A 179,597-nucleotide genomic window follows, 5' to 3' on the forward strand; every position below is an offset into this window, starting at 1 on the left:
AATCTTGTTATGGAAAAATCTATGTTTATATCGATGTCTGTATCTTTAAAACCATCCTTTTTCCATGACGAAGCCATTCCCCTCCAATCTTCAGGATATTTCCGTTTAAATTGGTCACCAAAGCCAATGATATCTGTATTCCAGTCATATTTAATCTTTCTAAACAAATCATCTATTTCTTTTCTTACTATTCCTTCAACCTGGCGATTTAGGTTAGCTAAATAATTACTTGAAATAGAAGGGGTTGAACAGGTTATCTCACTGATTTCACCGTCGGCATGAATATCAACATGAAAAACAATCTTCGAATCATTCTTTTCGGGTGAAATTGAGGTGTTTACCTTTCTTATGGTGAGACTAGTGTTCCCTTCACTTGGCCCATCTCCACAAGGAGCAACGATCACATCTTTAACTAAGTCTCCTTTCAGCCACAATAAGCCATTCGTCTCCTCTTTATTCAAGTATCCAACTAATTTCCCTTTTTTAAACACAGCTGTTTCGTTTAAACTTAGTGAAGCCTCTCTACTTTCTTGAGGAATCAGACTTTTACTACTTTCTTTTGCAATGGGTTCCACTTTTCCTGTTTTAGCTAATTCATCATTCTTAATTGAGGTAGATAGTACCCCTGTATAAGGTTCCGTTGAAACACTGCTTAATGCCTCTGAAAATTTACTAAGGTCTTTGACCATGGAAGATGTGGCATACCGATTCGTCGCAAACATGCCTCTTATTTCCAAACCAAGTGTTGGCTTTAACTCTGGTTTTGTGGTAATAATATCCTTTGCCTTCCCTTTTGTTACATAAAGTTGCAAATTCGGACGAAAATCATTTTCTCTTTTAAAATAATCTAAACTTTGCTCCAAGTTTTCCTTAGAAGCAAAAGTGTTTCCCAAAACAAGTACATTCATGTGTCCAAAATAAAGTCTTTTCGGGATTGAACTAGATAATCTGGAAATAGCTTGGACTATGCTTTTACCGGTTGTAGAAATAATTAAAGAATTCTCACCTTTTCCATCCGAATTATTTTTTGATGTTAACGAAAATATTTGGTAAGTCTTTACAATGGATGCTGTGATTTCATATTCTCCTTTTTCATTGATATCAATTCCCATGATATCAGTGACTGCAATTTCCTCTGCCTCATGTGAGCTCCAGCAGCCTGTTAAAGAAATAAGCAAAAAAGAATTAATAACAATGATTATTAAACATCTAAACTTACTGATATTACTCATCCTTTTTCTCCTTACTGCCTACTGATGATGAAGAAGCCTCTCCACTTCGGTGGAAATTGTTGATATGCATACCTGGAATACGCGACTTCATTCCCCACCAAGGAGCCCGAATAAAGACATCCTTCCAGCCCTGATAGAATGCAGGTGATACTGGCGAAAAATAGGGAACACCGAAAGAACGCAGACTAATAACATGGGTTAAGCCGAACATCAGACCAATAAGGATACCCATGAATCCAAAAAAACCAGCCAAAATAAGCAAGGGAATGCCTAACATTCTAATTATTTGGTGAAACGCATAGTTTGGCATAATAAATGATGTTAACGCTGTGATCGAAACAACAATGCTTAAAACTGGCCCAATAATTCCAGCCTGCACCGCCGCTTGGCCAATGATAACTAAAGCAAGAGTGATTATTATTGGACTCCCAAACGTTTTAGGCATTCGCAAGCCAGCTTCCCGAATCAGTTCGTAAGTCATGACCATAAAGATCGCTTCAATTAAAACGGGATATGGAAGACCTTCACGGCTCCCGGCAATTCTCAATAGAAGTGTTGTTTGTAATAAATCGGGATGAAAGGTGGTCAATGCTACATAAAAAGCAGGAAGGATTAAGGTTACAAAAAGCCCCAAAAATCGGACCCAACGAACCATTGTTGCAGCTAGCGAACTATCGTAATAATCCTGACTGGTGTGGAGGAATTCCACAAAAAGGGCAGGTGCTGTCAATACAAAGGGAGACCCATCAATGATAATGGCGACCTTTCCATCAAGTAAGCTCCCACATACTTTATCTGGACGATCAGTATTGTAAATGGTTGGGAACGGAGACCGTTTTGAATCTTGGATTAGAGACTCAATATATTGACTATCTAATATTCCATCAATGTCTATTTTGGAAAGCCGGTCTTTTATTTCTTGGACAATTTCCTCACTAGCAATTCCGGCCATATATAAAATGCCTATTTTTGTATTGGTTTGTCGACCCAGGGTTAGAAATTTTACTTTTAATTGTGGAGTTCGTATCCGTTTACGTACAAGCGCTAGGTTTGTGTCTAAATCCTCGATAAAACCCTCACGCGGCCCGCGAACAGTTCGTTCAGTAACAGCCTCCATTATGGCTCTGCCCGTATATTTAGCCGTTTGCAGCATATATGCCTGGTCTTCATTATCAATCAATAAAATAGTATTCCCTAATAACAACTGTTCAACGATTGTACTTAAACTATTTGAATGTTTAACATTATTAGATAAAAAATTCTTTTTTATGAAATTTTGATTGGTTTGTTTTGTACTGACGGTGTGATGTTCATTGATGGTTACGACATGACTTTCGATTTCGGTTAACAATTGAAGGTCGACCATTCCTGGATGGTAGATTAAACATCCTTCAACATTTGAAATGTCCATGTGTTTATATTCCAGATCTTCACAGGATTCGAACACGCACTTAATAGAAGCAATGTTTTCAATTAGCGAGGAAGATAGAAAACTATACACACTCAAATTTTGCTGGCCACTTACCACAATCTCCACCTCCATAACTAATAGTGTTTTACTTAGTTTTAAAAATATACAACCTACACAGTAATTAATTGAACTAAGGAATAATCTTTGATGTCCTTGCTTTTTCTGCTGTTTGTTGAATCCGTTTGCTTAATGGTTTTTTTAATATCAGTGCTACAAGAAAACTAATGAATACAAAGACAATTAATGAAAGGATATCTTTAAAAACCACCTCTTTGATCATTCCACCGACCGTTTCACGGAGCATGCTTACCGCATAAGTAAACGGCATAAAGGGGTTTAATTTTTGAAAAAAGGAAGAGGTCAAACTAACTGGAAACGTAGCTCCCGAACTAGATATTTGCAGGACTAAGAAAAGGATTGCTAAACCTTTTCCAATATTTCCGAAAACCGAACATAAGGAATACGTAATCGTAACAAACACGATACTGATAAAAATGCTTAAAAGTACAAACCAAAGTTTGTCCACAGCATACGTGTGAATTAAAAACAAATCACCCAGAGCTACAATGGCTGCTTGGAAGATGCCGATCGTCACAAATGTTAGCAGCCTCCCTAAATAGATTTGGTAGCTTTTGTATCTATTCTCAGGGTCATCGACATCTACTTTTAAGGAAGCAATCAGGAGAGTGGCTCCGACCCATAGAGCCAGCATCGTATAAAAGGGGGTCATCGCCGATCCATAATTCGGGATAGGAAATAACCTTTTCGTTTTCAATAGGATTGGGCTCGATAAAAAGTTACTTTCTTTTTGAGGATCATGTTTAAGAAATTGGATTAAATCATTTATATTCACACTGCCTTCAAACTTACGGATTTTATCGGCCGCACTTCTAATTTTAGTTTCAAATCCTGGTAAGTCATTTCGAGCTAAGTCCGCTGCTTTATGAACAACTTTTACAAGTTCGGGAAGCCTCGTTTGAACAAGGTTCCTTGCTCTTCGAATATCTTCCTCCACTTTTGGCAAATCATTCCGCACAAAATCAGCCGCCTTATGTAGTTTCTGTTCAACCCTGGGCAAATCATTTTTAAAAAATAAGGCTGCTGAATTTATAACCCGGGTTGCTTCGTCCACTTTCTGTTGAATGCCAGTCCGAGTTTCATAGATGCTACTATGGATTTTTACTAACTCCTCGTACAATTGGTCTAATTGCTCTTGATTTGCTGTAGTATCTACCTGTTTTGTATCTTTAACGCTTTGGATTGCTTGTTTAAGTTTCGTTTCTATCTCGTTTAAATTCGAGACTACTTCTGAAATAATATCGGTGGTACGCTGAATATCAGTAAGTTTCCCTTGTAGTACAATCACTTTGTCCCCGGCGTCCTTTATAATTGGCAAACTAGCTTCAGCCTTCAAGATACTGGTGCCGGCCTGCTGGATTTCGGGTATTCTTTGTTCAAGCTCAATAATTTTCTGTCCCTTTGCTTGTATTTCGGGCAGCCTCTCCTCCAGTTCTATCGCCTTTTTTCCCATTTCCTCAATCTGCGGTAATGCTTTTTCCAATTCAAAGATTTGTTTCTCAACATTATGAATGGATGGCAATGCTTGCTCAAGCTCAATACCTGCTCTATAAAATACAGAGAATAATTCATTCCCCACCGTTTTAATAAACGCCTGACTAATTTGCGCCGTAACACTCGATGCCCCTGAGTTTGCAATTTTCGGCGCCACGGCATTGATTTTTTCGTTAACAGCGAACTCTATGTTTGGTTTTTGGGGGTTCACTTCTAAAATACTCGTAAGTTTCTTTGAAAAATCCTTTGGGATAATGAGATATGCATAGTAATGCCCTTTCTCTACGCCACTCTGTGCATCGCCCCGATTCACAAAAACCCAACCAAGCTGGTGATTCTTTTTTAGACTTTTTACAGTATCATTTCCAACATTAAATTTCTTCCCACGAATTTCCGCTCCTTCATCCTCGTTGCTAACAGCTACCCGAATCCCCGATGTATTGCCGTAAGGGTCCCACATCGATTTGATATTAACCCATGCATAGGCAGAAGGCAGGATCATTAGTGCCCCAATTAACAAAACTACAGTTGGAACTCTAAATATATTTCTCCAATCTGTTTGGTAAATATGAAAAATCTTTCCCACTATTTCCCCCACCTTTCACTAGTAGTCCATGATCTTATCTTCCTACTATGTACAGGAAAAGATTCAGGAAATAGAAACAAAATACACAAAGAGGGCTGCCTAAGAAAATTTACTTAGGCAGCCCTCTTTGTTTTATTTACTTATTGGGTTCCACATCAGTCGTGGGATTATAGTTATATTTTGAACGGTCGACAGGAATAAACGTTTCAGGTTTGTAGAAACGTAATAAATCTCCATTTACAACTTTATCTGATAGCTTTAATTTATATTCGACGATTTTCTGATCTTTCTTAGCTTCTTCGGTTTTAGATTTTTCTAATTTCATTCCCGTTTTGGAATCATAGAATTTACCATCAATAGAGGTGATAGTTGAACTTACAAAGCCTCCATCTCTGAAAGGAACTACATCATCATGCTGTTTAGATAATAGGTCGGTTCCAAATTGAACATACTCTTTTGTGTCCGTGCCAAGCAAATGAAGAAGTGTTGGAAGAAGATCGATTTGACCACCGTACTCGTGGTTTACTCCACCTTCCATTCCTGGTACACGAATAAATAATGGCACTCGTTGTAAGCCAGCATTTTCGAAAGGAGTAATTTCTTTTCCCATCACCTGTTCCATTGCTTTATTATGATTTTCTGAAATTCCATAATGATCACCGTACATGACAATAATCGAATGATCATATAATCCTGATTTTTTCAGGTAGTCAAAGAATTGCTTCAATGCTTCGTCCGCATATCGTGCAGTTTGAAAATACCCATCAACCGATTTATCACCCGTTGTACCTGGTGCAATCGTTGCGTCTTCTTCATTAATCGGGTACGGATAATGATTCGATACGGTAATAAATTTTGTATAGAATGGCTCTGGTAAAGATTCCAAAAGTGGAATCGATTGTTCATAAAATGGCTTATCCATCAGTCCATACTCTGCTAGATCTTTAGAATCTATTTGATAGTAGTTTGAATCAAAGAACTTGTTAAAACCAAATGATTTATAAATTTCATTACGATTCCAGAAGCTTCCTGAATTCCCGTGAAATACAGCAGACGTATAGCCTTGCTGACCTAGTATTGCGGGAGCAGCTTCATATGTGTTTAAACCTTTTGTCGTATATGCTGACCCTTGTGGTAATCCATATAATGAATTTTCTAACATGAATTCAGCATCAGATGTTTTACCTTGACCTGTTTGATGGAAGAAATTATCAAAGTAAAGCGTATTTTGATCTTTCGTTAATGAATTTAAAAATGGTGTTACTTCTTCCCCATTCAACTTGTAATTAATAAGGAAGTTTTGCATTGATTCAAGATGAAGATAGATTACATTCATTCCTTTTCCAGCACCAAAGTAAGCTGGATTTGGCTTTGCATAATTCGATTTTGTATAGTTAACGACTTCAGTAATATCATCACTGCTCGCCATAACCCTTTGAGCGGATGCTTTCGTACTTTGAACTGCATCATAAATGGTGTAATTGTACATACCTAAATACTTCACAATATAATTACGGTCAAATCCTCTGGTTAATAATTGAGGGCGGTCTGTTTCAGCTAGGGCTAGATTCGCACTAGAAATCGCAAGAGCCATTGAGAATAATGCTGCGACTTTTCCGCGATTCATGTCATTAGCATCAATTTTCACAAAACGTAAAACAAGTAAGGCAGCCAAAATAATGATATCAATGAAGAATAAGAAATCATACGGTTTTAATAGGGATGTCACACTTCCGCTTACATCGCCAAAATTTTGTGTCTGCGTTAATGTTGGTAGAGTAATAAAATCATTAAAGAAACGGTAAAATATGATATTCGCATATAATAAAATCGATAAAAGAAAATCGATGACAATCAGCCCAATATACTTTTTTCTACCTTTTAAAAAGAAAGAAAGTCCTAAGAAAAGTAAAGCAGAACCGAGCGGATTTATAAATAATAGAAACTTCTGAAGTGAATTTTCTATTCCTAAGTCAAATTGTGTTAATTGAACGATATATGTCTTTATCCATAGGAAAAATACAGTCAAAAAGAAAAAGCCAACATATTTATTAAAAATACTTTGACCTTTTTGAAATACGTTATTCATATAGCACCTGCCTTGTAGTCTATTATTATATAATTTTAGTCATTATTTTAAATTTAATGGGTAGATACTGTTCCCAATAGTCTATCATCTATATTAGCATTTAAATATGAACAATCCATGAATATTTCAAAAAATGGTTAAATCACCAACACAAGAACATTACTATACTCCTTTTTTTTTTAATGTCAAGGACTCGGTAAAAAAATAAGAAACTGACCCTACCGTTAATGATGCGTTAACGGAGAATCAGTTTCTATTCATTTTATTTTACTTTTGCTTCTTTTCTTTTCGCTTCATTTTCATTAGTGTTTCATACACAATCGGTACAATTACTAAGGTAAGCAGTGTCGAACTTGTCAGTCCCCCGATGACTGTGACACCTAATCCCTTTGAAATAAGTCCACTTCCCTCCATACCGATTGCTAGTGGTATAAGTGCACCTATTGTCGCAATTGCTGTCATAAGAATTGGGCGAACACGTGTCCCGGCTGCCTCAAGAAGGGCTTCTCGTGTCGATAATCCATCATTTTCTTTATGAATGACACGATCAATTAATACGATTGCATTCGTTACAACAATCCCAATTAACATCAAGGCGCCAATCATTGCTGAAACACTTAATGTTTCGCCAGCGATCAATAATCCTAATAACCCACCGATAATTGTAAATGGCAACGAGAATAGAATCGCTAGTGGTGCTAAACCTCCACCAAATGTAATAACGAGAACTAGATAAACAATTGCAATGGCTGCAAGCATTGCTAAGCCTAACTGTGTAAAGGATTCAGCAATATCTTCTGATACACCGCCGACAGATATATCCACGCTCGATGGCATTTTTAACGTATCTACTTTCTTTTGAACTGCCTTCGAAACTTTTGATACATCTTTAGTGGTAATTTCTGCACTTACACTTGCATAAATACGACCATCACGCCTTGTAATCGTGTCAGAAGTGTTTCCCACTTTAACGTCGACGACATCCTTAATCGGAACTGTCGTACCCATAGGGGATTGAAGCGTTTTATCTGTCAATTCATTAATATCTTCATATTCATCTTTCTCAACCTCTAGATAAACATTCATTTCTTTGCCGTTATTTTCAATCGTTGTCAATACTTGACGCTGGCCATTTCCAGCTAGACCCATTCCAACCTGTGCTGCAGTAAGTCCTAATTGACTTAACTTTTCCTGATTAGGAACTAATGTGTATTCTTCATACGTATCCGAGATACTCGTTTTCACATTCCTAAGGGATTCGTTTTTCTTAAAAATCTTCGATATATTGTTCACGACTGGTTCAATTTCATCCATATTGTCACCATAGACGTTAAACGTTAGAGCATTCGATGATCCCATGCCAGAAAAATCTTGGCTTGCCCATTCACCTTTATCTTTTCGTTTCTTTAGGTCATTGATAACCTTTTCGGTTTCATGTGAAAAGTTTTTAGTATCTTTGTCATATTCAACAAAAAACATGGCAGAATTACTTTGCCCTGGATTCATTGGATTTTCTCCGCCAACAGAAAACTGAATGGTTTTTACTCCTGCTCTCTGCTCAAAAAATCCCTCTGCTTCGGTTGCTATCCTTTCAACTTCATCCAAAGTTTGACCTGGTGCTGGTTTATAAGTGGCAACAACCATTTTTTGTTCATCAGAAGGAAGGAAGCTTACCCCAATGATCGGTACAAGGAACAAGCTGCCAACTAAAAGTAAGATAGCTAACCCAAAGGTAATAATTTTATGGTTTAACGACCAATTAAGAACCTTTTTATAATTAGTAGCTAATTTACCAGGTTTATTTTCAACATGCTCTTGTTTTAATGATATCCCTTTTTTAAATAAAGAATGAGCCATCATTGGTACAATTGTAATGGCTACTAAAAGAGAAGCCATTAATGCGAAGACGATTGTTAATGCAAATGGTAAGAACATCTCCCCTACTGGTCCTTTTACTAATCCTAATGGCAGGAATACAGCAATTGTTACCATCGTTGAAGAAAAGATCGGCATAAACATTTCTCTAGTGGCCGCCACAATTAATTCCTTACCACTAAGTGATTCATTTTTAAGAGACATTCGTCTAAATATATTTTCGATGACAACAATTGAATCATCAATAACTCGACCGATCGCAACTGTCATTGCCCCGAGTGTCATCATATTTAGCGTAATATCCATTTGTTTAAGAAGTAAAATAGCTATTAATATCGATAAAGGAATCGAAATGACTGAAATAATTGTTGTCCGAAAATTTCTTAAGAAAAGCAATATGATAATCATGGCAAAGATTGCACCAAATATTGCTTTATTTAGCATTGTTGCAACCGATTCTTCGATTGGTTTCCCTTGATCAAAAATCGTTGTTACTTTTAACCCATCAATCTTAGCTTCAAAACCACTTAGTTTTTCTTTTACTGCGTTAACAACATCTACAGTATTTGCATCTTGTGCACTTGTAATTTGCACACCGATTGATTCCTCACCATTTGTCCTGGAAATAGATTCGGCTTTCCCTACTACTTCAATTGTTGCTATATCTTTAAGGTCTACAGTAGGAATCGAAGGTGGAACCTGTGCTATTTGATTGCCTTGGCTAACTTGGCCGCTTGTCATACCTTGTTGTACCTGACTTTGTTGACCACCCGTCATTCCTTGCTGTGGTGCACCTGTAGATGGGACTACGGGAATTTTTATTGCTTTTAGGTCATCGATCGATGTCACATTACCATCGACGACAACTGACTTTTGCGTATCTCTAAATGTGTATAAACCTAATGGAAATTTAACGTCTGTGGCTTTAATTAAATTCTTGATTGTTTCTTCGGTTAATCCATATTTCTTTAATTTAGTTTCATCAAATTTCAATTGAACTTCGTCAACTTGCTGCCCTGATATTTGAACGGTTGATACTCCTTCAACACCCTCAAGTTCTGGAATGATCTCCTCTTCAGCTGTTTTTGTTAATCCTGCCAAAGATTGTTCTGAATTTGTAATACTTAAGGACATGACTGGAAAGCTTGAGAAACTCATCCGGGAAACTTTTGGTGCCTTCACTCCATCAGGAAGTTCTAAATTGCTTAATGCTTCTTTTACTTCATTTTGAGCTTTTTCCATATCTTTATCAAAATTGTATTCTATTTGTATAGATGAAGCATTTTGAAACGAAGAGGAACTAACAACAGAAACCCCGTCTAAATTCTCCACTCGTTTTTCAATTGGTTCTGTAACTTTTTCAGCTACTTGTTCTGGCGTCGCACCAGGATATACCGCCAAAACTGAAACAAGTGGTGTGTTGATATTTGGAATAGTTTCGAGTTTCATGTTCATCCCTGAATACAATCCAGCAATTGTAATAATAATGGTTAACAGCCATACGGCAAATTTGTTTTTCAATGAAAACTGAATGATTTTTTTCATACTTCTCTCCTTATTATGCCTTGTTGACATTTTGGTTTGATTGGAATAGGATTGACTATACGGTCACAATAGATTTAATCATACTGACCAACCGGTCATAAGTCAAGAAATATTCATTATGGCATAGGAACATCAATTAATGGAGGGTTTATTTTGACAGAAAAGGAGAAAGTTATTATAAAATCAGGGATGAAGCTTTTTGCTCAAAAAGGTTTTTCCTCGACGTCTATACAAGAAATTGCTACTGAAAGTAATATTTCTAAAGGAGCTTTCTATTTACATTTTAAGTCCAAAGATGATTTATTACTCGCAATTCTGGAATATATATTTGAAACAATTGAATCAAGTAGATTAGTTTTTGAAAACCAAGAATTGTCCCCCCGAGAAAAATTCATTAAGCAAACCTCTGCTTTTTTTGGAACCTTTATCGGACATAAAGAGTTTTTAACAATGCTCTCCAAAGAGCAAGCGATCCCAAGGAATGAAGAAATTAAAAAGCTATTTTATAAAAAGCGCTTTGAATTCCATTCATTATATCGCAAAGGATTAGTTTCTATTTATGGATCAAACACAGAGCCTTTCTCAATTGATCTGGCATTTATTCTTGAAGGGTTGTTTCAATCGTATGTAGGGTTATTGATAATGGAACCAGCGGAGTTTGAGATTGAAGAGTTATCCCACTTTTTGATGCGAAGAATGGATAGTATCGTAAAAGATATTTCAAACGAAGAACCCTTCTTAACTGAGAAAAAGCTGGGAAACATTATCAAAAACTCTAAGCAATTTTTTGAACCTGTAAATCTAAATAATATTGTTGAAAAGATGAGAAATGAAATCGATCAAATGGAAAATAGAGAAGCGTTGGAAATTTCACTGGATGTCCTTGAAGAGGAAATGAGTAAACAGAGCCCTCGTCTTCCTGTCATTAAAGGGATGCTTTCTAACTTTAAAGGAATTCCAACACTTGAAAAATACACCAAGGAAATTGCTGATTTTTATGACTTTGACATATAAAGGATATATTTCAACTATCCTTTACTATAAAAATTATTGACTGACCAGCCAGTTTTATTGTATATTTTATGACGTTACTTAATTAATAACATCCAGATAGGAGAAAACGATATGGAGATAGAAGAAAAACAGATAAACACAAAATTAATCATTACCGGCTTAATTATTGGTATGTTTTTCAGTGCTTTAGAACAAACCATCGTAGGAACAGCCATGCCTACGATTATTTCAGAATTAAATGGCTTCACCATTTTTGCATGGGTTACTACCGCCTATATGATCACATCGACAACGGTTGTACCAATCGTTGGGAAACTATCTGACTTGTACGGTAGAAGGTTCCTCTATTTAATCGGAACGATTATCTTTATTATTGGTTCAGGTCTGTGTGCAACTGCAACATCAATGGAACAGTTAGTTATCTATAGAGGTCTTCAAGGGATCGGCGGCGGGATGATCATGCCCCTGTCTCAGACTATCATTGGGGACATCTTTACTGCTGAACAACGGGCCAAGTGGCAAGGAATTTTTGGTGGACTCTTTGGTTTAAGTTCAGTTATCGGTCCTTTCTTGGGTGGATTAATTGTCGATAGCATTAGCTGGCACTGGATATTCCTGATTAACGTTCCCTTTGGACTACTTTCCGCTATTTTAATCTTTATAGGATTCAAACACGAAACAGTTGCAAGTAAAGGCAAAGTTAATATTGATTATTTAGGGATTATCACATTAATTCCTGCCATTGTCCTATTATTGCTAGGTTTGACATTCGGCGGGGATAAATTTGAATGGGCCTCAACCACATCCTTCCTTATTTTCGGTGGTTCCATTATGCTGCTTATCATTTTCGGTATCATTGAACGAAAAGCAATTGAACCAATCTTGGATCTTTCATTTTTTAAAAACCGAACATTTGCAACGATGAATGCTTTAGGATTTTTACTTGGGCTTGGTATGTTTGGGGCCATTATGTTCGTACCTATGTACATGCAAGGTATTCTTGGTGTTTCACCAACCCAGGCTGGTTCTACTATGACTCCAATGATGATTGCTATGATTGCTGCAAGTATAATTGGCGGGCAACTATTACTAAGATTTAGCTTTCGCTCTGTACTAACAGCAGGTATGCTGCTTGGTGCTTTGGGATTCTTTTTAATGAGTACAATGGGCATTGATTCCAACGAATACACTGCTTATGCATATATGGTTGTTCTTGGTTTAGGGATGGGCTTAGTGATGCCCACATTAATGATTGCGATTCAAAATGAATTTCCAAAATCCCAACTGGGAACTGTTACATCAGCTTCCACCTTCTTTCGCTCCATAGGTGGAACAATTGGGATTACCGTTTTAAATTCTATCATGAATCACACACTTAAAGGTGAAATGGTTACTGCAGCTAATGATGCTGAAAATCCAATAGCACACCAAGCATTAACAGCTCTTTCAGAAAAAACCGATTCATTATTTAGTTTACTGCTCAATCCGAGTCTTTTAAAAATGCCTGAAGATATCCAAAATAGCGTGATTCATGCTATTCAAATTGCCTGGTCCGATTCTTTTTCTACGGTTTTCTTGACAGGGCTCATCTTTATCGCAGTCGGGGTTTTTGTGGCTCTTGCTGTTGGCAAAGGTCGTATAAAAAGAGATAGCGAACTTAATGAAAGCGGCGAAAAACAAGTGACATCGTTTAATCGAGATGCAACTGAATCATAAGATGAAGAGGGATTCAAATTGAATCCCTCTTTTTCTATGTAAAATATTCTATTTTTGCTTGCGGAAAATAGGTGTTAATATATCTGCCAAGAGTATCTTTTATATCTTCTTGCTCTTCATTCGTATAGACGAATTTACCAATCCCGTAACGTCCCCATTTCCATTTCCTTTTTGACTCATCGAGTTCAAGTTTTGTCATCGGGTAATTTTTTTGAATCACACGCTTAGCTGGTTTTGTAAAACGATGCTGAATCATTTCAAAGGTTAAATCCTGTTTAGCCGACTCCGGAAGTTCCGCCTCCAGCTTTTCTAACATTTCTTTATATCCTTCCTTCCATCCTTCATGCAAATAAATAGGAGCAATAATAAATCCTAATGGAAACCCTGCTCCAGCCACCTTTGTAGCTGCTTCTATTCTTTCGGGCAACCTTGAAGTACCTGGTTCAAAATTCTTGATTATATAATCATCATTTATACTAAAACGAAAGCGGGTTCTTCCATTATGTTTAGCATCAAGTAAATGGTCCACATGAGCAAATTTAGTTACAAAGCGGAGCTTGCCATATTCAGATTGTCCGAAAAACTCTATCGCCTTTTTTAATGTATGGGTCAAATGGTCAACGCCTACGATATCGGATGTACAGGAGGCTTCAAACCTGGTTGGATTAGGTGCACGTTCTTTCATGTAATTCTCTGCAGCCTCAAAAATATCTTCAAGATTGACATAGGTACGAATATAAGGTTTACTGCCCATAGTTGTCTGTAAATAGCAATAATGGCAATGGCCCATACATCCTGTCACAAACGGGATGGCATATTCTGCAGATGGTTTGGAGGTATCGAACTTTAATGTTTTCCTTACCCCAATGACTAACGTGGATTTGGCGGTGCGGTATTTTTGAAAATCATTATCGCCAGGTAAATTTCTTATTTGATTGTGTGAAGTTGTTTCCCTTATTTCAATGCCCATATGTTCAAATTTGGCAATTAACTCTTTCCCAAGTGGATATTCCAGTGCACTTGGTTCAACGTAAACGAGTTGAGGAACAAAAGGCTTAACCATAATAATCACCCATCTCTGCCATTCCAAACGCCTCCTGATAAGCAGATTCCGCCTCATTTGCCGACAAATAGACCGCAATTTCATCTGTTAAGGGATAATAGGTTTCGTAGACAAAAAGTGCTAGTTGATCAGGGTTCTCAGGATTCTGCACAACTGCGGCTTCTTGGATATTGGCTACATCCTGTGCATGCGGGTTCCGAATAATTATATGTACGATTTATCCTGGTTGGTATAATTCCATTTTTCCACCTAATCCTTTCATATCTAGGTTTTCTATTGATATTATTCACCAGTGTAGATTTTTAAGTGGAACGAAATATTTCCATTTCCAACGTAGAACCTACAGCTTTAATGAAAGAGCATTGATTGAAGAATAAATTTTGAATCTAAGGGAAAGGTAATGATAAGTTTGTAAAATTAAAACTAGGGGATGCTGCCAGTGGCAATTTTTGTGTATCAGACATTTGAGATCAAACAGGATAAATTCCAAGAAGGTATTGAAAATTTAAAGGAACTAAAAACATTCAGAAATGAGAATTATGATCAAAATGTGGAGATTTTAACACCCGTTTCAGGTGAGGATCATACATACGCACTACTTACCAAATATGAAGGCTTAGCTGAAATGGAATTACAAAACAAAAAAATGTTTGAGGATGAGGAATACTTAAAGCTTATTGGAGACTTTTTCCTACAAAATATTGTTCAAGGCAGTATGTATACGCAAATTTATCGTGCTCTTAGTGAGAAGAAAACTGATAAAAAACAATCGTAGATTTTTGTAAAAGAGTGCCGGTTAACTTTCGGTAGTCAATAACCCCTATTGACTATAGTAACCTTCCTTTTTCCTCATTATCAGTCGTCAATAACCTCAATCGGCTCTTTTCAGATTTTTAATATAAGAAAAACACGGCTGTTCACTGCCGTGTTTTTTCTTGTTCATCCTATGAAGAAGACTTAACCGTTATTGTTTTATTCTATCTTCCGAAGAGGTTCCCCTAAACATTCCAAAAAGAAAGCCTACAACTAAACCGATAAGGGCAGGAATAATCCACCCAAGTCCTTCCATGTAAAAAGGAAGAATATCAAGTACCCCACTCCATTTATTTGCAAGGAAAGTTTTATTAATCGTATCTATGATACTAAAAAGGGCAACAAAACTTACAACAAAGATATAAATCTGCGGATATCTTTTGATAAAATCATCGATGAGGCCTAAAAAGATAATTACGATCGCCAACGGGTAGATCATCCCAAGTATCGGAACAGAAATCTGTAATATTTGCGTTAATCCTAAATTTGCAATGGCGGTACTCAGAACAGATAAGATAATAACCCACTTCTTATAATCTATTTTTGGTATGGCATTTGCGAAAAATTGACTGCAGGAAGTAACTAAACCAATGGACACGCAGAAACATGCAATTGTAAAGACTAAGCCTAAAATAAAGGAGCCGCTTTGACCAAATAAGTAAGTCATTACATTAGATAATATTTGTGCTCCATTTTCCGTTTGTCCCAAAGACGAACTTGCCGCCCCTAAATACCCTAATATCAGATAAATCACGGTTAGCAGTAATCCAGCCCCTAATCCTGCGTACATCATGTATAAAGATCTTTTTTTGTTGTCGTGGACACCTTGTGCTTTTAATGTGTTTGATATCACGATACCAAAAGCTAAAGCAGCCAGTGCATCCATAGTTAAATAACCATCTAACACCCCTTGAAATACAGGGTTTGTCTCATAATTTCCCTTCGGTACCGCAAATGAACCTATTGGGTCAATTAAGCTCTTTATAAAAATAATCGTAATTAAAGCCAAAAGAATAGGAGTCAATAATTTCCCGAAAAGGTCAATAAGTTTCGACGGAAACATACACAACCATGCCACTAATCCAAAAAAGATGATGCTATACACTAACAAAGAAACAGGGTTGCCTACTAAATGTTCTGGCAAAAAAGGAGCTAACCCCATTTCAAACGCAAGACTCCCTGCACGAGGAATAGCTAGTCCAGGTCCGATAGCGATATAAATCAAAAATGGGAAAATGAAAGCAAAAAAAGGATGAACCCTTTGGTTTAGCTCGTTAAAGCTTCCTGCCTTTGCAACCGCTATAACGCCTAAAATAGGTAGTCCAACAGCTGAAACTATAAAACCAGCAAGAGCTGTCCAAAGATGAGTACCCGCTGATTGCCCCAGAAAAGGTGGAAATATAAGGTTACCTGCACCGAAAAACATTGAAAAAAGCATAAAACTAATAAAGACAATTTGTTTGGCAGAAAAATTCATTAAAAATCTCCTTTAGGATAAAAATATTATTCCATAATAATAAACTATATTTGCCCTTTGTTGGTATATTTATTTTTAACAATTAATAAATAAAAATCCTCTTTCATATTTTTTCGAAAGAGGAAATTAACTGTTTCTTTATCTAATTCAAAAATAATCTGAGAAATATGGAGTCTGTCGTTCAATTAAATTTTCCAATATCTCCACGGTTTGGTCATTGCTGGTTAATCGGCCGATAGCTGCCAAATAGGATGGTCGTTTGTACCCGAGTAACATTGTCGTCAGTGTCTGGATATCAACAGCCACTAGAGGCTGATCCTCACTTTGAGTTAGTTCTCCCTGACCTGTGGCGGAAACATGGAGTGTGAATAACCCCTGGTTCCACTCAAGTAGTGGATCATTAAGCAAAATCGTCAGGTTTATATCTATGCCTGGTTCTCTAAACGGGTATTGATTTATAAACTGTTTAACATCCACAATTCTTGCCATAAAATAGGGTGCGATTGTTTCTTTAATATCCCCGTCTTCCAGCCAAAATGCCAATGGTTCATCCGTATAGATGGCCCCTAAAACTTTTGAAACCATAGAAAAATGGGCACTGATGAAATTCCAGAGTCCAATCCGTGCCTCTTCATTCATATAGACCATTTCTTTTATATGAAGCACATCATGTGAAATCCAGTACAACAAATACCCTTGGGGCTGGTGGGAACTATCATAATAAACAGCTGCTGTTAAATCCTCCAAATCCCATCTCCAATACTCCTCCCAGGCCAAATTATTTCGAATCATAGCGGCATGTCGTTTACTAGAAAAGAGTTTGTAAACCGTTTTAATATCAGGATGATCGGTAGTTAGCCGATCAACATAGCCTGACACTTTTTTTACCTTAGGCAATTGATAGTCTTTGACTTCGAAGGTCATCTTATCGGAAATGATCTCCCAACCCCTTTTTCGATAAAAAGGTAATGAATATGGATATAAATAGGAAATCGATTGTTTTCTTTCTTTCATATCTGCAAGCGCTTGCCAAATCAACTTATTCATTAATCCCAAATTTGCGTATTCCGGATAGGTGCCTACACCTGTCAAGCCTCCCATCTCAAATGTTCGTCCAAAAATATTTATTTGAAAGGGATAGACAGCTACTTGGGAGATTAATTTTTCACCATCAAACCAACCCAACACATCTGCCTGTTCCAAAACAGGCAGTTTTGCTAATGCTATTTCACGTTCCTCCCAACCCACTGTTTGTAAGTCTTTTTTGGTCACTTGGAACACATAACGCAATAACTCGTTGAACTGCCTCCAATGTTTCGGTTCCACTTTCTCCATCTTGAGCCTGTCCAATCGACTCATACCATTACCTCCAAAAATTTAAAATCTTACTCTATGTAAAGGTTTTTATATTAAATTTGTGTAATTTTCTTCTTTTTCATCCGTTTTATTTTTGGTATTAATAAAGTGTTTTTGTTTTTATTGTTATACAAAAAAAGTTGCTCATCAATTGGAGCAACTAGTTTATATTTATTATTTAATTCCAAGCGCTTTTTTCGTGGCTGGCCCCACAACCCCATCCACTGTTAATTTACGGGCCTGTTGAAATTTGCGGACGGCACTATCTGTGTTTGCTCCAAAGACACCATCTACACCTTTCGTACTGTATCCAAGTGAGGTCAGCTTGCGCTGAAGCTCTTGGACGGCAGGACCCCGACTGCCTTTTTTAAGGATTTCTCCACTAGAACTAACAGGAACAGATGGTGCACTAGACCCGCCATTAACTTTATACCCATTGGCTGCCGCAATTGCATTGAAAGATTTCCCTGACGATGTGATGATGACTGTGGTACCATTTGGAACTTGATTAAATAGCCATTCTACCTCATTATCATACATCCGAATACAGCCGCTGCTTACGTACCCTCCAATGGAGGCTGGATTGTTGTTACCATGAATCGCATATGTTGTCCCCCAAGTTCCACGAGCATTTAAACCGAGCCAGCGGTTACCGAGTGGATTTCGAGGGTCTCCACCTGGTATATGCCCCTTATAGTATGGCCTGTTCTTAATCTTAACTACAATTTTGAACCTGCCTTCTGGTGTATACGATTTTTTTCTCCCTGTTCCTACTTTGAACTGTTTTATAAACTTACCATTTTCAAAGTATGCGAGCCGATTGATAGTCTTGTTAATGATAATAAATTTTCCACTGGAAGCTGCAGAACCTGTCGGGACACCAACAAAAAAACTAGACAACATAAAAAAAGCAAATACAAAAAGAATTAACCACTTTTTTTGCAATCTAACCCCTCCAATACGACATAAATACTCATCCGTGTATCTTATGTCGGAAGGGCTTGTACAAATTACAATTTTGTTAAAGATATTACAATTTGGGCTAAAAGTAGTTTAGTGCAATTTTTCCCACTTTACGGGAATCAGAAACACCTATTAATCTTATAAGAAAACCGCAAAACAAGGTTTTGCGGCCTATTGTACTCCATCCTTTTCAATCTAAAGCTTTGTTCTTAAACTCCACAGCTCTGGGAAAAATTGCTGATCAAGGACTCTTTTTAAATAGGTCACACCAGACGACCCACCGGTCCCCTGCTTATGACCAATGATTCTTTCCACCGTACTCATATGATTAAAGCGCCATAATTGCTGTTGATTGCCAATATCTACTAACTTCTCTGCCAACTCGTATAAATCCCAGTATTGATCGACATTTCGATAGACTGTTAGCCATGCTTCTTCGACACTAGCATTCGGCTCATAGTTTTTGGACAAATCCCGATGGCGAACCTCATGATCAATAGGTAAACCACGTGCAACAAGAGCATTTATTGCAGCATCATAAATACTAGGTTGATGAAGAGCGTCCTGCATTTTTTCGTATAACTCTGTTTGGTGCTGATAGACTGCTAGTGTATGAACATTTTTATTACCTAATGCAAATTCAATCAAACGGTTCTGATAAGACTGGAATCCTGACGATTGACCCAATTTATCCCTAAACTCCAAATACTCAGAAGGCGTCAGCGTCGATAGAACACTCCATGACTGAATTAATTGCTGCTGAATTCTTGAAACACGCGACAGGATTTTGAATGATGGCTCCAAATCGTTGTTTTGAATATACTCAATCGCCGAAGACAATTCATGAATAATCAACTTCATCCATAATTCACTAGCTTGATGGATAACGATAAATAACATTTCATCATGGTGATCTGACTGCCGATGCTGACTGGATAAGATTTTATCAAGATGGAGATAATCCCCGTATGACATCGCTTTTTGAAAATCTGTTTGAATCGTTTTCTCTAGTCCATTATTTGTGTTTTTTTCTTGTGAATTCATTGTATTAGACCTCCATCATTCTATTGTAGTTAAGTTATTTATGAGAATTTACCTCGTTAATTTACCTTTTTGTTAAGAATAGCATCTGACTCGTTCTTTTCAGGATTGTTTCTTCTTTTATTAAAAATAAAATAGGCTGCAGATAAAAACAGTAACCAAGGAACACCGAATTGTAGCATGATTTTAAAACCTGTAAACCAAGTGGTGATCATTAAACTCAGTAGAAGTACCGCTCCTAATATCGTCAAATATGGAAAACCAACCATTTTAACTGGCAATTTCCGGCCGCCTGCCTTCTCCCACTTTATTCGGAAAAACAAATGAGAAACAAACACCATAAACCACGTGAATATCGCACCAAACATGGAAATCCCCATCATAAATGCGTAAGACGAGTCTGGTAATAATGCATTTACGGCTGCCGCAAGAAAAATACCTAGTGTAGATATAGCAAGAGCACTTAATGGTACACCTTGTTTGCTTAATTTACCTAAAAAAGCTGGTGCATAATTTCCCCGTGAAAGTGAAAACATCATCCGAGTTGAAGCATATAACTGACTGTTCATCGCAGACAGTGCAGCTGTCAAAATAATAAAATTCATAATTCCACTTGCACCTGGGATATTTAAGAGTTCCATAACCTTTACGAAAGGACTTTCCTCCACTCCTGCGGATTTCCATGGAACAATCATTAACATGATGCCGATAGTAATAATATAAAATGTCGATAATCGGAACACCGTTGCTTTCAGAGCTTTTGGTACCGCAATATCCGGTTCCTTCGCTTCTCCTGCTGTTACCGCAATCATTTCTGTTCCTAAAAAGCTAAATAAAGATATAAAGATAGCCACCCACATTCCCCACCAGCCGAACGGTAAGAAACCACCAGCATTGACAAGGTTTTCAGGTCCCATTTCTGGTTTTGCAGAGCCTCCAAAGAAAACGTAGGATCCTAGTAAAATAAATCCAACAATTGCACTGATCTTAATCATCGAGAACCAATACTCAAAAGTTGCAAATGTATTTACACTTGTTGCATTTACATAAATCAAAACAGCTGCGAACAATAATATCCAGACAAACCCAGGCACATCTGGAAACCAGAACTTCATATATACCGCGATTGCACTTACCTCTACCCCAACCGCAAGTACGTTTGCAATCCAATAGCAATAGCGGACAAGATAACCAGCGAACGGGCTAATATACTTCTCAGAAATAGTACCAAACGACCCTGATGTTGGATGGGCAACAGTCATTTCTGATAAACATCCCATTAAAAGTAATACAATGAAAGCACCAATGGCATAACTGATTAATACACTAGGACCAGCTGTACTAATGGCAAGTCCACTTCCTAGGAAAAGGCCCGTTCCAATCGCACATCCCATAGCTATCATTGTAAGTTGATTTGTTTTTAATTCACGCTTCAACCCATTTTCTGAACCATTTCCATTTTTCAAATGAGTTTTATTGTTCGCCATATAATTCCTCCTCGTTCCATTAGGTTAAGCAACAACTTCTCGTTCATTCTTAAACTTTTCATATTGCTTATCAGTCATAATTTTCTTAAGAATTTGGACCACTTCCCAAACCTCTTTATACGAGGTATAAAGGGCAACTGGCGCAAGACGAATGATGTTTGGAGCACGGAAATCAGGTATGACACCATTTTCTTTCAACGCTTTACAAATACGTGCGGCTTCTTTATGCTCTAAACTTACATGACCACCCCGACGGACATCTTCGACAGGGTTTCCTATTTTTAATCCCAAATCAGATAACTCTTGTTCAAGTAGGTCCATTAGAAATTGATTAATTTTAAGTGACTTAGCGCGGATTTTTTCAATCCCTGCTTCTGCAAAAATCTCCAACGCGCCAAGTAAAGGGGCAAGACTCAACACATGTGGTGTCCCGATTTGATAGGCTCCTGCAGAATCAGCCGGTGATAAAGAATGCTCCATGTCAAATTGTTTCTCTTTTTTGGAACCAAACCAGCCGGCAAGACCAGGGGCTGTGCCAAAGTGTTTAGAATTCACATATAAACCTCCAACACTACCCGGACCACCATTTAAATGTTTATAATTGCACCAATACGCAAAATCTACACCCCATTCACTAAACGAATGCGGAATTGCTCCGATCGAATGACATCCATCAAAACCGATTAATATCCCTCTTCTGTTCGCTTCAGCTGTCAGACGCTTCATATCCAAGATTTGGCCGCTTCGATAGAGTACTGTCGGCAAAATGATAAGCGCAATTTCATCAGTCATCGCTTCGATAATATCTTCTTCCTCTAAAAAGCGACCATCCCGACTTTTTACACGAATAAGATGTGTATCGGGATCAAATCCATGAATACGCAGCTGACTTTGAAGTGCATAAATATCTGATGGAAAGGTTAATTCGTCAGCCAAAATTTTAGTCCTTGTTCCTTCTGGCTTATAAAAAGTAGCAACTAACTGATGCAAATTGACGGTTGTGGACCCGGTTACAATCACTTCATTTGCTGAACCACCTACTAAAGGAGCCATCATCTCTCCTAATTTTTCCGATAAAAAAAACCAAGGGTGGTTCCCACTCATCCAACCATCAATTCCATGCTCTTTCCAATCATTTAAGGACTCCAACAGCGTCCGTTCTGCTCTTTTCGAAAGCAACCCCAATGAATTCCCATCCATATAAATGGAATTCGGCTTTATGTAAAATTCTTCTCGAAATCTGTTAAGTATATCTTCTTGATCCAATTGTTTTGCGTACTCTAAAGTGAAAAGCATATTATTCCTCCTCGAATCTTGTGTCATTTTAATTAGGGCATGAAGGGAACTATGATTTGCAAGAGAATGAGACACTGCCTAGATCTGCAAATTGTGCCAAAATCGTATCACCGGGTTGAAAGCTAATCGCTTCCGTTATCGCACCGCTAAGAACGATATCACCTTTCTTCAATCCCCGCCCAGTTTCTCCGAGCTTGTTTACAGCCCAAGCAACCGCAGCAGCTGGATCTCCTAATACGGCAGCACTGGTCCCAGTTGTTGCAACCTCTGAATTTTTAGACATGTATACGCCAATTTCTTTCAGGTTTAGAGCATCCGGCGATACCCATTTGTTCCCTACTATAAATTTGGAGGAAGAACAGTTATCCGCAACGACGTCTACGAGAGTAAACCTGAAATCTAAATAACGGCTATCAATAATTTCGATCGCTGGTGCCACATATTTCGTCACCTTTAAAATATCTTCGGCTGTAACGCTTGTCCCTTGGATGTCTTCATTAATCAAGAAAGCAATTTCCGGTTCTGCTTTGGGATGAATAAAACTGCTAAATTGGACTGGTTCCCATTCAGGTGCAAGCATATCATCCATTAAATACCCGTAGATGGCTTCATGGACACCCATCATCTCTTGCTTTGCCTTACTTGTTAAACCGAGTTTCACTCCAATTCGGCGAAGTCCCTCCTGTTCTTTTTGCTCGATTAATTTTTGTTGTATTTCATAAGCATGCTCAAATGTTAAATCAGGGTAACTAGTGGTGATTTTTTCGACTTCCCGCTTTTCCTTTTCTGCAGCTAATAGGTAGCCTACGATTTCTTGTTCTGTTCCCTGCAATATTGTCATAACGGAACCTCCACTTTTAATAATTTTAATTCGAGAAAAAACTTACTTACTTAAATGTTACAGATACATTACCTAATGGGCCAAAATCTGCTAGTATCGTGTCACCTTCTTTTACTGCAATCGCACCAGAAAGTGCTCCGGGAAGAATTAACTCACCTGCTTTAAGAGTAATCCCAAATTCATGCAATTTATTGGCTAACCATGCGACGGCTTGGGCGGGGTGTCCTAGAGCAGCAGTTCCAGTTCCCGAAGTCATCAGCTCAGCATTTTTATAAAGGACCATTCCTTGGGCTCGCAAATCCAAGCCTGCAATCTTGCTCAGCTTTTTCCCAACGACTACTCTTGCTGACGAGCCATTATCTGCCACCGTATCAACCAACTTGATTTTCCAATCTGAAATACGGCTGTCAATAATCTCAATGGTTGGAACTACATATTTTGTTGCCATTAACACATCTAGATAATTCACATTTGGACCAACCAAGTCTTCTTCCAAAATAAAACCAATTTCCGCCTCAACCTTCGGACTGATAAAATCAGCAATTTTTATCGTTGCTTCATCGGCTATTTTCATAGTATCTAAAAGGTGGCCGTAATCAGGTTCATCGACGCCAAGCATTTGCTGCATTGCTTTACTTGTTAGCCCAACCTTTTTCCCAATCACTTTATGTCCTTCTTTTAACTTTTTACCGATGACTTCGAGTTGGATTTGATAGGCATCGCTTACATCCAACTCGGAAAAACGCTCCGTTAGTGGTGCGACAGAATATTGAAGATTTTCTGCGTCGATTAATTCTTTTGCAATCTTTTCTACTAATAATCCCATTTCTTCCTACACCTTCCTTTTCTATATTAATAGATAAAAAGTGGCCATTCAGCCACCCTTTACTTTTATTCTTATAATTTCATTGTAATCGTCTTGGCCTCCGTGTAAAATTTAAAACTATGACGTCCGCCTTCCCGACCAATACCACTCGCCTTTGAACCACCAAATGGCGTTCTTAAATCACGATAGTACCAGCAATTGATCCAGAATAAGCCTGAATCGATTTGAGAAGCGACACGATGTGCACGCCTTAAATCATTTGACCAAACGACTCCTGCCAAACCATAAATCGAATCGTTGGCAATTTGAATCGCTTCCTCTTCCGTTTTAAATGGAATGACGACTAATACCGGGCCAAAGATTTCTTCCTGTGCAACTCTCATTTTGTTATTTACATCATAGAGCACGGTTGGCTCGTAAAAGTTTCCTTGTGACAATCCTGCCACACGCTTACCGCCTGCAGCAAGTTTCGCACCTTCAGAAATTCCAATTTGCACATAGTTGTCAACCGTTTCTAAGTGACCTTTTGATATAAGTGCACCCATATCCGTAGTTTCATCCAATGGATCGCCCACTTTGATGTTCTTAGCAGCAGTAACAAATTTTTCCAGGAGTTTATCATAAACCGATTCTTGCACCAATAGTCGAGAACCGGCTAAGCAGATTTCCCCTTGATTTCTAAAAATTGCTTCGATTGAGCCTGCGACTGCTTCATCTAAGTCGGCATCCTCAAATACGATATTGGCGGATTTACCACCTAATTCTAATGATACCGGAATTAACTGGGATGCTGCATTTCTCATAACTGTTTTACCAGTGGTACTCTCCCCTACAAAAGAAATCCTGCGAACGTATGGATGAGTGGTCATTGCCGTTCCTACTGTTCCACCTGGACCTGTTAGTATATTCAACACGCCTGGCGGTAATCCTGCTTCGTTGGCAATTTCACCTAACATGACCGCACTGAGTGGTGTATAGGAAGCAGGCTTAACGATCACCGTATTACCAGCAGCTAACGAAGCTGAGACCTTCCAAGTCATTTGCATGAATGGTAAATTCCAAGGAATGATCAAGCTTGTGACACCTGCTGGTGAATATTTGGTATAGCTCATATGCTTGGATTGTTCGTAATGCTCGTGATTAATGTATTTTGCCATTTCAGCAAAGAATCTTAAGTTTGATGCGGCACGCGGGATATCAAAATCTCTGCTTTCTCTAATGGGCTTACCCACATCTAATGTTTCAATTAGCGCTAACTCTTCGACACGTTCCATGACAAGATCTGCCATTCTGCACAAGATCTTTGCTCTTTCTTCGACTGGCATTTTACTCCAAATACCACTATCATAGGTACGCTTTGCGACCTGAATCGCTCTTTCTACATCTTGCTCACTTGCACTAGCGACAGCAGCTAATTTTTGATTTGTGGCTGGATTAGTCGTGTCAAAGGTTTCTCCTAAAATAGCGCTTACATATTCTCCATTAATAAAAAGCTTGGCATCGTTAATTTGAAGTTGTTTTTCTAGGACTTTACTCACCGAGATCACCATCCTCAACCTCTACAATCATCTCAACTTCAACAGCGTTATTGTGTGGCAGCTGGGACATCCCTACTGCTGATCTTGCATGCCTTCCCTTTTCACCAAACACTTCTACCAACAAATCGGAGGATCCATTCATTACTTTAGGATGGTCTTTAAAATCGTGCGTGCTGTTGACCATACCAAGGATTTTAACAATCCTTTTCACTTTGCTAAGGTCACCCAGTTCATTTTTGACTACTGCTAATAGATTAAGCATACATTGTCTTGCTGCTTGATAGCCTACTTCTATCGATACATCTTCACCAAGTTTTCCACGGTATTCATCTGTGCCTTGTCCTGATGTGAAAATAAGATTCCCTGTCCGAACACAACTTACATAATTACCAGATGCGGGCCGGAGTGCTGGAAGCTTTAATCCAAGTTCCTCTAATCTCTCCTCTGGGGTGATCACCTTGTCTATCATCTTCTCATCTCATTTCCTATTAAATTAATAAATTAACCGGTATATTTAAAAATCTTAGTGCATTTTCACCTAACATCGCTCTTTTCTGTACTTCGCTTAGTGTTAAGGTGTCATCAATAATCTTCCCTGGTGGGGTTTCCCGTAGTAAGAATGGGTAATCCGATCCCATGATGACTTGTTCAGCACCAAATTTTTCGACTAAGAATTTAATATTTACAGGGTTATTTACGATTGAATCATAGAAAAATTTCTTGGCATAAAAACTTGGAGGATGCGCCGTGAGCTGCAAATGCGGCCAAACATTCCAACCATGATCAAGTCTAGGGAGAATGTAAGGAAGTGACCCGCCTCCATGAGAAAAACAAATTTTAAGTTTTGGAAATTTCTCAATGACACCTCCTAGGATCAGACTTGCTGCAGCCAATGCTGTTTCACTTGGCATTCCAACCGTATACATTAAGTTATGGGAGGAAAAACGATCTCCACCCAGTGTTTCCCATGGATGAACAAATATTGGAACATTCCATTTCTCACACATCGCAAAGAAATCAATTAATGATTCATCGTCTAAATTTTTGCCATTAATGTTTGTGCCAATCTCAATCCCTTTTAAGCCAAGTTGATGTATACAGCGGTCTAGTTCACGAATCGCTTCTTCGACATTTTGCAGCGGAACCGTCCCTAAACCAATAAACTTGGTGGGATGCTGGGCTACTGTTTCAGCGATGAAATCATTTTGAAATCTAGCCATAACTACCGCTTCTTCTGTAGGCGCCCAATAGGAAAACGTTACAGGAATTGGCGATAAAACTTGTATATCTACATTTTCTACATCCATATCGTGAATCCTTTTTTCTGGACTCCAAACTTGGTCGGTCACTTCTCGAAAAACCTTCCCAGCCACCATTATATTAGCACCGCAAGAGCAAGTAGGCTGGAGTAATGGCCACTTATCGTTTTGGTACTTTTTCGTAAAGTCTGGAAAATTTTCAGGAATGATATGTGTATGAAAATCTACTCGCATTTCCATTCACTCGCTTCTTCGGCCATGATGTGTCCACAGTTCTTACAAGTTCGCAATTCTAAATTACTGTTAAATCCATGAATTGCTTCTTTTACCTGCACTTCGATATTCGTTAATTGGACGGAAACTCGGTGCATTTCATGATCACATTCATCACAGAACCAAACAAAATCCTCTAATTCCCCTTCAGCTCTGTCACGTTCAATAACGATTCCAATTGTATCAGCGACCCGATGTGGGGAGTGGGGAACATTTGGAGGGAGATGAAATACTTCTCCTTCTCTCACCGTAATTACTTCTCTTTTACCTTCCCCATTAATAATTTCAACGTAGCAATCACCTTTCAATTGATAAAATATCTCTTCAGATGGGTCCACATGAAAATCACGTCGTTTGTTTGGACCTCCGAGGACCATGAACATTAGTTCAGAATTCTTCCAAACTACTTTATTATTTACTGGCGGCTTAAGTAAATCCTTATTTTCTTCAATAAATCCCCAAAGGTTAATTGGTTTTAATGGGTTTGTCATAAAATCTTCTCCTCTCAACTTTAAATACAAAAGCTTATCCATTTATTGTTGCAAATTTTTCCTCTGTTGATTTTAATGCCTCCTGCATGAAGACGACTTCTTTGGCTAACGCAGTAATTCTAGTAAGAACCTCAGAATCAATAATTTCATTATCTTTATTAAAATGATCATTATTGACATAGACATAACCTGGTGCCACAAAAGCCCGGAAAAATCCTGCGATTGGCTTCAATTGATTTTCAATCACAAGGAAATGCTGGTACGTTCCACCTGTTGCAACAAAACCAATTACTTTGTTGCGAATATCCTGTGGATTAATTAAATCAAATAAATTTTTGAGTGGACCTGCTAATGATCCCTGGAAAATCGGAGTTCCGATAATATAGAAGTCAGCAGAATTAACAATTTCGAGAACTTTTTTCGTGTCACCTGTATAGGCTGAAGGATTTCGTCCATCACAGAACTGCACATCATAATCTCTTAAATCCAACAATTCTACTTCAACGTTTTGATTATGTTTCTTGACTTCCTCTAATACCTTTTGAACAACAATACTTGTCTTTGCTCCAATAATTGTGCCTGAAATTCCTAATAACTTCATAGAGTGAACCCCCTTCTAATGCTGAGTAGTTATCACATAAACTCATTTACTTTATTCCAGTTTACATTCCAAGTAATGAATAGGACTGCTGGAAATCTCCCTCTGCAATTAACTGACGGATTCTTGTCGATGAAATAAGTTTTCCGCCCTTACAATAAACTGGAGAAGTGATATTAATATGAAAATACTTTTCTAAAAGATTTACATCCCCAGCTCTGTTTTTTCCAAAATGAAAATCAGAACCAACTGAAATCTCTACCGGGTTAAGCTTAGATAATTCACAAATAAAATCTTCAGGGGGACGGGTGGCATACCATTCATCAAAGCTGGCAACGATGATATAATCCACACCTAACTTCGCTATCCTGCTGACCTTTTCCTGAATTGGTGACAAAATTTGAACTCCCTTAAAAAAATTTCGAGGAGGCGGGTCGAAAGTATATACAACGCTAGGAACCTGATAAACTCGACTCTTTTCCACAGCTTGCTTAATCACGGCTTGATGTCCTTTATGGACTCCATCAAAAGCACCAATGGCAATCACCGAACCAGATAATGTCAAAACTCCATCTTTTAGCGTTTGCATCGTTCACACCTCCTCTTACTTTTGATTTACTTTTATAAGCTTGTAACCTCATTTTTTCGATTAAATATTTTCATTGCTTCATCAGCCAGCTCAAAGGAATTCTGCTTTTTGTGGTTGTTATAGAAAATCGCTCTTTTACGAATTGGATCGCCAGTATAATAGCGTTCGTATTGAAGAACTCTTTGTCCAAATGCCTCGCCACATAAATCCCATGCTAGCTTAAAGAGATGAACGCGTTCTTCTGCTGAAACTCCCTCTCTTCCAAGATAATACTTCTCTAGATCCTCTCTTAATTCCGGATTCTCGAAATCGGCATCTGTTGGAGACATTAGTAGGCCACCTGCACCAATGATTTGGATCACTTCAATCGCACGTGGGTACATTTTTGGAAGCAATCCTCGAATTGTTTCTAATGGTGCATAGGCTGGCATCGCTTCCCCAGTAGCAGTTACTTCATGTTCATACTCTGAAATTCTTAGTAATGCCCTAATAGATTCAACCGATTGGACTAATTCTCCTAAATCATTTTGTACATTTAGGTAGGTATCAACACCGATGGAGTCGGCGATTTTACAAGCCACTTCGGTTGCAAATTGTAGTTTGATTAACCCTCTTACACCAGACTGATGGGCTGGCTGCTGAGCGATTCCTGTTTTCGGATAAAGTAAATTTGCTGCTTCAACATTGTTATACAGGAATACACGATCCCAAGGTACTAAAACATCATTAAAGACTAAGACCGCATCCATTTCTTCGAATCTTGATGCTAATGGGTGGTCATAAACAGAACGCGTCCCATCCTGCATTGCTTCACGGCAGATAATGCGAAGACCTGGAGTATCAAGTGGTAGTGCGAACGCAAGTGCATAGCGCTCATCACCAGGCTTAAATCCAGGAAAAGAATAAACAATTACTTCGTCAGTAATCGGTGCAAGGGTAGCTAACATTTTCGCTCCTCTTACAATTAAGCCATCAGGTGTTTCTTTAACAGCACCTAAATGGGTGAACATATCCTGTTGTTCGTGTGACGATTTACTGCGGTCATTTTGCGGATTAATAATTGCATGAGTTAAAAATAAATCATTATCGCGGATATGCTTATAATACGATCGAATGTTTTTTCCCCATTCTGGATTGTATTTGTCCAAGAACTCTGAATTACTCGCCATGGATGTAACGACCACATTTAAGAAATCAGGAGTCCTTCCCATTAAACCAAACGTCGCTTTGGAAAACTCTTCAAACGTTCTTCTCCGTGCTTCTAAATCTTGATAGCTTTTTGGGACCAAGAATGCATTCGAGATTCTTTCTCCCGTTTCTTCACAAAAATGAGTTATGTCCTCTTGATACTTGGAGTCATGCTGCATATCATATAGTTTTGCAATTTGAAGAATTGGCTGATGAAAAACAGGCTCTTCAAAGATATTTTTCACTTTTTTTCCTGATAACCAAACTTCTGGATTTCGGGATTTTAACGCCTCGATATACTGTGCTCCTGTACGAATTCCCATAAAACATCCTCCTTTTATTTCATATTTTCATTATAAAATTGATTTTGTTGAGTCATTGTAGTCTGATTAACATTTTTTCTAAAAAAATAAAATTTTCATTTTATTGAAACAAATAAAGCAACACACATCATTCTAAATACAAATGATATGAGCTGCTTCTTTTTATATATGCTAGACTTCATCCACCCAATATTGATTTTCTATCTTTAATCTTTTACACTGTTGTTAAGTGGTTAACGCATATAAACTTTTTCCTTGCATCTAGATGTAAGCGTTAACAATTTAGTGTCACTATTTTATAGCATTTGATTAATTACATATTTCCTAGATTTACAGTTTTATTGTCTTTTTACATACATTTCACTTAGGAGTTGATTAGTTGGCAATCTTGTTTGACAGTGATATTAATTGGGAATCATGCTTGCAGTTTGGTACTAGACAATTCTTCAAAGAGAAATCAGCTATTTACCAGCAAGGGACGCTCGGGGATGGATTTTATTATATCCAAAAGGGATTAATTAAAGTAACGACTACCACTTCGATTGGAAAAGAGCGTTTGTTAAACATCACTATTCCAGGGCAGCTATTAGGAGTTCAAGCGATGGACCGACAGCCACATTTTACTACCGCAACGGCAGTAAATGACTCTATTCTCTATTTTTTCTCATGTGAACATTTTCAAAAATTAATTAAAGCTCAACCTTCTATCCTTAACATTTTTATCAAAACCGTTATTCATAAAATGCACATATTAGCTGATAAAATTTATTTGGACTCTCTCACACCAGAACAGCAACTGTCGGTGATACTACTAAATATTTGTTACGAATTTAAGAATTACGAAGTTCCTCTCACACAACAAGACCTTACAAAATGCACAGGCTTAACGAGAATCACCTTATATAAGATTATAAAACAATGGAAAGCTAAAGAAATTATTGAGAGTCGTGGTAAGAAGTTTTTAATAAAGAAACCTGATGAATTAAAAAAGCTTCTTGGTAAGGTGATAATATGAAAAATCTTCGATATTCGTGGAGCCCATTTTTAAAATATGGAAAAAAACTAGAGATTGAGGAAAATTCAGTTGTTTACCATCAGGGAAGTGAAGGCAAGGGTTTTTTCTACTTATCTAAGGGTGGGATAAAGATAACCCTTCTCTCACAAGAAGGTGTGGAACGGACGGTGAATTATGTACCAGAAGGAATGCTATTTGGGGAGCACGGTGTGAAAAATGAACCCTATTTAACCTCAGCCACCTCGAGTAGTTCATCTGAGATCTATTTTTTTTCTGATGAGACTTTATTCATGATTTGCGAGGAACATCCTGAGGCAGCGTGTATTTTCACCAACTCACTAATCTATAAATTTAGGATTCTTGCAGAAATTATTTCCTTTCTTAATTCGCCTGTTGAGCAGCAAATGGCCCACTTCCTATTAAAGTTAGTAAGCGAAAATGGTAATTTTTCAATCGACCAAACATCATTTGCCCGTTACATAGGTACCTCTAGAATAACGGTTAATAAAATACTGAATAAATGGAAAAGCCAACAATGGATCCAAATATCAACCCGTACAATTGACATCCTAGATATTAATCAATTAAAAGCTATCCGAGACTCTGGTGCAATCCACATTTCGAACTTGGATGTATTAATGTTATCTCTATAGATAAAAGAAGCAGGCACCATAAAGGTTTCCTGCTTCTGTTCCACTAGTCTTCGAACGATTAAAATAATATTGTCGACAAATATACAACCGTAGTCACAGTAATCATGCTTAGTAATGTAGACAATAAGACCACTTGTGCTGCATATTCTGGGTGATTTCCGTATTCTAAAGCGAAAAGAGCACTGTTTCTTGAAGTTGGGAACGAGCTTGCAATAAATAAAGCCTGTGCCGTCGTTCCATCCAATTTTAAAAGTAATATAATGATCATCGCGATGGAGGGAGAAAGTATTAAACGGCCAAAGAGACTTAGAATAAGTGAGATGGAGAATCGATTTATTTTTAAAAAAGCACTTTGTGCACCGAGCGTAACCAGTGCCACAGCCACAAAGGCATTTGAAATATTTTCAATCGGAGTCCACAAGTATTTTGGGATTTTGATAGAAAGTGAATTAAAAACCAAACCTAACAAAAAGGCATAAACAACTGGATTTTTCATAAATACTTTCATTGCTTGTAAACCTTTGTAATTTACTCTTATTGAATTAAACAACCCATATGTATTGGTAAGAAGATTTTGATAAATCATTACCACCACTTGGATGGATAAACCAAGTGGATTATGCTGAAATACAAGTTGACTTACAGGTAACCCAAAATTTCCAGAATTGTTTAGTATCACACTGTTTTTGAAGGTCGAAGATAGTCTATTATCAAATTTGGCTAATCGAGATATGATGGTACTGAAGAAAATAAGACAAAGACTTTGGATTACTAAGAAAGTAAGAATATTTAAGACTGTTTCTCCCTCCATTTTAGTCTGATAAATGTTGACAAAACTTACAGCAGGCATGAGCAAATAGTTATTTAATTTTGATAATGTATTCATATCAAATGTAATTTTTCTATGTAAAAACGCACCAATTCCAATAAGACAAAAAACAGGTAAAATGACATTTAATATGATAAGAAGTAAAACACTCAAAAATTTCCCTCCAATTAAAACCTAATGCAGCGGGACTGCTAGACTGCAGCATATTGATACATAAGAAACCTCCTTGCTTAGTTGGAGTTTCCAACAAAGCAAAGAGGTTACACAGTCTGTTTAATAGTACCTATATACTTGAAAGTTTAAGATATTTTAGTATCGTTATAGTAAATAACCTCTGAGAGAATCTTACAACCTTTTACTTTATTAAAAGCTTCTAAAGCTTCTTTTTCTGTATTATATTCAAACAACGCAGGGATTTTTCCTTCTGAATAGACAGTGAGTATCCACATAATCATTCATCTCCAGTCAAATTATTAAATGATTTTCATGAGAATTCAGCAAATTTTAATTAAAAGGGAAAAATGGACAAAATTATAGCAACAAAAATCATAGCCGCTGTGGATCCACATGCCCATTTAAAGAATGCTCTCTGCAAGTCTCCGAATTCTTCTCCAACCATACCGACTAATAAGTAAGTCGAAGGTACGAGAGGACTTAATAAATGTACTGGCATCCCCATGAGTGACGCTCGTCCAATTGCAGCCGGATCAATTCCATATACACTTCCTGCTTTGGCAAGTAATGGCAAAACACCGTAATAAAATGCATCGTTGGACATAAAAAATGTTAATGGTGCACTAATAATCGCAGTAATCATAGCAAAATGGGAGCCCAAGGCATCTGGAATATGAGAGATCATCGTAGTTGCCATGGCATCAACCATTTTTGTCCCAGAAAGAATACCTGTAAAAATACCTGCAGCAAAAACCATTGACACAACTGATAGTGCATTATCAGCGTAGTGCATAATCCGTTCTTTTTGTTCATTTAGATTTGGATAATTGATGGTGATCGCAATTGCAAATCCAATCATAAATAATACCGTTGTAGGCAGCATTTCTTGGATAAGTGCAACTAAAAGCAGAATAGTTAGCAGATAGTTTACAAGAATTAATTTGGGACGTTTAAGGAAAGCGGCCTCAGATGTAGCTGCCATCAAAGACAATGTGCTATAATCAATTTCCATAACACCTATCCGTTTACGCTCTTTTCTACCAAGACAGTAGGCCATAAATAATACAAACAACACTCCCCCCACCATACTAGGAATTACGGGAGTAAAAATATCTCCCATCTCTAGATGCAATGCTGTCATTGCTCTAGCTGTTGGTCCTCCCCAAGGAAGAAGGTTCATAACACCTGAAGATGATACAGCGATCCCTGCAAGTACCAATGGTTTCATGCCAATACGTTTATACAAAGGAAGCATGGCAGAAATGGTGATCATATATGTAGTTGTTCCGTCACCATCAAGAGAGATTATTAACGCAAGAACTGCTGTTCCAATCGCTATTTTTACGGGATCCCCTTTTACGAATTTCAAGATTGTCGAAATGATAGGATCAAAAACCCCTGCATCTATCATGATTCCAAAGAAGAGAATCGCAAATAGAATCATGATTCCTGTTGGTGCCACGCTTTTTATACCTTCAAGCGCCATTGGTCCCATTTCTTTTCCGAATCCGCCTATCAATGCAAATACAGCAGGTATCACCATTAGAGCAATCATTGCGGATAAGCGTTTTGTCATAATTAATACCATAAAAATAATAATCATTAAAAATCCTAAAGTTGCCAGCATCTATTCCACCCCTTTTGTTAGTAAATTAATAATAATCTAAATATTCTAAGGTGAAAACGTTTCCAAAATAAAGTTATTATCGTACATTAATCTATATTTTGTTCATATTGTTCACGGTAGAATCCTATCTGACAACTGGAGTTTCCTTAAATGGTTTACACATTAAAAAGGATGCCTTTAGGCACCCTTACTAAACAGGATAATATTTTCTTTCCGGCCTCCCGACAATACCATAAACCACCTCCGCTTTTGCTTCCTTAATGGAGGATAGATATTCTAAATATCGGCGTGCAGTAATTCGGGATGCCCCAATTTCCTTTCCCACTTCTTCAGCGGAAAGGCCTTGGTTATTAATCTGAAGTGCGTTTTTCACCTTTCCAAGTGTGATTTCATCAATTCCTTTAGGTAATCCTGTGCCCCTTCCCACCTTTTCAATCTTTTTATTACCAAACAGGAGGTCAACATAATTCTGGTCTACATCTTGTCTGGAAGTTAGGAGCGAGTGTTTTTTTATATATTCTAAAATGACTTCGTCAAATCTTTCCTTATTTACAGGTTTAATCAAATAATTTTCTACTCCGTAGCTTAATGCTTTTTCTAGGAAAACTTTATCGGTCGCTGCTGTGATCATAATTATACTAACCCTTGGAAAACGCTCTCGGATAATTGGGAGTAGATCGGATCCGAGCATATCAGGCATATACACATCGAGAATCAATAAATCAGGGGTTTTCTCCATCAGAATTTGAAGGGTCTGATCACCATTCAATGATTTACCAACAACATCAATTTCATTAAACTTTGTTAAAAATTTCTCATGGATATCGGCAACTCGAAAATCATCTTCAGCTATGGCTACTTTTATCCTAATCAAGTATTTGTCTCCTCTCGTATTCCTTTGGAAGGTAAACTGTAAAGACAGTCCCACTTTCCGGGGTACTTTGCACCTCAATCATCCCATTCATATCTAACACTGCCTCCTCAGCATTCGATAGGCCAAATCCCCTAGGCTCAGCTCCTTTTTTAGAAGTATAGCCCCTGTCAAATAGAAGCGGAATTTCTTTTTCAGTAAGTCCCTTCCCATTATCAGCAATCTCAAAAATGATATCGCTACCTATATCAGTAACGAAAAATTTCACTGTCGGAGAATCGAAACCAAAGACAGCTTCGAAGGCATTGTCTATTAAGTTTCCAAGAATGACTATTAGATTGGATAGCTTAAAATGGGATGGCAATGCCTCTAAATAGCTGTCCGATACAACCTCAAACTTTACTTTCTTTTCTGAGGCTTTTCCAAGTTTCCCTAAAAGGATGGCCTGTACTTTCGTATCTTTAATATGGTTAAAAACAATAGAATTCTGAAATTGCAATACCTGTGTTTCCGTTTGAATCATATCGATTGCCTGTTCATATTCTCCTAGCTGAAGAAGACCTAATAACACATATAATTTATTGGAATATTCATGTGTTTGCGCACGCAGATCTTCCGAATATCTATTTACTTCTGATAGGGTGTTTACCATTTGCTCAATTTCTGTTTTATCACGAAACGAAGCAACCACTCCACTTATCCCAGACGCTTCAAAGAGTGGCGTACAGTTGACGATCACTGTTTTATCTTTCCAGACCATTTCTTTATCAACTTGTGGATTTCCCGATTTTAATACCTCATATAAATAGTCAGAAGGAAACAACCCATCTACTTTTAGATGGCGGACAGATCCCTTAATATGTAAAAGTCTTTTGGCGGGTTGATTCATCATCGTTATGTAGCCCTCATTATCTATGGCTAAAATCCCCTCTTTTACTCCATGAAGTACTGCGTTCTTTTCTTTATAAAGTGCGGCAATCTCATAAGGTTCAAGCCCCATTGTATCTTTACGGATATTCCGTCCTAGCAAAATACTACCAATCAGTGAAATCAAAACAGCAAAGAGTGAAACAAGAAGTACCTTGGTGACAGTTTTCAAGATTTGCTGATGGATATCTTCAAGCAAAAATCCAACAGAAACGATTCCAATTACCTCCCCCTTTTTGTTGAAAATAGGAGATTTACCTCTAATTGAAGGTCCAAGTGACCCCTTTGCCTTAGATACATAATATTCCTGATTTTTAATGGCCCTTTCGTTATCTCCACCTGTCATTTTCTTCCCGATCAAAGATTTTAAAGGGTGCGAATATCTTATTCCATTTTTGTTTCCTATAACAACGAATTCAGCACCAGTTTCAGTGCGAATCTTTTCGGCGATGGGCTGAATTGTTTTCGATGGGTCACTTGTTTGAAAGGCGGTGATAATGGGCGGTATGAATGAAACCGTTCGAGAGATTTCCAGTGCCAGCCTTCCCTTATTTTCCTCTATTTGTTTACTTTCCATATAGCTGAAAAATGTGGTCAGCAGCAGGATCAACAATAATCCCAGTAATAGGACCAGCCCAAATATTTTGGTCTGGAGTGATATTTTTCTTGTTTTCAGGCTGTTTTCCCCCTCCTTGTTAAACTGTATGGATAACTACAATGTACATTATATCTTATATTAGAAGATTTCTTTGTGGAAGGTCTCCCATTTGAGAAAAAAAGAAACTATCACATGATAGTTCCTCACTTAATTTTTTCTTCCTTATTTCAAAATGTGATTACAAAGCGGTACTAGCTTTGATTCCTCGATGCCTTCAAGCACAAGACGGGCAGTCTTCTCAGCACCAGCCTTCTGGAAATGAGTGTTATCCTGAACTCCATCTGGATAGTTAACATTCTCTCCGGCATCAAGCCAAAGGAAAATATTCTTCGTTTCTTCTGGTCCAACCTTCTCGAACAATGCCTTGCTTTTGGCAGTAAGGTCAATGACAGGTACATTTTCTTCCATTCCAAGTTCCTTCATGGCAGCAGGATACTCCCCGTGAGTATCACGTGCACTTCCATCTTCAGAAAAATGCCGGCGTTCCACAGGTGACACTAGAACAGGAATGGCTTGTTTAGCGCGGGCACCGTCAATATATTGTTTTAAATAGCTTTTATAGGTTGAATAGGGCTCCGTATATCGAGTCGGATCCTCTTTTTTTTCATCATTATGACCAAATTGAATAAACAGATAATCCCCCTTCTCCATCTGATCTAAGATTGATTTGAGTCTCCCTTCATCAATAAAACTTTTTGTACTCCTGCCAGATGAGGCCTCATTTTTTACGACAATCTTATCATCGAAAAACCGATTTAAAACCTGTCCCCAGCCTGCCCTGGGTGCTAACGAGATGGAATAATCAGAAACAGTTGAATCTCCGGCCAGATAAACGGTAATTATGTGTTTGTGTGTGTTTTCGTTATTTGTAGCTGTAGCAAAGAAATTTCCAAAAATTAAGACGGGAACTATTAGAAACAAGGATACCCATAGCATTTTTTCCTTAAGCTTTTGCCTCATGATGTTCCTCCCAAATGCTAATTACTTTAATATTAATAATATTAGTTAGATCATACTTAATGAGCGAAAAGACCTCTTATCATTCTTCCTTCTTAATAAATTTTTTATTTAATTTTTCTTGTTTCTAAAACTTATAGCAAGGACAAAAAGGTCGTCAAAAGGGGTATTGGGGTCAAAAGATATGAAAAAAGATTGGGTTCGGTCGTCAATAGAAGTTATTGACAATCGAACCCAATCTATTTCAATTTGATACTATTTCTAAAATAATCATAATCGGTTTTAATGAAATGAAAGGCTGTTGCATTACCGCCGTGATCTGGGTGAGTTATTTTTAATAATTTTTTATATCTGGTTAAAACTTCTTTATCGCTCGCCATTTTTGAAAGACCTAATTTTTGACGATAATCATTCGTGTTAGGTGAAGAAGGGGGAACGTCATTTGTCTTATCAGTTCCTCTTTTGTTTCCTTTAAAAAGTTCTTCTTTTAATTTTAACAATTCATTAGTTAAATCAATATTTTCTTTAAGTAATTTCTTGGTTTCCTTTTGTAATTCACTTTTCTCATTCTTTAGGTTGGCAATTTCTTTATTTAAAATATCTCTTTGCTTAATTAAATTGGTTACAGACGTCTTATGTAGATGTTCAATCCCTTTTATATGTTCATCCTGTGCTTTTATTCTTATTTTCAATTGGTGGACGACCTTTTCTTGATCTGACGGACTAATGATAAATTGCTTTGAATCAATTTCATTTTGCTGGTTATTTGTTTTCCGATTTCCAGTCCCCACGGTTTGAATCTTACCTTCACGCAGCAAGCGACGAACAATTTGAAATGCGATGCTATCAGTTACACCTGCATCCTTTAACATGTTAAAAACTTGATCTGAATTCTCAATTATGTATCCTGAATCCCGTTGTCCTGTTCCCTCGTAGTTAATCTTTCTTTCACGGAGCCACCGTCTAACCGTTTGAATACTAGTATCTTCTGTGACTCCTGCTTCCATTAACAAATCAAAAGCTTGATCCGTGTTCACGATCTTCCTTCTTTCCTTGCATTTATTATTTATACTATAGGAGTAAATATATAAAGTGAATGGATAAAAAAGACTATAATAGAAGTCCACTAGAGAATAGAATTTGAGTGAGCAAGGACGCTTTCAGTACCAATTTCCTAGTTGTTTTTTGGAGATGTTTATTCTAATAAAAGGACGTAATTGATTCATGCAAACAGCCATTCGTAGCAATGAGACCGTTCAAATAATTAAACGGTCTTCATTCTACTTTTTCGTTATCAGTTGTTAAATCCCAGGAAATAGGAGTTTCCATAATCCTCTTTACTTCTTTACAATCATTTGTTTTTCCAAGCGCCCACATAAGCTTAGAAACAATAGCTTCGGTGTTCATATCACCTGATAGTGTGACATTATATTGTGCTGCCTTCCTTCCAACCTCATAGAGATAAAGGTCTTCCCCTTCCTCTAAGCATTGAGTAGTAATGATAACGGTTATACCAGCCTCAGTTAATTCTTTAATCTTAGGTAATAAGTTACGGTCCTCAAATGGAAGTCCTCCATTACCAAAACTTTCAATAATGACGCCTCGATAGCAAGTTTTCACAAAGTCAAATACTTCAGGCTTCGTTCCTGGAAACAATTTTAAAACAAATACATCAGGAGAAATACATGTATCTACACTTAATTCTTGATGCATCTTCTCCGGTTTGAAATAGTAATTAACATTGTCCCCAGTTATATATGCAACATAAGGATGGTTAATACTTTCAAAAGCGTCATAACTTTTCGTTCTAATTTTGACTGCACGGGTTCCAATTATAACTCGTCCATCAAAGACAACAAAAACCCCACCAATATCTTCACAAGCAAATCGAATCGAATCAGCAACATTTTTTACGGCATCGGTTCGACTAAAGCTAATTGGAACTTGGGATCCAGTTACCACAACTGGTTTTTGTAACCCCTGCAGCATATAGGATAACGCAGAGGAAGTATAAGCTAGTGTATCAGTACCATGAGTAATGACAAATCCATCATACATAGTGTAATTATCGGCTATTGCATTTGCCATCATAACCCAATGTTCTGGTTGCATATTTGTACTATCTCTATTCATAAGAATTTTGCACGTTACCTCTATTGATTCAGATACATTCAGGCAATATCGGAGTAATTCATCAGGAGACATTCCAGGAACTAGACCTTCATTGCCCTCCACCGATGCGATGGTTCCCCCTGTTGCAAGTAATAATATTTTTTTCATCCTTATCCCCCGCTTTTCTTTTATTTCCGCCCGTACGCGTTTTGCGAATGAATATAACTGATTATAAAGCTATTATGATAATAAAATCAATCATTGTTTTCATATCGCGTATATATTTCTTTTTAATCGATTTTTTCTATGATATAATCAAGCAAACAAACATGGGGGAAGGGAACGAGAGTGTTAAAACGATTAGTAAACCTTAGAAAACTTAAAAAGTGGTCAATGCAAGAAACAGCCGATCAGCTGGGCATTGCCAAAAGTACCTATGCAGGCTATGAATCAGGGTATAGAGAGCCTTCTTTGCATGCTTTATCTCAAATAGCCGAACTATTTGATACATCAGTTGATTTTCTCTTAAATCGGGTCGACGAAGAAAAAATAAAGGTTGAATTAAACAGCATTTTACAGTCGGGTAACAGTTTAATTTATCTCGATGATATACCATTAACTGATGAGGAACTTTGTGATTTTATTGCATTTGCCAGGACAAAACGTCAAGTCAAACAAACAATGGTTTAAACATCTTCTAAATATAACAATATGACAAACTATTAATGGTCGCGGTTAACAATATAATTTAATAAATGCTTCAGAAAAGTGATATTGCGTGGCATCTCTTGCAACGCTTCCATTGCTAGACAGTACTGGTCCCACATCTCTTTTCTAGCACCATCCTGACCTAGGATTGACACAAAAGTAGAGCTGTTGTTTTCAGCATCTTTGCCAATCGGTTTTCCGAGTAAGATCTGATCTCCTTCCACATCAAGCAAGTCATCTTTTATCTGAAACGCAATACCAGCATGTTGGGCGAATTTTTTCAAAGCATCCATTTCGTACTCCTTTGCATGTGCAAGGATTGCAGGCATGATCAGGGAAGCTTCAAATGCTATTCCGGTTTTATAAAAACACATCAAATTCAATTGTTCCAGTGTCAATTGTTTCCCTTTAGAATCCAAATCCATCGCCTGTCCCTTACACATAACCGCTGTCATTTGAGCTGAGTATTGGATCAAGTTAAGCACCGCTTTCGAATCGAATTGGTCAAGAGAGGCTTGTTCCTCAATGGCCTTTTGGGTAAGAAACAGTCCAGTTAATTCTGCGATGGCAATGTTATAAACCGAGTGTAGCGCTGGCCGGCCCCGACGGGTTAAAGAATTATCCTGTGATGGCAAATCATCGAAGATTAAGGATGCTGTATGCATATATTCCAATGATTTCAGTAGTGGCACGATTGCAGATTGATTAAGTCCAAATTCGTTAACGCCCATGACCCAGGTCATTATTGGTCTCAATCGCTTCCCGTCACCTTCCAGACTGTAATTGGCAGCATCAATTATTTGCTCAACTTCTTCGATTTTAGGGATTTTTAAGATGTGGTTGATTTCCTTACGAACAGTTTCAACAATGTCTAAAAACCCTTCCCGCTCTTTCCGTTCATTTTTCAGAGTGGTAATCATATGGTCACGAAGTAGTTTATCAAAGAAATCGACATCATCAGCTTTCCGAACCATATTTTGAATCACACGATTAAATTTTGGATTTCCTGAAAAAAATAGTTTCATAACTTCGTTGTATTTTTCAGTTCCCATTCGTTCTTTAAATCGCTTCAGGCCGTTTATTGCACGATCGAGAATCACCTCACAGGCCTTGCTATCCGAGTGATACACCTTATGGATCAAATTGGAGATGACCGTCCAGTATAATTCAAAGGGATTGATAAGATCGATTCGCTTATCATGATATTTCAGATAATAGGTATAGGGGGTTACCCTGCCCTCCTTCAAGTCTTCATACATATCTGCAAAATCATCCGCAAGCTGGTTGTATATGCCATAAAAGAATGTTCGGGTGTCAAAGCCTTCATCCTCCGGAGCACTTATAACTGAGCGGACAATCAATCGGGAAGAAGAGGATTTTAAAATGACCGGAATGTATAACTCTTCATTCGTGTAATTTGCGTTGGATAGATCCTTTACACGGTCCACTTCCTGTGAATTGAAAAACACATAGGCCTGCTCGAAAAATTTTTTGCTGGTCTCTGGACGCAAATGAGATTTAATATACTCAAAGGCATCGCGGAGTTCTAAATGAATAAATCGGATCAGGTTTCCGTTATTCCCCGTCCACTCACCCAATTCCGGCACAGTTCCTGTGATAAGGGTGGTACGAATTAAATCGGAATATTGTTTTTCCTCTTTGGCAGATAAGACTTTGGCATCGAGAAGATCGTCAATAAATGGATAGGTCAAACCATAGCAATAGCCTAACCTAATAGCATCATCAAGTTTCTGCCTTTTTTCTTCAGGCGATACCTCATCGCCCATCTCTTCCACCTCATGCATAATTACACCAGCAATAATTTTAATGAGCTTTCGCTGAGCATTCTCAGCATCCATTCCCATTGGAATATTGGATGATACAGTCTTTAATTTGTTTAGTAACCAGATCATCGTGGACTCGATGCCTTCCTTCTGGGCGATTCGATACAACCCGGCCATGCTAAACGTCTCAGTTTTGACTCCGCTGTTTGTAGCAAAAGACTGTGTCAGGTTATTTTTCAAACTGTTAACTACACGCCGTATCCTGGTCTGTGTCTCAGCTGAGTCCAAGGCTTTGCCTAGGTCCCGCATGAAAATATAGGAAATACTACGATCCAAGTAATTATCAAGTTTGCCGGTGTAATCGAGCCATTGGATATACTTGTGATACCCTTGAGTATTAGGTTTTCCTTTTCCACGCGAAAAAAAGGATAGGATTGAATGATGATGAATATGGTTGTGTTTCCAAGATTGAATATCTTTTGTTAGGACAGGAACAAAGGTCTTTTGCATGACCTGTTTATTAAGTGATTTAAAATAATGAGCAGCCTTCTGCTCAGCTAGCTGATAACATGCATCGGCATTTTTTATTAACTCCTCATCCATACTGTACATTACCTCTTCTTAAGGTTGTCTTATACATGTTTTGCAATATAATTCAAACCGAGATGATAAATCCAAGCGTTTTTCTTTAAAAACTATCAAAATATATTTATTTATAATCATAAAATAACATCTTTAGACTCAAAAAGTATAATATTTCCTTTCATATTATAATTCCGCGCATAGTAAATAATACCTTCATTAATCTATTCTTTTTTAACTTGGCTGTTGATGTCCGCTCCAGGCGCTTCGCTTTCCGCTCCAATACTTGGCTATAAAAATCAACAATGACCTTTAACACAGCCATTTTAATTAATAAAAAAACACCTCAAATATAGAGGTGCTTTAAGCAATTTAACCTATTTTAAAGTTGTAGCCACTGTACTTTCAGGTGATGTTACCTTGTCATAAAAATCCACGAATTGATCGCGGTCAGCGCTATCACGGTAAGCCATGGCAACACGTGGATGTTCATTAAGAACACCTGAAATCATATAAGGAATGATATAGCCCCACTCCCACTTTTCACGCATTTCGAGCATGTGCTTCTCAATGACTCCAAGAACCGGCTTAATCTCATAGCTTGATTTTTGGATGTAGCTAACAAGAAGCTCTGTGTTACAGTTACCTGCTGCCCGACCCATGCCATATACAGACGAATCGAGATATGTAACCCCATTTCGCATCGCAGTTAATGTATTGGCAAAAGCTAACTGCATATTGTTATGTGTGTGAATTCCAAGCTGTTTGTTAGGGATCAACGCTTTGAACTTTTTCACTTGGTGCTCGATATCTACAGGGTCTAAACTACCAAAGGAATCAACGATATAGACCACATCTACAGGGCTTTCCTTCACCAATTCAAAAGCTTTAATCAGCTGTTGTTCAGGAACACTTGATAATGCCATAATGTTCAGTGACGTCTCATATCCCAAATCATGGAACATTTGGACAAGTTCTAAGCCTTTATCTACTTCACGGATATAGCACGCTACTCGAATCATATCTAAAACACTTTGTTCACGAGGTAGAATATCATTGGGATCTACACGGCCAATATCAACTAAAGCCGATAGCTTCGTGAACTTTTTGACAGGGATAATTTCTTTCAGGAAGTTATCGTCAAGAAATCGCCATGGATTGGGCTCAGTCGCTTTAAGAAGCTTTGGAGAATTTTTGTAGCCAATCTCCATGTATTCAACTCCAGCTTCACTTAGGCCGTTATACAAGTCTTGAACAAATTCGACACTGAAATCCCAATTGTTAACTAATCCTCCATCACGAATGGTACAGTCTAAAATTTTACTACGAGTTTCCATGATCGTCATTTCCCCCTGTTTATTCTGCTTTTCTCATTATTATTTCATACTTTTATGCATTTAAGTACTAAAATTTTCTTATTGTGTTTATATCATGGTTTGTCAGAGGGTGTCAACCTATTTCCTGAAAATTCTTATAATCAAATAATAATAGTATATACAATATACCCTTCACTTTTGTTCCTGTATTTTGTGCAGGTATGGTTACTTTGTAGGTTCCGTATTTAATTCCTATTTGACGAAATGAAAAGGCATTGGCTTTATTAATACCAATGCCTTAGTTAAAAAAGGAGGTCTTAGGACCAATGATACAGTTTTCCCTGCCTGCTAAATGATTGACTGAGATCCTTTAATGTGTAAACTCTAGCCGTTAAGAGAAATAAATCATTGTAGTTATTATGGATGTATTCATCAATAATCTCGATTCCTTCTATAAATTGATCAACTAAATAATACGTGTACTTTTCATCCCAAGAAAACTTATTGATTCTTAAAAGTTCATCTGCTATTATTTGAAACTTAAACTCCTCAATTAGGAGTTTTATTTGAAACAATTTATCCGGATTATACCTAAAGCTGTTTTTATTTTCATGGCTTTTCTGAACATATTTTATAAAACCCTTGATATTTTCAGCCAACATATTCGCTTTTTGCATCTCGAATTTCAATTTGTCCTCTCCTCAACGTCTAATTTCCAACCCATCTTTAAGAAGAGTGTATGTTTGGGGACGTTATAATGACACCAACAATACTATTTATCACGAAAAAGAGACCTTAGAATTAAAGAATCAGGAAAAAGTAGCGAACAATCTCCATAAAAAGAAGGCACAAATCCAATTTGGTTTGCAGCCTCAATTTAGAGTAGATTTTATTATTTAATGAAGAAGCTATAAGAGTCAATTCACACTGCTTTAGATAAAGTAATGTTTTGATCTTGATTATCTTTTCTTTTTTTCAAACTAACCATTGCTATAAAGGAGATACAGTAGAGTACAGCAAGATATCCCATTGCGATCGTCACATTAGCATGCTGCAGGATATATCCTACTAAAATAGGAGATAATCCCCCTAATGCTCTACCGAAGTTAAAGATAGTATTGGTTGCTGTGCTACGAATTTCTACTGGATAGTAATTGCTTATTAATGCACCGTAACCAGCAAACATTCCATTCGAGAAGAATCCTACAATCGCACCGCCGATTAAAAGACCCGCACTTCCTGACGCAAAGGAGTATAAAAAGACTGCGATTGCGGAAGCGAATAAGAAGATTCCGAATGACCGCTTCATTCCAAGTCGATCCATAAACTGTCCAAAAGTTAACATACCTGCAATCATTCCCGCAGCTGTACTAATCGTCCAAAGAGCCGAGTTTGAAACTGATAATCCCTGGGATTGTTGAAGCATGGATGGCAGCCAAATCATCAAGCCATTATAACCTGCAATTTGGACCGTTGCCATAATAGCTAAAGCAATAGTCGTAACAGAAGTTCTTGGAGTAGCAAACAATTGCTTTAAATTCCCTTGCTTTGGCACAAGTTGTTTTTTCTTTTGTGATGCCAGCCACACGGGTGATTCGTCTAATTTTTTTCGGACGATAAAGGCGAATATAACCGGAACCAATCCGATGAAAAACAATCCTCTCCATCCCCAAGCAGGCAGGATCATGGCACTAAGAAGAGCAGCCAGAATCACACCGTATTGTGCACCGATACTAACATAAGAAGAAGCGCGTCCTTGTTTATTCTTTGGCCATGCTTCAGCCACAAGCGCCATACCAATACCGTATTCCCCACCTGCGCCTAAGCCAGCAATAAACCTAAAGATGTATACTTGTTCAATATTTACGGCTAAACCAGTTAACGCCGTCCCGATAGCAAATAGTAGAATCGTATAGGTAAATATTTTAACTCTCCCAAATTTATCTGCTAAGATACCGAAAATGATTCCTCCAGCGAGCATTCCTAAATTGGTAATCGAAGAAATAAGACCGCCAGCAACCATGTCAATATGAAACTCAGCAATAATCATCGACATCGCAAAGGAGATAAACATGATATCCATGCCCTCTAATGTTAAACCTGCTACTGATGCAACTACTGTTTTTTTACGATAATCCATTTTTGTCGTTCTCCTTTCAAGCCTCACAGGACTTTGATTAAAAGATAGTGGGCAAAAATAAAATGCCCTTTCATCCAAAGGACAAAAGGGCATTCATATACTTAATTAGTATATATGAAGTTTATTTTTGCCTTTTTAGCCTCTCTGGACCAAATTAAAGGAATTTAATTTCATCTAATAGTATCATGATACCAATCAAGTGACAATATTTTTAATATATTGCAAGAATTTTACTTTACGCAGATATTTTAATATTTTTTCCCTTTGTCCTTTTAAATGAATACACTATGAATAAAAGAATGAACCATAATGGTGTCATTAATAAAGCGACACGAGTTGATTCTGCAAATAGCATAATAATGAGAATAAATGCAAATAACGTGAGAACAAGATAATTAATAAATGGTGTAAACGGTGCTTTAAAAATCGACTTTTCATGTAAATCTGGGCGTGATTTCTTATATCGCAGATGACAAATTAAGATAATGCTCCAAACCCAAATAAAACAAATCGCACTGATCGTTGTCACGATCCCAAAGGCTTGTTCTGGAATCAGCTTACTTAAAAGAGCTCCGACAGATAGAACAAGTGCAGATATAAATAATGCGTTACTCGGTACATGATTTTTATTTAATTTAGCAAAATTCGCTGGTCCCTGTTGATGATTACTTAAATTAAATAATATGCGGCTCGTTGAAAACAATCCACTGTTACAGGCAGACGCAGCTGATGTTAAGACGACAAAATTAATAATTCCTGCAGCTATCGGAATACCAACTAAACTAAACGTTTTTACAAAAGGACTGTTTGCTGCATTCAGTTGCGTCCATGGATTGATGCATAAAAGGATAATAAGTGCTCCCACATAGAAAAACAGTATTCTTAAAGGTATTTTATTTATTGCAGATGGGATATTTTTTTGTGGATTGGATGTTTCGGCTGCTGATACACCTACTAATTCAACACCTACAAATGCAAATACAACCATTTGAAAAGAAAGTAAGAAACCTGATATTCCATTCGGGAAAAGACCACCATGGCTCCATAGATTTTTTACTGTAACCGTTCCTGAATCTGTTTGAAATCCAATAATTAACAAAATGACTCCTATGATGATTAAAGCAAGAATGGTGATCACTTTGATTAAAGCAAATCAAAACTCTAATTCTCCAAATAGCTTTACTGTTAATAAATTTAGTCCCAATAATAGAATTAAACAGACTATTGCAGGTACCCATTGTGGGATATCGAACCAATATTGCACATATACACCAACAGCAATAATATCAGCCATTGCTGTCATAATCCAACAAAACCAATACGTCCATCCAGTTACATAACCAGCCCAAGGTCCAATATAATCCTCGGCGAAGTCCGTAAATGATTGATAGCCCTTATTTGATAAAAGAAGCTCTCCTAATGCCCTCATTACAAAAAAACATGCGATTCCCACGATTAAGTAGGCAAAAATGATAGATGGACCTGCTAACTGAATAGCTTTTCCTGAACCTAGGAATAAACCTGTACCAATCGTACCTCCAATCGCAATCAGTTGTACGTGCCGATTTTTTAAATCTCGTTTTAATTCTTGTTGTGCCACTTCATTTGCCCCCTCATTAGTAATAATTTCCTTTGTTCACTTTGTGAAGATATTAACAAAGTGTTAAACTCCATGAAAAAAGAGATTGGAATTTCTCCAATCTCATCGGTCATAAGAATAACAAATAAAACTCGTACTCTTCTGTCCTTTTGCCTGAGATTGTGAACCCTTCGGCGCCGCAGATTTCCTGCGGTCTCTCCAGAAGCTGCTCCTGCTATAGTTTGATCCATAGCAATCATAGCTTGCTTAGTATGTAATTTATGTTGAAGAACAAATGGTTCAAAATCCCCAGCTAAAAAAAGTTATGCATTTTTACATCTTATCTCACAAACTAAATTATTGTTAAATAATTTCTAATTTTAGTAGTATTCAATCACCTTGTCAATAAATAATTTCAGAGAATCTAGATTAATGGAGAAACAAAAAATGAACCCACTGCAAAAGATTGGGTTCATTTTTATCGCAATCGTTGGTTCTGCATCTTTAATCTCCTAGTACCAAAAAATATTGAATATGATTTGCTGAGATGGGCGTAATCGCCATAACACGATATCCGATACTCAGTAATTGCGACAAAGTTTCTGCGCAATTTTGACGTGGAGGCTCAAACGGAGCATGGAAACTTTTATAAAGATTTATTAATTGATTATTGTTTGTACAATGAAGCAAGATCACATGTCTACCAGTCCATGCTTGACCGATCATTGGTTGTGGTTGTGTTTCCCTTTTATTTCTCATCGAATTATTCCTTAAGTCGAGGTTTAGCAGGATCACAATTGGGTGAGTCAAGATTTGCCGATTCTGCTAATTTCATAAGATAATAACATTCTTCACGATACATATGATCCGCCATTAGGGGGGCGAATGTTCCTAATGCTTGCTTACTTAGTCTGAGTTCTTCTATTTCATGTAGAAAATTTTGAAATAATTTTATTTCTAACTGGCTGTCTGAATTCATTTTTGATAAAGCAGGGAACGAAGTCAGATTAGTTCTTAAATATCCTGCTAGTTCAACTGATTTCAAGTAAAAATCTTCAAAACTCTTCCTAAATGTATTACTTTTCTCAATGAGTTTCTTTTCAACACTATCTAAATTAGAGGAAATTGCCTCTGAATGACCTGCAGCATCTAATAACCATAAAAGATGATGATGTAGTTCATGGTAAACAGGAGGAGCTTCCCCTGCTTTTAGGTGTATTAAAATTCTTAAGTATTCCTCTAATTCATTGACCATATGATTAATAAAGGTTGGCGAAAGGTGAATTTTAATTTTCCCTATCAGATGTTTACTTAATAAGTCCAATTTAAATTTACGTAATCTTATAACCTCTGTTTCAGCTTCAATTGTTAATGGCACTAAATCTGAGGAATTTGCACGCTCAAGAAGTTTGTCAAAAACTCGAATAAAAGATGATGCCTTCTCAATTTCCTCTTTTTGAACAGGTGCAAGAGCTTCGAAAATAAACCTCGAATGATCACCTAATATTTGGAGCCAAAAACGGTGTTCAAATTTTGCTGTTCTTTCAAGGACATCATTCATGCTTATTCCTCCTAGAAAAAAAATACCCACACTATTTTGATGTTTATTCTTTTCAATTGGTTCTTATGAACAAAGAAGGAAAATTCACTAAAAAATAAGTCTTGCTGCCATTTTTGTGAAGATGTTTCGTAATTCTCTTCTTTCGTCGATTCATTTTCCCTTCGCCTCCGATGGCTTTATTGAATTATTTACAATTACGCACATTCATAGGTGGACTCCACAAATAACACTCCACCAACATTTACTTTAGTATATGTTGTGAACGGTAGAAACCTGGGGTTGTTCCAATATTTTTCTTGAATACTTGATTAAAGTATTTTTGATTTTCGTAGCCTACTTGTTTACAAATTTCTGATACTTTTAAATTTGAGCTTCTTAGTAATTTCTTGGCATTATTCAATCTAACATTTGTAATATATTCAAAGATGGTGTTACCAACTGACTTAGAAAACAAACTGCACAGGTACGCAGGGTTCTTATGGAACAACTTACCTAAGTCATCTAAAACGATGGGTTCCTTATAATTAGTATTTATGAAACTTTTTAAGTCGATGATTAGTTTTTCATTATAGGACACGTGGTTCTCCTTTAAAAATTCAGTTGATTGATCAATAAATTGTTCAAGCCAATCTCTGATTTCTTCCAAAGACAGTAATAGATTTAACTCTTCGTATAATAAATATCTTTCGCCACCACTTTTATTTACTTCATATTCACTTTCGATATATTCCAAAAAATGATTAACTATTTTAAAACATACATATTTTGATTTTTCCGGGGACAGGTTACTCTTTTTACAATCGAGAAAAACTTTGGCCATGAAAAGATTCATTCTGCTTAGAAGATTTGGGTTTTTTTCATTAAAAAATTGATTAATTTCTTCGATAATACTGTTTCCAACTGAATGATTAAAAGTTTCTAATTCTTTATAATATGTTACTAACTGGTTTGAAAAAATCCCATTTTTCAATGCTTCTGTTGCCTCACTGTATGCTTTCTTTATTTCCGAAATATTTTCATATACATTGCTGATTCCAACAAACGGTTTTAATTTGATATCATGAAAAATCAATGACACAAGATCATGAACCAAGTCATTCCTAATCTCTAAACTGGAATTGGAAAACATGATTACAATTTGACTATCAATCGTATAAATGAAACTCTCAATTCCCCTGTTTTCCAATAGATTTTTCATACAACCTAATGGGACCTGAAGTTTTTCAGTCTCTTTTGAATCATCCCATGTAAACCCTTTCAAACCGATGTTTAAAAAAGAAAAACGATTTAATTTTTGGTCTATTTCAGGGTCAACAAATCTATGTCCTAAGATGTAATCAAGAACGCGCTTTTCTTCTAATGCAATTTGATATTCATTAAACCGTTCAGTTGTTTGTTTTTCATTTTTTATTTTTTCAAGTTTTAAAATGGCTTTTTTAATAGAACAAACAATTTCATCCACCTCAATTGGTTTGACCAGATAGTCAATTGCCTCGAGTTGAATGGCCCTTTTGGCGTAATCAAATTTTGAAAACCCACTAATAATGATAAAAACAGTTTCTAGATTAAGATTCTTTGTTTCTTTTATTAAATCCAATCCATTCATTTTTGGAATTCTTATATCGGCTAAAACAATGTCAGGCTTTTTGTTAATAATTTCTTTAAAGGCTTCTTCTCCATCAGAGGCCGATCCTACAATTTCAATATGATGTTCCTTCCAGTTAGTTGCAGATTTCAAGCCTTCAATTACAATTTTTTCATCATCAACAATTAAAAGTTTATACATATAGAAAACCCCTTAAAAATTGTCATGGATGATTCCGTCATTATTCAGGCCAATCTTAAGAAAAACGGTCGTTCCCTTTCCTATTTCACTCTCGATCTTTAATCCATATTCTTTTCCATAAAAAAGTTTCAATCGTTCATTTATATTTTTCAAAGCATAACCCTTTGTGTTAATATCCACCTCGTTCATGTCAAAACCTTCTCCAGTATCACTAATCTTAAAAACTAAACCGTCATGCTGTTTATAGCCTTCAATCATGATGGTTCCTCTTTCCTGTTGTTCTAAACCATGGTAGACAGAGTTTTCAACAATGGGCTGTAACAGCAATTTAATGATTTTTTCTTCCATGATTTCAGGTTCGATATTAAATGTATAGATGATTTTATGGTCGAAACGAATATTTTGGATATCCAGATAACTTTTAACTTGTTCCATTTCATTTTTAACTAAGGTAATATGATTTCCATCATTTAATGTAAGTTTAAAGATTTTTGACAAATTAATTGCAATTTTTGCAATCTGCTTCGCTTTTAACTTCTCCGCCATCCAAAAAATAGTGTTCAAAGTATTATATAAAAAATGCGGATTAATGTGGCTTTGCAAGGCTAATAGCTCTGCTTCTTTTTCCTTAATTTGTGATTTATATAACCTTTTGGTTAAATCATTATTCCAGTTATAAAGGTGAACAATTCGGTTCCCAATTTGTCCAATTTCATCCTCATTATTAAAATGAATACCTACTACAGTCTCTCTCTTTTCCATTTTTTCAGTAACCATTCGCAGCAAACTTAAATGTTTTGTAATTCTCCTAGTTATAAATAAGGCTATGATCAAGGACAATATGAGCGCTAGCACTAATAATGAGATCGTTATTAATCGAAGTTGATTTACCTCACGAACAATATTTTTATATGGGATAATACTTACCACATCCCAATTGGTTTTCTTGTTTGTATGATAATTAAAGAAATATTGCGTTCCATTCATCACTTTTTTAATTGTCCCGCTTTTACCACGCCCTTGAATTATTTTAGCTACCTGAGAGGGAGAGAAACTATGATCACTACTCGAGAACAAAATTTTATCCCCATCTAACACCAAAATATCTCCAGGAGGATTACTATTTTTAAACATATTCTCGAAATAAGATTGATCAAGATCTATAAGTACTAACCCCATTTGTTCCTTCGTTCCAAGGTCTCTAATATTTCTACCATAAAGTAAAGAATGATTACTATCTTTAACAAGTTTTAAATCACTACCATTTAACCATTCACCTTGCCATTGGCCATTAATCAAATGCGGATAGATAGTGGACTTTTTTATTGTTTGATAGATTGTATTTTTAATATTCCGTTCCCCACGGTTTATTTTCAAAAAGCCGTGATTTTCATTACCAACATAAATGGCATTAATAAAAGGATTGTTTACTACCGTTATATTATTTAGGTTTTCTAGGGATGAAGTCTCTAATCTGTATAACTTTGGATCTGTTTTTTTATAAGTTAAATATGCATGAATTTCATTTGAGAGAAAGATGCCATTAGATACATTTTCTACATTGCTTACAAATGCATTTATATTCCAATCGACAATATTTAAAAAGTTATTAATGGTTGTAGATACTTTATTTTCTATTACTTTATTAAAATAAATGAACGTAAAAGGACCAATAACAAGTAAAGGTATTAGAGCTGAAAACAAAGCTAATAAGATAATTTTACGCTTGATTGGAGAGTCGATAAGTCTCATTAGTTTAGGCATGCTAGGAATACCTCCTTTTCTTGTGACAGATATGGAAGCAACAGCATTAGCAAACTTTTCCATTTCAACCACCTCAATAAACTTCAAATAGGAAGGATATACATTATATTCTATTAATTTATGAATAATCCCTCCTAAGAAAGTGTCACCCGCTCCAGTCTAAAAAATTTTAAGCTTTGAATATGAATTCCACTATCGATTATAAAAAAAGTTATTCTTTAACAGCTCCTAATGTCATACCGCTTACAATGTAACGTTGAACGAAAAAGGAAAATATCATTACAGGTAGACTAAATGAGATGGCAGCAGCTGTCATTGGCCCTAGATCAAGATTATAAGCTGTTAAAAATTCTGAAATTCCTACTGTAGCCGTTTTTGCTTTCGTACTGGTCATAAGTAACGAGAACAAGAAATCATTCCATGCCAACATAAAGGTAAAGATAGCTGTTGTGGCCAGTCCAGGGAGTGAAACAGGAAGAATAATGCGTATAAAGGAACCGATCCAACTGCATCCATCCACCCTAGCCGCTTCATCAAATTCTTTAGGAACCGAGTCAAAAAAACCAATTAATAACCAAATGGCAAACGGTACATTCAAGCTGGTATACACCAATATTAAGGCCAAATGGGTATCAATTAAGCCCATACTTTTTATAATCATATACATCGGTATAGCAATACTAATCATTGGTACCATTCTTATCACTAAGGTAAATAACAAAAAGTAATTTCCAGTAATGGAAGAGAACCTGGAGATTCCATATGCAGCCATTGCACCAAAAAATACACTTAAAATGGTACTAGCACCTGCAGTAATTAAGCTATTCAAAAAATATTTTCCTATCGGTAAGGTATTTAGCATGTTTTTATAATTTTCTAGCGAAAATTTCGAAGGCCATAACCTCGGTGGTGCAGTAACTGCCTCGGCGGATGGTTTTAAGGACGTTAACAATAGATAGATATACGGACCTAAGAATAATAAAGCCAGCAAACATGTGACCAAAAATATAATCATCGTCCATATTTTATGTTTATAATAAAAATTAGTGATCCAAACCGGTTTTCCTACCATTGTTTCTTTTATTGGCATATGGGCCATTCTATCTTTCACCTCTCTTATCTTTATCCATGTCTTTTCCTAGGAGACCACATTTTTGTAATGAAGAAAGAACTTAGGATTAATAAAATGATTATAAAGATTACCGCCATTGCACTAGACTGCCCGACTTCTCCATAACGAGTTAATGTCTTATACATATATGTACTTAGCACTTCAGAAGAAAAACCTGGTCCCCCTTGTGTAAGCACCCAAACAATATCAAAGGTTCTTGCAGCATCAATAATACGAATTAGTAATGCTACTGTTGCTACCGGAATAAGCGAAGGAAACGTAATGTAACGAAACTTATGCCATTTATTAGCCCCATCTATTTCAGCAGATTCATATAAACTAATGGGGATTCCTTTAATACCTGCTAATAATACGAGCATTATGAAAGGTGTTGTTAACCAAATATCTGCAATAATCGTAGAATAAAGTGCAAAACGGGAGTCGGATAACCAGAGTATTTGATGTGGGTCAGAGAGGAGTCCTAGTTTATAAAGCCCCCAGTTGATGATGCCGAATTGATCATTAAGCATGAATTTCCAAATTAATCCTGTTACTAAAGGTGCTAACATTAGCGGGCTTAACAATAGTGTCCGAATAAATTGGCTTCCTTTGAAAGCATTACTTAGGAGCAATGCAAGGATCAGACCTAAGATAAACTCGATACACACCGCTACTCCTATATAAACCACTGTGTTCCAAAGTGCTTTTAAAAATCGTGAGGAAGTCAACGAGCTTGTATAGTTAGCAAAGCCGACAAATTCTCTTAATGAAGGATTTATTAAATCTATCTTATAAAAACTATCTCTGATTAAAAGTAATATTGGATAGACCAGAAACACCAACATAAAGATACCTGCAGGAAAGAAAAACATGGTCGATAATGCCCCATTTTTCATTCTCATGAAATCCACTCCTTTCTATTAATCTGTTAAAACTGTATTTTTTGGATAAGAACCTCTTCATGGAATAAAGGGCCCACGAAAAGGTTCTATCAAAACAAATTCATTTTATTGTGGCGGCAATAGATCTTTTATTACTCCCGCTGCCCAATCAAGTGCCTCCTGTGGTGTCTTTTCTCCTGAAAGTGCATATTGCACGGCTGGGATGAGTGCTTCACTTTCGATTTGCTGCCATTCCTTAATAGCAGGTCGATTTTGAGTTTGTGGTCCGCTTAATGTTGTCATAAGCGGTTGCAAATGCTCATAACCATTTTTCGTGCTATAATTTTCAAAAACAGATTTTCTGGCTGCTACTCCCAATGATTTCATAAATAGTTCATTCTTATCATAAATGAAGTTCAGGTACTTTTTGGCGATCTCCTGTTTTTTTGAAGAACTTGGGATAACCTGATACCATGGACCTGGTACTGCACCTATTCCTGCTCCTCCACCGATCATTGGGGCACTTCCTACTTTTCCTGCCACCTTTGATTGTTTTGGGTCATTTGAAGGGACATAAAAGTGACCCCATGCTAGCATCATTGCAGATTTTCCATTCCAAAATAGCTCAGAAGTTTCAGCAGATGCCATTTCAAGTGCTCCTGCTGGAACCGATTGATCCTTCTTTAAAAGGTCAACTAAAAATTGTAATGAATCAACATACGGTTTTGTGTTTACAAGAACTTTGCCATTATCACCAACTACCAAGGGTTTCGCACCTGCTTGAGCAGCATGATCAAGCCAGCTAGCTACTGCATCCCCATTGTTCGCACCAAATACCGTTGTTCCGTACATATCAACTTTTTTATCATTATCGGTATCTCTAGTAAAAAACTTTGCTGTATCTCTATATTCATCCCATGTTGTTGGCGGATGTAAATCATAGCCATATTTTGCTTTGAAATCAGCTTTATTCTTTGGATCTTCGAATAGATCTTTCCGATAGATTAAATTTTTTGCATTCGTCCATACAGGCATTCCATAAACTTCATTATTATAGCTTCCGCCTTCTACTAGACCTGGAAATAAATCATTTTTAACGTCATCTACGATTAGATCATCTAAGGGTAAAAGTCCACCAGCAAGAGCAGGAAACCAAAGAATATCAATGGTTGCAACGTCGAAAGCTCCTGCCTGTGAAGCTACCTCAGCTTTTAATTTGTCATAAACTCCGGTATAGGGAACCGATTCAATTTTCACTTCATAGCCTGTTTTCTGTTTAAATTCCGCTGCTGTTTCTTTTGCTACCTTAAATGCCGGGCTTCCCCCTTCAACAAGAACAGTAATGGATTTATTGTCACCTTTTGTTTCTGAACTTCCTGTTTTTTCTTCCGAACATCCCGATAAAAAGACAGATAATACTAAAAGTAGAGAAATAATCGTTAGAATTCCTTTTTTCTTCACCCTTTACAGCCCCCTTAATTTTTGATTTAAGTTATCGATCCCACACCCATGTTCTGGCCATCTTCTAGGAAGGCGTTCTTTTACTGGAGGAAGCTCCGGAAGTGGTTTATGAGGCTCCAGTTGATACCAATAAGCAACACTAGAATAATCATTTCCTTGATCATTTGCGTGGCCATGCTCTATCGTTGCCCGAATCGATTTGTTAAAACGGATTGGATCTTCGATATGGAAACGGTATAGGCTCCATTTTCCAAAGTGCTCTTGTACATCGCTTCCTAAAGATACGCCATGATAAGGACCCGCATATTCTCCACTAGGGAAACCCCATGCTCACAAGGGTTTTCACGGTTCCAGGTGGCATGAAATCTTCCAAGATCATCCGGAATTTGTTCCTTGCTGTCATATGATTCATAATCTACATAATAAAACAAATTCTCTATTTTTTCTTCACTTTCATTGATTAATTGAATTTTAGCACCATCAGCAAATGGCATTGGAAAATAACAGTTCATTGATGCAGCAAATGGTCCTTTAGGCCCTCTTTTCTCACCCATGATCATACTCAAAGGAAGGGAAACATAGTGCTTACAGTGTGCATGCCCTATTCCAAAAAAGTCACCAAAAGGAACTCTTACACTTGGATTTTCCTCCCCATCCTAATACATTTCTAGGACAAGTTTCCGTAAATATTGTGGAGCATAGCATCTTGTTGTCATCCAAATATGTTTTATACACCCAGCTCCTTTGATATCAGCCATAACTGCAGTTGTAACAGGTTCAACTACAACAAAATCTCTATTTCCCCCTGTTCGGTCATAGCTTGATTCACGTTTTGAACTTGCATTCTTAATAAATGGTAATCCCCCTAATGGGCTATTTGGTTGCGAAACCTTCATTGATCATGTCCCCCTATTTTTTAATCATTAAAAAAATTGATACCGGTTACATTTTTGAAGTAAACTTTCTTAAATTTATATTTCCTTTTGCCCCCTATAAGATTTTTTAAATCATCTTTACACTTTTTATTGTATTTTTTATTCCGTCTTTTTTAAATTCTAACTTTTTTAGAAAAGGTTATATATATTTAGAACTTTTATCATAATCATCCAAATTAAAAGATCCACAATCAATTCGGTATGGAATATCTAGAGATTCTTCCAGCTGTTCTGAGTATCGGTCATAATCTTGAACCGATTCACCATGGTTTATTGGTTCACGTTGTAAACGTTGTTCCCGTTGATATGGTTTAGACATTCCTTCCATATTGTGCATGACCTATACTTCATTCAGAAAAAAATTCTAATAAAAAAAGGAATTCACAGCGTTTTATAGAAGTGTTAAATTGGAGGTGTAGTGTTATGACGATAATATATTCACCTAGTGACGTACAGGAATTGCTTGGAATTGATGGAAGTACATTACGGAAGTATGCCATTCTCTTAGAAGGACATGGGTATCAAGTTCAGCGTAATAATAGAGGACATCGAACCTATATAGATAAAGATGTTATCACTCTCCGTAAATTAATCGAATTCAGTAAGCAAGAGGGTATGACGATGGAACGTTCAGCCGAGGCAGTGATGACATGGACCTCTGAAGAATATAAAACGGTAACCTTTACGGAAGTGGTGCAGTCACAGACAACTAATGACGGGGATATTGAGCAAAATACTAACACTAAAGAGCTATTGGATCGTATAGAACATTTGGATCAAGTAAACTTAGAATTAATCAAACATTTGAAGGAGAAGGCAGTACGGGAAGCTAGGCAAGAAGAGAAGATTAATCTAATTTTGAAGTATGTAGAACGTATGGAGCAACTGGAGAAGGAACGAAGTAAAATGATTGAGGAAGAAACCAGAAAGCAAATCGCAGTCGCCGAGCAAAGGAAATGGTGGAAATGGTGGAAATGAGAAAAGCCGTGCTTAGAATAGCATGGCTTTTTTTACAAACATAAGTCAAACAATGAAAACCTTTTTCTTTTATTAAAAGAAGTTAACAGTTCATTTAAAATGAGGAATATCGACAACTTTTTCAATATACCTTGTTTATAATGACTTAAGTATGGAAGTGTAAAAAATCGAGGAGGAAACTAATGGAAGTTCTACTCTATATCGGTACGTATCTATTAGGTGCTCTTGCTATTGTGCACCTGATTACATTCACTTTTAATCTATTTTCTAAATAAAGTTTGAGTAAGGGCCTTTTCAGCTACTTATTCATTAATCTTTGCATTCTTTTAACCTTATATTGTTCAAAATCCCACTTCGATAAAAATTCTTTTGTAGAAGAATAGCCTGACATATAGAGAAAATCGATTTCAGCCGGATCCAATTCAAAATCAGTAGCGTTTATGTCACCAGTTGGAATTTGAATGGTACGTTCAATCGTCTCTTTGTTCAAATATCGTAGATCATGGGCTTGAATCATCGTTTTAAATATATTTTTAAAAAGGTGGAGGGGCGTTGGTATTACCGGATCTATGTTAACTTTATCTTTCACAAAACGGAAGCCGAACGTTGGAAACCGAGGCTTTTCCGTATCAAATATCCATATTGGAAAGTTACTTAGTAAACCACCATCTAAAATGTAGGACTTTTTACGGTCTTTTGATTTCCAAATAACCGGACGGAAGAAAAATGGGAGAGAGGCACTCATCATAACTGCGGTTGAAACCTTAAAATCAGCAGGAGTCATCCCATACCGATCCAAATCATCTGGCAAAACAAGCATTTGGCCATTCGTAACATCAGAAGCGATTATCTTCAATTTTTCCTCTGGTAAATCCGCAAATGTCTTAATTCCTTTTTCTATAAGAAGTGAATCCATCCAGATTTCCAAGTAATCGTTTTTATAAATTCCAAGATGAATCATTAGTTCTAATAAGCTACCAAAAATCGGAATTCGATTCAAGTACGTTCTACCTCGTAGCTTTGAAAAATCTAGTTTGCTCAAATGATCTCTAATTTCATAGCTTTTGTAGCCGCTTGCCAAAAGAGCAGCGATTACAGCTCCTGCTGATGTTCCTGCTAATCTTTGCCATTCTACTTTTTCCTCTTCCATTGCTTGAATCGCTCCAATAAAAGCAATTCCCCTAGCCCCACCACCTTCAAAAACAGCATCCGCCTTCAATTTTTTCCACCTCACGAGTAATATATTTTAAAAAGCTAAGATAGTTGATTAACGACGAATAAGAAGTTTTCCTTACAAAACCCCATAAGTAAAAATGATGATTACATATTGGTTAATTGGCCCTTTATTAAAGTTTTATCTAATTCACGTACTTTATCATATGACAGTAACAGTTGTTCCGGTACCAATGTTCTCCCGTATTCCCAAGCATTCGTTTCAATTTCAGATTTAAGCTTCTCTATTTCTTCATCTTCACCATACATTAGAATCCTAAGATCATGTTTGTTTTTTTTAAAATCCAAGTAATACCCAATCACATGATAAAGAATAATTCTAACAAAGTTTTCATCTATCTCTTTAATTCTAATTTTGTTGATATAACCGTTAACTTGTAGATAATTAAATTTTATAGTATTTGTCGATACGTTATAACTCATAGGTACAGTGAGATTATTGTTAATTTCATAGTCAATATTTAAATGATGCAAATCTAATGTATCTTTTATGATCTTTTCAATGTTCCTTATATAAAGCATTTTACTATAACTCCCTTTTAATAACTTACTTCATCCAGTGGTATCATTATTTCCTTTTACATCCTACTTTTATATGGTTAAATAGTATTCATAAGTACATTAATATGCTGTAATTATATCTTTATAGTATCCCGATTACGAAAAAACTTCTAAAGCCATATTTACCATTTCTTTCTACCTCAGCTACTATTCTAATAGTAATATAGGACCTTAGTTAAAATAATTTTAATATCTAGGATTTTCAACTTGTCTGTTGATTTGCGCTCCAGGCGCGTGCAGTTCGCGAGCGTGCAGGGGAGCCTCCTGGTCGCTTCGCTTCTGCGGGGTCTCCCCTGCCCCGTTTGGTATTCGTTCAGAAAGACAATTAGAAAGAGAAATTAAAATGAACATTGCCGAGAAAATGAACTTTTCTCGACAATCTGAGCAGATTCATTGGATCTGCTTTTTTATATGTCTTACTTTCTGTAGGGAAAATTCATTCATAGATCATCATTTTTTAACTTTTATTGTCTCGGGTATGGCCTTCCAGTACATAGGGTCTTCTAAGCCGAGTCGCCAAATCCCGATTCCTTGTAAGTTATATTTTTCCACAAGGTTTAGTTTAGACCGCAGACTGTCACTATTCTCAAACCAAGCCTCGTGGATATGGTTTTTTTCATCTACATAATTGTAATGAGGTGTTTGCGTACGAGGGTCCCATAAAATTTCAGCTTTATATTTTGTTTTATGCTCCATTAACACTGCATAGGAGCTATATAAAGCTTTATTTGCTGTTTTGTCCCAGTCCCATCCATAACCAGCGATACCGAGTAAAATTTTTGATTTTGGGACTCCTTTATTCAAAGCATAACGAATCGTTGCTTCTGTCCAATCAGCCGACGCCGTTGACCCGGGTGTTGTGTTTGCGTTGTGTTCATCGTAGGTCATAATCATTAACCGATCTGCAAATAGACCAAGTTTTGCGTAATCAAACCACGGTGACCAGGGATTAGCACGCGAATCACCTGTGTTTGCCGGGACGGAAACCGTCACTACTTTTCCATCACGATGCAGTGTATCAGACAATTTTTTAATCATTAGGCTAAAAGAATCTCGGTCTGTCAAATACAAATTTTCCATGTCTATATTAATACCGTCATAACTGAACTGATTTATTTCATTTCGTAAATTTTGTATGAAAACACTCCGGCTTTTATCGTTATCGAGTACATTACTCGCTACTTGCTTACCCTTCTCCGTGGTTTCATAAAAGAGGTTGTGAACAACTAGATATACCTTCACCTGTTTTTCATGAGCGCTTAGAATAACCTTTTTCTTATGAGCAGCTGTAACGGAGTCTATCAGACTGCCTGGACGTTTGTCATCAAGCTTGTACCAAAAGGGTGCAATGATGCTTATATGGTTGAATTGCGAGTTAAATGTAGGTTGAGAACCTGGAAATCTGCCTTCCTGTTCTGTGTAAAAGCCTAAAACTTCACGAGGAATTTTATTAATATTATGTACCGGAATTCTCTGGTCGTCCGTTTCTGAATAACCTGGATGAAAATCCTGCATTTTCTCTGGCGATGGCTTTTCGATACTGTAAGTATTTTCTCGAACACTATTTAGACTACCATTTTTTCTTTGTGAATAACTGCAGGATGACATCATTAGTAAAAAGACCATGCCTAAAGAAATTATGGTGAAGTACTGATAAAAGTTCCGCGACACTTATTACACCTCCTCCTCTAATGTGTTTATTTCTTAAGTTGATGAGAAAAGTTATAATTTATTCACGACAAATTTTTGGATTTATAACTAAACCGCTAACGGTAACTTAATCTCAATCAACGTACCTTCATTCACTTTACTTTGATAGCTAATTCTGCCATGATGCTGCTTAATAATTTTATGACAGATCATTAGTCCAAGACCGGTTTCCTTTTCATTTAGGGTGGACTACGGAAACCGAAATCCTAGATAACGAAAAATACCCATCCAAGTTTAAATGGATAGGGCTGTTATAACCTAAAATTGCTTCATTTCAATTGTAAGTTTAATTGTCTCGCTTGCTCAATTTCTATTCTTGATTTGGCCATCTGTCATCATTTTTTGATTCTATAACATGAACAAGTTCTTCTATAATATCGTTTAAACTCATCTTGCTTGTATCTTTTCTTAAAATGATAGAAGTTTTGTATAGTAAAGTTTTTTCTTGTTCACTCATAAATATAGTTTTTTCTTGTTCATTCATATAAATTCCTCCATTTAATAGAATGCTGAATTTTAATTCTAAACGGCAAAACCCAACTTATTCTTGGAAGATCCTTAATAAAGAATAAATAAATTTATCTGAAAGTCTAAAGATTCTTCTTAGGGTGCAAGTAATCTATGATTAATAAACATTACTCATATCTACGAAAAAAAATATTTTACTATATTCAAATTCTAATCTGATTTAATATACTGATTTAAAATTTTTCTATAATCATTTATATCTGATTCATTAATAAATCGTGTGTTTAACTCATTAGCCAATAGCAGAATAAAGTCTTTACAAAGATTTAACTTACAAGCAGAATTAAATGCTTCTAGCAATTGTTCAGTGCTAAGGTTATGCATACTTGTCTCACTCCACTTTACTCAAATACCTTCTTTCAAGTAAGATTATGAAGAGGGAATACTCCGTTATAAAATGTCATCAGCAATCAAGAAATAAAAAAAGCAGCGTGCCGTGAAGGTAAAGCTGCTTTTTTTTTGCAATATGGGATATTTATTAACAAAGAAGGGCTCATCCGATTAAGGATGTGTTTTCCTTTAGATATGTACATTATTTACTTGGAGCAACAAGTACACGCACGCTATCTTCTAATTGATGGGCAATATTTTGATGAGTTTTTCTAGCTTGTTTTAAATAATTGTCTGTGACAGCTTCCCAAGCATTCAGTGCTTCATTTGTATATTCAATGAATGCCTCGCTATTTTGTTCAAAAAGCTTCTCAGTTCTTTCAAATAAATCAAAGGCTGAGTTAATTGGAGTTAAATAAAGCTCCTCTAATTTACTAGCTGCTTCACTTACATGACTTGTTAAAGATTCAGTCACTTCATGAGTAGATTCATTTGTTTTAAAAATGTTGTTTTGGAATAACCCTTTACGCAAATCGCCATTAAATTTTGTTGCTTGCTCAAAAAGACCCTTTAATGTTTTGAGGTATACTCCATTGAACTTTGTTGTTTCTTTTATAGCCTCTAAATAAAGGTCTTGGCGTTGTTCTCTATAATCTCTTGTACGAGATACGGCACCTTCAAATTGATCCCAAAATGTTTCAATAAATGAATCCGTAACATAGCTTGGTTCATTTTGCCCCTCTACTTTTGGAATCTCAACTTTCGGAACCTCCACTTTTTTAACTTCCTTTTTTAGGACTTCTTCTTTTTGATGAATCATCTTTTGGACCATCTTCGTTCCTCCTCATTTACTTTGTAAATTTCTCTATTTTATCCTCCATATGAAACGGAGGTATGTAGAGCTCAAGAAAACTAGAATACATTTTAAAAAATTGATCGAGCATAGATTGGTATATCTCAAGTTGTCTAGCATTACTCTTTAAGTACGCTTTACCAACATCAGTTATTGAATAACATCTTTTGGCAGGACCGCTTCCATTTGTATGCCACTCAGATTGCACAAGATTGTCATTCTCTAGTTGTCTCAATAAACGATACAAATTTCCTTGGTCAAGCGTGTGAAAACCGAAAGCTTGAAGCTTTTGATTTAGTTCATAGCCATGATGTGACATCCTACTAAGAAGCAATAATATAAATGGAAGGATAAAATTCTTAGATGGAGTAACATTATTTTTATTTTTAGAGTTTGTCATGACTACACCTCAACAAAATTACTATATATGTATTTTACACATATAGATCACATTTCGTCAATTGCATATAAACAATAAAATGAATAAAATTTAATTATGGATCTATTTTTTGACTATTAGGGGTGTTAAAGGTACTTTTCTACAGTAAAATCAATATCGCGATTAGCTCTTTTTTAATGAATGCTAACGCCCGTCATATAAAAATGGTGGCCTGGAATTATTTCCAACGCCACCATTCTCTTATTGACAATATTTTTACTTAAAGACACGTCAAATAACTTAATTAGTTTGCTTATGAGTCACCCTTAAGGCATATTACTACCAGCTTTTAAAGCTCGTATAACCATCATCCACATTGATGATTTGACCTGGCGGGACTTAGTGGGAATTGAACCCACCAGACCTGGCACGCAGGTCTCAGGCAGTTTTGAAGACTGTGGAGGACACCAGTACCCCTTCAGCCGATTAAAAATCCCTTTTCATTATCATTCTTCATCTTTGTGGACTATTAAGGTAAACTATAGTTCTTGAATCTATACCATGAACCTAATTTTAATATTTACTTAGCAGAAAAACTAAAAAGCTTTTCTAATTTACGTACAATTTCATCTTTATCCGCGTCAACAACTTCTAGATGCTGTGGTTTATTAAACAATTGACTTATTTGTTCAGGGAATGTCTGCTTAATATCACAACGTTCGATGGATTCATTAAATTTTGCTGGGTGAGCAGTTGCAAGTGTGACACAAACCTCACTAGGTTTATTACAACTTTCGTATGCAGCGACCCCACAAGCGGTGTGTGGATCTAATAAATAACTAGTTTCAGCATGGTACTTCGTAATTGTTTGTAAGCATTCTTCCCCTTCAACTCCATGTGCTGCAAAATCCTCTTTTACCTGGCGGAGCTGCTCCTCGTTCACGACAATTTTTCCTTCTGACTTGAATTTCTCCATTAAGGCAGACACTTCGTCTGGATTTTCTCCAAGCAGGTAGTACAAATAACGCTCAAAATTGCTTGCTACCTGGATATCCATAGAAGGGCTATAGGTGCTCCTGAATTCACCAGGCTTGTACACTCCATCAGAGATAAAATCCTCTAAAATATTATTCTCGTTGGTCGCAACGATTAGTTTACCAATCGGTAGACCCATTTTCTTTGCAAGATAACCAGCAAAAATATCTCCAAAATTTCCAGTCGGCACACTGAAGTTAACACTCTCTGAACCTGTCTCTTTTGTTACTTGGAAATACGCATAGAAATAATAAACTGTTTGCGCCATTATACGAACAAAGTTAATGGAATTGATCGCACGCATATGGTATTTGTTTTTAAAATCCACATCTGCAAACAATTCCTTGATGATTCTTTGACCATCATCAAACGTCCCTTTGATGGCTAAATTCAAAACACTTTTGTCATCAACAGTTGTCATTTGTAATTCTTGTACCTTACTTACTTTGCCATGTGGGTGCAAAATGCAAATGCGAATGCCTTCTTTTCCTCTGACACCCTCAATTGCTGATGCACCCGTATCCCCAGAAGTAGCACCGAGAATATGAATTGATTCACCTGTTTTCTTTGATACATAGGAATATAAATTCCCTAAGAATTGCAGAGCAATATCTTTAAAAGCAAAGGTCGGACCATGGAACAGTTCTAGCACATACATGTTTTCTTTCAGCTTTTGAACAGGTGTTACTTCTGGGTGGCGAAAGGTTGCATAGCTTTTCTCGATTAAAGCCTTTAGCTCATTGTCTGGAATTTCACCATCAACATAATAGGAAAAGATTTCGTATGCTAGTTCCTGATAAGTTAACTGGGACATTGCTTCTAACTTATCTGCAGGAATTTGTGGGATTTTCTCAGGGACTAATAGTCCCCCATCATTTGCTAATCCCATTAAGACTGTATCAATAAAACCGATTTTATTTACATTTCCGCGTGTACTAACAAAGTTCATAGCATCCTCCAAGGTTATATTAAAAGTTTTTACTATCCGATAAAATTTGCTAACTAGGGTTTCCTATATTATTTTCGTGAAGCTATAATATATAAAATTCATTTTAATACATAATTTAGCGAATAGTCTATAAATTGTCGTTATAGAAAGCATATTTTTTCACATTTATTCTAAATCAGGCACCATCCTCATGGGAGGAAGGTGCCTGGGACAAGAAGAATATGTAAGTACTTTCCTTTCCATCGGGGGTTATTTTACTTCTCTATAAAGGTTGATTTCTGTACTTTCTCGAAGTTTTCTAAGCTCTGGAACAATTTTCATAACATGTTCACTTTTATTATGTTGATTTAAAGCCTCTTCATCCATCCATTCTTCGAGCATAGTAAGGATGGTCGGATCATTGATATCTTGATGAAGTGTGTAAGTTATACAGCCTTTTTCTTTTCTGGTTTCTGACACAACTTCCCTTGCCAATAGAAAATATTCTTCGACCTTTACACCTGGTTTTAGTTTTGCTTTACATACAACTTTAATCATTCTATTAACTCCTTTTCTTTTTTATTATTGCCTTATTACGGAACATAGCTCGACTTTATTATAACATGATTTTCGATATAGCTTTACACTGTGCAATCTGAGGATACCTATTCAAAAGCTTGATATATACAAATTCCAAAAGCATCACAAATAATAGATCAGTCGCGACTTGTACGTATAATGCTAGTAAATTATCTCATGGTCAATCTCTTGTTTTTTTGTTAATATTATTTTATTAAACATGTTGTACGCATAAGTAAATAAACTTGCTTCCAAGTTGAAAGTGGTGTAATCCAATTGGCTCAACAAACTAAATATAATATGGTTAAGGAAAAGATAACAGAATGGATAACTAGCGGTCAGGTAAAACCTGGGGATAAGATTTATTCTGAAAATGAACTTGTCAAAATGTTTGGTGTAAGCAGACATACGATTCGTCAAGCTATCGGGGATTTGGTTCATGAGGGATGGCTATACAGAGAACAAGGTGCTGGAACCTTTTGTTCCAATAAGTTTGGGAATGAAAAGCCTCAAATCCAGCATCAATCGAGTTATGGAAAAAATATCGGAGTTATAACCACCTACATTTCTGACTATATTTTCCCTTCCATTATCAAAGGAATTGAATCATATTTAACAGCTGAGGGATATTCTTTAACCTTTGCATGTACGGATAATGATGTTGAAAAAGAAAAACAATGTTTACAAACGATGTTAAGCAGGAACATTGACGGTCTTATTGTTGAGCCTACTAAAAGCAGCAATTACAATCCTAACATTCATTACTATCTGGAATTAGAACAGAACCATATCCCATACTTAATGATTAACCAATTCTATCCCCAGCTTATGCCTCCTCATATCATTGTGAATGATGAACACGGCGGTTTTGCGGCTACTGAACATTTAATTAAATTAGGACATGAAAAGATAGTTGGACTTTTTAAAACGGATGACCTCCAAGGGGTAAATCGTATGCAGGGCTTTATCCGCGCTTTCAGAGAGCATGGCATTACATTTTTCCCGGAGATGGTGATTACCTTTACCACCGAAGAAAAAGATAGCAGATTATTAGAACGATTAGAAAAATTTTTCAATGCAGATTCAATCCCTTCAGCAATTGTTTGTTACAATGACCAACTGGCCTTACAAATATTAAATATGTTAAGAGAACGTGGATTAAGTATTCCTGAGGATGTTTCGATTGTTGGCTACGATGACTCCTTTTTAGCAGAGGCATCAGATGTAAAACTAACATCAGTAACCCATCCAAAAATGCAAATGGGGATTGATGCTGCAAAATGGATTGTTGCTGCTGTCGAAAAGAAGGATAACATTCCTCCATCCATCGTATACGAGCCTGAACTTGTGATTAGAAGTTCAACCACTACATTTAAAAATTAACAAGTGTAGAAATTATTTTAAAGTTAACACGAAGACGCTTTCGTAATGTATTTTCCAACACATTATGAAAGCGTCCTTTTATTTATTTAGTAGGACTATCTAATAGGCGCAAAGCCTTTTATTTCTTCAAGAATTTGGGTCTTAGTACTATGTATTTCTCTACCTACATTTGAAAATGCAGATGTAAAATTTATAAAAATCGTTTTTTTCGATTGCGCAAGAACGCTGGAATATTCAGAGATTCTTCTGACTGTTCTGAGTGTCTTTCATAATCTTGAACTGGTTCGCCTCGGTTTATAGGTTCACGCTGTGTACGTTTTTCCCTTTGATATGGATTAGACATTTCTTCCATTGATGGTTGGGAAAGCGGTTGTGCTAATATCTCCTCTTGCTCAGTGAATCCAGTGGCAATAACAGTTACGATAATTTCTTCATCTAAGTTTTCGTTAATGACCGAACCAAAAATCATATTTAATTCCTCATGAGAAGCAGAAGCAACTATATCGGCTGCCTCCTGTACTTCAAAAAGACTTAAATTATTTCCACCAGTTATGTTCATTATCACACCATGAGCTCCATTGATAGAAGTTTCAAGTAAGGGACTATTTAAGGCTTTCTGCGCAGCCTCAACTGCACGATCTTTACCTTTAGCAATACCAATTCCCATTAAGGCAGTTCCCTTATGGGACATGACCGTTTTCACGTCAGCAAAATCAAGGTTGATTAACCCTGGCACAGCAATTAAATCGGAAATCCCTTGCACACCCTGGCGTAGTACATTATCGGCTTCACGAAAAGCTTCAATCATGGGTGTTTTTTTATCTACAATCTCTAATAAGCGATCGTTGGGAATAATAATTAAAGTGTCTACTGCTTCCCTCATTTCGTTAATTCCAGTTTCTGCGTTAGATGCACGCTTGCGGCCTTCAAATTTAAACGGACGTGTGACAACTCCAATTGTCAGGGCACCAAGATTGCGGGCAATTTCAGCAATGGCAGGCGCTGCACCTGTGCCGGTACCACCGCCCATACCGGCTGTAACGAAAACCATGTCTGCACCTGCTAACACTTCTTTAATTTGCTGTTTACTCTCTTCCACAGCTCTTTTACCTACTTCTGGATTAGCCCCTGCTCCCAAACCTCTTGTCAATGCTGTACCAATTTGCATCGTGACTGCTGCTTTTGATTGATTAAGAGCTTGTGCATCTGTATTAACGGCAATAAATTCTACACCTTCAACGCCTTCGTCAATCATACGATTCACGGCGTTATTTCCCCCGCCGCCAACACCAATGACTTTAATCTTAGCCAGTTGGTCCATATTTGTATCAAATTCTAACATGTTCATTCCTCCGCTATAGTAGATTAGGTGACAGGAAATTTTACTATTGCTTTCTAATTATTTCAGAGCAAACTTACCCCTCTAATTAAAGTTGCTTGTATGACCTCTTATGATAATAAAGGTATTTATTATGAATTAGTTTTTAGTCTACTGGACCTAAATTTTCTTGTCCAGTTAAGATTAACCTATTTATAAGTTTAATAAATGGGAAAAAAACCACCCTTAAATAAGACAAGGATGAGGAATTTTTCTTATTTATTTTTGCTTTTAATCAAAAAAAGGAAACCAGTGTGCATTCACATTGGTTTCCACTTTGATTCATGCCTTTAATCGATTATTAAAATGAACAAGCCGGTCTAAATCTGCAACCATTCTACGACATTTAATATAATCCTTTTTACGGCGTTTTTCGACTCTCATTCTCACTGTATGATGTCTTCTGTAATCTTCATAACCTACACCATGAGCACTATGCATCGCTTTTTCCATTTCGCTCGTATAACTTAATTGTAAATGATTGATAACAAATCATTCCTTTCAGTTTTTTTCCCCTGGGCGAATTGTTCTTTTACGTAGGTTTCATCTTATCATTGAATACAAGGTCACACAAAGTCAAAAAAACAGTGTATTTTGCTGTATACAGGAATGTCATTCAAACTCGAGAAAATAGCACTGACATCCTTACTTTTTTAGCCATATCCTTCCATATAGTGCACAACCTAAAAAAAATCCAAAAAAAGGATGAAACAGGATTTATAAAATATACTCAATAATAGGCTGTAAATTGTCGTTTTAGAAAGCAGAATTATATCATTTACATGTTTCGATAGGAGATTTACTCATAATTTAGGAGGATCCATCGCATTTCATAAGAAAGTGACGATGAAAACTCTTTCTAATCAAACAGGAATGTGAAGAACGATATTGAATTATACACCTACAAGGAAAATAATCTTGTAACAAATCGGAAAGGTTGTGAGTTTATGAGACTTTCGAATGTGCAGCCTAAGAAAAACTTCAGTTACATCTTCGTTCAATTTCCGGGGATGAAAATGAATGTACCTATGCTTTCTGACGAAGAAGGAACGGTGATGAAAGAAGATGTTGCTTTATGTGTCCAATTAAACGGTAAAGAGAAGGTAAATCACTTATTCTTTGTACGCACCCAGAGTATAAAACCTTTTGATTTTACAGATGAAGGAATTGGAGCAAAAGCATATTATCGAGTCATTAAGCAAAAAGAAAACTCTCAAGACTCACACACGAAAGAACCCGAGGAATTCGTCACGTTTATCACAGATGAAGTTAACATTTTACAAAAGAAAACTGAAACCGGATATAACTTCATCTTGGTCGTAAACAAACGTGAAATCGGAATAGTCGCTTCGATTGAAGAAGAAGTTTTCCAAACCGAGAAAGGACTATTAGTACTTAATGAGAAAGTGAAAGAGCGTGTCACTGTTAACAAAGATAGCAAGAAAAATAGGAATGCCTTCGTAAGGAGGAAGAAAAAGAGAATAATCACGGGAGGTAATGTCTTTCAGGATCATGAAGTTCTTGAGCCGATCCGAATTCCTTTGGAGGACGTTAAAAGAAAAGTTAAAGTATTTTCTCCTGCCGAATTAGATTTCATCGGTCCAGGTGATCAGAACCCATCCAATTTAATGTTGAGGAGGTGTTGATTAGGATTGTCCTTTCGGAAAAAACTTCATACTAGTAAACTCGAAACAAAAGGATTAAATGGATAATCCTTTTCGATAAATAAACTTTAGGAAAGGAATGAATTATTGGCTGTAAGCCTAATAATTACTAAGGAAAACTAACGAATCCATTTATTATAGGGACTTAACCAACGAGTTAAGTCCTTTTTACTGTTCAGACAATTACATACTCAGACTTTTGATGCCGTGAAACATATTGATTATTAGTAACCCAAAATCGCCATGGATAATCACGGGCTTCACCAGATTTATCAATTCCTATCCTTTTTCCGACTGATATGCTTTCTGGACAAAAGCCTTTGGCAATAAATAATCGTGGAGGACTGAGGGGACGTCCATAGTCCTCCATGGTAATGCCCAATGATTTTGTTAGTTTGCCAGGGCCATTTGTCAATTTTGAAAGTTCTTCAATGCCCCTCCTTATTTTCATAAGCTCGAGACCATCTCGCGGTTCAAGGGCACGAATCAAAACGGCTTCAGGATTTTCTTCACCGCCGCTAACCACATTGAAGAGGCAGTGCCTATGCATAACATAGGTATAGGCCAGGCCGGACCGTTGGAACATGACCTCGGTTCTTGCAGTCCTTCTATTATTGTAGCTATGTGCAGCCCGGTCACCAGGACCTATGTAAGCCTCTGTTTCTACAATATATCCTGCTGTCATTCCTTCATTCGTTTCTTTTACAAGGAGGCATCCGAGCAATGCCTTTGCCAGGTCAAGCGTGGGCTGAACATAAAATTCCTCGGGTAATGGTACTATTTCTTTTGTAAATTCTCCCACGTTTATTGCCCTCCATAAAAATGATTTACTTAAAAACTATAGACAAAAAAACCAATGATTAAACATTTGTATAAATTTTTAATCTATAACCTAATCCTTTCATCAAAAAAAAGCTGCCTTAAGGACAGCTCTAAAAAATATCTCTTCAACAACTTAATCTTGGTCATCAAGTTCAATAAAATAATAATCCTAACGGTAGGAAACTGCCTCAATTGTTTCTATAAAATTTTGCTCAACCCCTTTTACTTAACTAGTAATTCGACACCAATTTTAAATGAGGCCTCTGTTTTTTCAATAACTTCCTCAACCGATACTCCGTCTTGGGTTTCCACGAGAACCATTCCTTCAGGAGTGAAATCAAATACAGCCAAATCTGTTATTAAACGGTGGACCACTTCTTTTCCAGTAAGAGGAAGTGTACACTCTTTTTTGACCTTTGATTCTCCGTGCTTATTAACATGTTCCATAATAACCACAACACGTTTTGCGCCGTTTACTAAGTCCATGGCTCCGCCCATTCCTTTGACCATCTTCCCTGGAATCATCCAATTAGCCAAATCTCCTGTTTGAGAAACTTCCATTCCCCCTAAGATAGCAAGGTCGATGTGACCACCGCGAATCATTGCAAATGATTCTGCACTGTCGAAATAAGAAGCACCAGGCACAGCAGTTACCGTTTCTTTTCCCGCATTTATTAAATCGGGGTCTTCTGTCCCTTTAACCGGATAAGGTCCAATGCCCAATAAGCCATTTTCTGATTGAAGCAAGACGTTGTATTCGCTTGGAATTTCATTGGCAATAAGGGTAGGGATCCCAATCCCTAAATTTACGTTCATTCCATCCTGAATTTCTTGAACCGCACGTTTTACAATGGTTAATCGCGCATCCTTCAATCCACTCACTCCTTGTCTCTTTTAAACTATTAGGCTTGTACTACTGTACGTCTTTCTATCCGTTTTTCATAGTTAGTTCCGAGCAGCACACGTTGAACGTAGATTCCTGGCGTATGGATTTCTTCTGGATTTAAATCTCCTACCTCAACGATTTCCTCGACTTCTGCAATTGTAATTTTCCCGGCCATTGCAGCCAATGGATTAAAGTTGCGTGATGTTTTTCGGAAAACAAGGTTTCCAAGCGGGTCGGCCTTCCAGGCTTTCACCAGGGCAAAATCACCGACAATTCCCTCTTCTAATAAATAGGTTCTTCCATTAAACTCCTTGTGCTCTTTTCCTTTTGCAATTGGAGTTCCCACCCCAGTAGCCGTATAAAAACCAGGTATTCCGGCGCCGCCGGCACGAATTCGTTCAGCAAGCGTTCCTTGAGGGACTAGTTCGACCTCAAGCTCACCGCTTAAAAACTGCTTTTCAAAAATTTTATTTTCACCGACATACGATGAAACCATTTTCTTAATTTGCTTATTTGCAAGTAGCAGACCAAGCCCCCAATCATCAACGCCACAGTTATTACTAACGATTGTTAAATCCTTCGTTCCTTGATCTCTTAGGGCAAGAATTGCTTTTTCCGGGATTCCGCACAGTCCGAAACCACCAACAATGATGGTATCTCCATCTGAAATATCTTGTATTGCTTCCACAAATGAGTTTACAATTTTTCCATTCTTCACAGGTCAGCCTCCTTATTAAAATATAGTCTCTTACATTTGAAATTAACTGTTATAAATTAGACCGGATATACAGAGTGTTTTCGTTCTGAAAAAATGAGATATTTTGAAGTGTATGCGTCAAAACGATTAACAAGCTCATTACGCAATGAGTTTGCTGGAATAATACCGTCAATCACCATTTCGGAAGCTAAATGGTAAATATCAATGTCCTCTTTATATTCCTCACGTTTTTGTTCTATGAATGCGGTTCGCTCCTCTTCAGGAAGCTCTGCAATTTTATTAGCATAAACGGCATTAACTGCTGCTTCTGGCCCCATAACCGCAATTTGAGCAGAAGGCAATGCAAGACAAGCATCCGGTTCAAATGCAGGGCCAGCCATTGCATAAAGACCAGCTCCATATGCTTTACGTACAATAACAGAAATTTTTGGAACACTTGCTTCAGCCATTGCTGAAATCATTTTCGCACCATGACGAATGATTCCAGCCCGTTCTACCTTTGTACCTATCATAAAACCAGGTACATCAACTAAAAACAAAAGGGGAATATGGTAGGCATCACAAAGATTAATAAATTTTGCGGCCTTATCTGCTGAATCGTGGAATAATACCCCGCCTTTAACACGCGGCTGATTGGCAATGATTCCGACAGGTTTTCCATCCATGCGGGCAAGTCCGGTAATAAGTTCGCCAGCAAAAAGTTTTTTGATCTCAAAGAAGGAGTCTTCATCAATAATCCCGTTTATTAGATCATGCATATTAAATGGTGCATTCTGATTAGCCGGAATCAGCTCTTCTAATGGTTTTTTCAATGGTTTAGGAGCCACAGACTCACGAACTGGCGGTTTCTCTGAAAAATTAGCAGGGAAATAAGAAAGATAGTTTCTTGACATTGAAATGGCTTCTTCTTCATTTTTTGCAAGAACATCACCACAGCCTGAAACAGAACAGTGCATGCGAGCGCCGCCCATTTCCTCCAAGGTTACTTTTTCACCAATAACCATTTCGGCCATTCTCGGTGATCCCAGGTACATCGATGCATTTTTATCAACCATAATAACAATGTCACAAAAAGCTGGAATATAGGCTCCACCAGCAGCAGATGGTCCAAACAGAATACAAATCTGAGGAATTTTACCTGAAAGTTTTACTTGATTGTAAAAGATTCTTCCTGCCCCACGACGCCCAGGGAACATTTCCACCTGATCCGTTATCCGCGCTCCAGCAGAATCTACCAGGTATAATAATGGTACCCGAAGTTTTTCAGCTGTTTCTTGGATTCGAATGATTTTCTCAACCGTCCGAGCTCCCCAAGAACCGGCTTTTATCGTTGAATCGTTAGCCATCACACAGACAAGCTGGCCATTAATCTTGCCCATCCCTGTCACAACACCATCTGCAGGAAGATCCCCCGCCATGCAGTTTGCAAATAGCGCATCTTCCAGTTCAAAGCCAGGATCGAATAATAATGATAAACGCTCGCGGACGAACAGTTTTCCCTGCTCTTCGTTTTTTTCGTGATATTTGGGAGCTCCGCCCTTTTTGATTTGTTCGACTCGATCATTCAGTGTTTGTTGTAGAGGTTTCATATCCACTGTCATTATTTTTCCTCCTATTAATCTAGTTTTCTTATTCACCATTGTAGATTGGGGCGCGTTTCTCCTTAAAAGCCTGTAATCCTTCTAAACGATCTTTTGTTGGCATCGTCACTTCGTAGGCATTTTGCTCAATGGCCAGACCGGTGTTTATTTCTACATCATAGCCTTTATCGATTGCAAACTTTGCTTGTGCAACGGCAATCGGGCCATTCCGAACAATTTGTCCTGCAATTTCTAATGCTTTATCAATTAAGCTTTCAACAGGGACCGTATACTCTACTAATCCAATCTCAAGGGCTTCTTTTGCATCAATTCGTCTTGCGGTGAAAATCAGCTCTTTTGCACGTCCCTTTCCTACTAATCTTGGTAAACGCTGTGTTCCTCCTGCACCAGGAATAATTCCCAATGATGTTTCCGTCAGTCCAAGTTTCGCAGTTTCAGAGGCAATACGGATATCACAAGCGAGCGCTAGTTCAGTTCCTCCGCCAAAAGCAACGCCGTTCACTGCCGCTATGACCGGTTGGGGTAATGATTCTAGAGAGTTGATAGTTTCACGGATCAAAGAAACCGTCTTCCTCACCTGAACCGGATCCATTCCAGCTCGTTCCTTTAAATCAGCTCCCGCACAAAAAGCTTTCTCCCCAGCCCCTGTAATGATGATACAGCGGACTAATCGATCATATTTACTGGTAAGAATGGCGTCCTTGAGCCCCTCTAACATCTGTAAGGATAAAGCATTAGCAGCTTCCGGCCTATTTAAAGTAATCATCACGATTCCGTTTTCCATCTTGTTAACTAATATGGTTTTACTCATGATCTCACCTTTCTTACAAAGCATTTTTAAGCTTTCCACTCAGCATGGAACTCGCGGCTTGAAAACTTTTACTTGGTAAAGGTCTGCCAAGTTTCTCCTGAATGAATTGGGATGCAGAAGTGAGCTTTTGTTGATCAGCACCAGTGTGAATTCCCATCCCGTGAAGCATATAGAGTAAATCGTCTGTTGCCACGTTTCCGGATGCTCCAGGCGCATAAGGACAACCACCTAGGCCGCCAAGCGAAGAATCAAAAATGGTAATTCCCATTTCTAACGATACTAAGATGTTGGCCAAAGCCGTTCCACGTGTATCATGAAAATGCATCGCTAATTTATCTGCTGGAAATCTTTTCAATAAAACTTCCAACACATTTTGAACTTGCTTTGGATTTGCCACACCGTTTGTGTCCCCGAGAGACAACTCTGCAATACCCATTTCAAATAATGTTTCGGACACTCTTATGACCGCATCGATATCAACATCCCCTTCATAGGGACAGCCAAAAACGGTCGAAACATAACCTCTGCTTAATTTTCCTGCTGAAATGGTTTCTCTGACCAAATCCCGTAACACAGGGAAAGTCTCTCCAATCTTTTTATTGATATTTTTTAGGTTATGTGTTTCGCTTGCTGACATAAACACTGCTACTTCATCAATGTTCGCTTTAAATGCCCGTTCCAAACCTTGAAGGTTAGGAACGAGCGCTGTATAGGTGACACCAGGCACTTTGGTAATGCCAGTAGCAACAGCAACTGCATCTGAAAGTGCAGGAATCCATTTGGGATTAACAAAAGAGGTAATCTCAAGATGTTTTAGTCCACTATCTGACAATTGATTAATCCAAGCAATTTTATCTTCTGTTGATATAAATGCCTTTTCGTTTTGCAATCCATCACGAGGACCAACCTCTTTAATCGTTACACCTTCCGGCCACTTCATTGTTTCATCTCCTTTCCACCTTTATCCAGGCTTTATTCAACTACTACAATGACGTCGCCTTCATTAACAAAGTCGCCTTCGTTCACTTTTACTTCTTTCACCGTTCCATCGAATTCAGCTGCAATTGGAATTTCCATTTTCATCGATTCTAAAATCACTACATCTTGGCCCTCTTCTACCTGGTCTCCAGCTTTAACTAATACCTTCCATACATTTCCTGCCATGACTGCAATTACTTCACTCATGATAATTCCTCCTATTTTACGTTATTTTCTTTTTTAGTTTTTAAATACTTGTTAACAAAGTCTGTTGTCGTATCACCTGAATGAAATGCTGAGTGGGCAATAACCTCTTGCAGCATTGGGATATTTGTTTTAATACCTTCAATATGATAATCAGCTAATGCAGCTTGCAGACGATTTATTGCCTCTTCACGATTGCTGCCTTTGACGATAAGCTTAGCAATCATTGGATCATAAAAAGGGGTGACTGCGGATTGACCGTGAATGGCTAATTCATGTCGAACTCCAGGACCGTTCGGCAACTCTAATTTTGTTATTTTTCCAGGTGAAGGGAAAAATGTTTTGGGATCTTCCGCATAGATTCTAACCTCAATGGCATGACCCTCACGTTTTACGTCTTCTTGAGAAAATTTCAGAGCTTCACCTGCAGCAATTTGTAATTGTTTTTCAACTAAATCCAAACCTGTAATTTCTTCCGTAACCGGATGCTCTACTTGTAAGCGAGTATTCATTTCAAGAAAGTAGAAGTTTTGCTCTTCATCAACTAAGAACTCGATTGTTCCTGCATTTTTATACCCAATTGATTGGGCCGCTTTTACTGCAGCCTCCCCCATCTTGGTACGAGTTTTTTCAGTAATAAACGATGATGGGGCTTCCTCTACGACTTTTTGATGACGGCGTTGGATCGAACATTCACGTTCCCAAAGGTAAACGGTATTTCCAAAACTGTCTGCCAAGATTTGAATCTCAATATGTCTTGGATTTTCAACAAATTTTTCAATATACATTGCTCCATCGCCAAAGAAATCAGTAGCCCGCTTTTGGTTCCCCGCAAATGCTTTTCGGATTTCATCCCCGTTATGGACCACCTGCATTCCAATTCCGCCACCCCCTGCGGAGGCTTTTAGCATAACGGGATAACCGATGCGGTCCGCCGCTTCTACCGCTTCCTCTTCATCTGCCAGTGGGTAGGTAATCCCTGGAACGACAGGAACACCTGCTCCCTCCATTGCTTTGCGTGATTCAATCTTACTTCCCATTTTAGAAATAACCTCTGGAGAAGGCCCGATAAATACAAGTCCTGCTTCCTCACAGCGGCGGGCAAAGTCCGTATTTTCAGACAGCAAGCCATATCCCGGGTGAATAGCCTCCGCTCCTGAAACCTGAGCGACCTCTAGAATTTTATTGATATTTAAATAGCTTTCTGCTACACGGGAACCTCCGATTAAATAGGCCTCATCTGCCATTTTTACATGGGGAGCATCCGTATCAGCCTCTGAGTAAACTCCAATTGTCGTAATCCCTAAGGCTTTGCAAGTACGGATTACACGGACAGCAATTTCGCCACGATTAGCAATTAAAACTTTTTTGAACATGCCTTTCCACCCTTTCTATCTTCTATTTAAGAAGGTTCAAAACTCGTCAGCATTACAAATGCCTAAACTTTGATGATTAAGGAGATATGTAAAAATCTAATTATCATTTTGCAACATTCTTTACGTTTATCTTTAACTCTTAATCTAGTAATATGGAACCAGTCATTTGCCGGTGATTTTCCTGACAAATGACTGTCTCTAATTAATAACTATTTAACTGATGACTTTTCAGCAACTATTTTTTGGATTTGTGCAACCGTCGTCGGGTCTTCTAGTCCTGTAATGTCGCCGGAAACCTTTCCTGATACAACAATTTCCTTTAATAAGCGGCGCATGATTTTTCCGCTGACTGTTTTCGGCAACATATCTGTAAAAATAATTGATTTTGGGGTTGCAATCTTACCAATTTGTTGAATGATGTGATTATTTATTTGTTGTTTTAATTCCTCTGTTCCTTCATAGCCATCGGCCAAACGGACAAATGCGAGCGGAACTTCTCCTTTAATTTCATCTGGGATCCCAATGATGGCGCTTTCAGAAACACCCTCACATTCAAGTACAGCACTCTCCATCTCCATTGTACTTAAGCGGTGTCCTGCTACATTAAATGCGTCATCTGAACGGCCAACTACCCATAAATATCCATCATCATCTAATAATGCTAGATCGCTGGCATAATAGCAGCCATCCACTTGGCTATAATAGGATGCGTAATATCGTTCTGGTTCTTTCCAAAGTGTCCGGCATAGCATAGGAAATGGTTTTCTAATAACCAGATTTCCTAAGACACCAGGTTTAACTGGGTTGCCTTCTACATCAACGATATCCATAACCGCACCTAAAAAGGCAGTACCTGAGGAACCTGGTTTCATCGGCGTCAGCCAAGCTGCTCCAGCTATAGGCGATCCTGCAGTTTCGGTTTGGCCCCAAGTATTATTGATATATACCTTCTTCTTTCCTAAAACTTCATATGTCCAATGCCAGGTTTCCGGATCGAAAGGTTCTCCAACAAGGGAAATGACATCGAGGCACGATAAATCAAATTTCTCTAATGCCTTTTCACCCATACTTTTTAACATTCTTAATGCTGTTGGGGCAGTAAACAGTTTATTCACCCTGTATTTTTCAATGATTTGATAAAAACGATCTTTTGCTGGATAATCAACAGCCCCTTCAAAGACAACGGTTGTTACACCATTCGCTAAGGCACCTGTAATTCCCCAAATATGCATGGTTAACCAGCCGATATCCGCGGTACACCAGAAAACATCGTCTTGATGGTGATCCATATGATACTTGGCATATGTGTAATTCTGTGTGACAAAAGCCATGCCGGAATGCACGACGCCTTTTGGTTTACCTGTCGTACCACTTGTATAAAACACAATACCGCTCTCATTAGCTTCAATTCTCTCTGGTTCACAAACGATACTTGCCGCTTTTGTCTGCTCATGCCACCAGTAATCCCGGCCATCTTTCATTTGAACCTCTGAACCTAATCGGTCAACAACAATGACTGCTTCGATCGATGGAATAAATGGTACAACATGATCAACTTTTTCTTTTAAAGGAATGAATTTACCCCGACGTTCAGTTGCATCCGCAGTGATTAATACTTTTGGCTCAAAATTGATGAGACGGTCTGTCAATGATTTTTCCGAATATCCTGAGAAAATTGTATTGTAAATAGCACCAATTCGAAAACAAGCTAAAACGGAAATAAAGGCTTCTGCCAGATTGGGAAGAAAAATAGCAACACAATCACCTTTTTTTACACCAAATGATTTAAGAACATTCGCAAAACGATTTACTTCAGCAAGAAGCATATTATACGTGTAAAATTTGGTGTCCCCGTTTTCACCCTCCCAAATGAGAGCGGTCCGGTTTCCTGCCCCATTTTCGATATGCCGATCAAGTAAATTTACACTTGGGTTACTAATGCCGCCGGCAAAAAAGCGAAAATCGGGGAGCTGTCCACTAATGGTTTCATCCCATGGTTCATACCAAACAAGTTCACGGGCTGCACGATCCCAAAATTTAGCAGGATCTTCTTGTGATTGTTTAAGCAGTTCATGATATGCTTCACTGCTCCCAATGGAGGTTGAACGAACTTTTTCTTCTTCTGGATAGATGAGTTTGCTATTTGAAACTACTTGTAAAATTCCACTGATATCCATGTAATGGCTCCTTTAACAATTTTTATTTCATCACTATGTCTCTACTAGGCTGTTGATTTCCGCTCCAATCAACGTAGTCTTTAAGATCAACCATCACCTTTAACACAGCCAATCCTATAAAAAATTTATTAACATCCAATTTGTTTGGCAATAACCATTCGTTGAACTTCAGATGTTCCTTCACCAATTTCTAAGAGTTTCGCATCACGGAAGAATCGCTCCACTTGATATTCCTTCATATATCCATATCCGCCATGAATTTGAACAGCTTGATCACATGCTCTCATGCATATTTCCGAAGCAAATAATTTCGCAAATGCCGCTTCCTTTTTAAAGGCTCTTCCTTGATCCTTTAACCAAGCTGCTTTAAAAACCATATTCCGGGCTAATTCAATATTCATTGCCATGTCAGCTAATTTAAATTGGATTGCCTGGAAGTTGGCTAAACTCTTTCCAAACTGTTTTCTTTCTTTTGCATATTGAAGAGCTTTTTCATAGGCCCCTTGAGCAATACCTACAGCCATAGCACCGATTCCAATTCTTCCGCCATCAAGCGTAGCTAAAAACTGTTTGTAACCGTTTCCATCTGATCCCAGCAGATTTTCTTTAGGAACCCTTACATTCTCTAAGATAAGTTCTGTAGTATTTGAAGCATGCAGACCCATTTTTTCGTAGTTGTCGATTACAGTGAATCCTGGAGCTTTGGTAGGAACAATAAATGCGCTGATTCCGTTGATTCCTTTTGAGCGGTCTGTTACCGCTGTCACTGCAAGGTGATTAGCATAGCTTGCATTTGTAATAAAACATTTTGAGCCGTTAATGACCCACTCATCTCCATCAAGAACTGCTGTTGTTTGGGTTCCCCCTGCATCGGAGCCTGCATTCGGCTCAGTCAATCCAAATGCTCCAAAAGACTCTCCCGTACAAATTGGTGTTAAGTATTTCTCTTTTTGCTCATTTGTACCAAATAAATTAAGTGGAGCTCCTCCCAATGAAATATGTGCTGAATATGTAATTCCTGTTGATGCACAAACACGACTAAGTTCTTCAACGACAATTGCAAAGCTGATCGTGTCAGCCTCACCACCACCGTATTGTTCAGGAAAAGGCAGACCCATGATCCCTAACTCTGCTAATTTTGCAAAAATTTCCTTAGGGAATTCCCCCGTTCGATCACGTTCATCTGCACCAGGTGCAACTTCTGCATCAGCAAAATCTCGAATTAACTTGCGTATCATCTCTTGTTCTTTCGTTAAATCAAAATTCATTTATCTACAACCCCTTTCTAAATATTCTGATTGTTTTAAGCGAAAAAAATTAAGCCACCACTACCTATCTTTACGCTGAACTCCTTTCATTATTTTCAAAACTTTCTTATAATAAGAATATAATCATTATGAATATTATGCTATGTACATTTTCATGAATATTATTATGAAAAATTTGTGTCTTTTACACAAAAACAGGAAAATGGATGAAATGTAAAAAATCGTAGAGAAAGGATGATGACAGATGCAAGATACCTTAACTCATCGGCAACTAAAGTCCTTAATCCATGTGTCAAACGTTATCAATTCCAAATTAGATATTGATACGATCTTTGATTCAATCATGAATGAAACGATATCTGTCGTTGAAGCGGCAGGAGGAGGCTCTATATGGATTTTTGACAAAAGCCAGAATCGACTCATCGCAAAATCAGCTCAAGGATTATTTTATCCACATATATTTAGGCAAATTAAACTAGTTAGCGGTGAATCTATGACTGGGATGTCTTTTGCTGCAAAAAAATGTCTCATTTTTTGGGATGAGGTAGAAATTAAACAGGCGCTGTCAACATTAACGCCATATAACAGAGATTTATTGGATCAGTCTATTCCGAGTAATTTTCATTTTACATCTGTCATTTCTTCCCCTATTTTACAAAACGGAAAATGTATTGGCGTGATTACATTGGACTCTTTTGAACAATCTTTGCAGTTTAAGCAAGAGGATATTAATCTATTAGAAGCGATTGGCCACCAAGCAGCAGTTGCCTTGGAAAAATCCAGTCTTTATTATGAGAAGGAAAAAATGGTTCAGAAGCTTTCCCATTCAATCGAAATACACAGGAACCTGGCCAATCTCGTTGTAAATGGAGAAGGAATTCAGTCGATAATGAATTTTATACATAAAACAATAGGACAACATATGTTTCTCTTTGATGAAATAGGTGAACTTAGGGCTTCTGCCTGCTATTCTTCCTTTTCAATTGAAATGACCGAGTATATGAAAGCGTATGCAAAACAAATTATCCTAACACTTGAAAACTCACATACCGTTTCCGAAATAACATTAAATGATGAAATGTATCAATTAGTTGTATTGCCACTTGGGTCCAAATTAAAGTCTCTAGGCGGGCTAATCATCCTTTCAAAACAAAAAATGAATGAGGTGGATATCGCTGCTCTTGAACATGCTTGTACAGTCATTTCACTTGAACTGGGAAAAGAGCAAGCAGTTTTTGAAACACAGCAGCGTTTAAGAGGAGAATTCGTGACCAAGCTTTTTTCAGGACAGATCGATGAAGCACTTATTCAGAAAGCAAAAAATTTAAATTTTGACCCTAACCGAAACTATGTTGCCATACTTATTAATTTTGAGGATAAGTTAAACGAGCAAAAGGTAATCGGCGACCACTTTATAAGGAATTTACTCCATATGGCCAATACATTACTTGGGAGGAACTCGCAAGTAATGGCAGTAAGGGATGAAAATCAAATCGTTGCCCTTCTATCCTTGCATTCAAGAGTTTCTTCGTCCAATATTATTGCTGAATTAAAAGAACTTGCAAAAATTTTACAGCATGAGATTAAAAATAAATATAGAGAGATAGACGTATCAATTGGGATTGGAAGAATTAAGCAAGGGCTTATTTTTGTCCACGAGTCATTTGTAGAAGCGACAAAGTGCATAAAGTTTCTCAAAAACTATCGTTTTGATCATAGAGTTCTTAGTTATACAGACCTTGGCGTTCAGAGGTTTATTTTACAAAATTCAAAGGAAGAATTGATTGATTTTATCCATGAAGTATTAGGTCCCCTCATTGAATATGAACAATCTAGAAAGGGCGAACTGTTAAGCACTCTGATTGTTTATTTAGACCAAAATCAAAACATAAAGAAAACGGCTGATACTTTACATATTCACACAAATACCTTAAGCTATCGTTTAAAACGAATTGAGGAAATTCTATTAACGGACTTGAATGAAAGTCAACCATTATTTAATATTCATTTAGCCATCAATATATATCAATATATAAAAGATAAAACTAGTGTAGCCTTAATTTAATTTCAAACTAAAGGTTACTTACTGATTACGTAAAAAACCGATTTCCTAATGGAAATCGGTTTTTTGTACTCTAATTATCTTTCTTATTTTCGAATACAAGCCATTTCCCTTCCCCCAGGAACCGCTTTCAGAATAGTATTAAATTTAAGCATGACGGTTTTACCACCATGCTCAGTCATTTTCTATTTTTCAACCGGCTCCCCAGCTTTTCCCCAATGCGTTTTAGGAATCTCGGTTACGAGAACTCTTATATTCTCCTTCGGTGAATCCAATGTTTCGGATACGGTGGCCGTGACATTGCGAATTAATTCAGCTACTTTTTCTTTCGGTCTACCTTCCATCATTTGCACATGAATAATAGGCATGAAAATCCCTGCTCTCTACAATTATTAATCTGTCACGGTAAAAGACACTTCGCCAAAACCATCAAATTTCCCGCTGACAACATCGCCAAAGTTCAACTTAACGGCAGCAGTAATGCCGCCAGTAATAATCACGTCACCCTTACAAACCTTTTCACCCTTTCTTGCCAGCATATTGGCAAGCATCGCCACAGAGTGGGCTGGGTGGCCAAGGACAGCAGCCCCTGCACCCAATTCCTTGATTTCACCATTAATAGTAAGCGTAGCTCCGACAAGGTCCAGTTCAAATTGTTCCGGTTTTTTTAAGGTGGTGCCCAACACAACTCGTGACGTTGAGGCATTATCAGCAATCACATCCGGTAAAGTAAACTGGAAGTTTTCATAACGGCTGTCGATAATTTCCAACGCTGGAAGTACGTATTCCGTTTTTGAGAGAACCTGGGCGCCTGTCATGCCTGGGCCTTCAATATCTTCTCCTATCACAAATGCAATCTCTGCTTCTACTTTCGGATGGATCAAATCACTTAAACGGACTTTACCGCCATTTTCTATCAACATATAATCAAACACATATCCATAAATAGGCTCTTCAATGCCCATTTGCTTCATTTTGGCAAAGCTTGTTAAGCCCATCTTAGGACCAACTATTCTTCTTCCTTCATTTAATTTGCGGTTTACGATTTCTTGTTGAACAAGATACGCTTCCTCTACCGATAAATCTGGATTCATGTTCACTGTTACCTTTGGAACTTCACGCCGATCTTCCTCCGCTGAAACAAGGTAATTAGCAATATCCTGGTATTGACTCATTTTGGTATCTCCTTTTCTCCGTTTTAAAAATGGACGCTTACCTGCCCAATGTGTGCGAATCTTGCCGTAAATGACTCCCCTGCACCTTGGTTAATGAAACTTGATTTAATCGTCGTTTCAACTCCTTCATCAAGATCTGAGTCTGCAAAAATAATATTTGGATTTTTACCGCATTGTTCAAACGATAGTTTTTTCAAGGAACTAGATGCTGCTTTCATAATAGCAGAACCTCTTCCTAGTTCACTAATTTTTCATCCCTTTTTTTAAGAAGCAAATCGGCAAAAAGCAATCTTCTTTATTCATCCATTATTGTGTGTAGAGCCTCGATTAAATAGAAGAATGATGCCAAATTTGATAGGAGTTCCTTGGGAAACAACATAGGTAATAAACGTATTTCACAGAAAAAAAGAGTTCGGAAACTTTTTTCTCCCGAACTCCCTTTTTTTTATTTATGACTTTTCAATTTTGGAACGGATGGTAAGCCACCGCTGTCTGATATCCATGAACATTGTGCCAAGTACCTCGCAATGTCTTAACATCAACTTCAGAATTTTGAAAAAAGGATTGGACGGCTACATTTCCTAAGCATAGAATAAGATTGGGCTTTTTCTGTAGGATCTGTTGTTCTAAATGAACCATGCAGGTTTGGCGCACATGATCTTTTTCATAAGCACGCACCGGTCTTCTTTTTAGGATAAAAGTCACGTAAAGGTCGTCCGTCTTCAAGCCAACTTCTCTGGCAGCTTGTTGTAATGTTTGTCGTGTTCCGCAAACAATTAGATTCCCTTCTCGATCCTCTCTGGCTCCTGGGTTATCCATCCGTTTTAATGGTGAAAAAAAGCAGCCAAGAATATCTTGGCTGTTTATTTAACGATCAAGTCCCTTTTTATTCTTTTCAGTATTATCATTTGGTGAGTCACCGGTACCATTTTTACTTTTACTATTAGGTGTTCCATAAATTTGATTATCTTTTGTTACTTTTGCTCCAGTTAGAAAATCATCCTTAGTTTTCATCCTCATCATCTCCTTTTATTAATCAGTTATATTATCTATGGAAAGGATAAGAATTATACTGAATAACTAATTTGGGTAATTTTGTTATGGAGGAGAGCTTATCACATATTGATACTAGAAAACGAAGAAAGCGACCCCGTCGCCTTTAATAACTTTTAAAACTTTTCAAGTAACTGTTTAGCACTTTTCTATACCGCCATATATCTTTATTATCAACCGGAAGCTCATTTAGATCCCAAAAATCTTGATACTTCCTATGAGCAGTAAGCGTGCCATCAGGATATCGCATAAATGTAACAGTGCCGTTGTTTTGATCATCTTGTAGGACAATGTAGTGCTTCGAACCATCCCAGCTGGCCAACTCACCAAACTTCTCACAAAAGAGCTCAACATCGGCTTTACTTCGAATAACCATTTAATTCACTCCTTGATAAAATTATTTGATTACCGCTCTTATACCGTGGTTTCTTGAGAGGAATGGACTTTTAGCTGCTTGGGTATTAATTGAAAAGTGAATTTCAAAATATATTTGCTAGAAATATATTAAATAAAAAAATTAAAATTCGAGCGTTTATCATTGATTTGATAGTATTATAACATAACTGAAATGGATTTGCCGAAATGAATGTTAGGGTAATACTATGAACATGATCCTTTCAAACTTTATGTATTAAATAGACCCTAGTGCCTCCGCAAACCTTTTAATTCCTTCATGTATTAATTCTTCATTTTCCCTAGCAAATGTAAAACGAACAAAACCTTTTTTGGACCCCATCGTGTAACCTGGGACATAAATAACTCCTCTGCTGATTGATTCCTCCAGTAATTGCATTTCATTCACCTCTTTTTTTATCCTGCACCATATATGAATTCCTCCCTGAGGGATGGAGAAATCAACTTTATCCTTTAAATAAAATATAAGACTAGTAATAATTTGGTCTCTTCTCTTTTCTAATTGTTTGTTTAAATTTTCGATATGAGAATGGAAATTTTCCGATTCTAAAAAATCATTTGCGATCCACTGAGTAAAACTTGCATGACCAAAATCAATTTGCTGCTTCGCATCGGATAATCTCTCAATAACAGGTGTGGGGCCTATAATCCAACCAATTCTTAATCCAGAAGCAACGATCTTTGTTAAAGAGCTAATATATAAGACATTTCCGTTAATATCCATTGATTTTAGAGTAGAGATCTTTTCCCCTGTAAACGAGGTTAAACTATAAGGATCATCCTCAACCACAGGAATACCATGTTCTGAAGAAATTTCTAAGATCGCTTTCCGTTGCTTTTCCTGAAGTAAAGCTCCTGTTGGATTTTGAAAAGCAGGATTCAAAAATATCATTCGGATTCGATGCTTTTTATGTAACGAAAGTAAGTCATCCGGGTTAATTCCATCTTGGTTTACAGGTATGAAATAGGGTCTCAGTCCTGCTGATTTAAAAATCGGAAGATTATAGTTATATGAGGGATCTTCCAATGCAACTGCATCTCCTTGTTTTAATAGGCATTGAACCACCAAGTGCAATGCTTGTTGTGCCCCAGATGTAATTAAAATGGATGAAGGATTTGTTTCAATTTTTCTATATTGCTTAACATGCTTTGCAATCGTTTCTCTTAATATTGCGTTTCCTTGCGGGTGATCATAACCTAAGCTTCCTATAAACGATCTAGAAGAAGTAATCTCACTTAAGTATTTCAGCGGAAAAAGATCCTCTGACAGTTCGCCGCTAGCTAGATTGATTAACTTCTGTTTTACTGCTTCCTTCCTTATCCTCTGTGTTATAGGCAAGTTAGGTAAAAACGATCCTGCTTCAATATACCTGTTCCAGTTCGGTATACGTTTCTTGGTAATTCCCCAGATATCTTTACTTATGGTCGTCCCGCTTCCTCTATTCCTTTGTATTAGTCCATTGGACTCCAATTCATCATATGCTGCAACTACTGTACTTCTATTTATGTTAAGGTCCTTAGCTAAATTTCTTTCAGAAGGTAATGGTTTATCTGGAGGAAAAGTACCATCTGCAATTCCATTTTCGATATAATCAGCAAGTTGTTTATATATAGCTTTTTTGGCTTGGCGATCTGGTTTCCAATCCATATATTTCAGTCCTTATTATGTAATGTAGTCTAACTATTATGTTTCTTTATTAATATTATTAATCCGTTAGTTATGAACTTTAAAAAAAACCTAATGTTCATAATAATTAATTACCATCCAAATTATCATAAATTTAACCATCCACTTTTATTATAACTTACAGCGCGTTGTTTTGCGAAAAGGCCATCAAGTCAATACTAAAAGCGTAGAAAAATGGCAAACAGCCTAAAAAGTCAAAAAAGGAATCCATGTCTGACCGGGTGGAATGGCTGATTCATGAAGGGAAAATTATATTAGAGGAGGAATCGCATTGACCAAGGAAGAGGTAGTCAAACTTTTAATACTTATTGAATCGGTTTATCCCAACTGCATTTTTAAGGACGAGACGGTCCAGCAATGGTTCCAATTTTGTTCTGAAATGGATTATGAAAAGGTAATGGCGAAGGTGAAAAACCACATTCGAAAAAGTCCTTTTCCACCTGCGATTGCTGAAATTGCGGTATTCTCCTTTGAAGAAAATAATTTTCCAGAATCATTACAAAAATGGATGAGGAAAGGACGGGAGAGAATTGAACACGAACGCGCATCTAACCAACGAAATACATTACCTGATTGGCTTGCCGAATATTCAGCAAGAAAATCTGTTTAATTCCTCATTCACTTCTTGTGCTGAAAACATGGAGTTTGGCAAGAAAAGTAAATGAAAATAAAAATAACCCGATTAAGGCGTGCACAGTCTTAGTCGGGTTTATTCTTTCTAAAATAATGAACTGTTCTAAGAAAAAATGCCCAGATTACTTCTTCCGATATCTCCTTTCAGGGCGTCCTATGGTTCCGTAAATAACTTCTACTTCCATCTCATTAATTGCAACTAAATACTCAAGATATCTCCTGCCAGTAGAATGACTGGCTCCGATTATTTTTGAAAAATCATCTGCATTTATGTTTTCATTTATATCCTTTATTTGTTTCCTGACTTTTTTTAATGTATGTTTATCAATTCCCTTAGGCAGTATTTCAGGTGGTTCCTCCTGGGCTAAAACCGCTTCCCGTGGTTGTTTTACTCTAAAAAAATCGTTAACATCTTCCTGTTCAACAATTGTTAATTTAACTAGTTTTTCTCTAGTCTCTTTGAACTGTTCCAGCACTTCAAGAAACTTGTTAATCATAATGGGTTTAAGGATGTAACTGTATGCTCCTCCCCTGATTGCTTCGCTTACAGTGCCAACATCATTAGCTGCTGTTATCATAATTACGTCCATACTTCTCAGTTTTCTTCTAATCTCCCATAATAAATCTGTCCCATTCATATCAGGAAGAAAGACATCGAGCAAAATAAGATCGGGAGTAAATACATTCAACATATCAAGTGCCTGCTTCCCCGTATTTGCAATGGCGACTACTTGAAATCCTTTTGCTTTATCAGTAAATTTTTCATAAATTTTAGCCGCTGTTTCATCATCTTCTACAATCATTACTTTGATTAGTTCCTTGGTCATCCTTAATACCCCTCTCTTAGCTGCCTTTTGGTAAAACGATTGTAAATTGAGCTCCGCCTGAATCACTTGTAGAAATAAAAATCTCCCCATCCAGTTTTTTTAAGGCATTTTTAACAATGGCTAGTCCTAGTCCATGATTCTCTCCTTCTTTTGTCGTAAATCCTTGAATAAAAATCATCTCCTGCCATTCTTCAGGGATACCTTTACCGTTGTCTTCTATATCAAAAATGATATCGCTTCCAATATCTGTGAAGGAAACTTTTACATAGGCGCCATTAGAATTAGCCCGAACAGCTGCCTCCATGGCATTATCTATTAAATTACCAAGTATGGATACAAATAATTTAGTATTTAATGTAGAGGGGATATCTTCCAGGTTGCTGTCTTTATCGATTTCAAGTTCTACTTTTAATTCCTTTGATCGATTTATTTTTCCAAGCAGACAAGCCGCAATAAAAGGATCTTTAACTGAAGAAGTTAAAAAAACCACAATATCTTGACGTTCTTTGACTTCTTCTGAAATAAGTTCCCTTGCTTCGTCATACTGTTCAAGGGTAATCAATCCATAAATAGTGTTTAATCTATTTAAATATTCATGATTTTGCGCGCGGATATGGTCAGAAACGTTTTGTACTTTTGAAATCTCATCTATAATTTCCTCTATTTCGGAAACAGGCCGGATGGTTAATACGGCACCTCGTGTTCTTTGTTTCTCTATAATCGGTGATGCGTCAACCAAATTTAATTGGTCACCAAAAATTACCTTTTGATTAATAATATTTTGTTGACTGCCCATTACGGATTCTATTAGAGCGTGTAGACGGCTATGCTTAATTCTCATCCCCTTCTCGATCTCATCGTGTTTCAACAACTCTCTTGCCCGTTTATTGATGGAAGTTACTTCACCGTCTATGTTGACTGCAACAGTGGCATCTCTAATTGATTCTAAGGTAGCTTCTTTTTCTTTAAACAAAAAGGATATTTCTTCTGGCTCAAGGTTAAAAATTAGTTTCTTTACCCTCTTTGATATAATAACTGCCCCTGATATCCCAAATAACAAAATAAAAATAGAAAACTGAAGTAACTTAAGACGGTAGCTATGTACTTTTCCCTCTACTTCTGAGGTTAAGAAACCAACGGACGATACACCAATTATTTCTCCGTCCTTATTATAAATAGGGGTTTTTGCCTTAATCGCCTTTCCTGAAATTCCAGTTCCTTCATATATAATGGAGGCATTATTTTCAAATACCAGTTTGTTGCTTGAACCCATCGGCTTTCCTATATATTTTGTTATCTGGTGAGAGTACCGAATATTTTCTTTATTGCCAATTACTACATAGCCGGCTCCTGTGGATTTCCGTATTTCTTCTGCAATGGGCTGTATAGTTAAAGAAGGATTGGGTTCCTTAAATGCATCGATAATATGTTCCTTTTGAGACGTCATCTTCGCTACTGCCATAGCCTGGTTACCCAATGAAGTTTTAATCATATCGTCAATCATCATGGAAAAAAGAGCACTTACAGAAACAATAGTAATTAAAATAATAGTGGAAAAAAATACAACCATTTGTGTTAACAGTCGTGGTTTTTTTATTTTTTTGCCCAACTGGTTTCCCCTCGCTAAATATCTCAGAAGATGTGATTGTTCATATTATATATCAATAATAGCACTATTCTAATATTAGGTTCAATTCTATCAATTTTAATGTTTGTTATTATGTGAGTTCGCAGAAATTTTAGATTTTTACGTGAAAAAAATAAAAAAAAAGATATTTATGGAAAAAATTAAAATTATTTGTTTTATATATTCCTTTGAATATCAACATGTTAATCTTTCTTAGAAAGCGCTATCAATTAGTGAACAGTGGGTACACTCTTCTAGTCTTGTTATTAATTTACTTTACTCTATGAAAAAATTTAAGTAAAAAATAATTTGTTATTTACTAAGATTTGTTGAACCCACAATTAATAACAAAGGAGGATTTAACGTATGCTATCTTTTTTGGGATTTTCTATGGTTGCAGTTTTTATGTATTTAATTATGTCAAAACGGCTAACACCCCTTGTCTCCCTCGTGCTCATTCCCATCCTATTTGGTCTAATAGGGGGTTATGCGAATGATTTGGGTACGATGATGTTTGAGGGGGTAAAAGCTATTGCCCCTACCGCCATTATGATCTTTTTCGCCATTTTGTACTTTGGACTGATGATTGATACTGGTTTATTCGAACCCCTTATTGCCAAAATTTTAAAAATCGTCAAAGGTGATCCTTTAAAAATTGTTGTAGGTACAGCTGTCCTGTCGATGATGGTTGCTTTAGATGGTGATGGAACCACAACCTATATGATTACGGTTTCTTCCCTGCTTCCGCTTTATAAACGTCTAAGAATGAATCCTCTAATTCTTGCAGGAGTAGCCATGTCCTCAATGGGAGTAATGAATATGACTCCTTGGGGTGGAGCTTCTGCAATGGCGATGACTTCATTGAAACTTGACTCATCTGAGCTGTTTCTGCCTCTCATTCCTGTCATGGGCTTTGGGCTTTTATGGGTTCTGGTTATATCCTTTATTTTCGGAAAAATGGAACGGAGGAGACTTGGAGTTATAGATATTGATGCATTTCGAGAAGTGGCTAGTGCGGCTGAAATGGATGCAAAAATGGAGTTTAACTATCGCCGTCCAAAACTGGTATGGTTTAACTTTGCTTTAACCCTCATTCTCTTAGTTTTGTTAATTATGGATGTTATTCCACTCATGATTTTATTTATGGTTGCATTTGCTATTGCTTTATTAGTTAATTATCCAAATATAAAAGAGCAACAAGAACGAATCTCTTCACACGCAAGCAACGCAGTAGCGGTCGTCTCCATTGTTATTGCAGCTGGTATTTTTACAGGTATTATGTCAGGAACGAAAATGATTGATGCCATGGCTACTACTTTAGTGTCATTGATTCCTGAAGCATTGGGGCAGCATTTACCAGTAATCGTGGCTTTTTTAAGCGCTCCTTTTACTTTTTTCATGTCAAATAATGCCTTTTATTTTGGGGTACTTCCGATTATTGCCCAAGCCGCCGAGTCTTATGGCATAAGCGCTGCTGAAATCGGCCGTGCCGCCATATTGGGACAGCCTGTCCACGTTCTAAGTCCTTTAGTAGCAGCCGCACATTTATTAATAGGTATGGCAGGAATTGAATTTAGTGATTTACAGAGATTCTTAATTAAATGGGCACTAGGAACCACTACGGTGATGGTAATAGCCGCACTAATTTTAGGTGTTATTTCTTTATAAAAAAGAATTACATTATTGTCGTTGTTACTAGAAAATAAGAGGATGCTTTGTATCGTGTACAAAATACGACGAAGTTATTAAATTAAAACTTTATCAAAGTAATAAGAGGTTATTTATTTTTGCTCGCTAGGATCGATGAGAACTGAATTATACCCATAATATGGACACAGCTTAATAAAAGGGCCTATTCCGCTAACTGATGACCTCGGTATTGCACCGTGGTCTTCTTATTTATTAGACGTTTTCCCTAATACAAATAAAAATCCCACCTTCTATACAGAAAGTGAGATTTTTTCCCCTAATCCTCGATTCTATCATTGTGTTACCTTATTGAACGACTGCCTCTCCCTGGTAAATCCGAAAGGCTGGAACAATCGTGTCCGAAACAATTTCTTTTCCTTTTTCACGAATGAAGTCCAATTTATAATAGGAATCAAATCTTTGGCTGATTTCTGTTTTCACCAGTTCGGGCGGAGTGACAACAATGAATTGGAACTTTAGTTTTTCGGCCACGGCGAAAATCGGGTCAAGGACGTGTGCCGATGCTGCTTGTCCGAACGGATTATCACAAACTAAAGGCACCCAGCTTTGATCGGTATCGCTTTTAACGGATAATAACATCATCATCATCACCATTCGGGCCGATAGCTTTTGTCCGCCGCTGCCATCGGATTTCGTCCTAGAACCTTGATTAATAGTCTGCCAGGTTGAATAATGCTCTCTTTGAGGTTTCCCGTACATAAAGGCATTATCCGTTCGCATATTATAGACAAGCAGCTCAGGATAGCGATTTCGGAGTGATACAAATAAAATTTGCTCATCACTTATCAGTTGTTTTATTTCTTCGTCTAAGGCGCGATTATGATCATCAATCATATCAAATTGTTTAGTGATTTTGTTAATAGCAGCTACAAAATGCTGCTTTAGCAGTGGTTCGATATCTTCCGCCTTTTTAGGTAAAATATCTTCTTTGAGCTGGACGAGTGGAAAGGACCCTCGTTCATTTTTCAGCTTCATTTTCGCAACCATCGAACGAATCGCCTCAGCAATGCTCATCACTTTCATGCTAGCACGGCTTGCCCAGAAGTTTTGAGCCTTTTCTGCCCTTTCTTTGTCGCGTTCTAATTGTTCCAACCCACTTTGTGAAAAACGCTTCATGTTTTTAACGATGCTCTGGATATGTGTATAATGCCTTGTATCCATATGGTCTAGTGTGGTTAATATTTCATTTTTAAAGCGGATCTCCCAATCTTTTCCTTCTATCGTGAGCTTTAAATTGCGCAGGGATTGATCGATTTTCGCATGCTTCTCTTGCCCCTCTTCCTGTATTGCTTGATGATCTTCACACCAGGATAAGATACATGCTTTGCCTTGAGTCTTAATTTTTTCTACATCCTCATTCGTAAATACTCCCGCTTCTTCCTTTAGGATTACGGATAAGGTTAATAAATCTCCTTCATAGCCAGTAATATTATTTTCAGTTTCTTTTTTGCGTTTCTCAGCCTGCTTTACTTCCTCTTTCGTCAACTTTGTTTGGTCTTTAATTTCTACTTCTTTTACCACTAAGTCAAGATCTGCCCATTCTTCAGGCTGTTTTTCATGCTTCTCGACTTTCTTTCCTGACTTTTCACGTTGTTCAGTTGCATGCTTTAAGGACGTTTCCGCGACGGTTACAGCAGTTCCTTGTTCACGTTCTTCTTTTTCCGCTGCCTTCGCTTCCTTCTGTGCGGTTTGCAGCATATTTTCTAAGATACTGATAGGTTCATCTGGTTCTGGAACTTTATTCCAATCTTCATCATGAGCATTGAGTTTTTTCTCTAATTTCTTTTGCTGCTTTTGTTCGGTTTCTTTTTTTGCTTGAATAACGAGTAATTCTTTAGCCTGTTCTTCCTTTGATTTCTGGAGCTGTTTTAGCTCTCCAATACTTCCGTTTATCTTTTCTAATAAATGTGATGAAAGATGAGGGACCTCATCACATGGATCTGCTTTTTCATCAGTAGGAAAAACCGCTTCTTCTATAAAGAACCTGATCTCCTTTATAGTTTGTTCGGATGTCAGCTTCCATTCTAAATACGTTTGATTCCACTGGTTTTGCAGTTCAACTGTATTTTGGAGCTCTTTTCCTATTTCTTGCTGCTGAGAACCTAAGGCTTCCTTTTGTTTCTCTTTCTCTAATTTCACTCGTTTATTTTCTTGATGAAGAGTTTTTTCTTGATCAAAATCCTCTAATGTTTCCACATCTTTTGTAAGCTTTTCTATTTTACTTTTTGTATTCTCCAGCTGTTCTTTTAGCTGAAGTTGCAATTCTTTTTCTTTTTCTTCTTGTGCTTTGATTTCCTGTAAATTTTTTTTCTTAGAAAGAAGCGCGTTTTGTTCCTGATTGAGAGCTTTTTCGATATCAATAGAAAGATCGCTTGATAAAAATCGATCGATTTCCTTTAAAACACGACGTAAGGAGGTTTCTGTTTTTTCAATTTCAAGGAGTGTATCTTTCTTTTCTTCTATTTGTTTAGCAATCTTTATTTTCCAGTTGGTGAATTGGTTTTTATCCGTTAATAGCTCTTGCTCGGTTCCGTTAATGATCACAAAGGAAGTTTGATGATATTCGCTGTTCATTTCCTCCCGCAAGAAAATTGGAACAGGACTTTTGAACATTCTTCCGGAAAGAACCTGCTGATTTATTTTTTGCCATTGCTGCCCGCTTACGACCAAACCGTATGGAAGGAGTGGATACTTCATAAGGTTTTTCGCTAGGTCCTCAGCACGTAAAGATTGGAGAAATTGGGTACCATAAAACACATCAATGCCAGTCTTCTCATCGATCCATTCCTTTAATTCTTTTACATCTTTATTTGCTACCCAAAAGGGCTCATCGTTTAAGGAATGGTCGAGTTGTGTTTCCCATAGGTCTTTTTTAATTTGTTCAGCTTGTTGTCGATTATTGCTTAGTAATTCTTCTATTTGTATAGAATACTTCGATAAGAGCGAGTGAGTAAACGGCGCTGTGGCTTCATTTAATAAACCATGAAGTTTATCCAATAATTTTGCTTCTCTTTGCATTTGCTCTTCATTTGCTAGGTTTAATTCTTCACATTTTTCTTCTGCAAACTGAATCGATTGGACGAGGGTACCATGTGAATTCGCAAGTTGGTTTTGCCGTTCACTAGATTCTTTATCTTTTGCTTGCACTTCTAATAGTCTAGCCTTTTTGTCTTCAATTTGTTTAAAAAGACTTTCGATCAATCCCTTTAAGTCATAGCTTAAGCGGTCGCCAAATGCTTGGATTAGTGCCGCTTCCTTGGACTCAAAGGCATGCATCTGCGTGTAAAGAAAATCAATTTCAGTACTAAGCTGAGCAATCTTTTTTGTCTTTTGTTTATCCTGTTGCGACAGCTCCGTTCCTTTTTTCTTTAAGAACTTTTGATATCCCACATACTGCTTAATCGCTTCTTGTATGGATAAAAAGGACTGCTCCCATTGCTTTTTAGCTTCTTGTTTGATTTCTTCCATTCTTTGATTCACTTGCTCTAAGCCACTATTTTGTTCCAATGTGGCTATCTGCTGGGAAAGAGAGCGAATGGTTTGTTCGTTTTCACTCCACTCTTTCAATAAAGCCTGAAATACTAACGCTTCTTTTCGCTCCTGTTTCTCTAGAACGATGGCTTGTAAGGAAGTATGCTTCTTCCTTTCTTCCACTAATTTCTTTTCCCAATCCATAACTTCTCTGTGAGCTTTTGCATACTCCAGGTTGTCTTTTTGATAGCGTAGTTCTGCTTGCCTTAGGATTAATTTCTCCATGTCTTTTTCTAAAGTAAGCTGCATTTCCTCTTCCGTTTGCTTCAAATGCTCTAAAGCACCCAGCAGTTGTCTTCCTGCCTGTATACTTGCTTGAACAATTTCTTTATGTTCTACACCTTTAGCTAGATGCTCTTCAAAAGGGACAATGTCTTCTAAAAACTCTTTATGGGCTTGCTCTCTTTTTAAGAGAACAGGCAGGTCCTTAGCGATACTTGCCTGACTCTTGAAAATCTCCACAAGATCATTCTTTTGATGTTCCGTCCTGTGCAAGACTTGACTAACAGTTGGAACAATTCGTTTTTGGAACAGGGAATGATCATCCTCCGCTCCCTCAAAGTATTTCCCAACGCCGCCCTCATCCTTGTTAATATCTTTCATAATATCCCAGTCTTTACGGTTAATTCCGTATGTATCAAGGATGCGATAGTGCTTCTTCGTATCTCGGTAAACGTCATATCCATTCCATTTTAAATAGTCCTTTAAACTTTCGATTTCAGCAACCTCATCATTATCGTAGAGTGGAATATGCTCAAGTGCTGCCTCTTCTTTCCGTTCAAATTCTCTCGTATAAAAGGTAATAGTAGGGAGGATCTTTGCTTCCTGTTCCAATGTTTTACTTTCATTTCCACTTTCTTCACTCATCGAGATCCGTTGTTCGGCTGAGAACATTCCTCCCGTAATCAGATGCCGGCGGTCAGCTCCGTCCAATTCCCATTGAATAAGTACATGAAATGTATATGGAATAAATTGTTCTTTATTATTAAAGAAGAACTGTTGATAATAACGATTGTTTTGTTTCCCCCACGAAGTCCCAGGTTTGAGTATTTGGAAGATCGTTTGAAGGAACACACCTTTCCCACCCCCATTCATCATCGCAATGAGGCCATTGGTTGATGTCTCATCATTATGAAAATTAAAAGTGGTATCTTTATATTGCTTTTGCATGCCATCATACTTCAGGTTAACAATTCTAATTCGATGAATCTTCGGCATGCTCATCCTCCTCTGATGTCATTAATTGCTTAAAAACTTCATAACGGTCATAATCGTGATACAGGTATTCAATTCGCTCAAAAAGCTCTTGTTTTGGTATCACCTTAGCTATATCGTCCCGATCAAGAATGACGATCAGCCCCTCCGTCTCTAATAAACGCATAGCTCCGGCAATTAAACCGATTCTTGTTCGTCTATTGCCTTTTTTTACTCCATAATCGTCCGTGTCAACCTCCATGTATTTCCAGGTGGTTACAACTTCCTTCATATCAATTCGTTCCTCTTCCCCGAAGGTCGGTTTAGATTTAAGAATGCTATCCCATTGAATCATTAGGTCGTTGACTTGCCGTTCTAATGCGTAATAGCTAATCCCTTCCCGCTTCGTGCGAATTTTTGCAGCCTGGTTGCGATCGATGGCCGCTAAAAATGACATAATGACAACACTGATAAGATGAAAATGTTTCTTATTTTCGACTTGTCGATGCTTTTCTTTCATATGGGTAAAATTAGTAGCAAAGACGGAGCCAGTAGGCTGGACAACTAATTGGATGCGTTTTGGCGATTCAATGATATATGTACCAGATTCGTCTGCTAATAAAAGAACCGTCTGTCTCACCTCCGGATCGAAATAAGTCTGGAAGTGTTCACTATTCTCGTCGATTACTTTATCTTTTAATAGAGTAAAATAGACAGCAGATGCTCTTTTGATCGTTTCTGCATTCATCCTTTCTCCTCCTGTACACATAGTTTAAAAGGGGTCATTTTCGTTTGATACCATAAGAAAGGCTCCGCTTTATGATCAAACTCAGTAAAGATTTTTGTGCCCTCAAAAGTTTGAAATTGAGGATATTCCTTCATTAGTTTATAAAGAAGAATTTCCCTCTCATCGCTTAATGTTTCTTCTTTTCGATGTAGCACTTGAACCTTCAGTGGCTTTTTATCGAACATCATCCACAAATCAATCGTTTCAGATTCTTCAAACCATAAATCCTGTACTTCTAATGGCATCTCTGCTAAATCAGCTAACGAAAACTCTCCGTTTATTTGTAAGAATTGAAAAACATAACTCCATGCCTTAATAACAGATTCCCAGTTCGTCACTCGCAGACGCGTAATGCTTTCTTCTGCCTCCTCTTCAATTACGGCATCGGTTAGTTGTTTTTCATCGAATTCTTGCTCACCCCAAATCCAATCAAGAGGCAAAATAAATTCATTCTTCGGTGAAAATAAAGGAGAAAGCACCGTTTCGATTTCCGTAAAAGTTTGAATTCCATTCTTCATGAACCCATTTTCATAAATATGCTCTCGAAAGGAGACCAAACTGTTTTCCCAAAACAAGGAAGGGTTTTCCACTTTTAATTTCATTTCATAGGAAATATTTTGAATAACCAGCTTAGCAAAACGATCGTGCAATTGCCTTGTATGGCCAATTTTTTCTTGGAGAAGAATCAATTCTTTCTGAATATAATCATCTTCTTCATTCCTTCGTTTTGTTTTATCGATCATACTAGTGATGGTACGGAAGTGGTTTTTTTCTTCTTCAAATTGCTTTTCAATTTCCACACGATTGTCAGCCCTTTGCCATTCCTCTTCCATCAATAAGATTTTGGGATTGTTGATCATTTCCTTTTGAAAGGAGAATTCCTTTGCCATTAAGCGGTTTACTCGTGAAATGAGGTGATCGAGGTTTCGAGTAGCTTTTCTAAAATTTCCATTTTTAATCAGCTGCATACTGTAGAGTTGTTCAATCGTTATCGAGAATTCCTCAGCCATTTCCCTGCTCATAAAAATCATTTCCTGAGCAACATCCGTGAGTTTATAAACAATGGATCCGCCCATCTCTAAATTCGTATATAATTCATCCATTGTGACATATCGGAAGACCTGAGTCTCCCAGGATTGTCTTATTTCATCGTAATATAAGGCTTCAAACGGTTTACTATACTCTTCTTTCCCCTGATACAGGAGCCCGCTTGTTATCCGTTCAATTTGCCTATCGTCTGCCAAAAGCTTCATTTGCTTAATGGAATCTTCCACCATATACTTGATATCTGACTTGCGTCTATGATCATCATCATTTAATTCTCTATAAAAGATGGTCAGGAGCACTTGCATGAGAATGGTTTGGATATGAGGTTTAAGCTCACCCACTTCCATTCCCCTACCAAGCTCAAACAGTGGATTTAATCGTTGCATACGCTGGGCGAATCCTTCCCATGATTCGTTCACATCCATCGCCTCCATGTTTCTATGTTTAAGACTTCTTGTGGGATTCGCTTATTTTCTTGCCAAAATTGCATTAATAAGGCTTGCTCCTCTTCCGTAAACCATTGAAAGAATGCATCACGGTATTTGATGTTTTGTGTTTGGCCTTGTTTCTGGTCATTCCTTTGTTCTAGACATTGAAGCATTTTGCGATATATTTTTAAAGCAGGCTGAATACAGCAATCCGAGTATTTTTCGATAAGCCGAATGAGGATCCCGTATCCCGCGGCATCAAGGTCTCCTGCGTAATAGAAAAGATAGGGTTTGGGCGGAAACATTCTGAAGAAAAAGGAAAAGCTCCGTTCGATTTTAGTCCCTTCACCATATATGATTAGTTCAGGTTCATAATCGAGTTGATTGGCTTCCAATAACTTAATGGAAGTATGAAAGAATGATAGATTTTCGACGATCAGAATCCGCTGAATATCTTTTATTTCTTTCCCTTGTTTCATCCAAAATACAAAAGGCTCCCCGTAATTCACCATTTTAAGTTGCTCTTCAGATACGCCAATTCTAGCTAAAAACCCTTTTCCATCCGGAAAGCTATCATTGTCTAGTAAGAATTTTTCATGACCAAAGAGCTCCAGACTTCTTTCTTCAAATGACACGTTTTCTCTTTCCTGATTGGATTTGAGAAAAGTATAAACATGTTGGATTCGATTCCACTCGTCTTTCGTTTGCCATTCGGGATGCCGTTCATAAAAGGAAAAATCAAACTGATCACCTAATTTCATCATCTCGAAACGATCCCATTTGAGCGTTTGAACTTTTAAATTAACCCAGTAATATAAGGCAAGCGCTGGGCTTCTTCCATTGTATTGATTATTTGGAATAGGAATCAGTTGTCCTTCCGCTTGCAATGTTTCAATGGCACGATAAAACAACGAATAGCCGTCCATTTCAAAATAATCATCCAAAAGCTTGCGCAACTGAATTTCCAAATCGTTTATATTTATTTTCTTTTTTTGTTTTGGGTGTTGAATATCAGCAATAAAACCTCTTACCCTAGTTTCGATGATATCGATAATAATTCACCTACTTTAATCTCTTAGTGTCATAGAAATAGACTCCTACTACCCAATTTGGATATCCTTTTATTATAAACTAGTTGAGTTATGGTTGGTAATTGAAATTTTCTTGATATAATGTTGTCTGCATAGAGATTTGGAGTCAATCAACGACAACAAAAAGGATCAGTCCCCCAAAGGAGTAATACTTTACTCCTTTGGGGGACTGATCCTTAAGAACTAATGAATAATCATTGGTAATCTATTCACTTCATCAAAATCTGATTATGGCATAACGTATCCCACAGCACTTCAGGATCGGCTACGTTTGCATACTGACAACATTCGATAAATTTCTTCTTAACTTCATCAAAAGATGTTTCAGGGTGAATTCGTTCTATATGTCTTTTTGTACCTTTGGCGTTTACTATCTTAATATCACCTAAAGGAATTCCAGGCGTATCAGCCTGTGTTTGCTCAATTTTTATACGATTAGATAAATCTAACACTTCGGTATTCATAAGGGCCCTCTCCGTCAAATTATTCAAGTGAACACTCCCATGCACAAATGTAAATGCCACAATAAGGGATGTGAGTAACGACAGCTAGGATAAAGTTTAATAGATGTATCGGAAAACGCCCATGTTTCAGAGTTCAATAATACGCTTCGTTGTTTTTCATTTAAATTCTTCCCAAAATAATTTAGAAAGAGACCCGTCTTCCCATCCAGACAACTTGCAGGTGCTGTCACCCCTTCTCGGGCTAATAATGCTGCTTGAACACCTCCCATTGATGAAACACCTGGTTCCTTACCGCCAGCTACTTGCATATATGCCAGTCCTAAGGCGTTAACTAACTCATTATCATCTAATCCAAGGACCAGTCCAGCAGTTATGGCTGCACCTAAATAACCAAACAGTTGACTTAAGAACCATTTGGAATCCGTACCAGTACCCCTGGGTTCGATTGCATATCCCAGTCGACACAATAACTCGTTTCCTAGTGCAACTGGAGTAATAAGATCCGTCCTCTTTGAATCCTCAGCGTCAGCAGCTGCTAATGCGGCAGCTAATGTAACAGGGGTTGGATGGATTCTAGCTAAATCATTAATATCATCATAGTCTAAAGCATGTGCTAAAGCCGTATTAGCAAATGCAGCATAGGCTGGAGGTAATCGATGCTCACTTCCTATTACTCGACCCGCCCCACCTTTTACACCAATAGAAAGACCCGCTATAGATTTTAAAGCGATAGGTGCTGGTATTAACCTGCATTTGAAACACCAAGTAATTGCCAAATGTTTATAGGGGGGAGTTATTTGTACGGGCAATTCCAAGAACAAACGTATGGTACCTATACTTATTCTGGAAACGTTGTGATGCTTGACATGAAGCAAGGTGACGTTACAGGTGACGGTATAATTGATTACGTCTATTTAAATGGAAGAAAAAACGTTGAAACCGAAATCTTCGCAGATTATATTACACTTGTAATTCAAGATGGGCTTTCTAACCAGATTTCAACAATTAATCTTCAAAATAATGCTGGATACAATGCTAAGCTCTTCCTTGGGGATTTTTTATAAAGATAATATATTGGATATTTTGGTAAGTATTGAATCGGGAGGGTAGCGGGGGGTACGGTATATTCAATATTTACTCCTTCAGTAATAATATTCCTCACCTATTGTTTGATTTTGAAATATATAATAATAGCTATACATTCAAAGTCAATTATGAAGATCTTTATAGAGTAAATGTAGGAAGTCCTCCATTAGACCTACTTTTCATTCTTGACATAGTTAAAAAGACGGATACATTAGGATATGTCGAAAACCTTTTAACATGGAATGGCACTCAATTTTTATCTACTAGATTGGCAACAGCCATACTTGGAACAAAGTTAATTAGCCTCAACTAATGGTTCGCTTTATGCATTTTCTTTTTAAAGTAATGGAGGTATTGTATGATAAATTTTTATTCTTTTAACGGGACTGTCACTATGATTAGTGATTTTTTTACAGGCCAAAATGGTGAAGGTGAAGGCTGTTATAAATTAATATCTGTAGAAAACGGATTGGGAGCATTAGTAAATTTCGTGGTGTCACCCACAACTTACTTTGTTGACCATGTAATGGTGGCAGTAGGAGATCACGTGACTGGATATTATGACGGAAATGCACCTGCTCTACTTATTTACCCTCCACAATATCAAGCACTTGTCATGGTAAAAGATAGCCCATATCAGAATGTAAAAGTAGATTATTTTAATAGTGAGTTGGAGAGTAGTGATGGACGATTACGATTAAATATTTCTCCATATACTCAAATAGTATTAACAAATGGGCAACTCTTTTCAAGAACCCCTGCGAACAGAGATTTAATTGTTATATACGGACCTGCCACAAAAAGTATCCCCGCCCAAACCACACCCTATAGAATTATAGTTTTGTGTTTACGGTTATAATAGAAAATTCCTGTTTAGAATATTAATTGGTATATAAAAACACAAAAGACTCGTCCATTTTGTTCTAAGACCAAAGCACCCGTTATCCATCCTTACAGCCAAGATGTCCACTACAGAGGATCGAATATAATGCGAAATTCTGGTTCAGCTAAACTGCTTATTAACACAACAAGGAGCTGCCCAATGGCAACTCCTTTCTTTGCACCCGTTGATAAAGATTAAGGTATATTTTCTCCAATTTCTTTATCATTGTGATTTAAACAAAAAGGAAATCTTTGTTAGTCTTTAAAACAAAAAAATTTCTCATATTTAATAGAATTTAATAAAAAATAGCAGAAGGAAATACAGACTTTACCTTCCAAAATATGAGAGCAAGATAAGGATATTAGAAGGCCAGCATTGAAAATAATCAAATTGTTAAACTATATTTTAATTACGTTCCACAATGGTGGCTACCATTGCCCCTTCAGTGGTAGGATATATATATTATATGTACATTGTAAATATAATAGCGAAAATTCGCTGTTCTACTTAAACAAATTAAATGCCATTTTTGTGTTGGATTCAAATAAATCCATAAATCCTTTTTGTGCAGTTTTAAATTGATTTACAGCCTCTTCACGAATCTTTCTTTGCTGTTCGATACTATTTTTAATCGATTGTTGGAACTGCTCTTGTGACTGATTTAATAAATTTAAACTTTCTTTGTATGGAGTGGAGGTTAACTGTTGAACACGGTTATTTATTTCATCTAGTTGAGCATACCACTTTTCGAAAGTTTGGCTTGCTTGTTCACCGTAAACTGTTTCAACATTTTGCATTACATAATCGCGAACATCTGCAATTAATTTTTTCTGTTGTTCTTGGATAAAGTCCATTCCTTCAGCAATTTTCTCCAATGATTCTTTTTGTGTTGTAAATGCTTGAAGCAAAAGATTTTCTATTTCTTTTTGAGAATCGGTCACCTTGTCCAAACTGTTTGTCCAAATGTTTAATAGAGATTCACCAAAATTAGTAACTAACTCATTGTTTAATTCCATTATAAAAAACCTCCTAATTAATAAAAAACACTATATGTAACTTACACCTATATGAGAAGCTTGTCAATTAGTTATTGTATAAAGTTTTTTCTTCTGACTTAGAAGATCTTTTGGAAGAAACGAGAGCTAAACAACTAAACCATGCAGAACTGCAATCCGAAATTAAAGATTTTGGAAAAGAACTAAAAAGTCTAGAAGTTAAACTTAACCACATCCTTACTCAAGTAAATTCTCTAATCGAAGTAAATAATTCCTTCTTCCGTTTACAACGAACGTCCAAGAGGAATCTCTTGGACGTGTTATTAGTAGCAGAGCATCACTCCGCTATTTCATATTTAAAAATCCATATCTATGACTTCTTCAATAGTCCCTTTTACTCGATCACTTTCGAGTAATTGTCCTTCTTTAATATCCGTCACTACCTCCGCAGGTTCTACAGGAGGATTTTGCTTATTTGGATTGGAAGGAACATCAGGACGGAAAGCAAGCTCATTTTTAAGCAAGCTAATTTCATCTAATAAATCGCTTCGAAGGGAGTTTAACAACGTTTGGAATTCTTCCTTGTCTAATTTTTGCTCACCGAGTTTCGTTACAAAATTCCGCAGCTCGTATGCTTGGCCGGACCCAATCTCATTAGGATCTACAACAACACGTGAAGCGAATTCTTGTTTAAGTAGGTTGATCTTACCTAAAAACTCTTTACGAAGTGTATCCAATACAGTTATGGTCTCTTCTTCTTTGTCCAATTTTTCTACATCTTGCTCAACAAGCTTCGTTATATAATCCTCCAGCTCATTTTCTTTTGCCTTTTGCTCAAGAATTGAATACACCTTTGGAGAAATTTTTGAAGTTTCTAAAGTAAACATTATACTTTGGTCCTTACTTCCTGATTCCTTATTCATTAATTTGCCCACATCCGTTTGGAGATTAACAGCAGTTAAAAAAAGGCTCGATAGTGCGTAAAATGGTGCAATCATCTGTGCACCTAGATGTGAATACATATTGTCTAATCCGAAAGCAGACTTCTCCCCAAGAAGATAATCTTTGTTGCTCATATGTTCTCCTCCCTCTTCTTAGGCGAAAACTACGTTTGTTTCATGCCTGCTTATTATTTCTAGACCGTATAAATTTAATTTTCTTGTATCTTGAAGGAAAAGATGATTTTGCTCTCTAATTTCGACTCCATACCTTATATCGATCGATTCTTGGATGAATTGTTTCAGGATGCTGGCAATTCCACCAATATAAACATATTTATATACCTTATCTTTAGGTGACGGGAATGTGTTTTCAATTTTCGTTATTAAAATTTGCGTGTACTCCCTTAATGACTCATGGATTTGCTCAGTGAGATCAACCTTTTTACCGCTATTTCCATCCCTCTGCTCCATTTTTGTTTTTTCAATGTTATTGATAATGAATTCTTCTAGTGAACGAACATCATCAAAGTACTCCAGTAACTTTTCACTTCTTAGTTTCTCAATGTGTTTTAGATACGAAATGTCGGCGAAGCAATTTAATGATTCCCTGCTCTTAGGAGCTTGAAGTCCTGCTTGAAGCAACGCAAGATCAACAGTCCCTCCTCCTAAATCCACAATTAGAGTTTCAAAGTTTAGAAATGAATTTGCTTCCTCTCGATCTTGTAAATCAAAATCTTTTTTAATTGCCCAACGAGCAACTTCACTTTCAATCCGGCATTTGCTTGTTTCGACATGAATGGATACAACTCTTTCAAATCCTGGTGTTAAAATCGTTACTTGGTGCTCCCCTTCAAATCGGCTTGCCATTTTATTTTGCATATCACTAAACTTGTTCGTTTTCTTAAGCAACCAAATTGGAAGCATAGTAGAAAAATAATTAATGTTCACTCGTTTATCTTCTTTGTCGTTTCCTTTTAATACATTGTAATAAGCAACTGACGCCAGGAACATCACATAGGGAATCTCAGATTCCGTTTTATCATGAAGTTTGTTGATATGACTGTTTCCTAACACTTGTTTTTCCGCTGAATCGCCCACCAAATAATATTTCTCAACACCGTCTATCGTAGTTGAAATGAGTAAACTTTGAAGAAGGGATTGGGGATCATGGAAAGTAGACGGAAAGTGCCCGTCTGCCTTTTCCCTCGTTATTTCTACTACATTTGTAGGAATTTCAAAATAATAACCGTCCACAAGGGTTTGAAAGACCGAATTACCAAAATCGACATTTTGCCGTTTTATATCCATTATTTCTCCTCTTTTCATGTTTTTTCCTCATAATGATTATATATTCTTCTCTATTATTTGTCTAAAGTTGTTTATAAATTTAGATTAGTGAATAAATGCATTAGCGTTCTTTATGTAATTCTCCTCTATTAATCAATTTTCTATTTATTTCAGCAGTAAATTTCGACATTGACAATAATAAAGAAAGCCTGATTAGGGCTTAATTAATTTCGTGATTGCTCGATTTAAGTTCCTAGGAAACATGTTCGTATTGCCGACTAATTAAATACAATATGATTGCTTTTATAACGTGTTTTTAATATGTGTTCAATACTATTACTGAATATTAGTCTATTCTTCATATCTAGAGAAATAAATAAGCTCAGAAATTTGAGCAAGTGCTCCAAGGTATTCGTATTTTTCTGCCATCTGATTTCACCAGGACTTGGATACGGACTGTTAAGGCAGATGCCTTTGATAAGACTCGGTGATAATGTAGAACTGATTGTGCAGATAAACCTTCCAGTTATTCTTTATAGGTACCTAGTAACATTGGGTAACAAGCAATAAAGATATAAAGCTTGGTGAAGGGGATGTGTATCATCCTGGAGGAATTGCTATTGATTGTAAATCAATTTGGGTTCCTGTTGCAGAATATCGCCCAAATAGCAAGTCGATGATTTATTCCGATGAATACGTCACCAACTAAAAAGGGCCTCATAAAGGTCGATAACAAGACTTTTTTGAGACCACTTTTAATTATTTTTCTTTTTTATCTACAACAGTCGGTTGTCCATAGATCTCGAATTTGTCAAACGCAGGTGTATATTGTTTTGGTACCATTACGGTATCAACAAATGGTGCTGTTCCAGATCCATTGCTTCCTCCATAAGGATTAGCACCCCCGTCATAGGTGTTATTATTATTAAATTTTATGCTATTTTTACCCTTTTTAAGATTAACGTCAATGGTAACCGTCGCAAATTGCTGCCATGAAATGGTATTTTTGAAATATACCGTTTCTGGCTCGCCGCCATTTACGGAAATTTGTGCATACCGTTCCACCACATTATTGTTGTACGAATGCGATCCAGAATACTCACCGTTTGCATATTTGACTACAAGCTTATAGCGACCTGCTTCTGGCACTTCCACTTCAGTAAGCTCCAAATTTCTTTCCTTACCGTCATAGGAAGTAATACCATTTACATATTTGCCGCCTGATGCATATTTTGCAAGTGCATCATCACGAATTAATGAAGGATCTCCTTCGGCTGGCTCACCAACCACTTTAGCATTTTCTGCTTCCTCTGAGTAAATTGGATCACTATTTACATAGGAAGCATTAAGATAATCTAAGCTTAGTTTCGCACTGGATTGAATATCAATTAAATTAATGCCTTCACGTAAGAACATCCTTACTTTGGAGCTCTGCCATTTTCCATTGGTATTATTTACTGAGATGTTCAAAACATTCTTTCGATCATGATCAATAGAAAGATCACCAGTATTTTGGGTAGCATATCTTACCGTTACATCGTACATCCCGTCTTGTTGAACACTCATAACAAAGCGGGTTTTTGCGTCAGTTGACTTACTATTTGGTGAATGACCCGATCGATTCGAATTGCTGCTTGACTTGTCATTATAGCCTGTCACATAGCCTGCACCTTCAAAGCCTGCTGTTTTGCTCTCTCTTCCTAAGCTGCTATCATATTCTGCGAATTCTGCCTGTACTCGGTAATTTGGCTTGGCCCCAATTTCCCCATTATAATTGAGTTCAATTGCGTCGAGTGTTGCTGCACCCTGCCCCATTTCACCGGTATCCTGGTTGTATTTACTGATTGCAATTGAATGTGCGCCCTCTTTTAAATCAACGAATTGAGTAGCCATACCCAATTGTTCCCAACTATAATCTGCCCTTAAAGTTACCTTAAAGGATGGCTGATCATCAATTTTAACAAAAAATTCAGAATTCTGCCTTTGCGATGAGGTTCCGCCGCCGGATTGTGCAGGTAGGTTTGCTGTTGAACCACTGCCTTCCACAATATCCAATTTATAATTTCCGTCTTTTGGAACTGTAACGCTAGTAAATTTAACTAGACTATCATTATAGTCAATACCGCCAATAAGCTGTCCATTAGAAGCAGCACGCTCACTGTTAACCCTTGGATATAAGCTTTTTGGATTTTGAACGTGGTTTCTTATTTCCGCAGTTTCGGCTTCATACCTCTTATACCATGTAGTGTTAGAAGGAGAGTCCACCGCCTCGGTAATGACGGCATAATAGCTTTCCAAATTGTCAGTTTGCACTGGTAATGTAACATTTCCATTTTCAATATCATAATTACCATCCACTATTTGGGTTGGTTCCGCTAAGTATCCAGTTAGTCCTGTGTAACCCGCACGCCATACTGTTACATGCACCTTTTTAGCATTTGCTAGAAAACTAGGACTATTTTGGTTGCCAGTAATATTTTTAAACACGATGTTACTTTGGCCTGTAGTACCGCCAAATAGAATGTTCGCTTGTTTCTTACTGTCATCAATTGTAGAAAGCCCATATAATCCAGACCCAAAAGAGTCCCCCTCTGCATTACTCTTTACAACATTTACTTTAGCCATGTCCCCTTGCATATCCGCATACCACTTGTATAGCCACCATGCTCCATTTGGTTCGTTTTGGCCTGCTAATAAAGAACCATATGAATTTGCAGTATTCCAATAAGGGAGAGCTCCCGTTATTTTTAACTCATCATACCGTGCAATATATTGGATAAGCGAACCGCCGTTTGCAATTTCCGCCATTGAAGCGTATTCATTTATATCAACTGCAATTGGGAACGGGCTCTTTCGATCTGGATATTTCGCAGCATATTGTGAAGCATACTTAGCCTCAAGAGCTCGATATTGCTCCAGATTACTTTTTGCATTATTATACGATTTATTCGATAATAAATGCCAGGAAACGGTATTTGGTAAACAATCATTATCAATACAGAATTGGATAAAAGATTCAAAAGCGTTGGCCTGGTAGAATAAGAAATTAGGTCCAGAAATTTTGGCACCTGGATCTATTTTCTTAATTGCCTGATAAACGGCTAACCAGTCATGATTAAATGTATCTCTCGATTGTTCACCTTGAGCGGTATTGTCATTGATTCTTTGATAGCGGGTGCCGTTTTGTTCTGGTTCGTTGTATGGCACATAAATGAATTTGTCATCAGGATTCTGACCTGGGTTCTTTTGTGCCCAAGCATCCTTATAAGCCTTTATTTGAGTGGTAATTGGAGTAACCGCTTCATTAATATATTGTTCTGGAGTCCTTGATGGATAGTACCATCGGCCATAGTAATCCTGCATATAAATCTGAATATTATTTCCTCCAGCTTCAAAGAAATAATCGGCCACTCTCAGCCCATCACCAGAAGGATGCTGTACCCCATTAGGAGCTTTTTGTAAGATATGTGATGGTTTAATTGGGATAAGCGTATTGATATCCGGGACATTTGGCTCACTTAAACCATAAAGAGCAGCACTTGCACCATGATTGATTTTACCTAGTGATCGATCTGCCAAATCAACAGTGATCTCTGCTGGTGATGTAGAAGCAATGGATGTTGAAGTCGCAGCAGTAGTGGATGTCGCAGAAACATTTGATGAAAAAATTGGAGCCATTGATGTCAATAACGAGCCAGCAAGAACATAGGATAATACCCTTTTCTTCTTTTTCATTTTCTTAAACATATGTTTTATCCCCTTTTATCAATTTATTAAACAGCATCCAAACCCGTTGTTACTACAAACTAGTTATGTATCCTTAAAGCTATAGACATCACCACCCTTAATAAAAGAATCGATGTTAAGAATCTATTGTTTTAAGTGAACCTCAAATAGTCTTGCAGCATTTCTTTTTGGGATTTTCACTGTCAATGCACCACTATGTTTGTTCCATTGATAGTCTGCATCACCTTTTAATGGATAAGCTAATTTCACTTCTACTTCCCTATCTATTAAATGTTTTAACGGGATAGAGATGTTGTCCTCACTAGAGTCCAACCTCCAAACGGCGATAAAATTCTTGTTTTCATTTCTTAATCCAAAGCTCATCCATGCATCCCCAATATTCGGAATTCCAGTTGGCCAATACGGGATACCTGTTGCAATATATTGACGAATTTTTTTATAGTATTCTATTGCCTCTTTAACTAAACTGAAACGTTCCGAACTTATTTCAGCTAGATGGCCACTTTGATGAATGCGAAGCAGTAAACTATTAACCATATTAAAAATAACTTCCTCATGATCCCCCTCTTTTAAGGGATATGACCACACTGCACATTGTTCTGGTGTCACTAGGGAGGTGGCAGCAGCTGCGATCGCACCATTTTTTAGAAAGTCCGTCTGGTCACTGCTGGATTGAATACTGTGACGGCTTAATAAACTATAATCCATCCGCATCCCGCCACTGCTGCAGTTTTCTATTACCAAATCAGGATACTTTACAAATATTTGATCAAGCCAATATAAATAAGCCCGGTTATGTTCAAGTAAACCATCACCCATTGAATCAGCATTATATTCTGTTCCTACACCAGCATTAATGTTATAGTCCATTTTGATGTAACCAACACCATACTTTGTTACTAATCTATCAATAACTCCGGTTGCAAAATCAGTAACTTCTGGATTACGGAAGTCTAATTGATAGCGGGAATGATCGATAACTCTCTTCCCATGTCGCAAGAAAAACCATTCATCTGGAACTTTGCTAGCAAGTCGACAATTGATTCCCATTACTTCTAGCTCTAACCAAAGGCCAGGCACCATATCCTTGCTGCGAATATAGTTTAAAACCTCTTTTATACCATTGGGAAAGCGTTCTTGAGAAGGAAGCCATTCACCTACTCCATCCCACCAGTCACCATCTGAATACCAGCCACAATCCACACAAAAGTATTCGCAGCCAGCTTCCGCTGCTGCATCGATAAGCGGTAGCAGTTTTTCTGTAGTTGGATCGCCGAATAAACAATTCATATAATCATTAAAAATAACAGGAAGATGAATATTATCATTATTTGGACGACGGATTCTTCTTCGATAAGTAGTCATTTCTGAAATAGCATTTTCAAAACCGCCACTAAGTGCTCCTATGGCAACAGGTACGGAAACAAATGTTTCTCCCGGTATTAGTTCTTTCCACCACTGATTTTCGCTTTCAGTTGGCCCGCTTAATTGTAAATAAAGTGAATCCGCTATATCACTGATTTCCCAATGCCAAGAACCGAGATGTTCGATTTGCCAAATAAAACCGGTCCCCGTCTCTGTATTTTCTAAAAAGGCAGTGGGTGCATATTGTGAAGTTGACCATGTTCCAGTACTCGAATACGATAATCTTTTCATAGAAAATTCGTTAACCGTGTAGAGTCCTAAATCTGTGAGTGTATATCGATGCCATTGCGCTTCCCCATACCATGTGTTGTGAGGGATATGCAGGTTTATTTTTTCTTCCCTGCGAGTTAAACCCTCTTTATCGATGCCTGTATAGGCGAAAGAAGAAACATACTCGATACCGACTGGTTTATTGCCTTTATGAACGACCTCTGTCCATGTCCTTACAACCGGAATTCCGTTGAAAAATTGCAAAACTGAAGATACCTCAACATTTGTTATTTTATCTACAAATTGAAACACAAGCTTTCGTCCGTCAGAATTTACTGTATCCTTAAAATCTTGTAATTTTAAGCGTCTCCCCGGATTTGTTCCCGTATGCTTTGACCCATGATGATCGTTTTGATTTTCACCAGAAAAATGAATTTCAACAAGTCGGTATTTACTTCTTTTCTTATCATCCCAATTTATATACTCATTTGAAGGAATAGAAGAAAAGTGTAGAAATCTAACATCTTTATCTTCAGTGACTTCAAATGCAAGGTGAATTCCGTTTTCTTCGATTTTAATTATTTTTTCTACTTTCTCTTTTACTTCTGACATGTTGAAACCTCCCTAACCTTTAACAGAACCAGCAGTCATACCTTCTATCAAATATTTTTGTAAATAAATAAACATGATTACGATTGGAAGAACAGCTAAAACAGATGCTGACATGATACTTCCCCAATCAGTGGAATATAACCCTTTGAAAATAGTGATTCCCGGGGTTAAGGTTCGATGTGCTTCATCATTGATGAAAACATATCCAAACATGAATTCATTCCATGCATTAACAAACGCAAACAAAGCAGTTGCTACAAGGCTTGGAATGGAAATAGGAAGGATAATTTGAAAAATAATCCTAAATCGGGCACAGCCATCGATCTCAGCCGCTTCTTCTAATTCATATGGGATTGAATCAAAGAATCCTTTTAACATAAAAGTGCATAATGGAACCATAAACGTGGTATAAGCTAAAATCATTGATGCGTAAGTATCCAGCAACCCAAATCTTTGCATGAGGATATAAAGAGGAACTAACAATAATACGCCCGGAATCATTTGAGATAATAACATCGTTACATTTACTACTTTGACCCCTTTAAATCTCTGGAATCTACTCAATGCATAACCAGCAAAGATGGAAACCAAGATAGATATAATAGTCGTGGTAAATGCAACTATTAAACTATTAACAAAAAACGTTAAAAATTTGGTGTTAACTAGAACATTTTCAAAATGAGAAAATGTTGGATTACTAATGAAGAAACTGGGATGACTGGTCCGTATTTGTTCTGTTGGTTTTAATGACGTGACCAACATCCATAGAAACGGGAACACACAGAAAATTGAGAATGCTATAAGTACGATATAAGTAACAATTTTACTGATTAACATCCCTCTCTTACTCAGTAGCATGTGTTTTTTCACTCCTTACATTGGATTAGATTCTATTTTTTCTGACATTATAATAATAACTGACAACAAAAATCGCGATCATAAACCCAATCATCATGGTGGCCAATGCTGATGCAGATCCAACATCAAACTGTTTCATTGCATAACGATATATCATAATAGGTAGAGTTTCAGTAGCGTTCAGTGGTCCGCCTTCGGTCATTACCCAGATAAAGTCAAAGTTAATGGCTGTCCAGATAAGGTGAATAAAAATTAATACAACCGATACAGGCTTTAATTGCGGGAGAACAATTTTAAAAAATCTCTTCATCACGCCAGCCCCATCAATCGCGGCAGCTTCTAATAATTCTTTAGGTATAGACTGCATTGCGGCCAGTAAACAAATTGTATAATAGGGAAAGCTTCTCCAAATATTAACAAATGTTACGGTTAGCAATGCAGTATTTAATTCACCTAACCAATAATAGGGTTTATCTAGAATTCCAAACTTTGTGAGAAGAAAATTAATAATTCCATATTCAGGTGTTAACATCCATGTCCACGTCATCCCTGCTATTACAATGGGAACAACCCAAGGGATAATAATCAATCCTCGAAAAATAGCTCTTCCTTTTATTTTTTGATTTAAGGCTATTGCTGAAATTAAACCTAAGATAAACTCCCCTGCCACTGAAAGGACTGTCCAAATAGCCGTGTTAGATAGTGCTTTTAGAAAATTTTCATCGTGAATAACATTTTTATAATTTTCCAATCCTGAAAAGGAAGTTTGTAATGTATTAACGAGATTTTTAAAATGAAAACTATCCCATACAACATTAATCAGTGGGAGTGCAATCAAAATAAGAAAGAAAAGGATTGCAGGAAATACGTATAAATAAGCGTGAATCATATTCTTTTTTTCTTTGGAAATTCCAATTTTAATAGTTTCTTTGTTTTCTCCGAATTCCGCATTAACTTGCTTCGATTCTAAATTCAAGAGTATCAACCTCCATCTCTCAATACAGATGTTGAATCTATCAATAGGAAAGCCAATTGATAGTATGTAATGAAAGAGCAAGTATTGCTTGTTCCCTTATACAATACTTGCTCCTCCTTGAAATAAATTATTTACTGCTTAATTCTCCAGATTTTTTCAAATCACTATTAATTGCATCTGATAACCACTCTGCAACCTTTTTAGGATTCTCTTTTTGAAGTAATGCTTTTCCTAAAGCATCCTCCATACTTTTTGTAACAGCACCCAAAGAAATCTCAGGATACGTTACACCAGTTGGTGCTAAATCGGTAAACCCTTTACCCCATTGGCTATCACTGACAACATCTGAACGAGGGGAGTTAGTTGGACGAATATTTGATTGCCATTCTTCCCCTAAAATATAGCTAGCAAATTCCCAGGTTTCTTTAGGGTGCTTGCTGCTCTTGTAAAGGTATAATGGGCTGATTTCTAAGAATGTTGCAGGTTTTTCTATATATGGAGGTGCCGCTACCTTCACATCTTTCATTTCTTTGGGATTTTGTTTTGCTCTGTCTTCAATCCATGGGCCATTTACAACCATCGCATATTTTCCAATTGCGAAATTAGTATCTTCTTCTTCCCAACCCCAAGCTTTAGCATCTGCAGGAATGACACCTTTGTCTTGTAAGTTTTGATAAAACTTAAATACTTCCGCTGCTTTTGCAAGTTGATCAGGATTATCCTTCCAAGTATTTTTGTATTTACCATCATCCATTTTTTCAGCAATTTTTACATCATTTGAAGCTAAATAAGCAAGGAGTTCTTGAGGGGAACGAACACCCTTTCCGGCGATACCAAACGCTTCTTTACCAGTAGCTTTTTTAACTTGATCTGCCGCATTAAGTAAGTCGTCAAACGTTTTGGGGGGTTCTTGTATTCCTGCAGCCTTTAACATGTCTTCATGATATAAAAGCGCTCGAATTCCTAAATATTGAGGAAGTGCCGTAACTTTCCCTTCGTATGTTAAGGCTTTCATAACATTTGGATAAATTTTATCTTTATCAGTCCAATTATTTACATAAGGGCTTAAATCCTGCAAGGCGCCCATTTTGTTAAATTCTCCAAACCATTCGCTTAATCCCCAGCTTATATCTGGAGAAGCGCCACCACTGATTGCTGCAACTAATTTATCATGCAGAGCATCAAAAGTAATAACTTGTGTATTAATTTTGATATTTGGGTGTTCTTCTTCGAACTTTTTAATTTGTTCTTTTGTTTTAATTTCTTCCTCTGAACCAGGTGCCCATGAAGCCCAATAATTAATGGTAACTTGTTCTTTTCCATTTTTATCAGTGGAAGTTTCCTCCGACTTATTACATCCAGCCAAAAAAGTTGATAATGCAAGTACTAACATAAATACTATTGATAAATACTTTTTCTTCGCCATGATCATTTCTCTCCCTAATAGTTTTATAGAATATTTACATATTGCTAAATACAAATATTGTAAGCGTAACCACTTTACTACAAAATGTTACAACTAAGGCAAAGAAACAAATTAATTTTCAATCATTAGGGAAAATATGTAACTTAAAATGATAATTACATTAAATCACCTCCCGTATTTTTCTTTCCTTAATTATTAACCATCAACTCAAAAGCTGCTTTGTCGGATGATTAATTTAGTTGGCACTGTTACTTTTAAAGGAAGTTTCCTCCCATTAATTCTATCGAGTAACAACTTAACTCCTGTTTGGCCCATCTCTTTTGTAAATACCTTCACAGTTGTTAATGGTGTACTTGCAAATCTTGCCATTTCGATATCATCAAAACTTACAATTGCTACATCATTTGGGACAGAAAGCTTTGCTTCTTGAAGTGCCTTTAATGCCCCAATCGCCATTGGATCACTCGATATAAAGAAAGCTTCGGGATAATCATTTTGTTCAATAGCTTGCTTCATCAATTCATACCCTTGGGACATTGTGTACTCACCAACGAACGTGTAGTTGGGGTTATACAGCCCTTTTTCTTTCATTAGGCTTTCATAAGTTGTTAGACGTTTATCCTCAATGGCAATGGTTTCGTTTTTCAAATATTCAATGTCTACTCCACCAATATAACCAATCCGCTTGTACCCTTGATCCAATAAATGCAGCAAAGCTGTTTCGGTAGATTTAACAAAATCAATGACAACAGAGTCATAAAGATCTTCATCTGGAGAATGGTGGATATATACAACGTTTTCAATCTGATCACTTACTGCTTTCAAAGCCTTTTCACTAATTTTCCCAACAATAATTAGTCCGCCTAAATCTCTGATCAGGTGATTAGTTCCAATATCATTCCACCGAAACATGAAAGTCGAAGTTATACCTTGGGTAAGTAATTCTTCTTCGACACCTTGTCTAATCGATAGGAAGTATGGATCTGCCATTTCTTCTTCTAAGGTCTTGGAAAGTAAAATCCCCACACTAATCCGTGGTTTGTCTACTTCCTGATATTGTTCAACCCGTCTTTCCAATATGGTCTTATACCCTAAATCCTTTGCAGCTTGTAATATACGCTCTCTTGTTTCCTCTAAAACTGTAATCTTTTGATCATTATTCAAAACTCTTGAAACAGTGGCGGGTGACACTTGAGACAATGCTGCTATTTCTTTAATTGTAGCCATTTTAGAACATCTCCACTAAATTTTTTACTAGCACAAAACTCATATTCACTAATTTATTTACTAAGTATAATTGTATATTAACAGAGGGATAAAGTGTTTTCAATTGTTTTTTTGATTTTTCTGATAAATTTTTACCGAAATAAACCTTTTAATTTTAATATTTATATTTTTACTAGTTAAATAAAACTGAATATTATCGATAAATAATTTACTTAATTTAAATAATTCCGGTAAATTATTTACCGATTATCATAAAATTAACTCACATTGTTTTTTTTCCATAAAAAAATCCCCTCCAATTAAAAGTGTAACACCCAAGCACTTTGCATGGTTTTTACACTGTCAACTTAAAAGGGGGTAATATCACTATGGATTTATATTAAAATTTTTTAACTACACATTAACTCTTCCTGATTGTGTTCCGTAATCAACACTTAGAATACTTTACCTTCTGAGTCATTCTATCACTAAATAATCAGTATATGAGTATATATAATTATTAAAGTTATTAAACCCTGTAATTTTACAGAATGCTTCCTACTAATTGTTAAAACCTGACTACAGGTTTGTATTTAGGTACTTTGGGCATATTTTAATGAATTTTTTTGAAAAAACAGAATTTCTTTATCTAACTTTTGACTTATAGATAATACATGCGGATCATTTAGTCCACTTACTTTTGCTATGTCATACATCGCCTGTTGGTATTCCATTATTTTCTTTTCGGTTTGTACCAATTTAAACAGTAACACGTACCGTACCTCCTTTTTCTCCTTTCATTATGTCTTGATTTAATTTGGTTTTCCTGTTTATGGGCACTCGGAAACATTAATTCATAACGTATTTAACTACTTGTTCACTATAAAAAAATTCCTAACTGATGTATTTTCATTTAAATAAGAGATTACCCGTCAAATCAATCAAAATATTTGCCTGTTGTTCAGTAATTGCTTTCCCGCTTTGGGCTGACAACTCATTTACATACGCCTTCAGTTTACCGTCTACCGCCTGTTTGTTACCTTTAGCGGCCGCTTCTTTTGCCGACTGGAGTTTTGCACCAAGTGAATGCGACACCCCATCCTTACTTACAAAAGATTGGGTCAATCGGCTTAAACTATCAAAATCAACAGTTACGGTAAACATATTTTCAGCTACTGCTGTATTCTCCGCCTTGTCAGTAGCAGAAGCTGAGGTTGTATGAACACCAATGCCGAAGTTATACGCATATCCTTCAGTACTAGGGCAATTAGAGGAATCAACCCCTGACCCTTCATCCGATATACTGCAGGAAATCGCTATCTTTGCATCAACAGGATACGTACCTTCATTACCGATAAATTGAATCAAAGGAGCAGTCGTATCAAGTATTATTTTTTGTTGATACGTTTCACTTACATTTCCAGCATGGTCGTTAAATTCAACATATATTGTTTTCTCCCCATCACCTGAAGGCAAGGTGCATTCTTTTGCTGTCTTATACGCTTCCCACTCTGTCCAGTCCTTAGCATTCATGGAAAAGCGAACCTGGTTCACTCCGCTTAAATCATCTTTTGCTTCAAGCAATAGAGTAACATTCGGATCTTTTGTAAATTCCGCACCAGTATTAATCGTAAAATGCCCTTCTGGACGTGTTAAGTCCTTCTGTTTCTCTACGATGACCTCACTAACAGCCATATTACCACCATCGACTGTTGTTACACTAATCTTTGCAGTACCTTCTTTTTTCGCAGTAACTTTACCCGTTTCATCCACTACTGCTACTTCTTCATTATTACTGGACCATAGAACATCTTTATTGACAACACTCTCAGGTGTTACTGTTGCAGTCAACTGTGCAGCTTTTCCTTCTGCTAACTCCAATTTTTCCTTATCCACAGTAACGCGTGGTACTTGTTGAACGGGCTCTTGCTTCTTGACTGTTGGAACATTTGCAAGTAATGCTTCATGTTCCCGTTTTGTAATCGGCATTACGGTTCCATGGCGAGGGCGTGCTGGTAAACTATAGTTTGTTGACATCTTCCACTCACCTGACTGTAAATTGGTTGTTTCAAAAGGAACATAGCCTCTACCGCCAAATTCATCAATAAACATGTACCACTTTTCTTCCGTATTCGATTTAAAGATGGTAGGTCCTTCACCTGCACCGATAGATCCTTTTCCAATCCCTTCTTTAATAAGATCAAAAGTAGGATCAAGAACCGAATCCCCAACTTCTCCAAAAACAAATTTACCGTTTGGTGAAGATGTCGTGTTGTTTCTTTCATCTTTTGTAAAACGATAGATTTTTCCGTCATCCTTAATGATGGTGGTATCAATAACTGAATATCCATAATCCATATAAACTTTTGGTTCCGTAAACGTATGGAAATCTCTTGTTTTGCTATACATCATTTTGTTGTAAGTAGAGCCGCTATGCGCTTCATTGTCATACAATTTGGAAGCCCAGAACACAATATACTCACCAGTCGTGTCATCATACGTAACTTCCGGAGCCCATGTATTTCCAGCCTCTTTTGGAGATACTTCTACCATTCTTTGCTCTGACCAATTAATTAAATCAGTAGATTCCCACACCATTATAGAGCGGCTTCCTGTCCTTTGGGATCTGTCCCAATTCCAATCTCCATTAATTTTTAAATCTGTGGAAATTAAATAGAACTTATCACCTTCAGGGGAACGAATGATAAATGGATCTCTAAGTCCTTTTTCACCTAAATTAGAAGTGATTGCAGGCTCCCCATTGTTTAACTCCTGCCATTTAAGTGGATTGTTTCCTTCACTTAAGGCAAAATAAATTTGTTCACCATTCGAATAACCTTCTCCTGTAAAATAACTGAAGACGTATCCTTCATAGTTCTCCTTTTTCGGCATTTCTTTCACTTTAGCTAAAAATGCTTTTGTGATTGATTCCTTGTGTAATGTGAGAGTTGCTGTCAATTTAACCATTTTATCTCCTACACCATTTCCAGGACGTTTCACTTCTCCAGTTGGTGTAATGATGGAAGGGTCAGTTGATTTCCATGTGATCGTAGAACCATTAGCTCCCGATTTCGGTAAAGTTAGATTGCCGCGAACATCATTAATGTTATGAACTTTCAAATCTTCTGCATCCATTTGAACGGTCACTGAATCTTGAGGTTTCTTTAATACAGTAACGGTAAATTCTTTTGTCAAAGTCTTTGTACCTTCCAATATAGTAGCTATAATTCCTACCGATTGGTTACCATTTTCATAAGAAGGTCTATTAACTTTACCATCATTTGTAATAATGTTTTGATTTTGTGATTCCCAAGTGATGGATGTTCCAAATGCCCCATTTTTAGGGAAAGATAAATCCGAATTAATTTCGTCTTTGTTTTGGTTCTGATTGATAAAAATGGAGTAATCTAATTTTTCAGCAGCGTGATTTAGCAGTAGTCCATCCATGGCAGCAATTTTTTTATCAGCTTCTTCTTTTAGTTTACTTACTTCTGTTGCTGTCAAAGCTCCATCAAACACTTTAAAATCTGCGATCATTCCTCCAAAATACGGGTCAGAAGAATAAAATGAACGCCCGATAAAACCACTTCTTCCATTAACATTGTTGATTTGTGCTAATGTATAACCGTTCGTAGAACCAGTACCCACTTCAACTCCATCAATGTACAGCTTTATCGTTTTTTCCACACCTGACATAACAGTAGTTATCAACTTCCATTCACTCGACTTTAATGGCCCAGTTGTCGCATTTACACCTGCTTCATTCATCCAGCTTGTTATCCCGAGTCCTGCTCTTGAAGAGCGGTCACCCGAGTTACGCTTCGGCGTCGTAAACAAATATTTGTTACTGTCCTGACCTAACGCATATAACCATTCGGCTTCATTAACACCCTTCCAATTCACCAAAGAAGAAACGGTGATACTATCCAAATTATTTAAGACACCTTTAGGCATTTCAATATATGAACTAGTAGAACCGCCTTTAAAGCTTATAACTCCTGCATCTGTCCCCTTAATAAGGTCAGCGTTTTGGAAATTCACCAGCTTTCCATCAAAATTCCCAGTGCTATCTTTCACTGTTGTACCTTCAATATTGTTCATATCATAATCAAGAATTAACTTTACTTCTTTTGGTTCCTCAGCAAATGTGGATTTCGGAACTATTCCTGATACGGCATTAAAGAGCATGAAGGTTAATAAAAAAGTTGAAAGCCTTTTCCTCTTGTTCATGTTTCCCCTCCTGATCAAAATGGTTTTATTATAGTAAATTCACTTCAGATTTCCCTCTATCGTTGATTCAGGTAGCGAGTGCTTTTCTTTCTTTTCTTTCTTTTCTTTCTTTTCTTTTAATAATCGTTTTGTTTCTTTCACTCTGAATGACGATTATGCGTTGAAGTACGATAAAAACAAACAATAAGACTCCAATTACAATTCTTGTCCACCATGAACTGAGTGTACCTTCAAACATGATAATGGTTTGAATTACTCCCATACTCAGCACTCCAAACATTGGACCAACAACATATCCATACCCGCCGGTTAAAAGGATTCCTCCTATGACACATGCTGCAATGGCATCCATTTCTAGACCTAATGCGTGAAGCCCATATCCAGACAACATGTAGAAGGTGAAAACCAAGCCTCCGAGGGCAGAACTAAAGCCACTGATAGCGTATATGAGAATTTTCGTTCTAACAACAGGCAGTCCCATAAGCATAGCCGATTGTTCGTTTCCACCAATGGCGTAAACAGTCCGACCAAACTCTGTATATTTAGCCACATACATGGCTGCCAATACAAACACAATACTAATCAATACACTAATGGAAATAAAATATTGGCCACCCAGCATAATCTTATAGTGAGATATATTGGTGAATAATGGATCTGTGATAGTAATAGATTCGATGCTAATAAAATAGCAAAGTCCTCTGGCCAAAAACAAACCTGCTAATGTAACAATCCATGGATGCAATTGAAAACGCTGAATGATGTATCCTTGTGCAAATCCAAATATGATTCCCATTAAAAGAACTACAACCATAACAATAACCGGGTTTGCACCTTTCTGAAGCATACTTGCGGACACCATAGTGGTTAGCGCAACAACCGATCCTACTGACAAATCGATTCCACCAGATAATATGACAAATACTAATCCTGTAGCAATGATGATTAAAAAAGCATTGTCGATAAATAGATTCAGAAAAACTTGCGATGATAAAAAGCCCGTATAACGAAAAGAACCTACACTAAATAAGGAAAGAAATAGAATGATGGTCGAAATTAACGTGATATTTAATTGACTAACTCGCAGCATGTTTCTCATTAGATTGAATTACTCCCTTCTTACGCTTGCTGCCCATTTTTAAGATAAATAAGCTTCTGAATTTTTCCGATTGTACAAGCGAAACAATAATTACTACAATTGCTTCCACCACGAGTATACTTTCAGGAGGAACTCCAGTGGAATAAATAGTTGTTTTTAACATTTGAAGGAAAAGAGCACCGATAATGGTACCTGATAGGAAAAACCTTCCACCGTTCATTGAAGTACCACCAATGACGACTGCTAATATTGCATCTAACTCCATCCATAATCCAGCGTTATTTCCATCTGCACTCTTCACATTCGAACTAATCAAGATTCCTGCGATCCCTGCGCACAAACCACAGATTACATAGGCCCAGAAGATGATCTTCTTCGAATTAATCCCAGTAAATCGGCTGGATTCCATGTTTCCTCCTACCGACTCTAAAAACAATCCCATTGCGGTTTTTCTCATAAGCAAGTAAACTAGTAGCCCCAATACAGCGGCAACAAAAATAGCAAACGGTATTCCTAAAAAGTATCCACCACCAAAAAAGCTAAACGGTTTATAGTAGACAGTGATAATTTGTCCTTCACTGAACAGCTGTGCAATTCCCCGTCCAACTGTCATAAGGATAAGGGTGGCTACCATTGGTTGAACACCTATTTTAGACACCAATGCGCCATTCCACATTCCGCAAAGGACGGAAGCGCCAAGGGCAGCAAGGATGGCTAGCGCCATAGGCGTATCACTTACATACTCTTGAACTCCATTGTTAACAACCAGAGTTCCTCCGATCAGGTAAGCTGCCATTGCACCTGATATCGCCACAACAGCTCCAACCGAGATATCCACACCAGCTGTTGCAATAACTAAGGTCATACCAATAGATACAATAATAAGCGGAGCCGCCCGATTTAATATGTCAATTATGGTTCCAAATAAATGACCATTCTTGATTTCGATGTTAAAAAAACCTGGTATATAAAAATAATTAAATATAAGTAATGCTAAGAGGGCCATTAAAGGCCAAAATACCTTTGAATGCCTCAGTTTATTCCATTGATTAAGAAACATTTGCGCCAGCTCCTGCTATAGTTTTCATAATAATACTTTCTGATATATTCTCTCCGCGAAGCTGTCCAATCGGAGAACGGTCACGCAAAACAATTACCCGATCGCAACAAGCTACTAATTCTTCCAATTCGGAGGAAATAAGCAAAACCGTCATACCATCATTAGCAAGTGTTCGTATTAATTTTTGAATTTCCGTCCGAGTTCCTACATCAATTCCACGAGTAGGTTCATCTAGTATAAGCAATTTCGGATTAGTTGCCAGCCATCTGCCAAGAATCACTTTTTGTTGATTACCTCCACTTAGATTTCTGATTTGTTGTTCCATAGATGGGGTAGCTATTCGCAGCATTTTAATATATTTATTAGCGATTTCCTCTTGTTCTTTTCTAGAGATATAATTGAATATTCCTCTTTTAGCCTGAAGAGCAAGAATCATGTTTTCCCTGATAGTTAATTCTCCAATGATGCCCTCTTTTTTACGATCTTCCGGACAAAATCCCATCCCTTGTTGTATAGCTTTTTTAGGATACATGGCCGAAATCTTTTTTTCATCTATATAAATGACACCATCGTCCGCTTTATCAATTCCAAATATCAGTCTAGCAATTTCAGACCTGCCGGAACCAAGTAAACCAGCAAGACCAAGTACTTCCCCTTTTTTCATTTCCAGATCAAATGGCTCTATCGTACCTTTTTTTCCTAGACTGACAGCTTTTAAGAAATGTTCTTCCTTTTTCTTTAATGAAGAAACTATACTTTTGTTTTGTTTGCTGTGTTCTTTTTCATCGATTTCTCTACCAACCATTTTAGTTACTAATTCTATCCTAGATAATTCACTCGTTTTGTACTCGCCAATGAGTTTACCGTTCCGAAGGACTGTGATACGATCCGTTATTTCATAAACTTGATCTAAGAAATGTGTGACAAATACGATTCCCATTCCTTCATCACGCAACTTACGCATGATCTTAAACAACTGTTTTACTTCGTTTTCATCCAAACTCGCGGTCGGTTCATCCAAGATTAATACACCTGCTGAAATATCAACTGCGCGAGCAATCGCAATCATTTGTTGAATGGCAACAGAGTAAGAAGAGAGTAATTTAGTCGGATCAATATCGAGATTTACTCGCTTCAGGATTTCTTGTGATTCTTGGTTCATTAACTTCCAATCGATTCTGCCGCCTTTTTTCGGTGGTCTGCCAATAAAAATATTTTCTGCTACTGTCAAATTAGGGCATAAATTCACTTCCTGGTAAACCGTGCTGATTCCAATATTTTGGGCATCTAGCGGAGATTTCGGCTCAATGTTCTGTCCGTCGAAAAGGATGGTACCTCCATCTAAATTGTGGACTCCGGTTAGCACTTTAATTAACGTTGATTTACCTGCACCGTTTTCACCCATGAGAGCATGAACTTCTCCTTTACGAAGAGTAAAGTTAACGTCAGACAAAGCCTTCACTCCAGGAAAGGACTTTGTGACACCTTCCATGTATAGAATTGGTTTCTCTTGTATGAACATTGTTTTAATGCTCCTTTTGTTTATTTTATGAGTAATATAGGAGTTCCCTAATAAGAGAGCTCCTATATCTAAAAAAGCTTTTAATATTGTCGATTAGGGAATTCCTTTGCTGCATTAGTTGTATCAAAGATGCCTTCTTCTGTCTTAATCCACTTTGGTAATTCTTTACCTGCTTTAACATCCTTTATGGCTTGCATCAACTGTTCTCCTAATAATGGGTTACATTCAATAGAGGCATTTAACTTACCAGCCATCATCGCCTCAAAAGCACCTTTTACACCATCAACAGAAATGATTTTGATATCTTTCCCTGGAGTTAAGCCATATTCTTCGATCGCTTGAATTGCACCGATTGCCATATCGTCATTGTGAGAATATACAACATTGATATTTTTTCCATTAGACTTTAAGAATGCTTCCATTACTTCTTTACCCTTAGTACGGGTAAAGTCACCTGTTTGAGATTTAATAATTTTATAATTGGTATGATCTTTGATTACTTCTTCAAAACCAGCTTTTCGGTCAATGGCAGGAGCAGAACCTACCGTTCCTTGGAGCTCAACGATATTTACCGGCTTATCCGTTTTTACATGGTCCAACATCCATTGTGCCGCTTTCTTGCCTTCCTCAACGAAATCTGATCCAATCATCGTTTTATAAAGGGATGGATCGGCATCTACAGCACGGTCAGTTAATATAACTGGAATACCTGCTGTTTTCGCTTCTTGAAGAACTGTATCAAAACCTGTTTGAACAACAGGAGAGAAAGCGATTACATCCACCTTCTGAGCAATAAAAGAACGGATTGCTTTAATTTGGTTTTCCTGTTTTTGCTGGGCATCTGAGAACTTTAATTCAATTTGTGGATCTTTTTCTGCACTTTCTTTGACTGACTTAGTATTAGCTGTTCTCCACTCGCTTTCAGCTCCTACTTGTGAAAAACCAACGACAATCTTCCCATCTTTCCCACCACTTGAACCACTACTCGCCTGTTGGTTGTTCCCGGCAGCACATCCTGTCATTAATGAGATCGCAGTTGCCGTTGAAATTAATGCAGTAAACAATTTTCTAAATTTTTTCATATGACTTCCCCCTTAATTAATTTGAATCTATGTTTATTATAAATAATTACTCTAGTGATGTATTTTCAATGAAATGCGTTTTTTTATAATATTCCGCTTTCTTTTGTACATTAGAAAATATAATATTTAAGTGATTATTTTTTTAAAAATAAAAAAATAGACCCTAAAACCTACTATTTAGTAGTTTTTGGGGTCTATTTAATGATCATTCTGGCTTATTTTAAGTAGAGCATATCCGACAAAGAAATCAAAATATTTGCCTGTTTTTCAGTAATAGTTTTCCCTATTTGGGCAGACAGCTCTTTTTCATACGCCTTCAATTTACCGTCCACGGTCTGTTTGTTACCTTTAGCGGCTCCTTCTTTTGCTGATTGGAGCTTCGCCACAAGTGAATGCGCCACCCCATCCTTACTTACAAAAGATTGGGTCAATCGGCTTAAACTATCAAAATCAACAGTTACAGTAAATTCGATGTCGACTTTGGCGGTATTTCCTGCTTTATCAGTGGCTGGGGCAGTGATTTTATGAGCCCCTAACTCGAAGGTATAGGCTGGTCCTTCAACACTTGGGCATTCTTTAGAAGCAATACCAGACAAATCATCGATGGCATTGCAAGTTATATTAATAAGCGTATCGACAGAATAAGTATCCTGAAGTCCAATAAATTGAATCACAGGGGCAGTCGTATCAAGGGTTATCTTTTGTTGATACGTGTCACTGACATTTCCCGCGTGGTCGTTAAATTCAACGTAAACAGTCTTCTCCCCATCTCCTGAAGGCAGGGTGAATTCTTTTGCTGGCTTATACTCTTCCCATTCTGTCCAATCCTTAGCATTGGTGGAAAAACGAACCTGGTTCACTCCACTTAGTTTATCGGTTGCTTCAAATGATAGTGTAACATTCGGATCTTTTGTAAATTCAGCATCAGAATTTATCGTAAACTTCCCTACAGGAGCTTCTGTATCTACAAAAATTGGATCAGTTATACCTGTCAAGGTTGGTTTTACTGGCTTTATAGTGCCATCTTCGTTAAATTCCATCTTATCAATCACCACTTCACGGTTAAATCCGTTGCCATCAGGCATTGCATGGCGGGCATAAACAATATAATATTCATCCGTGTTTGGTATATTTAATACAGAGTTATGACCTGGCCCTTTGATTCCAAGACTTAAATCTTTACTCAGAATGACACCTTTCTTTGTCCATGGTCCCATTGGAGATGTCCCTGTTGCATAAGCAACCTGATAATTCTCGCTACCTGTATCATCTTCTGACCACATTAAGTAATAAATACCGTTTCTTTTAAATACAACAGATCCCTCTCTAAAATTAGGCGGGGTCATCTTGACTGGAGTACTTGCAAAAGAAACCATATCATCATTTAGCTTTGCACCATAGAGATCACCATTACCCCAATAAAAGTAAGATTGGCCATCATCATCTGTAAATACGTATGGATCAATGGCTTGGCCGGAATATTTTCCACTTGGCACCAATGGTTTGCCTAAAGCATCTTTAAATGGTCCTGTTGGTGTTGGTGCTGTTGCTACACCAATGTTGGCGTCTGCACAAAAATAGTAATAATATTTACCATTCTTTTCTGCGATTGCCGGTGCCCAAGCGCGCTTATCTGCCCATGTAACATCGTCAGTTGCTAAATCTAAGATTACACCCTCGTCTTTCCAATTTATTAAATCTTTTGAGGAGAATGCTTTAAATTGAGAACCTGACCAACCGGTAAAGCCATCTGTTGTAGGATAAATATAATAAGTATCACCAAAAACAGCGATCTGTGGATCTGCATAAAGTCCTGGCAATGTACCTGATGGATAAACTTTTAAACTCACAGTCCATTCCTGCTTATTTCCATCCTTGTCCGTCACCGTATAGGTAATAGGATTAGTAAAATCCTGTGCTTCGCCTGACGCTGGACTTACAGTAGATCCAGGTTTAATAGTTATAGTTGGAGCCAAATTAGTTATATCTAAACCTTGTCCTTCTTTAACAGGAACTGTAATTCTATGTGATTTAGAATCTATTTCAGCTTGACCTTTTTGACCAGGTACTACAAAATTGCCAATTCCAGTCGATTGAATAGACATTTCTAGAATTTCTGCTTCTGAAAGTGTACGATTATATACTTTTACGTTGTCGAAATAACCTTTGAAGTATTGGTCTCCTGAGTAAAAGGATTTACCTAAATATGCTGTTAATTGTGCACCTAAGTCTGTAATTGATACTGTTACATTGTTATTTTCAGCTACAAGTATCCCGTCCTTATACATGGCCATACTTGTAGGTGTAATGACAAGTTTGATATTGAACCACTTACTCTTAATAGAAGTGGTATTTGTTTTTACCTCCTGTTCCGATGACCAGCTAGTAGTAGTCATAGCATTTCTTATTTCCGTATCGCGTGTTCTTAGGAACATATATTTTTGGTCATTCTTTCCTATGGCAAAGGTAAAGAAGTTTCCTGATACCGTTTCCGGTTTAATATCCATAGAGATAGTTAAAGTATTTCTTCCATCAAAGAAACCTGTCGGAAAGGCGGCAAATGTATTAGTTGTTCCATCTAGATATAATGCCTTTGAGTTCTTTTCTGAATCAGTCACATAAGTTGCATTACCATTCAATGTACCTGTATGGTTATTTCCCGAATTATCCTGGATCGTCCTGTCTGTAGTGACTGCATCAAAGTTATACTCAAGAATTGGCTGTTCTTGTTCTTCTTCATCAGGAACTTTGACCACCTTATCCCATTTGGCCATTACAGCATCGTACTCTTCTTGTGTAAGATTGAGTACTGATCCATGTCTCTTACGGTTAGAACCCAAAGAATAGTCTGCAGCCGTTAATTTAGTGAACTGGCCGCTTGCTAAATCAGATGTAATTAATGGAAGATAACCTTTTCCAGACGCATACTGATCGACCATTAAATTCCATGCATTTCTATCATTGAATTTATAAATTAATGGCCCTTCAACGTCGGATCCTGTTAATCCTGTTGAAGATTGAATGGTGCCAATTTTTGACCATTCACCAAGAATTTGATTACTTTTTTCAATCGTAATTTGACCATCCCCTGAATAACGGTAATACATATTCCCATCTTCAATAATGGTTGTATCAATAATATGCTGACTACCAGTACGATCAATGAACATCTTTGGTTCTGTGAACGTATAAAAATCTCTTGTCTTTGCATAATAGATGTTATGTGGTTCGAATACCCCTTGATCATTCTTCACAGTTGAAGCCCAGAATACTACGTACTCCCCTGTCTTTTCGTCATAAAATGCTTCCGGTGCCCATGCATCTCCTGCATTCGATGGTGCTACCTCTACCATTCTTGGTTTAGACCAATTTACTAAATCTGTAGACTCCCAAATGATCAGTGATCTGCTTCCAGCCGTTTGTGCGGCACCCCAGCCTTTTCCGCTGGCAATTCTTAAATCTGTTGCAATAATATAGAATTTGTCACCCTCGGCTGAGCGTATGATAGACGGGTCACGTACACCCTTTTCACCTACATCAGACGTTAATACTGGATCACCCTCATTTAAATCTTTCCAGTGCAAACCATCTTTACTGCTAGCAAAATACATCTGTTCTCCATTTGCACTTTCACCTGTAAAGTGAGCAAATAAATAAGATGTGAAATTCTTTTTTGCAGGTTTAGCTTTAACTGTAAGTGGTATTTGCTTTGTATCGCTTATTCCCTTATAGTTGATTGTTGCTGTCAATGTTACTTTTGTATCAGTTTCCTGTCTTGTTACAACACCTGCAGGAGTCTTATCGTAATTTTCATTGATTCCTTCATTTACATTTGCAACAGCTGCATTGTCCGTTTCCCAAGTAATTGTTGCACCTTTATCCGTACTTGTAGGTATTGTAATGTTTCCACGAATGTCATCTGCATTTGGAATTGTTAAGTTGGCTTTTGCTAATGCAACAATTTCCTCATCTGTTAAACCAGCATTCAGTTTTACCTCTTCTGCTGACAATGTATAGTTATATACCTTAAAATCAGCTAATTTTCCAGTAAATGCTGCATCAGCTGTGTACAAGGATTTACCAATATATCCGATAAAATTAGCTGTAGGGTCTGTCCCAGCTGCAAGAATATCCATTACCTTATACGTATGTGGTAGTGTTCCAACTTGTTGTCCATTTAAATAAAGGATAATTTCTCCTTCTTTAAATGTTGCTGTGAATGTATTATATTCACCTAACTTAATTGTTGCATTTTGGAAAAGAAGTTCCGTGCTAGAATTTTTAATCCCAAAACGAGTCGTTCCATTTCCTTGTTTTGGATTTAAAAAGATATAATTGTTGACATTCGGCCAAGAACCTTCCTTTGTCCCAAGGGTGTAAAGCCAATGGCCAGCACTTGTTGTTGTCCTAAATTTTGTTTCAATTGTAAATGTTTCATCATCAATAAGTCCTTTTGGTAATTTTACATATTTAGACTTATCTCCTGTGAAGTTCAGAATTGTATCGCCTTGTTCTTCTATGAAATCTCCATCTTGAAACCCAACATATTCTGCGTCAAATCCATTGTTCGTAACATCCGTCAACTTACCATCCGCTCTCGACATATCATAGTGAGCGATTATGCGATTTTCTGTACTTCCAATCTCCTCCGCTTGAATTACCGGTTTTGGGATCAGTGAAAATACCATTAATACAGATAAAAATAATGAAAAATACTGCCTACCTTTCATTTCTTTCCTCCTCTATTTTTTCTTCACTCTTTTTAAAGGAAGCTACACTCCTTTCTCTTTAAGATAATTTTAAAAAAATAAACAAAAGCTGTATTTATAAAAAACATGGATTGTTTATAATAATTGGCTATTTTTTGTTGAAGCATAATGCTCAAAGGTAATTTGGATCCTTAGGTTCATCTACAAAAAAATCAGGACTAGCATAGCTTAGCCCTGATTTTTTTATTATTGCAAAACTTTTGGTGACGATACAGGCTTTAGTGAAGAGGATTCAATTTCATTTCCTTCCCACACAAAGACCTTCACTTTGTGACCATCCACTTTGGCAGGCATCTTCATGCTCAAAGAGAAAGAAGACTTAGAACCAGCTGCGATGCTTTGGGTCTGAGACTGGATGTCCACCAGTTGATTATCACTGTCGTACAGAGCCATTGTCACTAAAATAGACTGAGCAGTGCTCTTGTTGCTCGTAACCTGAACTTTAGCACTTAATTTTTCCTTCGGATGTAGTTGTTTTGAACTAAAATCAGTGACCACCGAAAATTCCGCATTGTCATCAACAGTCACATTCGCCTTTACTGAAATAGCAGGTCCAGGTACGGCTCCATCTACAGGAACACTTGAGAAATTCGGTGTACCATCAGCATTCCATGTTATTCTCTTCACCCTAGTATGCCGGTTTGGATCATACAGGGGATCCCCTTGGATATCTTTGTAGGAGCGGGCATGATAAACCAGGATATCCGTTTTCCCATCTTCCGCTACAGTAAAGGCATTATGTCCCGGTCCGTAATGGCCCGTTGTTTCATCGCTTTTCAACACTGGTTCTGGTGATTTGTTCCATGACTTAGGATCTAATAAATCACTAGTATCCGAAGCGGTCAATAACCCCAAGCAATAGTTAGCATCGGTGGCGCTTGCTGAAAAAGTCATGAATATTTTTCCATTCCGCTTTAATACACTCGGTGCCTCATTGACCCAAAATCCCTGTCTTTCCCAAGCGTAATCCGGAGTGGAGATCATAACCGGTTTCCCTGTAATTGTCCATGGATTACTCATTTCAGCGATATAAAGATTCGAATTTCCGCCATCCTTCTGTGCCCAGGCGAAATAACGTTTGCCATTGTTCTCAAATGTGGTGGAATCTAAGGAAAAATTGGTGAAGGCCGTACTGCCTGCTGGTTTTTGCATCATGCCTTTTTCTGTCCATGTTCCTGTAAGTGGATTCGCATCTCCGCACTCGAGAACATATGGACGGATTTTCCAAATATCTTCCGCTGCTCCCGCTGCAAAGTAAATGTACCATTTTCCATCGATAAAATGGATTTCAGGGGCCCAAATATGCGCTCCCATATCCCCTGTAGCGTGTTTGGTCCAAATTACTTTTTCCTCTGCTGTGGCAAGGCCCTGAAGAGTTTTTGCTCTCCGCAAAACAATGCGGTTATATTCAGGAACCGATGCTGTGAAATAATAATAGCCATCAGTATGTTTAAAAATGTGAGGATCTGCTCTTTGCTCAATCAATGGGTCAGTATATTCATAGGTTGTCGCCTCCCCTTTAACGGTAAAGGTTCCGGTTTTGGTATAATCTTGTTTGTTCACTTCAGCCCAATCCACATTAAGTGTTCCAGTGGATCCGTCACTATAATGTACATCTACAGTAGATGGAATCTGTGGCGCGGTGCCCTGTTTTGTCTTAACGTTCACCTCGTCAACTTTAGCAATCTTAGTAATACTTATATTGGCAACAGGCTGAATTTTGGTACCATAGACAGAGCCCTTAACTTCAAGCTTCCCAGTGTGTGAGAAATCATCATTTGAAATAGAGTTCCAATCTACATCAAGTTGCTCGGTATGACCATCGTAATGGTGGACTGTTACCTTCCTAGGAAGCTTAGGTGGGAAATCTACCAATGTTCTAAGATTTACGTCTTCAATAGACACGATGCTGTCAGCCAGCACAGTGACCGTAAAGTTTTTCGTTTCTGAATACCCATTCCGGCTAATTGTCGCTGTCAAGGTAACTCTTGCATCCTTTTGGTCTTTTGCAGGTCTTGTCACTACACCGGTATCGGAAATAACAGAAGGAGAATCCGATTTCCAAGAGATCGATACCCCATAGTCAGCAGGCACAGGTAATTTTAAATCTTGAATTACTTTTGAAGTATCACCGACGCTCAATGTTCCTGCAATTTTCCCAACGGCTTCTTGATCCGTCATAGATTCAGAGACAACCTGCTGGATTTCTTCTCCACTCAATCCTCTATTATAGATGCGGAAATCACTCACTTTACCGTCTAAATAAGGATCAGGCCAATTCGATTTTCCAATATAGTTATAGGCGGTTTCTCCAAAATCAGATGGTTTCTTGGTTGTAGTTCCTGTCGCACCAACCTTGCCATTAACATAGATTGTGTAAGCTGTTCCTGATTTGCTGATAGCGATATGCGTCCATTCACTGACCTTCGGGGCACTCGGAGTGGCATCTGCCACTCGTCCTACTACATCCAAATACAGGTTTTCTGTAAGGAAAATTTTCCCTGCATTAGCTCCGGTTCCAAAATCAAAAATTCGAGTCCAATTTCCTGTTTTTGAATCCAGATATACCCATGTGGAGATGGTGAAATCATCCAGTGTACTCATAATACCTTTTGGCAACTGGACATATTGGCTTTTCGTATGCTCAAGATCAATACCGGTCCTGCCTGCCACTGTAGCCAAGGAAGCCCCGTTCATAACGGTGGCATCCTTGCCATGACCAGAGGCATCAGTTATTGATGTCCCGTTTAATTGATCGAATTTATACCAAGTTGTGAGACCTTCCTCCGTTACTGAAGCACTCCCAGTTGCCTGGTCAACAGCACTTGTTGTTTCTGGTGTTATTGTAGCAGCCCACGAAGGAATAATCGTTGTTGGAACCGACAAAAGTGTAACTGCCAGTGCACAATGAATTGTTTTTTTTAACTTCATATTTAATCCCTCCTTATGATTCTTACATAAGATTGACTTTTTAGATTAGATTGTTTCTCCTAAACTAGTGCATAGATACCTAGTTAAGTATTTCAAGATATTCATTAATTTTGTGGTCCGGGCTTATATTGGAAGCTGGTATTCACTATTTCACTTAAGTCTGCAGCACCGAGACTGACATCATATTTACCTGCTGCATGATTCGAAAGTGTAAAGACATAACTGAATTTACCGTCGTCTTCCGTGGTAATTTGATCAAGATAATCCAACTTACCATTTGGCGCTGTAACTCTAACGGCTACATCCGTCCCTTTTTTCTTTGTCAAATAGCCTTCAATTAGAACTTTTCTTTTATTCACAGATATTTTTAAATCCTTTATAGTTGCAGGCATCAGTTTTTCTACAGTAATTGTAGCCGAATCAGCGAATTGTCCTTCGTCGGTTGTAGCAATAATATCAGCCTTACCCGGAGATTTCGCAGCAATTGTAACGGTTGTCTTTCCATCTTCAGGATTATAAGTAGAATTAGAAATGGATACGACATTAGGATCACTGGATGTAAAAATCACTTTTTGATTAAGTACACTACTTGGTAATACAACAGCAGACAAACTGCTTTCATTATTTTGTTGCAGTGTAAGACTATCGATATTCAGTTGGACATCCTTTACATTTGCTTCTGAGATCTTAAAAGTTGCATTCTCTTTATCCCCTTCGGTATTCACTTGCTCTAACTTCAATAAGTAATCCTTTTGCTTAATATATAAATTCGGGAAGTTATATGACTGAAAGGAAGCCCAGTTTGGATCCGATAAACCAGGCACCTTTTTAAATGTGGCATCAGCTTTGAATAAATCTGTACCGTCATTTTTTACAAGTGCGAGGTCATTATTACTATGTCTTAAATAGAATCCTGGCTTATTCACAGACTGAATGGAAACATACTCCTCTCCTGAATTCGCTAGTCCAGGGACTATCTGCCATCTGGCATCAAAATTTGAAATATTTAATACGTCTAAAGGATCAATCCGTGCATCATTGTTATAGTGCCTAATATAGCGGTCTAGGAAACTGTACGACTGCAGCTTTTGTCCTTCACCATCCAAGCCTGTGGAAGTAGGGACAACTTTTTTTATTGTGCCGTCGGGATTGTAGTATAATCGATCGATTGAGACTGAGCGTCTGTATGAACTTCCAGTTGGCAAAGCAGCGGTATGATAAATAATGTACGACTTTCCTTTGAAATCAATAATGGATTGATGACTAGTATTACTATTGTTTTTATCATTAGGGTCTGAGGTGAACGGATCCATAAGCATTCCCTTATATTCCCATGGACCGGTAGGGCTCTCACTCATTGCGTAAGCTAGTCCTTCTGGCCAATTATGAGCAAATGATAAATAATATTTGTCATTCCGTTTATGAATCCACGGAGCTTCTGTGAAACCACCTTTCAAGTTATTGATTGTAACCTTTTGAATATCCCCGTCTAGCTCGATCATGTTCGGTTTGAGCTTTGCATAGTATGGATACGAATTTCCCCAGTATAGGTACCCCTGTCCGTTACCATCCACCAATACTGTAGGATCAATATCATCCCATGAAATGTTAGAGGTCGTCATTTGATTGGTAATCAATGGCTTTCCAAGTGCGTCCTTAAACCCTTCAGTTGGACTTTGGGAGGTAGCTACACCAATACAATATCCACTACCGTCCTTATTATTAGTGGCTACATACCAATAAAAGGTACCGTCTCTCTCGATTACTTGACTCGCCCATGCGGCATCTTCCCTTGCCCATGAGAAGGTATCCTTGACGCTAAGTGATCCTTCTTGTTTCCAATTCTCCATATCAGTTGAAGAATAAATGACCCATTCTGGCATGTAATAAAAATTTCCACCCGCACTCGCTTCATCGTGTCCTGCATAGAGATAAACCTTGTCACCCTGAACGAGCGCAGCCGGGTCTCCGGTGAACTTATCCTTAATGATAGGGTTATCCGCATAGGCTGCAGTTGAAAAGGATGATAATAGTAGTGTTGATAACATAATTTTCGAAACTACTTTTTTCATAGGGTTGTGTAATACCTCCTTAAAAAATAATATTTAAACGCTTTCATATGTGAGAGTATATCAAATCAGTTTTAGACAATCTTTATAAAAATCTACGATATTTTATAAAATACAACACATTATTTTTATAGCAAAATTTTATCAATAGAAACTTTGCTTACTAGTTTAACTAAGTATACAAAAAAGAAAAATAGACCTTAAAACCACTTTTAACGTGGTTTCAAGGTCTATTCACTAGATGTTTTATTCTAATTAGAAAAGTTGTAACTGTATTTATAGAAAACTTCAAAAGTTTATAAACTTCTGTACTATTTTACCCCTGTTTTTGATTTATATCTTTTTTTGTTATTTTTCGAGTTCTTTGTATAGTTCAAGAATTAATATGCCCGATTAATGAATTCCCGTTTGGCGTTGTCTTGACTAAAAATCCCTTCCTTTGTAACGATTTTGACTGGAATCTCTTTTCCTTCTTGATAATCTAATATCACTTTCATTAATTCAGGTCCTAATAATGGATTACACTCCACCGTCAAATTCAATTTACCTGAAAATAGGGCATTAAATGCTTCTTTGGTTGCATCTACTGAAATAATCAAAATATCTTTCCCAGGCCTTTTCCCAGCCTCTTCAATTGCCTCAATCGCTCCCAGTGCCATGTCATCATTATGGGAGTAAACGACCTGAATCTTATCCCCATACCTTTCCAACATCTCTTTCATGACACGTTTACCTGCCTCTTTCGTAAAATCTGCTGATTGGGAAGCGATGATGTGATAGTTTGTATTATTTTTTAGCAGTTCTTCAAATCCCCTTTTCCGATAAACCGCTGGTGAAGACCCCTGTGTTCCCTGCAATTCTACAATATTAATATCCTTCTTTACTCCTTTGGTAAATCCTAGAAGCCATCTCGCAGCTCTCCTACCCTCCTCTTGAAAATCGGAGCCAATAGAAGTCAGCCAAAGTGAATCATCATTAAAGTCCAATTCACGATCCGTCAAGATAACAGGAATTCCGGCCCGTTTAGCCTCCCTTAAAACCTCTTCATACCCGGTTTGGACAACCGGCGAAAATGCAATAACGTCTACCCGCTCCTTAATAAAGTTTCGAATAGCTTCAATTTGATTATCTATACTTTGATTCGCATTTTTAAATTTAAGATCAATGTCAAAGTCTTGGGCAGCTTTTTTAATCGAGGAGGAATTTGCCGCTCTCCAGCTGCTCTCTTTGCCCACTTGTACAAATCCTAAAACAATATGTTTTTTTAGTTTTTTAGGTTCATCCAATGTATTTTGTTTTGTTTGTACGTATTGGTCCACATTTTCTTTCGTAATTTTATTCACACGCAAAAGTATTTTTTTGGGAATACCAGATTTGCCTTGTAAAAGATCCATCGCATACTGAATTGATTCATTGCCACCAGTCCTATAGGCGAAGGTCCCCTTCAAAATGTTACGTCTAACCAAATCAAGTCCTCCATCATCACCTTCTAGTCCATCCACGCCAATGATATTAACTCCTTGAATTCCCTTTTTTTCTAATGCCCTATGTACCCCAAGAGCCATTGCATCACTATGTGCGAAGACGAAATTGATTTTGCGGTTCTTTTTTAGCCTCTCTATTACCTCATCTTCGGCTTTATCTCGATTCCAATCTGCAACTATCGTATCCACCTGGTGAATATTAGGATGATTTTCGATTATTTCTTTGAAGCCCTTACTTCTTTCAATCACTGGAGGTGATTGGGAGAGTCCTTGTATTTCTACTAAATTTACTTTTTTATCTCCAGCCAGATCTGCCACCAATTGCCCGGCGTTTCTGCCAATGACCTCATTGGCTGGTCCAATAAATAAGCTATAATCATACCCGTCGATTGCTCGACCTAAGACGATAACCGGTATTTTTTTATGCACCTTGGCGATTATAGGTGTTAAACTTTTGGAATCATTAGTGGAGATAATCAACAAGTCAATCCCAAAATCAAGTAGTTTATTAATATCTTGCTTCTGTTTATCAATACTATGAGCGGCATCAGTATAAATCACATGCAAATCTTTATATCGATCTGATTCACTTTTAATTTCATTATTCATAGCGACTCGCCAAGGTTCAGTTAAATTTGCCTGGGACACACCTATAACAAATTTTGTCCCTTCATTCGACTTGTGAGAAGCATGCGCTGCTTTAAAGCCAAACCATCCAAGGATTATTAAGACTAAAATTGTCATCCAATATCTTTTCTTAATCCGAAACCCGGCTTTCACTAATGCCCTACCTCCTTAACATAATTAGAAGGAGATACACCCATTACCTTTTTAAAAGCTGTACTAAAATAATGCTGAGTATTATAACCGACTTTATCCGCAATTTCATAAATTTTGTATGATGGGTTTTCCATAAATTTAATCGCATATTGAATCCTGACTTGGGTTAAGTAATCGATAAAGGAAGAACCTAATTCTTCCTTTAAAAGCCGGCTTAAATAACTTGGACTAACATTAACTTCTTGAGCTACTTCCTGGAGGGTTAAATCTTGTTTGTAGTAATGTCTCTCAATATATCTTTTAGCCAAAATAACCACTGGCATAATCATAGATTGTTCGTTAAGCTCTTTGATGAAATTACTATAAACATCTGGGATTTCGGTTGGTGGCTTTTCTACAACTTTTTTGGCTATCATTATTTTTTTACCTGTCAGCTTTTCGATAACCTCTTCAAATTGGTCACATAACAGATCCATTGGCTCTAACACTTCCGTAGGTATCATTGCTACGATATGATTGCTTTCATCCCGGAAAACAACACGTGGCTCGAAAGCATCGAGTAATTCATCGATAATGTTTTGCATGCTAAAAAACAATAGGTCCATTTCCCAAGCATCTCCGATATTTCCTTCTACAGCTATCCTGTTTGGCTTAATTACAAAAATCCCAACTTTTTCCCAATCCAGACGAAAATAGTGGAGCTGCTTATGAATTTCCTCTTCATTTAACTGCCCTTTAACCCACTTGCAAAGAAAGCTGTTTCTAACCAAATCGACATTCTCTTCCAATTGCTCATTCATCCATTGGACCAATTGATTACTTCTTCTAGATTCATTCAAATGGTTGACCGCTTTGGTAACAGTTCTTTTCAGGTCATCAGGATTAACTGGTTTTAGTAAGTATTCAAATACATTTAATCGAAGGGCCTCCTGTGCGTAAGAAAATTCATCATGTCCACTGATTATGATAATAATGGAAGAAGGCAGCACCTTTTTCAGTTTTCCAATCAATTGCAATCCATTAAGGAAAGGCATATTGATATCCAAAAAAAGAATATCAGGCTTAACCTCCAGGGCTAATTCAAATGCAGTCTCCCCATCTTGAGCTTCACCTGCAATTTGTATATTCCATTCATCCCAATTCAGAGATTTTTTCAACCCTCTAATGATTTTAGGTTCATCATCAGCAATAAGTAATTTCAACATTTCCATTCCCCCTAATAAAATGAAAGAAAAACCTATCAGCTTTACCCCTCTCGGACGATTGGGTGCCAAATCTCTACCGTTGTACCATTATTTTCTATGCTGTGAACGATTAAACCATATCCATTTCCAAAAGAGAGCTTAATTCTTTCATTTACATTCAACATGCCATATCCACCCGAATCTGCACCGCCAATCATCCCTGTTTTTTGCAGACGTTGATTTAATTTTGTTATCATTTCTGGATTCATTCCATTTCCATCATCCGTTACACATAGAAATAGCTTGTTATCAATGATCTTTACTTGAATTAATATTTTTCCTCGACCTCTCTTGGTTTTAATCGCATGATAAATCGAGTTTTCTACTAAAGGCTGCAAGATGAGTTTAAGAACAAAAAGTTCTTTAGCCTCCTCCTGTACATCGATAACATAATCAAATTTATCCTCATATCTAGTCATCTGAATAATCAGATAACTTTTTATGTGCTCAATCTCTTCTGATACCTTTATACTTTCTTTTCCCTTACTCAACCCAATCCGAAAAAGTTTTGTCAACGCATCAATCACGTCCATAATGTCCTTTGCTTGATATTCCATGGCCATCCACTTAATGGTATCAAATGTGTTGTAAAGAAAATGAGGCTTAATTTGCTCTTGCAGAACCTTTAACTCTGCCTCACGCTTTCGTTTCTCTATCAAATTAATCAGATTGAGAAGGTTTTTAATCGATTCAATCATGCTATTAAAACTGTCTCCAAGCTGCTTAATTTCATCTTCATTTTTACTTTCAAATTTATTGTCCAAGTCTCCTTGTGCTGCCTTTTTCATTAGCGAGCTAAGTTGACTTAGAGGCCTTGTAATCGACGATGTGAAAAAAGCGGCTGCAAAAATTGCCAGAATCAACACAACCATTGCAATAATTCCAGCAGTCCATCTCATATCCTTTATAAAAGCAAGGGTTTCATTAATTGAGAAAACTCCAACAATCTTCCATCTAGTATATTCAGAGTAGTCATACATCACCTGGAAATCAGTATCTTGAATGTTTTTAATAAAACTTCCTGATTTTCTATTATTGAACCAAGAATCCTTTATACGATAAACGATTTTATTAACTGGGGTATACACTATACGAGACTGTTCATCTATAACGTATACAAATCCATGCGCACCAAAGCCCATGTTCCGGATTTCATTATTAATTGTATCAAGCTTCCAATCTATCAGAATAACTCCCAAAACTTCACCTGTTTTTTCATTTATGACCGCTTTGGTAACTGACAGCACTTCATCCGCGCTGTATTTTGGACTTGTGGTGAGGTTCCTGCCGATTGGCCTGCTTTCCAAATGAATCACAGAAGGAGCATTAGCTGCTTGCTTATACCAACTCGCATTGGTTAGAGGATCCCTTGTTGTTCTAGACATTTCATTACTTATTAACAAGTCGGACTTGTTAACTATTAAAACCCCAGCAATCTCTGGGTGTGTATCCGTATACATTTTCATCTGCGTTTTTATTTTAGATTGCAGACCAGCAGAGAACTTTTGTACGAGCAAAAAATCGCTTACATTTTCGGTCCTGCTTAAATACTCTGTAATATTTTCTAATTCCTTAATATGTGACTCAATATTTTTTTTCACTTGCTCAATATCTTTCCTCGTATGAACATTCGCTTGCTGTTCAATCTGCTTTGAATATTGATGAGCTGGTAGTGCTGTTGAGATGGTTATAGATAGTAAGATAATTGTTATAAATATACAAATAAGCTTAAAATATAAAGATTTGTTTCTAAAAAACCAATAAATGATCTATCCCTCCTGTTAATTTGAAGTAAAAAATTTATTTACAATGATGAATACCCTTTCAAAAGGATGTTATCAGTGACATTTACTGGGCTTTCCCAACAGTTATACGCATTTTATCCCGATATATAGACTCTTGTTATGTATTATACAAAAATATAAAACAAAATAATATATTGATATTTACTTCTCGGACACAATCATATCGTCAAGTATTATACAAATTAAAAACGCATGAGGTTATTAATCTTTTTATTAAAAATGTTGACAAACTATTTGCTGGTTTAGTTTAAGAACAATGTTTCATAAACTAAAAAAAACAAAAACCGTCAAGATAAATCTCGACGGTTTTAACACATTTATAAATGTACTAAATTAATAAGCGGTCCAACCTGCATCCCCCGTAATAACTGTTCCATTAACAAAGCTTGATTCATCAGAAGCAAGAAAAAGAGCTATATTTGCAATTTCTTCTGGTTTACCTACACGTGGATTTATTCCTAATCCTGCTTGAATGCGCCCCTACGGCAACCTTATTTTGAAGTCTCATATCAATTCCTCCAATTGTTTATAATTTTCTATTCTCTATTAAACTTCTCCATACAATGGATGTTGGTTAAGTTAGGTAGTTTCCAAGCTTCTTTGTGGTACCTTTCCCAAAGTTGCTTTGGGCTCTATTTCGGAAGCTTGTTTTACCTTCTTGATAAAGAAGGAAAGTAGTAATCCGATGATGCCAATCCCAATAATGACAAGATAGGCGTCATTAATACCCTGAATGGTGGCTTCCTTAATAAGCTGCCCTTGGGTAAAGCCTTTAGCAGCTGCATTAGGAGCCATATCCTGCAGATGTGATTTCGTTCGGTCTGACATAACGGTAACGAGAAGTGAAGTTCCGACGGCACCAGCCACTTGCCGAATGGTATTGCTTATGGCTGTTCCGTGAGCACTTAACTTTTGTGGCAATTGATTCAAACCAGCGGTCTGTAAAGGCATCAGCATCAAGGCCATCCCAATGCGACGCCCTGTTGACATCAGAACCAAAAAGGTATAGCTTGTCGAATCTGTCAAGTTGGTAAAGCCCATCGTTGTCAGAATGGTAATTATCATTCCGATAACAGTTAGCCATTTTGCGCCAAAGCGATCGAACAACTTCCCTGTAACTGGCATAAGGAAACCCATTATTAGCGCACCCGGAAGAAGGAGAAGACCGGACTCAATAGCTGTGTAACCACGGGTATTTTGGAGGTATAGCGGTAGCAGCATCATATCTGCATACATCACCATCGTAACCGCGATATTGATAATGGTCGTTAAGGAGAACATATTATACTTGAATGCACGCAAGTCAAGCAGCGGATTTTGCGATTTCATCTGCTTCCATGAAAAGAGTGCTAGGGCCAAGATGCCTACTGCGATCGTACTTAGTACCTCCATGTCTGACCATCCAAGGCTTCCAGCTCGGCTGAAACCATATAGTAGGGCACCAAAACCAATGGTAGAGAGGACAACACTTAGGATATCGAGTTTAGTCTTGAATGGTTCGGATACATTTCGGAGATAAATGAATCCCAGTACAATAACAATGACAGCAAATGGAATCATTCCGTAAAACATTGTTTCCCATTTGTAGTTTTCAATAATATAGCCGGCTATGGTAGGACCAATGGCTGGGGCGAAAATAATTGCAAGCCCGACCATCCCCATGGCTGCTCCTCGTTTATTGAGAGGAAAGATGGTCAGAATGACATTCGTAAGCAGCGGCATAATGATTCCTGCACCTGCCGCCTGAATCATGCGTCCGGTCAATAATAAAGGAAATCCCGCTGCAATAGCAGAAACGATGGTCCCAGCTAGAAAGATAAACATGGACGCTTGAAAAAGCTGACGGGTGGTAAATCGCTGCATTAAGTAAGCGGTAATGGGAATCAAGACACCGTTTACCAGCATGTAACCTGTCGTTAACCACTGTGCTGTTGCAGCTGTGATTTTAAATTCAACCATTAATTCTGGAGTAGCGACGCTCATGAGTGTTTGGTTTAAGGTTGCAATGAAAGCACCTAAGATCATAATGAACATAATAGGACCTTTTTTTATCGAATTTGTGCCAGTTTTAGGATTATTATTCAATTCTCTCCTATCCTTTCTGTTTTGAATATAGACATTTTTTACAATGTGTTTAATAATTAACATTGTATAAATTACTTTATAATGAGATCGTTGGTTCTGACAACAGACAATTTCTTAAAAACTGTAAATTAGTTATCATTTATTTCAATTTCGTTGAGAAAGCCCAAAAAAATAGACAGAACTAAAATTATTGTAAATTACCAATTAATAGGAAGGGTGATTAGACATGAAGGACAATGAAAAGAAGCGAGTAGATCCTCGTATACTTCGTACGCGCCAATTAATCAAGGACGCTTTTATAGATTTGTTGCAGGAGATGGAAATTAATAAAATAACGGTTAATCGGATTGCGGAACGCGCAACCATCAACCGTGTTACGTTTTATCTGCATTATCATGATATACAAGACTTGATGGAGAAAATGGCACAGGAAATGGCCGAGGATATTGAGTGCATTATGATGAGTACGACAACAAACATGAAATCCGCTGAAGAAATTGATTCATTGAAGCTTGTGAACCTGCTTGAGCATATAGCCGAGAATGCCAAATTCTATAAAGTGGTTCTTGGTTCCACACGAACGCCAATCTTTACAGAGCGGTTATTAAATATCCTTACAAAATCAATAACAGAGAGAACGGAGATAGACTCCTTGCTCGCTACTACCGATATCCAAAGGGATATTGCCATTTGGCACGGTTCTTCAGCTCTTATCGGCACGATCGTAGCTTGGTTGCGTAAGGACATGCCTTATACACCGCAATTTCTTGCTAAGCAGTTGTATATGCTTTTTCATTTAAGTAAGGATGATAGGAAATCAACATAAAGAAGCGATTATACCAGTTGGACCTTTTTGGTAGTTGTTTACTACTGGGCTTTTCCTATGCAAACAAAATATCCCCTTTTGATAAATTCCGGGGATTTTTTGTTCGTATAAACCTAATGGTTGCCTTCCTATTTTCAATTAGCCTTTCCAAATTATTCAACATCTGTAGGTGAATTTATTTTATCTTCATATTTGTCTACAAAAAGGTAACCACCGCTATTGACTACAGCATAATAAATTTCTTCTATTCGTAAATTTCTTCTCTTGAATTCAGCTTCAATCCACTCACGGTTATAGATGCCGGCAGCGTTCTTTTCGATGATTTTCCCGTCCATAATTAGTTCAACTGGCAGCGACTCTGATGAATTGGGCAAATTTAAATCTTTTTTTATTACATTTTGATACGGTATCTTTTTCAGAATGGATAATTCCCCGTTCACTTCTAGTAATGCGTATTCCACTTCAAATATATTAAAAATATCCTTTTCCCTTAATAGCTGATTAAGGTCGTCAATCGAGAACTTTACCTTTTTCATATTATCGTCTAGTAATTTTCCTTTTTCTATTAGCAGGGTTGGTCTACCAGATAACCATTTTCTAAAACTTCGACTCCTAGAAGATAACACCATGAACAAATAAAACATTAAAACTAATACAAGAAATGAAATTAATATTTCTTTGAACTTTAAATTCGTATCAAACCCCATGTTCGCTATAAAGGAACCAATTGTAACGGATAAAGCAAAGCTATAGTGGTTTTTATGAGAGTTAATATGCTTTCCAATAACCAGAGTAACAAGTATTAAAAGCAAAAAGCTGAAACCTGTTCTCAGAATTGGTATAAGTGTATCATCCATTTAAATCTCCTGTTTACTGATATTGTTTAACCATCTTGTATTTGAACTCAACTTTAGTATAAAACAGCAGCTAAAAAGGATTGTAAACAGCCAAATATCATTAATTATTCTGCACTTAAGAATGGAATTAAAGATAATGATGGCAAAAGGCTGTTTTTATCATAAAATATCCCCATTTAATTATTTTATCTTTCCAATTAGCTATTTTATTTATCCATCAATTTCAGATTTCATTAGGCTTCAATTATAGGCATATATAGGAAAAAGCCTCATGAGTGAAAAAATTCACCGTGAGGCTTTATTATAGAGATATTGTGAATAACAAATAATTCATTGTGGGAACTTACGTCTCCGACCTTTTTGAGAATTTCTATTTTATGTTTCTCGCCCCGGAATCATTACATCAACCTGCGCTTGTATTGCTTACCTTGTCTCTGGATAAAGCCTTTTTAAACTGTTCGATTAGTAAAGGAACAATCTCAAAGGCATCGCCAACAATTCCATAATGACAGTTCTGAAAAATTGGGGCTTCTTTGTCCTTATTAATGGCAATAATTAAACCGGAATTTTTCATTCCTACAATATGTTGAATCGCACCGGAAATTCCAATTGCAAAATAAATTTTTGGCGTTACCGTCACACCGGTTTGCCCTACTTGATGAGCGTGATCGATCCAACCCGCTTCCACCACATCCCTGCTGGCACCAACCGCTCCTCCAAGAGTTTCCGCCAATTGGTGTATTAACTGAAATCCCTCGAAACTCCCTAATCCTTTTCCGCCTGCAACAATGATGTCCGCTTCGTCGATTCTAACTTTCTTTATAGTTTCCTTTACAATTTGCAAGACTTTTGTCCGAATATCTTCTTCCTTTAGGGATATTGTTTCTTCAACCGTCTTGCCCGTCCTCCCTGATTGAGGAGTAAGAGCTTTCATGACTTTGGCGCGTACTGTCGCCATTTGTGGTCGGTATTTTTTACATAAAATGGTTGCCATAATATTTCCGCCAAAAGCCGGCCTGCTCGCTAATAGTAACCCTGTTTCCTCTTCAACATCCAGCTCCGTTGTATCCGCCGTTAAACCTGTCGGCATATCGGTGGCTACCGCACTTGCCAGGTCTTTTCCTGTTGAGGTGGCCCCGTAGAGGATAATTTCTGGTTTATATTTTTCCGTGCATTCCAGCAGCGCCTTCATGTAGGACTCGGTCCTGTAATGTTTAAAGATGGGTTGATCATATACATACACTGTATCTGCTCCGTATTCAAAAACGGTCTTCGTTAAATGTTTAACATTTTCCCCGATTAGAATACCGGCCAATTCCACTCCCCGTTTGTCTGCCAACTTTCGACCGGCCCCCAAAAGTTCGAGGGATACAGAAGCCACCACTCCATCTTTTTGTTCAATGAATACCCAAACACCTTTATAATCTTGGAAATCCAATTACATTTCCTCCTTTGATTCAAACAACTCTTTCTTTTCAAGCATGACAGAGACCAACTGCTCTACTTGTGCCATTGGGTTGCCTTCAAGGAACGTTCCCCCTGCCGGCTTTTGTGGAGCCCAAACTTTGGAGACAATCGTTGGAGATCCCTTCAAACCAAGCTGCTTCACATCAACCTCTTCCAGGTCATCAACAGACCAGATATGAGGTTTATATCTGGCAGCTTTTATCATGTTTGGAAACGGAGAATACGGCACTTCATTGATTGTTTTTTCAACGGAAAACAAACACGGCAATGTGGAACGGACGACTTCATATCCATCCTCGAACTTGCGATGGACAATGGCAAATCCTTCTTCTTGATTGATTTCCACTACTTTGTTCACAGAAGTCAGCGGTGGAATATCGAGCCTTCTTGCAATTCCGGGTCCGACTTGCCCGGTATCTCCATCAATGGACATTTTTCCGCAAATGATCAAATCTACGGGCTGTTGTTTTCCTATTTTTTCAATCGCCTTTGTCACGGCATAGCTCGTTGCCAATGTATCTGCACCCGCAAACCGGCGGTCCGTGATTAAATAGCCCTCATCGGCGCCTATTTCAATACACTTTTTAATTGCGGTAACCGCTGGAGGCGGCCCCATTGTTACAACAGATACGATTCCCCCATACCTATTCTTTAGACGAACCGCCTCTTCAACTGCATGTGCATCATACGGATTCAATATCGCAGGCGCCGTCCTGCGGTCCATCGTGTTTGTTTTTGGGTTCATCTTGATAATTTTAGTGTCAGGCACTTGCTTAATACAGGCTACAATATGCAGCATTTAACCCCTCCCTTTTATTTAAAAAGCACATATTTTTTTACTTTACGTAATATGAAACTTGCCGGCTGTTTGTCGGCTAAAAAGCCTTTTTTCGCCCGTTTACTTTTACTTTATTAAACGAGATGTCCATACATTCGAATTTTCTGACAAATATCTATGTAAATGTTTCCAATGAAAAGCCAAACTAAAAAAAACCGCACGAGTGGAGGAATCACTGTGCGGTTATGGGGATCAGAGATCAACCATTGCTCATCTAGGTTTTATCATTCATTTGCCTTTAACTGAAGACAATATATTATACTGCTTCAATGATGATTGAAACGCCTTGTCCACCGCCTACACATAAGGATGCTAATCCAATTTGTTTCTTTTGACGTCTTAATTCATGAACTAAGGTAACCACAATCCGTGCACCTGAACAACCGATTGGGTGACCTAATGCTATCGCTCCTCCATTAACATTAATAATCTCCTCTGGCAAACCTAATTCCTTATTAACTGCCAGCACTTGTGCTGCAAATGCTTCATTGAGCTCTGCCAATTCAATATCCTGTATTGTAAGATTTGCTCTCGTTAAGGCTTTTTGTGTTGCCGGGACTGGGCCAATGCCCATGATAGAAGGAGAAACAGCAGCACTAGCAACCGAACGAATTTTGGCAAGTGGTTTTAAGCCGTATTCCCTTACAGCTTGTTCAGAAGCAACAATGACTGCAGCTGCCCCATCATTAAATGACGAAGCATTTCCAGCTGTCACCGTCCCATTTTCTTTAAAAGCTGGTTTCAGAGTTAGTAATTTCTCCAGATTAGTATTTTTTATATTCTCATCTTCTGTAAATAAAGTAGAACCATGCTTGCTTTTAATAGCAACAGGAATAATTTCTTTTTCGAATTTACCATGTTCTTTAGCTTTAATTGCTTTTTGCTGGCTTTCTAAGGCAAAAACATCTTGTTCCTCTCGAGAAATATGATAGCGTTCTACTAAATTTTCAGCTGTAATCCCCATATGGTAACCTTCTATTGCACAGTGAAGTCCATCATGAAAGAGTGCATCCACTGTCCGTAAATCTCCCAATTTCTGTCCCCACCTTGCATTCATCACCAAATGCGGGACATTACTCATACTTTCTGTCCCGCCCGCAATTACAACACTTGAATCTCCTGCAAGAATTTGGTGGTAGGCTAAAGTAATAGCGCGCAATCCAGATGCACATTGTTTATCAATTGTAATGGCTGGTACAGACACAGGTATCCCAGAATGGATAGCTGCTTGTCTTGCTGGGTTTCCTTTGAGTCCTGATTTTAGTACATTACCTAGTACTACCTCATCAATGCATTCAGCCGAAAGACCAGATCGTTGCCACACCTCCTTAACAACATCTGTTGCAAGTTGTACAGCTCCTACATCTTTCAATGAACCACCGAAACACCCTATCGGAGTTCTAAGTGCCTCTACTAAGTATACAGTTTGCATTTACCTTCCCCCATTTCCCATAAAAATAGCGGTTTTGTCCGCGGTTTTACTTGGCACTTCCCTTTAATCGTTCCAATCTAAACGTCGATTGATTTCTTCTAATACTTGTTGAGCAGCAACAGGTATGACTGTTCCTGGACCAAAAATAGCCGCTACCCCGTTTTCTTTTAAAAATTCATAATCCTTGACCGGGATAACACCTCCGGCAACAACAACGATGTCCTCTCGGTCGAGCTTCTTCATTTCAGTCATTAGTTTTGGCAATAGCGTCTTATGACCACCAGCCTGAGAACTTATCCCAATAACATGAACATCATTTTCAACTGCCTGAAGTGCAGCTTCTTCTGGTGTTTGAAAAAGAGGACCAATATCCACATCAAATCCTAAATCTGCAAATGCAGTTGCTATTACCCTGGCCCCGCGATCATGACCATCCTGTCCCATCTTGGCAACCATGATTCTTGGACGGCGTCCTTCTCTCGCTTCAAATTTCTGAGTTTGTTGTCGTACGTCATCAATTTCTTGCACAATAGCATATTCGGCGCTATATACTCCAATGACCGAGCGAGAATTTGCTTTGTGACGCCCAACAACTTTTTCATATGCATCGGAAATCTCACCAAGACTTGCTCTGGCCCTTGCTGCTTCAATTGCAAGGGCTAATAAATTACCTTCTCCTGTTTCAGCAGCTTGGGTAATTGCCTTTAGCGTGGCTTGTACCTTTATATCATCTCGACTTGAACGCAGCTCTTGTAACCGCTTAATTTGAGCTTCTCGTACAGCCGCATTATCAACTTCAAGGATGTCTAGATTGTCTTCATTTTCTAACCGATATTTATTGACCCCGATAATGGTTTCTGTTTTAGAGTCAATATGGCTTTGCCGACGAGCAGCCGCCTCTTCAATTCTCATCTTCGGGAGGCCCGTTTCAATTGCTTTAACCATACCACCTAGGGACTCTACTTCTTGAATATGCTTCCATGCTTGATTTGTTAATTCATGCGTTAAATATTCCATGTAATAAGAGCCGCCCCAAGGATCAACCACATTGCAAATACCGGTTTCTTCTTGTAAATAAAGCTGTGTATTCCTGGCAATCCGTGCAGAAAAATCTGTTGGTAATGCAATTGCTTCATCCAGAGCATTTGTATGCAATGACTGGGTATGTCCCATTGTTGCTGCCATTGCTTCAATACAGGTTCGAGTTACGTTATTAAAAGGATCCTGCTCGGTTAAGCTCCAGCCTGATGTTTGGGAGTGAGCACGCAGTGCCATTGATTTTTCATTTTTAGGTTGAAATTGTTTCATCAGTTTCGCCCACAATAGGCGTCCTGCCCGCATCTTCGCTACTTCCATAAAATAATTCATTCCAATTCCCCAAAAGAACGATAACCTTGGTGCAAATGAATCAATATCCAACCCGGCTTTCAGTCCGGTTCGAACATACTCTAATCCATTGGCTAAAGTGTACCCTAGCTCAATATCCGCAGTCGCTCCAGCTTCTTGCATATGATATCCAGATATACTAATGCTGTTAAATTTCGGCATATGTTGAGAGGTGTAGGAAAAGATGTCTGCTATAATTCTCATTGAAGCTTCAGGTGGGTAAATAAAGGTATTCCGAACCATATATTCTTTTAAAATATCATTTTGGATGGTACCAGATAATTGTGATTGATGAACGCCTTGTTCTTCAGCTGCCACGATATAAAAAGCTAAAATCGGAAGTACAGCACCATTCATTGTCATGGATACCGACATTTTATCCAATGGGATCCCATCGAACAAAATTTTCATATCCAATATCGAATCCACAGCCACACCTGCTTTTCCTACATCGCCCTCGACACGGGGATGATCAGAATCATAGCCACGGTGTGTTGCCAAATCAAATGCAATCGATAGGCCCTTTTGTCCTGCAGCTAAATTCCGGCGGTAAAAAGCATTGCTTTCCTCTGCAGTTGAAAAACCAGCATATTGTCTTACTGTCCATGGTTGGTTAATATACATTGTTGGATATGGCCCTCTTAAAAACGGTGCGATTCCAGATATATACTCCAAATGTTCCATATTAGTAAGGTCAGAAGATGTATATAACGGTTTCACGTCAATGTTCTCTAATGTTTTCCATCTTGCGGCCGTTTCTTCTATTTTTCGAGGAATGGGGGAGGTAAAAGTGTCACGAAATGACATTTTAGTAAAATCCACTACTTTGTACATTCTCTAATTCCTCCCTTTATTTGAAGAGTGATCAATTTTTCATAGTAGTTAATATTTGAATGAATAAAGTCATCTACTCCTGCTTTCGTATATAGTTCTCTATCATTTGCAGGAGGATAACCAGCCAATAGAATGGTTACGTCGCTATTACATTGTTTCAAACTTTTTGCTAGAGAAGGAACTACCTCAGGAAAATTCTCATCCTTACACAAAATGACCACAATATTGGGTTTGGAAGATTGGAACGCATGTAAAGCCTCGGAAATCGATTGATACTCTGCATGTAGGCTTACATGAAATCCCCCTACTTTTAAAAATTCAGTTACGAAATCTGCATGATGTTTATAGTTAGAAACAGGTCCAAAATTGGCTACAAATACCTCAGGGAGATGACCAATCTTAAGCTTGTATTTTTCTGCATGCTCACGAAGTGTCTCAAAAGGTTCTGCTGCTCTGTGAAAACCAAAATGACGAATAGATGGGTTCATACTTGTTGGTAAACACATAGCTTGTAAGAGTTCATCAATTTTCACACCGGCTTTGGCCGCTTTTATAGCATTCTCCATAGAATGATTTCCTGTAAATTTTTTTAATGAATCTTGTAATAGAACAAACTCCACGTTAGAATTCAGATGGTTAACATTTTTGGGTGCGTCATTTTTGACTGGAGTTTCGACCTGTTCAATGTTTTCGTGAAAACCCAATGGATTCTCATCCAAATTTGGATAGATATTTGTACCTACAATCTTTTCTTTCCTGCTTTTGATATTAATCATTTTTTCTTCAGCTGTTCCAGTAACTGTCTCTTGTGGAAAACCCTCAATGAGCGAATTATACATTCCACCTATTTTTTCTATTTGTTGAAAAAGCTCCCATGCCTTTTCAGCTAGTGTATAGGTGAGTGTTTCGATGTACCATGATCCTCCACCTGGGTCGGTAACCTTTGACAAATTAGCTTCATTTTCCAGAATTAGTTGAGTATTTCTTGCAATTCGACGTGAAAACTCATTAGGCGGACCAAATGCCTCATCAAATGGTGACACATGCAGGCTATTAACACCACCAATAATCCCACCAAACGCTTCTGTTGTTCCACGGAGTATGTTTACATAAGGATCGTGAACCGTTTTTGTCCATGCCGAAGTCCTTGCGTGAATGAACATCTTTTGAGAAGTATCATTACCGCCTAATTCCTTCACGATTCTAGCCCACAACATTCGAGCAGCTCTAAATTTTGCTATTTCCATGAAAAAATTTGAACCTATCGAAAAAGAAAAAGCTATCCTATTTGCTGCATCATCAATAGAAATGTGGTGATTTTCCATAGTGCGAAGATATTCCAAACCTGTGGCAATTGCAAAAGCCAATTCCTGTACAGCATTTCCCCCCGCATTATGGTATGCATGGGTTTGGACAACAATTGTTTTCAATTCAGGAGAGTGTTTCATCGACCACCTAGTCATCTCTGCCATCATTTTGTATGCTTGATTAATAGGATATGGAAGCTCCCCCTTTTGTACGAGTTGTCCAATTGGATCAATACCAATACAGCCTCTAACTCTATTGGGACGTTGATTTTGTTCAATTATATAAGCCATAAATGTAGCGAAAAAAGGATATCCGCTTATACAAGGTTCCAAATAGATTGGGATCTCTTCCAAATTTATCTTCTGGAATGCTTTGTGAAAATCCTGGAGAGAGGCTATTGAAACGCCTGTCCTATTTACCTTTTCCTGGTCCAAGGGGTCAATCCGTCTCTCTTCGTCTAAGACCAAATGAAGCATCGTTTGCCCTTTTTCTAAATCATTTCGTACAGCTTGATTAAACTCTTCTGGATCCGTGCAGGCTAATTCCTGACACACTTGCCAAGGTTCATGCTGTTTGCCTATTTCATTTGTTCCACGTAAATATGGGAAATCACCTGGCAATGTAGATAAAAAAGGATATTTTTCAATATCCTCATGACGATACAAGGGTTGAAGACGAATTCCTTCATAAGTATCGGTAACTAGATTTTCTTCAAATTTAGCTCCTTTTAAGTTTTTCTCTGCCACTTCTCTCCACTGTTGAAAAGTTGGTGTAGAAAAATCCTCAAACAAATGTATTTTAGATTCTGTCATTTTACTATTAATGGTCACAGTTTCAAGCCACTCCCCTTCTAGTCTATAATTCTGTAATAATTTAAATTTGTATTTTAACCTGATTTTTCCGGGGAAGTTTTTGACAAAGAATACTTGGATTGTTTTGAAAAATGGTAAGTTGGGTAATTATAATAAACTTTTGCAATCGCAAAATTTTCACAAAGGGAACACTTAATTTGATACGATGCTTTGCTGAGATGGGGAGCTTCTAAAAATGGCAGTGCTTCTTTCATGTGTGTTTTACATACCCACATAATTTCACCCCTTCCTTCAATCTTTTTAAACTAATAACAAGATCGTTCTTCCAACCAATTACCAATCGTTGGATATGTTATTTTTGAAGCTTTACTTCCAAAAGCAATGGACGTGTGACCTACTGGTAATTTTATATACTGTTTGTCTTTACTGGATATGCGATTCATCAATGCTTCTACTTGATGTGGTTGTGCAATGATGTCAATTTCACCTGATAAGTTGAGCACATTCGCAGTGATTGCCTCAAGATTAACCTTCCGGCCTCGAATAACCAGTTCGCCTTTGATAAGCTTGTTTTTTTGATAGAATTCGCGAATCCACTGACGATAGGATTCCCCTGGAAATGGAATGCCATCATTTAACCATTTTTGCAGAAGTTTAAAGCTTTTTACGAAACTTTCATTATCAGCCCGATCAAAAAGACTAACATATGGTCCATAAAAGTTTGCCATCGGTTTGAGTAATTTGTTTCCGATGTCAATCATTTCAGGTGGGATATTCCCGTATGTTTGAACCAATTTATCAATATCAAAATGTTGCTCATCCAGCATTGCACCATATACGCCTGTTTCTTCAAAATCAAATGGGGTTGTCATAAAGATAAGGTTACGAATTGGTAACTCAGGGTGCAGAGCTGCAAATATTGATGTTATCGTCCCACCCATGCAGTATCCAAGAATGGACACTTCCTCCGCATTCGATTTCCGCAAGACTTTTTGCACTGCTCTTGGGATGTAATCCATAATATAATCATCTAATTTCATATTTTTATCTTCCATGCCTGGTGTACCCCAATCAAGTAGATAAACGTCAAAGCCTCGATTTACTAGATATTCAACTAAACTGCTACCCTTCGTTAAGTCCATGATATAGGGCTTATTAATCAGTGCAAAAATCAAAAGAAGTGGAGTTTTATATTTTTTCGGTTGTTCTGAAATATAGCGATAAAGCTTGGTTTTATTTCTAGTCCAAATAACTTCTTTCGGCGTTGGGCCAACCTCTGGCTCAGCATCCTTCATTAACACTTGAGTTACACTTTTTACACGTCTATTCATCTGTTGATATTCCTCTGGCATCATCCCGATAAAACTTTCGTATTGTTTTGTCATTAGATCCTTCATTACTATCCACTCCTTACGTAAAATTAAATTAACACTTTTCATTTAATATGAACCTAATTTCTATATACCTTACATTCTAAGATTTTAATAAAGTAATGATTTGATTCAGTTTATTATCAAGACTTTTCATTTCCTTTTTTAAACTTGCCATTTCTCGTTGAGATTCCACTGAATCACTTTGATTATCCTTGTAATCTTGTATAAATTCTTCTAAATCATCCACTTTCGCATCGATATTAACAATTTGCGAGGAAATATGCGCAAGGTCATTTATTGATGGTAGATTGACAAATTCATAATAACGCTCGGTAGTTTCATTCAACATATTTTTTAATTGAAGATTTATCTCCAACAACTGTCCTATCTCCTCAGCTGGAAATTTCTTTGTCACTCTATCATCAAAAAGCTTGCTGTACTTGGTGTAATAATCCTTCCAAATTTCATAAGTGTTAAAGTTTTGTAACATCTTTACCCCTCCTATTACCTATATAATTTAATGATTTTACTAGATTTTTAAAAATCTAATCTTACAACGGAATATTTCCATGCTTTTTTTTCGGTCTTGATTCTTTTTTTGTTCTAAGCATCTCTAAAGATTGTTTCAGAACTTTCCTTGTATCTCTAGGATCAATCACGTCATCAACCATGCCATGAGAGGCGGCAACATAAGGATTCGCAAACTTGTTTCGATATTCCTCAATTTTTTCAGAACGAGTTACTGCGGGATTGCTGCTTTGGTTAATTTCTTTCGCGAATATAATATTTGCTGCTCCTTCAGGACCCATTACGGCGATTTCCGAGTTAGGCCAAGCATAGACAATGTCCGCACCGATGGCTTTTGAATTCATTGCCACATAGGCTCCGCCAAATGCTTTTCTTAGAATAACCGTTATTTTGGGCACAGTCGCTTCCGAATATGCATAGAGAATTTTTGCTCCGTGACGAATGATTCCGCCGTGCTCTTGATTGACGCCTGGGAAAAACCCAGTAACGTCTTCAAATGTGATAATTGGAATGTTAAATGAATCACAGAATCGAATGAATCTGGCAGTCTTATCCGAAGAATTAATATCCAGTCCTCCAGCCATTACTTTTGGCTGATTGGCAATGACCCCCACACTATTTCCATCAATACGTCCAAAACCAACCACGATATTTTTCGCATAGTCTTTTTGTACTTCCATGAAATCACCGTGATCTAGAACTTGTTCTAATACCTTACGAATGTCATATACCTTTGTTCCATTGAGAGGTACTAGGTCAAGCAAATCTTCGCGCCAATCACTCTCTTCACAAATTGGAAGAGCCTGAGGAGTTTCCGAATTATTTTGAGGGAGAAAGGTAATTAATTTCCGTACCTCATCTAAGACCTCGTGTTCAGAATCCCCAGTAAAATGCGCACATCCACTTATGGAGGAATGAACTTTTGCACCGCCAAGATTTTCCGCAGAAATGTTCTCTCCAGTAACGGTTTCAATCACCTTTGGTCCTGTAATAAACATTTGACTGGTTTTGTTGACCATAAACACAAAATCAGTGATCGCTGGAGAATAGACTGCCCCACCTGCACAAGGGCCCATAATTACAGATATTTGTGGGATGACCCCTGAATAGATGGCATTCCGATAAAATATTTGACCGTATCCGTCTAAGGAAACAACACCTTCTTGAATCCTAGCGCCGCCAGAATCATTTAAACCAATAATGGGTGCTCCATTTTTAGCTGCCAAATCCATGATTTTGCATATTTTTGTCGCATGCATCTCTCCTAATGCTCCGCCAAAAACGGTAAAATCCTGTGCAAATACGTAGACAAGCCGACCTTGAATTTTACCGTAACCCGTCACGACCCCTTCTCCTGGGCTTTCTAATCTATCCATACCGAAGTTGGTTGAACGGTGCTGAATGAATGGATTTAATTCCACAAAGGAATCTTCGTCTAGTAATAAATCAATTCGTTCCCTTGCAGTTAACTTCCCGCGATTATGCTGGGTATGAATTCGCTCGTCTCCCCCGCCAAGAGCGACCTTACCTTTCCGGTCCCAAAGATCAAAAATCTTCTCATAAACTGTGCTCATTGGTTATCTCAACCTCCTCTCTGCTAGATATATTTAGGATGTCTGTTTCACTAAGAAAAGAGGTTGACCGTACTCTACGAGCTGGCCATTCTCGACGAGAACTTCAACAATCTCTCCGTCCATTTCAGCTTCAATTTCATTAAACAATTTCATGGCTTCTAAAATGCAGACCATGGTTGATTTCTCAACTTTATCTCCAATTTTAACAAAAGGTGCCGCGTCAACTCCTGGAGCTCTGTAAAACGTTCCTACCATTGGAGAAACAATTTTTGAAAGGTGTTTGTTTTCATCATTTGTTTGTGTATTATTTACCTTCACTAAGTTCTCTGTCTTTGCAGCTACTTGAACATGTGCTGTTGATATCTCCTTATTTGTGTATGATGGTAAAACGGCTGTAGTCTCAGCATTAACAGAACAAGTCTGAGTATCAGAAGTGTTTATCCCCTTTTGAACTACTGGTGCTGTCCCAATACTTCTACGAATTAATATTTTAGAATTACCTTCTTCAATTTCGAACACTTCTATTGAAGAATCATCCACTAATTTAATCATTTCTCTAATTTCTTGGATTTTGAACATCTTTCTCTCTCCTTAGTAATCATAAACTATGAATTATACTTCTAACTTCAATGGATTGTTTTCAAGAAATTTTGTATTAAATTGTCCTTTTATAAAGGATTCATGTTCAAGTAATTTTTGATGAAACGGAATCGTTGTCTTGATTCCGATAATGACAAATTCATCAAGCGCTCTTTTCATCCGCCCGATGGCTTCTTCACGATCTTTTCCCCAAACAATCACTTTTGCGGCCATCGAATCATAAAAAGGAGAAATTTCATAACCAGGATAGACAGCGCTATCCACACGTACACCATACCCCCCTGGAGGTAGATACATTTCGACTTTCCCTGGAGAAGGCATAAAATTCTTTGCCGGATTTTCTGCATTTATACGGCATTCAATTGCCCACCCATTGATTTTTATATCTTCCTGTCCAAATGACAGAGGGTACCCTGCTGCGACTAAGATCTGTTCCTTGATTAAGTCAATCCCAGTAATCATTTCTGTCACCGGATGTTCTACCTGAATTCGCGTATTCATTTCCATGAAATAGAAATTGTTGTTTTTATCTAATAGGAACTCAACAGTACCCGCTCCATAATAATGAACAGCTTTTGCAGCGGCGATTGCTGCAGAACCCATCTGTTCACGAGTCTTTTGCTCAAGTGCTGGTGACGGGGCTTCTTCAACAAGTTTTTGATGGCGTCTTTGGATGGAACAGTCTCTTTCACCTAAATAAACGACTTTACCCAACATGTCTCCAATTATTTGAATTTCAACATGACGCGGTTCCTCAATGTATTTCTCGAGATACACCCCAGCGTTTCCAAATGCAGTTTCAGCTTCTTTCTGGGCTTGACGAATGGCTTTTCGTAAATCCTCTTCATCCTCGGCTACTCTCATTCCCTTGCCGCCGCCGCCAGCTGTTGCCTTCACGATGACGGGGAATCCAATTTCCTTTGCAATAGTTAGAGCTTCTTCGAGGTCTTCAATTAGGCCATCTGTTCCTGGAACGGTAGGTACACCTATACTTTTCATGGTATCTCTCGCGACCGCTTTATCTCCCATTTTATTTATGGCTTCTGCTTCAGGACCAATAAATGTAATATTATAATTCAAGCAGATTTCTGCAAAGTTAGCGTTTTCAGCTAAAAATCCATATCCCGGGTGGATCGCATCCGCATTTGTAGATAAAGCAACACTTATTATATTGGAAATATTCAAATAACTCTTAGCAGACGGCGTGGGTCCAATACAATATGCTTCGTCTGCCAGTCGCACATGCAGTGCTTCACGGTCTGCTTCAGAATATACAGCGACCGTAGCTATCCCCATTTCCTTACACGCCCTAATCACACGGACAGCAATTTCTCCTCGATTAGCAATAAGAACCTTTTTAAACATATACAAGTTCCTTTCGAACAGTAATTTTATAGAGAGTGTCCATATTTGATGAAATGTCTCTCTTCAACCAGAACCTTATTCATTACTCCATTGATGGCAGATTTTTATTTAGAAGAAATTTACTTATAAAAAAGAGTTAAGCTTGTTTTCAATCACAGGTAGTTTTTAAGAGGTTACTAGTGCTTTTTTGAATTCTTCCGTCAGCAATGGAACCACCTCAAACAAATCACCCACTATACCATAGTCCGCTATTTGAAAGATGGGTGCTTCCGGATCTTTGTTAATAGCAACAATTACTTTAGAGTTAGACATTCCAGCTAAATGCTGAATGGCACCAGAAATTCCACAGGCAATGTACAAATCAGGAGTGATGACCTTTCCTGTTTGTCCGATTTGCAGTGAATAATCGCAGTATTCGGCATCGCATGCACCACGAGAGGCACCTACCGCACCCCCTAGGACATCCGCCAGTTTCTGAAGCACCTTAAAACCTTCTGACGTTTTAACCCCTCTACCACCAGAAATGACTACTTTCGCTTCTAATAAATCTACACCGACAGTTGTTTTTTGTATTACTTCTTTTACAACCGTCCGTAAGTCTTTGATTTCAGCATAAAAGCGCACAATCTCAATCGTTCCGCCGATTTCTTCCACCGGGATGTTATTCGGACGGACAGTTGCAAATGGGATGCCAGATACTACTTTCTTTTTCTCTAAGGCTTTTCCGGAAAAAACAGGACGGGTGAAGATAACATCAAGGTCTTCCACCTGAACATCAATGACGTCAGATACAAGTCCTAGTCCAAATCGCGATGCTATCCGCGGTGCAAGATCTTTTCCGATTCCCGTATGTGGCATTAATATAGCTTCTGGTTCGACTACATCAATTACCTGGCTTAAGCATTGAGAATATGCATCTGTTGTATACACATCGAGTTCATCGTTGGAAATAATATATACTTTATTTGCTCCATGATTCCCTAAAACACTTGCATAATGAATGGCATCGCTGCCGAAAGCCACAGCTATAATTTCTCCGCCTTCTGCAATGCGCTGCGCAGCTGTCAGCGACTCAAGCGAAACACCTCTTAGGTTCCCAGCTTTAGCTTCAGTCACTACAAGTACTTTTCTCATGTATGTCCTCCTTGGTGATGATTAGATTACCCTTGCCGCACTGCGAAGTAGCTCAGCCAGTTCAGAAACTTGAGCTTTTATTTCTCCGTTCAGGATACGTCCTGCACCTTTTTTCGGCGCAAAAAATGTCTCGGTAGTGATTGTCTTTACTTCCAGAACGTCTTCAATATGTAAATCATCAATCTCAATCCGCTCAATTGGCTTTTTCTTCGCTTTCATGATGCCGGGCAAGGAAGGATAACGAGACTCATTTAATCCTTGTTGTGCTGTAACCAATACTGGAAGAGATACCATGACAACTTCTTTATCTCCTTCAACGTCACGCTCGATTACCGCCTCGTTTCCATCAATCTCCAGCCTTGTAATCGTCGTCACTTGGGGAATATCAAGTTCCTCTGCAAGGCGCGGACCAATTTGTCCACTGCCATAATCAACTCCCACATTCCCGCCTAATATGATGTCAAACTCCCGATTTTTAATAACGGCCTCAAGAATTTTGACTGTACTGTATTCATCAAGATTTAAATCTTCGCTATTAACCATAATCCCTTTATCTGCACCCAGCGCAAGCGCTGTTCGGAGCCCATTCTCTGCACGTTCCGGTCCTACCGTGATAGCCGTTACTTCACCACCATGGATATCCCGCAAATGAAGCGCTTCTTCAATCGCATATTCATCGTAAGGATTGATGATGAAGTTTACCCCTTCTTCTTTAACCGATCCATATTTTAACGCAATTTTTTCTTCGGGATCGAATGTTTGTTTCATCAATACCAAAATGTTCATTTTTTCGTATCCCCTTCTGATGTAATATTTTTAAAGCACTCTGGGTTTAACGATTTTAATACAATTGCCCTATGAATTCCTTGATGGCAGTGTCGCTTCAAAAATCCCTGAAACTTTTACATCGCCTTCACCATTTTTCGCCAGGACTTCTCCTACTACTAAGTTGTCAACCTTTTTCTCTTTCACTCTGCCAACTATTTCGATAGATTCTCCAGGATACGTCATTTTACTAAAGCGTACTTGTATTCTCTTAATGTTTCTTCGTAATATCCAGGATGTAACTCCTTGAGATAACATCCCCATAACTAACATACCGTGAGCGATAATGCCTGTCCCGGCTTCTTCTCCAACCTCTTCTACGGTATGCAGAGGATTAAAATCTCCAGATGCTCCGGCAAATTTTACGAGCTGGACTCGTGTAATCGGATCTTTTTTCAGAACTGGGAATGAATCTCCCACCTCTAGGTCTTCAAAATACATGATTCGTTTCGCCCCTCTAATCATCTATTTTTTAATGACAGTGAATTAACGTAATTTTAGCAATTGCCACTAATTCGCCTTTTTGATTGGTATATCGTGTTTCTTCTGTAATAAAATCCATTCCGCCCAAGGAACCGATTTTGGTATCAGCCCAAACAATTTTACTCATAACCTGAAGCTCATCCCCGGCATAAATATCACCTAAATATTCATACTCCTGCCCACCATGCAATATTTTAACTGGGTTTAAATTCAATGCCTCCATTTTTTCTTGGAAGCCATATCCGCCATGGTAATCTATGATCTGCAAAAAGGTTAGCGGAACAGGAATGCCTTCATAACCAGCTTCCTTAGCTGCCTCCAAGCTGTAGTAAACGGGGTTATCATCACCAATAGCAATGGCTAATTCTTTTATTTTTCCTTTTTCAACAACCATGCTGTATGGTTCTAACTCATACCCAAGTAAATCTTTCACATCCGACATGGTCATTCACCTCTTTTTAATAGATTACGTTCCTATTTTTATTACATATTTCGAATTTAGCTATTCTTTAAGCAGATTCCCAGCAATTACAAGACGCTGAATCTCTTGCGTTCCTTCATAGATTTGGGTGATCTTTGCATCTCTCATATAGCGTTCTACCGGATATTCCCTTGTGTACCCATATCCGCCAAATACTTGAACTGCTTCGACAGCTACTTCCATCGCGGTGTCTCCGGCAAACAGTTTGGACATCGCAGATTGAAGTCCATAAGGAATACCTTGATCCTCACGCCATGCGGCTTGATAGGTCAATAAACGGGCAGCCTCGATCTTTGTAGCCATATCAGCCAGCTTGAATTGAATGGCTTGAAGCGAACTAATCGGTTTGCCAAACTGGACGCGATTCTTCGCATATTCGACCGCTTTATCAAACGCTCCCTGAGCGATTCCCACCGCTTGGGAAGCAACTCCGTTACGGCCTCCGTCGAGGGTCATCATCGCAATTTTAAACCCTTCACCCACTTGTCCCAAGAGGTTGTCCTTTGGAATGCGGCAGTCCTCAAAAATTACTTCGGTCGTCGCGGAAGAGCGAATGCCCATCTTTTTCTCCTTTTTTCCCACAGAGAAACCCGGGAAGCCCTTTTCTACGATAAATGCTGTAATCCCCTTTTGCTTTAGATTCGGATTGGTCTGAGCGAAGACAATATAGATGTCCGCATAGCCGCCGTTGGTAATAAAAATCTTCGAACCGTTTAAGATCCAGTCATCCCCGTCACGCACGGCCGATGTTTTCATTCCTCCGGAATCGGATCCGGATCCAGGTTCCGTCAAGCAATACGCCCCCATGCTTTTTCCTTCTGCCATAGCCCGCAAATATTTTTGCTTTTGTTGCTCCGTTCCAAACTTGTAAACTGGCCATCCTGCTAACGATGTATGGGCAGCAAGAGTGGTGCCTATGGAAGCATCCACTCGCGAAAGCTCTTCCAACGTGATCACATAACTTAAATAATCGGTATCTGCCCCACCATACTCCTCCGGCCAAGGGATCCCACATAATCCAAGTTCGGCCATCTTGTGCCAAATCTTAATATCAAAGTATTCTTCTTCATCGCGCTGAGCAGCAGTAGGCTCAACTTCGTTTAAAGCAAACTCGCGCACCATTTTTTGCATCATTTGATGTTCATCGGATAATAAAAAGTTCATTGTTAGTCCCCTATCAAATATATTTTTGTGCATTCAATTTTGCCCATGAAATAATTGACCGAGCGATTGCTCATTTTTTCTGTAAAAACTCCAACCCTTTCAAGGATGGGATTCTATTGCTATTTACACTTTTTGTTCAATAAGCTTTCGGGTATAGATGGTTACCCATTTCCTTGGCAGCAGTCCCACTGATTTGGCCATGAGTTTATTTTTAAAGCCAGGGATGATCACCGTTTTATTCTTCATTAACCCTTCAAAGCCGCACTTGGCAACTGTTTGCGGGTCCATCAAGTTCTTAATGAAAATTTTTGTTCTTGTTTCGGCCAATCCTTGTGTGAGCGCAGTTTTGGTAGAAGGGGGACATAATACAGAAACTTGAACTCCAGTTCCCTTCAATTCTTCTGCAATTGCTTCTGAAAAGGTTAAGACGTACGATTTGCTTGCCCCATACATCGACATCAGTGGAGTCGGCTGAAAGGCCGCTGTGGAAGCAACGTTTAAAATTTTACCTTGCTTTCGTTTTACCATTTCATCCGCTATAAGTCTGGTTAAATACGTGAGCGAAATCATGTTGAGCTGCAAACATTCCAATTCCTTCTTAATATCTAATTCCGTCATTAGCCCTAATCCACCAGCCCCGGCATTATTAATCAAAATATCGATGTTGATTCCTTCGCTTTTCAAGTATCGATGCAAGCTCTCTACTGTTGTATGGCTGCTTAAGTCACCGGCATAAGTATTTACATGCACTCCATAATCCTTTTTTAAATTCTCCGCTTGTTGTTCCAACAACGTTGCGTCTCTGGCAACTAATATCAAGTTATAGCGATGGCCTGCGAAAACTTTTGCGAATTCCAAACCGATCCCTTTAGTAGCGCCTGTAATTAAAACTGTTTCTGTTGGCATATATTTTTTAGCCCCCTCACGTTTGTAATATTCTAAAATTTATAAATATTATTATGTTATTAATTATACTCATAAGTAATAATTAAATAAAATTAATATTTTTAATGTATAAGTAAGTATTACTACTATTCAGATAGTGAAAACTATAAATTTTTCTAATTTTCTGTAAATAATAGAAGTTACACATAATAAAAGAGAAGCCTCTTAGTCAATTAGACACCGGGCTTCTCTTTTTATTACAGATTTATTTATTAAAACGCAGTCACATCAACAGGTTCAATTCCTTCAGCCTCACAATAGTCAAGGTATTTTTTCAGGAATGATTCCCAATTATCTCGTGCAAGAATTTCTCCATTCTCACCCAAATAGTCTAATGTTCCTTCCACAATATTGAAGGTAATAACGTCTTCATCCCCTACAGCTGTAGGTGTATGTGTGGAGCCGGCAGGTTCAAAAACCATGTCGCCAGGTTTGGAGATCCAAGGCTCCTCGAGATATCTCCAAGAACCTTGTACGGTATAAACAATGACTTGTCCAGGATGAAAATGGGCCGGAAGCTGCATTTTCGCAGGTACATATAATAAAGTAATATTCTGTCCTGTCACAGGGTTCGCTTTAAGCAATTTAAATTTCGCATCTCCGAAATAAGGAACCCAAGGCAATTCATCTACATTAACATTTCCTGCATGATATGCTACTGCTTCTTGTACACTTTTTACATTACTCACAAAAATCCCCTCTTCCAACTTATATGTTTTTTAAATCCTCATGCTGTTAGCGCTTACATTGTTCAGCTAATTAACTTTTTCGAATTTATTAATCTCAGTATATTTTTAATTTTCAACTAAGTAAAATAGTTATTTTTAACATGCAATTAAGTTTGATTAATTTACACAGACAAGTTATTTGGTTGAAATTTACTTAGCCCCAAGTCCACCATCAAGAGTCAATATTTGTCCAGTACAATAATCAGATGCTGCTGAAGCAAAGTAAAGGAGTGCACCTACCAAATCATTGTCACTGCCTAACCTTCTAACTGGAACTTGTGAGGCAATGAAAGGGCCTGCTTTGTGTACAAGTGTTCCCGGTATTTCTGGGTTATTCATTCCTGTAGTGAAAACTCCAGGAGCAATTGAATTTACATACACTCCATGGCGGCCCCACTTAACTGCTAGATCCTTCGTTAAAGTCATAACTGCACCCTTACTAGTTGTATATCCGACAGAATCTACTGCTTCCGGGTCAACACCTTTAAATCCGATACTAGAAGAAATATTAATGATTTTACCGTATTCGTTATTAATCATATGTTTTCCAACTGCCTGACACATCAAGAATGTTCCTGTCACATTAGTATCAAGCATAGCTTGCCATTGGTCTAAAGGCATATCCGCAGCAGGAGACTCAAAAACGGTTCCGCTGCTGTTGACTAAAATTTCGATTTCTCCAAAATGAGAAACCGCTTTCTCCACACCTTGAACGACAGATTCCCGATCTGTGACATCCAATGATAGAGCAAGTGCCTGTCTTCCTAGCGCCTCGATTTCTTTTACTACTGCTTCGCAAACCTCTAAACGCCGTGAACATACAACAACGTTTGCTCCTGCTTCTGCCAACGCCAGTGCCATCACACGCCCTAACCCGCTGCCGCCTCCGGTAACGATTGCTGTCTTACCATTTAAATTAAACAATTGGTTCGATGCCATTCTAGTTCCCCTCCTGTATGTAGAAAATTCAAAGATTTTTAAATCTTCTTGATATTGATTATACTAATAAATTATAATTAAATAAAATTAAAGATTTTAATTTGTAAGTAAGTCTTACTAATATTTGAAAAAGGGGAACAGCATGAATATTGAACAATTACTATATATCGTAGAAGTCGCAAAATACAGTTCTCTGTCTATAGCAGCACAGAATCTACATGTGACTCAATCCAACATCAGCCAGTCCATAACCAACTTGGAAAAGGAGCTGGGGATTAAAATTCTTAAGCGGTCACGGGGACACGGCGCTGTCCCAACCGATGATGGAAGAATCATTCTGAAACTCGCCTACGAAGTACAAAAAAAACTTGAGGAAATAAAAGAAACAGCTAACTTTTTGAATTCCACGGAAGTGGGGGAACTAAAAATATCGTCATTACCCGGATTGATGACGTTCCTGGTAAAAGCGATAGCAGCGTTTAGACATGATTATCCGCACGTAAATTTGGAGGTGGCCGATAAAAGTGGATCTGCTGTAATTGAAGATGTCAGGCAGCATAAAACCGACATTGGACTGGTTACGTATTCAAGCGATTTGAATATAAACATGGAAGGAATTGCTTATGAAGCACTCATTGAAGGGAAGCAGAAAATATATGTTTCTAAGCATTCTCCACTAGCCTTTCTTGGTACCGTAACACCTAATGATATACTTGATCAAACTCTTGTTACATATAAAGGTGAATTAATGCAGTATTTTGTTCAGGATTTCTTTAACAAATATAAGCCTATGAAAATCCTATTTACTTCAAATAATATGGATGGAGTTCTCCAAGCCATAAGTGAAAATTTGGCGATTACATTTGCTCCTGATTTCGTAATGAAAAACTATCCCCCTGTCATCAATGGTGATATCATCCCAATTGATTTGGTGAATCATCCGACCGTTAATATTTCTTTAGGGTTAGTTCGATCAGAGAATAAACATTTATCCACTTTTGCCAACAAATATATTCATCATTTAAAATCAGAAATTATTAAAAATTAAAAAGGAAAAAAAGAGAAGGTTCTTCGTCTTAAGTGGCGAAAAATCTTCTCTTTTTTACAAATCTATCTCTACCTTAACTGGAATTTGCAGTGTTACCTCTTTTACCTTGTTATAGGAGCCTTTTGGCGATCCCCTTTACCACATGTCAAATTGGCGCTGATCGTAAAGGAAGCCTCCGTCTTCTCTATCACTTCATCAAGTGAAACACCGTCTTGAGTTTCTACAAGAATCATTCCCTCGGGAGTAAAATCAAACACAGCCAAGTCCGTAATCAGTCGATTGACAACTTTTTGACCTGTCAATGGAAGGGAACAGCTTTTTTTGATCTTGGATTCATTGTACTTATTGGTGTGCTCCATTATGACCACAATTCTTTTGGCACCATGGACAAGATCCATCGCCCCTCCCATCCCTTTGATCATTTTTCCCGGGATCATCCAATTTGCTAAGTCACCTTGTTCGGAAACCTCCATGCCTCCCAGGATGGCCAGATCAATGTGTCCCCCACGTATCATGGCAAAGGACTCAGCACTGTCAAAGAAAGATCCACCAATTACAGCTGTAACCGTTTCTTTCCCTGCGTTAATAAGATCAGGATCTTCCATCCCTTCAACTGGATAAGGTCCAATGCCAAGCAATCCATTTTCGGATTGCAATAATACATGAACTTCTTTAGGGATTTCGTTTGCAAGTAAAGTAGGAATTCCAATTCCTAGATTCACGTTCATCCCAGTTTGAATCTCTTGAACCGCACGCTTAATGATTTTTGTCCTAGTATCCATACTGTTAATCCTCCTGAAAAATTGCATTGTAATTTTTGCGGTAAGTTACTCTTTAAAGGTAATTAATTAGGTATGACGGTACGGCGTTCAATTCTTTTCACATAATTTTTTCCTTCCAATATCCTTTGGACATAGATCCCAGGTGTATGAATCTCATCGGGATCAAGTCCACCCACTTCAACCATTTGCTCCACTTCGGCAATCGTTATCCTGCCTGCCGTTGCTGCAAGTGGATTAAAATTCCGCGCTGTCTTCCGGTAAACAAGATTTCCTAATGTGTCCCCTTTCCATGACTTGACGAAGGCAAAATCCCCAACAATTCCTTCTTCAAGAATATGTGCTCTGCCATTAAAAAATCGCTGTTCTTTGCCCTCTGCAATCGGTGTACCCACGCCAGTGGGCGTATAGAATCCAGGGATGCCAGCTCCTCCTGCCCGAATTCTTTCCGCCAGTGTCCCCTGGGGAACAAGCTCTACTTCCAATTCTCCACTTAAAAATTGCTTTTCAAAGATCTTGTTCTCGCCCACATAGCTTGCCACCATTTTCTTAATCTGCTTATTGGCAAGCAGTAAACCCAGTCCCCAGTCATCCACCCCACAATTATTACTAACAATCGTTAAGTCTTTTGTTCCCTTTTCCCGCAATGCCAGAATTAAATTCTCGGGAATACCCGACAAACCAAACCCACCAACAATGATGGTTGCACCATCTTGAATATCTTGAATCGCTTCAAAAAATGTTGTATTTAACTTTCCTTGAACTGCCAATATTTTCACTCCCTGCATTATTATCTTAATTATTAGAATATTTTTATTATGATAACAATTATACTCATAAGTATTAATTAAATATAATTAAACTTTTTAATCTTCAAGTAAGTAATGTTTATATATAAAAAAACTAGAATCTTAAAAATAAATGAGGACCTCCGTAATAAGGAGGCCCTTTTACAATTCAAATCATGTTACGATTCTAACTAATTTAATTCATCCACTTCAATATGATCATCAGCGTAAGTCTCGGACATCTTATCCTGACAATTCCAGCACTTACTGCGATTTCGCTCCATAATAGCTAATTCTTCATGACAATCTACACAACAATCCATCTCAGAAACGGCCTTTTCATTTTTACACATAGTTTATTTCCCTCCTTGATTCACCTATTCATGATTTTTATACAATAACTTGTTCCTCAGCTTTTATCGTTGTTTGACTTTGCTTCGCGGGACGAACAATAGCCCAAAACAATATTCCCATAACGAACATAACCAAAGAGGTTACTTGGAAGCCATAACTATATCCAATTGCCTCAGTTCCTGCATACTGGATAAGATACCCGAATATGAGTGGAGCTATAATGCTTGTTGAACTTGATAGAGCCACATAGGCCCCTTGAGCCTTTCCAATGTTTTTGGGAGAAAAGAATTCCATTAACATTGCGGGTGCGAGTGAAAGAATAACAATCGCTAAACCCGGAGCAAGGATGAAGAATAGAATGGAAATAGCACTTGAGTTAAAGGCATTTGCAAGGAATAAACAAATAGCGGATAGCACCATCGTAACTCCTGCAACATTTATTCGTGCTTTACGAATATCTCCTGTTTTGCGATAAAGCCGATCCGATAATAAGGCAAATACAATTTGGCAAATGGCAGCGAAAAGAAAAGGTAAAGACACTGCAAGTTTTAACATTTTTCCATCAAAATGTTGAATTTTGGTAAAATATGCAGGAAACCATACCGCTTGAACGGACAATAACCAATAGGCACAACCTGCACACAAAACGGTAAAAATAAAATTTTTAGAAAAAAGATGCGGAAGAAACTGACGCCATGAAACCTTAGAAGAAATTGATGAGTGCTTATCTTCTTGCTCAAAAGCGTACGAACCGATTTCCTTTGGACTTTCTTTTCCAAAAATCAACCATAAAACTAGCACCATTAGTCCAACAATCCCCATTGCTAAAAAAGCAGATCTCCATCCATATTGATTGATCAAGGAGAGTAATAATGGCGAAGCAATCGCAGGTCCGATTGTTGCTCCAAAGAGAACAGCGCCAAAGCCTATACCATGTCTATGTTTAGGGAACCATTTTCCTATTAATGAAGTTGATATAGCAACGGCAGGACCTTCTCCTGCTCCTAAGACCATCCTTGATATTACTAGCAGAGACAGACTGGAAACAAAAGGTGTGGTAAATTGAACAGCCAACCATACAAACGAGATCCAAGTAAACATTTTTTTCGTATTTCTTGAATCGGCCATCCCCCCTATAATGAAAGAGGAAAAGGTAAAGAACCAAAAGAACGAACTTCCGACAATTCCCCATTGTGAAGGACTTAAATGTAACTCTTTCATTAGAGGAACAGATACCAAACCAATGATAACTTTATCAACTTGGTTGATCATACCTGAAGCTACAAGAATTAATAATATGATCCAAGAATATTTTGGTGTTTTCAAATTAAAAATCTCCCCTTATTTTCTACTATTTTGGGAAAACCTTTTCGTGAAACCATAAAGGCACGCCCGTTCACATGAATCAATTGGTGTTCTTAATAGTTTATAAAGGTAAATCTTCCGTGTTTAAACTCTCCTAAACTCTTTATATTTATTAAATCCATTACCTCATTTTTTCTGCAATACCACCAGCTGTTTGTTCACGTACGGGAATACCGCCGCGACCCGCTTTACCTGTTTTCTCATCAATAAACATCGCGAAGTCGGGCGCAATTCCTCGCCCATTTGACATCGTGAGCCACAATCTTAATAAATGACGTTTGCGTTCGGGTTCCTCATAGTCTTCGTATACAGTACGTGAATGAAGAACAGTATAATTATTAACAAATTGCATATCACCCGGTTCCATCATCATATCAATATGCATGTTTTCATCATGTAGGAGGGAATCCATTAAGTCATATGCTTCAATTTCAACTTTTGACAAATATCTACCTGTTTTCGCTTGTGCCGATTCAACATATCCGCGGTTATATCTGCAGCTCAATTTACCTTCGTAATAACTAAAGACTGGCGATGAATAAACAGGAGATTCACCTGGTGTTTCCTCACCACGACGATCCAAGAAATATGGAAGATAGAGAATTCCAAGATACTCTGGGTACTGATCCAGAATTTCATTGTATACCGCCATGGCACTTACGATACTACTGTAACCCCCAGATTTAGCTTTTCGAAGACTTAATAATCCGACTACGTCAGATCCATCTGGGTGAAAGGGAAGATGGGCATTCGTTTGGTAACCGCGTACATTTGAATCATTAAGGTCGAGACCTTGGTCAACAACATGTCCTAATAGATCACCTTTTGCGTTTTGCGTTACCGGGATGCCAAGGTGGACTCCGAGACCCCAGTAAATGATGCTTGCATCTTCATCTGTATACTTTTCAATTGGTAAGCCACGAATTAATAGGAAACCTCTTCCATTTTCCAGCTCGCCTATAAAATAGGCTATTTCTTCAGAAAGATCCGGAATTGGAAAGTCGTCCTTGTTAAAATAAGGTGCCTTTAACCCTTTTTGTTTTACATATAATAAAGCGCTTTCAAGAATCTCAATAGTTTTCTCTGACAAATAATAAATCCATGAATCATCTTTAACTAAATCAATACCTTTCCAAGCTACTGGTCCTTGAATTTTTTCCTTTAAAATAGACGGCACCGAGAATCCTCCTTCGTTTTCTATTGCAACTTTAACTTTGTTCCCCCCCTTTATTTCGATGGAAATCGCTTTTAATAACTTTCTGACTGGTATAATAGTGATAATAGTTATTACGTTAATTATATTCATAATTTTCAGTTAAAAAAAGTTAAAATTTTTAACTTGCAAATAAATATTACTAATAAGCGAGAAATACGACAACCTTATCCATGGAAATTAACAACCCATACCATGATATTAGTAAAACTTAATTACAAGTTAAAATTTTTAATTTTATATAAGTATCATTTGTAGGTAGAATCAAAATAGAAATGATTAAAATATTCTAATAAATAGCTTTCGAGTTAAGGCTATTACAAGTTAATTCGAACCAGGAGGTTGAACTATGGACTTAAAATTATCTGGAAAAAAAGCACTTATCGTTGGAGGAAGCAGGGGGATTGGCAAGGCTATTGCCCGTCAGTTGGCTTTAGAAGGTGTAGATTGTACGATTTGTTCAAGAAACGAATCTTCACTAAAGAGTGCAGCAGAAGAATTAGCCAACGAAACCAACAGAAATATTTATCCAATTGTGGCGGATACCAATGATCCTGACTCTATCCTAAATTTAGTTGAAAAAACTGCAGCAGAAATGGGAAGCATTGATATTTTAATCAACAGTGGGGCCCGCGTTGGCGGCCATGAGCCAGAGGATTTTAACAGCATTAAAGATGAACTAATCTTGAAAGATTTTGAAGAAAAGTATATGGGCTATTTTCGTTGCGTCCGGGCTGTTGCTCCTTATATGATCAATAATAATTGGGGACGTATTATCAATATAAGTGGTCTGGCAGCTAGAATTGGAGGCAATTATTTTAGTTCAGGTCCTCGTAATGCATCTGTTGTCCATATGACAAAATCCGCCTCATTAGAATTAGGAAAGCACGGAATTACTGTCAATGCTGTTTATCCAGGGATTGTCGATACGGAAACGTTTAGAGGCAGGGTCACTAATGAGGAAGCTATTCGCCAGGCAGCATCGATGAATGCCCTCGGCCGCTTGATTACACCTGAGGAAATTGCTTATGTCGTTACCTTCCTAGCATCACCTTTAGGCGCTTCGATAACTGGAGATGTCATTTCGGTAACCGGTGGAATTGGAAATACCGTTTATTACTAAAAGCCAAGGCTTGATATTGTTACAGTTTCGTAGATTATCAAAAATTTTCTATTAAAAAAATTACGCTATTTAAAAAACGAGCCTCACTAAATTCTGAGGCTCGCCGCAAAGGACACCACAAAATTTAGATTTTGCATTCTTTCTTAATAAGGAAGAATCCAATATAAGTCGGGGATGAGAGTGGACCGTAATATCTTATCTCAACAGTTCCTGAATCCAAGTTTACTTTTACAAAAAATTACGCAGGTTTGCTTAATAAATGTAATCTATATTATATACATTACAAATTCAAATTACTTCCTTAACTCAATTAGAATATCGATTCTAACCTGCCCAGTTCAATTATTAAGAAAATTTCAGCCACACTAACTACTCCCATCCCTTACCTAAGTCATAAGCCTACTCAAATAAATGGTCCAATATAAAAAAGACGCCCTATTACTTTAGAAGTGCGCCCGATTGTGAAGTATTTAAAAAACTTCTCATTTATTTGTTCTTACTTTATGCGTTGCTTAATACTTTTTTCAGAAATATTTTTTTGCCTCATTGCTTTATTGATTTTAACCCCATCTTCTGATGTATTAGGTGTGCCTTTTTCAACTGAGAACTTCTACAATAAACCCGCCTGGGGCTTTAACATAGAATGTCCAGCGGTGAGCCATTTTGGGCGGTTTCACATCGAATCCATCATCCTTTAATCGATGATTAATCTCGTTCACTCGTTCTTTACTATCTTGTACGAAGCCAATATGAAAAGACTTGGGGTAGTTGACCTTGGTATCTTTCATCAAGGCGAGCAATAATCCGTTTTCGTCAGTCATTACAGCAAATGAATCGCCATGTATGCTCTTGGTTTGCAGCTCGAAATATTTCTCCAAGAACTCTCGGGCAGCGTTAACGTTAGTAACCGTAAGATTGATATGATTTAGTTTCATAGGTTACACCTCCTTTCCTAAGTAATATCTAATCAAAACCGATCTATCAAACTTGATGTAGACTTCTTTCTTCTTCCTCTCTATTGTAAAGATTAATATAGATTCAGGAATCGATAAATGGAATGAAGTTCCCTACAACTTTAGAACGAAGTTAAGACTTCGGTTTATTTATCGATTTGCTCATTAAAATAACGTAAATTACTTTTGACGATGCCTTATATGTAAAATGGACGCTTATCCTTATTCAGGGAAATGCGCCAATTGTGGAAGTTTAATTATATTTCTTTATTGTAGATAAGCACCCATTAGTTTAAGTACACCTTTTCACAATCTTTGTTGCCTAGTGTGGAATTTTACGATTTAACTGTTGTGGTTCACACCGAACTATTCAATGATATTTAATTTTCTTTTGATGTTCCTTTTAAGAAATCTTTGTGTACGCTGGATTCATTAACTGTTACAAACTAAATTATTTTTTTATTTTTTTGTTGACTTAAACCACGGTTTAAGTCGTATCATATTCCTGTAGACGAGGAAACATAAAATTCGGAGGTCTCCAGATGAAATATTGTTCAATAAGCGAAGCTTCAGCCAAATTCAATATTCCAGAATCAACGTTACGATTTTATGAAAAAAAAGGACTACTACCACTAATCGAACGTGATGAAGCTGGTAGACGGTTATTTTCAGAAGACCAAATTAAGCTACTTGAAACCGTTATATGTTTAAAAAACACGCATATGACGATAACTGGCATTAAACAATATATTGATTGGGTAGTAGAAGGAGACACTACCATTGAACTCCGACTTGAAATGATGAAGAATCACAAGCAAGCAGTACTAGATGAAATTTCGTTGATGACAGAATCCTTAAAGGGAATTGACGAAAAAATTACTCGTTATACACAACGCACTAAGGAAAGATAAGAGTTAGTTTAATGCGATTCCAGAAGAGGTATAAAATTTTTATTAAGTGAAGGAAATAATTAGAAAAGAGGAAATGTAATGAAACTTTCAGGAAATACAATACTTATTACAGGCGGAAGTGCTGGAATAGGATTAGCTTTTGCAGAACGCTTTATAAATGCTGGAAATAAAGTCATTGTATGTGGACGACGTGAAAATGTACTTCAAGTTGCGAAGGAAAAACTCCCTAGCCTTATTACTCGCGTAAGTAATTTGGATAGTGAATCCGAGCGTATAGCATTGTTTGATTGGGTAACAGAGAACTATGCAGAGGTGAATGTGTTAGTTAACAACGCAGGCATTCAACAACGCTTTAATGTTTTAAAAGCAGATGCGAAGAACAATTGGAATTATTTCAACAAAGAAATAACCACCAATATTGAAGCACCTTTTCATCTTTCTATGCTGTTCGCTCCATTTTTTGCTACAAAAGAAGATGCGGCTATCATTAATGTGACATCTGGATTAGCCTTTACACCGTTTGCCATTGCTCCGATTTATTCAGCAACGAAAGCGGCACTACATTCATTTACAATGAGTCTAAGACACCAACTTTCTGAAACATCTGTAGAAGTAATTGAAGTTGCTCCTCCGGCAGTGAATACAGATTTAGGTGGAGCAGGGTTGCATACTCACGGAGAACCATTAGATGCTTTCGCAGATGGGATTTTCAAGGGATTTGAAGAGGGTAAAAAGGAAATTGGATATGGTACTTCAGATGATCGCTTACGTATGTCACGAGATGAAGTCGATAAACACGTAGAAAATATGTACAATGCAATGAAAAATACAATTGAATAACTATCCTTGAAAATAAGTGATACCATTGTGTAGGTATTTTTCGAAATTATAAATCAAAATGACAATTGTTTTGACTTAATATTATCAAATAAAAAAGCAAAACTCATTGGCGAGTTTTCTTTTTTATTTGCCATTCCTTCTTCAATTAACCTCCCTCTATATAGAAAGGAAAATCTCTCGATTTCTCTCATTTTCTCCAAATTACGTGGTAGTTTGTTTTAATATTCATTTGAGTATTGGAATAATGGTGTATTCAAGGATAATTTTGGGAACAAAGTGAAAAAGCGACTGATAGCTGCCAAACCCCACTTATCCAAAAGTGGATAACTAGTTAAAGTATGGTTGCACCGGTGGATATCCACATTTCTCATGGAGGTCAACCCTCCCATATCTCACAGAGTCTTCGCTCCAAAATTCCTTCGTCCAACCTTTCCATGAGGTAGATGTCAGTCATGCTGCCCGACAGGGTCCTTGCCCGTAGTTTAGTTGTTTTACTGACTAATCCGTGCTTCAAATGTTTAAAACAATCAACCTACTAAATAATTTCAATTAAAAAAAATAAATTAAACTGCTACCTGTAATTCTGCCATATTTTTGTTTGACCTTTGTGCTTTCCAGAAGTATTCTCCTTAAGACTAAGCCCAGCTAGTTGATAATCTGCCTTGGGTGGGAATAGTAACTTAGGTCTCCTACCTCGGAAAAAAAGCCTGCAACCGTGTCTTTCCCTATTCCCTTAATAGCCAACATTTGTTCAACACCTGGAATTTGATCAAGAAGTTTATCTATGTTAGATTCCAGTTTTTTCGAAGTAAAAGAGTGCCGAAAACTCTAAACCTCTAAAGTCTTGGGCTCTTGCCACATGCTTGTATTTAGCAATATCAATACCTATAATTAATGTTTGAGAAGTAATTTGAGCAATCTTTTCATTTTGGTTATAATTCATTTAAATAGCCTCCTGGTATTTGTGATTGTTGTCCTTTTTGCCTGCAAGCTTTGGACACTCATATAATACCAAGGGGCTTTTTTATGTTCAAACCTCATATTTCTTCATTACAGGAATGCTGCCCGTTAGCACAAGAAGCGATTGCTCTAATTGAACAATCGCACCCTTTAGTTGAAGAAGACCTCTTTTAAATGAACGGAAACATATTTTGAATTTGGTCTATTAAATATAGCAACCTCATAATTTGATAACCACTTTAATTCCCCAAGATAGTGGCTGAATATTATCTCATCTGGTTTAGTGGATGCAACCAGTTTTTTTGCTATTTCTTGTCCGTTCTTATCCTTGACTATCAAATATATGTCACTTACATAAAGACCGTGGTTTATAAAAACTTCAGCTTTAAAGTTGCGATTCGGGCTACTTTTTGGTTTCTTCCAGACATATTCATTTTTAAAATTTGCTTCTTTCACACAGTTATAAGCAACATCGAATGGAGTGCTTTCCCAGTTATTCAGTTTAACAACTTTTTCTATACCTTGCTTCAATTTATCCAAAATTACTTCTTTTTTCTCTTGGTCTTTTAGTTTAATAAATTCACTTACATCATATAGAATTTCCACATCACAAAACCCATCAACAATTGCTAAAGTGGTCCTTAGAGATTCTTTTACACAGAAGATATTGATTTGCTTAATATTTTCTGTGTGGAATTTTGAAAAGCACTTCTCGTAAAGGGAGGTAATACATCTTGATTGAAAAGTAAAACTTTTTTCCACTACTGCAATGCCTTCGTCGGTTTCCGAATATAAAAGAAAATGTTTTAATATCATTTTTAATCACCTATATAAATGTTCTACTTCCATCTATTTTTATCCTTCTTGCACTAACCTGCACCGTTTGTTCAATAAGAAAAGGCGATTACCATTATTCAGCAATCGCACCCTTTAATTCAATAATTTTCAAGTTCAGCTTCTAAATCATTAAGAAGTAAATCAATATTTACAACTGCTGTATCATCCTCAGTCGGAAATATTGATGGTTTTAATCCATCTTTTTTCATTCCAGTAAGCCATTTAGCAATAAAATAATTCAAGTCAATCGGTTTAGCCTTGCATCCTATCCATTCATTTTTAGCAAAGAATTCTGCAAATTCTTTTTTAGGATAAAAGGGAATTTGCATTTTACCTTCCTCATCTTGTGCTGTTGCCCAATTATTATTATACAAACCCCAAACCTCTTCAGAATCTACAACCTTTTTTATGAAATACTCGTATCTAATATTTGGTGGTTGTTTGATTACTGCTTCAAACTCTTTTTTATTCATTAGCAACATTCCTTATTAAAAAAATGTGATTTTCTATTATTTTATCACTACTCCTTGTTCAACTAAACTGCCACTCTAGGGGATCGCCGCCGCAATCCCCTATTCAACATAAGCACCCGTTCGCCATCAATGAAGCTCAATTTCAACACAGAATATGTAAGAAAATATCGTTCTTAAATGGAAGTAAAAATGAGCACCCCTTTACATAGCCTAAATAAAAAAGAGAAGGAAACAATGTTCCCTCTCAATAGCATTCTATTTTAGTATCAGTAATTTAATTTATTCTAATAAAATGCAGTCTACTACTCCTTAAAATAAAAATACTTAGTTTTTACAAATAATACTCAATCATTTTTGCAAACTTTTCTTTCAGTTTTTCTTTTATAGATAATTGATTGACGTCAGATGATGTTACTCGCTTTGAATTTTGGATGTCTTCATTGATGACTGGCTTTATCTTAGAAATAAAGACAGGGTCATGGATATAGCAGTTCATTTCTTCATTTAAATGAAACGAGCGCGAATCAAAATTTACGGTCCCTACCATCAATACGTTTTTATCAATCAAGAATACTTTACCGTGTATCACTCCCTTTTTATAACCGTATACTTCTATTCCCTGTTTTAATGCTTTTCGAATATATGGATACGCTGCCTCTTTAACTAACAGTGCATCCGAATGAGGTGAGAACAGAATTTTAACACGAACCCCTCTTTTTCTTGCATCCACTAATGAGTTCCAAATAGTTCTGTCATTTAGTATAAAATAAGGTGTTACTATAATGATGGACTCTTTTGCTTGATGAAACAGCATTGCATAATCTTGCCCAAGTTTCTCTCCGCTATAATATGCAGTAAATCGATGCGAGGTTGCTCCCTTTTCCTTTGTCGCGCTGTGTATAGGAATCTGTTGCTCTGTGTTTTTCTTCCAGTCTAACACAAATTGATGTTCTAGATCTTGAACTCCTTCTCCTCCTATTTGAAGGTGATAATCTCTCCAGTGACCGAGTTTTACTTTTTCTCCTAAATACTTCTTGCCGATGTTAAATCCGCCAATGTACCCAATCCTTCCATCAATAATTGAAATACGGCGATGATTCCGACGATCCAAAGAAGCAAAAAGATAAGGTAAAGCAGGCTTATTGTAATACGTAAAATGCACTCCTGCTTTAACCAATAATTCTCTTTCCCTCTTCTTTAGTAAAATTCCACCCAGCCTGTCCACTGCATAATATACTTCTATACCTTCCTGGCTTTTTTGTCTCAATAAATCTAGAAATTGATGACTTACTTTATCATCAGCAATAGAGAAAAAGTTGATATACACGTAATGTTTTGCTTTCCTTATATCTGAGAATAATTGATTGTCTAACTGTTTCCCGTCCGTATACATAGTAATATTACTTTGACGAATCGGGTATTGGATGGGCTCCTGGTCAAATACCATCCTTTTTTCGGCTGCTGTTCTGTCAATATTACTCCAAGGAAGCAAAACAAAACATGCGCCGAAAAATACAAATAGGAGTACTTGAAGGATTTTCCGTATCTTTTTCAGCATATTTAATCTCCTTTATATATTATCGTTTTCATTCAGTTAGTTTTTGTAATCGGGACAAAACTATCCCGTTAGCCCTCCATGGAGCGGAAGTTTCGCAATAATTGTTGTACTGTTTATTCCACTTATTATCGTAGGTTCTTCCTTTGTTGGTCGAAGATATTATTAATTTATAAAAAAGGGGGATTTTACATGCTTGGTTACTGTGGATATGGTTATGGTGGTAACGGCTATTGAGGATATGGTTACGGCGACCGTTCAACATTCGTTCTCATTGTCGTATTGTTCATGTTATTAATTATAGTAGGTGCTTCCTGGTTTTAACCTAATACCCTTTTATTACCATTAGTCTTTATAAGACTAAGCATTATGGAGGAAGTTCCACTATTTTGGGAGTTCCTTTTATATTTACTACCAAAAAGGATTATTTCTTTTCGATTTCCAATTGGAGAGTAAAATATTTTCGGAAATTTTCATTACTATTGTTTAATTCAAACAATAACCTTTAACATCCTTGTCTAACTAAACTAAACTGACCCGTTAGCCATCCAAGCAGCACAAAATCAGTGCTGCACCACAGAGAATGAAAATGGTTAGGAAGTTGCCGCGTTGCGGCACCATCAA

The 179,597-nt window shown here is 37.5% G+C and carries 148 protein-coding genes, 11 pseudogenes and 1 riboswitch (1 of these 160 only partly in view); of the genes and pseudogenes, 23 read left to right on the forward strand and 136 right to left on the reverse strand.

Going from position 1 to position 179,597, the window contains the following annotated elements; all coding sequences use genetic code 11:
- The 5 genes from J7E66_RS20785 to J7E66_RS20805 form a co-directional block, all read right to left on the reverse strand.
- Nucleotides 1–1,232 carry the 5' portion of a Ger(x)C family spore germination protein gene (locus J7E66_RS20785; RefSeq protein WP_215003332.1) on the reverse strand. The gene continues 31 nt to the left of window position 1, outside the view, so 1,232 of the gene's 1,263 nt are visible here — the first part of the coding sequence; it begins with the start codon at nt 1,230–1,232; its stop codon lies off the left edge, out of view.
- Nucleotides 1,225–2,760 carry a spore germination protein gene (locus tag J7E66_RS20790; RefSeq protein ID WP_215003334.1) on the reverse strand — a complete coding sequence of 512 codons (1,536 nt, stop codon included), beginning with the start codon at nt 2,758–2,760 and terminating at the stop codon, nt 1,225–1,227. The genes J7E66_RS20785 and J7E66_RS20790 overlap by 8 nt, the downstream gene beginning before the upstream one ends.
- A gap of 73 nt (nt 2,761–2,833) precedes the next feature.
- On the reverse strand, nt 2,834–4,861 hold the full coding sequence (locus J7E66_RS20795) for a YhgE/Pip domain-containing protein (RefSeq protein ID WP_215003336.1): 2,028 nt from the start codon (nt 4,859–4,861) through the stop codon (nt 2,834–2,836).
- 136 nt (nt 4,862–4,997) lie between these two features.
- Nucleotides 4,998–6,950: a lipoteichoic acid synthase gene (gene ltaS / locus J7E66_RS20800; protein ID WP_215003338.1), complete on the reverse strand. Its 1,953-nt coding sequence runs from the start codon at nt 6,948–6,950 to the stop codon at nt 4,998–5,000.
- 267 nt (nt 6,951–7,217) lie between these two features.
- Nucleotides 7,218–10,370, reverse strand: a complete 3,153-nt coding sequence (locus tag J7E66_RS20805; RefSeq protein ID WP_215003340.1) for an efflux RND transporter permease subunit — start codon at nt 10,368–10,370, stop codon at nt 7,218–7,220.
- A gap of 153 nt (nt 10,371–10,523) precedes the next feature.
- On the opposite strand from J7E66_RS20805, the gene J7E66_RS20810 reads away from it, so the two are divergent.
- Together J7E66_RS20810 and J7E66_RS20815 are read left to right on the forward strand one after the other, a co-directional pair.
- Complete coding sequence (locus J7E66_RS20810; RefSeq protein WP_215003342.1) at nt 10,524–11,384, forward strand: TetR/AcrR family transcriptional regulator; 861 nt, start codon at nt 10,524–10,526, stop codon at nt 11,382–11,384.
- 111 nt (nt 11,385–11,495) lie between these two features.
- On the forward strand, nt 11,496–13,100 hold the full coding sequence (locus tag J7E66_RS20815) for an MDR family MFS transporter (protein WP_215003344.1): 1,605 nt from the start codon (nt 11,496–11,498) through the stop codon (nt 13,098–13,100).
- A gap of 34 nt (nt 13,101–13,134) precedes the next feature.
- On the opposite strand, the gene splB is transcribed toward J7E66_RS20815, so the two are convergent.
- The gene (gene splB, locus J7E66_RS20820) at nt 13,135–14,163 is read right to left on the reverse strand and encodes a spore photoproduct lyase (protein WP_215003346.1); all 1,029 of its coding nucleotides are present in this window, start codon (nt 14,161–14,163) and stop codon (nt 13,135–13,137) included.
- Nucleotides 14,156–14,380: a transcriptional regulator SplA domain-containing protein gene (locus J7E66_RS20825; RefSeq protein ID WP_308162557.1), complete on the reverse strand. Its 225-nt coding sequence runs from the start codon at nt 14,378–14,380 to the stop codon at nt 14,156–14,158. The genes splB and J7E66_RS20825 overlap by 8 nt, the downstream gene beginning before the upstream one ends.
- 213 nt (nt 14,381–14,593) lie before the next feature.
- On the opposite strand from J7E66_RS20825, the gene J7E66_RS20830 reads away from it, so the two are divergent.
- A complete protein-coding gene (locus J7E66_RS20830) occupies nt 14,594–14,938 on the forward strand; it encodes a hypothetical protein (RefSeq protein ID WP_374103871.1) in 345 nt (114 codons plus the stop codon).
- 189 nt (nt 14,939–15,127) lie between these two features.
- On the opposite strand, the gene brnQ is transcribed toward J7E66_RS20830, so the two are convergent.
- The 15 genes from brnQ to J7E66_RS20905 form a co-directional block, all read right to left on the reverse strand.
- A complete protein-coding gene (gene brnQ, locus J7E66_RS20835) occupies nt 15,128–16,453 on the reverse strand; it encodes a branched-chain amino acid transport system II carrier protein (protein WP_215003351.1) in 1,326 nt (441 codons plus the stop codon).
- 147 nt (nt 16,454–16,600) lie between these two features.
- Complete coding sequence (locus J7E66_RS20840; protein ID WP_215003353.1) at nt 16,601–17,812, reverse strand: GNAT family N-acetyltransferase; 1,212 nt, start codon at nt 17,810–17,812, stop codon at nt 16,601–16,603.
- A 171-nt stretch (nt 17,813–17,983) separates the two neighbouring features.
- Entirely contained in the window at nt 17,984–18,754 is a 771-nt protein-coding gene (locus J7E66_RS32355) for a L,D-transpeptidase family protein (RefSeq protein ID WP_285289240.1), read from the reverse strand.
- Nucleotides 18,755–18,967: 213 nt separating this feature from the next.
- Nucleotides 18,968–19,816 (reverse strand): tryptophan 2,3-dioxygenase, encoded by an 849-nt coding sequence (gene kynA / locus J7E66_RS20850; protein WP_215003355.1) that lies wholly within the window; start codon nt 19,814–19,816, stop codon nt 18,968–18,970.
- Nucleotides 19,817–19,872: 56 nt separating this feature from the next.
- Nucleotides 19,873–21,300 (reverse strand): amino acid permease, encoded by a 1,428-nt coding sequence (locus J7E66_RS20855; protein WP_215003357.1) that lies wholly within the window; start codon nt 21,298–21,300, stop codon nt 19,873–19,875.
- 24 nt (nt 21,301–21,324) lie between these two features.
- Nucleotides 21,325–22,596, reverse strand: coding sequence for a kynureninase (kynU, locus tag J7E66_RS20860; protein WP_215003359.1), 1,272 nt, complete (start codon nt 22,594–22,596; stop codon nt 21,325–21,327).
- A gap of 49 nt (nt 22,597–22,645) precedes the next feature.
- Nucleotides 22,646–23,437: a 2-keto-4-pentenoate hydratase gene (locus J7E66_RS20865; RefSeq protein WP_215003362.1), complete on the reverse strand. Its 792-nt coding sequence runs from the start codon at nt 23,435–23,437 to the stop codon at nt 22,646–22,648.
- A 46-nt stretch (nt 23,438–23,483) separates the two neighbouring features.
- Nucleotides 23,484–24,263: a 2-keto-4-pentenoate hydratase gene (locus J7E66_RS20870; RefSeq protein ID WP_215003374.1), complete on the reverse strand. Its 780-nt coding sequence runs from the start codon at nt 24,261–24,263 to the stop codon at nt 23,484–23,486.
- A gap of 71 nt (nt 24,264–24,334) precedes the next feature.
- Complete coding sequence (locus J7E66_RS20875) at nt 24,335–25,813, reverse strand: aldehyde dehydrogenase (RefSeq protein WP_215003376.1); 1,479 nt, start codon at nt 25,811–25,813, stop codon at nt 24,335–24,337.
- Entirely contained in the window at nt 25,794–26,267 is a 474-nt protein-coding gene (locus J7E66_RS20880) for a RidA family protein (protein WP_168246059.1), read from the reverse strand. The genes J7E66_RS20875 and J7E66_RS20880 overlap by 20 nt, the downstream gene beginning before the upstream one ends.
- A gap of 22 nt (nt 26,268–26,289) precedes the next feature.
- Nucleotides 26,290–27,294, reverse strand: coding sequence for an amidohydrolase family protein (locus tag J7E66_RS20885; protein ID WP_215003593.1), 1,005 nt, complete (start codon nt 27,292–27,294; stop codon nt 26,290–26,292).
- Complete coding sequence (locus J7E66_RS20890) at nt 27,285–27,824, reverse strand: 3-hydroxyanthranilate 3,4-dioxygenase (protein WP_215003378.1); 540 nt, start codon at nt 27,822–27,824, stop codon at nt 27,285–27,287. Before J7E66_RS20890 ends, J7E66_RS20885 begins: the two co-directional genes overlap by 10 nt.
- Before the next feature lie 34 nt (nt 27,825–27,858).
- A complete protein-coding gene (locus J7E66_RS20895; RefSeq protein WP_215003380.1) occupies nt 27,859–28,425 on the reverse strand; it encodes an NADPH-dependent FMN reductase in 567 nt (188 codons plus the stop codon).
- A gap of 61 nt (nt 28,426–28,486) precedes the next feature.
- Nucleotides 28,487–29,011 carry an FAD synthetase family protein gene (locus tag J7E66_RS20900; protein WP_215003382.1) on the reverse strand — a complete coding sequence of 175 codons (525 nt, stop codon included), beginning with the start codon at nt 29,009–29,011 and terminating at the stop codon, nt 28,487–28,489.
- A 32-nt stretch (nt 29,012–29,043) separates the two neighbouring features.
- On the reverse strand, nt 29,044–30,522 hold the full coding sequence (locus J7E66_RS20905) for a 4-hydroxyphenylacetate 3-hydroxylase family protein (protein WP_215003384.1): 1,479 nt from the start codon (nt 30,520–30,522) through the stop codon (nt 29,044–29,046).
- 379 nt (nt 30,523–30,901) lie between these two features.
- Here J7E66_RS20905 and J7E66_RS20910 point away from each other — a divergent pair, with 379 nt between their 5' ends.
- Together J7E66_RS20910 and J7E66_RS20915 are read left to right on the forward strand one after the other, a co-directional pair.
- Nucleotides 30,902–31,537 (forward strand): Crp/Fnr family transcriptional regulator, encoded by a 636-nt coding sequence (locus tag J7E66_RS20910; RefSeq protein ID WP_215003385.1) that lies wholly within the window; start codon nt 30,902–30,904, stop codon nt 31,535–31,537.
- Nucleotides 31,534–32,190, forward strand: a complete 657-nt coding sequence (locus J7E66_RS20915; protein ID WP_215003387.1) for a Crp/Fnr family transcriptional regulator — start codon at nt 31,534–31,536, stop codon at nt 32,188–32,190. Before J7E66_RS20910 ends, J7E66_RS20915 begins: the two co-directional genes overlap by 4 nt.
- Before the next feature lie 58 nt (nt 32,191–32,248).
- On the opposite strand, the gene J7E66_RS20920 is transcribed toward J7E66_RS20915, so the two are convergent.
- The 8 genes from J7E66_RS20920 to J7E66_RS20955 form a co-directional block, all read right to left on the reverse strand.
- Nucleotides 32,249–33,172: an AEC family transporter gene (locus J7E66_RS20920; protein WP_215003389.1), complete on the reverse strand. Its 924-nt coding sequence runs from the start codon at nt 33,170–33,172 to the stop codon at nt 32,249–32,251.
- Nucleotides 33,173–33,318: 146 nt separating this feature from the next.
- Nucleotides 33,319–33,468 carry a hypothetical protein gene (locus J7E66_RS20925; protein WP_179195770.1) on the reverse strand — a complete coding sequence of 50 codons (150 nt, stop codon included), beginning with the start codon at nt 33,466–33,468 and terminating at the stop codon, nt 33,319–33,321.
- 59 nt (nt 33,469–33,527) lie between these two features.
- A complete protein-coding gene (locus tag J7E66_RS20930; protein ID WP_215003391.1) occupies nt 33,528–34,820 on the reverse strand; it encodes a CitMHS family transporter in 1,293 nt (430 codons plus the stop codon).
- Nucleotides 34,821–35,010: 190 nt separating this feature from the next.
- On the reverse strand, nt 35,011–35,694 hold the full coding sequence (locus J7E66_RS20935; RefSeq protein WP_215003394.1) for a response regulator: 684 nt from the start codon (nt 35,692–35,694) through the stop codon (nt 35,011–35,013).
- On the reverse strand, nt 35,687–37,294 hold the full coding sequence (locus J7E66_RS20940) for an ATP-binding protein (RefSeq protein ID WP_215003595.1): 1,608 nt from the start codon (nt 37,292–37,294) through the stop codon (nt 35,687–35,689). Before J7E66_RS20940 ends, J7E66_RS20935 begins: the two co-directional genes overlap by 8 nt.
- Nucleotides 37,295–37,438: 144 nt before the next feature.
- Complete coding sequence (locus tag J7E66_RS20945; protein ID WP_251033044.1) at nt 37,439–38,236, reverse strand: rhamnogalacturonan acetylesterase; 798 nt, start codon at nt 38,234–38,236, stop codon at nt 37,439–37,441.
- A 236-nt stretch (nt 38,237–38,472) separates the two neighbouring features.
- Nucleotides 38,473–39,270 (reverse strand): hypothetical protein, encoded by a 798-nt coding sequence (locus J7E66_RS20950; RefSeq protein ID WP_215003396.1) that lies wholly within the window; start codon nt 39,268–39,270, stop codon nt 38,473–38,475.
- A 238-nt stretch (nt 39,271–39,508) separates the two neighbouring features.
- The gene (locus J7E66_RS20955; protein ID WP_215003398.1) at nt 39,509–40,513 is read right to left on the reverse strand and encodes an asparaginase; all 1,005 of its coding nucleotides are present in this window, start codon (nt 40,511–40,513) and stop codon (nt 39,509–39,511) included.
- Between the two features lie 180 nt (nt 40,514–40,693).
- Here J7E66_RS20955 and J7E66_RS20960 point away from each other — a divergent pair, with 180 nt between their 5' ends.
- A complete protein-coding gene (locus J7E66_RS20960) occupies nt 40,694–41,035 on the forward strand; it encodes a helix-turn-helix domain-containing protein (protein ID WP_215003399.1) in 342 nt (113 codons plus the stop codon).
- Between the two features lie 32 nt (nt 41,036–41,067).
- On the opposite strand, the gene J7E66_RS20965 is transcribed toward J7E66_RS20960, so the two are convergent.
- The 16 genes and pseudogenes from J7E66_RS20965 to J7E66_RS21025 all read right to left on the reverse strand — a co-directional run bounded on the left by J7E66_RS20965 (nt 41,068) and on the right by J7E66_RS21025 (nt 58,290).
- Nucleotides 41,068–43,449, reverse strand: coding sequence for a polyprenyl synthetase family protein (locus J7E66_RS20965; protein WP_215003401.1), 2,382 nt, complete (start codon nt 43,447–43,449; stop codon nt 41,068–41,070).
- A 347-nt stretch (nt 43,450–43,796) separates the two neighbouring features.
- Nucleotides 43,797–44,756, reverse strand: a complete 960-nt coding sequence (locus J7E66_RS20970; protein WP_168243114.1) for an aldolase catalytic domain-containing protein — start codon at nt 44,754–44,756, stop codon at nt 43,797–43,799.
- 296 nt (nt 44,757–45,052) lie between these two features.
- Entirely contained in the window at nt 45,053–45,424 is a 372-nt protein-coding gene (locus J7E66_RS20975) for a hypothetical protein (RefSeq protein WP_215003404.1), read from the reverse strand.
- 233 nt (nt 45,425–45,657) lie between these two features.
- The gene (locus tag J7E66_RS20980) at nt 45,658–46,875 is read right to left on the reverse strand and encodes an MFS transporter (RefSeq protein WP_088086720.1); all 1,218 of its coding nucleotides are present in this window, start codon (nt 46,873–46,875) and stop codon (nt 45,658–45,660) included.
- A 235-nt stretch (nt 46,876–47,110) separates the two neighbouring features.
- A pseudogene (locus J7E66_RS20985) lies at nt 47,111–48,475 on the reverse strand (amino acid permease).
- A 131-nt stretch (nt 48,476–48,606) separates the two neighbouring features.
- Nucleotides 48,607–48,687: riboswitch (glycine riboswitch) on the reverse strand.
- Between the two features lie 530 nt (nt 48,688–49,217).
- Nucleotides 49,218–50,015 carry a DUF2935 domain-containing protein gene (locus J7E66_RS20990; RefSeq protein WP_215003406.1) on the reverse strand — a complete coding sequence of 266 codons (798 nt, stop codon included), beginning with the start codon at nt 50,013–50,015 and terminating at the stop codon, nt 49,218–49,220.
- 241 nt (nt 50,016–50,256) lie between these two features.
- Complete coding sequence (locus J7E66_RS20995; protein ID WP_215003409.1) at nt 50,257–51,801, reverse strand: response regulator; 1,545 nt, start codon at nt 51,799–51,801, stop codon at nt 50,257–50,259.
- A gap of 12 nt (nt 51,802–51,813) precedes the next feature.
- On the reverse strand, nt 51,814–53,565 hold the full coding sequence (locus J7E66_RS32650; RefSeq protein ID WP_308162558.1) for a sensor histidine kinase: 1,752 nt from the start codon (nt 53,563–53,565) through the stop codon (nt 51,814–51,816).
- 3 nt (nt 53,566–53,568) lie between these two features.
- A pseudogene (locus tag J7E66_RS32365) lies at nt 53,569–53,712 on the reverse strand (carbohydrate kinase); the annotation flags it as partial.
- A 64-nt stretch (nt 53,713–53,776) separates the two neighbouring features.
- Nucleotides 53,777–54,394, reverse strand: a complete 618-nt coding sequence (locus J7E66_RS21005) for a carbohydrate ABC transporter permease (protein WP_251033045.1) — start codon at nt 54,392–54,394, stop codon at nt 53,777–53,779.
- Between the two features lie 293 nt (nt 54,395–54,687).
- A complete protein-coding gene (locus J7E66_RS21010; RefSeq protein ID WP_251033046.1) occupies nt 54,688–55,578 on the reverse strand; it encodes a carbohydrate ABC transporter permease in 891 nt (296 codons plus the stop codon).
- A 105-nt stretch (nt 55,579–55,683) separates the two neighbouring features.
- Entirely contained in the window at nt 55,684–57,018 is a 1,335-nt protein-coding gene (locus J7E66_RS21015) for an ABC transporter substrate-binding protein (RefSeq protein ID WP_215003413.1), read from the reverse strand.
- Between the two features lie 3 nt (nt 57,019–57,021).
- Nucleotides 57,022–57,284 (reverse strand): annotated as a pseudogene (locus J7E66_RS31915) (DUF2961 domain-containing protein); the annotation flags it as partial.
- Nucleotides 57,285–57,293: 9 nt separating this feature from the next.
- Nucleotides 57,294–57,623: a DUF2961 domain-containing protein gene (locus J7E66_RS31920; RefSeq protein ID WP_308162559.1), complete on the reverse strand. Its 330-nt coding sequence runs from the start codon at nt 57,621–57,623 to the stop codon at nt 57,294–57,296.
- Nucleotides 57,624–57,674: 51 nt separating this feature from the next.
- Nucleotides 57,675–57,914: a hypothetical protein gene (locus tag J7E66_RS31925; protein ID WP_251033047.1), complete on the reverse strand. Its 240-nt coding sequence runs from the start codon at nt 57,912–57,914 to the stop codon at nt 57,675–57,677.
- A 178-nt stretch (nt 57,915–58,092) separates the two neighbouring features.
- Entirely contained in the window at nt 58,093–58,290 is a 198-nt protein-coding gene (locus J7E66_RS21025; RefSeq protein WP_215003415.1) for a hypothetical protein, read from the reverse strand.
- Nucleotides 58,291–58,376: 86 nt separating this feature from the next.
- Here J7E66_RS21025 and J7E66_RS21030 point away from each other — a divergent pair, with 86 nt between their 5' ends.
- On the forward strand, nt 58,377–58,931 hold the full coding sequence (locus tag J7E66_RS21030; protein WP_215003417.1) for a MerR family transcriptional regulator: 555 nt from the start codon (nt 58,377–58,379) through the stop codon (nt 58,929–58,931).
- Between the two features lie 298 nt (nt 58,932–59,229).
- On the opposite strand, the gene J7E66_RS21035 is transcribed toward J7E66_RS21030, so the two are convergent.
- The 10 genes and pseudogenes from J7E66_RS21035 to J7E66_RS21080 form a co-directional block, all read right to left on the reverse strand.
- A complete protein-coding gene (locus J7E66_RS21035) occupies nt 59,230–60,150 on the reverse strand; it encodes a patatin-like phospholipase family protein (protein ID WP_215003419.1) in 921 nt (306 codons plus the stop codon).
- A 101-nt stretch (nt 60,151–60,251) separates the two neighbouring features.
- Nucleotides 60,252–60,686 (reverse strand): hypothetical protein, encoded by a 435-nt coding sequence (locus tag J7E66_RS21040; RefSeq protein ID WP_215003421.1) that lies wholly within the window; start codon nt 60,684–60,686, stop codon nt 60,252–60,254.
- 489 nt (nt 60,687–61,175) lie between these two features.
- Nucleotides 61,176–62,396: a glycosyl hydrolase family 18 protein gene (locus tag J7E66_RS21045; protein ID WP_308162552.1), complete on the reverse strand. Its 1,221-nt coding sequence runs from the start codon at nt 62,394–62,396 to the stop codon at nt 61,176–61,178.
- Nucleotides 62,397–62,483: 87 nt separating this feature from the next.
- Nucleotides 62,484–62,603 (reverse strand): annotated as a pseudogene (locus tag J7E66_RS32370) (ATP-binding protein); the annotation flags it as partial.
- A 142-nt stretch (nt 62,604–62,745) separates the two neighbouring features.
- Nucleotides 62,746–62,919, reverse strand: coding sequence for a hypothetical protein (locus J7E66_RS21055; RefSeq protein WP_215003423.1), 174 nt, complete (start codon nt 62,917–62,919; stop codon nt 62,746–62,748).
- Nucleotides 62,920–63,113: 194 nt separating this feature from the next.
- On the reverse strand, nt 63,114–63,287 hold the full coding sequence (sda, locus tag J7E66_RS32940; RefSeq protein ID WP_215003425.1) for a sporulation histidine kinase inhibitor Sda: 174 nt from the start codon (nt 63,285–63,287) through the stop codon (nt 63,114–63,116).
- A 208-nt stretch (nt 63,288–63,495) separates the two neighbouring features.
- Complete coding sequence (locus tag J7E66_RS21065) at nt 63,496–64,125, reverse strand: hypothetical protein (protein ID WP_215003427.1); 630 nt, start codon at nt 64,123–64,125, stop codon at nt 63,496–63,498.
- 16 nt (nt 64,126–64,141) lie between these two features.
- Entirely contained in the window at nt 64,142–64,546 is a 405-nt protein-coding gene (locus J7E66_RS21070; RefSeq protein WP_215003429.1) for a helix-turn-helix transcriptional regulator, read from the reverse strand.
- 559 nt (nt 64,547–65,105) lie between these two features.
- Entirely contained in the window at nt 65,106–66,509 is a 1,404-nt protein-coding gene (thrC, locus tag J7E66_RS21075) for a threonine synthase (RefSeq protein WP_215003431.1), read from the reverse strand.
- 249 nt (nt 66,510–66,758) lie between these two features.
- Nucleotides 66,759–67,046, reverse strand: a complete 288-nt coding sequence (locus J7E66_RS21080) for a putative quinol monooxygenase (RefSeq protein ID WP_215003434.1) — start codon at nt 67,044–67,046, stop codon at nt 66,759–66,761.
- 297 nt (nt 67,047–67,343) lie between these two features.
- Here J7E66_RS21080 and J7E66_RS21085 point away from each other — a divergent pair, with 297 nt between their 5' ends.
- Nucleotides 67,344–68,450 carry a GntR family transcriptional regulator gene (locus J7E66_RS21085; protein ID WP_285289241.1) on the forward strand — a complete coding sequence of 369 codons (1,107 nt, stop codon included), beginning with the start codon at nt 67,344–67,346 and terminating at the stop codon, nt 68,448–68,450.
- A gap of 190 nt (nt 68,451–68,640) precedes the next feature.
- Here J7E66_RS21085 and ftsZ read toward each other — a convergent pair whose 3' ends face one another.
- Nucleotides 68,641–69,792 (reverse strand): cell division protein FtsZ, encoded by a 1,152-nt coding sequence (gene ftsZ, locus J7E66_RS21090; protein WP_215003436.1) that lies wholly within the window; start codon nt 69,790–69,792, stop codon nt 68,641–68,643.
- 318 nt (nt 69,793–70,110) lie between these two features.
- A complete protein-coding gene (locus J7E66_RS21095; protein WP_215003438.1) occupies nt 70,111–70,281 on the reverse strand; it encodes a YuzK family famiily protein in 171 nt (56 codons plus the stop codon).
- Nucleotides 70,282–70,775: 494 nt separating this feature from the next.
- Between J7E66_RS21095 and J7E66_RS21100 the strand changes: the two genes are divergently transcribed.
- A complete protein-coding gene (locus J7E66_RS21100) occupies nt 70,776–71,474 on the forward strand; it encodes a hypothetical protein (protein ID WP_215003440.1) in 699 nt (232 codons plus the stop codon).
- Between the two features lie 193 nt (nt 71,475–71,667).
- On the opposite strand, the gene J7E66_RS21105 is transcribed toward J7E66_RS21100, so the two are convergent.
- From J7E66_RS21105 to J7E66_RS21150, 10 genes are all read right to left on the reverse strand, one after another.
- A complete protein-coding gene (locus J7E66_RS21105; protein WP_308162553.1) occupies nt 71,668–72,294 on the reverse strand; it encodes a DNA-3-methyladenine glycosylase in 627 nt (208 codons plus the stop codon).
- 242 nt (nt 72,295–72,536) lie between these two features.
- On the reverse strand, nt 72,537–73,187 hold the full coding sequence (locus tag J7E66_RS21110) for a CoA transferase subunit B (protein ID WP_215003442.1): 651 nt from the start codon (nt 73,185–73,187) through the stop codon (nt 72,537–72,539).
- A gap of 29 nt (nt 73,188–73,216) precedes the next feature.
- Nucleotides 73,217–73,903, reverse strand: coding sequence for a CoA transferase subunit A (locus tag J7E66_RS21115; RefSeq protein ID WP_374103873.1), 687 nt, complete (start codon nt 73,901–73,903; stop codon nt 73,217–73,219).
- 71 nt (nt 73,904–73,974) lie between these two features.
- Nucleotides 73,975–75,507, reverse strand: coding sequence for an acyl-CoA carboxylase subunit beta (locus tag J7E66_RS21120; RefSeq protein WP_215003607.1), 1,533 nt, complete (start codon nt 75,505–75,507; stop codon nt 73,975–73,977).
- Between the two features lie 40 nt (nt 75,508–75,547).
- Nucleotides 75,548–76,330 carry an enoyl-CoA hydratase gene (locus J7E66_RS21125; protein WP_215003446.1) on the reverse strand — a complete coding sequence of 261 codons (783 nt, stop codon included), beginning with the start codon at nt 76,328–76,330 and terminating at the stop codon, nt 75,548–75,550.
- Nucleotides 76,331–76,343: 13 nt separating this feature from the next.
- Nucleotides 76,344–77,270 carry a hydroxymethylglutaryl-CoA lyase gene (locus tag J7E66_RS21130; RefSeq protein ID WP_215003448.1) on the reverse strand — a complete coding sequence of 309 codons (927 nt, stop codon included), beginning with the start codon at nt 77,268–77,270 and terminating at the stop codon, nt 76,344–76,346.
- Between the two features lie 32 nt (nt 77,271–77,302).
- Nucleotides 77,303–77,515 carry an acetyl-CoA carboxylase biotin carboxyl carrier protein subunit gene (locus tag J7E66_RS21135; RefSeq protein ID WP_088086689.1) on the reverse strand — a complete coding sequence of 71 codons (213 nt, stop codon included), beginning with the start codon at nt 77,513–77,515 and terminating at the stop codon, nt 77,303–77,305.
- Nucleotides 77,516–77,526: 11 nt separating this feature from the next.
- A complete protein-coding gene (accC, locus tag J7E66_RS21140; RefSeq protein ID WP_215003450.1) occupies nt 77,527–78,888 on the reverse strand; it encodes an acetyl-CoA carboxylase biotin carboxylase subunit in 1,362 nt (453 codons plus the stop codon).
- 209 nt (nt 78,889–79,097) lie between these two features.
- Entirely contained in the window at nt 79,098–81,065 is a 1,968-nt protein-coding gene (locus J7E66_RS21145; RefSeq protein WP_215003452.1) for an acetate--CoA ligase, read from the reverse strand.
- A 128-nt stretch (nt 81,066–81,193) separates the two neighbouring features.
- Entirely contained in the window at nt 81,194–82,333 is a 1,140-nt protein-coding gene (locus tag J7E66_RS21150; protein WP_215003454.1) for an acyl-CoA dehydrogenase, read from the reverse strand.
- 244 nt (nt 82,334–82,577) lie between these two features.
- On the opposite strand from J7E66_RS21150, the gene J7E66_RS21155 reads away from it, so the two are divergent.
- Entirely contained in the window at nt 82,578–84,398 is a 1,821-nt protein-coding gene (locus tag J7E66_RS21155; RefSeq protein WP_215003456.1) for a helix-turn-helix domain-containing protein, read from the forward strand.
- Between the two features lie 182 nt (nt 84,399–84,580).
- Here J7E66_RS21155 and J7E66_RS21160 read toward each other — a convergent pair whose 3' ends face one another.
- The 3 genes and pseudogenes from J7E66_RS21160 to J7E66_RS21170 all read right to left on the reverse strand — a co-directional run.
- Nucleotides 84,581–84,763, reverse strand: coding sequence for a 4-oxalocrotonate tautomerase (locus J7E66_RS21160; RefSeq protein ID WP_214716441.1), 183 nt, complete (start codon nt 84,761–84,763; stop codon nt 84,581–84,583).
- A 24-nt stretch (nt 84,764–84,787) separates the two neighbouring features.
- Nucleotides 84,788–85,570: a 2-keto-4-pentenoate hydratase gene (locus J7E66_RS21165; protein WP_215003458.1), complete on the reverse strand. Its 783-nt coding sequence runs from the start codon at nt 85,568–85,570 to the stop codon at nt 84,788–84,790.
- A gap of 83 nt (nt 85,571–85,653) precedes the next feature.
- A pseudogene (locus J7E66_RS21170) lies at nt 85,654–85,800 on the reverse strand (aldehyde dehydrogenase family protein); the annotation flags it as partial.
- 37 nt (nt 85,801–85,837) lie between these two features.
- Here J7E66_RS21170 and J7E66_RS31930 point away from each other — a divergent pair.
- A pseudogene (locus J7E66_RS31930) lies at nt 85,838–85,948 on the forward strand (amidohydrolase family protein); the annotation flags it as partial.
- Nucleotides 85,949–86,029: 81 nt separating this feature from the next.
- Here the strand turns inward: J7E66_RS31930 and J7E66_RS21175 are convergent.
- From J7E66_RS21175 to pdxR, 4 genes are all read right to left on the reverse strand, one after another.
- Entirely contained in the window at nt 86,030–86,389 is a 360-nt protein-coding gene (locus J7E66_RS21175; protein ID WP_215003460.1) for a uracil-DNA glycosylase family protein, read from the reverse strand.
- A 48-nt stretch (nt 86,390–86,437) separates the two neighbouring features.
- On the reverse strand, nt 86,438–86,584 hold the full coding sequence (locus tag J7E66_RS21180) for a hypothetical protein (protein WP_168243078.1): 147 nt from the start codon (nt 86,582–86,584) through the stop codon (nt 86,438–86,440).
- A 145-nt stretch (nt 86,585–86,729) separates the two neighbouring features.
- Entirely contained in the window at nt 86,730–86,999 is a 270-nt protein-coding gene (locus J7E66_RS21185) for a hypothetical protein (RefSeq protein ID WP_215003462.1), read from the reverse strand.
- 255 nt (nt 87,000–87,254) lie between these two features.
- Nucleotides 87,255–88,685 (reverse strand): MocR-like pyridoxine biosynthesis transcription factor PdxR, encoded by a 1,431-nt coding sequence (pdxR, locus tag J7E66_RS21190; protein WP_215003464.1) that lies wholly within the window; start codon nt 88,683–88,685, stop codon nt 87,255–87,257.
- 310 nt (nt 88,686–88,995) lie between these two features.
- On the opposite strand from pdxR, the gene J7E66_RS21195 reads away from it, so the two are divergent.
- Nucleotides 88,996–89,334: a replicative helicase loader/inhibitor gene (locus tag J7E66_RS21195; protein WP_215003466.1), complete on the forward strand. Its 339-nt coding sequence runs from the start codon at nt 88,996–88,998 to the stop codon at nt 89,332–89,334.
- Nucleotides 89,335–89,479: 145 nt separating this feature from the next.
- On the opposite strand, the gene J7E66_RS21200 is transcribed toward J7E66_RS21195, so the two are convergent.
- On the reverse strand, nt 89,480–90,184 hold the full coding sequence (locus tag J7E66_RS21200) for a response regulator (protein WP_215003468.1): 705 nt from the start codon (nt 90,182–90,184) through the stop codon (nt 89,480–89,482).
- Nucleotides 90,185–90,200: 16 nt separating this feature from the next.
- Nucleotides 90,201–91,793 carry an ATP-binding protein gene (locus J7E66_RS21205; protein ID WP_251033048.1) on the reverse strand — a complete coding sequence of 531 codons (1,593 nt, stop codon included), beginning with the start codon at nt 91,791–91,793 and terminating at the stop codon, nt 90,201–90,203.
- A 384-nt stretch (nt 91,794–92,177) separates the two neighbouring features.
- Here J7E66_RS21205 and J7E66_RS21210 point away from each other — a divergent pair, with 384 nt between their 5' ends.
- The gene (locus J7E66_RS21210; RefSeq protein WP_215003470.1) at nt 92,178–93,479 is read left to right on the forward strand and encodes a CitMHS family transporter; all 1,302 of its coding nucleotides are present in this window, start codon (nt 92,178–92,180) and stop codon (nt 93,477–93,479) included.
- Between the two features lie 327 nt (nt 93,480–93,806).
- Here J7E66_RS21210 and J7E66_RS21215 read toward each other — a convergent pair whose 3' ends face one another.
- From J7E66_RS21215 to J7E66_RS21240, 6 genes are all read right to left on the reverse strand, one after another.
- Entirely contained in the window at nt 93,807–98,270 is a 4,464-nt protein-coding gene (locus J7E66_RS21215; protein WP_215003473.1) for a hypothetical protein, read from the reverse strand.
- A complete protein-coding gene (locus tag J7E66_RS21220) occupies nt 98,248–98,994 on the reverse strand; it encodes a DUF6063 family protein (RefSeq protein WP_215003475.1) in 747 nt (248 codons plus the stop codon). Before J7E66_RS21220 ends, J7E66_RS21215 begins: the two co-directional genes overlap by 23 nt.
- Nucleotides 98,991–100,505, reverse strand: coding sequence for a hypothetical protein (locus J7E66_RS21225; RefSeq protein ID WP_251033049.1), 1,515 nt, complete (start codon nt 100,503–100,505; stop codon nt 98,991–98,993). The genes J7E66_RS21220 and J7E66_RS21225 overlap by 4 nt, the downstream gene beginning before the upstream one ends.
- Complete coding sequence (locus J7E66_RS21230) at nt 100,496–101,464, reverse strand: Wadjet anti-phage system protein JetD domain-containing protein (RefSeq protein ID WP_251033050.1); 969 nt, start codon at nt 101,462–101,464, stop codon at nt 100,496–100,498. The genes J7E66_RS21225 and J7E66_RS21230 overlap by 10 nt, the downstream gene beginning before the upstream one ends.
- Before the next feature lie 344 nt (nt 101,465–101,808).
- The gene (locus J7E66_RS21235) at nt 101,809–102,063 is read right to left on the reverse strand and encodes a hypothetical protein (protein ID WP_215003477.1); all 255 of its coding nucleotides are present in this window, start codon (nt 102,061–102,063) and stop codon (nt 101,809–101,811) included.
- Between the two features lie 23 nt (nt 102,064–102,086).
- Entirely contained in the window at nt 102,087–102,884 is a 798-nt protein-coding gene (locus J7E66_RS21240; RefSeq protein WP_215003479.1) for an MmgE/PrpD family protein, read from the reverse strand.
- Between J7E66_RS21240 and J7E66_RS31935 the strand changes: the two genes are divergently transcribed.
- Together J7E66_RS31935 and J7E66_RS21250 are read left to right on the forward strand one after the other, a co-directional pair.
- The gene (locus J7E66_RS31935; RefSeq protein WP_251033051.1) at nt 102,861–103,127 is read left to right on the forward strand and encodes a hypothetical protein; all 267 of its coding nucleotides are present in this window, start codon (nt 102,861–102,863) and stop codon (nt 103,125–103,127) included. The two genes, J7E66_RS21240 and J7E66_RS31935, sit on opposite strands and share 24 nt — an antisense overlap.
- Nucleotides 103,128–103,507: 380 nt before the next feature.
- Nucleotides 103,508–104,008 (forward strand): hypothetical protein, encoded by a 501-nt coding sequence (locus J7E66_RS21250; protein WP_215003481.1) that lies wholly within the window; start codon nt 103,508–103,510, stop codon nt 104,006–104,008.
- A gap of 527 nt (nt 104,009–104,535) precedes the next feature.
- Here the strand turns inward: J7E66_RS21250 and J7E66_RS21255 are convergent.
- The 3 genes from J7E66_RS21255 to J7E66_RS21265 all read right to left on the reverse strand — a co-directional run bounded on the left by J7E66_RS21255 (nt 104,536) and on the right by J7E66_RS21265 (nt 107,276).
- Entirely contained in the window at nt 104,536–105,048 is a 513-nt protein-coding gene (locus J7E66_RS21255; RefSeq protein ID WP_215003483.1) for a hypothetical protein, read from the reverse strand.
- 335 nt (nt 105,049–105,383) lie between these two features.
- Nucleotides 105,384–106,103, reverse strand: coding sequence for a hypothetical protein (locus J7E66_RS21260; RefSeq protein ID WP_215003485.1), 720 nt, complete (start codon nt 106,101–106,103; stop codon nt 105,384–105,386).
- Between the two features lie 18 nt (nt 106,104–106,121).
- On the reverse strand, nt 106,122–107,276 hold the full coding sequence (locus J7E66_RS21265) for a ParM/StbA family protein (protein WP_215003487.1): 1,155 nt from the start codon (nt 107,274–107,276) through the stop codon (nt 106,122–106,124).
- Between the two features lie 553 nt (nt 107,277–107,829).
- Between J7E66_RS21265 and J7E66_RS32375 the strand changes: the two genes are divergently transcribed.
- Entirely contained in the window at nt 107,830–107,964 is a 135-nt protein-coding gene (locus tag J7E66_RS32375; RefSeq protein WP_308162560.1) for a DUF6454 family protein, read from the forward strand.
- Nucleotides 107,965–108,014: 50 nt separating this feature from the next.
- Here the strand turns inward: J7E66_RS32375 and J7E66_RS21270 are convergent, their stop codons facing one another.
- The 20 genes and pseudogenes from J7E66_RS21270 to J7E66_RS21365 all read right to left on the reverse strand — a co-directional run bounded on the left by J7E66_RS21270 (nt 108,015) and on the right by J7E66_RS21365 (nt 143,824).
- The gene (locus J7E66_RS21270; protein WP_215003489.1) at nt 108,015–111,002 is read right to left on the reverse strand and encodes a carbohydrate-binding protein; all 2,988 of its coding nucleotides are present in this window, start codon (nt 111,000–111,002) and stop codon (nt 108,015–108,017) included.
- A gap of 123 nt (nt 111,003–111,125) precedes the next feature.
- Entirely contained in the window at nt 111,126–113,249 is a 2,124-nt protein-coding gene (locus J7E66_RS21275) for a glycoside hydrolase family 36 protein (protein WP_215003491.1), read from the reverse strand.
- Nucleotides 113,250–113,261: 12 nt separating this feature from the next.
- The gene (locus J7E66_RS21280; protein WP_215003494.1) at nt 113,262–114,107 is read right to left on the reverse strand and encodes a carbohydrate ABC transporter permease; all 846 of its coding nucleotides are present in this window, start codon (nt 114,105–114,107) and stop codon (nt 113,262–113,264) included.
- A gap of 25 nt (nt 114,108–114,132) precedes the next feature.
- Complete coding sequence (locus J7E66_RS21285; protein ID WP_251033052.1) at nt 114,133–115,083, reverse strand: carbohydrate ABC transporter permease; 951 nt, start codon at nt 115,081–115,083, stop codon at nt 114,133–114,135.
- Nucleotides 115,084–115,210: 127 nt separating this feature from the next.
- The gene (locus tag J7E66_RS21290; RefSeq protein ID WP_215003496.1) at nt 115,211–116,509 is read right to left on the reverse strand and encodes an ABC transporter substrate-binding protein; all 1,299 of its coding nucleotides are present in this window, start codon (nt 116,507–116,509) and stop codon (nt 115,211–115,213) included.
- Between the two features lie 207 nt (nt 116,510–116,716).
- Entirely contained in the window at nt 116,717–117,736 is a 1,020-nt protein-coding gene (locus J7E66_RS21295) for a LacI family DNA-binding transcriptional regulator (RefSeq protein WP_215003498.1), read from the reverse strand.
- Nucleotides 117,737–118,308: 572 nt separating this feature from the next.
- Nucleotides 118,309–118,488 carry an aspartyl-phosphate phosphatase Spo0E family protein gene (locus J7E66_RS21300; protein ID WP_215003500.1) on the reverse strand — a complete coding sequence of 60 codons (180 nt, stop codon included), beginning with the start codon at nt 118,486–118,488 and terminating at the stop codon, nt 118,309–118,311.
- A 136-nt stretch (nt 118,489–118,624) separates the two neighbouring features.
- Complete coding sequence (locus J7E66_RS21305; protein ID WP_215003502.1) at nt 118,625–121,945, reverse strand: immunoglobulin-like domain-containing protein; 3,321 nt, start codon at nt 121,943–121,945, stop codon at nt 118,625–118,627.
- Between the two features lie 67 nt (nt 121,946–122,012).
- Nucleotides 122,013–123,044: a galactofuranose ABC transporter, permease protein YjfF gene (yjfF, locus tag J7E66_RS21310; RefSeq protein ID WP_251033053.1), complete on the reverse strand. Its 1,032-nt coding sequence runs from the start codon at nt 123,042–123,044 to the stop codon at nt 122,013–122,015.
- The gene (locus J7E66_RS21315; protein WP_168243015.1) at nt 123,022–124,104 is read right to left on the reverse strand and encodes an ABC transporter permease; all 1,083 of its coding nucleotides are present in this window, start codon (nt 124,102–124,104) and stop codon (nt 123,022–123,024) included. Before J7E66_RS21315 ends, yjfF begins: the two co-directional genes overlap by 23 nt.
- Nucleotides 124,094–125,626 carry a sugar ABC transporter ATP-binding protein gene (locus tag J7E66_RS21320; protein ID WP_215003504.1) on the reverse strand — a complete coding sequence of 511 codons (1,533 nt, stop codon included), beginning with the start codon at nt 125,624–125,626 and terminating at the stop codon, nt 124,094–124,096. Before J7E66_RS21320 ends, J7E66_RS21315 begins: the two co-directional genes overlap by 11 nt.
- An 80-nt stretch (nt 125,627–125,706) precedes the next feature.
- Complete coding sequence (locus tag J7E66_RS21325; protein ID WP_215003506.1) at nt 125,707–126,708, reverse strand: ABC transporter substrate-binding protein; 1,002 nt, start codon at nt 126,706–126,708, stop codon at nt 125,707–125,709.
- A gap of 215 nt (nt 126,709–126,923) precedes the next feature.
- A complete protein-coding gene (locus J7E66_RS21330; protein WP_215003508.1) occupies nt 126,924–131,438 on the reverse strand; it encodes a family 43 glycosylhydrolase in 4,515 nt (1,504 codons plus the stop codon).
- A 225-nt stretch (nt 131,439–131,663) separates the two neighbouring features.
- Nucleotides 131,664–134,408, reverse strand: coding sequence for a family 43 glycosylhydrolase (locus tag J7E66_RS32655; RefSeq protein ID WP_308162554.1), 2,745 nt, complete (start codon nt 134,406–134,408; stop codon nt 131,664–131,666).
- Nucleotides 134,409–134,512: 104 nt separating this feature from the next.
- The gene (locus tag J7E66_RS21340; protein WP_215003510.1) at nt 134,513–136,480 is read right to left on the reverse strand and encodes a family 43 glycosylhydrolase; all 1,968 of its coding nucleotides are present in this window, start codon (nt 136,478–136,480) and stop codon (nt 134,513–134,515) included.
- Between the two features lie 377 nt (nt 136,481–136,857).
- Complete coding sequence (locus J7E66_RS31955; RefSeq protein ID WP_308162555.1) at nt 136,858–138,741, reverse strand: substrate-binding domain-containing protein; 1,884 nt, start codon at nt 138,739–138,741, stop codon at nt 136,858–136,860.
- Nucleotides 138,741–139,946 (reverse strand): response regulator transcription factor, encoded by a 1,206-nt coding sequence (locus tag J7E66_RS21350; protein ID WP_215003513.1) that lies wholly within the window; start codon nt 139,944–139,946, stop codon nt 138,741–138,743. The genes J7E66_RS31955 and J7E66_RS21350 overlap by 1 nt, the downstream gene beginning before the upstream one ends.
- 41 nt (nt 139,947–139,987) lie before the next feature.
- Nucleotides 139,988–141,754, reverse strand: coding sequence for a cache domain-containing sensor histidine kinase (locus J7E66_RS32660; protein WP_308162561.1), 1,767 nt, complete (start codon nt 141,752–141,754; stop codon nt 139,988–139,990).
- 369 nt (nt 141,755–142,123) lie between these two features.
- Nucleotides 142,124–142,258, reverse strand: a pseudogene (locus J7E66_RS21360) (SDR family oxidoreductase); the annotation flags it as partial.
- Between the two features lie 111 nt (nt 142,259–142,369).
- A complete protein-coding gene (locus J7E66_RS21365) occupies nt 142,370–143,824 on the reverse strand; it encodes a DHA2 family efflux MFS transporter permease subunit (protein ID WP_374103874.1) in 1,455 nt (484 codons plus the stop codon).
- Between the two features lie 277 nt (nt 143,825–144,101).
- Here J7E66_RS21365 and J7E66_RS21370 point away from each other — a divergent pair, with 277 nt between their 5' ends.
- Entirely contained in the window at nt 144,102–144,701 is a 600-nt protein-coding gene (locus J7E66_RS21370) for a TetR/AcrR family transcriptional regulator (RefSeq protein ID WP_215003519.1), read from the forward strand.
- A 152-nt stretch (nt 144,702–144,853) separates the two neighbouring features.
- On the opposite strand, the gene J7E66_RS21375 is transcribed toward J7E66_RS21370, so the two are convergent.
- The 19 genes from J7E66_RS21375 to J7E66_RS21465 form a co-directional block, all read right to left on the reverse strand.
- Nucleotides 144,854–145,558, reverse strand: coding sequence for a DUF421 domain-containing protein (locus tag J7E66_RS21375; protein ID WP_215003521.1), 705 nt, complete (start codon nt 145,556–145,558; stop codon nt 144,854–144,856).
- 403 nt (nt 145,559–145,961) lie between these two features.
- Nucleotides 145,962–146,996, reverse strand: a complete 1,035-nt coding sequence (locus tag J7E66_RS21380; protein ID WP_215003523.1) for an electron transfer flavoprotein subunit alpha/FixB family protein — start codon at nt 146,994–146,996, stop codon at nt 145,962–145,964.
- Nucleotides 146,997–147,824, reverse strand: a complete 828-nt coding sequence (locus J7E66_RS21385) for an electron transfer flavoprotein subunit beta/FixA family protein (protein WP_215003525.1) — start codon at nt 147,822–147,824, stop codon at nt 146,997–146,999.
- 295 nt (nt 147,825–148,119) lie between these two features.
- Complete coding sequence (locus J7E66_RS21390; RefSeq protein ID WP_215003527.1) at nt 148,120–149,295, reverse strand: thiolase family protein; 1,176 nt, start codon at nt 149,293–149,295, stop codon at nt 148,120–148,122.
- Nucleotides 149,296–149,358: 63 nt separating this feature from the next.
- Nucleotides 149,359–151,515, reverse strand: a complete 2,157-nt coding sequence (gene scpA / locus J7E66_RS21395) for a methylmalonyl-CoA mutase (protein WP_215003529.1) — start codon at nt 151,513–151,515, stop codon at nt 149,359–149,361.
- Nucleotides 151,503–153,653, reverse strand: coding sequence for a methylmalonyl-CoA mutase family protein (locus tag J7E66_RS21400; protein WP_215003532.1), 2,151 nt, complete (start codon nt 153,651–153,653; stop codon nt 151,503–151,505). Before J7E66_RS21400 ends, scpA begins: the two co-directional genes overlap by 13 nt.
- A gap of 287 nt (nt 153,654–153,940) precedes the next feature.
- Nucleotides 153,941–155,020 carry a class III poly(R)-hydroxyalkanoic acid synthase subunit PhaC gene (gene phaC, locus J7E66_RS21405; RefSeq protein ID WP_374103875.1) on the reverse strand — a complete coding sequence of 360 codons (1,080 nt, stop codon included), beginning with the start codon at nt 155,018–155,020 and terminating at the stop codon, nt 153,941–153,943.
- 88 nt (nt 155,021–155,108) lie between these two features.
- Nucleotides 155,109–155,498, reverse strand: a complete 390-nt coding sequence (locus J7E66_RS21410; RefSeq protein ID WP_215003536.1) for a hypothetical protein — start codon at nt 155,496–155,498, stop codon at nt 155,109–155,111.
- A gap of 61 nt (nt 155,499–155,559) precedes the next feature.
- Nucleotides 155,560–157,110 (reverse strand): acyl-CoA carboxylase subunit beta, encoded by a 1,551-nt coding sequence (locus J7E66_RS21415; protein WP_215003538.1) that lies wholly within the window; start codon nt 157,108–157,110, stop codon nt 155,560–155,562.
- 33 nt (nt 157,111–157,143) lie between these two features.
- The gene (gene accB, locus J7E66_RS21420; protein WP_215003540.1) at nt 157,144–157,689 is read right to left on the reverse strand and encodes an acetyl-CoA carboxylase biotin carboxyl carrier protein; all 546 of its coding nucleotides are present in this window, start codon (nt 157,687–157,689) and stop codon (nt 157,144–157,146) included.
- A 33-nt stretch (nt 157,690–157,722) separates the two neighbouring features.
- Nucleotides 157,723–159,075: an acetyl-CoA carboxylase biotin carboxylase subunit gene (gene accC / locus J7E66_RS21425; protein WP_215003542.1), complete on the reverse strand. Its 1,353-nt coding sequence runs from the start codon at nt 159,073–159,075 to the stop codon at nt 157,723–157,725.
- 165 nt (nt 159,076–159,240) lie between these two features.
- Nucleotides 159,241–160,209, reverse strand: a complete 969-nt coding sequence (locus J7E66_RS21430) for an electron transfer flavoprotein subunit alpha/FixB family protein (RefSeq protein WP_215003544.1) — start codon at nt 160,207–160,209, stop codon at nt 159,241–159,243.
- A 21-nt stretch (nt 160,210–160,230) separates the two neighbouring features.
- Nucleotides 160,231–160,995, reverse strand: coding sequence for an electron transfer flavoprotein subunit beta/FixA family protein (locus J7E66_RS21435; RefSeq protein WP_215003546.1), 765 nt, complete (start codon nt 160,993–160,995; stop codon nt 160,231–160,233).
- A gap of 69 nt (nt 160,996–161,064) precedes the next feature.
- Entirely contained in the window at nt 161,065–161,475 is a 411-nt protein-coding gene (locus tag J7E66_RS21440; protein ID WP_251033055.1) for a MaoC/PaaZ C-terminal domain-containing protein, read from the reverse strand.
- A gap of 31 nt (nt 161,476–161,506) precedes the next feature.
- Entirely contained in the window at nt 161,507–161,959 is a 453-nt protein-coding gene (locus J7E66_RS21445; RefSeq protein ID WP_215003548.1) for a MaoC family dehydratase N-terminal domain-containing protein, read from the reverse strand.
- Between the two features lie 60 nt (nt 161,960–162,019).
- Entirely contained in the window at nt 162,020–163,162 is a 1,143-nt protein-coding gene (locus J7E66_RS21450) for an acyl-CoA dehydrogenase (protein ID WP_215003550.1), read from the reverse strand.
- Between the two features lie 123 nt (nt 163,163–163,285).
- A complete protein-coding gene (locus tag J7E66_RS21455; RefSeq protein ID WP_215003552.1) occupies nt 163,286–164,068 on the reverse strand; it encodes an SDR family NAD(P)-dependent oxidoreductase in 783 nt (260 codons plus the stop codon).
- Nucleotides 164,069–164,319: 251 nt separating this feature from the next.
- A complete protein-coding gene (locus tag J7E66_RS21460; RefSeq protein WP_215003555.1) occupies nt 164,320–164,796 on the reverse strand; it encodes a 2,4'-dihydroxyacetophenone dioxygenase family protein in 477 nt (158 codons plus the stop codon).
- 189 nt (nt 164,797–164,985) lie between these two features.
- Nucleotides 164,986–165,774 carry an SDR family NAD(P)-dependent oxidoreductase gene (locus J7E66_RS21465; protein WP_215003557.1) on the reverse strand — a complete coding sequence of 263 codons (789 nt, stop codon included), beginning with the start codon at nt 165,772–165,774 and terminating at the stop codon, nt 164,986–164,988.
- Nucleotides 165,775–165,916: 142 nt separating this feature from the next.
- Between J7E66_RS21465 and J7E66_RS21470 the strand changes: the two genes are divergently transcribed.
- A complete protein-coding gene (locus tag J7E66_RS21470) occupies nt 165,917–166,822 on the forward strand; it encodes a LysR family transcriptional regulator (protein WP_215003559.1) in 906 nt (301 codons plus the stop codon).
- A gap of 101 nt (nt 166,823–166,923) precedes the next feature.
- Here J7E66_RS21470 and J7E66_RS21475 read toward each other — a convergent pair whose 3' ends face one another.
- The 5 genes from J7E66_RS21475 to J7E66_RS21495 all read right to left on the reverse strand — a co-directional run bounded on the left by J7E66_RS21475 (nt 166,924) and on the right by J7E66_RS21495 (nt 171,285).
- Nucleotides 166,924–167,604 (reverse strand): 3-oxoacid CoA-transferase subunit B, encoded by a 681-nt coding sequence (locus J7E66_RS21475; RefSeq protein WP_215003561.1) that lies wholly within the window; start codon nt 167,602–167,604, stop codon nt 166,924–166,926.
- 62 nt (nt 167,605–167,666) lie between these two features.
- On the reverse strand, nt 167,667–168,371 hold the full coding sequence (locus J7E66_RS21480) for a CoA transferase subunit A (RefSeq protein ID WP_374103872.1): 705 nt from the start codon (nt 168,369–168,371) through the stop codon (nt 167,667–167,669).
- A gap of 209 nt (nt 168,372–168,580) precedes the next feature.
- Entirely contained in the window at nt 168,581–168,742 is a 162-nt protein-coding gene (locus tag J7E66_RS21485; protein WP_215003565.1) for a hypothetical protein, read from the reverse strand.
- Nucleotides 168,743–168,779: 37 nt separating this feature from the next.
- On the reverse strand, nt 168,780–170,069 hold the full coding sequence (locus J7E66_RS21490) for an MFS transporter (RefSeq protein WP_215003567.1): 1,290 nt from the start codon (nt 170,067–170,069) through the stop codon (nt 168,780–168,782).
- 160 nt (nt 170,070–170,229) lie between these two features.
- Complete coding sequence (locus J7E66_RS21495) at nt 170,230–171,285, reverse strand: TauD/TfdA family dioxygenase (protein WP_215003568.1); 1,056 nt, start codon at nt 171,283–171,285, stop codon at nt 170,230–170,232.
- A 385-nt stretch (nt 171,286–171,670) separates the two neighbouring features.
- Between J7E66_RS21495 and J7E66_RS21500 the strand changes: the two genes are divergently transcribed.
- The gene (locus tag J7E66_RS21500; protein ID WP_215003570.1) at nt 171,671–172,444 is read left to right on the forward strand and encodes an SDR family NAD(P)-dependent oxidoreductase; all 774 of its coding nucleotides are present in this window, start codon (nt 171,671–171,673) and stop codon (nt 172,442–172,444) included.
- A gap of 596 nt (nt 172,445–173,040) precedes the next feature.
- On the opposite strand, the gene J7E66_RS21505 is transcribed toward J7E66_RS21500, so the two are convergent.
- Nucleotides 173,041–173,379 (reverse strand): VOC family protein, encoded by a 339-nt coding sequence (locus J7E66_RS21505; RefSeq protein ID WP_215003572.1) that lies wholly within the window; start codon nt 173,377–173,379, stop codon nt 173,041–173,043.
- Nucleotides 173,380–173,939: 560 nt separating this feature from the next.
- Between J7E66_RS21505 and J7E66_RS21510 the strand changes: the two genes are divergently transcribed.
- Both J7E66_RS21510 and J7E66_RS21515 read left to right on the forward strand, forming a co-directional pair.
- Nucleotides 173,940–174,308: a MerR family transcriptional regulator gene (locus J7E66_RS21510; RefSeq protein ID WP_215003574.1), complete on the forward strand. Its 369-nt coding sequence runs from the start codon at nt 173,940–173,942 to the stop codon at nt 174,306–174,308.
- Between the two features lie 78 nt (nt 174,309–174,386).
- A complete protein-coding gene (locus J7E66_RS21515; RefSeq protein ID WP_215003576.1) occupies nt 174,387–175,148 on the forward strand; it encodes an SDR family oxidoreductase in 762 nt (253 codons plus the stop codon).
- Between the two features lie 574 nt (nt 175,149–175,722).
- On the opposite strand, the pseudogene J7E66_RS31970 reads toward J7E66_RS21515, so the two are convergent.
- From J7E66_RS31970 to J7E66_RS21535, 5 genes and pseudogenes are all read right to left on the reverse strand, one after another.
- Nucleotides 175,723–175,940: pseudogene (locus J7E66_RS31970) on the reverse strand (transposase); the annotation flags it as partial.
- 10 nt (nt 175,941–175,950) lie between these two features.
- Nucleotides 175,951–176,091 (reverse strand): annotated as a pseudogene (locus J7E66_RS21520) (IS110 family transposase); the annotation flags it as partial.
- 167 nt (nt 176,092–176,258) lie between these two features.
- On the reverse strand, nt 176,259–176,924 hold the full coding sequence (locus J7E66_RS21525) for a hypothetical protein (RefSeq protein ID WP_215003580.1): 666 nt from the start codon (nt 176,922–176,924) through the stop codon (nt 176,259–176,261).
- A 119-nt stretch (nt 176,925–177,043) separates the two neighbouring features.
- Complete coding sequence (locus tag J7E66_RS21530) at nt 177,044–177,418, reverse strand: DUF2750 domain-containing protein (RefSeq protein ID WP_215003582.1); 375 nt, start codon at nt 177,416–177,418, stop codon at nt 177,044–177,046.
- A 331-nt stretch (nt 177,419–177,749) separates the two neighbouring features.
- Nucleotides 177,750–178,976, reverse strand: a complete 1,227-nt coding sequence (locus J7E66_RS21535; protein ID WP_215003585.1) for a phospholipase D-like domain-containing protein — start codon at nt 178,974–178,976, stop codon at nt 177,750–177,752.
- Between the two features lie 88 nt (nt 178,977–179,064).
- Here J7E66_RS21535 and J7E66_RS21540 point away from each other — a divergent pair.
- Both J7E66_RS21540 and J7E66_RS21545 read left to right on the forward strand, forming a co-directional pair.
- Nucleotides 179,065–179,142 (forward strand): annotated as a pseudogene (locus J7E66_RS21540) (YjcZ family sporulation protein); the annotation flags it as partial.
- Between the two features lie 68 nt (nt 179,143–179,210).
- Nucleotides 179,211–179,297: pseudogene (locus tag J7E66_RS21545) on the forward strand (YjcZ family sporulation protein); the annotation flags it as partial.
- Between the last annotated feature and the right edge of the window lie 300 nt (nt 179,298–179,597).

This window comes from Bacillus sp. ISL-7, from assembly GCF_018613065.1.

Excerpts from the sequence above, each read along its gene's own strand:
- J7E66_RS20930 (WP_215003391.1), bottom strand. The coding sequence starts at position 34,820 with ATGCTGGCAACTTTAGGATTTTTAATGATTATTATTTTTATGGTATTA.
- J7E66_RS21155 (WP_215003456.1), top strand. The coding sequence starts at position 82,578 with ATGCAAGATACCTTAACTCATCGGCAACTAAAGTCCTTAATCCATGTG.
- J7E66_RS21150 (WP_215003454.1), bottom strand. The coding sequence starts at position 82,333 with ATGAATTTTGATTTAACGAAAGAACAAGAGATGATACGCAAGTTAATT.
- yjfF (WP_251033053.1), bottom strand. The coding sequence starts at position 123,044 with ATGAGAAACATGCTGCGAGTTAGTCAATTAAATATCACGTTAATTTCG.
- accC (WP_215003450.1), bottom strand. The coding sequence starts at position 78,888 with ATGTTCAAAAAAGTTTTAATTGCTAATCGTGGCGAAATTGCTGTCCGT.
- J7E66_RS21055 (WP_215003423.1), bottom strand. The coding sequence starts at position 62,919 with ATGAATGAACAAGAAAAAACTATATTTATGAGTGAACAAGAAAAAACT.
- J7E66_RS21070 (WP_215003429.1), bottom strand. The coding sequence starts at position 64,546 with ATGACAAACTCTAAAAATAAAAATAATGTTACTCCATCTAAGAATTTT.
- accB (WP_215003540.1), bottom strand. The coding sequence starts at position 157,689 with ATGTTCAAAATCCAAGAAATTAGAGAAATGATTAAATTAGTGGATGAT.
- J7E66_RS21160 (WP_214716441.1), bottom strand. The coding sequence starts at position 84,763 with ATGCCTATTATTCATGTGCAAATGATGGAAGGTAGACCGAAAGAAAAA.
- J7E66_RS20945 (WP_251033044.1), bottom strand. The coding sequence starts at position 38,236 with ATGAGGCAAAAGCTTAAGGAAAAAATGCTATGGGTATCCTTGTTTCTA.
- J7E66_RS21120 (WP_215003607.1), bottom strand. The coding sequence starts at position 75,507 with ATGAAACCTCTACAACAAACACTGAATGATCGAGTCGAACAAATCAAA.
- J7E66_RS21470 (WP_215003559.1), top strand. The coding sequence starts at position 165,917 with ATGAATATTGAACAATTACTATATATCGTAGAAGTCGCAAAATACAGT.
- J7E66_RS21510 (WP_215003574.1), top strand. The coding sequence starts at position 173,940 with ATGAAATATTGTTCAATAAGCGAAGCTTCAGCCAAATTCAATATTCCA.
- J7E66_RS20905 (WP_215003384.1), bottom strand. The coding sequence starts at position 30,522 with ATGGGAATTCGTACAGGAGCACAGTATATCGAGGCGTTAAAATCCCGA.
- J7E66_RS21265 (WP_215003487.1), bottom strand. The coding sequence starts at position 107,276 with ATGGATATAAAACGGCAAAATGTCGATTTTGGTAATTCGGTCTTTCAA.
- J7E66_RS20840 (WP_215003353.1), bottom strand. The coding sequence starts at position 17,812 with ATGAGTCGATTGGACAGGCTCAAGATGGAGAAAGTGGAACCGAAACAT.
- J7E66_RS21430 (WP_215003544.1), bottom strand. The coding sequence starts at position 160,209 with ATGAGAAAAGTACTTGTAGTGACTGAAGCTAAAGCTGGGAACCTAAGA.
- J7E66_RS31925 (WP_251033047.1), bottom strand. The coding sequence starts at position 57,914 with ATGAAGGTTTCGCAACCAAATAGCCCATTAGGGGGATTACCATTTATT.
- J7E66_RS21525 (WP_215003580.1), bottom strand. The coding sequence starts at position 176,924 with ATGATATTAAAACATTTTCTTTTATATTCGGAAACCGACGAAGGCATT.
- J7E66_RS21410 (WP_215003536.1), bottom strand. The coding sequence starts at position 155,498 with ATGTTACAAAACTTTAACACTTATGAAATTTGGAAGGATTATTACACC.
- J7E66_RS21485 (WP_215003565.1), bottom strand. The coding sequence starts at position 168,742 with ATGTGTAAAAATGAAAAGGCCGTTTCTGAGATGGATTGTTGTGTAGAT.
- J7E66_RS21255 (WP_215003483.1), bottom strand. The coding sequence starts at position 105,048 with ATGGAATTAAACAATGAGTTAGTTACTAATTTTGGTGAATCTCTATTA.
- J7E66_RS21295 (WP_215003498.1), bottom strand. The coding sequence starts at position 117,736 with ATGGCTACAATTAAAGAAATAGCAGCATTGTCTCAAGTGTCACCCGCC.
- J7E66_RS20900 (WP_215003382.1), bottom strand. The coding sequence starts at position 29,011 with ATGCAAACGCTAAAAGATGGAGTTTTGACATTATCTGGTTCGGTGATT.
- J7E66_RS20885 (WP_215003593.1), bottom strand. The coding sequence starts at position 27,294 with ATGCGAGTAGATTTTCATACACATATCATTCCTGAAAATTTTCCAGAC.
- brnQ (WP_215003351.1), bottom strand. The coding sequence starts at position 16,453 with ATGAATTTTTCTGCCAAACAAATTGTCTTTATTAGTTTTATGCTTTTT.
- pdxR (WP_215003464.1), bottom strand. The coding sequence starts at position 88,685 with ATGGATTGGAAACCAGATCGCCAAGCCAAAAAAGCTATATATAAACAA.
- J7E66_RS21475 (WP_215003561.1), bottom strand. The coding sequence starts at position 167,604 with ATGGATACTAGGACAAAAATCATTAAGCGTGCGGTTCAAGAGATTCAA.
- J7E66_RS21095 (WP_215003438.1), bottom strand. The coding sequence starts at position 70,281 with ATGGAAAAAGCGATGCATAGTGCTCATGGTGTAGGTTATGAAGATTAC.
- J7E66_RS20830 (WP_374103871.1), top strand. The coding sequence starts at position 14,594 with ATGCTGCCAGTGGCAATTTTTGTGTATCAGACATTTGAGATCAAACAG.
- J7E66_RS21215 (WP_215003473.1), bottom strand. The coding sequence starts at position 98,270 with ATGCCGAAGATTCATCGAATTAGAATTGTTAACCTGAAGTATGATGGC.
- J7E66_RS20855 (WP_215003357.1), bottom strand. The coding sequence starts at position 21,300 with ATGGCGAACAATAAAACTCATTTGAAAAATGGAAATGGTTCAGAAAAT.
- J7E66_RS21390 (WP_215003527.1), bottom strand. The coding sequence starts at position 149,295 with ATGCAAACTGTATACTTAGTAGAGGCACTTAGAACTCCGATAGGGTGT.
- J7E66_RS21440 (WP_251033055.1), bottom strand. The coding sequence starts at position 161,475 with ATGTATTTTGAAGACCTAGAGGTGGGAGATTCATTCCCAGTTCTGAAA.
- J7E66_RS21025 (WP_215003415.1), bottom strand. The coding sequence starts at position 58,290 with ATGCACAATATGGAAGGAATGTCTAAACCATATCAACGGGAACAACGT.
- J7E66_RS21080 (WP_215003434.1), bottom strand. The coding sequence starts at position 67,046 with ATGATTAAAGTTGTATGTAAAGCAAAACTAAAACCAGGTGTAAAGGTC.
- J7E66_RS21530 (WP_215003582.1), bottom strand. The coding sequence starts at position 177,418 with ATGAATAAAAAAGAGTTTGAAGCAGTAATCAAACAACCACCAAATATT.
- J7E66_RS21535 (WP_215003585.1), bottom strand. The coding sequence starts at position 178,976 with ATGCTGAAAAAGATACGGAAAATCCTTCAAGTACTCCTATTTGTATTT.
- J7E66_RS21435 (WP_215003546.1), bottom strand. The coding sequence starts at position 160,995 with ATGAACATTTTGGTATTGATGAAACAAACATTCGATCCCGAAGAAAAA.
- J7E66_RS21125 (WP_215003446.1), bottom strand. The coding sequence starts at position 76,330 with ATGAGTAAAACCATATTAGTTAACAAGATGGAAAACGGAATCGTGATG.
- J7E66_RS21320 (WP_215003504.1), bottom strand. The coding sequence starts at position 125,626 with ATGTTCATACAAGAGAAACCAATTCTATACATGGAAGGTGTCACAAAG.
- J7E66_RS21235 (WP_215003477.1), bottom strand. The coding sequence starts at position 102,063 with ATGAATACCGAAGTGTTAGATTTATCTAATCGTATAAAAATTGAGCAA.
- J7E66_RS21350 (WP_215003513.1), bottom strand. The coding sequence starts at position 139,946 with ATGTTGAAATTACTTATTGCTGATGATGAACCTAAAATCATTAGAGGG.
- J7E66_RS21210 (WP_215003470.1), top strand. The coding sequence starts at position 92,178 with ATGCTATCTTTTTTGGGATTTTCTATGGTTGCAGTTTTTATGTATTTA.
- J7E66_RS20925 (WP_179195770.1), bottom strand. The coding sequence starts at position 33,468 with ATGTGGATACTCACTGTCTATTCAGAAGGAAAAATCCCTGCGTTGTTT.
- kynU (WP_215003359.1), bottom strand. The coding sequence starts at position 22,596 with ATGCTTTTCACTTTAGAGTACGCAAAACAATTGGATCAAGAAGATATA.
- J7E66_RS21260 (WP_215003485.1), bottom strand. The coding sequence starts at position 106,103 with ATGAGCAACAAAGATTATCTTCTTGGGGAGAAGTCTGCTTTCGGATTA.
- scpA (WP_215003529.1), bottom strand. The coding sequence starts at position 151,515 with ATGTACAAAGTAGTGGATTTTACTAAAATGTCATTTCGTGACACTTTT.
- ltaS (WP_215003338.1), bottom strand. The coding sequence starts at position 6,950 with ATGAATAACGTATTTCAAAAAGGTCAAAGTATTTTTAATAAATATGTT.
- J7E66_RS20990 (WP_215003406.1), bottom strand. The coding sequence starts at position 50,015 with ATGAATGATGTCCTTGAAAGAACAGCAAAATTTGAACACCGTTTTTGG.
- J7E66_RS21100 (WP_215003440.1), top strand. The coding sequence starts at position 70,776 with ATGAGACTTTCGAATGTGCAGCCTAAGAAAAACTTCAGTTACATCTTC.
- J7E66_RS21315 (WP_168243015.1), bottom strand. The coding sequence starts at position 124,104 with ATGTTTCTTAATCAATGGAATAAACTGAGGCATTCAAAGGTATTTTGG.
- J7E66_RS20875 (WP_215003376.1), bottom strand. The coding sequence starts at position 25,813 with ATGGTGATCTCGGTGAGTAAAGTCCTAGAAAAACAACTTCAAATTAAC.
- J7E66_RS21275 (WP_215003491.1), bottom strand. The coding sequence starts at position 113,249 with ATGTCAGAAGTAAAAGAGAAAGTAGAAAAAATAATTAAAATCGAAGAA.
- kynA (WP_215003355.1), bottom strand. The coding sequence starts at position 19,816 with ATGAATTCACAAGAAAAAAACACAAATAATGGACTAGAGAAAACGATT.
- J7E66_RS21145 (WP_215003452.1), bottom strand. The coding sequence starts at position 81,065 with ATGGATATCAGTGGAATTTTACAAGTAGTTTCAAATAGCAAACTCATC.
- J7E66_RS21065 (WP_215003427.1), bottom strand. The coding sequence starts at position 64,125 with ATGGTCCAAAAGATGATTCATCAAAAAGAAGAAGTCCTAAAAAAGGAA.
- J7E66_RS32655 (WP_308162554.1), bottom strand. The coding sequence starts at position 134,408 with ATGAAGTTAAAAAAAACAATTCATTGTGCACTGGCAGTTACACTTTTG.
- J7E66_RS20995 (WP_215003409.1), bottom strand. The coding sequence starts at position 51,801 with ATGTATAAACTTTTAATTGTTGATGATGAAAAAATTGTAATTGAAGGC.
- phaC (WP_374103875.1), bottom strand. The coding sequence starts at position 155,020 with ATGACAAAACAATACGAAAGTTTTATCGGGATGATGCCAGAGGAATAT.
- J7E66_RS20915 (WP_215003387.1), top strand. The coding sequence starts at position 31,534 with ATGAAAAATCTTCGATATTCGTGGAGCCCATTTTTAAAATATGGAAAA.
- J7E66_RS21200 (WP_215003468.1), bottom strand. The coding sequence starts at position 90,184 with ATGACCAAGGAACTAATCAAAGTAATGATTGTAGAAGATGATGAAACA.
- J7E66_RS21175 (WP_215003460.1), bottom strand. The coding sequence starts at position 86,389 with ATGGATAACCCAGGAGCCAGAGAGGATCGAGAAGGGAATCTAATTGTT.
- J7E66_RS21180 (WP_168243078.1), bottom strand. The coding sequence starts at position 86,584 with ATGAAAACTAAGGATGATTTTCTAACTGGAGCAAAAGTAACAAAAGAT.
- J7E66_RS21225 (WP_251033049.1), bottom strand. The coding sequence starts at position 100,505 with ATGGATGTGAACGAATCATGGGAAGGATTCGCCCAGCGTATGCAACGA.
- J7E66_RS20895 (WP_215003380.1), bottom strand. The coding sequence starts at position 28,425 with ATGAAGTTATTAGGAATTTCAGGCACAATTATTGGAGCAAAGACAAGT.
- J7E66_RS21280 (WP_215003494.1), bottom strand. The coding sequence starts at position 114,107 with ATGCTACTGAGTAAGAGAGGGATGTTAATCAGTAAAATTGTTACTTAT.
- J7E66_RS20815 (WP_215003344.1), top strand. The coding sequence starts at position 11,496 with ATGGAGATAGAAGAAAAACAGATAAACACAAAATTAATCATTACCGGC.
- J7E66_RS21305 (WP_215003502.1), bottom strand. The coding sequence starts at position 121,945 with ATGAACAAGAGGAAAAGGCTTTCAACTTTTTTATTAACCTTCATGCTC.
- splB (WP_215003346.1), bottom strand. The coding sequence starts at position 14,163 with ATGGTTAAGCCTTTTGTTCCTCAACTCGTTTACGTTGAACCAAGTGCA.
- thrC (WP_215003431.1), bottom strand. The coding sequence starts at position 66,509 with ATGAACTTTGTTAGTACACGCGGAAATGTAAATAAAATCGGTTTTATT.
- J7E66_RS21135 (WP_088086689.1), bottom strand. The coding sequence starts at position 77,515 with ATGAGTGAAGTAATTGCAGTCATGGCAGGAAATGTATGGAAGGTATTA.
- J7E66_RS21220 (WP_215003475.1), bottom strand. The coding sequence starts at position 98,994 with ATGAATGCAGAAACGATCAAAAGAGCATCTGCTGTCTATTTTACTCTA.
- J7E66_RS20865 (WP_215003362.1), bottom strand. The coding sequence starts at position 23,437 with ATGACAATATTGCAGGGAACAGAACAAGAAATCGTAGGCTACCTATTA.
- J7E66_RS21290 (WP_215003496.1), bottom strand. The coding sequence starts at position 116,509 with ATGGCGAAGAAAAAGTATTTATCAATAGTATTTATGTTAGTACTTGCA.
- sda (WP_215003425.1), bottom strand. The coding sequence starts at position 63,287 with ATGCATAACCTTAGCACTGAACAATTGCTAGAAGCATTTAATTCTGCT.
- J7E66_RS21030 (WP_215003417.1), top strand. The coding sequence starts at position 58,377 with ATGACGATAATATATTCACCTAGTGACGTACAGGAATTGCTTGGAATT.
- J7E66_RS21375 (WP_215003521.1), bottom strand. The coding sequence starts at position 145,558 with ATGGATGATACACTTATACCAATTCTGAGAACAGGTTTCAGCTTTTTG.
- J7E66_RS21185 (WP_215003462.1), bottom strand. The coding sequence starts at position 86,999 with ATGGTTATTCGAAGTAAAGCCGATGTTGAGCTCTTTTGTGAGAAGTTT.
- J7E66_RS21010 (WP_251033046.1), bottom strand. The coding sequence starts at position 55,578 with ATGAGAATGAAAAATGGGGCATTATCGACCATGTTTTTCTTTCCTGCA.
- J7E66_RS20890 (WP_215003378.1), bottom strand. The coding sequence starts at position 27,824 with ATGACAAACCCATTAAAACCAATTAACCTTTGGGGATTTATTGAAGAA.
- J7E66_RS21270 (WP_215003489.1), bottom strand. The coding sequence starts at position 111,002 with ATGTTTAAGAAAATGAAAAAGAAGAAAAGGGTATTATCCTATGTTCTT.
- J7E66_RS21325 (WP_215003506.1), bottom strand. The coding sequence starts at position 126,708 with ATGAAAAAATTTAGAAAATTGTTTACTGCATTAATTTCAACGGCAACT.
- J7E66_RS21450 (WP_215003550.1), bottom strand. The coding sequence starts at position 163,162 with ATGAACTTTTTATTATCCGATGAACATCAAATGATGCAAAAAATGGTG.
- accC (WP_215003542.1), bottom strand. The coding sequence starts at position 159,075 with ATGTTTAAAAAGGTTCTTATTGCTAATCGAGGAGAAATTGCTGTCCGT.
- J7E66_RS21445 (WP_215003548.1), bottom strand. The coding sequence starts at position 161,959 with ATGTCGGATGTGAAAGATTTACTTGGGTATGAGTTAGAACCATACAGC.
- J7E66_RS20805 (WP_215003340.1), bottom strand. The coding sequence starts at position 10,370 with ATGAAAAAAATCATTCAGTTTTCATTGAAAAACAAATTTGCCGTATGG.
- J7E66_RS21330 (WP_215003508.1), bottom strand. The coding sequence starts at position 131,438 with ATGAAAGGTAGGCAGTATTTTTCATTATTTTTATCTGTATTAATGGTA.
- J7E66_RS20965 (WP_215003401.1), bottom strand. The coding sequence starts at position 43,449 with ATGTACAGTATGGATGAGGAGTTAATAAAAAATGCCGATGCATGTTAT.
- J7E66_RS21130 (WP_215003448.1), bottom strand. The coding sequence starts at position 77,270 with ATGAAGTGGCCGGAAGGTGTAACGATTAAAGAGGTTGGTCCTCGTGAT.
- J7E66_RS21165 (WP_215003458.1), bottom strand. The coding sequence starts at position 85,570 with ATGAGTCAATACCAGGATATTGCTAATTACCTTGTTTCAGCGGAGGAA.
- J7E66_RS21340 (WP_215003510.1), bottom strand. The coding sequence starts at position 136,480 with ATGAAAAAAGTAGTTTCGAAAATTATGTTATCAACACTACTATTATCA.
- ftsZ (WP_215003436.1), bottom strand. The coding sequence starts at position 69,792 with ATGTTAGAATTTGATACAAATATGGACCAACTGGCTAAGATTAAAGTC.
- J7E66_RS21465 (WP_215003557.1), bottom strand. The coding sequence starts at position 165,774 with ATGGCATCGAACCAATTGTTTAATTTAAATGGTAAGACAGCAATCGTT.
- J7E66_RS20970 (WP_168243114.1), bottom strand. The coding sequence starts at position 44,756 with ATGGAAACTCGTAGTAAAATTTTAGACTGTACCATTCGTGATGGAGGA.
- J7E66_RS21455 (WP_215003552.1), bottom strand. The coding sequence starts at position 164,068 with ATGCCAACAGAAACAGTTTTAATTACAGGCGCTACTAAAGGGATCGGT.
- J7E66_RS20980 (WP_088086720.1), bottom strand. The coding sequence starts at position 46,875 with ATGGATTATCGTAAAAAAACAGTAGTTGCATCAGTAGCAGGTTTAACA.
- J7E66_RS20955 (WP_215003398.1), bottom strand. The coding sequence starts at position 40,513 with ATGAAAAAAATATTATTACTTGCAACAGGGGGAACCATCGCATCGGTG.
- J7E66_RS21500 (WP_215003570.1), top strand. The coding sequence starts at position 171,671 with ATGGACTTAAAATTATCTGGAAAAAAAGCACTTATCGTTGGAGGAAGC.
- J7E66_RS21040 (WP_215003421.1), bottom strand. The coding sequence starts at position 60,686 with ATGCTTTATATAAGGAACATTGAAAAGATCATAAAAGATACATTAGAT.
- J7E66_RS21415 (WP_215003538.1), bottom strand. The coding sequence starts at position 157,110 with ATGAGCACAGTTTATGAGAAGATTTTTGATCTTTGGGACCGGAAAGGT.
- J7E66_RS21370 (WP_215003519.1), top strand. The coding sequence starts at position 144,102 with ATGAAGGACAATGAAAAGAAGCGAGTAGATCCTCGTATACTTCGTACG.
- J7E66_RS21385 (WP_215003525.1), bottom strand. The coding sequence starts at position 147,824 with ATGCTGCATATTGTAGCCTGTATTAAGCAAGTGCCTGACACTAAAATT.
- J7E66_RS21250 (WP_215003481.1), top strand. The coding sequence starts at position 103,508 with ATGATAAATTTTTATTCTTTTAACGGGACTGTCACTATGATTAGTGAT.
- J7E66_RS21505 (WP_215003572.1), bottom strand. The coding sequence starts at position 173,379 with ATGAAACTAAATCATATCAATCTTACGGTTACTAACGTTAACGCTGCC.
- J7E66_RS20870 (WP_215003374.1), bottom strand. The coding sequence starts at position 24,263 with ATGGGATTATTAGTAGAAAAGATTGCAAAAGAATTAATCGACGCAGAA.
- J7E66_RS21365 (WP_374103874.1), bottom strand. The coding sequence starts at position 143,824 with ATGTTCATTATGATCTTAGGTGCTTTCATTGCAACCTTAAACCAAACA.
- J7E66_RS21515 (WP_215003576.1), top strand. The coding sequence starts at position 174,387 with ATGAAACTTTCAGGAAATACAATACTTATTACAGGCGGAAGTGCTGGA.
- J7E66_RS32650 (WP_308162558.1), bottom strand. The coding sequence starts at position 53,565 with ATGCCTAAACTAATGAGACTTATCGACTCTCCAATCAAGCGTAAAATT.